Annotated in this window: 172 protein-coding genes and 2 pseudogenes; 68 read left to right on the top strand and 106 right to left on the bottom strand. The window is 73.0% G+C overall.

Features of this window, described 5'->3' with window-relative positions:
• Positions 1-150 precede the first annotated feature (150 nt).
• Positions 151-924, bottom strand: a complete 774-nt coding sequence (locus ACZ7LY_RS18735) for an RNA polymerase sigma factor (protein WP_471625717.1) — start codon at positions 922-924, stop codon at positions 151-153.
• Positions 925-947: 23 nt separating this feature from the next.
• Complete coding sequence (locus tag ACZ7LY_RS18730; RefSeq protein WP_471625716.1) at positions 948-1,379, bottom strand: LAETG motif-containing sortase-dependent surface protein; 432 nt, start codon at positions 1,377-1,379, stop codon at positions 948-950.
• Between the two features lie 123 nt (positions 1,380-1,502).
• Here ACZ7LY_RS18730 and ACZ7LY_RS18725 point away from each other — a divergent pair, with 123 nt between their 5' ends.
• Both ACZ7LY_RS18725 and ACZ7LY_RS18720 read left to right on the top strand, forming a co-directional pair.
• Complete coding sequence (locus ACZ7LY_RS18725) at positions 1,503-2,126, top strand: DUF7691 family protein (RefSeq protein WP_471625715.1); 624 nt, start codon at positions 1,503-1,505, stop codon at positions 2,124-2,126.
• A 309-nt stretch (positions 2,127-2,435) separates the two neighbouring features.
• Entirely contained in the window at positions 2,436-2,852 is a 417-nt protein-coding gene (locus ACZ7LY_RS18720; protein ID WP_471625714.1) for a hypothetical protein, read from the top strand.
• On the opposite strand, the gene ACZ7LY_RS18715 is transcribed toward ACZ7LY_RS18720, so the two are convergent.
• Both ACZ7LY_RS18715 and ACZ7LY_RS18710 read right to left on the bottom strand, forming a co-directional pair.
• Positions 2,849-4,444, bottom strand: a complete 1,596-nt coding sequence (locus ACZ7LY_RS18715; RefSeq protein WP_471625713.1) for an MFS transporter — start codon at positions 4,442-4,444, stop codon at positions 2,849-2,851. The two genes, ACZ7LY_RS18720 and ACZ7LY_RS18715, sit on opposite strands and share 4 nt — an antisense overlap.
• A 172-nt stretch (positions 4,445-4,616) precedes the next feature.
• Positions 4,617-5,093 carry a MarR family winged helix-turn-helix transcriptional regulator gene (locus ACZ7LY_RS18710; protein WP_471625712.1) on the bottom strand — a complete coding sequence of 159 codons (477 nt, stop codon included), beginning with the start codon at positions 5,091-5,093 and terminating at the stop codon, positions 4,617-4,619.
• 235 nt (positions 5,094-5,328) lie between these two features.
• Between ACZ7LY_RS18710 and ACZ7LY_RS18705 the strand changes: the two genes are divergently transcribed.
• Positions 5,329-6,330 (top strand): LysR family transcriptional regulator, encoded by a 1,002-nt coding sequence (locus ACZ7LY_RS18705; protein WP_471625711.1) that lies wholly within the window; start codon positions 5,329-5,331, stop codon positions 6,328-6,330.
• 32 nt (positions 6,331-6,362) lie between these two features.
• Here ACZ7LY_RS18705 and ACZ7LY_RS18700 read toward each other — a convergent pair whose 3' ends face one another.
• Positions 6,363-6,959, bottom strand: a complete 597-nt coding sequence (locus ACZ7LY_RS18700) for a TetR/AcrR family transcriptional regulator (RefSeq protein ID WP_471625710.1) — start codon at positions 6,957-6,959, stop codon at positions 6,363-6,365.
• A 45-nt stretch (positions 6,960-7,004) separates the two neighbouring features.
• Between ACZ7LY_RS18700 and ACZ7LY_RS18695 the strand changes: the two genes are divergently transcribed.
• On the top strand, positions 7,005-8,273 hold the full coding sequence (locus ACZ7LY_RS18695) for an oxygenase MpaB family protein (protein ID WP_471625709.1): 1,269 nt from the start codon (positions 7,005-7,007) through the stop codon (positions 8,271-8,273).
• Positions 8,274-8,541: 268 nt separating this feature from the next.
• On the opposite strand, the gene ACZ7LY_RS18690 is transcribed toward ACZ7LY_RS18695, so the two are convergent.
• The 3 genes from ACZ7LY_RS18690 to ACZ7LY_RS18680 all read right to left on the bottom strand — a co-directional run bounded on the left by ACZ7LY_RS18690 (position 8,542) and on the right by ACZ7LY_RS18680 (position 10,992).
• Positions 8,542-8,805 (bottom strand): GlsB/YeaQ/YmgE family stress response membrane protein, encoded by a 264-nt coding sequence (locus ACZ7LY_RS18690; protein ID WP_471625708.1) that lies wholly within the window; start codon positions 8,803-8,805, stop codon positions 8,542-8,544.
• Between the two features lie 49 nt (positions 8,806-8,854).
• A complete protein-coding gene (locus tag ACZ7LY_RS18685) occupies positions 8,855-9,814 on the bottom strand; it encodes an ion transporter (RefSeq protein ID WP_471625707.1) in 960 nt (319 codons plus the stop codon).
• Between the two features lie 68 nt (positions 9,815-9,882).
• Entirely contained in the window at positions 9,883-10,992 is a 1,110-nt protein-coding gene (locus ACZ7LY_RS18680; protein WP_471625706.1) for an ABC transporter substrate-binding protein, read from the bottom strand.
• Positions 10,993-11,113: 121 nt separating this feature from the next.
• On the opposite strand from ACZ7LY_RS18680, the gene ACZ7LY_RS18675 reads away from it, so the two are divergent.
• Complete coding sequence (locus ACZ7LY_RS18675; RefSeq protein WP_471625705.1) at positions 11,114-12,310, top strand: LmeA family phospholipid-binding protein; 1,197 nt, start codon at positions 11,114-11,116, stop codon at positions 12,308-12,310.
• 118 nt (positions 12,311-12,428) lie between these two features.
• On the opposite strand, the gene ACZ7LY_RS18670 is transcribed toward ACZ7LY_RS18675, so the two are convergent.
• A complete protein-coding gene (locus ACZ7LY_RS18670) occupies positions 12,429-13,934 on the bottom strand; it encodes an MFS transporter (protein WP_471625704.1) in 1,506 nt (501 codons plus the stop codon).
• 218 nt (positions 13,935-14,152) lie between these two features.
• Between ACZ7LY_RS18670 and ACZ7LY_RS18665 the strand changes: the two genes are divergently transcribed.
• Positions 14,153-14,521 carry a hypothetical protein gene (locus ACZ7LY_RS18665; RefSeq protein WP_471625703.1) on the top strand — a complete coding sequence of 123 codons (369 nt, stop codon included), beginning with the start codon at positions 14,153-14,155 and terminating at the stop codon, positions 14,519-14,521.
• A 54-nt stretch (positions 14,522-14,575) separates the two neighbouring features.
• The gene (locus tag ACZ7LY_RS18660) at positions 14,576-14,782 is read left to right on the top strand and encodes a hypothetical protein (protein ID WP_471625702.1); all 207 of its coding nucleotides are present in this window, start codon (positions 14,576-14,578) and stop codon (positions 14,780-14,782) included.
• Between the two features lie 98 nt (positions 14,783-14,880).
• Here ACZ7LY_RS18660 and ACZ7LY_RS18655 read toward each other — a convergent pair whose 3' ends face one another.
• Positions 14,881-15,744, bottom strand: a complete 864-nt coding sequence (locus ACZ7LY_RS18655) for a ketose-bisphosphate aldolase (protein WP_471625701.1) — start codon at positions 15,742-15,744, stop codon at positions 14,881-14,883.
• Positions 15,745-16,024: 280 nt separating this feature from the next.
• Between ACZ7LY_RS18655 and ACZ7LY_RS18650 the strand changes: the two genes are divergently transcribed.
• Positions 16,025-16,879: a DeoR/GlpR family DNA-binding transcription regulator gene (locus tag ACZ7LY_RS18650; protein ID WP_471625700.1), complete on the top strand. Its 855-nt coding sequence runs from the start codon at positions 16,025-16,027 to the stop codon at positions 16,877-16,879.
• Between the two features lie 24 nt (positions 16,880-16,903).
• On the opposite strand, the gene ACZ7LY_RS18645 is transcribed toward ACZ7LY_RS18650, so the two are convergent.
• The 6 genes from ACZ7LY_RS18645 to ACZ7LY_RS18620 form a co-directional block, all read right to left on the bottom strand.
• A complete protein-coding gene (locus ACZ7LY_RS18645; RefSeq protein WP_471625699.1) occupies positions 16,904-18,070 on the bottom strand; it encodes a PTS fructose transporter subunit IIC in 1,167 nt (388 codons plus the stop codon).
• Positions 18,071-18,073: 3 nt separating this feature from the next.
• Positions 18,074-18,385 (bottom strand): PTS fructose transporter subunit IIB, encoded by a 312-nt coding sequence (locus tag ACZ7LY_RS18640; RefSeq protein ID WP_471625698.1) that lies wholly within the window; start codon positions 18,383-18,385, stop codon positions 18,074-18,076.
• A gap of 104 nt (positions 18,386-18,489) precedes the next feature.
• The gene (locus ACZ7LY_RS18635; RefSeq protein ID WP_471625697.1) at positions 18,490-19,008 is read right to left on the bottom strand and encodes a PTS sugar transporter subunit IIA; all 519 of its coding nucleotides are present in this window, start codon (positions 19,006-19,008) and stop codon (positions 18,490-18,492) included.
• A 474-nt stretch (positions 19,009-19,482) separates the two neighbouring features.
• Complete coding sequence (locus ACZ7LY_RS18630; RefSeq protein WP_471625696.1) at positions 19,483-20,319, bottom strand: PRD domain-containing protein; 837 nt, start codon at positions 20,317-20,319, stop codon at positions 19,483-19,485.
• A gap of 73 nt (positions 20,320-20,392) precedes the next feature.
• Positions 20,393-21,847, bottom strand: coding sequence for a glycoside hydrolase family 1 protein (locus tag ACZ7LY_RS18625; protein WP_471625695.1), 1,455 nt, complete (start codon positions 21,845-21,847; stop codon positions 20,393-20,395).
• Positions 21,834-23,843 carry a beta-glucoside-specific PTS transporter subunit IIABC gene (locus ACZ7LY_RS18620; protein ID WP_471625694.1) on the bottom strand — a complete coding sequence of 670 codons (2,010 nt, stop codon included), beginning with the start codon at positions 23,841-23,843 and terminating at the stop codon, positions 21,834-21,836. The genes ACZ7LY_RS18625 and ACZ7LY_RS18620 overlap by 14 nt, the downstream gene beginning before the upstream one ends.
• Before the next feature lie 418 nt (positions 23,844-24,261).
• Here ACZ7LY_RS18620 and ACZ7LY_RS18615 point away from each other — a divergent pair, with 418 nt between their 5' ends.
• The 3 genes from ACZ7LY_RS18615 to ACZ7LY_RS18605 all read left to right on the top strand — a co-directional run bounded on the left by ACZ7LY_RS18615 (position 24,262) and on the right by ACZ7LY_RS18605 (position 27,900).
• The gene (locus ACZ7LY_RS18615; protein ID WP_471625693.1) at positions 24,262-26,229 is read left to right on the top strand and encodes an ATP-binding protein; all 1,968 of its coding nucleotides are present in this window, start codon (positions 24,262-24,264) and stop codon (positions 26,227-26,229) included.
• A 112-nt stretch (positions 26,230-26,341) separates the two neighbouring features.
• On the top strand, positions 26,342-26,935 hold the full coding sequence (locus ACZ7LY_RS18610; protein ID WP_471625692.1) for a TetR/AcrR family transcriptional regulator: 594 nt from the start codon (positions 26,342-26,344) through the stop codon (positions 26,933-26,935).
• A complete protein-coding gene (locus ACZ7LY_RS18605; RefSeq protein ID WP_471625691.1) occupies positions 26,932-27,900 on the top strand; it encodes a DMT family transporter in 969 nt (322 codons plus the stop codon). The genes ACZ7LY_RS18610 and ACZ7LY_RS18605 overlap by 4 nt, the downstream gene beginning before the upstream one ends.
• A 23-nt stretch (positions 27,901-27,923) precedes the next feature.
• On the opposite strand, the gene ACZ7LY_RS18600 is transcribed toward ACZ7LY_RS18605, so the two are convergent.
• Positions 27,924-29,366, bottom strand: coding sequence for a threonine/serine exporter family protein (locus ACZ7LY_RS18600; RefSeq protein ID WP_471625690.1), 1,443 nt, complete (start codon positions 29,364-29,366; stop codon positions 27,924-27,926).
• A 330-nt stretch (positions 29,367-29,696) separates the two neighbouring features.
• On the opposite strand from ACZ7LY_RS18600, the gene ACZ7LY_RS18595 reads away from it, so the two are divergent.
• Entirely contained in the window at positions 29,697-31,328 is a 1,632-nt protein-coding gene (locus ACZ7LY_RS18595) for a triphosphoribosyl-dephospho-CoA synthase (RefSeq protein WP_471625689.1), read from the top strand.
• Between the two features lie 467 nt (positions 31,329-31,795).
• On the opposite strand, the gene ACZ7LY_RS18590 is transcribed toward ACZ7LY_RS18595, so the two are convergent.
• Positions 31,796-32,482 carry a TetR/AcrR family transcriptional regulator gene (locus ACZ7LY_RS18590; protein WP_471625746.1) on the bottom strand — a complete coding sequence of 229 codons (687 nt, stop codon included), beginning with the start codon at positions 32,480-32,482 and terminating at the stop codon, positions 31,796-31,798.
• A gap of 124 nt (positions 32,483-32,606) precedes the next feature.
• Between ACZ7LY_RS18590 and ACZ7LY_RS18585 the strand changes: the two genes are divergently transcribed.
• Entirely contained in the window at positions 32,607-33,167 is a 561-nt protein-coding gene (locus ACZ7LY_RS18585) for an NAD(P)H-dependent oxidoreductase (protein ID WP_471625688.1), read from the top strand.
• A 125-nt stretch (positions 33,168-33,292) separates the two neighbouring features.
• Here ACZ7LY_RS18585 and ACZ7LY_RS18580 read toward each other — a convergent pair whose 3' ends face one another.
• Positions 33,293-34,858: an LCP family protein gene (locus ACZ7LY_RS18580; RefSeq protein WP_471625687.1), complete on the bottom strand. Its 1,566-nt coding sequence runs from the start codon at positions 34,856-34,858 to the stop codon at positions 33,293-33,295.
• A 116-nt stretch (positions 34,859-34,974) separates the two neighbouring features.
• Here ACZ7LY_RS18580 and tatA point away from each other — a divergent pair.
• Both tatA and ACZ7LY_RS18570 read left to right on the top strand, forming a co-directional pair.
• Positions 34,975-35,127 (top strand): annotated as a pseudogene (gene tatA / locus ACZ7LY_RS18575) (Sec-independent protein translocase subunit TatA); the annotation flags it as partial.
• 70 nt (positions 35,128-35,197) lie between these two features.
• Positions 35,198-35,773: a TerD family protein gene (locus tag ACZ7LY_RS18570; RefSeq protein ID WP_471625686.1), complete on the top strand. Its 576-nt coding sequence runs from the start codon at positions 35,198-35,200 to the stop codon at positions 35,771-35,773.
• Between the two features lie 34 nt (positions 35,774-35,807).
• Here ACZ7LY_RS18570 and ACZ7LY_RS18565 read toward each other — a convergent pair whose 3' ends face one another.
• The 4 genes from ACZ7LY_RS18565 to ACZ7LY_RS18550 form a co-directional block, all read right to left on the bottom strand.
• Positions 35,808-36,092 (bottom strand): hypothetical protein, encoded by a 285-nt coding sequence (locus ACZ7LY_RS18565; protein WP_471625685.1) that lies wholly within the window; start codon positions 36,090-36,092, stop codon positions 35,808-35,810.
• The gene (locus tag ACZ7LY_RS18560; protein ID WP_471625684.1) at positions 36,089-36,817 is read right to left on the bottom strand and encodes a GmrSD restriction endonuclease domain-containing protein; all 729 of its coding nucleotides are present in this window, start codon (positions 36,815-36,817) and stop codon (positions 36,089-36,091) included. Before ACZ7LY_RS18560 ends, ACZ7LY_RS18565 begins: the two co-directional genes overlap by 4 nt.
• 154 nt (positions 36,818-36,971) lie before the next feature.
• Positions 36,972-39,539: a magnesium-translocating P-type ATPase gene (mgtA, locus tag ACZ7LY_RS18555; protein WP_471625683.1), complete on the bottom strand. Its 2,568-nt coding sequence runs from the start codon at positions 39,537-39,539 to the stop codon at positions 36,972-36,974.
• A gap of 8 nt (positions 39,540-39,547) precedes the next feature.
• A complete protein-coding gene (locus ACZ7LY_RS18550; protein ID WP_471625682.1) occupies positions 39,548-39,922 on the bottom strand; it encodes an ArsR/SmtB family transcription factor in 375 nt (124 codons plus the stop codon).
• Between the two features lie 174 nt (positions 39,923-40,096).
• Here ACZ7LY_RS18550 and ACZ7LY_RS18545 point away from each other — a divergent pair, with 174 nt between their 5' ends.
• Positions 40,097-40,981, top strand: a complete 885-nt coding sequence (locus tag ACZ7LY_RS18545; protein WP_471625681.1) for an alpha/beta fold hydrolase — start codon at positions 40,097-40,099, stop codon at positions 40,979-40,981.
• Here ACZ7LY_RS18545 and ACZ7LY_RS18540 read toward each other — a convergent pair.
• On the bottom strand, positions 40,918-41,370 hold the full coding sequence (locus ACZ7LY_RS18540) for a hypothetical protein (RefSeq protein ID WP_471625680.1): 453 nt from the start codon (positions 41,368-41,370) through the stop codon (positions 40,918-40,920). The two genes, ACZ7LY_RS18545 and ACZ7LY_RS18540, sit on opposite strands and share 64 nt — an antisense overlap.
• Before the next feature lie 1,143 nt (positions 41,371-42,513).
• Here ACZ7LY_RS18540 and secD point away from each other — a divergent pair.
• A complete protein-coding gene (secD, locus tag ACZ7LY_RS18535) occupies positions 42,514-44,865 on the top strand; it encodes a protein translocase subunit SecD (RefSeq protein ID WP_471625679.1) in 2,352 nt (783 codons plus the stop codon).
• Between the two features lie 146 nt (positions 44,866-45,011).
• Here the strand turns inward: secD and ACZ7LY_RS18530 are convergent, their stop codons facing one another.
• From ACZ7LY_RS18530 to ACZ7LY_RS18515, 4 genes are all read right to left on the bottom strand, one after another.
• Entirely contained in the window at positions 45,012-45,365 is a 354-nt protein-coding gene (locus ACZ7LY_RS18530) for a hypothetical protein (protein ID WP_471625678.1), read from the bottom strand.
• A 471-nt stretch (positions 45,366-45,836) separates the two neighbouring features.
• On the bottom strand, positions 45,837-46,184 hold the full coding sequence (locus ACZ7LY_RS18525; RefSeq protein WP_471625677.1) for an ANTAR domain-containing protein: 348 nt from the start codon (positions 46,182-46,184) through the stop codon (positions 45,837-45,839).
• Between the two features lie 180 nt (positions 46,185-46,364).
• Positions 46,365-46,775 (bottom strand): hypothetical protein, encoded by a 411-nt coding sequence (locus ACZ7LY_RS18520; RefSeq protein WP_471625676.1) that lies wholly within the window; start codon positions 46,773-46,775, stop codon positions 46,365-46,367.
• Positions 46,776-47,347: 572 nt separating this feature from the next.
• Positions 47,348-48,274, bottom strand: a complete 927-nt coding sequence (locus ACZ7LY_RS18515; protein ID WP_471625675.1) for a LysR substrate-binding domain-containing protein — start codon at positions 48,272-48,274, stop codon at positions 47,348-47,350.
• Between the two features lie 236 nt (positions 48,275-48,510).
• Here ACZ7LY_RS18515 and kynU point away from each other — a divergent pair, with 236 nt between their 5' ends.
• From kynU to ACZ7LY_RS18495, 4 genes are all read left to right on the top strand, one after another.
• On the top strand, positions 48,511-49,746 hold the full coding sequence (gene kynU, locus ACZ7LY_RS18510; protein WP_471625674.1) for a kynureninase: 1,236 nt from the start codon (positions 48,511-48,513) through the stop codon (positions 49,744-49,746).
• A gap of 97 nt (positions 49,747-49,843) precedes the next feature.
• On the top strand, positions 49,844-51,604 hold the full coding sequence (locus tag ACZ7LY_RS18505) for an LVIVD repeat-containing protein (RefSeq protein WP_471625673.1): 1,761 nt from the start codon (positions 49,844-49,846) through the stop codon (positions 51,602-51,604).
• 55 nt (positions 51,605-51,659) lie between these two features.
• Entirely contained in the window at positions 51,660-53,114 is a 1,455-nt protein-coding gene (locus ACZ7LY_RS18500; protein WP_471625672.1) for an amino acid permease, read from the top strand.
• A 79-nt stretch (positions 53,115-53,193) separates the two neighbouring features.
• A complete protein-coding gene (locus ACZ7LY_RS18495) occupies positions 53,194-54,078 on the top strand; it encodes an alpha/beta fold hydrolase (protein ID WP_471625671.1) in 885 nt (294 codons plus the stop codon).
• 252 nt (positions 54,079-54,330) lie between these two features.
• On the opposite strand, the gene ACZ7LY_RS18490 is transcribed toward ACZ7LY_RS18495, so the two are convergent.
• Positions 54,331-54,783, bottom strand: a complete 453-nt coding sequence (locus ACZ7LY_RS18490; protein WP_471625670.1) for a DUF2690 domain-containing protein — start codon at positions 54,781-54,783, stop codon at positions 54,331-54,333.
• 68 nt (positions 54,784-54,851) lie between these two features.
• A complete protein-coding gene (locus tag ACZ7LY_RS18485; RefSeq protein ID WP_471625669.1) occupies positions 54,852-55,244 on the bottom strand; it encodes a peptidoglycan-binding domain-containing protein in 393 nt (130 codons plus the stop codon).
• A gap of 259 nt (positions 55,245-55,503) precedes the next feature.
• Between ACZ7LY_RS18485 and ACZ7LY_RS18480 the strand changes: the two genes are divergently transcribed.
• Together ACZ7LY_RS18480 and ACZ7LY_RS18475 are read left to right on the top strand one after the other, a co-directional pair.
• Complete coding sequence (locus ACZ7LY_RS18480) at positions 55,504-56,373, top strand: helix-turn-helix domain-containing protein (protein WP_471625668.1); 870 nt, start codon at positions 55,504-55,506, stop codon at positions 56,371-56,373.
• 494 nt (positions 56,374-56,867) lie between these two features.
• Complete coding sequence (locus ACZ7LY_RS18475) at positions 56,868-58,031, top strand: alpha-hydroxy-acid oxidizing protein (RefSeq protein ID WP_471625667.1); 1,164 nt, start codon at positions 56,868-56,870, stop codon at positions 58,029-58,031.
• Here the strand turns inward: ACZ7LY_RS18475 and ACZ7LY_RS18470 are convergent.
• Genes ACZ7LY_RS18470 through ACZ7LY_RS18460 form a run of 3 tightly spaced genes read right to left on the bottom strand, consistent with a single transcriptional unit; the run spans position 58,012 to position 60,048 of the window.
• The gene (locus ACZ7LY_RS18470) at positions 58,012-58,524 is read right to left on the bottom strand and encodes a flavoprotein (protein WP_471625666.1); all 513 of its coding nucleotides are present in this window, start codon (positions 58,522-58,524) and stop codon (positions 58,012-58,014) included. The genes ACZ7LY_RS18475 and ACZ7LY_RS18470 overlap by 20 nt on opposite strands.
• Complete coding sequence (locus tag ACZ7LY_RS18465) at positions 58,517-59,350, bottom strand: N-formylglutamate amidohydrolase (protein WP_471625665.1); 834 nt, start codon at positions 59,348-59,350, stop codon at positions 58,517-58,519. The genes ACZ7LY_RS18470 and ACZ7LY_RS18465 overlap by 8 nt, the downstream gene beginning before the upstream one ends.
• Entirely contained in the window at positions 59,347-60,048 is a 702-nt protein-coding gene (locus ACZ7LY_RS18460; protein WP_471625664.1) for an alpha/beta hydrolase, read from the bottom strand. The genes ACZ7LY_RS18465 and ACZ7LY_RS18460 overlap by 4 nt, the downstream gene beginning before the upstream one ends.
• Positions 60,049-60,258: 210 nt before the next feature.
• On the opposite strand from ACZ7LY_RS18460, the gene ACZ7LY_RS18455 reads away from it, so the two are divergent.
• From ACZ7LY_RS18455 to ACZ7LY_RS18435, 5 genes are all read left to right on the top strand, one after another.
• Complete coding sequence (locus tag ACZ7LY_RS18455; RefSeq protein ID WP_471625745.1) at positions 60,259-60,549, top strand: tetratricopeptide repeat protein; 291 nt, start codon at positions 60,259-60,261, stop codon at positions 60,547-60,549.
• 195 nt (positions 60,550-60,744) lie between these two features.
• The gene (locus ACZ7LY_RS18450; RefSeq protein WP_471625744.1) at positions 60,745-61,959 is read left to right on the top strand and encodes a methyltransferase; all 1,215 of its coding nucleotides are present in this window, start codon (positions 60,745-60,747) and stop codon (positions 61,957-61,959) included.
• A gap of 25 nt (positions 61,960-61,984) precedes the next feature.
• Positions 61,985-62,416: a helix-turn-helix transcriptional regulator gene (locus ACZ7LY_RS18445; protein ID WP_471625663.1), complete on the top strand. Its 432-nt coding sequence runs from the start codon at positions 61,985-61,987 to the stop codon at positions 62,414-62,416.
• A gap of 10 nt (positions 62,417-62,426) precedes the next feature.
• Complete coding sequence (locus ACZ7LY_RS18440) at positions 62,427-62,843, top strand: VOC family protein (protein WP_471625662.1); 417 nt, start codon at positions 62,427-62,429, stop codon at positions 62,841-62,843.
• A gap of 76 nt (positions 62,844-62,919) precedes the next feature.
• Positions 62,920-63,597, top strand: coding sequence for an AIM24 family protein (locus ACZ7LY_RS18435; protein WP_471625661.1), 678 nt, complete (start codon positions 62,920-62,922; stop codon positions 63,595-63,597).
• Positions 63,598-63,608: 11 nt separating this feature from the next.
• On the opposite strand, the gene ACZ7LY_RS18430 is transcribed toward ACZ7LY_RS18435, so the two are convergent.
• The 4 genes from ACZ7LY_RS18430 to ACZ7LY_RS18415 all read right to left on the bottom strand — a co-directional run bounded on the left by ACZ7LY_RS18430 (position 63,609) and on the right by ACZ7LY_RS18415 (position 68,710).
• Positions 63,609-64,094 (bottom strand): SRPBCC family protein, encoded by a 486-nt coding sequence (locus ACZ7LY_RS18430; protein WP_471625660.1) that lies wholly within the window; start codon positions 64,092-64,094, stop codon positions 63,609-63,611.
• A gap of 29 nt (positions 64,095-64,123) precedes the next feature.
• Positions 64,124-65,620: an APC family permease gene (locus tag ACZ7LY_RS18425; protein ID WP_471625659.1), complete on the bottom strand. Its 1,497-nt coding sequence runs from the start codon at positions 65,618-65,620 to the stop codon at positions 64,124-64,126.
• Between the two features lie 133 nt (positions 65,621-65,753).
• Positions 65,754-67,109, bottom strand: coding sequence for an aminotransferase family protein (locus ACZ7LY_RS18420; RefSeq protein ID WP_471625658.1), 1,356 nt, complete (start codon positions 67,107-67,109; stop codon positions 65,754-65,756).
• A gap of 128 nt (positions 67,110-67,237) precedes the next feature.
• On the bottom strand, positions 67,238-68,710 hold the full coding sequence (locus tag ACZ7LY_RS18415) for an aldehyde dehydrogenase (RefSeq protein ID WP_471625657.1): 1,473 nt from the start codon (positions 68,708-68,710) through the stop codon (positions 67,238-67,240).
• 239 nt (positions 68,711-68,949) lie between these two features.
• On the opposite strand from ACZ7LY_RS18415, the gene ACZ7LY_RS18410 reads away from it, so the two are divergent.
• The gene (locus tag ACZ7LY_RS18410; protein ID WP_471625656.1) at positions 68,950-69,567 is read left to right on the top strand and encodes a TetR/AcrR family transcriptional regulator; all 618 of its coding nucleotides are present in this window, start codon (positions 68,950-68,952) and stop codon (positions 69,565-69,567) included.
• A gap of 38 nt (positions 69,568-69,605) precedes the next feature.
• On the opposite strand, the gene ACZ7LY_RS18405 is transcribed toward ACZ7LY_RS18410, so the two are convergent.
• From ACZ7LY_RS18405 to ACZ7LY_RS18375, 7 genes are all read right to left on the bottom strand, one after another.
• The gene (locus tag ACZ7LY_RS18405; protein WP_471625655.1) at positions 69,606-70,529 is read right to left on the bottom strand and encodes a LysR family transcriptional regulator; all 924 of its coding nucleotides are present in this window, start codon (positions 70,527-70,529) and stop codon (positions 69,606-69,608) included.
• Positions 70,530-70,651: 122 nt separating this feature from the next.
• On the bottom strand, positions 70,652-72,040 hold the full coding sequence (locus ACZ7LY_RS18400) for an MFS transporter (RefSeq protein ID WP_471625654.1): 1,389 nt from the start codon (positions 72,038-72,040) through the stop codon (positions 70,652-70,654).
• Between the two features lie 67 nt (positions 72,041-72,107).
• On the bottom strand, positions 72,108-73,253 hold the full coding sequence (locus ACZ7LY_RS18395) for a M20 family metallopeptidase (RefSeq protein ID WP_471625653.1): 1,146 nt from the start codon (positions 73,251-73,253) through the stop codon (positions 72,108-72,110).
• Positions 73,250-73,927: a DUF1028 domain-containing protein gene (locus ACZ7LY_RS18390; protein WP_471625652.1), complete on the bottom strand. Its 678-nt coding sequence runs from the start codon at positions 73,925-73,927 to the stop codon at positions 73,250-73,252. The genes ACZ7LY_RS18395 and ACZ7LY_RS18390 overlap by 4 nt, the downstream gene beginning before the upstream one ends.
• Complete coding sequence (locus ACZ7LY_RS18385) at positions 73,924-74,376, bottom strand: RidA family protein (protein WP_471625651.1); 453 nt, start codon at positions 74,374-74,376, stop codon at positions 73,924-73,926. Before ACZ7LY_RS18385 ends, ACZ7LY_RS18390 begins: the two co-directional genes overlap by 4 nt.
• Positions 74,373-75,845: a flavin-containing monooxygenase gene (locus ACZ7LY_RS18380; protein WP_471625650.1), complete on the bottom strand. Its 1,473-nt coding sequence runs from the start codon at positions 75,843-75,845 to the stop codon at positions 74,373-74,375. The genes ACZ7LY_RS18385 and ACZ7LY_RS18380 overlap by 4 nt, the downstream gene beginning before the upstream one ends.
• Positions 75,846-76,294: 449 nt before the next feature.
• A complete protein-coding gene (locus ACZ7LY_RS18375; protein WP_471625649.1) occupies positions 76,295-77,719 on the bottom strand; it encodes a dihydrolipoyl dehydrogenase family protein in 1,425 nt (474 codons plus the stop codon).
• A gap of 150 nt (positions 77,720-77,869) precedes the next feature.
• On the opposite strand from ACZ7LY_RS18375, the gene trxA reads away from it, so the two are divergent.
• Positions 77,870-78,277 carry a thioredoxin gene (gene trxA, locus ACZ7LY_RS18370; RefSeq protein WP_471625648.1) on the top strand — a complete coding sequence of 136 codons (408 nt, stop codon included), beginning with the start codon at positions 77,870-77,872 and terminating at the stop codon, positions 78,275-78,277.
• A 227-nt stretch (positions 78,278-78,504) separates the two neighbouring features.
• On the opposite strand, the gene ACZ7LY_RS18365 is transcribed toward trxA, so the two are convergent.
• Positions 78,505-79,551 (bottom strand): LacI family DNA-binding transcriptional regulator, encoded by a 1,047-nt coding sequence (locus ACZ7LY_RS18365; protein WP_471625647.1) that lies wholly within the window; start codon positions 79,549-79,551, stop codon positions 78,505-78,507.
• 105 nt (positions 79,552-79,656) lie between these two features.
• Between ACZ7LY_RS18365 and ACZ7LY_RS18360 the strand changes: the two genes are divergently transcribed.
• Positions 79,657-81,063: an amidase gene (locus tag ACZ7LY_RS18360; RefSeq protein ID WP_471625646.1), complete on the top strand. Its 1,407-nt coding sequence runs from the start codon at positions 79,657-79,659 to the stop codon at positions 81,061-81,063.
• Between the two features lie 368 nt (positions 81,064-81,431).
• On the opposite strand, the gene ACZ7LY_RS18355 is transcribed toward ACZ7LY_RS18360, so the two are convergent.
• A complete protein-coding gene (locus ACZ7LY_RS18355; RefSeq protein WP_471625645.1) occupies positions 81,432-82,484 on the bottom strand; it encodes a glycosyl hydrolase family 18 protein in 1,053 nt (350 codons plus the stop codon).
• Positions 82,485-82,582: 98 nt separating this feature from the next.
• Between ACZ7LY_RS18355 and ACZ7LY_RS18350 the strand changes: the two genes are divergently transcribed.
• The gene (locus ACZ7LY_RS18350; protein ID WP_471625644.1) at positions 82,583-83,038 is read left to right on the top strand and encodes a type II toxin-antitoxin system PemK/MazF family toxin; all 456 of its coding nucleotides are present in this window, start codon (positions 82,583-82,585) and stop codon (positions 83,036-83,038) included.
• Between the two features lie 206 nt (positions 83,039-83,244).
• Here ACZ7LY_RS18350 and ACZ7LY_RS18345 read toward each other — a convergent pair whose 3' ends face one another.
• Positions 83,245-84,081 carry a TIGR02452 family protein gene (locus ACZ7LY_RS18345; RefSeq protein WP_471625643.1) on the bottom strand — a complete coding sequence of 279 codons (837 nt, stop codon included), beginning with the start codon at positions 84,079-84,081 and terminating at the stop codon, positions 83,245-83,247.
• Positions 84,082-84,296: 215 nt separating this feature from the next.
• On the opposite strand from ACZ7LY_RS18345, the gene egtA reads away from it, so the two are divergent.
• From egtA to egtD, 4 genes are read left to right on the top strand one after another with little or no spacing between them, the layout of a single operon-like run.
• Positions 84,297-85,601, top strand: a complete 1,305-nt coding sequence (gene egtA, locus ACZ7LY_RS18340; RefSeq protein ID WP_471625642.1) for an ergothioneine biosynthesis glutamate--cysteine ligase EgtA — start codon at positions 84,297-84,299, stop codon at positions 85,599-85,601.
• Positions 85,598-86,947, top strand: a complete 1,350-nt coding sequence (gene egtB / locus ACZ7LY_RS18335; protein ID WP_471625641.1) for an ergothioneine biosynthesis protein EgtB — start codon at positions 85,598-85,600, stop codon at positions 86,945-86,947. Before egtA ends, egtB begins: the two co-directional genes overlap by 4 nt.
• Positions 86,947-87,702 (top strand): ergothioneine biosynthesis protein EgtC, encoded by a 756-nt coding sequence (gene egtC / locus ACZ7LY_RS18330; RefSeq protein WP_471625640.1) that lies wholly within the window; start codon positions 86,947-86,949, stop codon positions 87,700-87,702. Before egtB ends, egtC begins: the two co-directional genes overlap by 1 nt.
• 5 nt (positions 87,703-87,707) lie before the next feature.
• The gene (egtD, locus tag ACZ7LY_RS18325; RefSeq protein ID WP_471625743.1) at positions 87,708-88,676 is read left to right on the top strand and encodes an L-histidine N(alpha)-methyltransferase; all 969 of its coding nucleotides are present in this window, start codon (positions 87,708-87,710) and stop codon (positions 88,674-88,676) included.
• A 17-nt stretch (positions 88,677-88,693) separates the two neighbouring features.
• Here the strand turns inward: egtD and ACZ7LY_RS18320 are convergent, their stop codons facing one another.
• On the bottom strand, positions 88,694-89,977 hold the full coding sequence (locus ACZ7LY_RS18320) for an extracellular solute-binding protein (protein WP_471625639.1): 1,284 nt from the start codon (positions 89,975-89,977) through the stop codon (positions 88,694-88,696).
• A gap of 200 nt (positions 89,978-90,177) precedes the next feature.
• Here ACZ7LY_RS18320 and ACZ7LY_RS18315 point away from each other — a divergent pair, with 200 nt between their 5' ends.
• Positions 90,178-90,399 carry a dodecin gene (locus ACZ7LY_RS18315; RefSeq protein ID WP_471625638.1) on the top strand — a complete coding sequence of 74 codons (222 nt, stop codon included), beginning with the start codon at positions 90,178-90,180 and terminating at the stop codon, positions 90,397-90,399.
• Positions 90,400-90,457: 58 nt separating this feature from the next.
• Here ACZ7LY_RS18315 and ACZ7LY_RS18310 read toward each other — a convergent pair whose 3' ends face one another.
• On the bottom strand, positions 90,458-90,946 hold the full coding sequence (locus ACZ7LY_RS18310; protein ID WP_471625637.1) for a phosphatase domain-containing protein: 489 nt from the start codon (positions 90,944-90,946) through the stop codon (positions 90,458-90,460).
• Between the two features lie 71 nt (positions 90,947-91,017).
• Here ACZ7LY_RS18310 and ACZ7LY_RS18305 point away from each other — a divergent pair, with 71 nt between their 5' ends.
• Complete coding sequence (locus ACZ7LY_RS18305) at positions 91,018-92,025, top strand: LLM class flavin-dependent oxidoreductase (RefSeq protein WP_471625636.1); 1,008 nt, start codon at positions 91,018-91,020, stop codon at positions 92,023-92,025.
• 105 nt (positions 92,026-92,130) lie between these two features.
• Positions 92,131-94,521, top strand: a complete 2,391-nt coding sequence (locus tag ACZ7LY_RS18300) for an ATP-binding cassette domain-containing protein (RefSeq protein ID WP_471625635.1) — start codon at positions 92,131-92,133, stop codon at positions 94,519-94,521.
• 26 nt (positions 94,522-94,547) lie between these two features.
• Here the strand turns inward: ACZ7LY_RS18300 and ACZ7LY_RS18295 are convergent, their stop codons facing one another.
• From ACZ7LY_RS18295 to ACZ7LY_RS18280, 4 genes are all read right to left on the bottom strand, one after another.
• Complete coding sequence (locus tag ACZ7LY_RS18295; RefSeq protein WP_471625634.1) at positions 94,548-96,080, bottom strand: acyl-CoA synthetase; 1,533 nt, start codon at positions 96,078-96,080, stop codon at positions 94,548-94,550.
• A 189-nt stretch (positions 96,081-96,269) separates the two neighbouring features.
• Positions 96,270-97,016: a succinate dehydrogenase/fumarate reductase iron-sulfur subunit gene (locus tag ACZ7LY_RS18290; protein ID WP_471625633.1), complete on the bottom strand. Its 747-nt coding sequence runs from the start codon at positions 97,014-97,016 to the stop codon at positions 96,270-96,272.
• Complete coding sequence (locus ACZ7LY_RS18285) at positions 97,013-98,962, bottom strand: fumarate reductase/succinate dehydrogenase flavoprotein subunit (RefSeq protein ID WP_471625632.1); 1,950 nt, start codon at positions 98,960-98,962, stop codon at positions 97,013-97,015. The genes ACZ7LY_RS18290 and ACZ7LY_RS18285 overlap by 4 nt, the downstream gene beginning before the upstream one ends.
• Positions 98,963-98,967: 5 nt before the next feature.
• The gene (locus ACZ7LY_RS18280; protein ID WP_471625631.1) at positions 98,968-99,675 is read right to left on the bottom strand and encodes a succinate dehydrogenase; all 708 of its coding nucleotides are present in this window, start codon (positions 99,673-99,675) and stop codon (positions 98,968-98,970) included.
• A gap of 97 nt (positions 99,676-99,772) precedes the next feature.
• Between ACZ7LY_RS18280 and ACZ7LY_RS18275 the strand changes: the two genes are divergently transcribed.
• Complete coding sequence (locus tag ACZ7LY_RS18275; RefSeq protein WP_471625630.1) at positions 99,773-100,663, top strand: LysR family transcriptional regulator; 891 nt, start codon at positions 99,773-99,775, stop codon at positions 100,661-100,663.
• A gap of 253 nt (positions 100,664-100,916) precedes the next feature.
• On the opposite strand, the gene ACZ7LY_RS18270 is transcribed toward ACZ7LY_RS18275, so the two are convergent.
• The 3 genes from ACZ7LY_RS18270 to ACZ7LY_RS18260 all read right to left on the bottom strand — a co-directional run bounded on the left by ACZ7LY_RS18270 (position 100,917) and on the right by ACZ7LY_RS18260 (position 105,189).
• Positions 100,917-103,064, bottom strand: a complete 2,148-nt coding sequence (locus ACZ7LY_RS18270) for a putative bifunctional diguanylate cyclase/phosphodiesterase (protein ID WP_471625629.1) — start codon at positions 103,062-103,064, stop codon at positions 100,917-100,919.
• Complete coding sequence (locus ACZ7LY_RS18265; RefSeq protein ID WP_471625628.1) at positions 103,061-103,876, bottom strand: SAM-dependent methyltransferase; 816 nt, start codon at positions 103,874-103,876, stop codon at positions 103,061-103,063. The genes ACZ7LY_RS18270 and ACZ7LY_RS18265 overlap by 4 nt, the downstream gene beginning before the upstream one ends.
• Before the next feature lie 293 nt (positions 103,877-104,169).
• On the bottom strand, positions 104,170-105,189 hold the full coding sequence (locus ACZ7LY_RS18260) for an SCO0930 family lipoprotein (protein ID WP_471625627.1): 1,020 nt from the start codon (positions 105,187-105,189) through the stop codon (positions 104,170-104,172).
• 225 nt (positions 105,190-105,414) lie between these two features.
• Between ACZ7LY_RS18260 and ACZ7LY_RS18255 the strand changes: the two genes are divergently transcribed.
• From ACZ7LY_RS18255 to ACZ7LY_RS18245, 3 genes are all read left to right on the top strand, one after another.
• Complete coding sequence (locus ACZ7LY_RS18255) at positions 105,415-105,984, top strand: hypothetical protein (RefSeq protein ID WP_471625626.1); 570 nt, start codon at positions 105,415-105,417, stop codon at positions 105,982-105,984.
• 18 nt (positions 105,985-106,002) lie between these two features.
• Positions 106,003-106,764, top strand: a complete 762-nt coding sequence (locus ACZ7LY_RS18250) for a bestrophin-like domain (protein ID WP_471625625.1) — start codon at positions 106,003-106,005, stop codon at positions 106,762-106,764.
• Between the two features lie 195 nt (positions 106,765-106,959).
• Positions 106,960-107,469, top strand: a complete 510-nt coding sequence (locus tag ACZ7LY_RS18245; protein ID WP_471625624.1) for a hypothetical protein — start codon at positions 106,960-106,962, stop codon at positions 107,467-107,469.
• Between the two features lie 127 nt (positions 107,470-107,596).
• On the opposite strand, the gene ACZ7LY_RS18240 is transcribed toward ACZ7LY_RS18245, so the two are convergent.
• Positions 107,597-108,115 (bottom strand): hypothetical protein, encoded by a 519-nt coding sequence (locus ACZ7LY_RS18240; protein WP_471625623.1) that lies wholly within the window; start codon positions 108,113-108,115, stop codon positions 107,597-107,599.
• A gap of 501 nt (positions 108,116-108,616) precedes the next feature.
• On the opposite strand from ACZ7LY_RS18240, the gene ACZ7LY_RS18235 reads away from it, so the two are divergent.
• The 5 genes from ACZ7LY_RS18235 to ACZ7LY_RS18215 all read left to right on the top strand — a co-directional run bounded on the left by ACZ7LY_RS18235 (position 108,617) and on the right by ACZ7LY_RS18215 (position 112,707).
• Complete coding sequence (locus ACZ7LY_RS18235) at positions 108,617-109,276, top strand: class F sortase (protein WP_471625622.1); 660 nt, start codon at positions 108,617-108,619, stop codon at positions 109,274-109,276.
• 114 nt (positions 109,277-109,390) lie between these two features.
• Positions 109,391-109,852 carry a universal stress protein gene (locus ACZ7LY_RS18230; RefSeq protein WP_471625621.1) on the top strand — a complete coding sequence of 154 codons (462 nt, stop codon included), beginning with the start codon at positions 109,391-109,393 and terminating at the stop codon, positions 109,850-109,852.
• 109 nt (positions 109,853-109,961) lie between these two features.
• A complete protein-coding gene (locus ACZ7LY_RS18225) occupies positions 109,962-111,404 on the top strand; it encodes an amino acid permease (protein ID WP_471625620.1) in 1,443 nt (480 codons plus the stop codon).
• A gap of 110 nt (positions 111,405-111,514) precedes the next feature.
• Positions 111,515-112,051 carry a sigma-70 family RNA polymerase sigma factor gene (locus ACZ7LY_RS18220; RefSeq protein ID WP_471625619.1) on the top strand — a complete coding sequence of 179 codons (537 nt, stop codon included), beginning with the start codon at positions 111,515-111,517 and terminating at the stop codon, positions 112,049-112,051.
• 146 nt (positions 112,052-112,197) lie between these two features.
• Positions 112,198-112,707: a hypothetical protein gene (locus tag ACZ7LY_RS18215; RefSeq protein WP_471625618.1), complete on the top strand. Its 510-nt coding sequence runs from the start codon at positions 112,198-112,200 to the stop codon at positions 112,705-112,707.
• A 24-nt stretch (positions 112,708-112,731) separates the two neighbouring features.
• Here ACZ7LY_RS18215 and ACZ7LY_RS18210 read toward each other — a convergent pair whose 3' ends face one another.
• The 6 genes from ACZ7LY_RS18210 to ACZ7LY_RS18185 form a co-directional block, all read right to left on the bottom strand.
• The gene (locus tag ACZ7LY_RS18210) at positions 112,732-113,886 is read right to left on the bottom strand and encodes a sensor histidine kinase (protein ID WP_471625742.1); all 1,155 of its coding nucleotides are present in this window, start codon (positions 113,884-113,886) and stop codon (positions 112,732-112,734) included.
• Between the two features lie 38 nt (positions 113,887-113,924).
• Complete coding sequence (locus tag ACZ7LY_RS18205) at positions 113,925-115,463, bottom strand: sodium/solute symporter (protein ID WP_471625617.1); 1,539 nt, start codon at positions 115,461-115,463, stop codon at positions 113,925-113,927.
• Entirely contained in the window at positions 115,460-115,813 is a 354-nt protein-coding gene (locus tag ACZ7LY_RS18200) for a hypothetical protein (RefSeq protein WP_471625741.1), read from the bottom strand. The genes ACZ7LY_RS18205 and ACZ7LY_RS18200 overlap by 4 nt, the downstream gene beginning before the upstream one ends.
• 68 nt (positions 115,814-115,881) lie before the next feature.
• On the bottom strand, positions 115,882-116,628 hold the full coding sequence (locus ACZ7LY_RS18195) for a LytR/AlgR family response regulator transcription factor (protein ID WP_471625616.1): 747 nt from the start codon (positions 116,626-116,628) through the stop codon (positions 115,882-115,884).
• 31 nt (positions 116,629-116,659) lie between these two features.
• Positions 116,660-117,520, bottom strand: coding sequence for an Fpg/Nei family DNA glycosylase (locus ACZ7LY_RS18190; protein WP_471625615.1), 861 nt, complete (start codon positions 117,518-117,520; stop codon positions 116,660-116,662).
• A 66-nt stretch (positions 117,521-117,586) separates the two neighbouring features.
• Positions 117,587-119,689: a SpoIIE family protein phosphatase gene (locus ACZ7LY_RS18185; RefSeq protein ID WP_471625614.1), complete on the bottom strand. Its 2,103-nt coding sequence runs from the start codon at positions 119,687-119,689 to the stop codon at positions 117,587-117,589.
• 180 nt (positions 119,690-119,869) lie between these two features.
• On the opposite strand from ACZ7LY_RS18185, the gene ACZ7LY_RS18180 reads away from it, so the two are divergent.
• A complete protein-coding gene (locus ACZ7LY_RS18180; protein WP_471625613.1) occupies positions 119,870-121,279 on the top strand; it encodes a lipase maturation factor family protein in 1,410 nt (469 codons plus the stop codon).
• On the opposite strand, the gene ACZ7LY_RS18175 is transcribed toward ACZ7LY_RS18180, so the two are convergent.
• Genes ACZ7LY_RS18175 through ACZ7LY_RS18140 form a run of 8 tightly spaced genes read right to left on the bottom strand, consistent with a single transcriptional unit; the run spans position 121,240 to position 129,384 of the window.
• Positions 121,240-122,109 (bottom strand): amidohydrolase family protein, encoded by an 870-nt coding sequence (locus ACZ7LY_RS18175; protein ID WP_471625612.1) that lies wholly within the window; start codon positions 122,107-122,109, stop codon positions 121,240-121,242. The two genes, ACZ7LY_RS18180 and ACZ7LY_RS18175, sit on opposite strands and share 40 nt — an antisense overlap.
• Entirely contained in the window at positions 122,106-122,420 is a 315-nt protein-coding gene (locus ACZ7LY_RS18170; protein WP_471625611.1) for an L-rhamnose mutarotase, read from the bottom strand. The genes ACZ7LY_RS18175 and ACZ7LY_RS18170 overlap by 4 nt, the downstream gene beginning before the upstream one ends.
• Positions 122,417-123,535 carry an aldo/keto reductase gene (locus ACZ7LY_RS18165; protein WP_471625610.1) on the bottom strand — a complete coding sequence of 373 codons (1,119 nt, stop codon included), beginning with the start codon at positions 123,533-123,535 and terminating at the stop codon, positions 122,417-122,419. The genes ACZ7LY_RS18170 and ACZ7LY_RS18165 overlap by 4 nt, the downstream gene beginning before the upstream one ends.
• Before the next feature lie 5 nt (positions 123,536-123,540).
• Entirely contained in the window at positions 123,541-124,311 is a 771-nt protein-coding gene (locus ACZ7LY_RS18160) for an SDR family NAD(P)-dependent oxidoreductase (RefSeq protein WP_471625609.1), read from the bottom strand.
• On the bottom strand, positions 124,308-125,663 hold the full coding sequence (locus ACZ7LY_RS18155) for an L-fuconate dehydratase (protein ID WP_471625608.1): 1,356 nt from the start codon (positions 125,661-125,663) through the stop codon (positions 124,308-124,310). Before ACZ7LY_RS18155 ends, ACZ7LY_RS18160 begins: the two co-directional genes overlap by 4 nt.
• 28 nt (positions 125,664-125,691) lie before the next feature.
• On the bottom strand, positions 125,692-126,726 hold the full coding sequence (locus ACZ7LY_RS18150) for an ABC transporter permease (RefSeq protein WP_471625607.1): 1,035 nt from the start codon (positions 126,724-126,726) through the stop codon (positions 125,692-125,694).
• Positions 126,719-128,287, bottom strand: a complete 1,569-nt coding sequence (locus ACZ7LY_RS18145; protein WP_471625606.1) for a sugar ABC transporter ATP-binding protein — start codon at positions 128,285-128,287, stop codon at positions 126,719-126,721. Before ACZ7LY_RS18145 ends, ACZ7LY_RS18150 begins: the two co-directional genes overlap by 8 nt.
• Positions 128,284-129,384 (bottom strand): sugar ABC transporter substrate-binding protein, encoded by a 1,101-nt coding sequence (locus ACZ7LY_RS18140; protein ID WP_471625605.1) that lies wholly within the window; start codon positions 129,382-129,384, stop codon positions 128,284-128,286. The genes ACZ7LY_RS18145 and ACZ7LY_RS18140 overlap by 4 nt, the downstream gene beginning before the upstream one ends.
• A 238-nt stretch (positions 129,385-129,622) precedes the next feature.
• On the opposite strand from ACZ7LY_RS18140, the gene ACZ7LY_RS18135 reads away from it, so the two are divergent.
• Entirely contained in the window at positions 129,623-130,342 is a 720-nt protein-coding gene (locus ACZ7LY_RS18135) for a FadR/GntR family transcriptional regulator (protein ID WP_471625604.1), read from the top strand.
• A gap of 433 nt (positions 130,343-130,775) precedes the next feature.
• On the opposite strand, the gene ACZ7LY_RS18130 is transcribed toward ACZ7LY_RS18135, so the two are convergent.
• Positions 130,776-131,510, bottom strand: a complete 735-nt coding sequence (locus tag ACZ7LY_RS18130) for a TetR/AcrR family transcriptional regulator (RefSeq protein WP_471625603.1) — start codon at positions 131,508-131,510, stop codon at positions 130,776-130,778.
• Positions 131,511-131,670: 160 nt separating this feature from the next.
• On the opposite strand from ACZ7LY_RS18130, the gene ACZ7LY_RS18125 reads away from it, so the two are divergent.
• Positions 131,671-133,152: an APC family permease gene (locus ACZ7LY_RS18125; RefSeq protein ID WP_471625602.1), complete on the top strand. Its 1,482-nt coding sequence runs from the start codon at positions 131,671-131,673 to the stop codon at positions 133,150-133,152.
• Positions 133,153-133,206: 54 nt separating this feature from the next.
• Positions 133,207-134,859 carry an amidohydrolase gene (locus ACZ7LY_RS18120; RefSeq protein WP_471625601.1) on the top strand — a complete coding sequence of 551 codons (1,653 nt, stop codon included), beginning with the start codon at positions 133,207-133,209 and terminating at the stop codon, positions 134,857-134,859.
• 23 nt (positions 134,860-134,882) lie between these two features.
• Here ACZ7LY_RS18120 and ACZ7LY_RS18115 read toward each other — a convergent pair whose 3' ends face one another.
• The 6 genes from ACZ7LY_RS18115 to ACZ7LY_RS18090 form a co-directional block, all read right to left on the bottom strand.
• Positions 134,883-136,484 (bottom strand): alpha-L-fucosidase, encoded by a 1,602-nt coding sequence (locus ACZ7LY_RS18115; RefSeq protein WP_471625600.1) that lies wholly within the window; start codon positions 136,482-136,484, stop codon positions 134,883-134,885.
• A 318-nt stretch (positions 136,485-136,802) separates the two neighbouring features.
• Complete coding sequence (locus ACZ7LY_RS18110) at positions 136,803-136,976, bottom strand: hypothetical protein (RefSeq protein ID WP_471625599.1); 174 nt, start codon at positions 136,974-136,976, stop codon at positions 136,803-136,805.
• Between the two features lie 411 nt (positions 136,977-137,387).
• Entirely contained in the window at positions 137,388-138,167 is a 780-nt protein-coding gene (locus ACZ7LY_RS18105; protein ID WP_471625598.1) for a DUF4142 domain-containing protein, read from the bottom strand.
• A gap of 88 nt (positions 138,168-138,255) precedes the next feature.
• Complete coding sequence (locus tag ACZ7LY_RS18100) at positions 138,256-139,155, bottom strand: cytochrome c biogenesis CcdA family protein (RefSeq protein ID WP_471625597.1); 900 nt, start codon at positions 139,153-139,155, stop codon at positions 138,256-138,258.
• Positions 139,152-139,901 carry a DsbA family protein gene (locus ACZ7LY_RS18095; protein WP_471625596.1) on the bottom strand — a complete coding sequence of 250 codons (750 nt, stop codon included), beginning with the start codon at positions 139,899-139,901 and terminating at the stop codon, positions 139,152-139,154. The genes ACZ7LY_RS18100 and ACZ7LY_RS18095 overlap by 4 nt, the downstream gene beginning before the upstream one ends.
• A gap of 78 nt (positions 139,902-139,979) precedes the next feature.
• A complete protein-coding gene (locus ACZ7LY_RS18090; RefSeq protein WP_471625595.1) occupies positions 139,980-140,345 on the bottom strand; it encodes a hypothetical protein in 366 nt (121 codons plus the stop codon).
• A gap of 115 nt (positions 140,346-140,460) precedes the next feature.
• On the opposite strand from ACZ7LY_RS18090, the gene ACZ7LY_RS18085 reads away from it, so the two are divergent.
• Complete coding sequence (locus tag ACZ7LY_RS18085; protein ID WP_471625594.1) at positions 140,461-141,024, top strand: HD domain-containing protein; 564 nt, start codon at positions 140,461-140,463, stop codon at positions 141,022-141,024.
• A gap of 74 nt (positions 141,025-141,098) precedes the next feature.
• On the opposite strand, the gene ACZ7LY_RS18080 is transcribed toward ACZ7LY_RS18085, so the two are convergent.
• The 3 genes from ACZ7LY_RS18080 to glgA form a co-directional block, all read right to left on the bottom strand.
• Positions 141,099-142,679 (bottom strand): SDR family NAD(P)-dependent oxidoreductase, encoded by a 1,581-nt coding sequence (locus tag ACZ7LY_RS18080; RefSeq protein WP_471625593.1) that lies wholly within the window; start codon positions 142,677-142,679, stop codon positions 141,099-141,101.
• A gap of 642 nt (positions 142,680-143,321) precedes the next feature.
• A complete protein-coding gene (glgC, locus tag ACZ7LY_RS18075; protein WP_471625592.1) occupies positions 143,322-144,539 on the bottom strand; it encodes a glucose-1-phosphate adenylyltransferase in 1,218 nt (405 codons plus the stop codon).
• Between the two features lie 26 nt (positions 144,540-144,565).
• Complete coding sequence (gene glgA, locus ACZ7LY_RS18070; RefSeq protein ID WP_471625591.1) at positions 144,566-145,729, bottom strand: glycogen synthase; 1,164 nt, start codon at positions 145,727-145,729, stop codon at positions 144,566-144,568.
• Positions 145,730-146,012: 283 nt separating this feature from the next.
• Here glgA and ACZ7LY_RS18065 point away from each other — a divergent pair, with 283 nt between their 5' ends.
• Positions 146,013-147,014 (top strand): DMT family transporter, encoded by a 1,002-nt coding sequence (locus tag ACZ7LY_RS18065; protein WP_471625590.1) that lies wholly within the window; start codon positions 146,013-146,015, stop codon positions 147,012-147,014.
• A gap of 37 nt (positions 147,015-147,051) precedes the next feature.
• Here ACZ7LY_RS18065 and ACZ7LY_RS18060 read toward each other — a convergent pair whose 3' ends face one another.
• Positions 147,052-148,311 carry a transglycosylase family protein gene (locus tag ACZ7LY_RS18060; protein ID WP_471625589.1) on the bottom strand — a complete coding sequence of 420 codons (1,260 nt, stop codon included), beginning with the start codon at positions 148,309-148,311 and terminating at the stop codon, positions 147,052-147,054.
• A gap of 87 nt (positions 148,312-148,398) precedes the next feature.
• Positions 148,399-149,370: an acetylxylan esterase gene (locus ACZ7LY_RS18055; RefSeq protein WP_471625588.1), complete on the bottom strand. Its 972-nt coding sequence runs from the start codon at positions 149,368-149,370 to the stop codon at positions 148,399-148,401.
• 122 nt (positions 149,371-149,492) lie between these two features.
• On the opposite strand from ACZ7LY_RS18055, the gene gndA reads away from it, so the two are divergent.
• A complete protein-coding gene (gene gndA, locus ACZ7LY_RS18050; protein ID WP_471625587.1) occupies positions 149,493-150,977 on the top strand; it encodes an NADP-dependent phosphogluconate dehydrogenase in 1,485 nt (494 codons plus the stop codon).
• Between the two features lie 439 nt (positions 150,978-151,416).
• On the opposite strand, the gene ACZ7LY_RS18045 is transcribed toward gndA, so the two are convergent.
• The 4 genes from ACZ7LY_RS18045 to panD form a co-directional block, all read right to left on the bottom strand.
• A complete protein-coding gene (locus tag ACZ7LY_RS18045; RefSeq protein ID WP_471625586.1) occupies positions 151,417-151,854 on the bottom strand; it encodes a nitroreductase family deazaflavin-dependent oxidoreductase in 438 nt (145 codons plus the stop codon).
• A 79-nt stretch (positions 151,855-151,933) separates the two neighbouring features.
• Complete coding sequence (locus ACZ7LY_RS18040; RefSeq protein ID WP_471625585.1) at positions 151,934-152,587, bottom strand: aspartate/glutamate racemase family protein; 654 nt, start codon at positions 152,585-152,587, stop codon at positions 151,934-151,936.
• A gap of 39 nt (positions 152,588-152,626) precedes the next feature.
• A complete protein-coding gene (locus ACZ7LY_RS18035; RefSeq protein WP_471625584.1) occupies positions 152,627-153,001 on the bottom strand; it encodes a GNAT family N-acetyltransferase in 375 nt (124 codons plus the stop codon).
• Between the two features lie 30 nt (positions 153,002-153,031).
• Positions 153,032-153,454, bottom strand: a complete 423-nt coding sequence (gene panD, locus ACZ7LY_RS18030; RefSeq protein ID WP_471625583.1) for an aspartate 1-decarboxylase — start codon at positions 153,452-153,454, stop codon at positions 153,032-153,034.
• A gap of 659 nt (positions 153,455-154,113) precedes the next feature.
• Between panD and ACZ7LY_RS18025 the strand changes: the two genes are divergently transcribed.
• Positions 154,114-155,247 carry an SAVED domain-containing protein gene (locus tag ACZ7LY_RS18025; protein WP_471625582.1) on the top strand — a complete coding sequence of 378 codons (1,134 nt, stop codon included), beginning with the start codon at positions 154,114-154,116 and terminating at the stop codon, positions 155,245-155,247.
• Positions 155,248-155,445: 198 nt separating this feature from the next.
• On the opposite strand, the gene ACZ7LY_RS18020 is transcribed toward ACZ7LY_RS18025, so the two are convergent.
• The 5 genes from ACZ7LY_RS18020 to ACZ7LY_RS18000 form a co-directional block, all read right to left on the bottom strand.
• The gene (locus ACZ7LY_RS18020; RefSeq protein WP_471625581.1) at positions 155,446-156,660 is read right to left on the bottom strand and encodes a ThiF family adenylyltransferase; all 1,215 of its coding nucleotides are present in this window, start codon (positions 156,658-156,660) and stop codon (positions 155,446-155,448) included.
• The gene (locus tag ACZ7LY_RS18015; protein WP_471625580.1) at positions 156,618-157,130 is read right to left on the bottom strand and encodes a hypothetical protein; all 513 of its coding nucleotides are present in this window, start codon (positions 157,128-157,130) and stop codon (positions 156,618-156,620) included. Before ACZ7LY_RS18015 ends, ACZ7LY_RS18020 begins: the two co-directional genes overlap by 43 nt.
• Positions 157,131-157,180: 50 nt before the next feature.
• On the bottom strand, positions 157,181-158,185 hold the full coding sequence (locus ACZ7LY_RS18010; RefSeq protein WP_471625579.1) for an SMODS domain-containing nucleotidyltransferase: 1,005 nt from the start codon (positions 158,183-158,185) through the stop codon (positions 157,181-157,183).
• 646 nt (positions 158,186-158,831) lie between these two features.
• Positions 158,832-159,350 carry an ImmA/IrrE family metallo-endopeptidase gene (locus tag ACZ7LY_RS18005; protein ID WP_471625578.1) on the bottom strand — a complete coding sequence of 173 codons (519 nt, stop codon included), beginning with the start codon at positions 159,348-159,350 and terminating at the stop codon, positions 158,832-158,834.
• Entirely contained in the window at positions 159,337-159,654 is a 318-nt protein-coding gene (locus ACZ7LY_RS18000) for a helix-turn-helix domain-containing protein (protein WP_471625577.1), read from the bottom strand. Before ACZ7LY_RS18000 ends, ACZ7LY_RS18005 begins: the two co-directional genes overlap by 14 nt.
• A 558-nt stretch (positions 159,655-160,212) precedes the next feature.
• On the opposite strand from ACZ7LY_RS18000, the gene ACZ7LY_RS17995 reads away from it, so the two are divergent.
• Positions 160,213-160,974, top strand: coding sequence for a hypothetical protein (locus tag ACZ7LY_RS17995; protein WP_471625576.1), 762 nt, complete (start codon positions 160,213-160,215; stop codon positions 160,972-160,974).
• Complete coding sequence (locus tag ACZ7LY_RS17990; protein WP_471625575.1) at positions 160,914-161,621, top strand: hypothetical protein; 708 nt, start codon at positions 160,914-160,916, stop codon at positions 161,619-161,621. The genes ACZ7LY_RS17995 and ACZ7LY_RS17990 overlap by 61 nt, the downstream gene beginning before the upstream one ends.
• 431 nt (positions 161,622-162,052) lie before the next feature.
• Here ACZ7LY_RS17990 and ACZ7LY_RS17985 read toward each other — a convergent pair whose 3' ends face one another.
• Positions 162,053-162,712 (bottom strand): nucleotidyl transferase AbiEii/AbiGii toxin family protein, encoded by a 660-nt coding sequence (locus ACZ7LY_RS17985; protein ID WP_471625574.1) that lies wholly within the window; start codon positions 162,710-162,712, stop codon positions 162,053-162,055.
• Positions 162,709-163,071, bottom strand: a complete 363-nt coding sequence (locus tag ACZ7LY_RS17980; protein ID WP_471625573.1) for a hypothetical protein — start codon at positions 163,069-163,071, stop codon at positions 162,709-162,711. The genes ACZ7LY_RS17985 and ACZ7LY_RS17980 overlap by 4 nt, the downstream gene beginning before the upstream one ends.
• A 385-nt stretch (positions 163,072-163,456) precedes the next feature.
• Here ACZ7LY_RS17980 and ACZ7LY_RS17975 point away from each other — a divergent pair, with 385 nt between their 5' ends.
• The gene (locus tag ACZ7LY_RS17975; RefSeq protein ID WP_471625572.1) at positions 163,457-164,362 is read left to right on the top strand and encodes a hypothetical protein; all 906 of its coding nucleotides are present in this window, start codon (positions 163,457-163,459) and stop codon (positions 164,360-164,362) included.
• Positions 164,363-164,448: 86 nt separating this feature from the next.
• Here the strand turns inward: ACZ7LY_RS17975 and ACZ7LY_RS17970 are convergent, their stop codons facing one another.
• Both ACZ7LY_RS17970 and ACZ7LY_RS17965 read right to left on the bottom strand, forming a co-directional pair.
• Positions 164,449-166,050: an amidohydrolase gene (locus ACZ7LY_RS17970; protein WP_471625571.1), complete on the bottom strand. Its 1,602-nt coding sequence runs from the start codon at positions 166,048-166,050 to the stop codon at positions 164,449-164,451.
• Between the two features lie 21 nt (positions 166,051-166,071).
• Positions 166,072-167,523: an MFS transporter gene (locus ACZ7LY_RS17965; protein WP_471625570.1), complete on the bottom strand. Its 1,452-nt coding sequence runs from the start codon at positions 167,521-167,523 to the stop codon at positions 166,072-166,074.
• Between the two features lie 472 nt (positions 167,524-167,995).
• Between ACZ7LY_RS17965 and ACZ7LY_RS17960 the strand changes: the two genes are divergently transcribed.
• The gene (locus ACZ7LY_RS17960; RefSeq protein ID WP_471625569.1) at positions 167,996-169,477 is read left to right on the top strand and encodes a helix-turn-helix domain-containing protein; all 1,482 of its coding nucleotides are present in this window, start codon (positions 167,996-167,998) and stop codon (positions 169,475-169,477) included.
• Positions 169,478-169,504: 27 nt separating this feature from the next.
• Here the strand turns inward: ACZ7LY_RS17960 and ACZ7LY_RS17955 are convergent, their stop codons facing one another.
• Together ACZ7LY_RS17955 and ACZ7LY_RS17950 are read right to left on the bottom strand one after the other, a co-directional pair.
• Positions 169,505-171,055, bottom strand: a complete 1,551-nt coding sequence (locus ACZ7LY_RS17955; protein WP_471625568.1) for an aspartate:alanine exchanger family transporter — start codon at positions 171,053-171,055, stop codon at positions 169,505-169,507.
• A gap of 136 nt (positions 171,056-171,191) precedes the next feature.
• Positions 171,192-172,211, bottom strand: a complete 1,020-nt coding sequence (locus tag ACZ7LY_RS17950; protein ID WP_471625567.1) for an aldo/keto reductase — start codon at positions 172,209-172,211, stop codon at positions 171,192-171,194.
• 340 nt (positions 172,212-172,551) lie between these two features.
• Here ACZ7LY_RS17950 and ACZ7LY_RS17945 point away from each other — a divergent pair, with 340 nt between their 5' ends.
• On the top strand, positions 172,552-173,067 hold the full coding sequence (locus ACZ7LY_RS17945) for a TetR/AcrR family transcriptional regulator (RefSeq protein WP_471625740.1): 516 nt from the start codon (positions 172,552-172,554) through the stop codon (positions 173,065-173,067).
• A gap of 56 nt (positions 173,068-173,123) precedes the next feature.
• Here the strand turns inward: ACZ7LY_RS17945 and ACZ7LY_RS17940 are convergent, their stop codons facing one another.
• The 3 genes and pseudogenes from ACZ7LY_RS17940 to cynR form a co-directional block, all read right to left on the bottom strand.
• On the bottom strand, positions 173,124-173,852 hold the full coding sequence (locus ACZ7LY_RS17940; protein ID WP_471625566.1) for a peptidylprolyl isomerase: 729 nt from the start codon (positions 173,850-173,852) through the stop codon (positions 173,124-173,126).
• A gap of 216 nt (positions 173,853-174,068) precedes the next feature.
• Positions 174,069-174,479, bottom strand: coding sequence for a hypothetical protein (locus tag ACZ7LY_RS17935; RefSeq protein ID WP_471625565.1), 411 nt, complete (start codon positions 174,477-174,479; stop codon positions 174,069-174,071).
• A gap of 148 nt (positions 174,480-174,627) precedes the next feature.
• A pseudogene (cynR, locus tag ACZ7LY_RS17930) lies at positions 174,628-175,530 on the bottom strand (transcriptional regulator CynR).
• 122 nt (positions 175,531-175,652) lie between these two features.
• Here cynR and ACZ7LY_RS17925 point away from each other — a divergent pair.
• The 3 genes from ACZ7LY_RS17925 (at position 175,653) to ACZ7LY_RS17915 (ending at position 177,457) form a co-directional block, all read left to right on the top strand.
• The gene (locus ACZ7LY_RS17925; protein WP_471625564.1) at positions 175,653-176,321 is read left to right on the top strand and encodes a carbonic anhydrase; all 669 of its coding nucleotides are present in this window, start codon (positions 175,653-175,655) and stop codon (positions 176,319-176,321) included.
• A gap of 122 nt (positions 176,322-176,443) precedes the next feature.
• Entirely contained in the window at positions 176,444-176,914 is a 471-nt protein-coding gene (gene cynS, locus ACZ7LY_RS17920) for a cyanase (protein WP_471625563.1), read from the top strand.
• Positions 176,915-176,959: 45 nt separating this feature from the next.
• Complete coding sequence (locus ACZ7LY_RS17915; protein ID WP_471625562.1) at positions 176,960-177,457, top strand: nucleoside deaminase; 498 nt, start codon at positions 176,960-176,962, stop codon at positions 177,455-177,457.
• A 111-nt stretch (positions 177,458-177,568) separates the two neighbouring features.
• On the opposite strand, the gene ACZ7LY_RS17910 is transcribed toward ACZ7LY_RS17915, so the two are convergent.
• On the bottom strand, positions 177,569-177,880 hold the full coding sequence (locus ACZ7LY_RS17910) for a hypothetical protein (protein WP_471625561.1): 312 nt from the start codon (positions 177,878-177,880) through the stop codon (positions 177,569-177,571).
• A gap of 290 nt (positions 177,881-178,170) precedes the next feature.
• Here ACZ7LY_RS17910 and ACZ7LY_RS17905 point away from each other — a divergent pair, with 290 nt between their 5' ends.
• Complete coding sequence (locus tag ACZ7LY_RS17905) at positions 178,171-178,737, top strand: dihydrofolate reductase family protein (RefSeq protein ID WP_471625560.1); 567 nt, start codon at positions 178,171-178,173, stop codon at positions 178,735-178,737.
• On the opposite strand, the gene ACZ7LY_RS17900 is transcribed toward ACZ7LY_RS17905, so the two are convergent.
• A complete protein-coding gene (locus tag ACZ7LY_RS17900) occupies positions 178,719-178,946 on the bottom strand; it encodes a VanZ family protein (protein WP_471625739.1) in 228 nt (75 codons plus the stop codon). The genes ACZ7LY_RS17905 and ACZ7LY_RS17900 overlap by 19 nt on opposite strands.
• 640 nt (positions 178,947-179,586) lie before the next feature.
• On the opposite strand from ACZ7LY_RS17900, the gene ACZ7LY_RS17895 reads away from it, so the two are divergent.
• Entirely contained in the window at positions 179,587-181,110 is a 1,524-nt protein-coding gene (locus ACZ7LY_RS17895) for a glycosyl hydrolase family 18 protein (RefSeq protein WP_471625559.1), read from the top strand.
• 62 nt (positions 181,111-181,172) lie between these two features.
• Here ACZ7LY_RS17895 and ACZ7LY_RS17890 read toward each other — a convergent pair whose 3' ends face one another.
• Together ACZ7LY_RS17890 and ACZ7LY_RS17885 are read right to left on the bottom strand one after the other, a co-directional pair.
• The gene (locus ACZ7LY_RS17890; RefSeq protein WP_471625558.1) at positions 181,173-181,598 is read right to left on the bottom strand and encodes a pyridoxamine 5'-phosphate oxidase family protein; all 426 of its coding nucleotides are present in this window, start codon (positions 181,596-181,598) and stop codon (positions 181,173-181,175) included.
• Between the two features lie 239 nt (positions 181,599-181,837).
• A complete protein-coding gene (locus ACZ7LY_RS17885; protein WP_471625557.1) occupies positions 181,838-183,232 on the bottom strand; it encodes an alkaline phosphatase in 1,395 nt (464 codons plus the stop codon).
• 322 nt (positions 183,233-183,554) lie between these two features.
• Between ACZ7LY_RS17885 and ACZ7LY_RS17880 the strand changes: the two genes are divergently transcribed.
• Positions 183,555-183,752 carry an antitoxin gene (locus tag ACZ7LY_RS17880; protein WP_471625556.1) on the top strand — a complete coding sequence of 66 codons (198 nt, stop codon included), beginning with the start codon at positions 183,555-183,557 and terminating at the stop codon, positions 183,750-183,752.
• Positions 183,753-183,842: 90 nt separating this feature from the next.
• Here ACZ7LY_RS17880 and ACZ7LY_RS17875 read toward each other — a convergent pair whose 3' ends face one another.
• Positions 183,843-184,493, bottom strand: coding sequence for a TetR/AcrR family transcriptional regulator (locus ACZ7LY_RS17875; protein ID WP_471625555.1), 651 nt, complete (start codon positions 184,491-184,493; stop codon positions 183,843-183,845).
• Between the two features lie 182 nt (positions 184,494-184,675).
• On the opposite strand from ACZ7LY_RS17875, the gene ACZ7LY_RS17870 reads away from it, so the two are divergent.
• Positions 184,676-186,142 carry an MFS transporter gene (locus ACZ7LY_RS17870; RefSeq protein ID WP_471625554.1) on the top strand — a complete coding sequence of 489 codons (1,467 nt, stop codon included), beginning with the start codon at positions 184,676-184,678 and terminating at the stop codon, positions 186,140-186,142.
• Positions 186,143-186,332 lie beyond the last annotated feature (190 nt).

Here is a 186,332-nt window from a genome sequence, read left to right as displayed (position 1 = left end):
CGTACGAGCCGTACGAGCCGTACGAGCCGTACGAGCCGTACGAGCCGTACGAGCCGTACGAGCCGTACGAGCCGTACGAGCCGTACGAGCCGTACGAGCCGTACGGGCCGTACGAGCCGTCGTCGTGCGGGGTCCGGGGCGGTACGGCGGTCATATCCGGCCCTCCAGGTTCTTCTCCAGGGCGTCGAGGGCGCGGCTGGCGTTCGACTTCACGGCGCCTTTGCTGATGCCGAGGGTGGCGGCTATCTCGGCCTCGCTGAGTTCGGCCCAGTAGCGCAGGACGAGGACCTGGCGGCGGCGCGGGGTGAGGCGGGCGAGCGCGGCGAGGACCTCGCGATGCGCCTCGTCGAGCACGACGCTGTCCTCGGCGGAGGGCGCCTCGCCGGGCGGGGGCGGGGTCCACGCGCGGGCGGTGCGGCGTCGGCGGAGCACGGAACGTGCGGTGTTGACGACAGAGGTCCGCAGATAGCCGAGCGCGTTGTCGACCTCGGTGATGTGCTCGCCGTGGCGGCGGTACAGCGCCGTGAACGCGTCCTGCACGACGTCCTCCGCGGTCGCCAAATCGTCCACGAGCAGCACCGCGAGCCGGACCATGCGCAGGCGGTGCGCGTCATACAGCTCGGTGACGGTCGGCGGCCGGTCACCGGACACGCCGCCGTGCCCGTACGTGCCGTCCTGGCGGTACGTCCCGCCCTGGCCGTACGCGGGGGGCGTGCCGTACGGGGATGCCGTGCCGTACGCGGAGGCGGTGCCCGGCGCGGAGCGGCCCGCCCTGTCGGCGCCCGGGGCGGACGCGTCGAGGGTGGACCGGTACCCGCGCAGCAGCCCGCGCAGCCGGTCCCGCCACCGCGCGCGAGGGCGGCGGGACGGGAAGGTGAACGGCAGTGCCGGTGAGGCGAGTTCGGTGACTGCGGGGCTGTGCACGAGGTTCCTCGGGTCGGGCGGCGTCAGCGGTGCGAGCGGCGGCGTACGGCGATCAGGGCCGCTGCTCCACCGGCGATGAGGACGACGGCTCCGGCGCCCGCGACGGCGGTGGTGGTGTCGGAGGCCCCAGTATGGGCGAGCTTGTCCTTGCTGTTCCCGGCGGGTGCGGCGGCGGGCGAGGTGGGCGTGGCCTTCGGCGGGGCGCTGGGGGTGGCGGTGCCGCCGGCGCCCGGGGCGGTCGGCGCGGCGGACGGTGTGGCCTTCGGCGGCAGCGTCGGCGAGGCGTGCGGGGCGCGGCTGACCGACGCGGAGGGCGCGGGGCTCGGGGTCGCGGTGGCGGGCGCGGGGGCGGCGGTCGGCGCGGTGGAGTCGGCGTGCGCTGCGGGGGCGGCGGCCAGGGCGGCGAGGAGTCCGGCGGCGACGAGGGCGCCGCGGGCGGGGACGAGCTTGTTCACGGTGGTACTCCAGGGTCGGACGAAGGCGCCGGTCGGCACCCTTCACCCCCACACGACGCGCGTCCCCGCCAGAGGTTGCCGCGGCGGGCGAGGTAATTTCCGAGCCGCTTAGGGTGGTGCGCCATGAGTTCTTCCCTTCATGTCTATCTGCTCGACGAAACCGCCACCCGCGCCCTGGTGGGGTGCCGCAGCGAGGAGAACCTGGAGTTCTTCCGCACGCACTACGCGGACCGTCTGGAGGAGCAGGACGACGATTTCCGCGGCGAGATCGCGGCGGGCGCGCCCACGGCGTACGAGGCGGTCCGCGCGGTGATCGACGGCGGCCCGTTCGACGCGCCCGGGCAGTACGCCTTCCGGTACGGCTACGCGTACGAGTGGCTGTGCTCGCTGACGGGGTCGTTCCTGCCCAACGACCGTTTCACTCCGCACCGGGGCGCCTGGCTGCCGGCCGTCGACGAGGGGCTGCGGGCGATGGGGGTGACGGCGGTGAGCGTGAGCGACTTCGGGGCGCCGGGACTGCCGGAGCCGCTGCCGCGTACGGAGTTGCCGGGGTGCGGGGTGTGGACTCCGGAGCAGATCAGGCGGGCGCTGGAGCAGTTCAACGTGACCATGCGGGCCGCCGAGGCGGGTGAACGGCCGTTCCCCGAACTGGAGAAGGAGATCGTGGACGCCGTCTTCCAGGCCCTCGGGTGGGCGCAGGCGGCCGCGGACCGGGAGGGGCTGAGCGTGGTGGGGTTCCGCTTCTGAGGAGCGGCCGGCATCTGTGCGGCGGGGCGGGGGCGCGCGGAGAGGGCGGGGACCGGGGTCGGGGCCGGGGCGCTGCCGGGGCCGGGCCGGAGCCGGGGCATTCACCGCGTGGATCTTGAGTATCAGGATTTGTGATGGCTGAGGGGATTCCGTGAAGGTCCTGGCTCATCGCACAGTTGCGCGTAGTCGTCTGCCGGTGCGTGCACGGTGGTGCGGGGCCGTGTCCGCCCGGGATTCGGCCTGTCCGTACGCCCTCGCGCGCCGCTGACGGCGGATCACCACGTCAGCTTCGCCGAGAGGACGCACCCCATGCCCGGTACCCCGTCGGACAGACCGAGAGGCGCTTCCGGCGCCGCCCCGGCCGCCCCCGCCGCAGGCACCCCCGCCGACCGCCCCGCCCAACGGCAGCCCGTGCTGCGGGTGTCGGCGGTCAGTGGCCTGATCGGCGGGGTGATCGGCGCCGTGATGAGCGCCCTCGTCAACTATCTGGCGGTCGGGATGCCCGCGAGCGAGGGCGCGAACGCCGCCAACCACGCCGTCTCCGGCCTGATCAGCGGCTTCCTCGCGGGTTTCATCGGCCTGCTCGTGCACCAGCGCAAGCAGGCGGCGTCCCAGACCGCGACCCCGGCGACGGCTCCTGCGCCTGCTCCGGCATCGGCATCGGCATCGACACCGGCACCGGCACCGGCACCGGCACCGGCTCCGGAGCCCGCCGACACGCCTTAGTGCTCGGCCGCCCGGGGCGCGCGGCGCACCCCCGCCACAGCGAGGACCGCGCCGAGGACGCACAGCACCGCGGAGACCAGCGCGGCGGTGTGGACGCCGTTCATGAAGGCCGCGTGGCTGCCTTCGGTGACGGCGGTGCGCAGGGCGGCGGGCATCGCGGGGTCGGCCGGCGCGACGCCCATCGCCACGGCGTCCCGCGCCCCGGTGAGCGCGTGCGCGGGGCCGGACGGGACGCCGGCGGCGGTCAGTTCGCCGCCGAGGGTGGCGCCGACGCGGCTGCTGATGAGGGAGACGAGGACGGAGGTGCCGAGCGCGCCGCCGACCTGGAGCGCCGTCGCCTGGAGGCCACCCGCGACGCCGCCGTCCTGCACGGGCGCGTTGCCGACGACGGCCTCGGACGAGGACGCCATCACCATGCCGACGCCGAGCCCGAGCGCGACGAACGGCGGCCACATCGCGGTGTACGAGGAGTGCGCGTCCCAGCCGAGCATGGCGAAGGCGGCACCGGCCTGGAGCAGCATGCCGAGCGGCATCGTCAGGCGCGGCCCGTACCGCTCGGTGAGGGCGGCGCCGAGCGGGGACGCGACGACGGAGGCGAGGCTCAGCGGCAGGGTCCGTACGCCCGCTTCGACCGGGGTGAAGCCGCGCACGTTCTGGAGGTAGAGCATCACGAAGAAGATGCAGCCGAGCAGGACGAAGAAGTTCAGGGCGGTGATGACCGTGCCGATGCTGAGCGCCGGGTTGCGGAACAGGCGCATCGGCAGCAGCGGGTGCCGTACGCGCGTCTCGTACCAGGCGAACAGGGCGAGTACGACGATGCCCGCGCCGAGCGTGCCGAGGGTGGCCGCCGAACTCCAGCCCCACGCCTCGCCCTTGACGACGCCGAACACGACGGCGAGCAGACCGAGGGCGAGCAGCAGCACGCCAGGCACGTCGAACTTGGCGCCTGCGGCAGCGCTGTTGCGGCTCTGCGGCAGGACGGCGGCGGCGAAGGCGAGGGCGAGGACGCCGATGGGGGCGTTGATGTAGAAGACGGACTCCCAGGAGACGTGCTCGACGAGGAGGCCGCCGACGATGGGCCCGAGCGCGGTAGATACGGAGGAGACCATCGCCCAGATGCCCACGGCCATACCGAACTTGCGGGGCGGGAAGACGGCTCGCAGCAGTCCGAGCGTGTTCGGCATGAGGAGCGCGCCGAAGAAGCCCTGGAGCGCGCGGAACGCGATGACGCCCCCGATCGACCCGGACAGGCCGATGGCGACGGACGCGAGCGTGAACCCGGCGACGCCGACGAGGTAGAAGGTGCGCCGCCCGAACCGGTCGCCGAGCTTGCCGCCGAGGATGAGGGCGGCGGCGAGGGCGAGCAGATAGGCGTTGGTGACCCACTGGAGGTCGGCGGTCGTGGCGCCGAGGGAGCGGCCGATCTCGGGGTTGGCGATGGAGACGACGGACCCGTCGAGGCCGACCATGAAGAGGCCGAACGCGACGGCGACGAGCGTCAGCCACGGGTTGGCCCGCCGGCCTTGCGGCGCCGCCGAGGTGGGCGGGCTCGCCTGTACGGGGGTGGAGTCGAGGGTGCCTGAGGGCGACATGCGGAGGTGAATCCTTGCGGGAGGAGGGGAACGTGGCAGGGGGCGCGTGGCAGGGGTGCGCGCGGGCCGTGACCGCGACCGCACGCACGGCCCGCCCTCCCCGCGCACGGGCGGGCCACCGCCGAAAGGGGCGGGGGCCGGGGCGCGCGGGAAGGGCGTGAGACGCGGAGGGTCAGGCGCGGGCGGGCTGGAGAAGCCCGGCGTGCAGTGCCTGGAGGGCGCCGAGGGCGGAGCCGAGCGCGTCGAGTTCGCCGTCGGTGAGGGCGCGCAGGGCGTCCGCGATCCGGCCGCTCATCAACTCCTGCACGGCGTCGATCCGCTGACGTGCGGTCGCCGTGAGGTGCAGATGCGCGACGCGCTTGTCGGCGGGGTCCTGGCGGCGCTCGACGAGGCCCTGCTCGGTGAGCTGGGTGACGAGGGCGCTGACGTTGTTCGACTTCATGAGCAGCGCGTCGGCGGCGCGGCGGACGGTGACCCCGTCGTGGGCGCCGATGTGGCGCAGCAGGGCGAGCTGCGCCTCGGGCGGCTTGGGGTGCGGGAAGTCCGTGTCGATCTGCCGCTCCATCGCCCGGGCCAGCGCGGGCAGGCACGCCACGAGCCCGTGGGCTACGTGGTCGGGGTCCTGGCGGGACGCGCGGGGGGCGGGCATGCCCCGTACTATAGGTACGAGCAGATACCTATGTCAACATACCTAAACCTTCGCCTGCCGCTCCTGGGCCCCGGGCCGAGTGCCCGCCGCCTCTCGTCCTTCAACGATGTCGACCCCGGCTGCTCCGTCGCCCCGCCCGTGCGACCCGCCCCGCGCCGCCCGGGGGCAAGAGATCCTCCCGCTGGGTTGCGTCTACTCTGAACCCGTCCGGAGGATCATGGGAATCATCTTTTGAATGGACGCCATCCATGACATGGATGCTCTCGCGCAGCGGCGGCATGCGGTGAGCCCGTCCCGTCTCGACCTCAACCTGGTCGTGTCCTTGCGGGCGTTGCTGGAGGAGCGGAACGTGACGCGGGCGGGGGCGCGGATCGGTCTGAGTCAGCCGGCGATGAGTTCCGCGCTGGCCCGGCTGCGCCGTCACTTCGACGACGAGCTGCTCGCGCGCACGGGCGGCACCTACGAACTGACGCCGCTGGGCGCCGCGTTGCTCGATCGCAGCGCGACCGCCTGCGATCTGCTGGAGCGACTGTTCTCCAGCCAGGCCGAGTTCGACCCGGCGACCGAGACCCGCGAGTTCACGCTGCTCGCCTCCGACTACGCGACGGCCGTGTTCGGCGCGCGGCTGGCGCGGGTGCTGCACGCGCGGGCGCCCGGGGTGCGGCTCACGTTCCGGCACACCTTCCCGTCGCTGGTGGAGCACCCGGGGACGGCGCTGAGCACGGTGGACGGGCTACTCATGCCGCACGGCATCATCGACGGCTACCCGACGGTCGAGCTGTACACCGACCGCTGGGTGTGCGTCGTCGCCGACGACCATCCGGACATCGGGGACGCCCTGACGCTGAAGCATCTGGCGGAGCTGCCGTGGGCCGTGTACCAGCGGCCCTATGACGCCCCGGCGGCACGGCAGTTGAGCATGCTGGGCATCACGCCGCGTGTCGAGGTGTCGGTGCAGACCTTCCAGCTCCTGCCGTACGTGGTGGAGGGCACCCGCCGGATCGCCATGGTGCAGGAGCGGCTCGCGCGCCGGGTACTGCGGTCGGCGGCCGTCCGCGTCCTTCCGTGCCCCTTCGACGCGGTGCCCGTACGGGAGGTCATGTGGTGGCATCCGGTGCACACGCAGGACGCCGGGCACATCTGGCTGCGGAGGACGGCGGCGGAGGTGGGGGCGGAGGTCGACGCGACACCGGTCGACGTGTCACCGGTCGTCGCCACGCCGGTCGATGCGAAGTGACGTACCCATGAGGGTCGGTGACGGACCGTCACTCACAGGGTACGGGTCCCGGTCATGTAGTGGGTGACGAGGGCGGTGAGTTCGGCGACGAGTTCGTCGCGCGGGATCGGAGGCCGTTCCAGGATCCAGCGGACGGTGAGCGCCTCCATGGCGGCGACGACGATCCAGGCGCGGACGGCGGCGCCGCGCTCGCCGGGGGCGCGTCCGGCGAGGTAGGCGGAGCCGAGGTCCTGGACGCGGCGGCGCAGCGCGTGGAGGTGGTCCTCGCTGTAGCGCGGGGGCACTTCCTCGGTGACAACGCGAAGGAGTCGCGAGTCGTGCTCCATCGCGGACAGCAGCGCCTCGACGGCGTCGGGGATGAGGCGGTGCGGGGGCTGCCCGAGGCGGTCCGCGAGTGCGGCGGTGACGCGGTCGCCGGTCTCGGCCCAGAAGCGGGTCATGAGGACGGTGAGCAGTTCGTCCTTGTCGCGGAAGTACTGGTAGAGGGAGCCCGGGCTGATGCCGGCCTCGTCGGCGACGCGCGTGGTGGCGAACCGGGCGTAGCCGTCGCGGGTGAGGACCGTGCGCGCGGCGGTGACGATCCGCTCGACCATCCGGCGGGACCGGTCCTGTCGCGGCTCTTTCCGCATGAACGCGAATTGTATGCGAATAAATGTTCGCGTTACAACGGTTTCATGACACAGATCCCCGAGGTCCGTGGCACCACCCCGTCCCCCGGCCGGCTGCCGATCGCCGTCCCGAGCCGGTTCCGTGAGGCCGAGGCGCGCGGGCGCCGGATCGCCCGCCCGCTCCTGCTGCTGACAGGCGTCGATCCGTCCGTGGACGAGTCCCTGATGGACCGTCTGGGCGCGGCGCTGCTGGAGCGCGACGAGGCGGGCGCGGCGCTCGCGCGGGCCATGGCGCTGCCGCCCGGCGACCCGGGGCGCGTCACGCGGACCGCGTTCGCGGACGCGCTCGCCGCCGCGCCCGAACCGCCGCCGCCGGACGCGCCGCCCGCGCTGCGCGCTTTCGTCGGCGAGGCGCTGCGGGTGCCCGAGTGGCTGGACCGGGAGCGCGTCGAGCGCGGCGCGGCGGCCTACCGCTTCCTCGGGCGCAACGCCGGTGACGTCCTCACGCTCCTCTCCCTCATCGGCGGCTACCGGTTCGGCGGCCCGGCCGACCTCCTCGTCCGCACCGGCGCGCTGACCGGTGACACGACGCTGCGCAGGCTCGGGGAGACGACGACGTGGGCGAACGCCGTCACCCGTCCCGGCGGCCTGCTCCCGGGCGCGCGGGGCTGGCGCCTGACGCTGCATGTGCGGGCCCTGCACGCCCTCGTGAACGCCCGCTTCACCGACCGCTGGGTCACGGCCCGTTGGGGCCTTCCGGTCAACCAGGCGGACCAGGCGGCGACGCTCGGCCTGTTCGACGCGACGGTGATCCTGGGGTGCCGGGCGCTCGGTGTGCGGCTGACGCGGGACGAGCGCGACGACCTGATGCATCTGTGGCGCTACGTCGGCCTATTGATGGGCGTCGACGCGCAGTGGCTGACGGACGACGAGCGGGTACGGCACCGCTGGAACCATCACATCCTGCTGGCCGCCGCCGGACAGACCCCGGCCGGGCAGGAGTTGGCGCGCAGGACGCTGGACGCGCAGGCCGAGCGCTCCTTCGGGCACCGTGACGCGCGCGTCGAGCGGCTGCACCGGCGGTACGAAAGGGCGCGCCAGGCAAGCCTGTTGACGGTGTTCATGGGACGGGAGGGGATGCGCGATCTGGGGCTGCCGTGCGGTGTCCCGTGGGCGCTGCCGCTCGCGCTCGCCCGCAACACCGGCCGCTACCGCGTCCTCGGCGTACTGCCGGGCGGGCGGGGGCGGTTGACGCGGCGCGGGGCACGGGAGCAGGACCGGCTGCTGGCGTCGATGTTCCCCGGCGAACAGGCGTCGGTGGCGCGTCTGCCGTAGCGCCCAGGGCGCGCGGTCCGGTCCTGGGGGCGGGGGTCCGGGCCGACCGGGAATCCGGCCTCCGGCCCTGGGAGTTGGCCTCAGCCTCAAATTCCCAGCCCCTCCGGCGATTGAGGAGCGGGGCCTGGGGCAGCGCCCCAGAGTGCCGGGTGCGTCGTGGCTGAGCGCGCAGTTCCCCGCGCCCCCTCGCGGCGAGCTAGTAGCCGCGGGACGCGGGGCCGGTGAAGCCCCGCGCCCGACCCGTGCCGGTCATCGGGCGCCGTCGGCGTCAGCGGCGGCCCTTGAGCCGCTCGATGGCCACGACGCCGACCGCGGCGAGGGCGATCTGGATGAGCAGTTCGATCCAGTCGATGCCCTTGGTGTCGGCGACACCGACGGCACCGGCGATGACCGTGCCGACGAGGGCCGCCACCACGCCGACCAGGATCGTCCACAGGATGCCGATGCGCTGGCGGCCCGGGATGACCAGACGGCCCAGGACACCGATCACGATGCCGATGACGATCGCGGTGAAGATGCCGGAGATCTCCATGCCTGTCTGCCTCTCCTTGGTCCTGCGTGCATTCGACACGCGTGTCGAATCACGTGTTCCCTGGCAAGGCAGACGCACTCTCCTGGCGGCTGGTTGAGTGCCCGGAGCCACCAACAGGCCGCTCCCCTATGGCCGTTGAGAGGCTGTGCTCCAGTTCGTCGAGGGCGCGGCGGGCGGCGGCGATCCGGGCCCGTACGTCGGCGTCCGGCGTCTCGCCCGCCGCACCCACCGCGTCCGGGCCGCCGCGGTCCGCGCGTTCGGCCTGCTCCTCCATCGCGCGCGCCTCCTCGAGCGAGGTGATGACGACCCCGATCAACACGTTGACCAGGACGAACGAGGCGATGAGCACATACGACGCGTAGTAGACGATGCTCCAGCGGGAGATCTCCAGTCCGGCGCGGACCGCGTCACCGAGACCGTCGAGCGTCATCAGCAGGAAGAGGGTGAGCACCGCCCGGCCGATGGAGCCGAAGTGCTCGGGGTCGGCGGCGCCGAAGAAGACCCAGCCGACCATCGCGTACACGTACAGCAGCAGCCCGCCGACGAGCAGGAAGCTGACCGTGCCGGGCAGGCTGCGGCCCACCGCGACGAGCACGATGCGCAGTTGGGGCAGGAAGCGGGCCGCGCGCAGCACGCGGGCGAGGCGCAGCAGCCGCAGGACAGTGGCGTTCTCCCGGAAGAACGGCAGGAACGCGCAGACGACGACGGCGAGATCGAAGAGGTTCCACGGGTCACGGAACCACGCGCGGGGCCGGTCGGCGTGCGCCGCGATCCGCAGGGCCGTCTCGGCGGTGAACACGGCGAGGAAGCCGTGTTCGAGCGCCTTCAGCTCGCCGTCCCAGCGGTCGGTGACCCCGCTGTACGTCTCGACGCCGAGCACGGCCGCGTTGGCGAGGATCAGGCCGAAGACGGCGACGGCGAACCAGCGCGTTTCGACGACGGCACGGCAGCGCGCCGCGAGGACCGCCCGGCGGCTGTGTGCGGGTAACGGAATCGTGTTGCTGCTCACGGGAATCGGATCTTACGGGCTCCGCCGCGCGGGCCCGCCGCCGAGCCCCCGGCGCCGCCGGAAGCGCGTCAGCCCTGGTGACGGACGCGGAAGGCGCCGGGGTCCGCCGGATCGCGGTCCACGACCTGGACCGGGGGCCACGCCCACTGCCGTACGCCGATGCCGGGGACGCGGTCGAAGCGGATCGCACCCCGGCTGCCTTCGACGGCGACCTCGGACCAGGCCCCCGCGATCGCCTCCCGGTCGGGGCCGTGGGTGCGGAGGATCTCGGTGAGGACGACAGCGGTGTCGTATCCCTCGAAGGCGACGAACGACGGTGGCTCGCCGAGACGTTCGGCCAGCGCCACGGCCACGCGCTCACCCTGCGGCGGCAGTTGGGCGGGCAGATAGCGCAGGAAGGGTACGTCGGTGCCGAGCGGGCCCAACCGGGCGTGCCACTGCGGGAGTTCGGGCTGCCCGGCGGGCGCGCCGAGCTGGACGCCGGTCAGGCGCGGGTCGCGGCGGACGGCTTCGACGAGGGACGCGGCCGGTTCGGGCAGTCCGGCCAGGAGCAGCAGGGCGGTCGCGCCGTGCGCGGCGACGAAATCGCAGACGCCCTCGGGCCGCTGGTGCGCCGCGAGGTCGAGGGCGACGAGCTTCGCGCCGCGCACGGTGAGGTGGTCGCGCAGGATGGCGGTGCCGGCCTCCCAGTAGAGGCTGGGCTGCGCGGCGACGGCGATCGTGCGGTGCCCGGCGGCGAGGAGGAAGTCGGCGTAGACGCGCCAACTGTGCGACTGCGCGGGCGCGATGCGGGCGACGTGGTCGCTGGGCGCGTCGGTGAGCGCGTCGAGGACGGCGGAGGAGCACAGGAACGGCACCCCGAGCGCGTCGGCGCGGCCGGCCGCCTCGCGGGCGACGACGCTGTGGAACTCCCCCGCGAGCGCGGCCACGCCGAGCCCGGCGAGTTCGTCGACGGCGGCGACCGCGCGGGCCGGGTCGGCGGCGGTGTCCCGTACGACGAGTTCCAGGGGCCGCCCGCCGACGCCGCCCGCCGCGTTGGCCTGGTCGGCGCCGAGGGTGAGCCCGGCGAGGAGGTGCCGTCCGGCGTCGACCCAGCCGGGCGGGGTCAGCGGGGCGAGGGCCCCGAGCGTGATCGGGCTGTTCGCGGGCGTGCCGGACGCGCGGCGGGGCGTACTCATGTGCGGGTGTCTCCCCCTGTGACGGTGGCCCCGATTGTAGGGCGGGCGGGAGTTCACGGTTCCTCCCCGTGTGTCCGGGCCGAGTTGGACCCGGTGAGCGGTCGCGTGTTCGCATGGGCCGGTGAACGCGCAAGGAACCCCCTCCCACGACACGGCCGTACCCCCGGAAGCGACGAAGGCGCGGGAAACGGCGACGCGGCAGCCGGAAGAGGCCCCCACTGGACCGGACGCGGCCCCGCCCACCCGGCCGGACGACGCGACAGCGGTACCCGGCGGGCCCGAGGACGAGCACGAGCGCGAGGACGCAGGCGTAGGCGTAGGCGTAGGCGCGCACGAGGAGGCCGGCGCCGCCGTCGACGCGGGCGACCGTACGGAGGTGTCCGGGCGCGGGGTCGCCCGCCGCCGTCACCCCGTGCGGACCGGGCTCAAGGTCGTCGGCGCGCTGGTCGTCGTCGCCGCCTTCCTCGGGATGGGTGACCGGCTGGCCGTGGCGTACGCCCAGGACTTCGCCGCGGAGCAGGTGCGCGAGCAGCTCGGGCTGCGGGCCGCGCCGGAGGTGCGGATCGACGGGTTCCCGTTCCTGACGCAGGTGGCGACCGGCGGCCTGGACCGCGTCGAGGTGAACGTGCCGGACCTGTCCGCGGGGCCCGTGTCCATCGCGCAGGTGAAGGCGACAGTGGACGACATCCAGGCCGTGGGCAGCCTGCCTACTTCCGTGCGGGGCGCCGACCTCGGCCGGGTGCGCGGCGAGGTCTTCCTCGACTTCGACGACCTGACGCGGGAGATCGGCGCCTCGCAGGTGCGGCTGACGCCCGGCAAGGACAACACCGTGCGCGCGAAGGGCGAGATCCCTGTCGCGGGCCGGACGGTCGACGTGCGGTCGCGGGCGCAGGTGCGGCGCGTCGGACGGCAGGGCGTCGCGCTCACCGTGTCGGACACGCGGCTGGTCGTCCCCGGCATGCTGACGTACACGCCCGGCAAGGGCGGCGGCCTGCGACTGGCGCGCCCGGCGACCGAGCGGATGGACGGCGACGCGTTCGAGCGGACGACGGGCCGGCCGTTGCGCGCCGGGAACCTGTTGCGGGGCGGGGCGCTCGACGCGCTCGCCGACCACCCGGGGCTGCTGAAGCCGGCCGGTATCGACCCGGCGCTGGTCAAGGGCCTCCGTGCGACCGGGAAGCCGAAGGTGGCGCAGGCGATGGAGTTCTCCGCGCGGCTCCCCTCGGGCATGCCCGGCGATCTCGGGCTGAGCCGGATCACGGTGACGCAGGACGGCATCCGCGCGGAACTGACGGGCAAGGACGTCCCCATCAGGTAGATCAGGCATCAGCTATATCAGGCACCGGGCAAAGCAAGCACCCGGCAGATCAAGCGGGTCGTACGCGGCGGCACCGCCCAGGGTCCGGCCATCCGGACGCGCCCCGGGCGGAACGCGGTCAGTCGGCCGTGCCCCGGTCCCGCCCGGCCCTGCGTCCCTCCCCCGGCTCCAGGGCGGGCGCGGTGACCCCGAGGTGGGAGCGGCACTGGGGGCGCGGCGCGGACTCCAGGCGGGGGCGTACCGCGCGCGGCCGGACAAAGACGGCGGCCAGCACGGCGGCCAGCACGAACAGCGCGGCGCAGCCGAACGCCGCCCGGTGGAAGGCGGAGTCGACCGCGCCGGGCCGCGTGTACGCCTCGCCGGACAGGCCCACGGCGAGCGGCAGCGCGGCGACGACGAGGAGTTGGGCGACGCGCGCGGCGGTGTTGTTGACGCCGCTGGCGAGCCCCGCGCGTTCGGGCGCGACGGACGCGAGGACCGTCGCCGTGAGCGGGGCGACGAAGCCGGCCATGCCGAGCCCCAGCACGGCGACAGCGGGCAGCACCTCACCCGCGTACGACGCTCCGGGCGTGATGCGCAGCATCAGCAGGACTCCGGCGGCGGCGACGAGCGGCCCGGCGATCAGCGGCGGGGTGGGGCCGACGCGGCGGGCGAGGTCGCCGGAGCGCGCCGACAGCAGCAGCATGAGCCCGGTGATCGGCAGGGTGGCGACGCCCGCCTGGAGGGCGTCGTAGCCGAGCGCGATCTGGAGCTGCACCGGCAGCAGGAAGAGGATGCCGCCGATGCCCGCGTACAGGCACAGGGTCATGCCGTTGGTGGCGCTGAACAGCCCGGAGCGGAACAGTGACGGCGGCAGCATGGGCGCCGGCTTTCGCCGCTCGACGGCGAGGAACGCGGCACCGGCCGCGACCCCGGCGAGCGCGGCGAGCGCCGTCCCGGCGGCGGGCACCCCACCGGACGCGCCGATCAGGGCGTAGCTGATGCCGGCGAGGCAGAGCGCGGCGAGCACGGCGCCGAGCTTGTCGAAGGGGGCGTCGGCCGCGGTCTCGTCGCGGCTCTCGGGGACGTGCCGCAGCGCGACGGCGAGGACGAACGCGGCGAGCGGCACGTTGATGAGGAAGATCCAGCGCCAGCCGGGCCCGTCGATGAGCCAGCCGCCGAGGAACGGGCCGAGCGCCCCGGCGACACCGGTCAGGCCCGACCAGGCGCCGACCGCGCGCGCCTGGTCGTCGGGGTGGTACACGGACCGTACGAGCGCGAGCGAGCCCGGCGTGAGCAGCGCGCCGCCGATGCCCTGGAGGGCGCGGGCCGCGATGAGGGTGCCCTCGTCGGGGGCGAGCCCGCACAGCGCGGAGGCCAGCGCGAACCAGGCGACGCCGATCACGAGCGCCCGCCGCCGCCCGATCCGGTCGCCCATCGCGCCGCCCCACAGCAGCAGCGCGGACAGGGTCAGCATGTACGCGTTGACGACCCACTGGAGCGCGGAGAGCGGGGCGCCGAGGTCGCGGCCCATGGTGGGCAGCGCGACGTTGACGACGGTCCCGTCGAGCATGGCCATGCCGGAGGCGAGGACGACGCACACGAGGATCCAGCGCCCGCGCGCGGAGGACAGCCTGACACCCATGCGCGCCATGGTGCGCCGCGCGCGCCCCGCCCGCCGTACGACGGCGCCCCCGCTCCCCCGCTTTCGCGCCGCCCCGCCATGTCCGGAGCGGTTCACGCATTTCCGTACGTGACCGAATGCGGCCCGATATGAACCGCGTCGGGGGGCGGGTGTAACGCGGGGGCGAGTCGGCGGCGCTGAGCCAAGAGAAAAGCGTTCTGTCTCCGAAGGGATTTCCCGTGAACGGCACCGATCCGTCTCCCGCACCCGAATACCGCCCTTATGGCGCGCCGCCCCCGCCGCCGTTCCAGGAACGCCCGCCGCGTGACGGGCGGGCCGGGCGCAAAGCCGCGATCGCGCTCTGCACGGTCGCCGATGTCGCCGCCGGGCTGCTCGGCCTGTGGATCGTGTTGTTCCTGCTGGACGCCAACTCGGGCAACCCGTTCGTCGGGTTCGTGCACGGCGCCGCCGACTGGCTCTCCGGATGGGCACAGGACATTTTCACCATGGACACAGAATTCCTTCGGGTGATTCTCAATTATGGTCTTCCGGCCCTGATCTATCTGGCGATCGGTCATGGGATCGCCGCACGCCTCGACCGTGCCTGACGGTTCGGGCATCGGGGTGAATCGGACCGGTTCTGCTGCGGAAGGAGCAATGCGGTGAGTACCGCTGTCGGCTACGGAAAAGATCTCGCACCCATTTATGAAGAACTCGTGCGGGAGCGAGGGGATGTCGTGGCCGAGGCGCAGCGGGCCGCGGCACACATCCGCCACCAGGCGGCAGCCCTCCTGCCCGCAGCACCGCCCGCCCCGTACCCGACGGCCGGGCAGGCCCCGCACACCGCGGCGCCTCAGCGGGCGCTGTAGTAGACGCACCCGGCCGACGACCCGGCCCCCGGGTCCGGGGCCGGGGCCCGGCTTCGGGCCCCGGCCCGGTGGCCGGCTCGTTCCGAGCCGGGCGCCGGTCAGTACAGGTCCGCCCTGCCGTCCGCCCGGAAGAGGCGGATCTTGTCCGCGGCGACCTTCTTCATCGTGGGCGTACTGAGCGGCTGGATCAGGTTGGGCTCACGCAGCGAGGGGTCGGCCACGAGGGCCTCGCGCATGGCCTGGTGGTAGGCGACCTTGATGTCGCTGGAAATATTGATCTTGTTGATGCCGCGTGCGACGGCGCCCGCTATCTCCTTGTCGGGGTTGCCCGAGCCCCCGTGCAGGACGAGGGGGATGCCCACGGCTTCCTTGATCCGGTCGAGCAGGTCGAGGCGCAGTTCGGGGGTCATCGTGGCCGGATACAGGCCGTGGCTGGTGCCGATGGCGACGGCGAGCGAGTCGACGTCCGTCTCGGCGACGAAGCGGCGGGCATCCTCCGGGTCGGTGTAGATGATCTCGGAGGCGCCTTCCTCGGCCTGCTCGTCGAGCTTGCCGATGGTGCCGAGTTCCCCCTCCACGGAGACGCCGACCGCGTGGGCGACGCGGGTGACTTCCTTGGTGAGCGCGATGTTCTCCTCGAACGGGAGCAGTGAGCCGTCGATCATGACGGAGGTGAAGCCGGCCTGGATGGCGGTGAGCACCTGGTCGAGGGAGGCGCCGTGGTCGAGGTGGATGGTGACGGGGATCGACACCCGGTGCGCCCAGGAGAGGACCGAGGGCACGAACTCGACTCCCACGTGCGCCAGTTCGTCCGGGTGGATGGCCACGATCAGGGGCGAGCGAAGCTCATCGCAGACCTCGATCAGCCCCTTGAGCATCGCGTAGTCGCTGACGTTGAAGGCAGGGACCGAGAAGGCGTGCTGGTGGGCGGGGCCGAGGATGGCGTGTCCGCTGAGCAACATGTCCGACAACTCCTTGAGCACAGTGAAAGGAACAGAGGGGGAGGGCGGGGTCGCCCCCTGCGCGGGGGCCCGGCACCGCCATGGCGCCCGGAGGGGCGACGCACCCGGGAGAGAAGAGAAGATGCGGCTTCTTGCCGCTTCGCTGCCGCGTTCCTGCGTTTTTCTGCGGCTGTCTGCGAGACTAGGGGCACTGAATGCGTGGAATAAGGGCCTAAAGTACCTTTCTGCTTGTTTGATCTCGCGGTGGGCCTTTCCGGGCCTCGTAGGCATGGAGGATGGGATGACCGCACGGAAGACGGCCCGTAAGGGGGCGGGGAGCAGTCGGCTGCCCGCCGGCCGGAAGGCCGACCTGACCGCGTACGTGAACGCGCATGATCAGGTGTCGGTGGCGGAGCTGGCCGAACGTTTCGGGGTCTCCGCCGACACGGTCCGCCGCGATCTCGACGAACTCGACGCCCAGGGCGCCCTGATCCGGACCCACGGCGGCGCCGTCAGCACCTCCCTGGTGCCCGACCCGGAGACGGGCACCGAGGTACGGGCCAGGCTGCACGCGGCCGACAAGCAGGCGATCGCCGAGGCCGCGGCGGCGTGCATCCGCGACGGCGCCTCACTGTTCGTCAACGGCGGGACGACGACGCTCGCGGTCATGCGCCGGCTTCACCAGCGCAAGGGGCTGCGGATCGTCACCAACAACCTGCTGCTCCCGGAGACCGTGGCGGGCGGGGGCGTGGACGAGCTGTTCATGGTGGGCGGCCCGATCCGGCCCAGCTTCATGACCACGATGGGCCCGATCTCCTCCGCTTTCGGCGTGGACAGCGCGCAGGCGGACGACATCGCCTTCCGCTGCGACATCGCGCTGATCGGGGTCGGCGCGGTGGACGCCGACGGCTTCTCGACCAGCTATCTGCCCGAGGCGCTGCTGATGAGTTCCATGGCCAAGAACGCCACGACCGTGATCGTGGTCGCCGACTCCTCGAAGTTCGACAGGACCTTGTTCGCCCGGATCGGCGGCCTTGGCATGGCGGACATCCTGATCACCGACACGGCCCCCTCCCCCGCGCTGGCCGAGGCTCTGGCGGCGGAGGGGGTCACGGTGAGCGTGGCCGACGCCCCGGCGGACGGCGCACGCGCCTGAGCCGGGGCGTCGGCGCGGGAGCCGTCAGACGAAGGTGATGTCGGCGGGGTCGATGTCCTTCTCCTCCACCTTCTTCCGGGGGCCGCCGTCCCCGTCCGCGCCGGCGGGACCGCCCGCGCCCGCCCCGCTCGCCGTGTCCGCCCCGGAGCCCCCCGCGCCCTGGCGCACCCGCGGCTTCCAGCAGAAGAGGATCAGCGCGGTCACCACGGACCCGATCGCCAGCGCCGCGAGGAAGAGGAGCGGGTGGGTCATGGCGGGCACGATGAACAGACCGCCGGACGGGACCGGGCTGCCGACGTTCCACAGCATCGAGAAGCCGCCGCCGATCGCGCTGCCCACCGTGCACGCCACCACGGTCCGCAGCAGGTCCACGGCGGCCACCGGGATCACGCCCTCGGTGATCATGCAGGCGCCCATGGGGAGGGCGACCTTGATGTTGTCCTTCTCCTGCTTGCTGTAGATCGGCCGCCGGAAGGCCGCGCCGAGCGCCCACGACAGGCCGATGCCGAAGGGCGGGACCATCGCGGCCAGCACCTTGACCGCCTCCGGCTCGAAAATGCCCTCCAGGAGGAGGCCGTCCGCGAACAGGCAGGCCGTCTTGTTGATCGGGCCGCCGAAGTCGAAGCCGACCATGCCGCCGATGACGGCGCCGAACACGAACCGCATCGAGCCCTGCATCGAGGTCAGGAACTCCGTCAGACGCTCGGTGGCCCAGACGATGGGGACACCGATGACGAAGAACATCAGCAGACCGACCACCAGGCTGGACAGCAGCGGCAGGATCATCATCGGCATGAGCCCCTCGGCCCAGCTCGGCACCCTGAGCACCTTGCGCAGCCACACCAGGAACCAGCCGACGCAGAAGCCGCCCAGCATGCCCCCGAGGAACCCGGCGCCGATCGCGCCGGCGACGGCGCCCATGAGCAGCCCGGGGGCGATGCCGGGGCGGTCCGCGATCGAGTAGGCGATGGCGGCGGCGATCACCGGGGGCAGCAGGGCCATGCCCATGGTGCCGAGCGACACCAGCGCGGACTGCCAGCCGTACGGTTCGGAGTAATCGGTGACGGCCTTGCCGCCGGCGAGGCTGCCGATGGCGATCAGCAGACCGGACGCCACCACGAGGGGGATCAGATACGAGATCGCGGTCAGGGCGTGTTTCTTCAACTGGAGTTTGGGCCCGGGGAACGACATCGTTCACGCTCCGAGCTTGCGCTCGATGGCCTGGAGCAGCTTGGTGGGCGAGTGGATCACCGTACTGGTGCCGACCTCCACGACCGGCTTGCCCTCGAACCGCTCCCGGCCGCTGACCTTGATGTCGACGGCGAGCACGACGAAGTCCGCGCTCTCGATGTCGGCGGCACTCAGCTTGTCCTCCGTGCCGATGGTGCCCTGGGTCTCGACGTGGGCCTCCCAGCCCAGGGAGGAAGCGGCGGACAGCAGCTTCTCCTTGGCGATGTAGGTGTGGGCGATCCCGGAGGTGCACGCGGCCACCGCGACGAACTTCATTGTCCTGTCTCCTTGTCGTACCTGCTGTGCGTCGCACTCGACGCCGTTGTCGCACCCGCCGCTCCCGCCGCGGGCGCCGGTGTTCCCCCGTGCCGCCGCCCAGGTCATGTCCGGGGCCGGCCGGCGAACAGCTCGACCACCTCGTCGGGCGTGCGCGCCCGCCCCAGGCTCACGAGGAACTCCTCGGAGGCCAGCAGCCTCGCCACCCTCTGGAGCATCCGGAGGTGGGTGGTGCCCGCGTCGTCCTCGCGGACGGCGAACAGGACGATCACCCGGACGTCCTCGCCGTCCAGGGAGGGCCAGGGCAGCGGGGTCCGGCAGCGGCCGACAGCGAGGGACGTGGTGACGACGGCACGGGACTTGCCGTGCGGGATCGCCACGCCCTGCCCCAGGCCCGTGGGCCCCTGCGCCTCGCGGGCCTGGACGTCGGCCATGAAGAGGGCGGGGTCGCCGACCCGTCCGTCCGCGACGAGGAGGTCGGTCAGTTCCCCGATGGCCTCGAACCGGGTGGTGGCCGACAGATCCAGGTGGACCGTCCGCGCCCCGAGGACCTCCGCGAGGTCGAATTCCCCGGCGCCTTCCGTGTCCGGCTCCGCCCGCCGGTAGCCCATAGTCTCGCTCACTTCGGCCACTCCCTGTCACTGGATGCGAGAACCTGCGTTTTTACGCGAGTTCCTTCCGTCTTTATGCGCAATTCTGCGAATTTGCTCGGCGTCAGGTGAAGGGCCGAAAGAACCGACTGACGGTCCCGACCTGAGGGGCCCTTCGTCACCGCACGCCCGGGGCCGAAGACCTGCCGGGGCCGAAGACCTGCGGGGCGAAGACGTGCCGGGGGCGATGGCGTGCCGGGGCGCGGCAGGGCGCCGGAGCACACGAGGACATGCCGGGGCCTCATGGCAGGACCGAGGGCAGCGGCAGCAGAGGGGCAGGCAGACGGCAGGCTCGGCGCCGGGCGCCATAGGGGCCTCGCGCCGAGGGGACGCCTGAGTGGGAGGGATCGTCCGGGCGGGGGGCGCCTGGGCTGGAGGGGGCGCGGGGCGCCTGGGCGGGAGAGGTAGCCCTGGGTCGCCCCGGGTGTCAGTGGCGTGGGCGCGCGGTCACTCGGGGGCCGAGCGGGCCACGTGCAGAGCGAGGTAGGCGATCTCCTCCTTGGGGAGGGTCTGCCCGTACTCCTGCTGGATGTAGGCGCCGACGCGCTCGGCGGCGGCCATCGCGCGCGGGTAGCGCTCGCCGAGCCGGTCGTGGAGGAAGTCGTCGTCGCTGGTGAGCAGATGCCCGGTGAAGAAACGCTCGGCGAAGTACTGGAGGTGGCTGATGAAGCGCGAGCGGTGCAGTCCGTCGTCGTCGAACCGGGCGGCCGTGGTGTACGTGACGATCTGCGTGATGGCGTTGATCAGCCCGACCACCTTGAGCGGGTCGACGGCCGCCGGTCCGGCCTCGGCGTTGACGAGGTGGAAGACGATGTTGGCGGCCTCGTCGTCGGGCAGTTCCACGCCGGTGCGTTCGCGCAGCAGGGCGACGGTGTGCACACCGACCGCCCAGTGCCGGGGGTAGAGCGCGCGCATCTCCCAGGCGAAGCGGTTGGCGACGCGCAGCCCTTGGCGGGCGCGGGCGGCGGCGAAGTGGAGGTGGTCGGTGAGGGCGAGGTAGATGTGCGGATCGAGGGTGATGCCCTGCTCGGCGGCGTGCCGGACGGCCTCGCGGGTCACTTCCAGGTAGCCCGGCGGAATGGCGCTGAGCAGGTCGACGAGGGTCTGGTGGTCGGCGTCGGCGAGGGCGATGAAGACGCGGTCGGGCGCGTCGGCGGGCACGCGCTCGCCGGGCTTGCGGCCGTAGCCGATGCCCTTGCCCAGAAGGACGCGTTCGACGCCACGCTCGTCCTCGACGAGCACCACGCTGGAGTTGAGCACCTTCTTGATGGTCAGAGCCGTCACTTCGTCACCCTCGTCCTGCCGGCGCGATCCGGCCACCGTGGCCCCGCGGACCGCGGGGCCACGGCATGGCCCGTCATGTCAGGTCGGCGCCGTTCGACGCGATGACCTTCTTGTACCAGGCGAAGGAGTCCTTTCGGACGCGCCGCAGCGTGCCGCGGCCCATGTCGTCCTGATCGACATGGATGAAGCCGTACCGCTTGGACATCTGCGAGGTGGAGGCGCTGATCAGGTCGATGGGCGCCCAGCTCACGTACCCCATGAGGTCCACGCCCTCGTCCACGGCCTGGATCATCTGCGTGAAGTGGGCGCGGAAGTAGTCGACGCGGTACGAGTCGTGGACATGGCCGTCGGCGGTGACCTCGTCGCGCATGCCGAGACCGTTCTCCACGATGAACAGCGGCTTGCCGTAGCGGTCGTACAAGGAGATGAGGGAGATGCGCAGGCCGACGGGGTCGATCTGCCAGCCCCACTCGCTCGACGGCAGGTACGGGTTCTTCACCCCGAGGACGGTGTTGCCCGGAGTGCGTTCGGCGTCCGGGCTGACGGACTCCGTCATCGACATGTAGTAACTGAAGGTGATGAAGTCGGCGGTGTGCGCGGCCAGCAGCTCGCGGTCGCCGTCCTCGAAGGGGATGGTGACACCGCGCCGCTCCAGGGCGCGCAGCGCGAGCTGCGGGTAGGCGCCCGCCGCCTGGACGTCCGTGCACAGGTACAGCATGCGCTCTTTGAGCTGCGTGGCGGCCACATCGTCCGGGTGGCAGGTGCGCGGGTAGGTCGTCAGCATCGTCAGCATGCAGCCCATGCGGGCGTCGGGGACCATCTCGCGCAGCATCCTGGTGACGGACGCGCCGGCCACGAACTGGTGGTGCAGCGCGGTGTAGCAGGCCTGTTCCAGTTCGTCCTCGGGGAGGGTGTCCGGGATGATCGCGCCCGAGGTGAAGGGGTGGCGCAGGATGCCGTCGATCTCGTTGAAGGTGATCCACGACTTCACGTACGCCCCGAACCGCTCGAAGCAGACCGCGGCGAACCTCTCGAACAGTTCGATCGTGCGGCGCTCCAGCCAGCCGTTGTGAGCGAGGGCGAGGGCCAGCGGCGGGTCGTAGTGGGACAGGGTGACGAGCGGCTCGATGCCGAGCCTGCGCATCTCCTTGAACATCGCCACGTAGTGGGCGACGCCCTCCTCGTTCGGCTCCTTCTCCTCGCCGGTGGGGAAGAGGCGGGTCCACGAGATCGACACGCGCAGGGTGGTGAAGCCCATCTCCGCGAAGAGCGCGAGGTCCTCGGGGTAGCGGTGGTAGAAGTCGATGCCCCGGCGCTTCGGGTAGTACGTGTCGTCGGGGTCTGCGATGGCGCGCTCGACGCCCGCCTTGGTGACGACGTGATGGGCCGCGTACTCGGTGGGGTCGGCGTCGGGCTTGTACGTCGCCACGTCGGACACGGCGGGGCCGCGTCCGCCTTCGCGCCAGGCGCCTTCGACCTGGTTGGCGGCGAGCGCGCCGCCCCAGCGGAATCCGTCAGGCAGTGCCATGGGTCAGCTCCTTGCTGTCGGCCGAGCCGGTCGTGTCGGCCGTGTCGGCGTCGGGGTGGGTGTCGGGGTGGGTTCCGGGAGCGGTCGGCTCCTCGGTGTCCTTCTGTCGCACGGTGGCGAGGGGGGCGCCCGTCTCCACCGGGCCTCGGGCCAGGTCCCCCACGGTGAAGCGGGCGGCGTTGACGACGACGACCGGTGTCGTGACGTCGTACCCGGCGGCGCGTACGGCGTCGAGGTCCACGTCGAGGACGTGCCGGCCGGCCGCGACGCGGTCGCCCTGGGCGATGTGCGCCGTGAAGTGCTCCCCGGCGAGTCGTACGGTGTCGACCCCGATGTGTACGAGGACTTCGGCGCCGGTGTCCGTGGTGATGCCGATGGCGTGCAGCGAAGGTGCCAGCGAGGTCACCGTCCCGCCGACGGGGGCGTACACGGCGCCCGAGGCCGGCACGACGGCGACGCCCTCGCCGAGCGTCCCGCTGCTGAACACGGGGTCGCCGACCTCCGCCAGCGGGATCGCGGTGCCGCTCATGGGGGCGGCGAGGAGGTCGCCCGCGGGGGCGGCCTGGCTGTCCGCCCGGCTCGCGGTGTCCGCGCCGGCCTGTGCCGTACCCGTGTCCTTCCAGGTCAGCAGGGAGACCAGGAAGGAGACCGCGAAGGCTACGACGAAGCCGATGCACGCGTGCATGAGGTTGGCCGGGGCGTTGTCGTCCGCGAACATCGACATGCTGGCGAGCCCGGGTCCCACGACGGCGTGCGCGGAGACGTGGGTGAGGCCGACGTAGGCGCCGCCGCTGAGGGAGCCGACGACGACGGCGAGCATGGTGCGCCGGTTCTGGAGAGTGACGCCGTAGAGAGCCGGCTCGGTGATGCCGAAGAGGGCGGAGACGCTGGCCGAGACCGACGTGGCGCGCAGCCCGGCCCGCTTGGTGCGCAGGGCGACACCGAGGGTGGCCCCGCACTCGCTGAGGTTGTGGGCGAGCGACGCGGGCAGGTACAGCGACTCCGCGCCAGTGGCGCCGACCTGGTGAAGGGTCGGCGGCAGGAACGCCTTGTGCATGCCGACCGAGATCACGAAGGGCAGCAGGGCCGCGAGCAGGGCGACGGCGACCCAGCCGAGTGTGCCGTGCAGCCAGAGCATGGCGGCGGTGAGCAGGGTGCCGAGGCCGTAGCCGAGCGGGCCGAGGGCCAGCATGGTCACGGGCACGACGATGAGGAAGCACATCATCGGCACGAAGAACACGCGGACCGGGCCGGGTGTGATGCGGTTGAACAGACGCTCGATGCCCCACAGGAACAGCACGCTGAGGATGGCGGGGAAGACCTGCGCGTTGTAGCTGATGTCGGTGACGGGCAGGCCGAACAGGGACGCGCCGCCCTCCCGCGCGATCAGCTCGGTGAAGCCGGGGAACATCAGGACGGCCACGGCACCGATGGCGACCGGCCGGTTGACGTCGAGCTTCTTGGCCGTGGTGTAGGCGACCAGCAGGGGCAGGAACGCGAAGACCGCGTCGGGGATCGCGGTGAGCAGCAGATAGTTCTGCCCCTCCTTGTCCATCCAGCCGAGCACACCGCACAGCACGAGCAGCGACTTCAGCACGCCCGCTCCGGCGATGGCGGGCACCACCGGGGTGAAGACGCTGACGACGAAGTCCATGACGGTGTTGCCGACGCGTTTCCAGCTCCAGGGCTCGCGCGCAGCGGGCCCCGCGCCGCCGCCGGCCGCCCCGGCCGGACCGTCGTGGCCGTCGTGTCCGGCTCCGGTCAGCTTCGTGAGCGCCGCGTGGACCTCGATCACCTTGCTGCCGATGATGATCTGGGTCTGCGGGCCGGTGACGACGCCCAGCACTCCCGGCACCGCGCGCAGCCGGTCGATGTCGGCCCTCGCCGGGTCGGCGAGGCTGAAGCGCAGCCGGGTCGAACAGTGCTGCAGAGCTGTGACGTTCGCGGCACCGCCGACCGCTTCGAGGATCGCCTTCGCGCTCCCGTTCACGTCCATGTGTTCTCCTCCCAGATCGGGGAGCACGCGACCGGACGCCCAGCGGGCGACGAGCCCTGTAGGCAACAAAAAAGGACCCGTCGCTGAAAAACGATCAGCGGCGGATCCTGCCTGCACTACCAGTCACATGTCCTGAAACGCACCTTGCCAGACATCATCAAAAATGGTCAAGTTCGGGCAATGTGACGGGCCCGGCCCCGCTGCCCCCGGGGTGGCACCGCGGCAGGTTCCGGGCCGGAGGACGGCGCGGCGGAGGGCGTCTCCGTATGGCCCTCCGTATGACCACAGATGTTCGTACGCGTACGCGCTGCGCATGAAGGACTCGCCCCGCACGGCACTCCCCGCCGTCCGGTCCGTTGAGCGAAGCGGATCGATCGACGCGACTCGCGCGCGACGCCGGACGGATCGGAAGGTTGCCATGCCACACCGCATGGGCGGATACGGGGCCCCGGTGCGCTCGGGGCCCGTCACGGGCACGGGGGACGGGCTCGTCGGACGGCACGAGGAGGCCGCGGCCCTGCACACCCTGCTGGCCCGGCACCGGCTGGTGACGGTGACCGGGCCCGCGGGCGTCGGCAAGAGCGCGCTCGCGGAGCAGGTACTCGGCCGGCGGGAGCCGAACGCGTGCGTACGGGTGCGCGTGCCGCACGCGGGCAGTGGGGCGCACGCCGGTCCCGTCGCCTCGGCGCTCGCCCGTGCCCTCACCGCGGGCCGCCCCGAACAGGCCGTGGCCGCCGCCTCCCTGATCGACGGCATCGCGGGCACCGACAGCAGCCCCGGCCCGGACGCCGGTCGCCCCGCGCCCCCGGTGCTGCTGTTCCTGGACGACGTGGACGCGTACCGCGAGTCGTGCCTGCGCGCGGTCTCCCGTCTCGTACGCCACTTCCCGTCCCTGCGCCTGCTGGTGACGGCGCGTCAGCCGCTCGGGGCGGGCGACGAGCACGTACTGCGGCTGCGGCCGCTGGCGACGCGCGGGACGGCGGGGCTCACGACGCCGCCCGCCCCGGCGGTGCGGCTGTTCCTGCGGCACGCGCGCGCGGTGCGGCCCGGCCTGGTGGTGGACGAGACGGCGCTGCACACGGTGACGGCCCTGTGCGAGGTGCTGGGCGGGCTGCCGCTGGCCATCGAACAGGCGGCGCACCAGATGGCGACGCTCGACCTGGACGAGCTGCACGCGCGCGTGCGGCGCGGCCAGTGCTGGCTGACGCACCCGCACACGCCCCTCGCCCGCCACCGCTCGCTGCGGCACACGCTCGACACGGTGTACACGCAGGTCACCCCGGACGAGCGGCGGGTGTGGGCGCGGGCGAGCGTGTTCGCGGGGAGTTTCACCGCGTCGGCGGCGGTGTTCCTGTGCTCGGACCGGCAGGTGCCGGCGGAGGCGGTGCCGAGCTGTCTGACGCGGCTGACGGCGGCGGGCGTCCTCGAACCCGTCGGGGAGCCGGACGAGCCCGTGCCGAACCGTTACTTCATGACGCGGGCGGCCCGCGACTTCGGGCGCGAGCGGCTGGAGCGCGCCGGGGAGTCGGAGGTCGCGGCGGAACGATTCCTCATCCATGTCCGGCACGTGGCGACCGTCGCGGAGCAGTTGTGGAGCGCGGGCTGCTGCGAGGCCGCGCTCGACCTCGCCGGGCACGAACTGGACAACGTGACGGCCCTGCTGGAGCGCACCCCGAGCGGCCATCCGCACGCGGACGCGGTCGGCTCGATCGTGGCGCGCCTGTGGTTCTGGTGGGTCGCGCACGACACGGCAGGCGCCGGAAGCCGCCACCATCTGCTGCGCCTGCTGTGCCCGCCCGCCGCGCCGGGCGCGTGGCAGGCGCCGTGGCTCGCGGGCTGGCTGACGGCGCGCCAGTCGCCCCGGATGGCGTCGCGGATGCTGGCGCAGACATGGGGGCAGGCGCTGCTCAGCGGGGACATCGCGGCAGCGGGCCGGATCGCGGCCGTGCAGGGCCTGATCGCGTGGCGCGGCGGTGACCTCGACGCGGCGGACCGGCTGCTGCGGGACGCGGCGCGCACGATCCCCTCGTACGCCGATCAGGGCCCGACGCCCGCCCAGTGCCTCGCGCTGCTGGCCCTGGCCCGCGCGGACACGGCCCCCACCGCCGCGCGGGCCGCCGCGCGCCGGGCGCTGGCCCAGCCCGGCATCCTCAGCGACGTCCGCGCCGGGGTCCACGCGCGGCTGGCGCTGACCCTCGCGGACCATCGGTCGGGGCGCGCCGCCCGCGCCTGGAACCGGGCCCGCCGCCTCCACCGCGATCTGCCCGCCCATCTCGCGGGCTCCGCGACGGCGGCGCTCCTGGAAGCCCTGCTGGCGGCCCTGTCCACGGGAACACCGCTCACGCCGGGCCCGCTGACGGGATCGCTGGCGCTCCGGGGGTACTGACGCCGGGCCGCCCGCGCCATACCGGGCCCCGCTCTGCGCCCGCCCGCACGCCGCTCCCCTGCTGCGTCACTAGGTAGACTGACCTACCTAGTGACGCAGGTGGAGGGTGATCATGGCGGACGCCAGGAAGACCGGCCGGGGCGGTGCGCGGCAGCGGTTGCTCGAGGCGGCCGCGCGGCGCTTCTACGCGGACGGGGTCACCGCGACCGGCATCGACACGATCACCGCCGAGGCGGGCGTCGCCAAGATGAGCCTCTACAACAACTTCGCCTCCAAGGCCGACCTCGTACGCGCCTATCTGGAGGCCCGCCACGAGGAGTGGCTGGCGTTGTACCGGGCGCGGCTAGCCGGTGCGGGGGACGCGCGCGGGCGCGTGCTCGCGGTGTTCGACGCGTACGCGGACCACGCAGGCGCCGCCTACGAGCGGGGCTTCCGGGGCTGCGGACTGCTGAACGCCGCCGCCGAGCTGCCGGCCGGGCACGAGGGCCGCGCTGTCGTGCGCCGCCACAAGGAGCACGTCGAGGCGCTGCTCGCCGCCCACGTCCGGGAGGCGCTGCCGGCGGAGCGGGCGGACGAGGCGGGGCCGCTCGCGGAGCATCTGGCGTTCCTGCTGGAGGGCGCCATGGTCCGGGCCGGTCTGGAGGGCGCGGGCACGCGGCTCGCGCACGCGCGGACGCTGGCGGCCGGCCTGCTGGACCGGCCGTGACGCGGTCCGCCGCCCCGGGCACGGGCACGGGCGCCGCGTGCGTACTGCTGGCGTCGGTGCTGTGGGGCACGACGGGGACGGCGGCGACGTTCGCGCCCGGCGTGGGGCCGCTCGCGGTCGGCGCGGTCGCCATGGGCCTGGGCGGGCTGCTCCAGGCGCTGGTCGCATCGCGCCCGATCGTGCGGCAGCGCCGGGCGTTGGCGGCGCGGTGGCGGGTGATGGTGCCGGGGGCAGTGTCGGTGGCCGCGTACCCGCTCGCGTTCTACAGCTCGATGCGGCTGGCCGGGGTGGCCGCGGGGACGGTGGTGTCGATCGGGTCGGCGCCGCTCGTGTCCGCGCTGATCGAACGGGCCGTGGACGGGCGCCGCCTGACCCGGCGCTGGATGTGCGGCGCGGCGCTCGGGCTGACCGGGACGGCGCTGCTGTGTCTGGCCGAGGCGACGCGCGCGGGGCCCGGCGCGCGGGACGCGGGCACGACGGTGCTGGGGATCGGGCTCGGGCTGATCGCCGGGGGCACGTACGCGCTGTACTCATGGGCGGCGCACCGGCTGATCGGCGGCGGGGTCCGGGCGGGCGCGGCGATGGGCGCCGTGTTCGGACTCGGCGCCCTGCTGCTGATGCCGGTGCTGGCGGTGACGGGCGCTCCCCTGCTCGCGTCCTGGTCGAACGCGGCGGTCGGCGCGTACATGGCGCTCGTGCCGATGTTCGCCGGGTACGTGCTGTTCGGCTGGGGCCTCGCGCGCGTCCCGGCGAGCACGGCGACGACCCTCTCGCTCCTGGAGCCGGCCGTCGCCGCCGTCCTCGCGGTACTGGTCGTCGGGGAGCGGCTGCCGGACGCGGGCTGGGCGGGGATCGCCCTGGTGGTGGCCTGTCTGGCGGTGCTCACCGCGCCCGTACGGGGACGCGCGCGCCGCCCGCCGGACACGGCGCCGGCAGTGGCGCATGCGGCGTCGGCCCGGCGCTGATCAGGAGGCGGGCGCGGCGCTGATCAGGAGGCGGGCCCGCGCTCCGTGGCCGATTCGGGCGGGGGCTGGGGGGCGCGCGGGCGGTGCAGCATGCTCGCCCCGATCATGACGCCGAAGCCGACGGCGACGACGGTCAGCAGGGCGTTGACCGTGGTGACGAGGCCGCCGGAGTCGTGGTCGGCGATGAGTTCGCCGACGCCGGTCAGGCTGAGCGAACCGGGCACCAGCATCCAGAACGCGGGCAGGAACGTGACCTGCGCGGGCGGCCCCGCCCGCCACTGCTCGACGACCCGGCTGACCAGCGGCACGGCGATCCCGCCGACGAACGCGCCGACCAGCGCGCCCGAGACGGACCGGCCCGCCTGCTGGACGCCTTCCACGCACAGCAGGACCAGCAGCAGCCACGGCACGCTGCGGGGCGCGGCCGAGGAGTTGAGGGCGAAGCCCACGCCGAGGAGCAGGGCGCCCGCCCAGGGCGCCCAGGTACCGAACGCGGCCAGGTGCGTGCCGTGGCCCACCGGGTGCTCGGCGGTCAGGGTCGAGCCGATGGTGATGCCGAAGGCGAGCAGCACGAGGACGTGGAGCCCGTAGACGACTCTGCTGGCGCCGGAGACGACGGAACCGGTGGCGAGTTCCATCGTGCCGAGCGTCAGGGACGCGCCCGGCAGGAACGCCAGCAACGGCGGGATGATCAGCTTCGCCGGGTCCTCGCCGAGCAGCGGGCCGCTGAACCGGTAGGCGAGGACGGTCACGAGGATCGCGGCGGCGACCGGCAGCGCCACGGAGAACAGGCGCAGCGGCCCCGCGACCAATTCGCGCAGCGCACCGACGGCGACGCCGAGGGCCGCGTACCCGATGAGCGCGGACTCGGTGGGGTGGGTGAGCAGGCCGAGCCCGAGGGTGAGGAGCGCGTAGCCGAGGACACGCGGGACGAGCGAGAAGCGGGGCGGCCTGGCCTCGATCCGCGCGAGACGGCGCATGCCCTCGTCGGGCGGGACCAGGCGCTCGTGCAGGAGTTCCTGGAGGAAGCCGTAGAGTTCGCCGACCTGGTCGAGCCGCAGGTCGTCGGCGGTGATCGGCGTGAAGTCCATGATGGCGTCGGGGCCGTCGCCGATGCGCACGAAGACGCCGGTGGGCAGGACGAAGGCGTGGACGCGGGGCATGCCGTAGCGGACGCCGAGCTTGACGATCACGGCCTCGACGCGTTCGGTGGTCTCCCCCGCCCGGCACAGCACGGCACCGCAGTCGCGCAGGAACCGGCCGACCTCCTGCGCGTTCGGCGCGTCCTCGGGGGCGCGTACGGCGGGGTCGTGCAGGAAGCCGTCGAACCAGGCGAGCGAGGACCCGAGGCGTGACGCGGCCCAGCGCAGCGGCGCGGGGGCCGCTTTACGGGCGGTGTGCCGGCCTCCGGGCGCGGCGCGCCGCAGCCGCGCCAGGCGCCGCGCGCCTCTGGGCTCTGCCGCCACCGCGTCCCGCCTCCCGTCCCCACCTGCCGCCGCGCCCGTACGGGGGTTCTCGTACGGGCGTTCCTGTACGGGAGTTCTCGCGCGGCGGTGCTTGTACGTTGCCTCGACCCTGCGGGGTTACGGGGGCCCGCACCACGTGCGGGGGCCGGACGGGTGACGGCGGCGGCAGGGACTTCCGTACCGCGAATCGGGACCTAGGACCCGCGTCCGGCGGGCCCCGGAGGGGGATCTCGTTGGTGTCCGACTCCCCGGGCCGGCAGGCCCGGGGCGAACGTCCCTCCTGAGGTCCCGGACTCGCGCGCCGGGACGTGTCCCCACCTGGAGAACACCATGACCCACGCCATCGCCCCTGTCGGGTCCGCCCCTGACGTCCCGGACTCCTCTCCCCTGTCCGCCTCGCTCCGCCGGGGCGAGGACCCGTCCGACACCGGGCGCACGGTCGATGTGCTGGACCGGCCGCTGCCCCCGCTGCCCGCCGACGCCGACACGATGGCGCGGGCGCTGGCCGACCGCGCGGTCGCGGCCGTCGCCGCGCTCGTGCTGCTGACGCCGAAGCCGGGGCTCGCCGACTGCCGGGACGCGGCGGGGCGGCGGGGTCCGGAGAGCCGCGGCCCGTTCGCGGCGCTCGCGGACTCCACCGAACTGCTGCACGAGGCGTTCACGCGGGCCGCGCTCGCCGGGCGGGACGGCGCGCCCGACCCGCCCGAGGTGGCGCCGCGCGCGCTGGCACCGGCCCGAGAATCCCCACTCGGCCTCGCGGCCGCCCTGCGGGCGCTGGTGCCGCTGGTCGCGGCCCGCGCGGGCGGCGCCGACACCGTACGGCTGGTGTGCGCGGCGGCGCTCGCGGCGACGCGCGGGCAGGCGGGCGCGCCGAAGCTGCGGCTCGTCACGGACTTCGCGCTGCCGGCGTTGCGCGAGGCGCGCGAGCGCGGGCTCGACGAGGGGACGGCGCGGCTGGAGGCGCTGCTGGCGATCATGGCGCGGCTCGACGACACGGAGGTCGCCGCGCGGCGCGGTCCGCTGGCGGCGCGGATGGTGCGGCGGGACGCGGCGGCGGTCCTGGAGGCCGGGGCGCGGGCGAGCGAGGAGGGGCGGCGCCGGTTCGACGAACTGGAGGAGACGCTGGCCCGGTACGAGATCGCGCCGGTAGGCAGCGCGGGGCTGCTGGCGGCGACGCTGTTCCTGGACGCGCTGGCGCAGGACGCGGTGCCGCGCGCGGCGGCGTTGACGGGGGTGCCGCGGCCCGCGCGGGACCCGGAGCGGGGGCGGGACCCTGAGCGGGGGCGGGACCCGGAGTGGGGGCGGGACCAGGAGACCTGGACGCCGCGCACCGACCTGGGCCGGCGCATCGCCGTGCACCGGGAGCGGCTCGGGCTCAGCAGCGCCGAACTGGCCCGCCGCATCGGGGCGTCCCCGGCGTACATGACGTACGTGGAGCAGCATCAGGCCGTGCCGACGCGGGCGTTCCTGAACCGGCTCGCGGGGGCGCTCGGGGTGACGCCGGACGAGTTGGCGGGGTCGCTCGCGGATGTTCCGCCGGGGCGGGCGCGGGCGGCTCGGGCGCCGCGGCTCGTGCCGCTGACCGAGGCGGAGGCGCGGGCGCGGCTCTCCTCGCACGGCGTGGGGCGGATCGGGCTGCGGGCGCCGGGCGGGCCGGTGGTGGTGCCGGTCAACTACACGGTGACGCCTGAGGGTTCGATGGCGTTCCGGACGCGGAGCGGGTCGGTACTGACGGCCGCCGTCGGGCAGGAGATCGCGGTGGAGGTCGATCGGATCGACGACGCGACCAGCACGGGGTGGAGTGTGCTCGTGGTGGGCGTGGCGCGGGTGGTCTCCGACCCGGAGAGTGTGGCGGAGTTGAACTCCCTGGCGGACACGGTGCCGTGGGCCGGGGCGGACCGGGACCGCTGGCTGATCGTCACCCCGCACCGGGTGACGGGCCGCCGCATAGACCTGCCGTGAGGGGCGGGCGGCTCTACCACCCCGGGCGCCCCTGTCCCCGCGCCCCTGGGTGACAGCCCCTCCAGGCGGGTCTTTCGCCTCCGACTCGCGTCGTGGCTGGGCGCGCAGTTCCCCGCGCCCCTGAGTGACAGCCCCTTCCGGCGGGTCCCTCGTCCTCGACTCGCGTCGTGGCTGAGCGCGCAGTTCCCCGCGCCCCTGGAGGGGCGACTTCGTCGCCGCCCCCGCCGGGGAGCTGGGGCGAAGCCCCGCTTCCCAAAGGGGAAGCTGCACGAAGTGCATGCTTCAGGGGCGCGGGGAACTGCGCGAGAAGCCCCACCCACCCGCAGACAACCGACAACCCAGGGGCGCGGGGAACTGCGCGACCAACCCCCACCGGCCCGCAGGTGACGACGCGCGCGTAGTGCCCCGACAGGGGCGCGGGGAACTGCGCGATCAGCCCCCACCGGCCCGCAGGTGAACTACGAGCCCTAGGGAGTTGGGGGCGCCCCCGCTGTCAGGCGGTTCACCAAGTCCGTCCACTGCGCCTCGAGGCGCCCGAGCGGGACCCCCCGCTGCCGCGTCAGATGATGGATCAACGCCGGATCGAGCGCCCCCATCAGAACCTCCGCGAGCACCTCGCAGTCCGCCTCGGGCACGATCTGCCGCAAGAGATACGTGACATGCGTGACGTGCACCCGATGCGCGGGATGCGCGAGACGCCGGTCGGGCGCCGGCTGCGCCGCGAGCTGAAGGTCGAGGTGCCCGTCGAACCGCCGCAGCACCTCGATCCCGAACGCGTGCAGCCGCTCGACCGCCGGCGCCCCCGGCCCCAGCGGCGGCGGCCCACTGAGGAAGTCCGCCTGGAGCCGCGTCGCGGAGTGGTCGAGGAGGGCCATGAGCAGCCCGGTCCGGTCCCCGAAGCGCCGGAAGACCGTCCCCTTGCCGACGTTCGCCGCGGCGGCCACCGCCTCCATGGTGACGCAGGCCGCCCCGTGCTCGGCGACGAGCCGGGCGGCGGCCTCCAGCAACCTGGCCCGGTTGCGGGCGGCGTCGGCGCGCAGCCCGGCCTCTTCCTCACAGGCGGCGCCCGCGTCGGTCAACTGCCCCATGTCGAGGGGCTGTTGAGGCTCCGGGAGCGGCGGCAGGCGGCGGGACATGAACACAGCGTAAAGCATCACCGGCAAAACTGGACCGCGGTCCGCTTCTGGTGGTACAAACTTAAACGGACCCCGGTCCGGATCGCCGATCCGGTCGCCGAAGGCCCTCGCAGTGTTCTGGTCCCACCACTCTGGAGCCCCCATGTCTGTTCGTGTCCTCGCGCTCGTCGGCAGCCTCCGCGCCGGTTCGCACAACCGTCAGCTCGCCGAGGCCGCCGCCAAGCTCGCCCCCGAGGGCGTCGAGGTCTCCCTCTACGACGGGCTCGCCGACGTCCCCTTCTACAACGAGGACATCGACGTGGAGGGCAGCGTCCCCGCCGCCGCCACCAAGCTGCGCGAGGCCGCCCAGGCCGCCGACGCCTTCCTCTTCTTCTCGCCCGAGTACAACGGCACGATCCCGGCCGTCCTGAAGAACGCCATCGACTGGCTGTCCCGCCCGTTCGGCGCCGGCGCCTTCGCGGGCAAGCCGGCCGCCGTCGTCGGCACCGCGTTCGGCCAGTACGGCGGCGTGTGGGCGCAGGACGACACCCGCAAGGCCGTGGGCATCGCCGGCGGCAAGGTGGTCGAGGACATCAAGCTCTCGATCCCCGGCTCGATGACCCGTTTCGCCGAGACGCACCCGGCCGACGACAGCGAGGTCGCCGCGCAGCTCACCGAGGTCGTCGCGCGCCTGCACGAGACGGTCGGCTCCGTCGCCGCCTGATCTTCCCCGCACCGCCGCGAGCGGCCCGGATCCCACTGGGGTCCGGGCCGCTCCCGTATGCCCACGCCCCCCGCTCCGGAATACGTACGTACGTCGGCACCCGGCGCGTCACCCGTAGGGCGACGTCACCCGTAGGACAGGTTGGAGCAGATGTCCTCGTCGGCGGAGCGCGCGTCGTCGGCGACGCGGGAGGGGAGCGCGCTCGGCGTGGCGGACGGGCTCGGGGACGCCTCGGCGGCGGCCGGGTCGTAGTCGCTGCCGAGGACGACGGTGACGCCCGCCGTGCCGCTGGCCTCCAGCCGCGCCCCCGGGAACAGCCGGGCCACGTCCTTGGCGTCCGGCGCGCGGCCGGGCCCGTACAGGATCGTGGTGGTGGTGTGGTCCTGGGTGGTGGCGTTGCCGGTGGCGGTGACGGTGAAGCCGTGGTCGGTGAGGGCGCCGGAGGCGGTGGAGGCGAGGCCGCCGATGGTCGTGCCGTTGCGGACGGCGACGAAGATGCCGTCGCCGGAGACCTCGGGGCTCGTCGGGGTGGCGGTCGGGGACGCGCTCGGCGCCTTCTTGCCGCCGGCCTTCTTCCCGCCGGCGTTCTTGCCGTCGAGCGTGCGGTCCTCCTTGAGCGCGGCCCACAGCGCGTCGGCGTCCGGCTGGACGATGGCGACGCGGCTGCCCTCGTAACGCCAGGGCACGGTGACGAACTTGGTGTTGTGCAGGTCGACGTCCTTGAGCGACATGGCGAAGTTCAGCAGTTTGTCGGCGGAGCCGAGGCCGGGGTCGACGGTGAGCGACTTGGTCGCCGCGTTCGCCAGCGGCAGCAGCCGCGTCGGCGTGAACCCGTCGTCCTTGATCTTCTTGACGAGGCTGGAGACGAACGCCTGCTGGCGCTTGATCCGCCCGATGTCGGAGCCGTCGCCGATGCCGTGCCGGATGCGGACGTAGTCGAGCGCCTTCTGCCCGGAGACCGTCTGCGGGCCCTTCTTGAACAGCAGGGAGCCCCGGTCGGCGCGGTTGGGGTTGAGGTCCTTCTGGTAGATGTCGCCGGGCAGACACACCTTGACCCCGCCGACGACCTCGGTCAGCGCCGAGAAGCCCTTGAAGTCGACGACGACGGTGTGGTCGACGCGCAGGCCGGTCAGCTGCTCCACGGTGTTCTGCGTGCACGCCGGGTTGCCCCCGGCGGTCTCCCCCGTCGAATAGGCCGCGTTGAACATCACATTGCGGCGCGTCCGGGTCCACGACCCGTCGGGCAGTTTGCAGGGCGGGATCGTGACCAGTGTGTCGCGCGGTATGGACACGCCGACGGCGTGCTCGTGATCGGCGTAGACATGCAGCAGGAAGGCGGTGTCGGAGCGGCCGATGTCGCTCTTGTCGCCGCCGCCGAGCGCCGCGTTGCCGCCGGTACGGGCGTCGGTGCCGATGACGAGGACGTTCTCGCCCTTGGAGGCGGCGGCGTCGGGGCGGTTCGTGGCGATGCCGTCGGCGGAGAACGTGTCGATGTTCCCGGTGAGCTTCAGATAGAGCCAGCCGACGCCCGCCGTGACGAGGACGAGGAAGGCGAGCCCTGACGCGAGCAGCAGGCGCGTCCGGCCGCGCCTTCGGCGCCGCTCGCGAGCCCGGCGCCGCTGGGGCCCGCCGGGCGGGGCCCCGCCCCCGCGTCGGCCGCGCCGGGGTGGAGCCTCGGGAGTCTGCGTCATCGACGTGCCCTCATCCTGTGCGTCACCAAGGTTGTACGGTTGCGCAATGTAGCAAGTACTGCGGACTTCGCGGTACGCACATCGCGCTCCCGGCGCCCCACCCGAGGAGGACCCCCATGCTCCGCAACGCGCTCCAGCCCTGGCACCTGCTGGTCCTGGGACTGGTGATCATCCTGGTGTTCGGCTCCAAGAAACTGCCCGAGGCCGCCCGCTCCCTCGGCCAGTCGCTGCGCATCCTGAAGTCCGAGACGAAGGCGTTGAAGGAAGACGACTGACGCCCTGCCGTTATTTTACGACTTGCGCAATCCTGAGAACCCGACGATCACGGAGGTAGCAACAGTGGGAGTTTCCCTGGCCAAAGGTGGCAACGTCTCGCTCAGCAAGGAGGCGCCCGGCCTGACGGCCGTCCTGGTGGGCCTCGGGTGGGACGTACGGACGACGACCGGCGCGGACTACGACCTCGACGCCTCTGCGCTGCTGTGCGACGCGAGCGGCAAGGTCCTGTCCGACCGGCACTTCGTCTTCTACAACAACCTGACCAGCCCGGACGGCTCGGTCGAGCACACCGGCGACAACCTCACCGGTGAGGGCGAGGGCGACGACGAGAGCGTGAAGGTGAACCTCTCGGCCGTCCCCGCCGAGGTCGACAAGATCGTCTTCCCGGTCTCCATCCACGACGCGGAGGCGCGCGGCCAGAGCTTCGGCCAGGTGCGCAACGCCTTCATCCGCGTCGTGAACCAGACGGGCGGCTCGGAGATCGCCCGTTACGACCTGTCCGAGGACGCCTCCACCGAGACGGCGATGGTCTTCGGCGAGCTGTACCGGCACGGCGCCGAGTGGAAGTTCCGCGCGGTCGGCCAGGGCTACGCCTCGGGCCTGCGCGGCATCGCGCAGGACTTCGGCGTCAACGTCTGACCGCGCCGGACCCGCGCGGGGGCGGCGGAGCCTGTCAGTACGAGGCTCCGCCGCCCTTGCGTACGCGCTCCAGGGCGTCGGCGTGCAGCTCCGCGAGCCCGCCGGAGGGCACCGCGACGGGCGATCCGGTGAGCGTGTACCACTCGTCGGCGTCCGTGTACTGGACCGCGACGCGGGCCCGCCCGTCGGGCAGCGGTGTCGTGGCCACGGTCAGATCGCCGGTGACCACGCCGACCTCGTCGGTCATCGCGCCGCCGGGGCCCGCCTGCACGGAGTCCTGGAGAGTGGCGGCGCGCTGTTCGTCGTCATGTTCCGTCATGAGGAACAGGTTCCCAGCATCTGGCCGAGCTTGCCTTTCTCGGCGCCGGTGACGGTGAGCCCGTACACGGACTTCACAGCGACCCAGGACCGGGCGTAGGCGCACCAGTACGTCCGGGCGGGCGGCTGCCACTCGTCGGGGCCCTGGTCACCCTTGGAGCGGTTGCTGGCGGCGGAGACGGACAGCAGTTGCGGGTGCGTCAGGTCGTTGGCGAACGCCTTGCGCCGCTCCTGCGTCCAGGAACGGGCCCCGGAACGCCAGGCGTTGGCCAGCGGCACGGTGTGGTCGATGTCGAGTCCGCCGGGCACGCGGTACGTCTTCCCGTCGTAGGCGCTGACCCACCTGCCGGAGACGGCCCGGCACTCGGAGTCCGTACGCACGCCCTTGCCGTCACGCTTGAGGACCAGCTCACGAGTGTTGCAGGAGTCCCCCTGCTCCGCCCAGTGCGGGAAGCGGTCGCGGCTGTAGCCGGCCATCGAACCGTGCGGGGCGACCTTCAGGCCCGCCAGCTCCTGGCGCGCCTTGGCCGCGGTCGGCATGCCGGGCAGCGGCCCGCTGTCGGCCGGGCCGCCCGCGGCCCCGCGCGAGGGCGCGCCCGCGGACGCCGACGGGCGCGAGCCGGGCGCCCCGTCGCCTCCCAGGTCACCGGCGGCCGAGCAGCCGGCCGCCGCGAGCACGACGGCGGCGCTCACGCACCGCCCCCACAGCCGTAGTTGACGCCCCATGAGCGGATACTCCCTCTGTCCTCGACGCTGATACCCCGCGAGCCTAAGCACTGGGAAGCGTCTACCCACGCAGCTCGATTGCCTGCGGGCGGGCGGACTTTGGGACGTATGTGCGAAACAGGGACGCGCCGGGCGCCGGGTACCGGAGTGCCGGTCACAGCCCCTTGTGGCGGGCGCGCAGCAGCGCCAGGGCCCCCGCGTACAGCGCGAGGACGGCGGCGAGGAGCGGGTAGTACAGCGCCGGCAGGGCGGTCATGCCGAGCAGCGCGCCGAGCGGGGTCAGCGGCAGCACGACGCCGACCAGGGCGAGCGCGGCGGCGGCCCAGCGGATCGGGCCTGGGGTGCGGCCCTCGGCGGTACGGCGGGCCGTGCGCAGCAGCAACATGACGAGCGCCTGTGTGAGCAGGTTCTCGGTGAACCATCCCGCGTGGAAGCCGGTCTCGTCGCCCGCGTCGAGCGCGCCCGGCAGGCAGAAGGCGAGGACGGCGAAGGTGGCGAGGTCGGCGAGCGCGCCGAGGACACCGAAGCCGGTGATGAAGCGCAGGAAGGCGCGCGGGCGCAGCACGGTGGGCGCGCGCACGGCGGCCGGGTCGGGCCGGTCGTGGGCGAGGGCGAGCTGCGCCGCGTCGAAGCAGAGGTTCTGGACGAGGACCTGCGCGGGGAGCATCGGCAGGAACGGCAGCAGCAGCCCGGCCGAGAGCATGGCGATGACGTTGCCGAGGTTGGAGGAGAGCGTGATGCGCAGGTAGGAGGCGATGTTGACGCTGGAGCGGCGGCCCGCGAGGACGGCGTGGCCGATGGCGGTGAGGTCCTTGTCGGCGAGGACGACGTCGGCGCCCTCGCGGGCCACGGTGACCCCGACGCGCGGGCAGATGCCGACGTCGGCGGCGCGCAGCGCGGGCAGGTCGTTGACGCCGTCACCGAGGTAGCCGGTGGTGTGGCCGTGGGCGCGCAGGGCGGTGACGACGCGGGCCTTGTGCTCGGGAGTGCAGCGGGCGAAGACGGTCGTACGGGCGGCGAGCGGCCCGAGTTCGGTGTCGGCGAGGGCGTCGAGGCGGTCGCCGGTGACCACGTCGCCGGGGTCGATGCCGAGGTCGCGGCAGGCGCGGGCGGCGGTCGCGGGGTGGTCGCCGGTGAGGACCTTGACGGCGACGCCCTGTGCGTCGAGGGCGCGCAGTGCGCCCGGCGCGGAGTCGGCGAGGGCGTCGCGCAGGGCGACGAACCCGGCGAAGGTGAGGCCGCGCTCGTCAGCGGGCGTGTAGCCGCGGGTGCGGGCGGGGTGGCGGCCGGTGGCGACGGCAAGCAGGCGCACCCCGTCGGCGGCGAGCGCGGCGGCCCGCTGCTCCAGTGCCGCACGCTCGGCGGGGTCGAGGGCGCAGCGCTCCAGCACGTCGGGGGCGGCGCCCTTGACGGCGAGGGTGTGGGTGCCGAGGGCGCCGGGTGCGCGCAGGACGGCGGTGGCGAGGCGGCGTACGGGGTCGAAGGGCAGGGCGTCGACCCCGTCGTAGGCGTCCCAGTCGTCCGGGCCCGTGGCGTCCAGGAGGGCCTCGTCGAGCGGGTCGAGGTCGCCGGGCTCGCCGGTCTGCAACGTCCACCAGGCGCAGACCCCGGCCCAGTGCAGCGCCTCGGGGTCGGTGCGGTCCGGGTCGACGACGGGCCGGTCCTGGGTGAGCGTGCCGGTCTTGTCGACGCACAGCACGTCCACCGCGCCGAGGTCGTGCAGGGCCGGGAGCCGGCGCACGATCACGCCGTGGGTACGGGCGAGCAGCGACGCGCCCCGCGACAGGCAGGTCGTGACGATGACGGGCAGCATCTCGGGGGTGAGCCCGACGGCGACCGCGACGGCGAACGGCAGCGTCTCCAGGCCGCGCCCGTGAAGCGCCGCGTCGGCCATGAGGACGAGCGGCGGAGTGAGCAGCATGAAGCGGATGAGCACCCAGGAGATGCCGTGCACCGAGCGGTCGAAGGCGCTGGTGGGCGGCCGGGCGGCGCCGGCGCGGACGGCGGCGAACCGGGTGTCGGCGCCGGTGGCGAGGACGACTCCGGTGCCGCCGCCGGAGGCGACGCCGCTGCCCTGGAAGACGAGGTGGGCCTCGCCGTCCGCGTCGCCGGGCCGGTCGACGGGGTGCTTGGGCACCGGCGCGGACTCCCCGGTCAGGGCCGCCTGGTGCACGGTCAGGCCGCGGGCGCGCAGCAGCCGCAGATCGGCGGGGACGAGGTCGCCGGGGGCGAGGCGTACGACGTCGCCCGGCACGAGTTCGTCGAGGGGGATCTCGCGGGTGCGGGGCGGCGCGTCGGCGGTGGGGCGGCGCCGCACGGTGGCGGTGCCCGCGACGAGCCCGCGCAGGGAGTCCATGGCGCGGTCGGCGCGGTGCTCGCCCTGGGCGCGCAGGACGCAGCTCACGGCGACGAGGACGAGGATCACGCAGGCGGTGCCCCAGGCGGCGACGGCGGCGGAGACCAGCCCCAGGCAGAACAGCACGGCGGTGAACGGATCGCGCAGGCTCTGCCCCAGCCGGCGCGGCCAGGACGGGGCCCGGCGGGCGGGCGGCGTGTGGGGGCCGCAGCGGGCGAGACGTTCGCCGGCGTCGGCTTCGGTCAGGCCGCGCGGGGAGCCGTCGAGGGCGCGCAGCACCTGCAGGGCGGTGCGGTCGCCGGGGGCCGGGCCGACCGGGGGTGCGGCGGCCGGGCTCGGGGGCGGGGCCGGGTCGTGGACGCTCACGGCGCCGCTCAGGCGCCGCCGCGCAGCCGCCGCACCGGGGTCGCGTCCTGCCGGGCGCGCTCGGTGAGCTGCCCGACCATGAGCCGGACCACGGTGACGACGTCCGGGTCGTCGACGTAGTAGACCTGCCGGCGGCCCTCGCGGCGGGAGCGGACGAGACCGGCGAGCTTGAGCTTGGACAGGTGCTGGCTGACGGCGGGCAGCGCGCCGCCGACCCGCTCGGCGAGGCCGCTGACGTCGCACTCGCCCTCGGCGAGCGCCCACATCATGTGCAGCCGCGTCGGCGCGGCGAGCAGGCCGAACGCCTCGGCCGCCTGCTGGAGCACATCGGCGGAGGGGTCGCCGGAACGCGCCGGGGCCGGACCTCGCGCACCTGCCACCACGTCGTCCCCGTACCCTTCCGCGCTCGTGCCTCGTGACCGTCGTGTCTCTTGAGCGTCGTGCCTCTTGACCGTCTTCGGCCGCCCAGTCTAGCGGCGACACTCGGGGCGGCCGGGCGGGAGGCGGTTCTTCGGCGGCGGCCGATGAGTTCCGCGCGCCGCGCCGGTCCTCCCTGCATGGACACCACGCGCACGCACACGTTCCGGCTCCCCACGCAGGGCGCCGACCTCGCCTACGACGTACGGGGACCGCTGCCGGCCGCCGACGGCAGGCCGCCGCTGATGATGGTCGGGCAGCCCATGGACGCCTCCGGGTTCGCGGCGCTCGCCGCGCTGTTCGCCGAGCGCACGGTCGTCACGTACGACCCGCGCGGCATCGGCCGCAGCGTCCGCGACGACGGGCGCGAGGACCACGACCCGCGCGTGCAGGCGCGGGACGTGCACGCCGTGATCGAGGCGCTCGGCGCGGGGCCCGTGGACATGTTCGCCAGCAGCGGCGGCGCGGTGACGGCGCTGGCGCTGGTCGAGGAGTTCCCCGGGGACGTGGCGACGCTGGTCGCGCACGAGCCGCCGCTGCTGTCGGTGCTGCCGGACGCGGCGGCCGCCGAGCGGGCGAGCGACCGGGTGCAGAAGCGGTACGCCGAGGCCGGCTGGGGCGCCGGGATGGCGGCGTTCGTGCAGTACACGTCGTGGCAGGGGCCGTTCACCGACGCGTTCTTCGCGGCGCCGGCGCCGGAACCGGCCGCGTTCGGGTTCCCCGACGGGGACGACGGCTCGCGCGACGACCCGCTGCTGTCGGGCCGCTCCGCCGCCGTCACCTCCCTGCGGCCGGACGCGGCGGCGCTGGCCGCCGCGCCGACCCGCGTGGTCATCGGCGTCGGCGAGGAGTCCCGCGAGGTCCTGACCGGGCGCACCGCAGAGGCGACGGCGGCGCTGCTCGGCCAGGAGGCGGTCGTCTTCCCGAGCCACCACGGCGGTTTCGTCGGCGGCGACTCGCCTTACGCGGGTAAGCCGGAGGAGTTCGCCGTGCGGCTGCGTGAGGTGCTTGACGGGGGGCGGTGAGCGCGGGGGCGGCTCTCTATGGTCAGTGCCTGTACGAAGGCTGCCTCCGTCTCGGCGCTGAAGAAACCGGAGATGCCGCGCAGCAGTTGCAGGGCGGTGCGTACGCCCGGGGGCAGCGGGCGCGGCATGCCGGCGGGCAGCGTGTAGCGGTCGGGGGCGGTGCGGGCCGCCTCCACGTGCGCCTGGGCGCGGCCCGCGTCTCCGCTGTACGCGAGGGCTGCCGCGCGGGTCACGTCGTGGGCGGCGCTGCGGGAGAGGTCGAGCAGGGTCTGGATGCCGGGGGCCGGGGGGCCGTCGAGGGTGGCGGCGCTCAAGTGGCCGCCGGCCCGGTCGAGGATCTTTGCGATGGCGGACAGCCGTCCTGCTTCGAGGTGTGCCTGAGGAGCCATGCCGAGTCCTTCCTCACCGCGTGTGGGTTCCCCCGTGGCATCAGTGTTGTCACCTTCCGGGGAGTGGCGCGAACCCTTGTGCGGGGGCGCACTGGTGGCGCGTGAGGTCGCCGGTGGGGTGCGGGGGCGCGGGTTGAGGCACGCCCCGGCGCGCGGTGGCCTCCGGCGGGGCGGGCATCTGATCCCGGGGTTCCCCGAGTCCCGGCGCGTTTTTTGCGGGCTGTCAGCGCCGGGTGGGTGATCGTTGTGCGCCGGGTGCAGACCCGCGGGACTTCTCGCGCAGTTCCCCGCGCCCCTGGCGGGGTTGCCATCCCCGGCACTTCTTCGGCGCCCGTCGCCTTGGGCAGTCTGCCTCCCCCAGACTTCGTCCGGGGGGACCCCCAGGGCGGCACGGGTGGGCAAGGCGGCACCCCAGCGCCGGGTGCGTAAAGGTCGAGCGTCCAGTTCAGCCCGGCGGGGCTTCTCGCGCAGTTCCCCGCGCCCCTTGCGGGGCTGGCATGAGCGCCAACTCCCAGCCCCTCCGGCGCTTGAGGAGCGGGGGCTGGGGCAGCGCCCCAGAGTGCCGGGTGCGCTGTGGCTGAGCGCGCAGTTCCCCGCGCCCCTTACGGGGCTTACCTCAGCGCCGGTCGATTCCCGCCCCTCAAACGGCTTAGCCTTGGGGGTTCGTGGGGTTACCGGCAGGGGGCGGGCATGTACCGGCGTTGTAGCGCGATCGCCGCGTCGATGCTGCTGGCCCTGTGCGCCCTGCTCCTCCCCTCCGCGGCGACCGCCACTCCCCTCACCCCGGCCGCGCCGATCCCCCGTACCACCTCAGTGCCGCAGGAACAGGCACACGTACAGGCGCAGAAACAGTCGGACACCGCCCTCACCGCCCACCCCTCCCGCGCCCCCCACACGCACCCCCTGCCCCACCCCCCAGGCCCCGCAGGCCCCACCTCCGCAGCGCCCCCACCCCGCCCCCGGGCGTTCGCGGCAACCGCCGCCCCCGGCAGGCCCCCCGCGTACGCGGCACGCCGCACCGGCCCCGCCGCACCCCGCGCACCGCCCGTCTCTCCACGCACCGGCAACCCCGTCATCGGCGCCTGACCACGTCCACGTGAGGACGCGGGGCGCCGCCCTTCGTCCTGCCCGTGGAGCCGACACATGTCCCGCAAGAAGTCCCGTACGCCCCTGTGGCGTGCGCTCATCGCCCTCGCGGTGATGGCCGCCTCGATGGCCGTCGCCCTCACCCAGTCCCCGCGCCTCGGACTCGATCTGCGCGGCGGCACCCAGATCGTCCTGGAGACCCGCGACTCGCCCGACACAGGCGTCAAGGCCGACGCCGAAGGCACCGACCGCGCCCTTGAGGTGCTGCGCCAGCGCGTAGACGCCCTCGGTGTGTCCGAACCGAGCATCGCCCGCTCCGGCGAACGCCGCATCGTCGTCGAACTGCCCGGCGTGCAGGACCCGCGCGAGGCCGCCGAGGTCATCGGCCGCACCGCACAGCTCACCATCCGTCCCGTCACCGGCGTCACCGACAAGAAGACCGACAAGAAGGAGGGCGCGGCGGGCCGCGGCGAACGCGTGCTCGCCGACCCGGACCGCACCGGCGGCTATCTGCGGCTCGGCCCCACGGCCCTGTCCGGCGACGGCGTGCGCGACGCCGAGGCCGCGCTCGACCAGCAGGGCATGGCCGGCTGGACGGTCAATCTGAACTTCCGCAAGGACGCGTCGGCCGCCTGGGCGAAGCTCACCGGCGCCGCCGCCTGCGCCCCCGAGGGAGCGCCCGAGCGGCGCGTCGCCATCGTCCTGGACGACAAGGTCATCTCGGCGCCGGGCATGAACCCGGGCGTGCCGTGCCGTACCGGCATCACGGGCGGCGACACGCAGATCACCGGCGGCTTCACGCAGGAGGAGGCCCGGGACCTCGCCGCGCTGGTCAAGGGCGGCGCGCTGCCGCTGCCCGTGGACGTCGTGGAGCAGCGTACGGTCGGCCCGACGCTCGGCGCCGACGCCATCGAGGCGTCCACCCGGGCCGCGCTCATCGGGCTCGCGCTGACGGCCCTGTTCATCGTGGTCGTCTACCGCCTCCTCGGCGCGCTCGCCACGATCGCCCTCGCCCTGTACGGGCTGCTGTCCTACGCCGCTCTCGTCGCGCTCGGCGCCACGCTCACCCTGCCGGGGCTCGCGGGCTTCGTCCTCGCCATCGGCATGGCCGTCGACGCGAACGTGCTGGTGTTCGAGCGGGCCCGCGAGGAGTACCTCGGGGCGCGCACCAAGTCGCTGGACAAGCCGCTCACGCGCGGTTTCGGGCAGGCGTTCAGCGCGGTCGTCGACTCGAACGTGACGACGCTGCTCGCGGCCGGGCTCCTTTTCGTGTTCGCCACGGGCCCGGTGAAGGGGTTCGGGGTCACGCTGTCGATCGGCGTGCTCGCCTCGATGGTGTCGGCGCTGGTCATCACGCGGGTCCTCGCCGACTTCGCGGTCCGGCGCCGCTGCGTGCGGGCCCGCCCGAAGATCACGGGTATCGCCTCGACCGGCCGGCTGCGCGCGTGGCTGGCCCGGCGCGATCCGAGGATCGTGCGCCACCGCAGGCGCTGGCTGGGCGCGAGCGCGCTGGTGGTGCTGGTGGCGGTCGCGGGGATCGTGGTGCGTGGCCTGGACTTCGGCGTGGAGTTCACCGGCGGCCGGCTCGTGGAGTACAGCACCTCGCGCGCCGTCGACGTGGACACGGCCCGGCAGGCGGTCGCGGACGCCGGGTTCCCGCGCGCGGTCGTCCAGGAGGCGGGCGACGGCGACATCTCCGTACGTACGGAGAAGCTGAGCGACGACGAACAGCAGGCGGTCAAGGAGTCGTTGGCGCGGCACGGCGGCGAAGTCACGGTCGAGCGGGACGAGTTGGTCGGCCCGAGTCTCGGCTCGGAGCTGCGGACGAAGGCGCTGATCGCGCTGGGCGTGGCGGTGCTCGCCCAACTGGCCTATCTGAGCGTCCGGTTCCGCTGGACGTTCGCGGCGGCGGCCGTCTCCGCGATGGCGCACGACGTGCTGATCGTGGTCGGACTGTTCGCGTGGCTCGGCAAGCCTGTCGACAGCGTGTTCCTGGCGGCGCTGCTCACGGTGATCGGCTACTCGGTCAACGACACGGTCGTCGTCTTCGACCGGGTGCGTGAGGCGCGGCGGCGCGATCCCCGGATCGACCTGGAGCGCGCGGCCGACCGCGCGGTGGTGCAGACGCTGCCGCGCACGGTCAACACCGGCATGGGCGCCCTGTTCGTCCTCGCGGCGCTGGCCGTGCTCGGCGGTGACTCGCTCGCGGACTTCTCGCTGGCGCTGATCACGGGCGTGGTCGTCGGCATGGCGTCGACGGTGGTGACGGCGGTGCCGCTCGCGGTCACGCTGGAACACCGCTCCCCCACCGCGCCGGTCCGCCGCCCCGGCGGCCGGGGCGGTTCCGGGCGCGGGACGCCGCTGGAGGAGCGCCGGGCCCGCCGCGCGGACACGGGGGCCGTGGTGTGACGCGGTGACGCGGTGACACGCGGGTGGGCCGGGACCCGTCACCCGGACCCCGGCCCACCTGCTGTCGAAGGCCCCCCGCCCCGAAGCCCGCCGCTGCCATCGAAGCTCACGCGCCACCGAAGGGCGGCCCGCCGTCGAAGGCCAGGTCAGCCCTGGGGCGGCAGCGGCGGGGGCGGCGGCGCCCAGGCCGGGGGAGGCGCGGCGGGCGGCGCCGGCGGGGGCGCGGTGTCGTAGACGACGCGGGCGACGCGGAACTCGTACTGGAACGTCTGGGTCATGCCCTCGGCGAGTACGAGGTAGCCCTCGCCGTCCTCGTAGACGGTGACCCGGCGCGGGTTCGTCGGGCGGCGCGGCTCGAACGCGGTCACGTACCGGCGCAGGGCCTCGCGCGCCTCGTCGCGGGTGCCGCGCACATGGTCGACGGGCCTGGTCTGCTTGCGCAGGCCGCCCGTCCCGCCGCCGTGCAGGCAGGTCATCATCAGGCCCCAAGTGGCCCTCACGCCGTCGTACGTCACCGCTCCCCCGTGGCCGGTCCGACGCTCGCCGTCCGCCGGGCGTCGGGGGCACTCTGCCACACCGGTCAGGGGCGCGAACGGCGCGGGTCAGCAGCGGCGCAGGACGCGGGCCGCCGACCCGAGACCGGGAAACCCGGTAAAGATTCGATGGATCTTGTGTTTGGCTCCGCGCCTACGTGTTACCCCGAGAACATGGATGACCGACGCTGAGACCGACGGGTTCGGCAGTGAGCCCGTCCCCCCGTTCCTCGGTCGGCCCGGGGAACGGGGCCCCTTCCGTTCCGCTCCGTCCCGAAGCCCTCATGACGTACGGAAAAGCCGTGCGCGCCCTACGACACAGGACCCGGCGCCGCGGTGCCGCGGGCGGGGGCCGGGTCGTACAGGTGCACGTGCGGGCCGGGGCGCGGGGGCGCCTTGCGGGCGGGGCCTAAAGGTCGGGCGCCGGGGCCGAAAGGGTCAGGCGAAGGTGTCGGTGCCGCTGCGGATGTGCGATTCGGCGGTGCGCAGCACGAACTGTCGGTCCAGCTCGCGCCGGATCACGTCGTCGAGGCGGCCGCTGCCGGCCCAGTCGATGAGCTGCTGGGCGACGGATCGCAGCTTGATGTTCGTCCGCATGGACACCTCGCGCAGCACGTCCCACGACTCCGCCGGGGGGATGCGGCCCACGGCCGACACGACGCCGATGGCCTGGTCCACGTCGGCGTGGGCGTGCACGGCCTGTTTGAGCTGCGCCACTTCCGTCTCCAGCTCGGCGATGCGCGCCGCCGGGTCGACGGGCGCCACCGGCTGGGGGCGGGAAGTCACGGGTGTCACTGTCCACCTCCACACAGGGGAAAAGTCTGCCTCTCTCAGCGTCCCTGCCCCGAGAGCCCGGCGCAACACGCCCCGAGTCAAGATCCGTCCGGAATCAGTGCCCGCGGGGCGCGGAGACGGGGCGCATCCCCGTGACGTCTCCCATGGCGCCCCCCGCACGTAACCCTTCGTTCACACTCGGCGCACGACGACGAGGATGACCAGCAGAACCGTCACCGCGGCGCTCATACCGTGGGCGACGACCGCCGTGAGCGGGAAGTGGCGCTCGGCCGTGCCGGACTGCTGGGAGTGCCGGCCGGAGCTGGGCAGCCAGCGCAGCAGCATCGTGAAACCGAGCGCGGCGACGACGAGCACGACGGCGCACGCCGCCCAGCCGGAGCTGCGGGCGTCGCCCAGCAGGAACACCGACCAGGCGGCGAGGCCCGCGACGGCCAGCACGACGTGGCCGAGGACGAGCCACAGCGGCAGTCGGGTCACGCCCGGCGTGCGCTGGCGCAGTCCGCCGTTGCGTATCCATACCGTGGCGAGGTAGCTGCCCAGCGCGGCCGTCACCAGCCACGCGCACAGCACGAAGATCCGCATCCGCTCCCCCTGTCCCGTCGCGCCCCCAGCGGGGGGTTCCGTCCCCAGGACACCGCACGACGCTCCGCTACGGGTGGACATCCATTCAGTAATTCACTCGTTGGCGTGAACGATGGCCTTAAGGTCAATCAGGCCTAGGGCGATGGCATAGCGCCCCTCGCGCAATTCCCAGCGCCCCTTCCAGGGCTGACCTCAACGCCAACTCCCAGCCTCCGGCCTCGGCGGCCCCGCCAGGGGGCTGGCCTCAGCGCCAACATCCAGCCCCTCCGGCGATTGAGGAGCGGGGCCTGGGGCAGCGCCCCAGAGTGCCGGGTTCGTCGTGGCCGCTCGCGCAGTTCCCCGCGCCCCTGACGGGGCTGCCAACCCCGGCACTTCTTCGGCGCCCCCCGCCTTGGGCAATCTGCCGCCTGGGGCGGCACGGGTGGGCAAGGCGGCACCCAGCGCCGGGTGCGTGATCGTTGTGCCTCGGGTGCAGCCCCGGTGGGGCTTCTCGCGCAGTTCCCCGCGCCCCTTACGGGGCTTGTCTGAGCGCCGGCTTCCAGCCTCTCCGGCGATTGAGGGGCGGAGTTGGCTCAGGGGGCGGATTTTAGGGTGGCCGCCTCTGATTGGAGGTGGGAGAGGAGGGCTCGTACCGCGGGTGACCGTGTGCGGTGGAGCGCCTCCGTCGTTCCTACCGTCCGCCCCACCGACGCCAGCTCGACAGGAAGCGCCGCAAGCCGGTCGTCCTCCCGCAGCACAAGCTCCGGCAACAACGCCACCATGTCCGTCTGCAACAGCAGCGCCCGCATCGTGAGAATGGACGTGCACTCGACCCGGTCGACGGGCTGTGCGAGCCCCCGCTCGACGAACAGCGCCCCCAACTCCTGCCGCAGCGCGGTCTGTTCGACGGGCAGGATCCACGGATGCGCCAGCGTGTCCGGCAGCGTCAGACCGGACACGTCGAGCAGCGGATGCCCCGCCCGCACCGCCAGCATGATCCGCTCGCGGTACAGCATCCGCTGCCGCAACCGCTCCCCGTCCCTCGGCACGGGCCCGACCCGCCCCACGATGACATCCAGCTCCCCGCCCAGCAGCGCCGGATGGAGCACGTCGAGGGTGCCTTCGCGGACGACGACCGTCAGCCGGGGCCGCTCCCGCTTGAGCCGGGCGACGGCACGCGGCAGCAGCACGTTCGCCCCGGCGAGGAGCGTGCCGACGGTGACGGTGCCCTCATGGCCCCGGCGCAGCCCGTCGAGGTGCTCCCCGGCCCGCCGGACCTCGGTGATCACGGCGCGGGCGTGGGCGGCGAGGGCTTCCCCGTACAGGGTGGGCCGCATGCCGCGCGGTTCCCGTACGAACAGGGGGAGGTCGGCGATGGACTCCAGTTCGCGCAGGGAGCGGGTCGCCGCCGGCTGGGTCAGATGGAGGGCTTCGGCGGCGCGGGCCACCGAGCCGTGCTGGACGACGGCGACGAGCAGGGTCAGATGCCGGAACTTGAGCCGGCCGTGCAGGAGATCCATCGCGCTCCCTCGCGGGGAAGCCGCCTCCCCCGCCACCGTGCGGACATGACGCTGCCTGTGCGCGGCCCGCGTTCGGCCACGCCACGACCCTGCCATACCCGAACCGGCAAGGGAACGGCCCTGATTGGCATTGGTTCGGCATACCCCGGCGGGCGCATGATTCCCCCACGCCCCGGCCGTCACGGTCCGGCGGCGTCCAGGCCCCGCTCCCCCACCCGGAACGAGGATGTCCCGTCATGCTGAACCAGCGCGCCCGCGCCCTCGACGACGCCGATCCCCTGGCGCACGTCCGTGACCGTTTCGCCCTGCCGAAGGGGGTGACGTACCTCGACGGGAACTCGCTCGGCGCCCTCCCGACGGCCGTGCCCGCCGCCCTGGAGGACGCCGTCCACCGCCAGTGGGGCACCGAGCTGATCCGTTCGTGGAACGCGGCCGGCTGGTGGGAGGCGCCGGTCCGCACCGGCGACGCGATCGGCCGGCTCCTCGGCGCGGCCCCCGGGCAGGTGGTCGCGGGCGACTCCACGAGCGTGCAGTTGTTCAACACGCTCCTCGCGGCGGTCCGGCTGCGCCCCGGCCGGGACGTCCTGCTCACCGATCCGGACCACTTCCCCACCGACCAGTACATCGCGGACTCGGTGGGCCGGCTGCTCGGGATCGAGGTGCGCCGGGTGCCCGCGCGGGACGCGCCCGCGTTCCTCGCGGCGGAGGGCGCGCGGGTCGCGGTCGCCGCGTACGCGCCGGTCGACTACCGCACGGGCGAGCTGTACGACATGGCGGAACTGACCACCGCCGCGCACGAGGCGGGCGCCCTCGCGCACTGGGACCTGTGCCACGCGGCGGGCGCGCTGCCCGTCGAACTCGACGCGACCGGCGCGGACTTCGCGGTCGGCTGCGGCTACAAGTACCTGTCGGGCGGCCCCGGCGCGCCCGCCTTCGCGTACGTCGCGCACCGGCACCAGGACGGCTTCGATCACCCGGTCACGGGCTGGCACGGGCACGCGGAGCCGTTCGCCATGTCCGGTACCTACACCCCGGCGCCGGGCATCACGCGGGCCCGCGTCGGCACGCCGCCGCTGCTGTCGCTGGTGGCGCTGGAGGCGGCGCTCACCGCGTTCGACGGCGTGGCGATGGCCGACGTACGGGCCAAGAGCCTGTCGCTGACGGGGTTCTTCCTGGAGTGCGCGGACGCGCTGCTCGACGGGCTCGGGTTCACGCCGGTCACGCCGCGCGAGCCGGCCCGGCGCGGCAGCCAGGTCGCGCTGCGGCACGCGGAGGCGTATCCGCTGGTCGCGGCGCTCACGGCGCGGGGTGTCATCGGCGACATGCGCGCCCCCGACCTGCTGCGTTTCGGCTTCAACGCGCTGTATCTGAGCCACGCGGACGTGCTGCACGCAGTGACCGTGCTGCGGGACGTCGCGGCGAGCGGCGCGCACCGGGCCGCCGAGTTCCAGCGGCGGCCCACGGTCACCTGAGCTGTCGCCCGTACGAGCGTCAGCACGCGTCGCCCGCCGTCCCGGGCGCTGTTTCGCACGTCCCCTTCCTCTCCCCGCCGAGACCTCAAGGACACCCATGCGATCCCTGCGTACGAAGGCGGTGCTGGCCACGGCCGTGGTCACCGCGACCGCCGCCGCCCTGCTCCTCCCCGGCTCATCCGGCGCGACCGCCGCCGCCCACGACCCGAACGTCCGCGAGGTGTGCGAGGACCGCCGCCCCGAGCCCGCCGATCCGGGCGCGTACGGGATGCAGCTCGACGGCACCTTCCGCCATCCGGCGCTGACGCCCGTCGACGAGGAGCACGAGCACGGCTTCCCGGGCCGGAACAAGGAGTACGACACGAAGTCGTACATCAAGAACATGAAGGTCGAAGCGGCCTACGAGGGCGCCGACTTCACGCCCGACTACTTCCACACCTGGCAGAACGTCGTGGACTTCGGCGGCCGCCGGTACATGTTCCAGTACGACCGTTCCGAGGGCCGCGTCTACGACATCACCGACGTGAAGAAGGTGCGGGTCGTCGAGAAGATGACCCGCGACGACGTGGACGGCGACGAGACCCGCGGCAACGCCTCGTGGGCGCCGGGCGACTACTGGGGCGCGTCCACGGTCCAGTGGAGCAGGAAGCTCGGCGCGTACGTCATGGTGATGAGCTTCGAGGACAAACGGCAGATCTCCGAACTGACCGACGACCCCGCGCACGACAAGTACAACAACCCTGAGGGCGTACGGAAGTTGCGCGCGAAGCCCGGCCTGAAGGGCTTCAAGGCGTTCCGCCTCGACGGGCCGCGCAAGAAGGACTGGAAGCTGCTGGCTACCGTGTCGACGGACGCCACGCAGAAGGACCCGCTGCGCTCGGACACCTCGAAGCCGCAACAGGGTTCGGGGTCGCTGGACGTGCCGTACTGGACGGGCGATAAGTACATGTTCCTCGCCACGGCACCCGACGACACCTACGCCGGCACCGAGTACCCGACGAACCTGCACTCGGCCGGCTACCAGTCCTGGGACATGTCCGACCCGGCGCGGCCCCGGCTGCTCGACACCTGGCACCTGCCGGGGCAGCGCACCGGCGAGGACGCCGCGTACCGGAAGAACCCGCGCTGCGGGAACCGGACGAGCTGGATGGGCGCGCGGATGCCGCTGTTCATCCCCAAACCCGTGGAGAAGGGCGGGCGTTACGGGTTCGCCGCGATGGGCGGTTACGGACTGACCGTCCTCGACATCTCCGACCCGTCGCGGATGCGGGCCGTGGGCCATCTGGATCTGCCGCCGTCGGTGTCGGGCACGGAGGGCGACAACATCGACGTGTCGCAGTACGAGCGGACCGGGCTGATCTACTACTCCGGCTATCCGCTGACCGAGGACTGCTACGAGCCGTACAAGGACGTCTACCAGATCGACGCGAAGGACCCGGCGCGTCCGCGGGTCGTGGGGGTGCTGCCGCGGCCGAAGCCGCCCGCGTCGGCCGGGTTCGCGGACTTCTGCCAGCGCCGGGGCAGCTTCGGCCCCAAGCGCACCGGCTACTACACCAACCCGGGCAAGCACGACGCGGGCGTCCTCGGCTACGGCTTCTACAACGCGGGCGTGCAGTTCTTCGACGTATCGCGTCCGGCGCGGCCCCGCGTCGAGGCGTACTTCGTGCCGAAGGCGTACGGGCCGCGGACGCCCGACTACGCGTACGGCAACCAGACGCACGGCGTGTACGTGGAGTGGGACCGCAACATCGCGTGGGCGCTCACCAACCACGGCATCTACGCCCTGTCGGCCCGCAAGGTGCTTGGGCCCCCGCACCTCGGACGCCCCGAAAAGCCGTTCCGCACCAGCGAGTTCTAGCCCCTGCCTCCCCCCCTTCTCCCGCGCGATATCCGTACGGAAGGACGTCCTCGCCATGACCGCTCCGCACAGACCCGCCCCCGCCGCCGAGGCGGCGCCCGACGGGACCGGCCCGACGCCGGGCCCCGGACTGCTCCGCTCTCTGACTCACCGTCAAACCACCATGATCGGGCTCGGTTCGGCGCTCGGTACCGGCCTCTTCCTCGGCTCGGGCTCCGCGATATCGGTCGCGGGCCCCGCCGTGATCGTCTCGTACGCGGTCGGCGCGGTGCTCGTCGCCGTGATCGCCGTACTGCTCGGCGAGATGTCGGCGGCGCATCCCGTGCAGGGCTCGTTCGGCGCGGTCGCGCACCGGTACCTCGGTGCGTGGGCAGGGTTCTTGACGCGGTGGACGTATTGGTTCAGCGCGGTCGTCGTCATCGGCACGGAGGTCGTCGCCTCCGCCCTCTACCTGCGCTGGTGGTGGCCGGGGGTGCCGATGGGCGCGGCGATCCTCGCGGTGGCGGCGGTGGTCCTCGCGGTGAACGTCATCAACGTGAAGTCGTTCGGCACCACCGAGTTCTGGCTGTCGACGGTCAAGGTGACGGCCCTGTGCGCGTTCATCCTGTGCGCCGCGTTCCTCGTCTGCTTCGGGCTGCCCGACACGCAGGCGACCGGGCTCGCGCATCTGACGGACGGCGGCGGGTTCATGCCGCACGGGCTCAAGTCCGTGTGGATCGCCATGTCCGTCGTGATGTTCGCGTACGCGGGCTTCGAGGTCGTCGCCATCGCATCGGCTGAGGCCGCCGACCCGCAGCGCTCGATCCGTACGGCGATGCGTCAACTGGCGTGGCGGCTCAGCGTGTTCTACGTCCTGTCCATCACGCTCGTCGTCGCGCTCATCCCGTGGAAGCGGCTCGCCGCCGGGGACGGGAGCGTCGAGGCGAGCCCGTTCGTGCGGGTCTTCTCCTCCATCGGGGTACCGGCCGCCGCGACCCTCACCAACGTCGTGGTGCTGATCGCGGCCGTGTCCGCCGCCAACGCCCATCTGTACGGGGCGTCCCGGCTGCTGCACTCGCTGGCCGCCGACGGCCTCGCGCCCGCGCCGCTCGGCCGGCTCAGCGGGCGGGGCGTCCCGGCCGCCGCCCTCGCCGCGTCCACGCTCGGCATCGCGGCGGCGGCCCTGCTCGCCTTCTACGACGTCGGCGGCATCTTCAGCATCCTGATGTCGATCGCCCTGTTCGCGGTGCTGCTGGTGTGGCTGCTGATCCTCGCCACGTACCTGGCCTTCCGCCGGCACCGCGAGGCGCACCCCGGCGACTTCACCGGGTTCAGTGTGCGGGGCGGGCCGCGGCTCGCGCTCGTCGCCGGGACCGGGGTGCTGGCGGTCGCGGCGACGGCGGTGGAGGTGCCGGACATGCGGCAGGCGGCGGGGGTCGGGCTCGCGTTCACGGCGGTGCTGCTCGCCGGGTACGGACTGCTGGCGTGGCGGCGCGGGCGCGCGGCGGAGAGTGTCCCGCCGGGCGCGTGAGGTGCGCAGAGGTGCGCTGACGTGGGGTGACGGGGGTCCGCGCGGGGCCGCGCGGGGGCGTCGTGGCAGGCTGGGGGGCATGCCGATCATCGATGTGCCGTCCGGAGTCAGTCTCGCGTACGAGACCTTCGGCGACCCCGCCGACCCGCCCGTCCTGCTCGTGATGGGGTTCGGGGCGCAACTGCTGGCCTGGGACGAGGAGTTCTGCCGGCAGCTGGCCGCGCGCGGGCGGTTCGTGATCCGTTACGACAACCGTGACTGCGGTCTGTCCACGGGGTTCGACGAGCATCCGGTGGACGTCGGCGAGCTGATGGCGGCCCTCACCGCCGGGGATGTCGCCCGGGCCGCCGCGATGGTCCCCTACCGGCTGTCCGACATGGCCGACGACGGGCTCGGCCTGCTGACCGCGCTCGGCATCGAGCGGGCGCACGTCGTCGGCGCGTCCATGGGCGGCATGATCGCGCAGACGATGGCGCTTGAGCATCCCGAACGGGTGCTGAGCCTGACGTCCATGATGTCGTCGACGGGCGAACCGGAGTACGGGCGGGCCACGCCCGAGGCGCAGGCCGCGATGGCGGCGCCCCGGCCCGCCGACCGCGAGGGGTACGTCGAGACCGCCGACCGGGGGCTGGTGTGGGCGTCGCGGCGGTACGGGGATGCGGGGGAGCTGCGGGCTCTGGCGGCGGCGAGTTACGACCGGGCGTTTCGGCCTTCCGGGCTCGGGCGGCAGCTCGGGGCGATGGTCCTCAGCGGGGCGCGGGCCGAGGGGTTGCGGGGGTTGCGGGTGCGGACGCTCGTGGTGCACGGGTTGGACGACACGCTCATCGATGTCAGCGGGGGGCGGCGGACGGCGGAGCTTGTTCCCGGGGCGGAACTGCTCCTAGTCCCGGACATGGGGCATGACCGGCCCCGGCCGCTTTGGCCGACGCTGCTCGACGCACTGACGTCCCACACGGCCCCCTGAGGTGAGGGGGCGGCCCCGGCCGGTGGGCTTCCTCGACTCTCGTCGTGGCTGATCGCGCAGTTCCCCGCGCCCCTGAGGGAGCGGGGCTTCGCCCCAGCTCCCCCAGGGGAGGAGGTGGCGACGCAGTCGCCCCTCCTAGGGGCGCGGGGAACTGCGCGAGAAGCCCCACGGGGCGAAAGGTGAAGAACCACGTGCAGGCCCACCCACCCACCCGGCGCTGGGGACTATGGCATGTTGATAGGGCGGGAGCCCCTAGTAGCGGCCCGTTTCGTACTCGTCGGAGCGATACCCGTTCCCCGCGGAAGCGGTCCCGTGCGCGTACGACTGCACATTCGTGTCATTCAGCATCCGCGTATAGCACGTGTACTCCCCCAGCGACGAGCTGTAGGACAGGTTGTCGCAGTGGTCCCACGAATAGTCCGACGTACGGGCCACGGTCGCGTCCCCGTACGGCCCCGTGGAACGGATCCGCCCCCACACCGTGCGGCACCCCGTGCTGTACCGCAGCTCGATCGTGCCGACGCGCGTGCTGCCGACGTAGATCGCCGTGGACTTCGCGGTGATCGCGGTCGCCGCGCACCCGCTCGCCGTCGGGTCCTGGAAGTCGTACGTGGCGGCCTCGGCGCTGCCCGTCAGGCCGATGACTAGCGCGGCGGAGGCCGCTCCGATGGCGAGGGTCTTCGCGGCGGTGGCGGAGATTCTCATGGGGAAAGGTCACCTGTTCTGTGAGTACGTACAAGGAAGTGGGAGGTGGAGCGGGGCGTCGGGCGCGGTCAGTCCGTCGTGCGGGAGACCAGGGACTCCCAGGTGCGCGCGCCGACGACCCCGTCGACGTCGAGCCGGGACTGGCTCTGGAAGCGGCGCACGTACTTCTCGGTCGTCGGACCCCACTGCCCGTCGACGAAGTTGCCGTTGTTCCAGTCGGCCTCGTCGATGCCGATGGTGGAGGCGATGTCGGACTGGATCTCCCGCACGCACACGCCCGAGGAGCCGTACGCGTAGTTGCGGGCGGGGATGACCCAGCCGTTGGGCGAGTAGCGGGAGCCGACCGCGTTGATGCAGGAGCCGAGGTAGTCGCCGGCCTGGGCGGGCGTGGCGGTCAGCAGGGCGCCCGCGGCGGCGAGCGCGAGGGCGACGGCGCTGAGGCCCTTGGCGGAACGGGTCATGGGGTTCCTTTTCGTGAAGGAGGGAGCCGGGAATCGGCGCCCATCGTGGCCCGCGCGGCGGCGTCCCGGGGCGGATGGGGCGTCCCGAGGTGGGAGCGGGAAGTCCCTGGGACGTCCCACGGGCCCGGCGAGGCGGCCGGGAGCCCGCGCGGGACACGCCAAGAAAACGGCTCCGAGGCCGAGTTCGGGCTCGCTTAGGATGCTCGACGGCGACGAGGAGAGCGCGTCGCAAGGGGAGATCTGGGGGGATCGTCACGTGGTGGAGCCTGCGCGTTTCCAGGATCAGGGGACGGCCGCGCGGGAGCGGCTGAGCGAGGAGTTGCGGCGCCTGAAGGCGGTGTCGCGGCTGAGTTTCGAGCGGCTGGCGGACCGTACGCATTACAGCCGTTCGTCGTGGGAGCGGTTCTTGAACGGCAAGCAGTTGCCGACCCGGGCGGCGGTCGAGCAACTGGCCGCCGTGGCGGGCGAGGACCCGGCGCCGTTGCTGGCCCTGCTGGACACGGCCGGTACGGCGGCCTCCGTACGGGAGGCCGAAGGGGGTGGCGGGGAGCGGGTTCCGGTGCGGGCGGCGCGTTCGCTGCGGCGGCATCTCGTCGTGCTCGGGTATGTGGCGTCGGGGGCGCTGCTCGGTTCGGTGGCGACGGGGCTGCTGCTGTCGCCGGCCGCGCCGGGAGCCGGCCGGTCGCCCGTGGCCGCGGCGAGCGCGGGGGCGAGCGCCGGGGAGAGTGCGGTCGCGCAGAGCGGTACGACACGGCTTGCGGCCCGCGCCGGGGAGCCGGGGTGCCGGACCGACACGTGCATCGGGCGTGATCCGCAGGCGATGGACTGCCAGTGGGACGCGGTCACCGCGCGGCAGAGCTGGCTGCGGGGCATGCACATCGAGCTGCGGTACAGCGCGGCGTGCCAGGCGGTGTGGGGGCGGATCGAGAACGGGGCGGTCGGTGACACCGTCACCATCAAGGACTCGACGGGGCTCGAGCAGGAGGCGCGGATCCGGATCGACCGGGATACGTACACGAAGATGCTGGCCGTTTCCACGGGCATGCCGGTGGAGTCCGTGACGTTGTGCGGGGCGATTCCCAGTCAGCGTCAGCGAGAGTGCTCACCGGAGTCCTCCGTCCAGCCGTGAGTAGGGGGCGGTCTTCATCTGCGGGTGGGTGGGGCTTCTCGCGCAGTTCCCCGCGCCCCTGAAGGCGGGGCTTCGCCCCAGCCTTCCCCGATAGAGGTAGCGCACGCAGTGCGCACCGAAGGGGCGCGGGGAACTGCGCGACCGGCCACAGCGCACCCGGCACTCTGGGGCTCCGCCCCAGCCCCCGCTCCTCAATCGCCGGAGGGGCTGGGAGTTGCGGCTGAGGCCAGCCCCCAGGGCCCCAGGGCCGGAGGCTGAGAGCGGGCGCTCAGGCAAGCCCCGTAAGGGGCGCGGGGAACTGCGCGACCAGCCACCCACCCGGCGAAAGGTGAACGACAACCTCAGGGGCAGCCCCCGTGAGGGGCGCGGGGAACTGCGCGATCGGCACCCACCACCCCGCGCAATACCGACCGCGGCCCGCGACCTTCTCTTCGCCCCGGCGACCTGGCACATTGGCGGACGCTCGTGATCAGGCCCGCTCAGGAGGAGACCCGATGAACCCCGCGTTCGGCGACTACCAGTTCGAGATCTACCTGGACGGCCTGCGCGGCGTCACCCCGTCGCACCCGATGGAGTTCAAGGAACTGGAGTCGCGGGCGCGAGCCGCACTGCCCGCATCGGTGTGGTCGTACGTGGCGGGCGGCGCCGGCGACGAACACACCCAGCGCGCCAATATCCGGGCGTTCGAGCGGTACGGCCTGATGCCCCGCATGATGGTCGGCGCGGCCCGCCGCGACCTCTCGGTGGAGCTGTTCGGGACGCGGCTCCCGTCCCCCCTGTTCATGGCCCCGGTCGGCGTCATCGGCCTCTGCGCGCAGGACGGCCACGGTGACCTGGCGACGGCGCGGGCGGCGGCCCGTACCGGCGTGCCGATGGTGGCGTCCACGCTGTCGGTGGACCCGATGGAGGCCGTGGCCGCGGAGTTCGGGACGACGCCGGGGTTCTTCCAGCTCTACACGCCGACGGACCGGGCGCTCGCGGAGAGCCTGGTCCACCGCGCGGAGGCGGCCGGCTTCCAGGGCATCGTCGTCACCCTGGACACCTGGGTGACCGGCTGGCGCCCGCGCGACCTCGCCACCGCCAACTTCCCGCAGCTGCGGGGCCACTGCCTGGCCAACTACACCTCGGACCCGCGCTTCGCGGAGCTGGTCCCGGGCGGCACGCCCGACGACGTGGTGCGGACTTGGGCCGGCGTCTTCGGCAACCCGCTGACCTGGGACGACCTGCCGTGGCTGCGGTCGCTGACGGATCTGCCGCTGATCCTCAAGGGACTGTGCCACCCGGAGGACGTGCGGCGCGCCCGCGACGGCGGCGTGGACGGCGTGTACTGCTCCAACCACGGCGGCCGCCAGGCCAACGGCGGCCTCGCCGCGCTGGACGCCCTGCCCGGTGTCGTCGAGGCGGCGGACGGGCTACCGGTGCTGTTCGACTCGGGGGTGCGCTCGGGCGCCGACGTGGTGAAGGCGCTCGCGCTGGGCGCCACGGCGGTGGGCGTCGGGCGGCCGTACGCGTACGGGCTCGCGGTCGGCGGCGAGGACGGGCTCGTGCACATGCTGCGGTCGCTGCTCGCCGAGGCCGACCTGATCATGGCGGTGGACGGCTATCCGACGCTCGCGGACCTCACGCCCGACGCGCTCGTCACGGCTCCGCGCGTCTGACGGGGGTCAGGAGTTCGGTCGCGGCCGCCCAGCGGAAGTCGCCCTCGGCGAAGCGGACGCCCATCGCGCGCAGCCGCCGCAGGCTGTCCTCGTAGGCGGGGTGGCGGGCGAGGTCGTCGCTGACGCGGGGCACGGCGACGACGGGGACTCCCGCGCCGTACGCCTCGCACAGTGTGGCCACGGCGAGGGTGTCGGCGATGCCCGCGGCCCATTTGTTGAGCGTGTTGAACGTGGCGGGGGCGACGACGATCGCGTCCGGCGGCGGGAACGGGCGCGGGTCGGCGGGCGTGCGCCACGCGGAGCGGACCACGCGTCCGGTGCGGGCCTCCACGTCGGCCACGTCGAAGAAGCCGCCGAGCGCGGTGGGCGTGGCGATGACGCCGACCTCCCAGCCCTGCTCCCGGGCGGCGTCGATGAGCGTGCCGACACCGTCGGCGACCCCGGCCGCGCAGACGATCACGTACAGGAAGGGCTGGTCGGGGCGGTCAGGCACGGGGGGCCTCCTCGATCAGGCGGGCGAGCGCGGTGGCGACGGCCTCGGCGCCGTCGTGCGGGGTGACGGGTTCGTCGAGGTAGAGGTCGCGGCGGATCTCGATCATCAGGGCGTGGACGCGGTCGTCGGTGCCGTAGTGCCGCAGCGGTACGTAGGTGCCGGCGAACGGGGTGTCGAGGGCGGTTCCGCCGAGCAGAGCGAACGCGTCGCGGGCCGCGTCCAGCAGGGCCTTCGGGGTGTGGAAGGGGTCGGTGCCGAGGCAGACGGGCGGGCGCGGGTCGTCGCCGTGCAGCTCGTAGGGCAGGGCGCGGCTGGGATAGGAGTGGACGTCGAGGACGAGGGCGCGCCCGGTGGCGGCGAGCCGATCCTCGACGGCGCGGGTCATGGCGTCGGCGTACGGATGGAAGTACGCGGCGAGCAACTCGGCCTCGTCCGACGGCGGTTCGGTCCGGAGCGGGGCGCGCTGCGTGGTGCGGGTGTAGACGGCGCCCATGCCGACGGCCCGCATCTCCTCGCGCTCGTCGGGGAAGCGCTCGGGGTCGACGACGAGGCGGGAGCGTTCATTGACGAACAACCAGGGGGCGTTGGGCGTGAGTTGAGCGGCGCGGGTGGCGAGCTGTGCCGTACCCGTGTCGGTGATGAGGTCCAACTCCCGCTCCAGTGCGGCCTCTTCGAGCAGGAGGCCCGCGCGCACCCGGTCGGGGATCGTGCGGGAGCCGTGGGGCACGTGCAGGAGCACCGGGGAGGCGGGGTCGCCGGGCAGCAGGCGGTGGGCGGGGCCGTGTCCGTCGTCCGGGGCGGGGGCACCCGCGCGAGGGGCGGTCACGGGGCGTCCGGCGTGGCGAGGCCGACCAGGAGGCGGGCGGTGCCCTCGGGGTCGACGGTCTGGTGCAGATGGGCGCCGGGCAGTTCGGCGACCCGCCAGCCCCGGGCACGGGCGTCGTCGGCGGCCTCTTCGTACGGGGGCCCGAACAGCAGGTAGGAACAGGGGTGGTCGTCCCAGCCGGCGGGGACGGGGACGCGCTGTTCGTAGTACGCGAGCGGCAGCCTCGGCTGGTCCTCCACGAGCACGGCGCGCAGGGCGGGGTCGGGGAACATGGGGGCGATGTCCTCCTCGTCCCACCAGTCGGTCCAGCGGGGCAGCCTGCCGTCGACGGCCTTCGGGCGCAGGAAGTCCAGCAGCTCGGGCGGGGCGACGGGGGTGGCGCCGGCGGGGGCGGGCAGGGGCGCGTCCACGAGGACCGTCGCGGTGACGGGCTGGTCGAGGCCGGCCCGGATCAGCGGGGCGAACAGTCCGGCGTTGCTGTGGGCGACGAGGACGACGGGCTGGTCCGCGGGGAGTTCCGCGAGGCCGTCGCGGACGGCGCCGACGACGGCGGGCCCGTACGGGGCGGGGGCGTCGGCGACACGGGTGAGCGAGGGCACCCGCACGCGGTGGCCGCCGGCGGTGAGGGCGGCGGCGACGGCGCTCCAGGTCGAGGGGCCCACGGAGGGGCTGTGCACGAGGACGAAGACCGGCTGCATGTCTTGATCATGGCGTCCCCGGGGCGGTCGGGGCCAGGGACTCGGCCCACAGCAGAACGCGGGCGGCCGCCCCGGGCGCGGGGGTACGCGCCGTGCGGGGCCGGTGGAATATGCCGGGGGCGTACGGGGTTGAGGGCAGCGAAGGAGGCCACAGTGGAGCAGATCTACTACACGCACGGGACGGCCGCGGAGCGCTGGGAGCGGGCGCGGATGTTCTTCGACGCCAAGGAGTACACGACCGCCGCGCGGATCCTCGTCGACCTTGTCGAGGAGGTCCCGGAGCAGGTCGGTCCGCGGCTGCTGCTGGCCCGTTCCTACTACCACTCGGCGCAACTGCGGCGCGCGGAAGCGGAGTTGCGCACGATCGTGGAGAAGGACCCGGTCGAGCACTACGCGCGCCTGATGCTGGGCCGCACCCTGGAGCGGCAGGGCCGTGACGACGAGGCGACCCCGCATCTGCGGCTCGCGGCGGCGTTCACGGGCGACTTCCCCGAGTCCTGACCCCGCCACCCGGCCAAGGGCCGAGCCGTCGAGACGGCTCGGCCCTTCCTCTTCCCCTCCCCTTCTCCCCTCCCCCGGCCACCCCCCTCACCTGCGTCTCCCCTCCGTTAGCCTGGGGGCACGATGACGCGTACCGAGCAGCCGAGCACCGCCCCCGACCCCGTACCGGACCCCGCCGGCCCCGCCGTGCCCACCCTGGACAGCCCCTGGGGGGCGATCGGGCTGACGCGGTTCCCCGTGGACGCCCGCGATCCGCTGCGGGCCTGGGACGCGGCGGACGACTATCTGCTCCAGCACCTGGCAGGAGCCGACGACGGCGCGGGCGGCGACGCCGAGGCCGTCGACCTGTCCGGCGCGGTCGTGGTCGTCGGCGACCGGTGGGGCGCCCTGGCGACCGCGCTGTCCCGCGCCGGCGGCTGCGTACCGACGGTGATCTCGGACTCGTACCTGGGCCTGAGCGCCGCCCGCCTCAACCTGGAGCGCGCGCACGAGGGCGCAGGACCCGGCCCGCACGCGCTGCCGCGCACGACGCGGGACGCGCCGCCCGAGCGCGTGGACGTGCTGCTGGTGCGGGTGCCGAAGAGTCTCGCGCTGCTGGAGGACCAGTTGCTGCGGCTGCGCCCGGCACTGCACGCGGGCACGGTCGTCGTCGGCACCGGCATGGTCAAGGAGATCCACACCTCGACGCTGAAGCTGTTCGAGCGGATCGTCGGCCCGACCCGCACCTCCCTCGCGCGGCGCAAGGCGCGGCTGATCTTCAGCACGCCCGATCCGTCCCTGACGCCCGGCCCGAACCCGTGGCCGCTGCGGCACCGGCTGCCCGAGAGCGTGGGCCCGCTGTCCGGCGGCATGACCGTGAACCACGCCGGGGTGTTCTGCGCGGACCGCCTCGACATCGGCACCCGGTTCCTGCTCCAGCACCTGCCCTACGGCACGGACGCGCGCACCGTCGCCGACCTGGGCTGCGGCAACGGCATCGTGGGCACGAGCATGGCGCTGGCCGCACCGGGCGCGGAGATCGTGTTCACCGACGAGTCGTACCAGGCGGTGGCGTCGGCCGAGGAGACGTACGCGCTGAACGCGGCGGAGCGGCCCGGCGCGGCCCGCTTCCTGGTCGGGGACGGCCTGGAGGGCATCGCGCCGGGCAGCCTGGACCTCGTACTGAACAATCCGCCGTTCCACAGCCATCAGGCGACGACGGACGCGACGGCGTGGCGGATGTTCGCGCAGGCCGAGCGGGCGCTGCGGCCGGGCGGGGAACTGTGGGTGGTCGGCAACCGTCATCTCGGCTACCACGTCAAGCTGCGCCGCCTCTTCGGCAACAGCGAACTCGTCGCGGGCGACCGCAAGTTCGTCGTCCTGAAGGCCGTCAAGCGCGAGGGCGCCGGGCGGCGCGGGCCGCGCGCCTGAGCGGACGCTGTGGCAAGCTGCCCCCATGAGCGGCAGTCCCGGCATCGACGATCTGGTGCGGCTGCGGCGGGCCCGCGACCGCATGGACCGCGAGTACGCCGAGCCGCTGGACGTGCCCGCGCTCGCGGCGGGGGCGCTGATGTCGCCGGGGCATTTCTCGCGCAGCTTCCGCGCCGCGTTCGGGGAGACCCCGTACAGCTATCTGATGACGCGGCGGATCGAGCGGGCGAAGGCGCTGCTGCGGCGCGGTGACCTCAGCGTCACCGAGGTCTGCTTCGCGGTGGGGTGCACCTCGCTCGGGTCGTTCAGCTCACGGTTCACGGAGCTGGTGGGCGAGTCGCCGAGCGCGTACCGGGCCCGCGACCACGGTGACGGCGCGGCGGTCCCGGCGTGCATCGCCAAGCTGTATCTGCGACCGGTCAGGAACAAAGAAGCGGGCGGAGACGCGCGCGACTAGCGTGAACGGCATGGACATCAAGCTCTCGCAGTGCTTCATCGCCGTCGACGACCACGACAAGGCGCTCGCCTTCTACCGGGACGTGCTCGGTCTTGAAGTGCGCAACGACGTCGGGTTCGAGGACATGCGCTGGGTGACGGTCGGCTCGCCCTCGCAGCCGGACGTGAACATCGTGCTGGAACCGCCGCTCGCCGACCCCAATGCCTCCCCCGCCGACCGCAAGGCCATGGCGGAGCTGCTGGCCAAGGGCCTGCTGCGGGCGGTGATCTTCACGACGGACGACTGCGACGCGACGTTCGAGCGGATCGCGGGCGCCGGCGCCGAGGTCCTCCAGGAGCCGACGGACCAGCCCTACGGCGTACGGGACTGCGCGTTCCGCGACCCGGCGGGCAACATGCTGCGCTTCAACCAGCCGCTGCGAAGCTGACCCCGCCCGGCTCCCTGGCAGAACAGGACCGGCCGACTCCTTGGCGGAACGAATCCCTCCGGGACAGGATGCCCGGATGAAGGGTGATCTTTTCGCAAGCGAGCACATGGTGCAGGGCGCGGTGGCGCCGGGGATGAGCGTGCAGAACGCCAAGTCGATCCGGTACGTGATCGACGGGGAGATGCTGGCACGCCAGGGGGCGATGATCGCCTATCGGGGGAATCTGCAATTCGAGCGGAAGGGGCAGGGGGTCGGCGGCATGCTCAAGCGTGCCGTCACCGGCGAGGGCCTGCCGCTGATGAAGGTGCGCGGGCAGGGCGAGGCCTGGTTCGCGCAGGAGGCGCAGAACGTGTTCGTCGTGGACCTGGAGCCCGGCGACATGTTCACGGTCAACGGGCGCAACGTCCTGTGCTTCGACCCGACGCTGTCCTACGAGATCAAGACGGTCAAGGGCGCCGGGATCACCGGCGGCGGCCTGTTCAACAGCGTGTTCACCGGGCACGGCCGGCTGGGGCTCGTGTGCGAGGGGCATCCGCTGGTGCTGCCGGTGTCACCGCGGCAGCCGGTGTTCGTGGACACGGACGCCATCGTCGGCTGGACGGCGAACCTGCACACGTCGCTGCACCGGTCGCAGTCCATCGGTTCGATGCTCCGGGGCGGCTCCGGGGAGGCCGTGCAGCTCAAGCTGGAGGGCGAGGGGGTCGTCGTGGTGCGGCCGAGCGAGGCCACCCCGCACGCGCCGCAGCAGCACTGACCGGGTGAGGCTCAGGCCGGGCCCCGGCGCGCGCCCGCGGGGCGTGCGGTGCGGGGCGCGGCCGGGCCCTCGGCGACGGCGATCCTGGCGAGTTTCGTCAGCATCATGCCGTTGCGGATGCGGACGAGGTAGTCGACGGGCAGCCCGTGCATCCGGGTGCCGGGGCCGCGCAGCGGATGCCAGTCGAGGGTGAACAGGGTGTGCTCGCCCCACGGCAGCAGTTCCATGGCGACGCGGGCCGCGCCGAACGGGCCCGCCTTCGCCTCCAGTTCCAGCCGCCGCAGCGGTTCGCAGATCCGTACGGTGCTGGTGTCGTCGGTGGTCAGCGGGCCGAGGCCGACACGGAAGCGGAGCGCGGTGCCGACGGCCGGCCAGTCGGGGTCCACGGCGAGCACCTGCTGGTTGGCGGTGACCCACTCGTCGTACCGGTAGCCGTCGCTGAGCAGCCGCCACACCTCGGCGGGCGGGCTCAGGATCAGTCGGCGGTTACGGGCCACGGCGCTCACGCTCCTTCCGTCCCCAGCGTTCAGCCTCCGGGCGTGGGCGGCAACCGCAGCCGGTCCCCGCGGGCGACGGCGAGGCCCGCGCCGCCCACGCAGAGCAGCAGCGCGACGGTGCCGAGGGTGAACGCCTCAAAGGCGGCCCGCGAGACGCCCCACACGGCGTGGAAGTCGTACCCGAGCCCGAACAGGTGCTCAAGGACGCCGGGGAACAGCGCCGCCCAGGAGCCGACGAGGATCCACGCGTACACGAGTGACGCGCAGACGAGGAAGCCGCGCGTGCCGAACGGCACCCGGTAGGGGCGCGGCACCTCGGGCCTGCGCAGCCGCAGCAGCACGAGCGAGGGCACGACGACGAGGTAGGACAGCAGCAGCGTGGTCACGGCGACGGTGAGCACGACGGCGAAGACGGCGGCGGCGTCCCCGTCGGCGAGGCGCATCGCGGCGAGCATGAAGACGGTGGCGACGGCCCCGGACAGCAGGTTGGTCCGTACGGGGGTGCCGAGGCGGGGGTGGAACGCGCCGAGGGCCCGGCTGAAGAACGCGCCGTCGGCGGCGGCCATGGCCTGCATGCGGTCGCTGACGATCATCCACGCGCTGCCCTGGGTGAGCAGTGCGAAGACGAACATGACGGCGGTGCCCGTCAGCACCGCGCCGGCCGCGCCCCCGTAGACGCCGAAGACGAGCCGGGCGCCCTCCATGAAGCCGCCGATGCCGGTGACCTTGTGCGCGGGCACGACGGTGAGCAGGGCGAGGACGGGCAGCAGGTAGCAGCAGGCGGCGACGGTCGCGGAGCGGCCGAGGGCGGCGGGCACGTCGCGCTGCGGGTCGTGCATCTCCTCGCCGGCCGCGTTCGGCGCCTCGAAGCCGACGTACGCGAACAGCAGCACGGGTACGAGCCCGAGGAACCCGGCGGTCGTCGGGGTGAAGCGGGCGTCGGTCAGGCCCTGGAAGCCGTGTTCGATGCCGTAGAGCAGGGCGGTGAGGGTGAACAGGGCGAGGCAGGCGACCTTGACGAGCGCGCCGGCCGTGGTGATCCACTTGCCGCGCCGCAGGGAGACGACGGCGGTGAGGATGGCCGCCCAGACGAACAGCAGCTTGAAGGCGTAGTCGGCGAAGGTGCCCGAGCCGAGGTGGAAGACGAAGCCGTCCCAGGTCTGCGCGGCGAGGAAGACGAGGGAGCCGCCGAGCCAGATCGGGTTGGTGACCCAGTAGAAGAGGGTGGTGAGGGCGGCGGCGGGCCGGCCGAGGGCGAGCTTGACCCAGACGTAGGGGCCGCCCTCCTGCGGGAACGCGGCGCCGGTCTCGGCGAACAGCAGGGCGTAGGGGACGAGGAAGAAGAGCGCGATGGCGGCCGTCCAGGTGGCGGCCTCACCGCCGCCGGTGGCGATCTGTCCGACGGTGTCGAAGGAGATGACCGCGGCGATGGCCATGGCGGTGATGTCGAAGCGCTTGAGGCTGCGTTGCAGCACGTCGGGCGTGTCCGACGTACGGGGGGCGCGGGAGGTCGTGTTGGAGGACACGGGCAGTTCCTAGGACGGGGAAGGGGGACTGCGGGGCGGCGCCGTGCGGCGCGGGACGGTGTGGGGGTCCGTGTCGGGTGGTGCGGTGCGGGCGGGGCCCGGGGGTGCCGGGCCCCGGTGCCTGAGGGGGCGGTCAGGCGGGGCGGATCTCGCCGGTGGGCTCAGTGCGTTCGAGGACGGAGCGCAGGGCGCCGGCGACTTCCTTGGCCTCGGCTTCGGTCATGATCAGCGGCGGCGACAGGACGAGGCTGTGCGCGGAGTCGCGGACGATGACCCCGCTCTCGCGCCGGATGACGTCGTGCGGCATCCGCTCGGGGTGCAGCGGCAGTGGCGTACGGGTTTCGCGGTCGGCGACGAGTTCGACGGCGAGCATCATGCCGACCGAGCGGATCTCGCCGACGATCGGCAACTCGCCGAGCTGCTGCTGGAGTTCGGCGTGCAGGGCGGCGCCGAGGGTGGTGGCGCGGGCGAGCAGGCCCTCGTTCTCGATGATGTCGAGGTTGGCGAGAGCGACGGCGGTGGCGACGGGGTGCCCGTTGTAGGTGTACCCCATGGGGAAGCCGTGCTCGCGCAGCAGGACCTCGGCGACGTGGTCGCCGACGAGCAGCGCGCCGAGCGGTACGTAGCCCGAGGTGATGCCCTTGGCAGTGACGATGATGTCGGGGGTGACGCCGAAGTGCTGGGCGGCGAACCACTGGCCGACGCGGCCGTACGCGGTGACGACCTCGTCGAAGATGAGCAGGATGCCGTGCCGGTCCAGGACCTCGCGCACGCGCGGCCAGTAGTCGGCGGGCGGGACGAGCATGCCGCCGACGCCCATGATGGGCTCGCCGATCATCGCGGCGATGTTCTCCGGGCCGATCTCCGCGATCCGCTCCTCCAGCTCGCGGATGAGGAAGTCGGTGGGGTCGTCGCCGTCGTACAGCTCGGTGCGGTAGGGCCACGGCGGGGTGAGGTGGGAGACATGCGGCATCATCGGCGCGAAGCCCTCGTGGTACAGCGGGAAGCCGGTGGCGGAGCCGCCGCCGTAGCCGATGCCGTGGTACGCCTTGCTGCGGGCGAGGATCCAGGTGCGGCTGCCCTCGCCGCGCCGGTGGTGGTAGTAGCGGGCCATCTTGATGGCGGCCTCGTTCCCCTCGGAGCCGCCGGACGTGAAGTAGACGTGGCCCAGCGGGTCGGGGGCGAGGTCGGCGAGGCGGGCGGCGAGGGCGATGGCGCGGTCGTTGGAGAACTCCCAGAAGCTCGTGAAGTACTCCAGCTTCTTCATCTGCGCGTGGGCGACGTCCGCGAGGTCAGCGCGGCCGTGGCCGACCTGGGCGAGCCAGAGGCCGCCGGTGGCGTCGAGGTAGTCGCGGCCCTCGGAGTCGGTGAGGCGGCAGCCGGCGCCCTCGGTCATGACGACGCGCTCGGTGGCGCTGCCCGGCAGATAGGGGTGGATGATGTGCGCCCGGTCGAGGGCGGTGAGCTGCGCGGTGTCGTGGCTGGTCATCAGGGCGAGTCCTTTGATCGTGGTACGCGCGGGGGCGGTGCCGGTACGAAAAAGCGGTGCCCGTACGAGGAAGCGGTGCCCGTACGGGACGGGGGTGCGGGCCGCCGGGTGGGCGGGGGCCCACGGGGTCAGCCGTAGGAGATCCAGGTGGTCTTCAGGCCGGTGTACTTGTCGAAGGAGTGCAGGGAGAGGTCGCGGCCGTGCCCGGACTGCTTGAAGCCGCCGAAGGGCGTGTACGGGCTGAGCGCGTCGACCGTGTTGACGGAGACGGTTCCGGCGCGCAGGGCGTCGGCGACGCGGTGGGCGCGGCCGAGGTCGCGGGTCCACACGGAGGCGGCGAGGCCGTAGGCGCTGTCGTTGGCGAGGCGGACCGCTTCGGCCTCGTCGTGGAAGGGCAGCACGGTCAGGACGGGCCCGAACAGCTCCTCGCGCACGAGCGGGGCGTCGGGGGTCAGGCCCGTGACGACGGTCGGGTCGACGTAGGCGCCGTCGCGGGCGGGGCGGGTGCCGCCGCACACGAGGGTGCCGCCGCAGCCGCGTACGGCGTCCAGGACGCGTGCGGCCTGCGCCTCGTCGACGAGCGGCCCGAGCCGGGTCGCGGGGTCGAGGGGGTCGCCGGGGGTCCAGGCGCGGGCGTGGGCGGCGACGCGTGCGGTGAACTCCTCGGCGACGGACGCCTCGACGAGCAGGCGGGTGTTGGCGGAGCAGACCTGGCCGGCGTTGTAGGCGAAGCCCCAGGCGGCGCGTTCGGCGGCGGCCTCCAGGTCGGCGTCGGCGAAGACGACGTTGGGGCTCTTGCCGCCCGCCTCGGGCCAGACCTGCTTCATGTTGGAGGCGGCGGCGTAGCCGAGGAACGCGCGGGCGACGGCGGTGGACCCGGTGAACGCGAGCGTGTCGACGTCCCCGTGCAGGCCGAGGGCGCGCCCGGTGACCTGGCCCGGGCCGGGGACGACGTTGAGGACGCCGTCGGGCAGCCCGGCGCGGGAGGCGAGTTCGGCGAGCAGCAGCGCGGACAGGGGTGACTGCTCGGCGGGCTTGAGGACGACGCTGTTGCCGGCGGCGAGGGCGGGCGCGAGCTTCCAACTGGCGATGTCGAGCGGGAAGTTCCAGGGGACGACCGCGCCGACGACGCCGAGCGGGGCGCGGCGCACGAGGGCGAGTTCGCCGGGCGGGGCGGGGGCGACCTCGTCGTAGAGCTTGTCGAGGGCCTCGGCGTACCAGGCGAAGCAGCCGGCGGCGCCGGGTACGTCGGTGCCGTGCGACTCGGTGATGGGCTTGCCCATGTCGAGCGTGTCGCACAGGGCGAGTTCCTCGCTGTGCTCCTCGATGAGCCGGGCGAGGTCGAGCAGGACGCGCTTGCGGGTGGCGGGAGCGGTACGCGACCAGCGGCCGTCCTCGAAGGAGGTGCGGGCGGCGCGTACGGCGTCGTCGATGTCGGCGGCGGAGCCGGAGGCGACCTCGGCGACGGTCTTGCCGGTGGCGGGGTCGACGGTGGCGAAGGTGCGGCCGTCCTGGGCGTCGCGCCAGGTGCCGTCGGTGAACAGGCGGGTGCGGGGCCGGAGTTCGGCGGCGCGCAGACGCCAGTGCGAGTACGTCGTCATGCGGTGGGCCTCGGATGCGTAGGGGGCCGGTCGGACGATCCGTCGCCCGGCCGGATCGCGGCGGGCCGGGGTCGGAGGAGGAGTGCCGCCCGTGCGCGGGGCGGGGCGGTGTCGGCGGCCTCGGTACGGGCCCGTCGACTTCTTTGAGCCGAGATTCAAACAATAGGCGGGCCCGCCGTCAATGCTCTGGGCTAGAACTCCTTGCAGAATCTGCGGCGCGTGGCAGAGAATCGGCGACCATGGGCAAAGTCGGCAGACCACGCAACCAGACGGCACGCAGGCAGGCCCTGGTGACCGCCGCCGGGGAGGCCATCGCCCTGCGCGGCCTCGAAGGGCTCCGCATCAAGGACATCGCGGACGCGGCGGGCGTCTCCCAGGGCTCGGTGCTGTACTACTACCCGGAGCTGGACGACCTCGTCCTGGAGGTCCACCGGGGCGCGGTCGAGAGCTTCCTGACGTCGCGTCAGCACGCGTACGACGAGGCGGGCGCGGGCGATCCCGTGGCGCGGCTGCGGGCGCTGATCGGCAGCGGCCTGCCGGACACGACGCGGGATCCGGTGCACGGACTGCTGTACGAGCTGCACCGGCGCGCGGGACGCAGCCCCGGGCACGCCGAGCTGATGACGTCGCTGTTCGCCCGCGAGGTGGCGCTGTACACGACGGCACTCGAAGTCGGCGCCGCCACGGGCGTGTTCACGCTGGCCGCGGCCGCGCAGGATCTGGCGCACGGCCTGGTCGCCATGGAGGACGGCTACGGCCTGCACATCGTCAGCCGCAACACGTCCCTCACCGGCGACCGGGCCCGCGCCCTGCTCCTGGCCCACGCGCGGGCGGTCACGGGGTGCGGGGAGCTGTAGCGGGCGGGCGACTCATGCGGGGCCCGGGGCTGGGGCCGCTAGACGGCGGGGGCCGGGGCGATGTCGCGGAGGATGTCCATCACGGCCAGGGCGCGGGCCGTCTGCGTCATGTCGCCCCGGGACGCGATCTTGACCTCCAGCGGCGGACCGCCGTCCCGCAGCCGCAGCTCCGCGACCTCGCCGCCGCCGTACGTCTGGCTGGTCGCCGGCCGCTGGTTGAGCACCGAGTAGCCGAGGCCGCGGGCCACCAGCGAGCGGACGGTCTCATAGCTCTGGGTGCGGTAGCGCACGTCGGGGGCCGTTCCGGTGGTGGCGACGAGGGAGTGGAAGTAGTCGCGGCTGTGCGGCAGGTCGAGCAGGACGAGGGGTTCCGCGGACAGCTCGGCCAGCTCCACGCTGTCCCGCCCCGCGAGCGGGTGACCGGCGGCGACGATGACGTACGCGGGCGCCAGCGCGATCGTCTCGGTGCGCAGGTCGGGCTCGGAACTCAGGCCGAGGCCGTAGGTGACGGCGAAGTCGATACGGCCGGCGGCGAGCGCGTCGACGAGCCCGTCGGCCTCCGCCTCCAGGACGTCGATCTCGATGCCGGGATGCCGTGTGGTGCACGCGCTGAACAGCGGCGGCAGATAGTAGGGCGCCAGGGTCACGAAGCACCCGACGGCGACGGGCCCGGTCAGTTCCTCGCCGCCGCCCCTGGCCTCCCGTTCGACCTCGCGGGCCCGCGCGAGGAGGTCCCGCGCCTGCTGCCGCAGCCGCTCCCCCGCGGGCGTCAGTGTCAGGCCCCGGCCGCGCCGCCGGATGAAAAGCTGCACGCGCAGCTCCCGCTCCAGGTTGTAGACGGCGGCGGACACGGCGGACTGCGCGATGTGCAACTGCGCGGACGCCTCCGTCATCGACCCGTGCTCGGCCGCGACGAGGAAGTAGCGGAGCTGTACGAGGGTGAACCCCAGCGGTGACATCATGCGAGACCCTTGCGCGTACGGGACCACGTCCCCGGCGAACCCTTCCGCCCCGACCTTATGCGCCGGTACGCCGCGGACGCCGCCGGGGCCCGCCCGGCGCGGCCCCCGGCGGCTCCGGCTCATCAGACCGCCGCCTCCCGCGCCACCGGCCGCCCGTCCTCCGCAGCGCCGGCCGGCTCCGCGACGTCCTCCGGGCGCAGCAGTGACGTACCGGCCGTCTCCTTGAGGGTGAGCGCGGCGATCAGGCCGGCCAGGGCGGCGGCCATGAGGTACGGGCCGGGGACGAGCGTGCTGCCGGTCGCGTCGATGAGCACCGTCATCAGATACGGCACCGTCCCGGCGAACAGCGCCGCCGTGATGTTGTACGCGACCGACAGTCCGCTCTGCCGGGTCCGCGTCGGGAAGACCTCCGCCGACCAGACCGCGTACGTGCCGAGGATGGCGGCGAGCACCGCGCCGAGCAGCAGCCCGGCGATCCAGGTGCCGACGAGGCCCGTGCGCATCAGCAGGAACGCGGGGGTCGCGCCGGCGAACAGGGCGAGCGTCGCGCCGACGAAGACGGGCTTGCGGCCGACGCGGTCCGAGAGCGCGCCGAACAGTGGCACGAGGGCGAGACCGAGCAGGGAGATCGCGGTGGACAGCAGGGCGGCGCTGTCGGCGGAGTGACCGAGGTGGTCGGTCTCGTAGGTGACGAGGTAGGTGAGGACCGCGTAGAACGGGACGTGCATCGCGGTCATCAGGCCCGCCGCTTGCAGGAGTTGGCGCTTGTGCGAGCGCAGCAGTTCGCGGGCGGGGCTGGCAGGGACGGTGCCGCCGGCCTCCAGCGCGCGGTACTCGGGGGTGTCCTCGATCTTGCCGCGGATGACGAAGCCGACGACGCCGAGCGGGGCGGCGACGAGGAACGGCACGCGCCAGCCCCACGCGGTGAGCTGGGCGTCGTCGAGGCCCGTGGACAGCAGCAGGAAGACGAACGACCCGGCGAGGAAGCCGAGGAGCGAGCCGACCTCCAGCCAGCTCACCCCGAACCCCCGGCGGCGGCGCGGCGCGCTCTCCGCGAGGAAGCTGGCCGCGCTGCCGAACTCGCCGCCCGCCGCGAACCCCTGCACGAGCCGCAGCACCACGAGCAGGACGGGCGCGGCGACGCCGATGGAGTCGTAGCCGGGCAGCAGGCCGATGGTGAGGGTCGCGCCCGACATCAGGAAGATGACGAGGGACAGGGTCCGCTTGCGGCCGATGCGGTCGCCGAGCGGCCCGAGGACGAGCGCGCCGACGGGACGGATGCCGAAGGAGACGGCGAACACGCCGAACACGGCGAGCAGTCCGGTGGTGCGGTCGCCCTCCGGAAAGAAGACGGTGGCGACGGTCCCGGCGAGATAGGCGTAGGCCGCCCAGTCGAACCAGTGGACGAACACGCCGACGGCCCCGGCCGCGACGCTCCTGCGCAGCGCGGCCGGATCGGGGGCCGGGACGGTCGCGGCGGGTGGCGTGGCGCTGCTCGGTGAGGTGGGCATACGCGCCTCCTAGGAGGTGGGTTCAGGGGCTCGGGGGGGTGTGCGGTACCGGGCGGGGCGGAGCGGGTCAGCGCGGTTGCGGGGCGCCCTCGGCGGCGCGGTCGACGCCGGTCCAGGCGAGGGCGGTGGCGCTGTCGAGCAGGGCGCGTTCGGCGGTGCCGCCGACGCAGTACGCGGCGAACTCGTGCTGGTGGTTGGTGGCGGGCAGCGAGCCGATGCCGACGTAGGGGTGGATGGCGGGCACGACCTGGGAGACGTTGCCCATGTCGGTGGAGGCACGGTTCATGCGGGCGGCCTGCCCGGGCGGCGCGAACTCCCGCCCGAGAGCGAGGGCGTTGGCGCGATAGTGCGCGAGGGACCGCTCGTCGGTGCGGAACTCGGCGTACGGCTTGCTCTCGGGCTTGATCACCAGCTCGCACCCGGTGGCGAGCGCGCCCGCCTCGAAGGCCCGCATGACGCGCGGCTCCAACTCGGCCAGCTCCGCGAGGGTTTCGGCCCGTACGTACCAGCGTCCCGAGGTGCGTTCGGGTACGGCGTTCGGCGCGTCGCCGGCGTGGGTGACGACGCCGTGGACGCGGGCGGAGGCGGGCAGGTGCTGGCGCAGCAGGCCGATGGCGACCTGGGCGACGGTGAACGCGTCGGCGGCGTTGACCCCGGCCTCGGGGTAGGCGGCGGCGTGCGCGGAGCGGCCGGTGTAGGAGACGCGGGAGTGGCTGACGGCGAAGGGGCGGGCCTCGGCGACGTCGACGGGCGCGGGGTGCGCCATCATGGCGAGGTCGGCGCCGGTGAACGCGCCGCGCTCCAGCATCTCGATCTTGCCGCCGCCGCCCTCCTCGGCGGGCGTCCCGTACACGTCCACGGTGAGCCCGGCGTCGTCGGCGACGGCCGCGAGACCGAGGGCGGCGCCGACGGAACTCGCGGCGATGAGGTTGTGCCCGCAGGCGTGTCCGAGGCCGGGCAGGGCGTCGTACTCGGCGCACACCGCGATCCGCACCGGCCCGCTGCCGAAGCGGGCGTGGAAGGCGGTGTCGAGGCCCACGTAGGCGGCGGTGACGTCGAATCCGGCGCGGTCGAGCAGTTCGGGGACGGCGGCGGCGGCCCGGTGCTCCTCCCACGCGGTCTCCGGGTCGGCGTGCAACTGCTCGGAGAGGGCGACGAGTTGGTCCGCGTGCCGGTCGACGGCCTTCTTCGCCGCGTCCTTCAGCGCGCTCACCGGTCGTCCCCGGGCACGCCGTACGACGGGGAGGACGCGGGGTCCAGGCCACGCTGCACATAGGCGTCCCGCTGCGGGAGCCAGACGTCCACCAGCTCCCCGAGCCGGTCCACGGGGTCGTCGGCCCAGTCGACGCGCAGGTCGGTGACGCGCCAGCCGACGTCCGCGACGACGGCGAGCCCCGCCGAACGCACGGGCCCTTCCTCGCCGCCCGCGTCGACGGCGGCCCGCAGCGCGGCGAGCAGCCTCTCCTCCACCTCGCCCTCGGCGGCGGCGTACGCGTCGAGCAGGACGCGCGGGATGTGGGTGCCGCTGAGCATGTTCCCGGCGGCGACCGCGCCCTCGGCGGTCTCGGAGGCGTACGTGCCGAGGGTGTGCGGGCCGCTGAAGGCGACGCCGGGACCGGTGCGCCCGAGGACGGTCAACTGGCGGTAGGCGATGGTCTTCTCGGTGTCGGCGGCGCCGGTCACCTCCGCGAGGGCGCGGCGGGCGTCCCCGTACGCGCTCAGTCCGTCGAGGAGGCGGGTGCCGAGGACGGGGTCGGTGATGTTCTGCGAGGTCGCCGCGCCGACACCGGGGCGCAGATGGGTGACGCGGGCGGCGACGGCGGGGCTGGAGGAGCTGGTGGCGACGGCGAACCGGTCGCCGTCGCGGACCACGAGCGAGAACGTCATGCGCGGTCCTCCTCCGGGATGACGGCGACGGCGTCGATCTCGCACAGCCACTCCGGGCGGGCGAGCGCGGAGACGACGAGGCCGGTGGAGATGGGGTGGACGCCCTTGGTCCAGCGGCCGACCGTGCGGTAGACGGCCTCGCGGTAGCGCGGGTCGACGAGGTAGATCGTCAGCTTGACCAGGTGTTCCATGCGGCTGCCCGACTCTTCGAGCAGCATCTTGATGTTGGCCATGGCGCGTTCGGCCTGCGCCTCGGCGTCACCGATGCCGACGGACTCGCTGGTGTCGAGGTCCTGGCCGATCTGTCCGCGTACGTACACGGTGTCGCCGGCGACGACGGCCTGGCACAGATCGTTGTCGAGGTTCTGCTCGGGGTAGGTGTCGCGGGTGTTGAAGGGGCGCACGCGGGTGTGGCCGCCGGCGACGATCGGGGGCTTGGGGCTGGTCATCGGGCGGCTCCTGCGGGCTGGGCGGCGAACGGGCGGGCGCCGGGGGCGGCGGCCTGGCGGTCTGCGCCGGTATCGCTTCCGGCGACGGTGTCGGCGGCGGTGTCGACGGCGGTGTCGGTGTCGTGGGCGAGGTAGCGGCGCCGGGTGGCGATGTGGTCGGCGACGTAGCGGGCGTCGTGCCAGACGCCCCAGATGAAGCTGGAGCCGCGCCGCGACAGCCAGGGCAGGCCGAGGAAGTAGACGCCCGGCTCGCGCGAGACACCGCGGCTGTGGGCGGGGCGGCCGGCGTCGTCGAAGGCGTCGACGTCCAGCCAGCCGTAGTCGGCGGCGTAACCGGTCGCCCAGACGATCGAGGTGACGCCCTCGGCGGCGAGGTCGAGGGTCAGGCGGGGCTCGCGCACGCAGTCCGGGTCGGGCCCGATGCGGTGGGCGTCGGGCTCCTCGGGCAGGTCGAGGCCGTTGCGGGTGACGTAGGCGTCGGCGGCGCGCAGCAGGCCGAGGTACTTCTCGTCGCCCTGGGCGATGTTGGCGCCGAGGTCGGGGGCGAAGCGCAGGACTCCGTCCTCGTACGCGGCGGTCATGCCGACGAGTTCGACGCCGGTGGCGGCGAGGGCGCGGAAGTCGACGGTGTGGCCGCCCCGGGCGCCGCTGACGGCGATGGTGACGTGCTCGGCGCCCTGCGGCGGCGTGGTGGCGTCCCACAGTCCGAGCACGCCGAGCCACCAGCAGAAGTCGCGGCCTCGGTACTGCCGCGGCGGCCGGTCGTGCGGGCCGACGGAGAGGAACACGCGGCGTCCGGAGCGCCGCAGTTCGTCGGCGATCTGCACACCGGACGATCCCGCGCCGACGACGAGGACGGCGCCGTCCGGCAGTTGCGCGGGGTTGCGGTAGCCGCTGGAGTGCAGTTGTACGGGGACCGCGCCCTCGGGCACGACCGGCGGGATCACCGGGCGCTGGAAGGGGCCGGTGGCGGCGACGACGAAACGGGCGTCGAGCGGGCCCGCGGAGGTCTCCACGCGAAAGCCCGGCCGCCCTTCTTTGCGGCGCACGGAGGTGACCTCGACGCCGCAGCGCACGGGGGCGCCGATCTTCTCCGCGTAGGCGGTGAAGTACGCGGCGACCTGCTCCTTGGAGGCGAAGGCGCCGGGGGCGAGACCGGGGAACTCCATCCCGGGGAACCGGTCGTGCCAGGCGGGCCCGTTGGCGACCAGCGAGTCCCAGCGCTCGGAGCGCCAGCGCTCCGCGATGCGGCTGCGTTCCAGGACGACGTGGGCGATGCCCTGGGCGCCGAGGTGCTCGCTCATGGCGATCCCGGCCTGCCCGGCTCCGACCACGACGACGTCGGTCCGCTCGACGGCCCGACCGCCGGCCGGCTCGCCGGACAGGGCGCTGGGCAGGTCGCCGGCCAGATCGCGCGGCACATCGTTCGGCACATCGTTCGGCGCGTCGTTCGGCATGTCGTTCGGCATGTGTGACTCCCCTCGGGCGGCAGGCCGTCCCGGTGTCGCGTCGACCGGGCTGCCGCTGCACGTCATCCTGAGGGCGCCCCAAGATCCTGTCGAACAGATGTTTCCGCTGAGAGCCATCGGATTTCCCGATGCAGACGGCATGCCCGCACCGGCGCGACGGCGCGAACTCCCGCTCCCCTCAGGGACGTTGCCCGGCCCCTCAAGGGCGTTGCCCGGTCGCCACGGGGCACAGGACCGGTACCTCACCGCCCCCGAACCGTGGAGGAGCCCCCATGGACCCTGTCGTCGAGGCCCGAGGCGCCCTGCTCCGCGGACTGCCCTGGTGGGCGGTCCTCCTGCTCGCGCTCGCGCTGATCACGGCAGCGCTCGCCCGGCACCGCCGACGCACATAGGCCCGCCGGACGGCAGAACCGCCCGGCGGGCCTGTATGTGGGGGGGCGTGGCGCGCGTCAGCCCCGGTACGTCTCCAGGAGGCGGAGCCACAGTTCGCTGATCGTGGGGTAGGCCGGGACCGCGTGCCAGAGGCGTTCGACGGGGACCTCGCCCGCGATGGCGATGGTCGCGGCGTGGATGAGTTCGCCGACGCCGGGGCCGACGAACGTGGCGCCGAGGAGCACCTCGCGGTCCAGGTCGACGATCATGCGGGCCCGGCCGGTGTAGCCGTCGGCGTACAGGCTGGCGCCGGCCACGTTCGCCAGGTCGTAGTCGACGGCGCGGACCCGGTGGCCCGCCCGCTCGGCCTCGGCGAGGGTCAGCCCTGCGCTCGCCGCCTCCGGGTCGGTGAAGACGACCTGCGGCACGGCGGCGTGGTCGGCGGTGGCCGCGTGGGCGCCCCAGCGGTCCGTCTCCAGGAGCGGCACCCCGGCCGCGCGCGCGGTGATGGCGGCGCCCGCGATGCGGGCCTGGTACTTGCCCTGGTGGGTGAGGAGCGCGCGGTGGTTGGCGTCGCCGACCGCGTACAGCCAGTCGCTGCCTTCGACGCGCAGCGAGTCGTCGACGTCGAGCCAGGAGCCGGGGCGCAGGCCCACCGTCTCCAGGCCGATGTCGTCGGTGCGCGGGGCGCGGCCGGTGGCGAAGAGGATCTCGTCGGCTTCCAGCGTGGACCCGTCGCCGAGCGTCGCGGTGACCGTGGCGCCCTCGCGCCGGACGGCGGTGACGGAGACGCCCGTACGGATGTCGGCGCCCGCCTCCCGCAGCGCGTCCGCGACCAGCTCACCGGCGAACGGCTCCATGCGCTCCAGGAGGCCGCCGCCCCGGACGAGGACGGTGACCTGGGAGCCGAGGGCCTGCCAGGCGGTCGCCATCTCGGTGGCGACGACTCCGCCGCCGACCACGATCAGCCGGCCGGGTACTTCCTGGGCGCTGGTCGCCTCGCGGCTGGTCCAGGGGCGGGCGTCGGCGAGGCCCGGCAGGTCGGGCAGGGCGGCGCGGGTGCCGGTGCACACGGCGACGGCGTGCCGCGCGGTCAGCGTCGTGACCGTGCCGTCATCGGCGGTGACGGTGACCGTGCGGGGCCCGGCGAGCCGCCCGTGTCCCCGGTACAGGTCCACTCCGATGGAGTCCAGCCAGCCGACCTGGCCGTCGTCCTTCCAGTGCGAGGTGAAGTCGTCACGGTGGGCGAGCACGGCCGGGGCGTCGAGCGGGCCCGCCACGGCCTGGCGCAGTCCGGGCACGCGCCGGGCGTCGGCGCGGGCGATGACCGGCCGCAGGAGCGCCTTGCTGGGCATGCACGCCCAGTAGGAGCACTCGCCGCCGACCAGTTCGCTCTCCACGACCGCCGCGCTCAGACCGCCGGCGCGGGCCCGGTCGGCGACGTTCTCGCCGACCGGGCCCGCGCCGATGACCACTACGTCGTAGGTGTTGGGTTCCGTCATGCGCTCAGTCTTCCAGCGTGTTGGCATGTGTGCGTGCCGAGCGGTTGGGTACGTGCGCGGAATACGTCCGCCATGCGGACGGTTGTGCACAGCGGCATTGCCCCCGACGGCTTCGCCCCACACCCCGGAAGCAGGAAGAGGGAAACAACCATGAGCAGCACCACCGTGGAGCTGACCAAGGAGAACTTCGATCAGACGGTCACGGACAACGACTTCGTGCTGATCGACTTCTGGGCGTCCTGGTGCGGGCCGTGCAAGCAGTTCGCCCCGGTCTACGAGAAGGCGGCCGAGGCCAACCCCGACCTGGTCTTCGGCAAGGTCGACACGGAGGCGCAGCCCGAGCTGGCCGCCGCCTTCGGTATCCAGTCGATCCCGACGCTGATGATCGTGCGTGAGCAGGTCGCCGTCTTCGCGCAGCCCGGCGCGCTCCCCCAGGAGGCGCTGGACGACGTGATCGGCCAGGCCCGCAAGCTCGACATGGACGAGGTCCGCAAGTCGGTCGCCGAGCAGCAGGCCGCCCAGCAGGCCCAGCAGGCCCAGCAGCCGAACGAGGGCTGAGCCCCGCTCACCCCGCCCGCCCGCGCGGCGGGCCCCCGCCCGAGGCGGCCGTCCCTGGACGGCCGCCTCGCCGCGTTCCCGGCCCCGCGCCGGGCAGCTTCCGTACGCCACGGCCGCGCACGCCCGCCGGCCCCGGAAACCGCACCCACCACAGCCGCCCACCCGCCCCGGGGCCGGACCCGCCGTTTCGAGGGGGTGTGCGCCGTGTGCCGCGGCCGGGCCGGGGATCAGGTGGAGTCGCGGGCGACGACGCGCGCGGTCAGCACGTCGCGCCGCACCCGCTCGGTGGTGGCGGGGTCGCGGACCAGGCCGTCGACGAGGTCCGCCAGCTCGTGGCCCGAGGGCAGGCCGATGTGGACCGTGGTGAGGCGGGGCCGCAGCAGCCGCCCGAGCGTCAGGTCGTCGGCGCCGACGACGGCGACGTCACCGGGGACGTCGAGCCCGGCGTCCTGGAGGGCCCGCATCAGCAGCATGGCGTACTCGTCGTTGTACGCGAACACCGCTGACAGCCCCTGCGCGCGGATCCGCCGCACGGCGTCGGCGGCGCCGGTCTCCTCGTAGGAGACGTCGAGCCGGACGGTCTCGGCGCCGGAGGCGGTGACGCCGCGCAGCCGGGGCACGGCGAACACGTCGAGGCCGCGTTCGCGGGGCATGACGACGCCGATCCGGTGGTGGCCCCGGGCGCGCAGGTGGCCGGCGGCGGCCCCGCCGACCTTCGCGTGGTCCATGAGCAGGGTGTGCGCACCGGCCACGGGCTCGGGGCCGAGGGTGAGGACGGCCCGCGCCCCGGACCGCTCCAGGACGGCGACGGCCTCGGGGCCGATGCCACAGGGCGCGAGGACGGCGACGGGCCGCAGCTCGGCCCAGGCACGGGCCGCGTCGGCGCCGCCGGGGCCTGCACCGCCGTACTGCACGACGGTGTAGTCGAGGCGGCTGAGCGCCCCCTGGAGTTCGTTCAGGAACGCGCTGTACAGGGGCCCGGCCGGCGCCTCGGGCGTGGGCAGGAGCACGATCCGGGTGTGGCCGGCGCGCAGGCTGCGGGCGGCGGCGTGCGGCACGTACCCGAGCGCGCGGGCCGCCTCGCGGACACGGCGGCGGGTGGGCTCGCTGATGCGGACGGCACGGGTGTCGTTCAGGACGTAACTGACGGTGGCCCGGGAGACGCCGGCGAGGCGGGCCACGTCCGCGCTGGTGGGCACGGCACCCGGGGCGGGCCGGGCGCCTTCGGTGGCCTCGGGCGGCACGGGCGGTCGCTGCTTCGGTATCTGCGCCATGACTCCCGGCATCTTTCCAGACCGCCCGCGCGGGCCCCACCCCGGGCACCGACGCGGCGCGCGCGGGCGCTAACGTGCGTTCACCGCAAGGGAATTGGAGACCTCATGGCCACCACCGGCACGGCACCCGGACTCGGCGCCGCCGCGCGCGCCCTCGCCGACGGGTCGGTGTCCTCCCGCACCCTCGTCGAGGAGACACTCGCCCGCATCGAGCGCGCCCAGCCCGTACTGAACGCGTTCCGCGTGGTGCGCGGCGAGGCGGCGCTCGCGGAGGCCGACGCGGCGGACCGCAGGCTGGCGGCCGGGGAGCGGCTGCCGCTGCTCGGGGTGCCGGTCGCGGTCAAGGACGACATGGACGTGGCCGGGGAGCCGACGGCGTTCGGCTGCGCGGGCGACTTCCCCGTCAGCGGGGAGGACGCGGAGGCGGTGCGGCGGCTGCGGGCGGCGGGCGCGGTCGTCGTCGGCAAGACGAACACCTGCGAGCTGGGCCAGTGGCCGTTCACCGAGGGGCCCGCGTTCGGCGAGACGCGGAATCCGTGGGCGCCCGCGCACACGCCGGGCGGATCGTCGGGCGGCTCGGCGGCGGCCGTCGCGGCGGGCCTGGTGCCGGCGGCGCTCGGCTCGGACGGCGCGGGCAGCGTGCGCATCCCGGCGGCGTGGACGCATCTGGTCGGCATCAAGCCGCAGCGGGGGCGGATCTCCACGTGGCCGTGGCCGGAGGCGTTCCACGGGATCACCGTCAACGGTCCGCTGGCCCGCACCGTGGCGGACGCGGCGCTGCTGCTCGACGCGGCGAGCGGCCCGCACCCCGGCGATCTGCACCGGCCGGGCGCGATCCGGGCCGCCGACGCGGCGCGGCGCGAGCCGGGGCGGCTGCGGGTCGCGGTGTCGCTGCGGATGCCGTTCACGGCGACGCCGAAGCGGCTCGATCCGCGGATACGGACGCGGGTGCTGGCGCTCGCGGAGCGGGTCGCGGCGCTCGGCCACGACGTGGAGGAGGCCGATCCGCGGTACGGGCCCATCGGCCTGACCTTCGTGCCCCGCGCCACGGCGGGCGTCGCGGACTGGGCGGCGCGGGTGCCCGATCCGGCGCTGCTCGATCCGCGTACCCGGCAGTCCGCGCGGGTCGGCCGGCTGCTCGGCGGGGCGCCGCTGCGGGTGTCCCGGCGGGCCGAGGTGCTGCTGCGGCGGCGGGTGGGTGCCCTCTTCGACCGGTACGACGTGCTGATCACGCCGACGACGGCGACTCCCGCTCCGCGGATCGGGGAGTTGGCGGGGCTGGACGGGTGGCGTACGGATCGGGCGATGATCGCCGCGTGTCCTTACGCGTGGACGTGGAACGTGCTCGGGTGGCCCGGGGTCAACGTCCCCGCCGGTTTCGTGGGTGACGGGCTTCCCGTGGGCGCGCAACTCCTCGGTCCCGCGCACAGCGACCCCCGCCTCATCTCCCTGGCCGCCCACCTGGAATCAACCACCCCTTGGTCAAACTCCCGCCCCCCGACAACCCCATAACCACCTCCTCCCCAACCGCCGGAAAGGGTGGGAGCATGCGCTCAGGCCAGCCCCATAGGGGCGCGGGGAACTGCGCGAGAAGCCCCACCGGGGCTGAACTGGACGTACAACATCAACGCACCCGGCGCTGGGTGCCGCCTTGCCCACCCTGCCGCCCCAGGCGGCAGACTGCCCAAGGCGGCGCGGGGCGCCTGAGAAGTGCCGGGATTGACAGCCCCGTCAGGGGCGCGGGGAACTGCGCGAGCGGCCACGACGAACCCGGCACTCTGGGGCGCTGCCCCAGCCCCCGCTCCTCAAGCGCCGGAGGGCTGGGAGTTGGCGCTCAGGCCAACTCCCTGAGGGCCACGACGAACCCGCAGACGAAGAAATCAGCGCAACACCCGCCACAACCCCGCCTGTTCGAACCCGAGCGCCCACACCGCCACCCCCACAACCCCGTACCGCCGCAACACCGGCACACACGCCGCAACCCCACCCGCATCCTGGTACCAGACAGAATGCCGCTTCCCCCGAGCCACATAAGTGAAGTGCGGGGTGCGAGAATCAGGGTCCAGCCGGTAAGGCCGCCGCACCTTCCGCCGCAGAGCCTCCGCCTCGACGGACGTCACATGCGCGGCCCGCGCACGGCTCCCGACGACCCAGTCCCACCCGTACGCGGGAATCCCCATCACGATCTTCCGCCGGGGAACGAGCGCCGTGGCCCGCTCTAGAATCTCCGCGTACCAGGCCGGCGAGGCCAACGGCCCGGGCGGCCCCTCGGCATGGTGCAGGTTGTACCCCATGATCCGCACCTGATCGGCCGCGGCACCGATCCGCGCGTAGTCCCAGACCCGCCCGGTCGTGGCGGTCTGCGGAGTGACGGTGGCGATACACCGCTTGCGCAGGGCGTGCAGCCGCCCGCACAGCTCCGTGATGAAGTCGGCGTAGGCGGCGCGGACAGCGCGATAGCGGCCGGCCGGGGTCGGCGCGATGGTCTCGTAGTCGATGTCGAGCCCGTCGTACGCGCGGTGCCGTACGAGCGCGACGAGCGCGCGGACGTGCCGGGCGCGCTGGTCACGGCTGGTCAGGATGCGATCCAGTGCCCCCGGCTTGAGCTGTTCCATCACCGTGGGGACGACCTGGACGCCGCGCGCGTGCAGCCCGTCCACGACCCGCCGCTCCCCCGCCCCGGGGAAGCCGGTGACGCGGTCGGCGCCGCGAGTCTGATACCAGAAGGGGCTGACGGTGTGCAGCCGGGCGGAGTGCGCGAGCGCGTGGCGCAGGGCGGCCTCCTGGTTCCAGTAGGGCAGCCAGGCGGAGACCGTGCGACCGGGCCGGGGGCCCGGCGGGGCCTGCGCGGCGTGCGCCGGCGGGTTCGCGGCGAGCGGCGTGACGAGGGCGGCGAGGGCGAGCGCGCAGGAGGCTATGTGTCGGCGTGTCATGTCCCGAGCCTGCGGTCGGCGGCCCGGGCGCGCCGCGCGGGCTGGGCCGTCCAGGTCCCCCTGTGCCCCGTACGAGCGCCTTGGCTAACGTGACCCCCGTGACTGCCTTCACTGACGAACCGACACACGAGCACCCCGGCCGCGACGGCGCCACCGCCACCGTGGAGGCCGACCCGGACCGGGTCGGACCGGTGCGCACGGAGTACGCGCCGGAGCACGACGGCGCCCCTGACCCGGGCGAGATCGTGTGGACCTTCGTGCCGTACGAGGAGAACGACGGGCGCGGCAAGGACCGGCCGGTGCTGGTCGTGGCCCGGGAGCGCGCCGGGACGCTGCTCGCCGTGCAACTGTCCAGCAAGCGGCACGACGACGACCGCGAGTGGGTGGCGCTCGGCTCGGGCCCCTGGGACCGCGAGGGCCGCGAGTCGTGGGTGAACCTCGACCGGGTGCTGCGGGTGCACGAGGCCGGGATGCGGCGGGAGGCGTGCGCGCTGGACAGGGGCCGGTTCACGACGGTCGTGAACCGCCTCCGCGACCGCTACGCCTGGACCTGACCACCGGGGCTGAACTGGCCGCACAACGCACCCGGCACTCCGGGGCTCCGCCCCAGCCCCCGCTCCTCAATCGCCGGAGGGGCTGGGAGTTGACGCGGAGGCCAGCCCCGTAAGGGGCGCGGGGAACTGCGCGACCGGCCACGACGAAAGCCGAGGCCCCCCACCGGCCGGAGCCGACCTCCCCGGGGTCACAGGAAACCGCGCGCTCAGCGAGACGCACCGGCCCCGAGCTGACTCAACTCCCGCTCGAACGCGGCCAGCGTCACCCCCCGCCGGTCGAGAACCGCGAAGACGACCTCGTCGAAGCACCCCCGGAAGCGCCCGCCCAGCAGGGCACGAAAGGCGCCGGCGACCTGCGCGGGGTCGTTGCGGAAGACACCGCACCCCCAGGCGCCGAGGACGAGCCGCCCGTACCCTTCGGCGACCGCGACCTCCAGAACGCGGGCCGCGCGGGAGGCGAGGGCGGGTCCGATCTCGGCCACGCGCTCGGGCGAACGGGCCGCGATCACCCCGGCGTTCGGCGCGGGCGAGGTCAGGAAGCCCACGGTGAACGGCTCGTCGAGCAGCCGCCCCGCGTCGTCGCGGAAGACGGGGACGCCGGGCGCGTGGATGACGCGGTCGGTGTAGAAGGCGTCCCGGTGGGCGCGGTGGTGGGCGTAGTACTCCGGGGCGCGCAGCAGGCACGTGTACAGCGCGGAGGAGCGGCAGAGGGCCTCTTCCTGGGCCTGCGCCCCGTTGAGGAAGCCACCGCCGGCGTTGCGGGCCGAGGCGAAGTTCAGTACGGCCACGGGCTCCGGCGCCGCGTCCGTCATGCGGCGGGCCGCTTCGAGGCTGCTCTCGCCGGTGACCTGGACGGCTGTCGGCGCGGGCCGCGCGGGGGCGGCGGGCACCGGTACCGGCTCCGGGCCGTACAGCCGCGTACCCTCCCGGGCGCGCTCGACGGCGTCACGGAGCGTGACCGTAAGGCCGTCGTCGAGGCGGTACTCCCCCGCGTCGACGATCTCCCGCGTCTCGCGCGCGATGGCGCGCAGCCGGCTGCTCATCGGTGTGCCTCCGGCCTGTTCCCCGTCTTGTCCATGAACCCATCGTGTGTGGACGGTGACAAGCGGGGCAACGGAATTTCGCGCTCTTGTGCGCACGCGCGGGACGGTCTTGGCTGGGACGGGCGCCGCTCGCGGGCGGCGCCCGGACCGGTCGAATCGACGGCATGGTCCTCTTTGGGGACCATGGGAGGCATGAGAACCAGGAGGTTCTTGGCATGAGCGAGGCAGACTGTTCGCCCCTCGGTGAGCTGGTCACCGAGGCCGAGGTGGAGGCCCTGGTCCAGGGCATCTGCTTCAAGACCGGGCCGCCGCGCACGGTCGGCGTGGAACTGGAGTGGATCGTTCACGAGCCGCGCAGGCCGCGCCTGACGCTGCCCCCGGAACGGCTGGACGCCGCCTATGTGGCGCTGCGCGCGCTGCCGCTGCGGTCGGCGCTGACCGTGGAGCCGGGCGGCCAGTTGGAACTGAGTTCCGCGCCGGCCGCCTCACTGGCGGCGTGTGTCGCGGACATGCGGGCCGACCTCGCCGCCGTACGGGCGTCGCTTCTCGGCCACGGGCTCGTCCTGTCCGGCCTGGGCACCGATCCGTGGCGGCCGCCGCGCCGGGTGCTGCGCCAGCCCCGGTACGACGCGATGGAGGCCGCGCTGGACCGCGCGGGACCGGCCGGGCGGGGCATGATGTGCTCGTCGGCGTCCGTGCAGGTGTGCCTGGACGCGGGGCACGAGGAGCCTGGCCCGCGCGGGCACCGCAGACGCTGGGTGCTCTCCCATCTCCTGGGCGCGGTGCTGGTCGCCGCGTTCGCCAACTCCCCGATGCTGACGGGCCGTTCGACAGGATGGCGGTCCACGCGGCAGATGCTGTGGGACCGCATCGAGGGCAGCCGCTCGGACGCACCCCGGATCACGGACGAGCCCCGTTCGGCGTGGGCGCGGCACGTCCTGGACGCGGGCGTGATGTGTGTGCGCGAGGACGGCGAGGGGCCGTGGCAGGTGCCGGACGGGCTCACGTTCCGGCAGTGGGTACGCGGCCGGGTTCCGCGCCCGCCGACCCGCGCGGACCTCGACTACCACCTGACCACGCTGTTCCCGCCGGTGCGGCCGCGCGGCCATCTGGAGCTGCGCATGATCGACGCGCAGCCCGGTGACGACGGCTGGCTGGTGCCGCTGGCGGTGACGACGGCCCTGTTCGACGACGCGCAGGCCGCCGAGACCGCCTACCGCGCGGTGAAGCCGCTCGCCGAGCGGGCCGGTGCCGCGCCCGCGCCGCACAACCCGCTGTGGCGGGACGCGGCCCGTCTCGCGCTGACCGACCCGGAGCTGCGGGAGGCGGCGACGGCCTGCTTCGCGGCGGCGCTCGAAGCGCTGCCGCGGCTCGGCGCGGGCCCGGACGTGTGCCGTGCCGTCGCGGAGTACACGCACCGCTATGTCCTGCGGGGCCGCTGCCCCGCCGACGACGTACTGGACCGGCTGCCCGGCTCCGCGCAGGGCGGCCCCGCATCGGGGAGGACCGTGCGCTCATGACCGTCGAGGAGAACGTGACCTGGGACCCGTCGGCGCTGCGGGAGCGCGCGGCGCTGGCGCTCGATGCGGCGCGGCGGCGGACGACCCTGCTGACGAGCTGCGTCGAGGTGCCTGAACTGACCGCGCAGCACTCGCCGTTGATGTCACCGCTGGTGTGGGACCTCGCGCACATCGGCAACCAGGAGGAGCAGTGGCTGCTGCGGGCGGTCGCGGGCCGGGAGGCGATGCGGCCCGAGATCGACCCGCTGTACGACGCGTTCGAGCATCCGCGTTCCGAGCGGCCGAGCCTGCCGCTGCTCGCGCCGGACGAGGCGCGCGGGTACGCGGCGCAGGTGCGGGGGCGGGCGCTCGACGTGCTGGAGCGGGCGTCGTTCGACGCGGAGGGCCCGGACCGGCTGACCCGCTCCGGGTTCGCGTTCGGGATGATCGCCCAGCATGAACAGCAGCACGACGAGACGATGCTGATCACCCATCAGCTCCGCAAGGGTCCGGCGGCGCTCACCGCCCCGGACCCGGCCCCGCCGTCCGGCCCGTACGAGGGTCCGGCCGAAGTGCTCGTGCCCGGAGGCCCGTTCACCATGGGCACGAGCGCCGAGCCGTGGGCGCTGGACAACGAACGGCCCGCCCACACCCGGCTCGTCCCGGCGTTCCACATCGACGCGACCCCGGTGACGAACGCCGCGTACGAGGAGTTCATCGCGGACGGCGGCTACCGCCAGGAGCGCTGGTGGGCACCGGCGGGGTGGGCGATGGTCCGCGAACACGACCTGGAGGCACCGCTGTTCTGGCGCCGGGAGGGCGGCCGGTGGGTGCGCCGCAGGTTCGGGGTGACGGAGGCGGTGCCGCCCGACGAGCCGGTCCTGCACGTGAGCTGGTACGAGGCCGACGCGTACGCCCGCTGGGCGGGGCGGCGGCTGCCGACGGAGGAGGAGTGGGAGAAGGCGGCCCGCTTCGACCCGGCGACGGGCCGCTCCCGCCGCTACCCGTGGGGCGACGCCGACCCGACGCCCGACCACGCGAACCTTGGCCAGCGCCATCTGCGTCCGGCACCCGCCGGGAGCTATCCGCTCGGCGCGTCGCCGCTCGGCGTACGGCAGTTGATCGGTGACGTGTGGGAGTGGACGGCGAGCGACTTCCTGCCGTACCCGGGGTTCGTGGCCTACCCGTACCGGGAGTACTCGGAGGTGTTCTTCGGGCCGGACCACAAGGTGCTGCGGGGCGGTTCGTTCGCCGTGGACCCGATCGCCTGCCGGGGCACGTTCCGCAACTGGGACTATCCGGTCCGGCGGCAGATCTTCGCCGGGTTCCGCACCGCGCGCGACGCCCACCCGCAGGAGGCGCCCTGATGTGCCGTCACCTCGCTTATCTGGGCCCGCCCGTTCCGCTCGGCGAGATCGTCGACGGGCCCGCGCACAGTCTGCTGCGCCAGTCCTGGGAGCCGCGCAGGCAGCGCCACGGCACCGTCAACGCCGACGGCTTCGGTGTCGGCTGGTACGCCGAGGGCGATCCGGTGCCCGCCCGCTACCGGCGGGCCGTGCCGATCTGGGGCGACGAGACATACCCGGACCTGGCCCGCGTGGTGCGCTCGGGCGCGGTGCTCGCCGCCGTCCGGGACGCCACGCTGGCGGGCGCCGACGGGCAGGCGGCGGCAGCGCCGTACGCGAGCGGCCCCTGGCTGTTCAGCCACAACGGCGCGGTCCCCGGCTGGCCGCGCTCGCTGGCGCCGCTCACCACGACGCTGCCGGCGACCGAGCTGCTGTCCCTGGAGGCGCGGTGCGACGCCGCGTTCCTGTGGGCGCTGGTGCTGTACCGGCTGCGCGCGGGCGACGAGCCGCCGCAGGCCCTCGCCGACACCGTCCGCGAGGTCGCCGAGGCGGCGCCCCGCGCGCGGCTCAACTTCCTTGTCACCGACGGCGCGACGATCGCCGCGACCGCTTGGGGAGACACCCTGTGGTATCTCACCGGGCCCGGCGACCGCACGGTCGTCGCCTCCGAACCGTACGACGACGATCCGCGCTGGATCGAGGTCCCGGACCGCACCCTGCTCGCCGCGACCCGCACCGACGTCCTGCTGACCCCGCTCAAGGAGCCGTCTGCGTGAGCCAGTTGCCCCCTTTCGACGTGACCCGCACCCTGCCCGAGGACGCGACGGGCGCCGCGCTGCGCGCCGACGTCCTGCACGGCCTGACCCGTAGCCCCAAGTCGCTGCCGCCCAAGTGGTTCTACGACGCGCGCGGCAGCGAACTGTTCGACGAGATCACCCGCCTCCCCGAGTACTACCCGACGCGGGCCGAGCGCGAGATCCTCATCGCGCGCGCCTCGGAGATCGCCGAGGCGACCGGCGCCGCGACCCTGGTCGAGCTGGGGTCCGGCTCGTCCGACAAGACCCGGCACCTGCTCGACGCCCTGCCCTGGCTGCGGGCGTACGTGCCCGTGGACGTGAGCGAGTCCGCGCTGCGCGGCGCCGCCCGCACGCTGCTCGACGAGGGGCGCTCGCTCGCCATCCACGCCCTGGTCGCCGACTTCACCCGGGCGGTCGAGCTGCCGCCGACGCCGGGGCCGCGCCTGGTGGCGTTCCTCGGCGGCACCATCGGCAACCTGCTGCCCGCCGAACGGGCCGCGTTCCTCACCTCCGTACGCGGACTGCTGCGGCCCGGCGACTTCTTCCTGCTGGGCACGGACCTCGTGAAGAGCGAGGAGGTGCTGGTCGCCGCGTACGACGACGCGGCGGGGGTGACGGCCGCGTTCGACAAGAACGTCTTGGCTGTCGTCAACCGCGAGCTGGGCGCCGACTTCGACGTCGACGCGTTCGAGCACGTGGCGCTCTGGGACGCGGAGCGGGAGTGGATCGAGATGCGGCTGCGATCCACGGCCGCGCAGACCGTGAAGATCCCGGCGCTCGGCCTCGCCGTGGAGTTCGCGGCGGGCGAGGAACTGCGCACGGAGGTGTCGGCGAAGTTCCGCAGGGAGCGCGTCGCCGCCGAACTGCTCGCGGCCGGGCTTGAGTTGGCCGAGTGGTGGACGGACGGCGAGGAGCGGTTCGCCCTGTCACTGAGCCGGGTCGCCGCCGACTGACCGGGCGGCCGTGCGGGTCACTCGCCGCTCTCGTCGAGGCGGCGGGTGATCTCGCGGGACGCCTTCTTCGCCTCGGTCGCGGCGTCCGCGCCGTTCAGCACCCGGGACATGTACGCCTTGATGGGGTTGTCGGCGGACTCGACGGACGCCCACAGCGGGGACGCGGGCGTGGCCTTGCCGTGGGCGGCGCCGACGGCCATCGCGGCGACCCCGGGCTCCCCGGCGACCGCGCCCGCGAGGGTCGTCTTGTTGGGGACGTAGTTCATGGTGCGGGCCAGTTCGGTGTTCCAGCGGCGCCCCGCCAGGGCCTTGACGACGGCGACGGCGCCCGCGCGGTCGGCGGTGTTGGCGGGGACGACGAGGTCGGAGCCGCCGGTGAAGACCGCCCCGGCTCGGCCCGCGCGCTTGCCGGGGATGGGGAAGTACCCGAGCTTGCCCTTGAGTCCGGGGTTCTTCTCCAGGATGCGCTGGGCGGCGCCCGGCACGGAGATGATCTGCGCGATGTCACCGCCCGCGAACTGCTCGGTCTGCGGCGGGTGTTCCTCGTCGGCGTTCTTCGGCCCGTCGCCGAGCGCCTGGAGGCGGGCGTAGAACTCCATGCCGCGCAGGGCGGCGGGCGTGTCGAGGGCGCCGGTCCACACGCCGGTCGCCTCGCGGGCGAGCTCGCCGCCCTCGTCCCAGACGAACCCGGACAGCGTGTACCAGTCCTGGCCGGCGAGGTAGATGCCCTGCGTGGAGCCGGTGTTGAGGCGGCGCGTCAGCTCCAGCCAGTCGTCGCGGGTGGCGGGCGGCTTGCGGACGCCGGCACGCCGGAAGAGGTACTTGTTGTAGATGACGACGCGGTTGGCGGCGTACCAGGGGATGCCGTACTGGCGGGACTTGGCGACGCCGGGCTCGGCGAGACCGGGCAGCCAGTCGTCCATGCCGAGGTCGCGGGCGGACTCCAGGGACAGATCGAGCAGCCCGCCGCCGTCGATGTACTGCGGTACCTGCGTGTTGCCGACCTCGATGACGTCCGGGGTACCGGCCTTGGCCCGCTTGAGGGCGAGCGCCTTGGTGACCTTCTCGCCGATGCCGGTCCACTCCTGGATACGGATGTCGAGCGTGAGGCCGCTGTTGTCCGCCTCGAAGCGCTCGGTGAACCTCTTCAGGAACGCGTCGGACGCGCTGCCCCGCATCAGCCACACGGTGACGGTCCGCGTCCGGGGCGCGTCACCGCCCGGGAGCAGCCCGCACGCGGTGAGCGGAGCGCCCGCGACGAGGAGGGAACCGAGGGCCAGCACGGATCGACGGGTTCTCACGGGGGTCACTTTCTGCCTGCGGACAGGGAGGGTCGGCCCGACGTGGGGGAAGCGCACGGCGCGTACGGGTGTGCTCGGATTTTGGTATGTACCAATACCCCGGTCAAGGGTTACCGGAAGTTCACCTCCCCGCGAACACCGGCACACTCCCCTCTCGCGCAACGGTGGCGCCGCCCGGCGGCCTGGGGCACGGTGGAGGCATGTCGAATCACACGTACCGCGTCACGGAGATCGTGGGCACGTCCCACGAGGGTGTCGACCAGGCGATCCGCAACGGCGTCAAGCGCGCCTCGCAGACCCTGCGCAACCTCGACTGGTTCGAGGTCACGCAGGTCAGGGGCCAGATCGTGGACGGCGAAGTCGAGCACTACCAGGTCGGCCTGAAGGTCGGCTTCCGCCTGGACGACGACACCGCGTCCTGACGGCGACACCCCGTCCTGACGGCGCTCACCGTCCCCCGATCGCGCCGGGCCGGGCCGCTCAGGTCCGGCCCTCTCGTTCCTGCGCGTCTCTGAGCGGCGCGGACTGCGGCGCCCACGTCGCCCGTACGACCGGGTAGCCGGCGCTCTCCGCGTCCTCGCAGACCAGGGGGTCGTCGTCCACGAAGAGGCGCAGGTCGCGGCCGCGGGTGAGGCGGCGCAGCAGGTCCAGTTTCGTGCGGCGGGCGGGCCTGCGGTCGTGGTCGCGGCGCATGTGCAGCTCGCCCGGCGGCAGTCCGTGCGCGGCGAGCCAGGTCTCGGTGTCGGCGCGGCAGCGCTCGGGGCGGCCCGTCAGATACACGATCTCGCACTCCTCGGCGCTGCGTCGGGCGAGCGTGACGCCCTCGTCGAGCGGCGGGTCGTGCGGGGCGGCGGCGAAGAACGCGTCCCAGTCGCGTGGCCTGCGCTCGAGAAAGCGCCGGCGGTGGCCGGTGTCGGCGAGCGTGCCGTCGAGGTCGAAGACGGCCAGCGGGCGTGCGTCGGGGGGCATGGGCGCCAGCCTAAGGTCGTACGGGGGCGCCCGCGCGGGAATCCTGACGCGCCCAGGGCGTTGGAACGGACGTGAGCACCGTGATCGAGTCGACCCGTTTCTCCGTCCTGGACCGCTCCCGCACCCGCGAGGGGCATTCCGCCGCCGACGCGCTGCGCGACACGGTCGCGCTCGCCCAGGACCTGGAGCGGCTGGGGTACGCGCGGGTGTGGGTCTCCGAGCACCATGGCGTGCCAGGCGTCGCCGGTTCCGCGCCGACCGTCCTCGCGGCCGCCGTCGCCGCCGCGACCCGCCGCATCCGGGTGGGCACGGGCGGGGTGATGCTGCCCAACCACCAGCCGCTGGTGGTGGCCGAGCAGTTCGGGGTGCTCGAAGCGCTGTTCCCGGGCAGGATCGACATGGGTCTCGGGCGTTCGGTGGGGTTCACGGACGGGGTGCGCAGGGCGCTGGGCCGGGGCAAGGACGACGCCGACGACTTCGCGGGGCAGGTCGCCGAACTCCTCGCGTTCTTCGTCGGCACGTCCGCGACCCGTGTCCACGCGCGCCCGTCGGAGGGGCTGCGCGTGCCGCCGTTCGTGCTGGCGATGGGCGAGGGCGCCACGATCGCCGCCGAGGCGGGCCTGCCCCTGGTGATCGGCGACTTCCGCTCCCGGGAGCGGATGCTGCGCGGCATCGAGCGTTACCGCGAACTGTTCCGCCCCTCGGCGTGGGCGCCGGAGCCGTACGTGGTGATCTCCGGGACCGTCGCGGTGGCCGGCAGCGAGCCGGAGGCCCGCCGGCTGCTCGTGCCCGAGGCGTGGTCGGGGGCGTACAGCCGCACCCACGGGACGTTCCCGCCGCTGCCGCCCGCCGAGCGCGTGGCGGCGCTGGAGATGACCGCGAAGGAGCGCGAGCTGTACGAGTCCGGGCTGCGCGGGCACGTCGTGGGCACCGAGGAGCAGGTCGCGGGCGGGCTGGAGACGCTCATCAAGGAGAGCGGCGCCCAGGAGGTGCTGGTCACGACCAGTACGTACGACCGTGAGGGCCTGCTGGAGTCCTACCGCAGACTGGCCCGGCTCGCGCGCCTGACCCCAGCCTAGGATGGTGGGGTTTGGTCGCTTTTCCTCACCCGAGAGGGAGCGTCGTCCGGTCGTGACCGCGCGGCGCGCGACCGTCCCGTACGCCGTCGATCTGGAGCGTCACCGATGTCCGAGCCGTCCTCGCCTGGCCCCCACGCCCCGCTGCCGCCCGCGCACGACGGGTTCGTGCGGGTGCGCGGCGCCCGTGAGCACAATCTGCGCGGGGTCGACGTGGACATCCCGCGCGATGTGCTCGCCGTGTTCACGGGCGTGTCCGGCTCGGGCAAGTCGTCGCTGGCGTTCGGCACGATCTACGCGGAGGCGCAGCGCCGGTACTTCGAGTCGGTCGCCCCGTACGCGCGGCGGCTGATCCATCAGGTGGGGGCGCCGGAGGTCGGAGAGATCAGCGGGCTGCCGCCGGCGGTGTCGCTCCAGCAGAGCCGGTCGGCGCCGACGTCCCGGTCGTCGGTGGGCACGGTGACGACGCTGTCGAACTCGCTGCGGATGCTGTTCTCGCGGGCGGGCGACTACCCGGAGGGCGCCGAGCGGCTGGACTCCGACGCGTTCTCGCCGAACACGGCGGCCGGGGCGTGCCCGCACTGCCAAGGACTCGGGCAGGTGCACCGCACGACGGAGGAGCTGCTGGTCCCCGACCCGTCGCTGTCGATCCGCGACGGCGCCATCGCGGCGTGGCCCGGCGCGTGGCAGGGCAAGAACCTGCGGGACGTCCTCGACACGCTCGGCTACGACGTGGACCGGCCCTGGCGGGAGCTGGCGCGGGCGGACCGGGAGTGGATCCTGTTCACCGACGAGCAGCCGGTCGTCACCGTGCATCCGGTGCGGGAGGCGGGCCGTATCCAACGCCCGTACCAGGGCACGTACATGAGCGCGAACCGGTATGTGCTGAAGACGTTCGCGGACTCCAAGAGCCAGACGCTGCGGGCGAAGGCGGAGCGGTTCCTGCGCAGCGAGCCGTGCCCGGTGTGCGGCGGGGCGCGGCTGCGGGCGGAGTCGCTGGCCGTCACGTTCGCGGGCCGCACCATCGCGGAGCTGGCCCGGCTGCCGCTCGCGGAGCTGGACGCGCTGCTCGACGCACCGGACCAGAGCGCGACGGCGCGGGCGCTGACCGACGACCTGCGGGCGCGGATCGGCACGGTCGCCGAACTCGGGCTCAGCTATCTGAGCCTGGACCGCGCGACCCCGACACTGTCGGCCGGTGAGCTGCAACGCCTGCGCCTGGCCACGCAGTTGCGCTCCGGCCTGTTCGGCGTGGTGTACGTGCTGGACGAGCCGTCGGCGGGGCTGCATCCGGCGGACACGGAGTCGCTGCTGACGGTGCTTGAGCGGCTGAAGGCGGCGGGGAACTCGGTGTTCGTGGTCGAGCACCATCTCGACGTGGTGCGGCGCGCGGACTGGCTCGTGGACGTCGGCCCGCTGGCCGGTGAGCACGGCGGGCGGGTGCTGCACAGCGGGCCGGTGGACGGGCTGCGGGGCGTCCCGGAGTCGGCGACGGGCCGGTTCCTGTTCGCCGACGGTCCGATGACGCAGCGTCAGGCGCGGGAGCCGCGGGGCTGGTTGAAGGTGGGGCCGGTGACGCGGCACAACCTGCGCGGGGTGAGCGCCGAGGTGCCGCTCGGCGCGTTCACCGCCGTCACGGGTGTCTCCGGGTCCGGCAAGTCGACCCTCATCGGGGAGATCACCGAGGACCTTGAGGGCGTGGGGCGCCTCGTGGTCGTCGACCAGAAGCCCATCGGCCGCACCCCGCGCTCCAACCTCGCCACGTACACCGGCCTGTTCGACGTCGTGCGCAAGCTGTACGCGGGCACCGACGCGGCGAAGGAGCGCGGGTACGGGGTCGGGCGGTTCTCGTTCAACGTGGCGGGCGGGCGCTGCGAGACCTGCCAGGGCGAGGGCTTCGTCAGCGTCGAACTCCTCTTCCTGCCCTCCACGTACGCGCCCTGCCCGGACTGCGGCGGCGCCCGCTACAACCCGGCGACGCTCGAAGTGACGTACCACGGGCGCAGCATCGCGCAGGTCCTCGATCTGACGGTGGAGGCGGCGGCGGAGTTCTTCGCTGCGTCCGGCGACGACGCGGCGCGCCCGGTGCTGCGCAGCCTGCGCACGCTGCTCGACGTGGGGCTCGGCTATCTGCGGCTCGGCCAGCCGGCGACCGAGCTGTCCGGCGGCGAGGCCCAACGCATCAAGCTGGCCAGCGAGTTGCAGCGGGTGCGGCGCGGAGACACCCTGTACCTCCTCGACGAGCCGACGACCGGGCTGCACCCCGCCGACGTGGAGGTGCTGCTGCGCCAACTGCACGGCCTGGTCGACGCGGGCCAGTCCGTGGTCGTCGTCGAGCACGACATGACGGTGGTCGCGGGCGCCGACTGGGTGATCGACATGGGGCCCGGCGGCGGTGACGAGGGCGGCCGGGTCGTCGCGGCGGGCCCGCCCGAGGCGGTGGCCGCCGACCCGGCCAGCCGGACGGCGCCCTATCTGCGACGCGTCATGACCGGCTGACGGGCGTCATGGCCGGCTGAACGCTGTCACGACTGACTGACCGGCGCGGTGTCCTGGCCCGTCGCGCGCAGCCGGCCCTTGGCGAGCTTGCCGGTCGGGGTGCGGGGCAGCGCGTCCACGAACACGACCTCCCGGGGCACCTTGTACCCGGCGATGCGTTCGCGTACGTGGGCGAGGAGGCGGGCGGCGAGTCCGGGGCCGGGCGTCGCGTGCTCGGCTGCCTGGACGACGGCCCGTACCCGCTCCCCCATCTCCTCGTCGGGCACACCGACGACCGCGACGTCGGTGACGTCCGGGTGGAGGACGAGGCAGTCCTCGATCTCCTGCGGGTAGATGTTCACGCCGCCGGAGATCACGGTGAAGGCGAGCCGGTCGGTGAGGTACAGATAGCCGTCCGCGTCGAGGTGCCCGATGTCGCCGGTCGTCGTCCAGTGCGGGTGCACGGGGTGCTGGGCCTCGCGGGTGCGGCCGTCGTCGCGGTGGTAGCGGAAGGGGAGTTCGTCGCGCTCGAAGTAGACGACGCCGGTCTCCCCCGGGCCGAGCACCTTGCCCGCGTCGTCACAGATCCGCACCTCGCCGAGCAGACCGCCACGCCCGACGCTGCCGGGCTTCGCCAGCCACTCCTCGGGGCCGATGAACGTGATGCCGTTGGCCTCCGTCGACGCGTAGTACTCGTACAGGACGGGCCCCCACCACTCCATCATCCGCCGCTTGACCTCGATCGGGCAGGGCGCGGCGGCGTGGATGGCGACCTTCAGGGACGACACGTCGTAGGCGGCGCGCTCCCGCTCGGGCAGCTTCAGCATCCGTACGAACATGGTCGGCACCCATTGGCTGTGCGTCACGCGATGGCGTTCGATCGCGGCGAGCGCGCCGCGCGCGTCGAAGGCGTCCATGAGGACGACGCGCCCGCCGCACGCGAGGACCGTCCCGCAGAACCGCAGCGGCGCCGCATGGTAGAGCGGCGCGGGGCTGAGATACACGGTGTCCTCGTCGAAGCCGTACATGGGCTGGAACAGGAGCTGGTACGTGGACGGGTCCGTGCGGATGTCGCCCTCGGGCAGCGTCGGCTCGATGCCCTTGGGCCGGCCCGTGGTCCCCGACGAGTACAGCATGTCGGCGCCGCGCGGCTGCACGTCGGGCGGTACGGGACTGGCGGCGGCCAGCGCATCGGCGTAACCGCCGTCGTCGAACCGCAGCACATGCCCCACCTCCGGCACCGCCCGCGCCACTTGTTCCCCGAGCCCGCCGAGCGCCCCCGACACGATGAGCGCGCGGGCCCCGCAGTCCCGCACGATGTACGCGGCCTCGTCGGCGGTCAGATGATGGTTGACGGCGGTGAGATACAGCCCCGAGCGCAGCGCCGCCCAGTACACCTCGAACACGCGCGGGTCGTTGTCGGCGAGCAGCGCCAGATGATCCCCTCTGCGCAGCCCCACGCCCCGCAGATGAGCGGCGAGCCGCACGGAGTTCTCCTCCAGCGCGCCATACGTGAGTCGGGTGGAGCCGTCAGCGCTGACGACGGCCGTCCTGACGGGGTCGTACGCTCCCGGATACATGCGGGGACGGTACTGCGCACCCCCCGCGCCGCGTCAGGGGGCGTCACAGAAGTTCTGGAACGGGCGGCGCTCATGCCTGGATGCGATGACGGGACCGGGGGTTTGAGCACCACTCCCGGTCCCGCCCACCCCGCGCTGTTCGCGGGACGTCTCTTGGTGAGGGGCCCTCAACGAGCCCTCAGCGCGCCCTCAGCGGGCGACCTTGCGGTTGGCGCGGAGCCACTCCTTGTTCATGCTGGTGATGGAGAACAGGGGGATGCCCTTGGGGCAGGCGGTGGCGCATTCGCCGGCGAGGGTGCAGCCGCCGAAGCCCTCCTCGTCCATCTGCGCGACCATGTCGAGGACGCGGGTCTCGCGCTCGGGGGCGCCCTGCGGCAGCACGTTGAGGTGGTTGACCTTCGCGGACGTGAACAGCATGGCCGCGCCGTTGGGGCAGGCGGCGACGCACGCGCCGCAGCCGATGCACTCGGCGTGCTCGAACGCGAAGTCGGCGTCGGCCTTCGGCACCGGCGCGGCGTGCGCCTCCGGGGCCGCGCCGGTGGGGGCGGTGACGTAGCCGCCCGCCTGGATGATGCGGTCGAAGGCGGAGCGGTCGACGACGAGGTCCTTCACGACCGGGAACGCGGCGGCGCGCCACGGCTCGATGTCGATCGTGTCGCCGTCCTGGAAGGACCGCATGTGGAGCTGGCAGGTCGTGGTGCGTTCGGGGCCGTGCGCGTCGCCGTTGATGACGAGCGAGCAGGCACCGCAGATGCCCTCGCGGCAGTCGTGGTCGAAGGCGACGGGGTCCTCGCCCTTGAGGATGAGTTCCTCGTTGAGGGTGTCGAGCATCTCCAGGAACGACATGTCCTTCGAGATGCCGTCCACCTCGTACGTGGACATGGCGCCGTCGGCGTCGGCGTTCTTCTGGCGCCAGACGCGCAGGGTGAGCTTCATGCGTAGCTCCGCTGGGTGGGGTGGACGTACTCGAAGACGAGGTCTTCCTTGTGCAGGGCGGGCGCGGTGCCGGTGCCGGTGAACTCCCAGGCGGCGGCGTAGGAGAACTCCTCGTCGCGGCGCGCGGCCTCGCCGTCGGGGGTCTGCGACTCCTCGCGGAAGTGACCGCCGCAGGACTCGGCGCGGTGCAGCGCGTCGAGGCACATCAGCTCGGCCAGCTCCAGGTAGTCGACGATCCGGTTGGCCTTCTCCAGCGACTGGTTGAACTCCTCGCCGGTGCCGGGGACCTTGATGCGCCGCCAGAACTCCTCGCGGATCCGCGGGATGCGCTCCAGGGCGGTGCGCAGACCCTCGTCGCTGCGGGCCATGCCGCAGAACTCCCACATGAGTTCGCCGAGTTCACGGTGGAAGGAGTCGGGGGTGCGGTCGCCGTCGACGGCGAGCAGCAGGTTGAGCCGGTCCTCGGTCTCCGCGAGGACCTCCTGCACGACGGGGTGGCCGTCGTCGACCGGCTCCTCGTGGGGGTTGCGGGCGAGGTAGTCGTTGATGGTGGCGGGCAGCACGAAGTAGCCGTCGGCGAGGCCCTGCATGAGCGCGGAGGCGCCGAGCCGGTTCGCGCCGTGGTCGGAGAAGTTGGCCTCGCCGACGGCGAACAGGCCGGGGATCGTGGTCTGGAGGTCGTAGTCGACCCACAGGCCGCCCATCGTGTAGTGCACGGCGGGGTAGATCCGCATGGGGACCTCGTAGGGGTCCTCGTCGGTGATCCGCTGGTACATGTCGAAGAGGTTGCCGTACTTGGCTTCGACGGCCTTCCTGCCCATGCGGGCGATGGCGTCGGCGAAGTCCAGGTAGACGCCCTGTCCGCCGGGGCCCACTCCCCTGCCCTCGTCGCAGACGTTCTTCGCGGCGCGGGAGGCGATGTCGCGCGGTACGAGGTTGCCGAAGGAGGGGTAGATGCGCTCCAGGTAGTAGTCGCGCTCGTCCTCGGGGATGCGGTTCGGGGGCCGGTCGTCGCCCTTGGCCTTCGGCACCCAGATCCGTCCGTCGTTGCGCAGCGACTCGCTCATCAGCGTCAGCTTGGACTGGTGGTCGCCGGTGCGCGGGATGCAGGTGGGGTGGATCTGCGTGAAGCAGGGGTTGGCGAAGTAGGCGCCGCGCCTGTGGGCCCGCCAGATCGCGGTCGCGTTGGAGTTCATCGCGTTGGTCGACAGGTAGAAGACGTTGCCGTAGCCGCCGGAGGCGAGGACGACGGCGTCCGCGAAGTACGTGTCGATCTTCCCGGTGATGAGGTCGCGGGCGACGATCCCGCGCGCCTTGCCGTCCACGACGACGAGGTCGAGCATCTCGGTACGGGGGTGCAGTTCGACGTTCCCGGCCGCGATCTGCCGGCTGAGTGCCTGGTAGGCGCCGAGCAGGAGTTGCTGTCCCGTCTGGCCGCGCGCGTAGAACGTACGGGAGACCTGCACGCCGCCGAACGAGCGGGTGTCGAGCAGGCCGCCGTACTCGCGGGCGAACGGCACGCCCTGCGCGACGCACTGGTCGATGATCTCGACGGAGATCTGCGCGAGCCGGTGCACGTTGGACTCGCGGGCGCGGAAGTCGCCGCCCTTGACGGTGTCGTAGAACAGGCGGTGCACGGAGTCGCCGTCGTTGCGGTAGTTCTTCGCCGCGTTGATGCCGCCCTGCGCGGCGATCGAGTGGGCGCGGCGCGGCGAGTCCTGGTAGCAGAACTGCACGACGTGGTAGCCCTGTTCGGCGAGGGTGGCTCCGGCGCTGCCGCCGGCGAGGCCCGTGCCGACGACGATGACGGTGTGCTTGCGCCGGTTCGCGGGGTTGACGAGCTTCGCCTCGAAGCGGCGGGTGTCCCAGCGCTCGGCGACCGGCCCCTGGGGCGCCTTGGTGTCCTTCACGGGAGCACCAGTGGTGTAGTCCACGTAACGGGTCATGTGCTTCAGCTCACCAATCCGGTCATGACGCCCACGGGCACGGCGACGAAGCCGAGCGTGAGAGCGACGGCGAGGACGTTTCCCGCGGTCTTCAGGGCGCGGTCCCGCGTGCGGCTGCCGGCGCCGAGGGTCTGCGCGGCGCTCCAGAACCCGTGCTGCACGTGGAAGCCGAGGGCGACCATGGCGACGATGTAGATGACGTTGCCGTACCACGTGGAGAACGTGTCGATGATGTTCTGGTACGGGTGCAGGTGCTCGTAGCCGCCCGGGTGCACGGTGCCGGTCGTCAGGTCGAGGATGTGCCAGACGATGAACAGGCCGAGGATGATCCCGCCCCAGCGCATGGTGCGGGTGGCGTAGCTCGCGCGCGGCTTCTTGTGCACGTAGGCGCTGGGGCGCGCCTTGATGTCGCGGCGGCTGAGCTGGTACGCGGAGACGGCGTGCGCGACGACGGCGGCGACGAGGATGATCCGGACGATCCACAGGCCCCACTCGTGGTGCAGGACCGGGCTGCCCATGGTGCGCAGCCAGCGCGCGTAGTGGTTGATCTCCTCGGGGCCGAAGAAGATCTTGAGGTTCCCGATCATGTGGGCGACCAGGTAGAGCAGCATCACGAGGCCGCTGACCGCCATGACGGTCTTCTTGCCGAGCGTGCTGTCCCAGATCGTGCGCGTCATGGACGGGCGTCGGCCCGTCCGCGTTGCCAGAGCCATGTCACAAGACGCTAGGGCCATTGGACCCGATCGGTCCAAGACATGGTGTGGCTCATTTCCATAGGCGTTCCCTATCGACGGAACTATCCTGGCCGGCATGCAGTTCCAGCAGCTCCAGTACTTCGTCGCGGTCGCCGAGACCCGGCACTTCACGCGCGCCGCCGAGCTGGTCCACGTGGCACAGCCGTCCCTGTCGCAGCAGATCCGCGCGCTGGAGCGGGAGCTGGGGGTGGACCTCTTCCAGCGGGCCCGGGGCAACATCACGCTCACCGACGCGGGCGAGACGCTGCTGCCGCTGGCCCGGCGCATCCTCGCGGACGCGGAGACGGCGCGGCACGAGGTGCAGGAACTGGCGCAGCTCCGGCGCGGGCGGGTGCGGCTCGGGGCGACGCCGTCGCTCTGCACGGGCCTGCTGCCGGACGTGCTGCGCGCCTTCCACGACCGCTATCCCGGCATCCAGCTGCTCATCCAGGAGAGCGGCTCCCACGACCTCGTACGGGAACTAGCGCGCGGGGCGCTCGACCTCGCCCTGATCGTGCTACCGCTGCCGGCGCCGGCGCCCGCGCTGACGACCGTGGAACTGCTGCGGGAGGACCTGGTGGTCGTCTCCTCGCCGGGCGCGGGGCGGCCCGGGGGCGGGCGGGCGGCGGTGCGGGTGGCGGATCTCCAGGGCGAGCGGCTCGTCATGTTCCGGCACGGGTACGACCTGCGGGAGCTGACGGTCGCCGCGTGCCGGGCGGAGGGGTTCGAGCCGGACTTCGCGGTGGAGGGCGGGGAGATGGACGCGGTGCTCGGGTTCGTGCGGGCCGGTCTGGGGGTGGCCGTCGTTCCGGCCATGGTCGCGGCGCGGGCCGGGGCGGATCTCCGGGTGACGCCCTTGGAGCGGCCCGGGTTGCACCGGACCATCGCGCTGGCGCACCGGTCCGATGTGGCGCCGCCGCGGGCCGCGCGGGAGCTTCAGCGCCTACTTTTTGCGCGGGACACGTGACAGCTCGGGGCGCCTGGTCTCGTCAGCGGCCGCGGCCCGGTGGGGGCTGATCGCGCAGTTCCCCGCGCCCCTGAAATGCATGGCGCTTCGCGCCGCATTTCCCCGATCAAGGCGCGGGGAGCCTGTCATCCGGGGAAGGCGCGGCGAAGCCGCATGCCTTCAGGGGCGCGGGGCCGCGTCGATGTGCGGCTTCGCCGCGGGGCGCGACCAGCCCCCACCGGAGCGGCAGCCGGAATCCGGTGAACCGACGGAGTCAGCCCGTCGCGTCCGCCAGCGCCAGCTCGTGCAGCCGGTCCGGCGGCCCGGGCCGCGCGTAGTACCAGCCCTGCGCCGTGTCACAGCCCAGCTCCCGCAACTGCTCGGCCTGCGCCCCCGTCTCGACGCCCTCCACGGTCACCGCGAGGTCCAGACTGTGGGCGAGGGAGACGATCCCCTCCACGATCTTCAGGTCCACCGGGTCCGCCGGGAACTGCTGCATGCCCTGCGTGAAGGACCGGTCGAGCTTCAGCACGTTCACCGGGAGCCGCCGCAGGTTCGCCAGGTTCGAGTAACCCGTGCCGAAGTCGTCCAGCGCTATGTCCACGCCCATCTCGGAGAGCCTGCGCAACGGTTTCAGCAGATCGTCGTCCGCCCCGATCAGCGCCGACTCCGTCACCTCCAGGCACAGGGCGCCCGGCGCGAGCCCGGACCGCTCCAGGATGTCGACGGTGTCGGAGACGAGCCCGGGGTGCGTGAGCTGCATCGGCGAGAGGTTGACGTTGATCCGCAGGGGTCCGCCGTCGGCGTGGAGTTCCTGCCAGACGCGGGCCTGGCGCACGGACTCCTCCAGGACCCAGCGCCCGAGCGGCACGATGAGCCCGGTGTGCTCGGCGAGCGGGATGAACCGGTCGGGCCCGAGCACGCCGTGCTGCGGGTGCAGCCACCGTACGAGGGCCTCGGCGCCGTGCACGCTGCCGTCGTCGAGGTGGACGAGCGGCTGGTACTCGATGAAGAACTCGCCCCGGTCCAGCGCGGCGGGCAGCGCCGTGGTGAGCCCGTGCCGGGTGATGGCGCGCGCGTCGGCCTCGGGGTCGGCCAGCTCGTAGCGGTTGCCGCCCGCGGACTTCGCCCGGTACATGGTGATGTCGGCGCTGCGCAGCACCTCCGCCGGGCTGCGCTCGCCCGCGGGACCCTCGACGACGCCGATGGACCCGCGCACGGTCAGTTCGCGGCCGTCGATGCGGATGGGGGTGGCGAGGGCGTGCATGATGCGCCCGGCCAGCTCGTCCACCTCGGCCTCGGTGTCCTGGCCGGTGGTCAGGGCGACGAACTCGTCGCCGCCGAGCCGCGCGACCATCTCGCCGGGCGCGGTGGCGCACGCCTGGAGCCGGTCGGCGACCTCGACGAGGAGCCGGTCGCCGACCGCGTGGCCGAGGCTGTCGTTGATGGTCTTGAAGCCGTCGAGGTCGAGGTAGCACAGGCCGAAGCGGGTGCCGCCGCCCGCGCCGAGGACTTTTTCGAGGCGTTCGAAGAACAGGGTGCGGTTGGGCAGCCCGGTCAGCGCGTCGTGCGTGGCCTCGTAGCGCAGCCGCAGATTGAGGAGCCGGCGCTCGGTGGTGTCCTCCATGAGCGCCAGTTGGTACTGCGGCACGCCGTCCTTGTCGCGCAGCAGGGACACCGTGAGGTTGGTCCACAGGGCGGTGCCGTCGGGGCGGTGGAACGCCTTCTCGACGCGGTAGTGCTCGCGGTCGCCGCGCACCAGCTCGTGGTAGAGGTGCCAGACGTGCGGGGCGTCGTCGGGGTGGGTCCACTCGGCGACGTTGTGCCCGCGCAGCAGTCCCTCGCTGCCGCCGAACATCCGTACGGCCGCGTCGTTGACCTCCAGGATCGTGCCGTCGAGGTCGGCGATGCTGATGCCGATGGCGGCGCCGTGGAAGACGGCGCGGAAGCGGGCCTCGCTGGCGTGCAGGGCCTCGGCGACGGCGCTGCGGGCGTTGAGCGCGGCCCGGGAGATGGCCTCCTGCTCGACGAGGGTGCGCTCGCGCAGGGCGGCGGCGAAGCCGGCGGCGACGGCGTGCTGGATGCGCGAGCTGCGGGCCCGCAGGTCCTCCTCGCGCCCGGCGGTGTCGATGTCCTCGCCGCAGTACAGGACGAGGTAGGCGTCGATCACGTCGAGGGTGCGGCTGAGCGCGTCGGGGTCGGTGCAGTGCGCGCCGATCAGGGCGGCGCCGACCGCCCGGCCGGCCGCCGCGTCGTGGGCCCGCGCGGCGAGCCCGTCCCTCAACCGCCGTGCGAGCGGCAGGAGTTCGCCCTCGAACTCGGGCCGTGTCGCGGAGGTCGCCGTCACCGGGTAGATGGCCCGGCTCCATATCGTGGCGAACCTGCGCAGTCTGTCCTCCGGTCCGCCCGGCTCTCGGTTCACGGCTTGCGCCCCACTCCCACATAGCCCGCGAAGGTGTACGGGTCCTCGTCCTCGGGCGCGGTCTGCGGCCGCCAGACGGGCATCGGCACGATGCCCGGCTCGACCACCTCGTACCCCTCGAAGAACCGCTCGATCTCGGCGCGGCCGCGCGCGATGAGCGGGTTGCGGACGTCCTTGCGGTAGACGTCCGCCGCGCCGTCGGTCCGGTCGGCGGCGACGGGCATGTGCTCGTAGGAGGCGTGCGTCAGGATGAGCATGCTGCCGGGGGCGAGCGCCCGGGTGAGCGCGGCGACGGCGCCGCGCGGGTCGTCGGCATCCTCGATGAAGTGCAGGACGGCGACCAGGAGCAGGGCCACCGGGCGGTCCAGGTCGAGGAGTTCGCCGACCTCGGGGCTGTCGAGGATCTCCTGCGGCTTGCGCAGATCGGCGGCGACCACGGCGGTGTCCGTATTGCCTTCGAGTACGGCCCGGCTGTGCGCGACGGCGACCGGGTCGTGATCGACGTAGACCACGCGGGCGCCGGGGCTCGCCTGCTGGGCGACCTCGTGGACGTTGCCGAAGGTCGGGATGCCGGAGCCTATGTCGAGGAACTGGGTGATGCCCTCGCCGGCGGCGAAGCGCACGGCGCGTCGCATGAAGGCACGGTTCGCCTGCATGATCTTGGGCAGGCCCGGCAGGAACTCCATGGCCTTGCGGGCGGCTTCCCGGTCGACCTCGAAGTTGTGCGAACCGCCCAGGTAGTAGTCGTAGATCCGGGACACACTGGGCACCGTGATGTCGATGCCCGAAGGGGCCCAGGCGGGACGCTCCATCACTCTCTCCAAGGCGTAGGCGAGCCGGTGTTCGAGCAGAGGCTACTGATCAGCCGCCAAAGGAGCGAGTCAAAACGGAAATTGACCGTCCGTTCTCGGTCACTGCCTCCGGCACGTGCCAATTCACCGCGGCCCGAAACCACCCCGAAACCATCTCTTTCCCCACCGAAAAGAACCGGCCCGTTCCCGCACGTGACCGAGAGACGGACAGACGGGAACAGACCGGCGATCGCCAAATCCTTGAAGACTCTACTGGGGCCGCCCGGCGCGGCGCACCGGGCCCCGGCGGGCGGCTATCGCGCCGCCCTGACCGGCTTTCCGTCAGGAGTGGTCACGAACCATGTTCCGCCCACTCCCTGACCGTTCACGTCACCCGGCTTCTTGTCACCGTTAAAGGTATAGACCGGCCAGCAGTTCAGGGTCTGTTGTCGCGTTCCGTCGGGGCGCGTGAACGCCATGAATCCCTTCAGCGGAATGCCCTTCGTGTCGTTCTTGGCGACCGGGGCGAGAGCGGGCCACTTCGCCGCGCAGGCGCCTTCGCACCGCGACCTGATGGGCCAGGCCGAGTCCTTCACAAAGCGGTAGACGGTCCTTCCGCGCCGGTCGACGACGATCTCGCCGAACCGCGGGTCCTTCCGCGTCGACAGGCCCTTGAGCACGGCGGCTCCCTCGGCGGGCGCGGCGCCGGTCGCCTCCGGGGACACCGTCGGAGAGGACTTCGGGGACGCCTTCGCCCCGTCGGGGGCCGCCGCGTACCAGGTGCCGCCCGCGCCCTGGCCCTTGGCGTCGCCGGGCGCGGTGTCCTCGGCGTAGCGGTAGACGGGCCAGCCGCCGAGCGTCAACTGGCGGGTCCCGTCGGCCGCGGTGACCGAGCCGAGCCGCGCCGCGCTGATACCCGGGGCGGTTTTCGCGCCGCTCGCGGGGACGGCGGGCCACGCCTTGAGGCAGGCGGTGTCGCAGCGGGAGGCGGGGGGCCGGGCGCTGTCCTTGTCGAAGCGGTAGAGCGTGAACCCGGCGCTGTCCGTGACGACATCGCCGAGCTTCTTGCTGTGCCACACGGCGAGTTGACCGGCCTTCGCGGCACCGGCGGCGGCCTTGCCCGGTGACGCGCCCGCGCCGGCGGTCCCGTAACCGCCGGAGCCGTATCCGTCGCCGCCGCCTCCGGAGCCGTATCCGCCTTGTGCCGCGGCCGCGTTGCCCACGTTCCGGCTGTTCGCCGCGCCGTTCGCGCCGCCGTCGCCGCATGCCGTCGTCAACGCCAGTACGGCCGCGGCCACCACCGCGAGCGAGGCGCTCCGCCACGAGGTCTTCATCGTCAACTCCCGCTGATCCCTTGTGTGTTGCCCGGGCCGGGACCGGTCCGCGCATGGCCAGGGGTACGGGCGCGGACGCCTCGCGCGTTCAACACGGCGCCGCTTTTCTTACCCGGACGGGCGACAGCGGGCCCCGCAAACCTGCCAGGGGCCCACTCCGCTCGTTCGGAGTAACCGCCGCGCAGCATCGCCCGCGGCGTGCCACGTGCGCCCATGATCTCCGTCGTGCAGCGAACCAAGCACGCCAGGTCCGTCCTGGTCACCCGGGTCCTCGCGGTCGTGGTCACCGCCTGGCTGTGCGGCGCCCCGGCCGCCGCGGCGAGCGTCCTCGCGCCGCTCGACGCCTGCGCGTACGCCTCGGTCGACGGGGGTGCCGGCGGGGGCGCGGTGGCGATCGCCGGTGACGGCGAGTGCAGCGCGGGGCCGACCACTCCCCCGCCCAAGAAGCCGACGCCGAAGCCGCCCCCGCCCACACCGGCACCGCCGCCTCCCCCGCCACCGCCTCCGCCGCCGCCGTCCGCGCCGAAGCCCGCTCCGCCGGCCCCCAAGCCCGTACCGAAGCCGACGCCGACGCCCAAGCCGACGCCTCCGCCGAAACCGGCGCCCGCACCGAAGCCGACCCCGAAGCCGAGCATGCGGCCCACTCCGCCGCCGAAGCCGAAGCCCGTGCACTACCCCGCCTACCGGCCGGCCCGGCACTCCGCGCCCCCGCGCGGCGGCCCCTCCCTGGTCACGCTCACCCTGCTCATCACCGCACCCGCGGTGCTCGCGGTCGCCGCTCTGCGCCCCCGCTGAACCCCTGTGGAGTTACCGATGTCGGAATGGCTTGTTCTCGCCCTGGCGATGGTGCTCGTCTGCGCCGTCGTGCTCATCGTGCTGGTGCTCCAGCAGCGCAGGATCCGCGAGGACGACGACCCGAGCGAGACCCCCGACGTCATCGAGTACATGACGATGATGATCGGCGTGGTCTACGCGATCGTCCTGGGTCTGGCGATCGCCGGTGTGTGGGAGGCCCGCAGCGCCGCCCAGGACCATGTGCGCGACGAGGCCCAGGCGCTGCACGAGATCCACGAACGCGTCCGCGTCTACCCGGCGCCCGTACGGGACCGCATCCGCGCGGATGTCGACACCTATGTCAGCCATGTGGTGACCACCGAGTGGCACGCGATGAAGACGAAGGGCGAGCTGACGAAGAAGGGCACGGACCTCTTCGACAAGGTGCGGCACGACGTGACGGACTACGTGCCGAAGGACGACTTCGAGGCGCAGGCGTACCAGCCGCTGCTCGACCAGGTGACGGCGGCCGACGACGCGCGCAACGCGCGCGCCGACTCCACGGGGGCCACCATGCCGGGGGTCGTCTGGTTCGGGCTGATCGTCGGCGCGCTCGTCACCATCGGCATGATCTTCGCGCTCCAGATCCGCCGTACCGCCCGGGAACTGGTCCTCGCCGGACTCTTCTCGTCCCTGATCGCGTTCCTGCTGTTCCTGATCTGGGACTTCGACGCGCCCTACAGCCGGGGGGTCGCGGCGACCGCCGAACCGTTCCTCATGCTGTTCCCGCACGCCCACTGACAGCGCTCCGCACACCGGCGCCGGGCGGCCCCGGCGCGCCGGGTGGTCGCCTGACCGGCCCAAGGAAGTGCCCCGTTCGTACGACCCCGATAGCGGGCGAACGGGGGCACTCCTTAGCGTTTCGGGCATCGAGGTGCCTGTCCCCAGCGTGCGGAACCGGTCCGCCGCCGCCCCTCGTGGACCCGGAGGAATCACATGCACGCGATACGCGTCGCCTCGGCCGCCGCGCTCACCGCCGCCGCCCTCACCCTGGCCGCCCCGCCCGCGCTCGCCGACGACTCGGACTCGGACGGCTTCCAGGTCAGCGTCACGCCGACCACGATCGCCGCGGGCGGGCAGGTCGTGCTCTACGCGAGCGGCTGCTCCGGGCAGACGTCCGTGTCCTCCGGGGTCTTCGACACGGTCCACATCAAGCCCAACCGGGGGTCGGCCACGGCGGGCGTCGACTGGGACGCCAAGCCGGGCGCGGTGTACTCGGTGCGCTTCACCTGCAACAACGCGACGCGCGATGTGCAGCTCACCATCGCGGGCGGCCGACCCGAGAACACGGCCCCGCCGGTCCACCACGGCGTGCGGGCCGGGGTCGGCGGCTCGATCGGCGGCTTCGACGGCCGCGAGATCGGCGTCGGCGCGGCGCTGATCGCGGGTGCGCTCGGTACCGCGTACGTCCTGATGCGGCGGCGTACGGGCGACGGCGGCGCCTGACCCCTCGCACCGCAGGCGCGCCGGTGCCCGAGGACCCCCGGGGTTCTCGGGCACCGGCGCGTCCGCGTGCGCGCGTGCTGCGCGGGCCCCGGGAAGGGGGCCGGCGGCCTGCGGGTCGCCGGGGCGGTCAGTCCCTGCCCTCGACACGGCGGCGCAGCCAGACGAGGCCGCCGCCGATGACGGCGGAGCCGACGAGCGCGCCACCGATGGCCATGTCGGCGCGGGTGGCGCCGGTGTGGGTGCTGCCGCCGAGGCCCGCGCGGACGGGGCCGGCGAGTACGGTGACCGCGGCCGGGGTGGTCGTCGCCGATCCCTGGCAGATCACGGTGAGGTCGTGGGCGCCGGGCCGGGCGTCGGCGCGGACGGTGGCGGTGGCGCTCGCGGATCTGCCGTCGGCGGCGGCGCCGAGCGCGACCGAGCCGAAGGCGTCCGAGCGTGCCGTGCCCCCGTCCTGGCAGCGCGTCTCGTCCACGGTGAGGGTGAGCTGTCCGCCACGCGGCACGGCACCGGACCCGACCGGGGCGACCGGAGCAGCCGGGACGGCCGGAACGGCCGGGGGCGCGGCGGCGGACGCGGCTGCGGGCGCGGCGAGGCCGAGGGCAGCGGCCAGGGCGGCGGACGCCGCCAGGGCACGGGTGGTACGCATGGAAATCCTCCGCGGAAGGCGCTCCCGGGGAAGGGACCCCGGGAAAGTCGGCGGGCACGCCTCCCCGACGAAGCGTCAGACGCCGTGCGCGCGCCCGCACTTCGGGGCTCGGCCGTACGGTCGAGCGGACCCGCCGGGCCTCCGCGCGCGGGGCGTCATAGCCGCAGGTCACGGCCCGTCAGAAACGTTGTGCGCGCCACGACTCATATGGCGCACCGGCCGACTCGTGCCGGGCCCGCGTCCCCGCACCGGTCCGCCCGTGCGGAGCCCGCGTCCCCGCGACCGGTCCGCCCGTGCGGAGCGCGCCTCCCCGCGCCGGTCCGCCCGTGCGAGGCGCGCGTCCTCGCACCGGCCGACTCGTGCTGGGCGCGCGTCCCCGAGCCGGTCGGCCGTCCGCGGGCGCGTGCCACCCGTTCGCCCTTGTCCCGTCGCCGCGTGGGCCCGCCCGCTTTAGCGTTCTCGTACGCGCGCCGGCGGCGCCTTTTTCGAAGGGGATGAGGAATGTCCGACGCGAGGTTCGCGGGTGCTGAGCGGTCGGGGAAGCGGGCGCCGTGGGGCGTGATCGCGCTCGTGCTGCTGACGGGTCTCGCGCTGATCCGGAACGGGTCGGGAGAGTTCGACTCCGGTCCCCCGCAGCCCGCGTCGGCCGCCGCGGCGGACAGCTCCGGACGTGCGCCGGCGCCGTCCAAGGCGGGGGCTTCGCTGGGCTTCTCGCAGGTGGAGCGGGTGCGTATCCCGGCGATCCGGGTGGACGCGCCGGTCGCCGAGGTCGGTCTCGACGCGCAGGGCTGGGTGCAGGCGCCGCCGCCCGAGGACCCGAATCTGGCGGGCTGGTTCACGGGCGCGGTCTCCCCGGGCGAGCGCGGCACGGCGGTGATCGTCGGCCATGTCGACAACATGCTCGGGCCCGCCGTGTTCTACGGGCTCGGTTCGCTGAAGAAGGGCAATCACATCGAGGTGCTGCGCCGGGACGGGAAGACGGCCGTGTTCGAGATCTACGGCATCCAGGTCTTCGAGAAGGCGCGCTTCCCGGGCAAGCGGGTCTACGGGGCCACGGGCGCGCCGGAGTTGCGGGTCATCACGTGTGGCGGCGGCTTCTCCAAGCGCGGCGGGTACGACGGGAACGTGGTGGTCTTCGCCCGGCTGACCTCGACGCGCTGAGCGCCGGGCGGCCGGGCGCGGGGGCGGGGGCGGAGGCAAGGAGAGCAGGCGGCGCGGAGGGTACGGGCGGACCGCGCCGAGGGGCCGCCGGAGCCGTCCGTTAACCTCGGCGGCGTGACGCATCACCCTCCCCACCAGTTCGAACGCGGCACCGACGGGCCCAAGGTGATCCTGGCGGGGGTCGACGGCTCGGAGTCCTCGTTCCGCGCCGCGGCCTACGCCGCCGGTCTCGCCCGCCGCCAGCGCGCCCTCCTCGCCGTCGTGTACGTGCAGCCCGTCCTCGCGGGCGGCGCGGCGCTCGGCGTACCGGTCGCGGAGACCACCGAAGAGATCGCTTCGGGGCTCATCGCCGAGATCCGCGAGTCGGCGGAGCGGGTGAAGGACATATACGACGTGCGCTGGGAGTTCCACACCTTCCGCGGCGATCCGTACAGCGGCCTGGTCACGGCCGCCGACGAACTGAAGGCGGACGCGGTGGTGGTGGGCGCGTCCGAGCAGGCCGGGCACCGCATCGTCGGCTCGGTCGCGGTCCGGCTCGTGAAGGCGGGCCGCTGGCCCGTCACGGTGGTGCCGTAGCGGCCGTCGCGTCCCCGCGCGATCCCCTCAGGCGTGCCTTCTTCCGTCGCCGCCGTCGCGGGTGCATCATGATCGGCCGTCAGCCGTCGCGTCTGCGAAGAGGTGTGTCATGGCCGTTCCCCCCAAACTGCGGATGGGCGAGGGCGTTCTGCGCCGCAAGCCCATCGAACAGATCGAGGACACCGAGAGCGGGGCGGGCGGCGGATCGCAGCTCACCCGCTCGCTCGGCCTGTGGCAGCTCACCGCCATCGGTGTCGGCGGCATCATCGGCGCGGGCATCTTCACGCTCGCGGGCACGGTCGCCAACGGCACGGCCGGGCCCGCCGTCCTCATCTCGTTCCTCATCGCGGGCGTGGCGAGCGCGGCGGCGGCCCTGTCGTACGCGGAGTTCGCGGGGCTCATCCCGAAGGCGGGGTCGGCCTACACGTACGGCTACGCGGTCCTCGGGGAGCTGGCCGGCTGGTTCATCGGGTGGGACCTGCTCCTGGAGTACACGGCGATCGTCGCGGTCGTCGCCATCGGGATCTCCGGCTACTTCAGCTTCCTGCTCGGCGAGATGGGCCTCGACCTGCCGAAGTGGATGCTGGGGGCGCCGGGCACGGGCTCCGGGCACAAGGTGGACCTGTTCGCGGCGGCGCTGTGTCTGCTGATCGCGTACCTGCTCAACCAGGGCATCAAGAACGCGGCGCGGTTCGAGACGGTCGTCGTGGTGCTGAAGGTCGTCGTGGTGCTGATCGTCATCGCGGTCGGCTTCTTCCACATCAAGACGGGCAACTACCACCCGTTCTTCCCGTTCGGGGTGAGTGGCGCGTTCACGGGCGCGGCGACCGTGTTCTTCGCGGTCTTCGGCTACGACGCGATGTCGACCGCCGCCGAGGAGTCCAAGGACGCGCAGCGGCACATGCCGAAGGCGATCCTGTACTCGCTGGCGATCTCGATGGTGCTGTACGTGCTGGCGTGCCTGGTGCTGACGGGGATGCAGAACTACAAGGACATCGACCCGGAGAGCGGGTTCTCGACGGCGTTCAAGTCGGTGGGGCTGAGCGGACTCGCGGACGTGATCGCGGTCGGCGCGATCATCGGCATCCTGACCGTCATGTTCACGTTCATGCTGGGGGTGACCCGGGTGTGGTTCAGCATGTCGCGTGACGGGCTGCTGCCGAAGTGGTTCGCCAAGACGCACCCGACGCGGCACGTGCCGACGCGCGTGACGTGGATCGTCGGCGCCTGCTCGGCCGTCATCGCCGGGTTCCTGCCGATCGGCGAGGCCGCCGAACTGACCAACATCGGCATCCTGTTGGCGTTCGTCGTGGTGTGCGTCGCGGTGATCGTGCTGCGCTACCGCCAGCCGGACCTGCCCCGCACGTTCCGCACGCCGGGCATGCCGGTGGTGCCCGCGCTCGGCGTCGTGTTCTCGCTGTGGCTGATCACGTTCCTCCAGTGGCAGACGTGGGTGCGCTTCGCCGTGTGGTTCGTGATCGGCCTCGGCATCTACTTCGGCTACTCCTACAAGCGTTCGGAGCTGGCGAAGACCCCGCCCGCCGGCTCCTGAGGCCGGACGCCCGCCGTTCGGCGCACCGTTCACCGAGGGCATCGGCCCGCCTGCCGCACGGGCGCGTGTCTCCCCTGGGCGGGCGCGGCGGGCTGCGCTGCCATACCGGCATGACGACGCCGCTCACGACACGCACGACACCGGAGGAGGACCTCGCGCAGGTCCAGCGGGAGCACGGCGGGCCGCTGTTCTCGTTCCTGCTGCGCCTGTGCGACGGCGACCGGCAGCGCGCGGAGGATCTCGTACAGGAGACGTACGTACGGGCCTGGCAGCATCCGGAGGCTCTCGACGCGGCGTACGACTCCGTGCGGCCCTGGCTGTTCACCGTCGGGCGGCGGCTCGCCATCGACGCCCGGCGGGCCCGGCTCGCGCGCCCCGCCGAGGTGGGCGACGCGCTGCTGGAGCACGCGCCGCTCTGCGCGGACCACGCGGAGCGCTCCGCCGCCGTGCTCGACGTGCGCGAGGCGGTCGCCGGCCTGAGCCCCGAACACCGCCAGGTGCTCCTGGAGGTGTACTTCAAGGGGGCGAGTGTGGCGGAAGCCGCACACGCGCTCGGCATCCCCCCGGGTACGGTGAAGTCCCGCGCGTACTATGCGTTGCGCGCGCTGCGCAGAGTCCTTCCGGGGTACGCCCGCGACCTGCGGTGAAACCGGGAGCCGGGTCAAGTGTCGGCAAAGCGCCTTGCCCGGTGCGCCGTTTCCTCGGTTGAGTGATCCGCTGTCCTCCCCGCCGAGCGGCACAGGCGGGTACCGGGGGCCGGCGCAGCGCACGGACCGGAGGAAGGCAGGAAGGCATGATGTACGGGAGCCAGGGCGGCGTGTCCGGATCGGGTGCCGACGGCGGTGAACTCGTCGTCCCCATGGCGTGGTTGTACGCGGAGTACATCGCGGACGAACTGCTGCGCACCGGCGATCTGATGCCGCCGACGTCCTTCGAGTTCCGGGCCGGGCGTGACGCGCTGGCCCTGACGGTCTTCCTGTCCGACTCGGGCGACGAACTGTCCGGCATCCGCGTGGTGTCGCAGTTGGAGACGTGGCTGTCGCTGACGGCGTACGACCAGCCGTGGCAGTCGTGGGTGCGGGAGCGGCTCGCGGAGCGCCGGACGCGGGCGCGCCGGGGCGGGGCACGGCCGGTGGATCTGGAGCTGGCGGAGGCGGCCTGGAGATGGCTGGAGGAGACCGAACTGCTCGCCCCCGACCTCGACGCCGTGCCGGTGCCGGACGAGGAGGACGGGCCGCAGGTGTGGACGCCCGCCTGGCAACTCGGGCTGCCGCTCGGCCACTTGGCGATCTCCCTGTTCTGACGTCCCGTACGGGCAAGGGCTTCGTCAGGACGCGTGGACGCCGGGCCGGTACTTCGGGATGCGCACGGTGATCTTCATGCCCGCCCCCTCCCCCGTCTCGATCACCAGGCCGTAGGCGTCGCCGAAGACCTGCCGCAGCCGTTCGTCGACGTTCGACAGGCCGATGCCGTGGCCGGTGCCGCCCTCGCCGCGCAGCACCGCGCGCAGTTCGCCGGGGTCCATGCCGACGCCGTCGTCCTCGATGACGACCTCCGCCTCGGCGCCCGCGTCCGACGCCCCGATGCGGATGTGGCTGCGGGTGGCGGCGCCCTCCAGGCCGTGCTTGACGGCGTTCTCGACGAGAGGTTGCAGGCACAGGAACGGCAGCGTCACCGGCAGCACCTCCGGCGCGATCCGCAGCGTCACCCGCAGCCGGTCACCGAAGCGGGCGCGGACGAGCGCCAAGTACTGGTCGATGGAGTGCAGTTCGTCGGCGAGCGTGGTGAAGTCGCCGTGCCTGCGGAAGGAGTAGCGGGTGAAGTCGGCGAACTCCAGGAGCAGTTCGCGGGCGCGCTCGGGGTCGGTGCGCACGAAGGAGGCGATGGCCGCGAGCGAGTTGAAGATGAAGTGCGGCGATATCTGGGCCCGCAGCGCCTTGATCTCGGCCTCGATGACCCGGGTGCGGGAGCGGTCGAGTTCGGCCAGTTCGAGCTGGACGGAGACCCAGCGGGCGACCTCGTCGGTGGCGCGGGCGAGGACGGCCGACTCGCGGGGCGCGTAGGCGACGACGGCGCCGAGCACCTGCCCGTCGGCGACCACGGGCGCGGCGACGGCCCAGCGCAGCGGGCAGTCGTCGCGGGCGCAGCCGCAGGCGAAGGCGACGCTGCGGCCGCCGCCGGTCAGCGCGGGCGCGAGCCGGCCGAGGACGTGTGGGGCGTGCGCGTGTTCGCCGGTGCCGTCCCAGGCGAGCACGGCCGCGCGGTCGGTGAGCGCGAGGGCGTCCGTGCCGAGGAGCGTGCGCAGGCTGCGGGCGCTCTTGCGGGCGGTGTCCTCGGTCAGCCCCGCGCGCAGGGCGGGGGCGGCGAGGGACGCGGTGTGCAGGGTGGCGAACGTGGCGCGCTCGACGGGGGTGCCGAGGTCGCTGCGGCCCAGGGGGTGGGCGGTGCGCCGGCCGAGCCAGAATCCGGCGGCGAGCAGCATCGGGCACAGGGCGATCAGGGTCGCGGTGACGGCGCCGCTCACCCGGGTGTCCCCTCGCGGTCGGCCCGCGCGGCGCGGCCCATCGCCTCCGGCAGATGCAGCCGCGTCAGGGTGGCGGCGGTGTGCGGCGGGACGGCGTGCGGGGTGGCGAGCGACACGAGGATCATGGCGAGGAACCCGACGGGCACGGACCACACCGCGGGCCACGCGAGCAGGGTGTGCAGCCAGCCGTACGGGGCGGCGCCGAGGACGGTGGACGTCACCGCGATCAGCGCCGAGCCGCCGCCGAGGAAGAGGCCCGCGAGGGCGCCGGGCGGGGTCAGGCGCCGCCACCAGATGCCGAGCAGCAGCAGCGGGCAGAACGAGGACGCGGAGACGGCGAACGCCATCCCGACCGCGTCGGCGACCGGTACGCCGTCGTCGAGGAGGGCGCCGCCGAGCGGGACGGCGACCGCGAGCAGCACGCCGAGCCGGAAGTGCCGTACGCCGCGCCGGGGCAGGGCGTCCTGGCTGATGACGCCGGCCACCGCCATCGTCAGACCGGACGCCGTGGACAGGAACGCGGCGAAGGCGCCGCCCGCGACGAGTGCCCCGAGCAGGTCACCGCCGACCCCGCCGATGACCCGCCCGGGCAGCAGCAGGACGGTGGCGTCGGCGTCCTGGGCGGCGACGAGTTCGGGCGCGTACAGCCTGCCGAGCCAGCCGTACAGCGGGGGCAGCAGGTAGAACGTGCCGATGAGGGCGAGGACGACGACCGTGGTGCGGCGGGCGGCACGGCCGTTGGGGCTGGTGTAGAAGCGGACGACGACGTGCGGCAGGCCCATCGTGCCGAGGAACGTGGCGAGGATCAGCCCGTACGTGGCGTACAGGGGGTGGTCGGCGCGGCTGGTGGCCAGCGGCGAGCCCGAGCCCACGCCGGCGGGCGGCAGTCCGGCGGCGGGCGGGCCCGCGGGGGCGCCGCCGCTCGCGCCGCGCCAGGCGAGGAGCAGGAAGAACGCGGGCACGAGCAGCGCCGTCAGCTTCAGCCAGTACTGGAACGCCTGCACGAAGGTGATGGAGCGCATGCCGCCCGCGGCGACGGCGAGCACGACGACGGCGGCGACGAGCGCCCCGCCGAACCAGCGCGGCGCCCCCGTCAGCACGTGCAACGTCAGCCCCGCGCCCTGGAGTTGGGGCACGAGGTAGAGCCAGCCCGCGCCCACGACGAAGAGGCTGACGACGCGCCGCACCCGCGCCGACTCCAGCCGCCCCTCGGCGAAGTCGGGCAGCGTGTAGGCGCCCGAGCGGCGCAGCGGGGCGGCGACGAAGACGAGCAGGACGAGGTAGCCGGCGGTGTAGCCGACCGGGTACCAGAGCATGTCGGGGCCGTGCACGAGGACGAGCCCGGCGACGCCGAGGAAGGACGCGGCGGACAGGTACTCGCCGCTGATGGCCGCCGCGTTCAGGCGCGGTCCGACGGTGCGCGAGGCGACGTAGAAGTCGGAGGTGGTGCGGGAGATGCGCAGGCCGAAGCCGCCGATGAGGACGGTGGCGAGGACGACGACGGCGACGGCCGGTATCGCGTACGCCTCGTTCACGGCGTCCCGGGCGGCGGGGCGGCCCGCCCGCGCACGAGTTCGGCGAAGTCCCGCTCGCCCCGCTCGGCCCGGCGCACGTACCACCAGCCGACGACGACGAACACCGGGTAGCAGCAGACGCCGAGGACGAGCCACTGGACGGCCGGGCTGCGCAGCGCGCCGAAGAACAGCGGCAGGACGGCGACGGGCACGGCGACGACGGCGAACGCGGCGAGTCCGGTGCGCAGTTGGCCGCGCATGAGGGAGCGGACATAGGCGGCGCCGAGCGTGGTCTGCTCGTCGATCTCACCCTGGGCGCGCAGGCCGGGCGGCCCGGCGATGCCATGCGCGCGGCGCGGCTCCCCGGTCACCACCTGACGTCGTGGTTCGGACACGGGGGGAGTCTAGAGGGTGCGGTGGCGGTGTACGGGAGGGCCGGTCAATTGCCTCGGCGGAGCAGGAGTTCGCGGATGCGGCCCGCGTGGCGGCGGCTGACCGCTATCTCGTCGGAGCCGACGACGACGCTCATCGAGCCGCCGTCGAGGCGGAGTTCGCCGATGCGGTGCAGGGCGACGAGGTGGCTGCGGTGCACGCGCACGAAGCCGAGCGGCTGCCAGCGCTCCTCCAGTGTGGTGAGCGGGATGCGCACGAGGTGGCTGGTGCCGTCGGCGGTGTGCAGGCGCGCGTAGTCGCCCTGGGCCTCGGCGTACGTGATGTCGGCGACGGCGACGAGGCGGGTGACGCCGCCGAGTTCGACGGGGATGCGGTCGGAGACGGTCGCGGGCGGCGGGGCGCTCGCCGCCCGTTCGGCGACGCGGCCGACGGCTTCGGCGAGGCGTTCGCGGCGGACGGGTTTGAGCAGGTAGTCGACGGCCTTGAGGTCGAACGCCTGGACGGCGAAGTCCTCGTGGGCGGTGACGAAGACGACGAGCGGCGGCCGGGCGAACCCGGCGAGGAGGCGGGCCACGTCGAGCCCGGTCAGGCCCGGCATCCGGATGTCGAGGAAGAGGGCGTCGACGGCGCCCTCGCCGCCGGGGCCCTCCTCCAGGGCGCGGGCGATGCGGCGCAGTGCCTCGTTGGCGTCGGTGGCGCCCTCGGCGCTCCGTACGCGCGGGTCGGCGCGCAGGAGGTACAGGAGTTCGGCGAGGGCCGGTTCCTCGTCGTCGACGGCCAGTACGCGCAGCATGCGGCGGAGTGTAACCGGGCGCCCGGGGCCGCTACTTGAGCAGGCGGGACATGCGCCGGTCGGCGAGCGGCTTGCCGCCGGTCTGGCAGGTGGGGCAGTACTGGAGCGAGCTGTCGCTGAAGCTGACCTCGCGGATGGTGTCGCCGCACACCGGGCAGGGCTCGCCGGTGCGGCCGTGGACGCGCAGCCCGGACTTCTTCTCCGCCTTGAGCCGGCCGGCGGCGAGCCCGCGCGAGCGCTCGACGGCGCCGGTCAGGGTGTCGCGCGTCGCGGTGTACAGGGTGTGCAGGTCCTCCGGGGTCAGGGTCGCGGCCAGTCTGAAGGGGGACATGCGGGCCGCGTGCAGGATCTCGTCGCTGTAGGCGTTGCCGATGCCGGCGATGAGGGACTGGTCGCGCAGGGCGCCCTTGATCTGCCGCCGCTCCCCCGCGAGCAGCCGGGTGAACGCGGCCTCGTCGAAGTCGTCGGCGAGCGGGTCGGGGCCGAGGCGGGCGACGCCGGGCACCTCGGCGGGGTCGCGGACCACGTACACGGCGAGCTTCTTGGTGGTGCCGGCCTCGGTCAGGTCGAAGCCCTCGCCGGTCTCCAGGGCGACGCGCAGCGCGAGCGGACCCTTGCCGGGCTTGGGCGGGCCGTCCGGCAGCCGGTCCTTCCAGTGCAGCCAGCCCGCGCGGGCCAGATGGGTGACGAGGTGCAGTCCGTCCGCGTCCACGTCGAGGAACTTGCCGTGCCGCGTGACCCCGGTGACCCGGCGGCCCTCCAGCGCGGCGGGCTGCGGGTCGTACGTCTTCAGGACGCTGATCGCCACGGGCATGACGCGCACGATCTCGTGGCCGACGAGGTGGTCGGTGAGGAAGTCCTTGAGCGCTTCGACCTCGGGCAGTTCCGGCATACGTCCAGGGTGCCACCACCGGGGCGCCGGGGCCGCCGGAGAGCGCGGGGACGTACGTCGGTCGCGTCAGCGCCGGGGCGGGACCGCGAACTCGCACCAGACGCACTTGCCGCCGCCCCGCGCCTCCACGCCCCACGCGTCCGCGAGCCGCTCGACGAGGAGCAGACCGCGCCCGGAGACCCCGGCGGGGCCCGCGTCGCGGCGGCGCGGCAGGGCGCTGGAGCCGTCCTCGACGTCGACGCGGAGCCGGCGCCCGGGGCCGGTGAGGGCGCGCAGCGTCACGATGGCGGGCCCGTCGGTGTGCATGAGGGCGTTGGTGACGAGTTCGTCGGCGACGAGTTCGATCTCGTCGGCGCGGTCGCGGGCGCCCCAGGCCCGTACGGCGGTGCGGATCATGTGGCGGGCGGCGGCGAGGGCGTCGGGGTCGCCGGGCGGGACGTGCTCGGTGAGCCGGCCGCCGGAGCGCGGGCCGCCCGCGTCGTGCCGGCGCAGCAGCAGGAGCGCCACGTCGTCGTCGCCGCCACGCACGTCGACGCTGGCGCAGAGCCGGTCGGCGAGTTCGTCGATGTCGTCGGGGCCCTGCTCGATCAGCTCCGTGAGGGCCTGGAGGCCGTCGTCGAGGTCGGCACCGGGCTGTTCGACGAGGCCGTCGGTGCACAGGACGAGGGTCTGTCCTGGGTCCAGCTCGACGGTCGTGACGGGGTAGTCGAGCCGCCCGAACTCGGCGGACAGGCCAAGGGGCAGGCCGCCGCCCGCGGGCAGCCTGCGGCACGTGCCGTCGGTGCGGCGCAGCAGCGGGTCGAGGTGTCCGGCGCGCACGAGCTGGACGACGCCGGTGGTCAGGTCGGCCTCGGCGTACAGGCAGGTGGCGAAGCGGTCGGTGTCGAGTTCGTGCAGGAAGACGGAGGCGCGGGCCATGACGGTCGCGGGGGTGTGGCCCTCGGCGGCGTAGGCGCGCAGCACGATGCGGAGCTGGCCCATGACGGCGGCGGCGTGCGTGTCGTGGCCCTGGACGTCGCCGATGACGGCGCCGACGCGGCCGCCGGGCAGCGGGATCACGTCGTACCAGTCGCCGCCGATGTCGCGGCCGAGGGCGGCGGAGCGGTAGCGCACGGCGATGTCGGCGCCGGGCACGCCGGGGATGGTGCGCGGCAGCATGGCCTGCTGGAGACCTTCGGCGAGGTCCTTCTCCTGCTCGTAGAACATGGCGCGTTGCAGGCTCTGCGCGATGCTGCTGCCGAGGGCGAGCAGGACGTTGCGTTCGGAGTCGGTGAAGCCCTTGCGGTCGTGGTAGAGCAGTCCGACGGCGCCGATGGGGCGGGCCTGCGCGATGAGCGGCAGGTACGCGGCGGAGCGGATGCCGAGCTGGGTGAGGTGCGGCCACAGCACGGGGTAGGACTCGGCGAAGTCGCGGGGCGACTCGATGAAGCGCGGCTGCATGGTCCGTACGACCTCGCCCATCGGGTACGGGTCCTCGACGCGGGTGACCTGGGTGCCGGGCACGAAGCTGCCGCTTGGGCCCTCGGCGACGAGATGGATGCGGCCGGCGCGGACGAGTCCCATGACGAAGCTGGTCGCGCCGAGCCGCTCCACGCCGCGTGTCTCGCGCAGCACGTCGATGACGTCCTCGACGGTACGGGCGTGCGCGAGGGCGGCGGTGGTGTTCTGCACGACGCTGGTCTCGCGGCGGCGCAGGTCCTCGCGGGTGGCGCGTTCGTGGTCGACGGCGGCGTCGTTGAGTTCGTCGGTGGCGTCGCGGACGATGCCGACGATGCGGCGGGGGCGGCCGTCGGGCCCGCGCCGGATGTAGGCGCGGGTGTGGGTCCAGCGGGTGGCGCCGTCGCGGGTGCGGATGCGGAAGTAGGCGCCGTAGCCCTCCTCGCCGCTCTTGAGGGCCTGGGAGACGACGGCGTCGAGCCGGCCGGCGTCGGGGGCGGGGACGCGGCTCGCCAGGGACTCGGGCCGGCCGTCGTACTCGCCGGGGACGAGGTCGAAGACGTCGTGGGCGTGGCTGTCCATGTGCATGAGGCCGCTTTCCAGGTCCCACTCGAAGCTGCCCATGCGCAGGCCGCGCCCGTACACCTCGAGGAAGCCGCGCGCGGTCTCCTCCGGGCGCTCCTCGGTGAAGGGGGCGTCCGGCTCGCCGCCCCGCCCGCTGCCCGCGTCCATAGGGCCACGCTAGGCGGGGTGCGCGGGGCCCGCACGCGAGCGGGGCCGGTCGTGGAGGCGCGGGGCGGGCACGTGAGCGGGGCCGGCCGGGGGCGCGCGGGGCCCCACGTGAGCGGGGACGCGCCGGGCGACGGCCGTGCCGCGCGGGCCGCAGGGCGGGGCGGGGGTGACACTGGGGGCGTGGACTGGTTCGCCGCCCCCGACCACTGGCTGAGCCGCCTGGTGTTCCAGCGCGGCCTGGCCGCCGTGTACGTGGTGGCGTTCGTGGGGGCCGCGCTGCAGTTCCGGGCGCTGATCGGGGAGCGCGGGATGCTGCCGGTGCCACGGTTCGTGGCGGGGGTGCCGTGGCGGCGGGCGCCGAGCCTGTTCCGGCTGCACTACTCGGACCGCTTCTTCGCGGGGTGCGCGTGGACGGGCGCGGCGGTCTCGGCGGGGCTGGTGGCGGGCGTGGACGGCCTGGTGCCGCTGTGGGCCGCGATGCTGCTGTGGCTGGTGCCGTGGGCGCTGTATCTGTCGATCGTGAACGTCGGGCAGACGTGGTACGGGTTCGGCTGGGAGTCGCTGCTCCTGGAGGCGGGCTTCCTCGCGGTGTTCCTCGGCAACGACGCGGTGGCGCCGCCGGCCGTCGTGCTGTTCCTGCTGCGCTGGCTGCTGTTCCGCGTCGAGTTCGGCGCGGGACTGATCAAGCTGCGCGGCGACGCGTGCTGGCGCGATCTGACGTGCCTGTACTTCCATCACGAGACGCAGCCGATGCCGGGCCCGCTGAGCTGGTTCTTCCACCACCTGCCGCGTCCGCTGCACCGGGTGGAGGCGGCGGCGAACCATGTGACACAGCTCGTCGTGCCCTTCGGCCTGTTCGCGCCGCAGCCGGTGGCGTCGGTCGCGGCGGGCCTGATGGTCCTCACCCAGCTCTGGCTGATCCTGTCCGGGAACTTCGCGTGGCTGAACTGGCTGACGGTGCTGCTCGCCCTGTCCGTCCTCGACACCGGCGCGCTCGCCCGCCCGGCCGCGCCACCGCCGTCCGCGCCGCTCTGGTACGCGGCCTCGGTCCTCGCCCTCGCCGCGCTGGTCGCGGCCCTCAGCTACCGCCCGGCCCGCAACCTGCTCTCCCGCCGCCAGGCCATGAACCGCTCCTACGACCCGCTGCACCTCGTCAACGCGTACGGGGCGTTCGGCTCGGTGGGGCGGGTGCGCCGGGAGATCGTCATCGAGGGCACGGCCGACCCGCACCCGCGCCCCGACTCGCGCTGGCTGGCGTACGAGTTCAAGGGCAAGCCCGGCGATCCCCGGCGGCTGCCCCGCCCGTACGCCCCCTACCATCTGCGGCTCGACTGGATGATGTGGTTCGCGGCCCTCTCCCCCGCGTACGCGCGCGGCTGGTTCGACGGCCTCGTCGAGCGGCTGCTCGAAGGCGACCGGGACACGCTGCGCCTGCTGCGGCACTGCCCGTTCCCGGACGCGCCGCCCGCGTACGTACGGGCCCACGTGTACCGCTACCGGTACACGACCTGGCGCGAGCTGCGGGCGAGCGGCGCGTGGTGGGAGCGGACCTATGTACGGGAACTGCTGCCGCCGACGCGGCTGAGGTAGACGCGGCGGGCGGTACCGGCGAAGACGTCCGGGTCCGGGCCGCCGACGAGCGCCCGGGCGGCGTCGAGGACCTGCCCGTAGGTCGCGGCGAGGGTGCACACGGGCCAGTCGGAGCCGAACATCACGCGGTCCGTGCCGAAGGCGTCGAGGACGGTGTCGGCGTACGGGCGCAGGTCATCGGCGCTCCAGCGCGCCGGGTCGGCCTCGGTCACCAGGCCGGAGAGCTTGCAGACGGTGTTGGGCAGCGCGGCGAGCTGCCGCAGCCGGGTGCGCCAGGGCTCCAGGGCGCCGGAGGCGACGGGCGGCTTGCCCGCGTGGTCGAGCACGAAGAGGAGGTCGGGGTGGGCGCGGGCCGCTTCGACGCAGGCGGGCAGGTGGTGGGGCAGGACGACGAGGTCGTGGACGAGCCCGGCGGCGGCGAGGGCGTCCATGCCGCGTCCCACGTCGGGGCGCAGCAGCCAGCGCGGGTCGGGTTCGCTCTGGACCTGGTGACGGATGCCGGCGAGGCGGTCGCCACCGGGCAGGGCGCGCAATCGGGCGAGCGCGTCGGGCACGTCGGGGCGGGTCAGGTCGGTCCAGCCGACGACGGCGGCGACGAGGTTGTCGCGGCGGGCGAGGTCGAGGAGTTCGGGGGCCTCATCGGCGACGGTGACGGTCTGGACGACGACGGTGGCGGTGACGCCGTGCGCGCGGGCCTCGGGGGTGAGGTCGTCGAGGGTGAAGTCGCGTCGCAGGGGCGCGAGTTCGGGCCCGGTGATCCAGTCCTGGTCGCGGTGGGCGAGGTCCCAGACGTGGTGGTGGGCGTCGACGAGGGCGGGCGCGGCGGTCACGGCAGCTCCCAGACGACGGGCAGGCCGGCGTCCGCGCCCTCGGCGGAGTAGTCGTGGGCGACGTCGAGGAGTTCGGCCATCCGGGCCTGCCAGGTGATGTTGACGGGGAGGCGGTCGAGCCGTGCGAGGAGGCGGGCGTAGTCCTCGCACTCCAGGACGTGGAAGAGGTCGGTGCCGCTGCGCCAGATCGTCCAGTGCGTGGCGCCTGCGGCGCGGATGGCGGCGACGAGCTCGGCGGGGACCTCGCGGTGGGCTGCCTCGTACGCCTCGACGCGGTCGGCGCGGACCTTGGTGTGCAGGGCGACTCTCACGCGGGACTCTCCTGGTCGGGGGCGGGGGCGTCGGGGGCGGTGTCTTCAAGCGCGCCCGCTTCGGGGGCGGGGTTCTCGCGGTGACCGCTGTCCGGCGCCGGGGCCTGGGGCGCGGTCGGGGTCGGGGCCTGGGCCGGGGTCGGCACGTCGGGGTGGAGCAGGCCGCGCGCGCGGGCCTCCTCCCACAGCTCCCCGGGCACGGCGGACGTGAACTGCCTTGCCGTGTCCCGGACTTCGGCGGCGCTGCGGTTGCCGACGAGGATCCCGGCGACGGCGGGGTGGCCGAAGGGGAAGGCGAGGGCGGCGGCCCGCAGCGTCGTGCCGTAGCGCTCGGCGAGGGTCTGCCAGCGCAGGGCCCGGGCGACGAGGTCGGGCGGGGCGGCGGCGTAGTCGAAGGTGGCGCCGGGGCGGGGGTCGGCGAGCAGCCCGGAGTTGAGGACGCCGCCGAGGATCACGGCGACGCCCCGCTCGGCCGCCGCGGGCAGCAGGTCGGTCAGGGCGCTCTGGTCGAGCAGGGTGTAGCGCCCGGCGCACAGCACCACGTCGACGTCGGTCTCCCGGACGAACCGGGTGAGCGGCGCCGAGCGGTTCATGCCCGCGCCGATCGCGCCGACGAGCCCTTCGGCGCGCAGCCGCTCCAGAGCGGGACAGCCCTCGGTGAGGGCCTGTTCGGCGTGGTCGTCGGGGTCGTGCAGATAGGCGATGTCGACGCGGTCGAGACCCAGGCGGCCGAGGCTCGCGTGCAGGGAGCGGCGGACGCCGTCGGCGCTGAAGTCCCAGACGCGGCGGTGGGTGGCGGGCACCGCGAAGCCTTCGGCGAGGTCGTCTCCGCCGCCGTGGTGGGGTACGAGGAGGCGCCCGGCCTTCGTGGACAGGGTGTACTGCTCGCGGGGGCGCAGCCGCAGATGGGCGCCGACCCGGCGTTCGGACAGGCCGAGGCCGTAGTGGGGCGCGGTGTCGAAGTAGCGGGTGCCCGCGTCCCAGGCGGCTTCCAGGGCCGCGTCGGCGTCCTGGTCGGTGACGGGCGTGTAGAGGTTGCCGAGGGCGGCGGCGCCGAAGCCGAGGGGGGTGACGGGCACTCCGGAGCGGCCCAGGGTGCGGGCGGGGGCGGGCATCGGCGTCACTGCCCGGCGGGCCGCGGGCGCAGGCCCTGCATGCCTCCGTCGACGGCGAGGGAGGTGCCGGTGGTGGCGCCGGAGTGCGGGCTCGCCAGGTGGACGATGGCGGCGGCGACCTCCTCGGCCCGGACGAGGCGGCCGGTGGGCTGGCGGGCTTCGAGGGCGGCGCGTTCGGCGGCGGGATCGTCGGCGCGCTCCAGGAGGCGGCCGATCCAGGGGGTGTCGGCGGTGCCGGGGTTGACGCAGTTGACGCGGATGCCCTCGCGCAGGTGGTCGGCGGCCATGGCGAGCGTCAGGGAGTACACGGCGCCCTTGGAGGCCGCGTACAGGGCGCGCTGCGGCAGGCCCGCGGTGGCGGCGATCGAGCAGGTGTTGACGACGGCGGCGCGGCCCGAGGCGCGCAGCGCGGGCAGTGCGGCGCGGGTGACGCGGACCATGCCGACGACGTTGACGTCGAGGACGCGGTGCCATTCGGCGTCGTCGTTGTCGGCCACGGTGCCCTGGGCGCCGATGCCCGCGTTGTTGACGAGGATGTCGAGGCCGCCGAGGCCGGTGACGGCGGCCCCCACGGCGGCCCGTACGGCCATGTCGTCGGTGACGTCGGCGGCGTAGGCGCGCAGCGGCTTGTCGACGGCGGTGATGTCGCGGTCGAGGACGGCGACGGCGGCGCCGCGCGCGGTGAGCAGGTCGGCGGTGGCGCGGCCGATGCCGGAGGCGCCGCCGGTGACGAGGGCCGTGAGGCCGGCGAGGTCGTGAGCGGTCGCGCTCGTCATGCTGCGGCTCCGTTCGTGCGGTCGGGGCGGTGCGCGGCGCGGTCCTCGGCCCAGAACGGGCCGTCCGGGTAGGTGTAGCGGGCGAGGGACGCGGGGCGCATGGTGGCGGAGAAGCCAGGGGCGGCGGGCGCGGTGTAGTGGCCGTCGCGCAGGCGGACGGGGTCGGTGAAGTGCTCGTGGAGGTGGTCGACGTACTCGATGACGCGGTCCTCGGTGGTGCCGGAGACGGCGACGTAGTCGAACATCGACAGGTGCTGGACGAGTTCGCACAGGCCGACGCCGCCGGCGTGCGGGCACACGGGCACGCCGAACTCGGCGGCGAGGAGCAGGATGGCGAGGTTCTCGTTGACGCCGCCGACGCGGGCCGCGTCGATCTGGAGGACGTCGATGGCGCCGGCCTGGAGGAGCTGCTTGAACACGATGCGGTTCTGTACGTGTTCGCCGGTGGCGACCTTGACGGGGGCGACGGCGCGGCGGATCGCGGCGTGTCCGAGGACGTCGTCGGGGCTGGTGGGTTCCTCCACCCAGTACGGGTCGAACGCGGCGAGGGCGCGGGTCCAGCGGATCGCCTCGTCGACGTTCCAGCGCTGGTTGGCGTCGATGGCGAGGCGGATGCCGGGGCCGACGGCCTCGCGGGCGGCGCGGCAGCGGCGGATGTCGTCGTCGAGGTCGGCGCCGACCTTCAGCTTGATCTGGGTGAAGCCGTCGGCGACGGCCTGCCGGGCGAGGCGGGTCAGTTTCTCGTCGGAGTAGCCGAGCCAGCCGGGCGAGGTGGTGTAGCCGGGGTAGCCGCGCTCCAGGAGGCGGGCGGTGCGCTCGGCGGCGCCCGCGCGGCCCCGGGTGAGCAGGTGCAGGGCGCGGTCGGGGCTGAGGACGTCGGCGATGTAGCGGAAGTCGATCTGGGAGACGAGCCAGGCCGGGTCGGCGTCGGCGAGCAGGCGCCACAGGGGTTTGGCGGCGCGCTTGGCGGCGAGGTCCCACACGGCGTTGACGACGGCGCCGATCGCCATGTGCATCACGCCCTTCTCGGGCCCGAGCCAGCGCAGTTGGCTGTCGCCGACGAGGTCGCGGCCGAGGCTCGCGGGGTCGGCGCACAGCGCGTCGAGCGGCCGTCCGACGACGTGGTGGGCGAGGGCGCGGACGGCGGCGACCTGTACGTCGTTGCCGCGCCCGATGGTGAACGTGAAGCCGTGTCCCTCGTGTCCGTCGCCCGCGTCGGTGCGCAGCACGACGTAGGCGGCGGAGTAGTCGGGGTCGGGGTTCATGGCGTCGGAGCCGTCCAGCTCCCGGGAGGTGGGGAAGCGGACGTCGTAGGTGTCGACCGCGGTGACGCGGGGGGTGGTCGGGGGCACGGGTCGCCTTTCGGGCAGGGGGCGGGGGTCAGTCCTGGGCGCGGCCGGTGGTGACCCGGGCGATCATGAGGGCGACGAGGATGATCCCGCCGTAGATGGCGTCGATCCAGAAGGACGGCACCTGGGCCATGGTGAGCATCGTCTTGACGACGCCGAGCAGGAGTACGCCGGTGAGGGCGCCGAACATGGTGCCCTGGCCGCCGTCGAGGCTGATGCCGCCGATGACGGCGGCGGCGAACACCGTGAAGATCATGTTCTGGCCCTGGTTGGCGCCGATCGCGCCGACGTAACCGGTGTACATGAGGCCGCCGACCGAGGCGAGGATCCCGGCGACGACGTAGACGCCGAGGCGGACGCGGTCGACGCGGATGCCGGCGGCGCGGGCCGCTTCGAGGTTGCCGCCGATGGCGTACAGGGAGCGTCCCACCCGGTGGTACTTGAGGACGAGGCCGACGACGGCGAAGGCGAGGGCGGCGACCCACGCCGACATGGGGATGTGCAGGAAGGTGGTGGTGGCGAGGGTGAAGAACGCGTCGGGCATGCCGAAGAGGGTCTTGCCCTGGGTGGCGCCGACGAGCAGGCCGCGCAGGATGATCAGCATGGCGAGCGTGACGATGAAGGCGTTGAGCTTGACCTTGACGACGAGGACGCCGTTGAACGCGCCGATGACCGCGCCGACCACCGGGACCGCCAACAGGGCAAGTGCGGCGGGCAGTTCGGTGCCCCAGCCGGCTCGGGCGGCGGGCAGGACGAGGAGCGCGGCGACGGCCGGGGCGATACCGACGACGGATTCGAGGGAGAGGTCGAACTTGCCGGTGATGAGGACCAGCGACTCGGCCAGCACGACCATGGCGAGGGCCGCGGACGAGGCGAGGATGGAGATGAGGGTGGACTCGGTGAAGAAGGAGCCGTTGAGCAGTCCGCCGAGCAGCACGAGGAGCAACAGGGCGGGGACGAGGGCGAGTTCGCGGGCGCGGCGCACGAGGACGCTCCGCGCCTGAGCGCCGGACGCGGTGGCGGGGGGCGTGGGTGTCGCGGCCGAGGGGGCCTTGATGTCAGCCATGGCGGGCTGCTCCTTCACTGTCACTGTCGTGGGCGACCTCTTCGCTGTCGTGGGCGACCCCTTCGATGGAGGCGATGAGGTCGTGGTCCGACCAGCCCGCCGGGTGCTGCGCGACGACGCGGCCGTGGAAGAGGACGAGGACCCGGTCGCAGCGGCGCAGGTCGTCGAGTTCGTCGGAGACGACGAGGACGGCGGTGCCGTCCTCGCGCGCGCTGTCGACGCGCCGCAGCAGCGACTCCTTGGACTTCACGTCGACGCCGGCGGTGGGGTTGATGAGGACGAGGACGCGGGGTTCGCCGGCGAGGGCCCGGGCCATGACGACCTTCTGCGCGTTGCCGCCGGACAGATCGCTGACCGGCTGGTCGGGGCCTTCGGCGTGGATGTCGAGCCGGTCGATGAGGTCACGGGCGAAGGCCCTGCGGCGCGCGGTGGAGACGAACCCGTACCGGCCGAGGCGTCCGAGGACGCTCATGGTGGCGTTGTCGCCGATGGACATGCCGGTGACCAGGCCCTGGTCGTGCCGGTCGCGCGGTACGCAGCCGACGCCCGCGGCGAGGGCGGCGGGCACGTCTCCGAAGCGCAGCGGGCGGCCCTCGACGTGCGCGGTGCCGGAGGCGGGGGTGTGCAGTCCGGCGAGGGACTCGGCGAGCGCGATCTTGCCGCTGCCGCTGGACCCGGCGAGCCCGACGACCTCGCCGCGGCGCAGGCTCAGGTCGATGTCGTGGTACGTGTCCGAGGTCAGCGCCCGTACGTCGAGGACGACCGGGGCGTCCACCGCGCCTTGGGCGGCGACGGCCTCGGCGGCGGCCGCCGCCTGTTCGGCGACGGCCTCGCCCGCCATGGCCTCCACCAGTGCGGGGCGCGGGAGTTCGGCGACGGGGGCGGTGGTGATCCAGCGGGCGTCGCGCAGGACGGTGACGGTCTGGCAGACCTCGTAGACCTCTTGGAGGTGGTGGGAGATGAACAGGAAGGTGACGCCCGCGTCCTGGAGGGAGCGCATGCGGGTGAACAGGCGCTCGATCTCCTTGTTGTCGAGTTGCGCGGTCGGTTCGTCGAGGACGATGAAGCGGGCGCCCTGGCTGAGGGCGCGGGCGATCTCGACCATCTGCCGGTCCTCGACCTTGAGGTCGGCGGTGCGGGCGCCGGGGTCGACGCGCACGTCCCAGGTGTCGAGCAGCGCGCTCGCCTCGGCGTGCAGCGTCTTCCAGCGGAAGAAGCCGCGGCGGGCGTGGGGCGGCCGGCCGAGGAAGAGGTTCTCGGCGACGGTCAACTCGGGGACGACGGTGGGCTTCTGGTAGACGCAGGCGACCTTGGAGCGCCAGGCGTCGCGGTCGGTGAGGGGCGGCGCGGGCTCGCCGTCGAAGCGGAGCGTGCCCGCGTCCGGTGCCTGAAGGCCCGTCAGGACGGTGACGAGGGTGGACTTTCCGGCGCCGTTGCGGCCGACGAGGGCGTGCGAGTCGCCGGCGTGGACGGTGAGGCGGCCGTCTGCGAGGGCGACGGTGGGCCCGTACCGTTTGGCGATGCCCGTTGCTTCCACCAACGGGGCTGCGGTGGCGGTCATTTGACGGTGTTTCCCCACAGCTTGGGGTCGTCGACGTTGTCCTTGGTGACCAGCGGCGCGGGCAGTTGGTCCTCCAGCGTGCCGTCGGGCAGTCGGACGATCTCGGAGCCGTGGTCGGTCTTGCCGGGCTTGAATGTCTTCCCCCGCATCGCGGCCTTGATGTAGTACATGCCGTACTTGGCGTAGGCGTCGGCGGGCTGGGAGACGGTGGCGTCGATCTGGCCCTTGCGGATGGCGTCGAACTCCTGCGGGATGCCGTCGTTGGACACGATGGTGATGTGTCCGGCGCTGCCGGCCTTCTTCAGCAGGCCCTTGGACTTGAGGGTCTGGAGCGTCGGCGCGAGATAGACGCCGCCGGCCTGCATATAGATGCCCTTGAGGTCGCGGTCGGAGTTGAGCAGGGTGTCGAGCTTGGCGGCGGCGGTGTCCGACTCCCACTTCGCGGGGATCTCCAGGACCTTCAGCGCGGGGTACTTCTTCTTCACGCAGGCCCTGAACGCCTTGGAGCGCTCACGGCCGTTGACGGAGGCGAGGTCGCCCATGATCTGCACGACCTTGCCGGACTTGACCTGCCCGCCGAGGTAGTCGCACGCCTTCTCCCCGTACGCGACGTTGTTCGCCCGTACGACCATGGCGACCTTGCCCTTCTCGGGGGCGACGTCGACGGCGACGACGGGGACGCCCTTGCGTTCGGCCTGGTCGAGTCCGGCGGCGATGGCGGCGCTGTCGAGCGGGGCGACGACGAGGCCCTTGACGCCCTGGTTGAGCTGGTTGTTGATGTCGGTGATCTGCTGCGAGGGGTCGCTGTTGGAGTTGACGGTCTTGAGCGCGTCCACGCCCTCGGACTTCGCCATCTTCGGCACGTAGTCGTTGTACGACTGCCAGAACGGCGAGGTCAGCAGGGGCAGGATCACGCCGACCTTGCCGCCGCCTGCGCCGCCCGCGCCGCCGGATCCGCCGCCCGCCGCGTCCTTCGTGCTGCCGCAGGCGCTCAGGGCGAGGGCGGCGCACACCGGCAGGGCCGCCGCGCGCAGGGTGCGCCCTCGCCACGTCCGTCCGGCCTTCGCCCTCGTCGTGCCTTTCGTGGTGCCAGTCATCGGACCGCTCCTCGGCTTTCGGAGATCAGGGGGCGCGGCCGGGTTCCGCGCGTCCCGGCACCGGCCGCGCCGAGATATTTATCAGACCACTTTGCTCGGTCAACACCCCTCGTTCTCAAGTTTCTTCGGGTTTTACGGGTCTGAGACCTCGGAATGGTCCGACCTCTGCGCTAGTGGTCGGACCACTGGGCTGGTTAGACTGCGGCGCATCCAGCGGCCCCGTCGGGAGGACGTCAACGTGGAGCGGACCGCCTCGCAGCAGGGCACGGCCCCGCGGAAGGGCACGACCGTCACGGCGCGCGCCATCGAGCAGGTGAAGGCGATGATCGGCAGCGGCAGCCTGGAACCGGGCCAGCGGCTGCCCACCGAGCGGGATCTCGCCGCGCAGCTCGGCATCTCGCGGTCCTCCATGCGGGAGGCGATCCGGGCGCTGACCGTGCTCGGGGTGCTGGAAGCGCGGCACGGATCGGGCATCTACGTCACGCAGTTGGAGGCCGGCGACCTGCTGGAGACGTTCGGGGTGGTCGCGGACCTCTCGCGCGGGGAGCGGCTGGTCGAACTCCTCGAAGTGCGGCGCGTACTGGAGTCCACGGCGACGGCGCTGGCCGCCGCGCGGATCACGAAGCCGCAACTCGCGGAGGTCGCCGCGCACTTGGCGGCGATGGAGGCGACCGACGACCCCGAGGAGATCCTCTCCCACGATCTGGCGTTCCACCGGGTGATCGTGGGCGCGGCCGGGAACGGGACGATGGCGGCGATCCTGGAGGGGCTGTCCTCGCGGACGTTCCGGGCGCGGGTGTGGCGGGGGTATCAGGAGGAGGGGGCGTTCGAGCGGACGCGGCGGGAGCATGCGCGGATCCTGCGGGCGCTGAGGGCTCGGGATCCGGAGGCGGCGCGGGGGGCGGCGGCGGCGCACGTCGGCGAGGTAGAACACTGGATCACCTCCCAGTCCCCCTGAGCCTCGCCTCCGCGCCCCTAAGCAGAATTTCGCCTGCGGGTGGGTGGGGGCCGGCCGCACCGTTCCCCGCGCCCCTGGGCAGCACCTCACCTGCGGCCCGGTGGGGGCTGATCGCGCAGTTCCCCGCGCCCCTGGGCAGCATTTCGCCTGCGGCCCGGTGGGGGCTGATCGCGCAGTTCCCCGCGCCCCTTCGGTGCGCACTTCGTGCGCTACCTCCAGGACGGAAGGCGAAGCCTTCCGAAGACGGGGGAACAGGGGCGAAGCCCCGTTCCCCAGGGGCGCGGGGAACGGCGCGCTCAGCCCACCACCGGCCGGTGGACAACCACGCACAGGTGCGCCCCGTCAGGGGCGCGGGGAACTGCGCGAGAAGCCCCACCGGCCCGCAGACAACCACACACGCTCGTGCCCCGATAGGGGCGCGGGGAACTGCGCATCACGTCAAACCCCCCGCACCCCCCAAAAAGACCTCACCGTCACTTCCCGCCCGCCCCCGAAGCGCCCCCACCAGAAGATCCAGCGCCGCCTCGAACGAACTCCCCGCCATCAACCCCAGATAGGGCCGAACCGCGGCGACATGAGGATGCCCCTCCTCGGAGAGCCCCGCGTACACCGCCCCCCACGCAAGATCATCCGCCGCCCGCTTCCCGTCCGGCAGAGCCACATACGCCGCGTCCAACGCCGCATGCCCCAACACGGTGTCCACGAAGACCCCGTACCACCGCACCGCGTCCGCCGGCGCGAACCCACCCCGCAACAGCAGCCCGATCCCCGTGTCGACGGCCCGGAACTCATGCGCCCGCCGCGTCACACGGAACGCCGCCAGCGCCGCCACCCGCGGATGCGCCCGGTACCCGCGATGGATCCGCAGCCCCATCTCCCGCAGCCCCTCGTGCCACACGAACCCGTCCGGCTCGAACCCCGCCATCGCGTCCCCGATGATCCGGTCGGCGACGGCGAGCAGCAGATCGTCCGTGTTGTGGAAGTACCGGTACAGCGCGCTCGGATCGCATCCGAGGGCCGCCCCCAGCCTGCGCACGCTGAGCGCGTCCGGCCCGTGCTGCCCGACGAGCCGCAGCGCGCACTCCACGATGACGTCCTCGGACAGCAGCACCCCCGACCGCGTCGGCCGCCGCCGCCTCCGTTCCGCCGGCACCCGTGACTCACTCATCGCCACCGCCTCCCTCCCTGCCGCGTCCGGCACGGACCCCCGCCGCGCCCGCCTTATGTCAACACCATTGACGCACCGCTGACAAGGCCGGTTTGATCGCAGCCTCTTCCCGCACCGCCCCTTCCCGCCCCTCCCCTTCTCCGGTCCCAGGAGCCTGCCCATGAGAAGTGAATCCCCAGGTCTGCGCCGTTCCCTCGGTGTCGTGGACGGCGTCGCGGTCGCCGCCTCCAGCACCGCCGCGACCACCAGCATCGGCATCGGGATGGGCTCACTGGCGGCGACGGTGGGCCTCCAGGCACCGGCGATCCTGCTCGTGGCGTTCGTCCCGATCCTCGGCATCGCCACCGCGTACGCCCGTCTGAACCGCGACGAGCAGAACATGGGCAGCGGCTACGTCTGGGTGGGCCGTTCGCTCGGCCCGTGGCTGGGCTTCCTGACGGGCTGGGTCACGCTCGTCGGCACCCTGGTCTTCATGGCGTACACGACGGCCGTGACGGGTTCGGTCTTCCTCCAGTTCGCCGTGAAGGCCCATCTCACCTCCCTGGCAGGGCTCCGCCTGGACCCGAACTCGACGGCGCTCTCCACGGTCGTGGGCCTGATCGTGCTCGCGGCCGTGACGGTCACGGCGGTCACCGGCATCCGCAAGGCGACGCGCCTGCAGACCTGGCTGCTGGTCTTCGAGTACGTGGTGCTGCTCGGGTTCTGCGGCTGGGCGCTGGTGACGGGCGCGCACGCGTTCTCGTGGGCGTGGCTGAACCCGTTCGCCGTGCACGACGGCACCGGCTTCGCGCAGGGCCTCGTCCTCGCGGTGTTCTTCTTCTGGGGCTGGGACGCCGCGTTCAGCGTCACCGAGGAGACCGAGGACGTACGGGACGCGGGGCGCGGCGGGTTCATCGCCCTGTTCACGATGCTGGCGCTGTTCCTGTACGGGTCGGTGGCGTTCCAGCGGGAGATGTCGCTGCCCGAGCTGGTCGAGCAGGGTCCGCAGGCGCTCACGTATCTCGGCGCGAAGCTCGCGGACGAGCCGTGGGCGAGCCTGCCGCTGCTGGCGCTGCTGTTCTCGGCGGTGGCCTCGCTCCAGTCCAGCGTCATCCCGACGGCGCGGGGCCTGCTGGCGATGGGCCGGGACCGCACGATGGGCGGGGTGTGGACGCGGATCAGCCCCCGTTACGGTTCGCCCGCGCTCGGCACGGTCCTCGTCACGTCGATCTCGGCCGCGCTCGCGCTGCTGGCGCTCGCCATCCCGAAGCTGAACGAGATGATCCTCGCGGCCGTGAACTCCATCGGTCTGGTCGTCGCCCTCTACTACGGACTTACGGCACTGGCGTGCGCGGTCCGCTTCCGCGCGCTGCTGCGTACGGCACCGCGCGAGGCGCTGCGCGCGGTCGTCGCGCCGGGGGTGAGCGGCCTGGCGCTGCTCGGCATCGGCGTCTACCTCGGGCGGGACTACGCGACGATGAGCGACCGGTTCGAACTGAGCCCGGACAACGGCTGGTTCATGCTGGCGGTGCCGCTCACGATCATCGTCTCCGGGCTCGGCATGGCCGCGTACGCCAAGTACCGGCGCCGCTCTCCCTACTTCACGACCGGGCGCGGCACGGACGCCGACGCCCTCGTCCTCGCCGCCCCCGACAAGATCTGACCGCCTCTCCTGCTGTGCCCGTAACCGCTGTACCCGTACGAGGAGTTGTTCCGCATGACCGACACCGCAGCCGCCGATCTCGTCTTCACCGGCGGTCCGGTCCACACCGGCTCGCCCGCCCGTTCCCGCGCCACGTCGGTGGCGGTGCGCGGGGAGCACATCGTCGCCGTGGGCCACGACGAGGTACGGGAGTTGATCGGTCCGCGTACCGAAGTCGTGGACCTGGCGGGCAAGTTGCTCGTCCCCGGGTTCCAGGACGCGCACGCCCATCCGGTGGGCGGCGGGATGGAACTGGGCCAGTGCGACCTGAGCGGGCACACCACGCTCGCCGCGTACCGGGAGCGGATCGCCGCGTACGCCAGGGAGCACGCCGGCGCCGAGTGGATCACCGGGGGCGGCTGGGCGATGGAGGCGTTCCCCGGCGGGCTGCCCACGGCCGCCGAGCTGGACGCGCTGGTGCCGGACCGGCCGGTGTACCTGGTGAACCGGGACCACCACGGCGCCTGGGTGAACTCGGTGGCCCTGGAGCGCGCCGGCATCGACGCCCGTACGCCCGATCCGGCCGACGGACGCATCGAACGCGACGCCGACGGACAGCCCACCGGCATGCTCCAGGAGGGCGCGGCGAACCTCGTCGGCCGCCTGCTGCCGCCGGTGACCCGCGCCGAGCTGATCGAGGGCCTGCTGCGCGCGCAGGAGCTGCTGCACTCGCTCGGCATCACCGCGTGGCAGGACGCGCTGCTCGGCGAGCACGCCAACCTCACCGACCCGACCGCCGCCTATCTGGCCTGCGCGGACGACGGGCGGCTGACGGCGCGGGTGGTGGGCGCGCTGTGGTGGGACCGGGCGCGCGGCACCGAGCAGATCGAGGAACTGCTCGCCCGGCGCGCGTCCGGCACCCGGGGGCGGCTGCGCTGCACGAGCGTGAAAATCATGCAGGACGGAGTCGCGGAGAACGGCACGGCGGCCCTCCTCGGCCCCTACCTCGACGGCTGCGGCTGCGCCTCCGACAACAGCGGCATCAGTTTCGTACCGCCCGAGGAGCTGAAGACGTACGTGACCGCGCTCGACGCGCACGGCTTCCAGGTGCACTTCCACGCGCTCGGCGACCGGGCCGTGCGGGAGGCGCTGGACGCGGTGGAGGCGGCGCGCGCGGCGAACGGGCGCAGCGACACCCGCCCGCACCTCGCGCACCTCCAGGTCGTGCACCCCGACGACATCGGCCGGTTCAGGGAGCTGGGGGCGAGCGCGAACATGCAGCCGTTGTGGGCGGCGCACGAGCCGCAGATGGACGAGCTGACGATCCCGTTCCTCGGCGCGGAACGGGCCGGGTGGCAGTACCCGTTCGGGGCGCTGCTGCGGTCGGGGGCGACGCTGGCCGCGGGCAGCGACTGGCCGGTGAGCAGCCCGGACCCGATCGAGGGCATCCATGTGGCGGTCAACCGGGTGCTGCCGGACGCCCCGGCGGGGACGCCGGTGTTCCTGCCGGAGCAGCGGATCGGGCTCGGGGACGCGCTGGCCGCGTACACGGCGGGCAGCGCGTACGTGAACGGCCTCGACGACCGCACCGGCACGGTCACGGCCGGGCACCTGGCGGACCTGGTGGTGCTCGACCGCGACCCGTTCGCGGGGCCGGAGCGGGAGATCGGGGCGACGCGGGTGGAGCAGACGTTCGTGGGCGGGCGGCGGGTGTACGCCAGGGCGTGAGCGGTCCGCGCCCGCCCCTGCGCTCACACCCGGGACTTGTACAGGCCGAACTCCTTGAGGTGGACACTCGCGCGGGCCTGCGTGACGCGCACCCGCCAGCGACGGGCGGTGACCGGGACGGGCAGCGGCAGGACGCGGGCGGCGCCGATGGTGCCGAGCGAGGCGACAGCGGTCCAGGCGCCGTCGACCTCGGCCTCGACGGTGAACGCCTCGACCTGCTGCCCGTGCCGGATGTCCTCGGCGAGCCGGACGCGGTCCACGGCGAGCGGCCTGCCGAGGTCGAGGGTGCGGACCCGGTCGCCGTCGTCGCGGACGCGGGCGCCGCGCGCGAGGTCCTCGGGCAGTTCGGCGCGGACGCGGTCGCGGAACTCCTTGAGCCGGGCGACGTCGGCGGCGGGCAGCAGGCCCTTGGTGTCCGGCGGGACGTTGAGCAGGAGGACGGCTCCGCGGCCCACCGAGCGGAACCAGATGTCGGTCAGTTGCGCGACCGACTTGGGCTGCTGGTCGGCGTGGTAGAACCAGCCGGTCCTGATCGACACGTCGCACTCCGCCGGCCACCACTGGAGGTACGCGGCCTTGGTGCGGGCCTCGGCGAGCGCGTCGCGGCTGCCGTTGTCGGGGGCGTCGTAGGCGAGCGCGTAGTCGTACTTGCCGTTGCCGGTGTCCTTGACGGGGATGACGCTCCACTCGTTCTCGCGGGCCATGCCGCCCTCGTTGCCGACCCAGCGGACATCGGGCCCGGACACGGCGACCGACGCGTTCGGCGCGAGGGCCCTGATCAGCGCGTACCAGCTATCCCAGTCGTACGCCTCGACCTTGTCGGAGGGGATGCGGCCCTGCGCGCCGTCGAACCACACCTCGTCCACGGGCCCGTACTCGGTCAGCACCTCGTAGAGCTGGTTGAGCATGTGCGCGCCGTAGTCGGTGGCGGCGAGCCGGAAGGTGGGCAGGCGCCGCCCGGCCCGGTCGTCGCCGTCGACGAGCGCGGGCACGGTACGGGTGGTGCGGGCGCTGCCGTTGGCGTAGACGCCGTCGAGGTACTGGTTCTCGTCGGCGGGCGAGATGTAGACGCCGACCTTCAGCCCGTACTTGCGCATGGAGTCGGCGAAGGCGCGCAGCACGTCGCCCTTGCCGCCGCGCCAGCTGCTGGAGCGGACGCTGTGCGCGGTGTAGCGGGAGGGGTAGAGCACGAAGCCGTCGTGGTGCTTGACGGTGAGGATCGCCAGCCTGAAGCCGCCGTCGCGCAGGGCCCGGGCCCACTGGTCGGTGTCGAGCCCGCTCGGCTGGAAGACGTCGGGGTCCTCGTCGCCGGTCCCCCATTCGAGCCCGGTGAAGGTGTTGACGCCGAAGTGCAGGAACGCGGTCTGCTCCAGCGCCTGCCAGGCGAGCTGCCGGGGCGTGGGCCGCACCCGCGCGGCCTTGGCGACGAGCTGTTCGGGGGTGTCGTCGGGTGAGACGGGGATACGGAAATGCGGTTCGCCGCCGGTCGTGGGGGCGGGCGGCGCGCCGGGAGCCGTGGCGGGCGGCGCGGCGGCGGCCGGGGCGGTGAGCGCGGGCAGGGCGGTCGCGGTGAGCGCGGCGGTGGCGGTGGCGGCGCCGAGGAGCTGACGTCGATTCAGGGGCATCGGACAGTGATCCCTTCGAGTCGGTCGCGGGGCGCTTCCTCCCGGGGGCGCTCCGGTCATGACATCGGATGGTTCAACGGGATCAGGGAGAGGTCAATAGGTCTTTCGCGCGGTCCACTTGGACATTTGCGCGGGGCGCGGGGGCTTGCCACCCGGAAGCCTCCGATGTATCAGAGGCCGGGGCGGCTCCGGGACGCGGATCACGAGCGGGCCGAACACGCGAGCGGACCGGACACACGAGCGGGCCGGACACACGTGCGCCCGCGCCCCTCGCTGTGAGGGACGCGGGCGTGCGCTTCGGCGCCGGGGGCGCCGGGCTCAGTCGACGCTGGGCAGGATGTGGGGCTCGGCGAGGTCGTCCTCGTACCCGGCGAGCCGGATCGGGGCCGACCGGGCCCACACATCCAGGCTGCCGAGCTTCTCGGGTCGTCGCACGATCCGCTCCGCACGTTCCTTGGGACGCTGTTCACGTTCGGTGGTCTCTGGTGTCACCGCGCACTCCTTGTGTGTCGGGTAACCCGCTCGGCAGGACCGGCCCAGCATCGCGCGGGGCTCCGGTACGCCCGATCGGGCTTGAGTGGAAGGCCAGTTCGGGCGCGGTGGCGCCGGTTGTCGCTGGTGGGATCGGCCGTGGTGACCGGCCTCTCCCCGGACGGAACCATGGGTACGGGTGGGACCCACGTGCGGTAACCGTCCGGCTACAGAGTAACCAAATGAGCGCGGGTCCGCTCGATGGGGTGGAAACCCGCTCGCCCACTGGAGGTCGACAGGTGTTCATTCAGCCACGCGGCCCCCTTGCCGCGCGACTGCTTTTCGCTCCGTGAGACGGCCCGCGCGGCCCGGTCGTCCCCGCCGCCGGGGCGCGTGGGGCGCGGCGGGCCGGAGGGGCGGGCGGGGCGCGGTTCAGGGCGTCGGCGCAGGCCGGGCCGTGTCGATCGCCGGGTCGGGATCGTCGGGCGGGGCCGGGGACGGGCGGGACGTGGTGGCGATCGTGCCGCTCGGGAGAGCCGGGGCGGGCGCCCGCGTCAGCGGTCCCCCGGGCGGCGGCGGGCCCGTCGGGGAGGGCGTCGTGGTCCCGGCCGCCTCCCGGGCGAGGGCGTCGAAGTCCACGTCACCGGTGTGTTCGAGCATCGTGATGTGGTCGAGGACGGTCTGATTGGCGTCGGTGGCCAGTTCTCGTACCAGGGCGTTGCGCGTGGTGTGACGCACCTGTGCGATGGCCGCGAACACTTTCCCGTGCGAGTCACGCAGCAGATTGGCGAACTTCCGCTCGTAGTCCGCGCCGCGCGCCGCCGTCAGCTCGCGCAGCCAGCCCTGCTGCTGGGGGTTCGGCTGGTTCGGGAGTTCCAGGCCGAGCCGGGCGGCGACGAGGCGTACGCGCTGGTCGAGGTCGGTGTGGCCGACGACGAGATGGTCGCCGGCGTCCCGGATCGCCCGCGTCGGCGCCCGCTCCATGGCCTGCTGGCCCGCCGGGATCTCCCACAGCCCGGCGAGCCGCACCTTGACGATCAGATCCCGGTCCGCCGCCGACAGCGGGCCCCAGGGCGTGGCGACGGTCCCGGCGTCGAGGTTCGCCTGCCCGGTGCCCGACCGGTCGGCGTACGACCAGATGGGGAACGCGAGCGCGCCGAGCGTGGCGAGCAGGGCGGCGAGGATGAGGGCGGTGCCGTTGACGCGGCGCAAGCGGGCCTCCCGGAGACCGGCGCGGGGCTCGCCGGGCGGGCGAGCGGTGCAGGGACACCGGGAGGTACGCGTGGGACGGCCGCCGTGTTCAGCGGGCGGCCGGTTTCTCCGCGGCCTCCCCCGCATCGCTCTCGTCGGTGTCGTCGTCCCGGCGCGCGTCGCGGCCGCGGCCGCCCCAGGCGCGGACGACGAGGACCGCGCCGACGACGCCGACGAGGGCGACGAGGGCGACGAGCAGCGCCGCGTCAGGTACTTGATCCCCGACGCCCCGCGCCCACTGCTCGGCGGCGAACGAGTCGTCCACGTCGAGCAGCCCGGGCAGCGCCGTCGTCCCGTCGAACACCAGGAACAGCGTGCCGAGCGCGAGGAAGAACAGACCCGAGGCCAGGGACGTCGAGTGCGCCTCGAACCGCCCGATCCGCACCGGGCGCCCGCGCAGCCAGCGCCGCCGCCCGAGGTCGAACCGGTCCCACAGCAGCGCGAGCAGGAACAGCGGCACCGCCATGCCGAGCGCGTACACGGCCAGCAGGGCACCCCCGTACACCGGATGACCGCCGAGGGCCGCGACCGTGAGGACGCTGCCGAGGATCGGCCCGGCGCAGAACCCGGCGAGGCCGTAGACAGCGCCGAGCGCGTACACGGACAGGGCGCTGGTGGGGCGGATGCGGCCGGACAGTTCGGTCATACGCCGGGAGGCGAAGCCGCGGCCCGCGATCTGGAGGACGCCGAGCGCGATGATCAGCCAGCCGCCGACGGTGACGAGGAGGTCGCGGTTGCCGTAGAAGAAGCGGCCCGCGTAGGAGCCGGCGGCGCCGAGCGGGACGAGGGTCGTGGCGAGCCCGAGGTAGAAGACGCCGGTACGGGCCACCAGCCTCGTCGGGGTGTCGATGGAGTAGGCGAAGAACGCGGGCAGCAGCAGCGCGCTGCACGGGCTGAGCAGCGCGAGCAGCCCGCCGAGGAACGCCGCGAAGTAGCCGATGTCGCTCATCGGCCGCCCTTCGCGTCGGAGGCGGCGCCCGCCTTCGCGTCCGCGATGGCCTGCTCGAAGACCTCGGCGGGCTGGGCGCCCGCGAGGGGCTGCCCGTTCACGAGGAACGAGGGCGTGGAGGTCGCGCCCAGCCCGTACGCCTCCTCCTGGTCCTTGCGGACGGCGGCCCGCGCCTTGTCGCTGTCGCGGTCGCGGCGGAACCGGTCGAGGTCGTCGACGCCCGCCTGCCGCGCGAGGGCGTCGAGGCGGTCCGCGCCGAACCCCTTCTCCTTCGCGCCGTCCGCGTACGCGGCCCGGTGGAACTGCCAGAACCGGCCCTGCTGCCCCGCGGCCCAGCTCGCGCGGGCGGCGGCCTCGGACTCGGCGCCGAAGATCGGGAAGTTGCGCCACTCGATGCGCAGGGTGCCGTCCTCGACGTACTTCTTCACGAGGCCGGGTTCGGTGTCGCGGGCGAACTTGCCGCAGTAGCCGCACTTGAAGTCGGCGTACTCGATGAGCACGACGGGCGCGTCGGCGCGGCCCTGCGCGAGCGGGTCGCCCTTGTCGCGGCGGGCGAGCGCGCTGAGCGCCTTGCTCGCCTCGTCGCCGCCGCGCCCGCCGGCCTCCTGCCCGGACGACGCGGGGCGGGAGTCGGGGCGGGTCGCGGTGTAGGAGACGGTGCCGAGCAGGGCGGCGGCCACGACGACGCCGGCGATCCCGAGGACGAGGGGGCGGCGCTTGGCGGTGGCGGAGGTGTTCTTGGGCATGACGAAGTCGTCCTTGCGTACGGGGAAGCGGTCGGGCGATGACGCGGGTGCGGGCAGGAGAGGGCCCGGGAGCGTCGGCTACACGCGCAGGACGGACAGTTCGACGGGGGTGGGTGGGTCGTGCGGGGGCGGGGCGCGCCCGGCCGGGACCCGCGGCACGAGCGGGTCGAGGACGGCGCAGCCGCCGGCGGCGTGCTCGTGGACGAGGGGCGCGAGCAGTTCGTGCGCGGATCCGGTGCGCGCGGGCACGCCCTGACGGCTGTCGGGTGCGTGCCGGTCCTGCGGGTCGCAACCGGGGGCGACGGGGGCGGTCTTGACCGCGGGGGCGGCCTCGGCGACCGTGGCGGCGTGCGCGGTCCGCGCGTCCGCCGCGCCCTGGCACACGCCGCCCAGCACGGCGACGAGCAGCGTCACCAGCAGGGCGTGGACGGCGGTACGGGACATGCGGGCCATTGTGCCGCACCGGGCGGACGGACCGTTAACGTCCCGTTGACCGGTGCGTCAGGTCCCCATGGTGGGCTGGCGCACGGCAGCACAGGAGCGTCGGGAGGAGCCGTCCATGGAACGCGTCGGGCCGCGCGATGTCGGGGAGTTGATGGCCGTGCTGCGGGCGTGCCGGGGCGCCTGGGACACCCCGGACCGCTCCGGCGACCCGGTCGATCTGCACGACCACGCGCTGCAGACGGCCGCGCTGCTGCGCCGGTCGCGGCCCAGCGACAAGGAGTTGCAGGTCGCCGGTCTCGTGCATGACATCGGGCATCTGCTGTGCCCGGGCGACGACGCGGGTCACGCGCGTCGGGCGGCGGACGCGGTGCGCGGGCTGCTCGGCGAGCGGGTGGCGCGGCTCGTGGAGCTGCACGTCCCGGCGAAGCGGTATCTGGCGGCGGTCGAGCCGGGCCGTGGTCTGTCGGCGCAGAGCGCGCTGACGTTGGACGCGCAGGGCGGGCCGATGACGCCGGAGGAGGTCGCGGAGTTCGCGGCGGACCCGCTGGCCGAGGCGGCCGTCGAGCTGCGACAGGCGGACGACGCGGGCAAGGTCGTCGGCCTGGACGCGGGCGTCCTCGACGACTGGCTTCCGGTGCTTGAACGGGTGGCGGGCATGGCGGGCGCGTACACGCACTGACGGGCGCGTACGCGAGCGGGCGGCGGCACGCGGGTGCGGGCCGCCGCCCCTTCACGCGAGGCGCGGGCGCCGGGTCACCACTTGCCGGGCTCGTAGTCCTTCAGGAAGACGCCGTACACGTCGTCGCCGTGCTCGCCGCGCACGATCGGGTCGTAGACGCGGGCGGCGCCGTCGACCAGGTCGAGCGGGGCGTGGAAGCCCTCCTCGGCGAGCCGCAGCTTGTCGTAGTGCGGGCGCTCGTCGGTGATCCAGCCGGTGTCGACGGACGTCATGAGGATGCCGTCGCTCTGGAACATCTCCTGGGCGCTGGTACGCGTCACCATGTTCATCGCGGCCTTGGCGGCGTTGGTGTTGGGGTGGCCCGCGCCCTTGTAGCCGCGGCCGAAGACGCCCTCCATCGCGGAGACGTTGACGACGTACGCGCGACCGCTCGCCGCCTTCTTCGCGGCGTCCGCCATCGCCGGGCGCAACGCGCTGATCAGGATGAACGGCGCGGTGTAGTTGCAGAGCTGGGTCTCAAGCAGCTCCACCGGGGAGATCTGCTCGATGGTCTGGACCCAGGTGTTGGAGTCGACGACGTCCGGGACGAGGCCGCCCGCGTCGATCGCGGTGCCGTCGAGGTGCCGCTCGACGCTGGCGTTGCCGGCGACGAGGGCGAGGTCGGCGACCTTCTGCGCGTCGAGACCGCTGGTGCCGAGCGGCAGCGCGGCGATGCCGTCGACGGCGCCCGAGTTGAACGCGCCGATGACCGTGTGCGGAGGCAGTTCGCCCGCGGGCAGCGGCGCGCTCTCGCCCTCGACGAGGGCCGCGTAGGCGGAGGGCAGGCGGCGCACGGTCTGCGTGGCGTTGTTGACGAGGATGTCGAGGGGACCTGCCGCGCTGACCTGCTCGGCGAGGGCGACGGCCTGGCCCGGGTCGCGCAGGTCGATGCCGACGACCTCCAGGCGGTGCAGCCACTGCGCGGAGTCCTCCATCGCCTTGAAGCGGCGGATGGCGTCCTTCGGGAAGCGCGTCGTGATGGTCGTGTGGGCGCCGTCCCGCAGCAGCCGCAGCGCGATGTACATGCCGATCTTGGCGCGTCCGCCGGTCAGCAGGGCGCGCTTGCCGGTGAGGTCGGCGCGGGCGTCGCGCTTGGAGCGGTTGACGCGGGCGCAGTCGGGACAGAGCTGGTGGTAGAAGTAGTCGACCTCTACGTAACGGCCCTTGCAGGTGTAGCAGGAGCGCGGGCGCTGGAGTATCCCGGCGATCCGGCCCTCCTCGACCTGCGACGACGGCAGCAGGCCCTCGGTCTCGTCGTCGATGCGCTGGGCCGAGCCGGTCGCGGTGGCCTCGGTGACGGCGCGATCGTGAGCCGTCTTCGCCGCGCGGCGTTCCTGGCGGCGGCGCTGCTTGACCGTGCGGTAGATGCCGGCGGTGGCGCGGCGGACGGTGATCGCGTCCGGGTGGTCGACCTCCAGCTTGTCCAGTTCCTCCAGGACGCTCAGGCAGACGGCGAGGCGGTCGGGGTCGATGCCGGGCCCGTAGACGCCGTCGTCCGGGGTGTCCCGGGACTCGGGGGTCTCCTGCCTCTGCCGGGTCTCCTGGGCGTCCTGGGTGTCCTCGGTGTCCGTGGCCTCGGCGGCCGTGGGGGCCTGATTGTCCTCTGTCACGGTCATCGCCGCTGCTGTTCCTCGTGTCGCTCGTGCCGGGTGCCCTCTGGGGCGTGCGGCTGCCAAAAGGCGGCACCTTACAGGTCTCGGAGCGGTTCCCGCCAGCTCCGGAGGATACGTGGGCGCTGCGCCCCCCACCAAATGGCCTCCGGCCCGGCCCCGGGTCTTTGAGCGGGTGGGGGCTCCACTCGGTGGGAACCCACGACTCTCGCCGTGGCCGATCGCGCGGTTCCCCGCGCCCCTGGGGTGAGTGGGTGGCTCCGGCCGGTGGGTTTCCTCGACTCTCGTCGTGGCTGATCGCGCAGTTCCCCGCGCCCCTAGGTGAGTGGGTGGCTGCGGCCGGTGGGTTTACCTCGACTTTCGTCGTGGCTGGTCGCGCAGTTCCCCGCGCCCCTGGAGGGGCGACTGCGTCGCCACCTCCTCCCCTGGGGAGCTGGGGCGAAGCCCCGCTCCCTCAGGGGCGCGGGGAACTGCGCAACCTCAGCTGCAAGCAGCCTCCGCTGGATGACTCCCTAAGGGGCGCGGGGAACTGCGCAACGTTCAGGTCAGCAGGGGCTCACCCGGAGAACTCCTCAGGGGCGCGGGGAACTGCGCGACCAGCCCCCACCGGCCCGCAGGTGACCACGCACAGGTGTGCCCCCACTGAGGTCAGTGAACGGGCTGGTTCTTGCCGAGGGCGATCACACCGGACCCCGAGACGGTGTACAGCTCCGCGTCACGCACGGGATTGACCCCGATCGTCGCCCCGGCCGGCACCTCCACGTTCTTGTCCAGCACAGCGCCCCGCACGACCGCCCCCCGCCCCACCCGCACATTGTCATGCAGCACGGACCCCTGCACGACAGCGCCGTCATCGACATGCACCCCGGGCGAGAGCACCGACCGCGTCACCTGCCCCCGGATCACACACCCGGGGCTGACGATGGAGTCGGAGGCGATGCCGCCCGCGCAGAACCGGGCCGGCGGCAGTTGTCCCGGATGCGTGTAGATGGGCCAGCGCCGGTTGTCGAGGTTGAACACGGGCGCGTCCGAGATGAGGTCCATATGGGCCTCGTAGTACGCGTCGAGGGTGCCGACGTCCCGCCAGTACCCATGATCCCGCTCCGTCTCGCCGGGCACCCGGTTGCCGTCGAAGTCGTAGAGCTGCGCGACACCGCGCTCGGTGAGCATGGGCAGGATCGAGCCGCCCATGTCGTGCGCGGAGGAGTCGTCCTCGGCGTCCTGGCGCAGCGCGTCGATGAGCGTCTTCGTCGTGAAGACGTAATTGCCCATCGAGGCGAACACCTCGCCGGGGCTCCCCGGCAGCCCCGGCGGATCGGACGGCTTCTCCAGGAACGCGTCGACGCGCGTGCCGTCGCGGGCCGGCGTGATGATGCCGAACGCCGACGCCTGCGCGCGCGGCACCCGGATGCCGGCGACGGTGACGCCCGCGCCGGACTCGATGTGCTGCGCGAGCATCTGGCGCGGGTCCATGCGGTAGACGTGGTCGGCACCGAACACCGCGATGTAGTCGGGCTGTTCGTCGTGGACGAGGTTCAGGGACTGGAGGATCGCGTCGGCGCTGCCGAGGTACCAGCGCGGACCGAGCCGCTGCTGCGCGGGGACGGGTGTGACGTAGTTGCCGAGCAGACTCGACATCCGCCACGTCGTGGTCACATGCCGGTCGAGGGAGTGCGACTTGTACTGCGTGAGCACGCAGATCCGCAGCACGTCCCCGTTGACCAGGTTGGAAAGGACGAAGTCGACCAGGCGGTACGTGCCGCCGAAGGTCACCGCGGGTTTCGCCCGGTCCGCGGTGAGCGGCATCAGCCGCTTGCCCTCCCCTCCCGCCAGTACGATCCCGAGCACCGAAGGCCCACCGCGCATCGCAACCCCCTGTGGTGTGGGCGCACTCAGGCGCCGTCGAGGATCTCCTCGTACACATCGACCGTGCGCCGGGCGACCGCGTCCCAGCCGAACTCCGCGCTCGCCCGCTGTCTGCCCGCCTCGCCCATGCGGCGGGCGGTGGCCGGGTCGCCGACCACCTCGTTCAGCGAGGCGGCGAGCCCCGCCTCGAAGGCGTCCGGGTCGGCCTGCGCGTACGGCACGAGCAGGCCGCTCTCGCCGTGCGCGACGACTTCGGGGATGCCGCCGACCCGGGAGGCGACGACGGCCGTGCCGCAGGCCATCGCCTCCAGATTGACGATGCCCAGCGGCTCGTACACCGAGGGGCACACGAACACCGTGGCGTGCGTGAGGAGTTGGACGACCTCGCCGCGCGGCAGCATCGTCGGGATCCAGTGCACGCCTTCGCGGTGCTGCTTCAACTCGGTGACCAGCTCCCGGAATTCGCGCCCGATCTCCGGGGTGTCCGGCGCCCCCGCGCAGAGCACGAGCTGCACGCCCGGGGCGAGTTCGCGCGCCGCGCGCAGCAGGTGCGGCACGCCCTTCTGGCGGGTGATGCGGCCGACGAACAGGGCGTAGGGGCGCTCCGGGTCGACGCCGAAGCGGCGCAGTACGTCGGTGGCGGGGTCGGCGCGGTACAGGGAGACGTCGATGCCGTTGTGGACGACGCGGACCTTCTTCGGCTCCAGCGCCGGGTAGCAGGCGAGGATGTCGTCGCGCATGGCGCGGGAGACCGCGATGACGCCGTCGGCGGCCTCGATCGCGGTGCGTTCGGCCCAGGCCGACAGCGCGTAACCGCCGCCGAGCTGTTCGGCCTTCCAGGGGCGCAGCGGCTCCAGGGAGTGGGCGGTCATCACGTGCGGGATGCCGAGGTGGAGCGCGCCGAGATGGCCGGCGAGGCTCGTGTACCAGGTGTGGGAGTGCACCAGTTCGCGGCCGGAGAGGGCCGCCGCCATGGACAGGTCGACGGAGAGGGTGCGCAGCGCGTCGTTGGCGCCGTCGAGCGCGGGCCAGGCGCGATGGCGGCGCACGCCGTCGCCCGAACCCTCGCCCCAGGTGTGCACCGTGAGGTCGACGAGGGGGCGCAACTCCCTTGCCAGGAACTCGACATGGACTCCGGCGCCGCCGTAGACGTCCGGCGGATACTCCCTGGTCAGCAGTCCCACTCGCACGCGCGGCCCCCGTCGTCGCTCGCCACCACCGACCCAGGCGTTTCTGTCCTCGTGTCGCCCTTGCATGGTCACCCATGAAGGGCCCGCGCGAAAGAGTGCGTACGGCACGAGGCGTGGGATCCGCCCCTGAGGTACCCGTCCACGGGATGACACCGGCCGGGGCGTACTCCATACGGAGTACGGCGCGATGCCTGCTCAGGTCGGACGACAAGACCGCGCCGGCGAGAGATCGTGGAGGTATGGAACCCGTGAGCGCTGCGCGCCGCACCCGGAGGGCCGCCGGATGAGTGCCCTGGCACTGGCGGTGCTGCTCTCCCTCGTCTCCGCGGTCGCGTACGCGGGCGGCGCCATCGTGCAGGAGCGCGTGGCGCAGACCTCGCCCGCCACGGCGTACGCGCCGCTGCGCAGGCCCGCCTGGTGGGGCGCGGGTGGCCTGAACGGGCTGGGCGCGCTGCTGCACGTCGTGGCCCTCGCGTTCGGCCCGCTGAGCCTCGTGCAGCCGCTCGGGGCGCTGACGATCGTGCTGGCGCTACCGATGGCGGCGCTGTTGGTGGGGCGCAGGGCGGGGGCGACGGCCTGGCGCGGGGCGATCATGGCGGCGGTCGGGCTCGCGGGTCTGCTGGCGCTGACCAGGCAGGCGGCGGAGACCGCGCTCGACGGGCCGGAGCGGCTGGTGGTCGGCCTGGTCACGGCCGGCGGGGTGCTGCTGCTGATGACGTCGGCGCGGGCCGCGCACCGGCATCCGGCGGTGCGGGCGGTGCTGCTCGCCACGGCGTCGGGCGGCGCGTTCGGCATGGCGTCGGTGTTCACGAAGTCCGTGACCGTGGACTGGGCGGGCAGTCCCTTCGAGCAGATCGGCAGCCTGCTGGCCATCGCGGGCCTCGCGGCGACCGGCGTGCTGCTGTCGCAGGCGTCCTACCGGGGTGCGGGTCTCGCGGCGCCGCTGGCGACGGCGACCGTGGTGAACCCGCTGGTGGCGGCGGCCGTGGGCCTGACGCTGTTCGGGGAGACGTTCCGGCACGGCACGATCGGCACGGTCCTCGCGCTGGGCTGCGGGGTCGTGGCGGCGGGCGGCCTGATCCTGCTGACGACGGAGCGGCTCGCGTCCGGCGCGATGACCGGCCCGGACGCCGGGCGGACCGCGGGCGCCCCGTCCGTCGTCGCCCAGGGCGGCGCCCCGGCGCCCCGCGTGCCGGACAGCCCGGCGGCCCTGGACGGTGTGCGCGCGTGCCCCGGGCCGCCTCCGCCGCACGACGGGCGCCCGGTCGGCCCCCGTCGTTGCTGAGCGACCGGCGCGGGGCACCTGCCTCGCTCCGGGTACGTCAGACGCGTACGCCGTGCGCCCGCAGATACGCCAGCGGGTCCACGTCGCTGCCGAACCCGGGGCCCGTACGGATCTCGAAGTGCAGGTGCGGGCCCGTGCTGTTGCCGGTGGAGCCGGAGCGGGCGATGCGCTGGCCGGGCACGACGCGCTGGCCGGCCCGTACGGAGAGCGCGGAGAGGTGCCCGTACTGGCTGTAGCGGCCGTCGCCGTGCTTGATGACGATCTCGTAGCCGTACGAGCCGCCCCAGCCCGCCGAGACGACCTGGCCCGCGGCGACGGCCTTGACGGAGGTGCCGGTGGGGACCGCGAAGTCGACGCCGGTGTGGTAGCCCTTCGACCAGAGCGCGCCGGCCGCGTGGTACGGGGTGCCGAGCGGCGCCGTGACGGGCGCGACGACTCCGTGGGCGCTCGGCGCGGACGCCGGTTTCGGCGAGGCCTTGTGCGGGGCCTGGTGGTGCGGTGCGGGCTTGGGGGCCGCCTTGTGCGGGGCCTGCTTGTGCGGGGCGGGCGCGGTTCTCTTGGGCGCAGGCTTCGCCGCCCGCTCGCGCCGCGGGGTCCGCTCGGTGACGCGGGTCTCGGGCACGCTGAGCCGCTGACCGGGGACGATGAGGTCGGGGTCGGCGCCGACGGTGGCGCGGTTGGCGGCGTACAGGTTCTGCCAGCCGCCGGGCACCTCGCGGGTCTCGGCGATGCCGGAGAGGGTGTCGCCGCGGATCACGGTGTACATCTCGCCCCGGCCGGCCGCGGACTGCGGGATGACTTCGGGCTTGACGCTGCGGGGCGTGGCGCGGGGCGCCGGCTTCTTCGCGGTGGCCGCGCGCTCGGCCGTCCGGTGCTCGGACCCGCCGGAGCGCGGCCGTACGTCGTTGCCGGCGCCGCCCGTCTTGGTGAGTCCCGCGCGCTGGGAGCAGACCGGCCAGGCGCCGGGGCCCTGGCCCGCGAGGACCTTCTCGGCGACGGCGATCTGTTCGGCGCGGGTGGCGAGGTCGGCGCGCGGCGCGTACGCGGTGCCGCCGTACGCGGCCCAGGTCGAGCGGGTGAACTGGAGGCCGCCGAAGAAGCCGTTGCCGCTGTTGACGCTCCAGTTGCCGGTGGACTCGCACGCGGCGACCTTGTTCCAGGTGGCCTGGTCGGCGGCGTGCGCCGGGCTCGCCCCGATGAGCGGGATGGCCATGCCGGCGCCGCCGATGGTGACGGTGAGCGAGGCACGGTTGACCCGGCTGGGCTGATACCGGCGATGCCGGCCGCGTAACGCCATGAAAGCCCCCTCAGGCTCCGTAGGAGCGGCAAAGTAGCGGCTCCTACGGAGTCATGACAAGAGTGGCTTCGGCCACCGTGGCGGGTTTCAGCCCTTGAGGTGGGCGGGGAGCCAGCGCAGTTGCACGGCCCGCTGGAAGGGCCCGCCGCCCTCGTGGTCGTTGAACGCGTACACCTCCATGGACCGCTCCGGACCAGCCCAGTGGTTGTACGCGGCGAACACCGTGGAGGGCGGGCAGGTGAGGTCTTCGAGGGCCACGGAGAACAAGGCGGGGGCGGTGGCGCGGGCCGCGAAATTCATGCCGTCGAAGTACGACAGTGTCCGGAAGACGCGCTCGTCCTCGCCGATGTGGGCCTGGAGGTAGAGGCCGATCTCGCGGTACGGGAGGCGGTCGGTGAGGGTGGCGGCGCGCTCGAAGTGGCACAGGAACGGCACGTCGGCCGCGACCGCGGCGAGGTCGGGGACGAGCCCGGCGACGGCAAGGCTGATGCCGCCGCCCTGGCTGCCGCCGGTCACGGCCACCCGGGAGGCGTCCACGAGCGGGTGCGTACGGGCGGCGGCGACGGCGCGCACCCCGTCGGTGTAGACGCGGCGGTAGTAGTGGTCGTGCGGGTCGCGGATGCCTCGGGTCAGGAACCCGGGGACGGCGGGGCCGCTGCCCACGGGGTCGGGGGTGTCGCCGACCGTGCCGCCGCTGCCCTGGCCCCTGGTGTCCATCACGAAGTGCGCGTATCCGGCCGCGGCCCAGGTCAGATGGGTGTGGGGCAGGCCGCGTCCGCCGCCGTAACCGATGTACTCGACGACCGCGGGCAGCGGCTCGGTGGCGCCGGCGGGCAGGACCAGCCAGCCCTTCACGGGATGCCCGCCGAAGCCCGCGTACGTAACGTCGAAGACGTCCACCGCGGTGAGCGGGACGTCGACCGGCTCGAAACGCGCGTCGAGGTCGTGCCGCCCGGCCTCGGCGAGGGTCTTCTCCCAGAAGGAGTCGAAGTCGTCGGGGGCCGTCGACGAGGGCGTGTAGCGGCGCAGTTCGTCGAGCGGCAGATCGAAGTGAGGCATGCGCGGCTCCGGATACGTAGAGAGGTCACGGCAGGCCGCCCCGGGCGGGGCGACCTTCACGCTACGCCCCGCCGCGTCAGAACTGAACAAGATCGTTCATTCCCAGAGCAGGAGCGACAGGTATGACCACATCAGCGCAGACCGGAGCGGCCGGCGACGGCCCCCGCGGCTCCGCCCAGATCGGTGTCACGGGGCTGGCCGTCATGGGCCGCAACCTCGCCCGCAACTTCGCGCGCAACGGCTACACGGTCGCCCTCCACAACCGCACCGCCGCGCGCACCCGCGCCCTCGTCTCGGACTTCGGCCACGAGGGCAGCTTCGTACCGGCCGAGACCGCCGAGGAGTTCGTCGCCGCGCTGGAGCGTCCGCGCCGGGTCGTCGTCATGGTGAAGGCGGGCGAGCCGACGGACGCGGTGATCCGCGAGTTCGCGCCGCTCCTCGAGCCCGGCGACATGATCGTCGACGGCGGCAACGCGCACTTCGCGGACACCCGGCGCCGCGAGCGCGACCTGCGGGAGCTGGGCATCCACTTCGTCGGCACCGGCGTCTCCGGCGGCGAGGAGGGCGCGCTGAACGGGCCGAGCATCATGCCCGGCGGCAGCGTCGAGTCGTACGCGGCGCTCGGGCCGATGCTGGAGCGGATCGCCGCGAAGGCCAAGGACGGCGCCCCGTGCGTCACGCACGTCGGCCCGGACGGCGCGGGGCACTTCGTGAAGATGGTCCACAACGGCATCGAGTACGCCGACATGCAACTCATCGGCGAGGCCTACCAGTTGCTGCGCGATGTCGCCGGGTACTCCCCCGACCGGATCGCGGACGTCTTCCGCGTCTGGAACGAGGGGCGGCTCGACTCCTACCTCATCGAGATCACCGCCGAGGTGCTGTCCCACGTGGACGCGGCCACCGGCAAGCCGTTCGTGGACGTGGTCCAGGACCGCGCCGAGCAGAAGGGCACCGGCCGCTGGACCGTGCAGATCGCCCTCGACCTCGGCGTGCCGGTGTCGGGGATCGCGGAGGCGGTGTTCGCGCGGTCGCTGTCCGGGCACGCCGATCTGCGCGAGGCGGCGGCCGGGCTGACCGGGCCCCGGCCGCGTACGCACAAGATGGACGAGGGGCAGGCCGCCGCGTTCGCGGGCCGCGTCGAACAGGCCCTGTACGCCTCGAAGATCGTGTCGTACACGCAGGGCTTCCACGAGATCGCCGCGGGCAGCGCCGCGTACGACTGGGACATCGACGCGGGCGCGGTCGCCCGGATCTGGCGCGGCGGCTGCATCATCAGGGCCGCGTTCCTCGACCGGATCACCGCCGCCTACGAGCACGACCCGCACCTGGTCTCGCTCCTGTCCGACAAGGGCTTCGCCGCGGAGATCGGCGCGGCGCAGGACGACTGGCGGGACGTCCTGGTGGCGGCGACCACGGCGGGCGTGCCCACGCCCGGCTTCGCGGCGGCACTCGCGTACTACGACGCGCTGCGCGCGAAGCGGCTCCCGGCCGCGCTGACGCAGGGCCAGCGGGACTACTTCGGCGCGCACACCTACCGGCGCGTCGACCGGGAGGGGACGTTCCACACGCTGTGGGGCGGCGACCGCACCGAGGTCGAGGCGTAACCACCCCGACGCGCGCCGGGCCCGTACCGCCGAAGGAGTGGCGGTACGGGCCCGGACGTGTGCGCCTGCGCGCTACGCGGGGGACGGCTCGGGTTCCGGCGCCGGGGGTTCCGGCTCCGGCTGGGGCGCCGGCGGCACCGGGGACGGCTGCGGCCCCGGCGGGACCGGAGACGGCTCGGGGCCCGGCGGGACCGGAGACGGCGAGGGCTCCGGCACGGGCCGGGGCACCGGCGTCGGATAGGGGTCCGGCAGCGGGCCCGGATCGGGCCGGTCGGGGCCCGGCCCCGGGCCCGGGGTCGGGCTCGGCGGGACGGGGTCGGGGAACGGTTGGGTCATGGTGGTTCCTCCAGCGGTTCGGAGGGGAGCCTTCCCACTCTCTCCCCGCTCGCGTGCCCACGCCCGCCGAGTCCACGCCCCCGTCCCCCGCGCGGCGGTCCGGTCAGTCGTCCGTACGGGTGAGACGGACGACGGGGATGTCCCGGCTGGTCTTCTCCTGGTACTCCGCGTACGGCGGGAAGATCTCGACCAGCGAGTCCCAGACCCGGGCCTTCTCCTCGGAGGAGAGGGTCTCGGCGCGGGCCGCGAACCGCTCGGTGCCCACACGCAGCCGCACATCGGGCTCGTCACGCAGGTTCACGTACCACTGCGGGTGCTTCTCGGCGCCGCCGTACGAGGCGACGATCAGGTAGTCGTCGCCGTCCCGCCCGTAGATGAGCACGGTGCGCCGCCACTGGCCGCTCTTGCGGCCCTTGTAGTCGAGCAGCAGGCAGGGCGCGCCCTGGATCGTGGTGCCTCGGGTGCCGCCGGACTCCTCGTACGCGCGGGCCTGTTCGGCGACCCATCCGGTGGGGCTGATGACGACATCGCTGTCGGTCACGGGGTTCCTCCCGGTCGAAGGTGCGCTGCGGGCGCGCGGCGTCGGACCGCGGCCCTGTGCTTGCGTCCACCCAACCATCTCAGGCGCCCGCGCATGCCCGTGCCGCCGCGGCGAGGCCGGATCGGGGGCTTGCGAGGACGGGCAGCCGGGTGCGGGAACGGGCGGCGGCGCCGTCCAGGGACGCCTGGGCGAGAACGACGACGTCGGTGCCGCCGGTGTCGTCCCCGAGCGCGTCGATCGCGGCGGCGGCCCGTTCGAGGTAGCCGGCGCGGTCCCCGGCGAGGAACCGTTCCCAGGCGCCCTCCACGACGACGGCCCGTACCTCTACGGGTTTGTCGGCGCGGGCGGCTTCCTCGTCGAGGAGGCGCAGGGTCGGGCCGAGGGTGCCGGCGACGGTGGCGACGACCGCGATCCGGGTGCCCTCGGCGACCGCGCGGGCGGCCATCGGGCGGTCCACGCGCAGCACGGGCACACCGAGCGGCCCGGCCAGCGCCTCGGCGACGGCGCCCAGTGTCGAGCAGGTGCACAGCACGGCGCCCGCCCCGTCCTCGACGGCCCGCGCGAGCAGGTCCCGTACCCGCCCGGCGACGGTTTCCGGCCCGTGCGCGAGGGCCTGCTCCAGCAGGTCCTCGCGTACGAGGTGACGCAGCGCGCGCCCGGGGTGGTGGCGGTCGCGCAGGCCGTCGAAGACGGGCACGTGGGCGGGCGAGGTGTGCAGCAGGGCCAGATGCATGGCCGCACCCTAGGCGGTTCCCCCCTGTTCAGGCGGCGCTCACCAGGTGCTGGGATCGGAGGCGAGGGCCTTGCCGGCCGCGTCGAGGAGTTCCGGGGACGCGGCGGGCGCCTCGCCGGGGTGCCGCTCGGCCCAGCGCACGACGAACGGGCACAGCGGCGCCACCGCGACGCTCTCCCGCGCGGCCAGCGCGTACAGCTCACGGGCGAGCTGCCCGGCGATGCCCTTGCCCTCGTGCGCGGGCTCCACGATGGTGTGCACGGGCACGAGGGCGCGCTCGGGGCTCTCGAGCACGAAGTACTGGATGTAGCCGACGATCTCGCCGCCGGCGCCGCCCTCGCCCCCTGTGCCGCGTTCGCGGGCCAGCAGCAGCCCCTGATCGCGGTCGTCCCGGATCTCGATGTCGCTGCTCACAAGGGCTCCTGCCGGTCGGGCGGGCCGGGATCAGCCCGCGGGTACCGCCTGGGGGCTGCGCGTCGCGTCCCCGCCGGGCACGGGCTCGGACGGGTCGGCGCCGAGCGCCACGATCCTGTTGTCCCGGTCCACGTGCACGACGCGGGGGCGCAGGGCGCGGGCCTCGGCGTCATCGACCTGCGCATAACTGATGATGATGACCAGATCGCCGGGGTGCACGAGATGCGCGGCCGCGCCGTTGACCCCGATGACCCCGGACCCCCGCTCCCCCTCGATGACGTACGTCTCCAGCCGGGCGCCGTTGTCGATGTCGACGATGTGCACGAGCTCGCCGGGCAGCAGATCGGCGGCGTCGAGCAGATCGGCATCGATGGTGACGGACCCGACGTAGTGCAGGTCGGCCTGGGTGACGGTGGCGCGATGGATCTTGGACTTGAACATGGTGCGCAGCACTTTGGACTCCTGAAAGACGGCTCCCTGCCTACTTTCTGCAGGTCAAGGGCGGTATCACCCTACAACTGACACGCGCCTGAGTCGAAGATAGTGAGGAACCTCGCTTCACTTTCGGTGAGCCGGCCCTCTGCCTGGACTCCCGTACGAACCAGGCTGTCTTGTGGCTCGTCGAACATGCCCCTACCTGAACACTCTTCGCGGAACGTGCCAGGACCGATGCTGACGCAACACTGATTTGGCTGACGGCGTATCAGGACGTGAGGGCATGGCCACGAGGTGGCCGGTGTCAGTGAGTGCCGCCGACGCCATGAGGGCCGGCACTCCGGGCCTGGGTGAAGTCGAGGCGCAGCTGGCGTCCGACCGCCCGCATGACTCGTAGGTGCAGCGGGGCTGGATATGCCGGCAGCTCTGCTGAGGCTTTCGACAACGCCCACTACGAGCGCGTATCGGTTCGCCACGGACACGCCCTCGTGCGGACCTGCATTCCCATGATGCGCCGCGCTTTGTCAAATCCCCCTGGTGTCAGGGGAAGTGTCGTCTAGCGTCTGGTCTGTCGCGAGGGGATGGAGGCAGTGCTGATGAGCGGGGGCGACGGGAAACGAAGCCGCCTTTCATCCAAGGCGGTTCTCGCCGTGTGGGTGCGCAGTGGAGGCAGGTGCATGTTGTGCAACGCGTACCTGCTGGAGGGGACGATGTCGGGACGGACGCTCCCATTGGGGGAGGTCGCGCACATCGTTGGGCAGAGTACTGACCCGCGCTCGCCGCGCGGCGGGGATCTGTTGGAGAAGGCGTTGCGGGACGAGGCGGACAATCTGATGCTGCTGTGTGCCCAGCAACACATGGAGATCGATACGAAGGCCGCGCTGGACGTCTTCACCGTCGAGTGGCTGCGCCGTGTGAAGCAGGAGCATGAGGACCGTGTCAGGCACCTGACCGCGTTGGGACCGGAGAGGGCCACCACGGTGGTGCGGATGGTGGGGTCGGTGCACGGAAATGCCGTCGAGCTGTCGCGGGAAACCGCTGCGGACGCTGTGACAGCAGGCCGCCGGTTCCCCTTGTATCTGGAGTCCTACTCCCGGCACGGTGTGGAGATAGATCTGCGGCACATTCCCGGCGAGCAGGCAGCCGCTGCCTGGAACACGGAATCTGCCGCCGAGGCCAGCCGTCACTACTATCGGCAGGCGACCAAGGTCATCGATGACGTGGCCCGAAACCGGCTGCGACCAGGGATAGAGCGGGAATCCGTTCAGCACCTGAGCGTGTTCGGATTCGCGCGTCTGCCATTACTGGTCTACCTCGGGTCGCTCTTGGACGACACCGTGCCGACGCACATCTACCAACGCCACCGACACGACCAGTCCTGGGTGTGGTCTGCCGAGACCGGCCCGGTGACCAAGTTCGCCGCGTATCCGGTTCAGGCCGGGCAAGACCGGGACGAGGCTGTCGTCGTGATGAACATCTCCGGGATCATCGCGCCTTCGGAGATTCCACGGGACCTCTCGGCGTTGCGCCGCTACGAGGTCAGCCCGGTGGGCACGCAGGCCGGTCCGGACATACTGCGGTGCCGGGCGTCACTGCAACAGATGGAGGAAACGCTACGAACGCTTCTCGCGCGGCTGGAAAGGGAAGCAAAGTCGCTGCGCCGTCTGCATGTCCTGCCTGCCGTGCCCGTCTCCGTGGCAATCGCCCTGGGCCGTGCTCACCATCCGCAGGTGCACCCGCAGCTTGTGATCTACGAGCGCTTGGCGGGCCGCTACATGCCCACCTTGGAGGTGGGGCAGGTTCCCGGCTGACCTGCACACGACGGCCCGGCGGACGGCGCCGTGGAGCGCCTTCTCATCAGGGCTTGGAGTGTGGCTGCGGCGAGATATGCCGAGTTCGGCCGGAGCGGAACTGGGGATGCAGGTCTTACCGACGCCCGGCAGCCTCAAGAGACTGACGCCCCTGCCGGGGATACAGGGCCACAGGTTCCGAGACGCGGGCAGTGCTCCCTACTCCCTGTACGGAATGAAGCGGTGTGCCGGCGCTGTCCCGGTGTGGGGCTGGGCGCACAGGTGGGTCCCGGAGACGGGGTGGGGCATCTGGATACCCAGAAGGGTGATCAGGGTGGCGGTGGTTGCCATCAAGTCGGCGGTGGAGCCGTGGAATGTGGGAGTGGAGCAGCCTCTTGTGGGGCGCAGTTCGTCGTCCGGGGCGGGTTCGGCCCACAGTGCGTGGTACGCCTCGAGGTTGGGGGCGCTAAGGACGTGGCCGCCAGCGGTGTGGTCGATGGTGGACAGGGGGGTGTGGGTGCCGGGGGCTGCGATGGTGAGGATTCCCAGGCTGGCGGTGAGGCTGTCCGTGGCGAGCTGGGCCAGGACGGCTTTGCGGTGGGGCTGTTGAGCGAGGAGGTCGAGGAAGCGTCCGGCGGTGATGCTGACGGTGGCGTCGATGATGAGATCCGCTTGGTCCGCGGCGGTCAGGAGGGCGACGGCGGGGGGCGGGGTCGCGATGTCGATGCGGATGTCGTCACGGATGGTCCGCAGGTGGGAGGCCAGCGCTGTCGCCTTGGTCATGCCGATGTGGTGTTCGGTGTAGTTCTGCCGCACCAGCAAGCCGCCGGTGACACGGCCGGGGTCGCAGAGGGTGAGATGTGAGGCGCCGGCCCGGGCCACCATCTCGGCTGCCCAGGAGCCGATGCCGCCACAGCCCCAGATGTGGATGTGACAGTCCTGGAACGCGCGGACGGGGCGGAGGGTGTCACGGCGGGTGGTGACTTCAGCGCGTTCGTCGGACAGGTAGCACCATGCGATGGAGGCGTGAGCCAGGTCCTCGGGCAGACTGCCCAGGCGGCTGGGGGTCGCGCGGCGTGCCAGGCGGCGCAGCGTGTCGCTGGCCTGGGGCGGCAGGCAGCCAGCGAGGAGGAAGGGAGACGCTGCGGGTGTGGCGGGGTGTCGGACGGCGAGGACGAAGTACTGGGCGGCGCCTTCGGGGTTACGCAGGGCGCTGGCGGCGAGTGCGGTCAGCAGCGCTTGGGGTGGGGCGTCGGCCGGTTGCGGGGCGTGGGCAGTGGCGGGATGGGTGAGGGTGAGGAGTTCGGCCAGAGTGCTGCCCGCGCCCAGGGGCAGCGCGTCCACTGACAGGATCGGGGTGCGGTGGCTGTTCGAGTCTGCGGGGGCGCTGGTCAGGTCGAGCCGGTCGGTGGTGCGCTGGGTGAGCCATGCCATGGCCGACCGGTGGGAGACGGGTTCTCGTACGACGACGGTGGGAGTGCCCGGGTGTAGTGCAGGACACCGCCGACGGGGTGGTATAGCGCGGTGGCGGGATCGAACCTGCCCGCTGCGGCGTCGCTGAGCCACTGCCACAGGCGGTTGATCACGGGTGTGATGCCGGCAGCGGGGTCCCATTCGCGGGCCGGATCGAGGTAGAGGCACAGTCGATCCCCCTGCAGGATATGCGGGGTGCCGGCGAACCGAGTGTGGAGGGTGCGCACCTGCGGCGGCATCATCGGGGTGGCGGGCAGAGTGAGGAGGAAGTCCTCACTCTCCTTGAGCTGCAGTCCTCCTGGAGCACGTAGCGTGCCGCCGATGCAGACGCTGATAGGGATGGTGACCAGGCCGTCAGTGTCTGTGCGGGGGCGGCCGGTGATGCGCAGGTCCGGCTCGTGCGCGGCTGCCAGCGCGGTGAGCTCCTCCAAGAGGCGACGCTGAGAGGGGCTGGGGCGGGCTGCGGGCGACTTGCGCTTGGTCATCCGGCACGTCCGGTGCGGGAGGTCGTGGTGATGAGCAGCGGGGTGGCGAACTTGGCCGCCGTGGGTGTAAAGGAGGCGGCGGCACGCGGCTGGCCAGGGAAGGCGTCGCCGAACAGTTGGCGCCACAGCAGCACGCTGCGGTCGTAGTCCGGCTCGTCGTATGCTTCGCGGATCTCGCGGGCATGGGCGTGGATGCGGGCCCGGAAGTAGCTGTAGGTCGTCTGGTCCCAGCGGTGGTCGAAGGTGACGCCCGATCCGGAAGGGTCGGCGATGGATGGCTTGTAGGGGCGCTCCTGCAGCCATCGGTCGAGGTCCTCGACGATGGTGAGCAAGGTGGTGGGCACGCCGCTGTAACAGCCAGGATCCATGAGTTTCTTGATCTCCTCGACGCGTTCGCCGAGCAGGGTGGTAAGGATGATGGAGCGGGTGCCGGTGAAGGAGCCGCGGTGGTTGCGCAGGTACTTCATCAGGCGGATGACCTTGCGCAAATTGTTGTTGGCGATGCCGTCCTTCTTCTGCATCCAGGCGGTAAATCCGGCCGGGTTGGTCTGCTCCCAGGTGTTGGCGTCGCGGTTGACGATGACCTCACGGCCATCGGCCAGCTGAAGGTAGGGGACGATGTCGACGTGCATAGAGTTGGCGTAGCTGAGCTGCACGCAGCGGCACTTGCGGGTGTGAGGCATGGCGCCGTAGGTGCTGTGACGGTGGAGCGCGGCGTAGACCTTGTCGATGTAGATCTTGGGGCCGTCTGTCCACTCGGTGTTCTCGGTGAGGTGGAGCATGAAATCGGCGTCGAACTCGCTGTCGCCGACGGGGTTGATGATGGTGCGCTGCGCCCAGGAGCCCTGAGGCTTCTTGCCGCGGATGAGCGAGCCGAGTTCGGAGTCGGCCTTAAGGGCCTTGTAGATGGCCTCGACGCGTGCGTCGAGGAGGTTGAGCTTGGCCTGGCTGAGGTTCACGGTGTTCTTGAGGAACATGTCGAAGTTCTTGCAGCACTGCATGGCGTAGTTTCCTTTCTGCGGCGAGCCGGCTGAGGGCTCAGGGTGACGAAATGGGTGTGGGGGCACGCCGACGGGAGACGTGACGGAATAGGGCATGAAGGACTACGAGGGCATGTGGGCTTGCCCGCGATGGGGCGCGGGGGTGCGCACATGGGTGTGCTTGCGCGAGAGGTCTGGTGAGTTCGCGGAGGAGGCCGGCCATGGCACTGGGCAGAGGGTCGGCCGATGCACAGCATCAGCGGATGGCCCTGGGTGACGGCTGGCCATCGAGGGGAGCCGGTGCGGTCCGGTCGACGAGGCCAGCCATCGTGGCCAGGCACACGTACGCGGTACCGCCCGGGGGTGGATTGCCCGTCAGCCTCACGCCGAGCAGGGGCCACCCGTTATGCACAGAGACCGGTCACTCTCTGCGGTAACAAGTGCACCACACACAGCGACACTCACGCAAGACACTTTTTGAAGGTCAGTCTGGCTGACAGCTTCTCAGTGCGGGCAGAGTTGCAGGTTCGGCTCCCCCTCAGCTTTTGGCAAACTGGGGGCGGGAGAGGCGAGAGGGGCACGACTGCCAGGCGGGTGGGTCAGGTCGGCGCCAGGAACGCGCAACGCGCGGGCTAAGAGTCGAGGCGGCGGTCGGCTCCAGGTGGTGTCAGTGAGCAGGGCCGGAGACAATACCGAGGTTCATCAGACGGTAAGTCATGGCCACCTCACTCAACTGGAAACGCTTGGCCAGGACTCGCACGAGGTCGTCCGTCGTGCGGAAGCTAATGTCCTGTGCCGCCCGGCGGACCATCTCCTCCGGGGCCAGCAGCGCCGCGGCGAATCGGTTGGCGTCGACCTCCTCTCGGTCCGTGGCCATGCTCGAGACCGAGTTGCGGTAGTTCACGCGCGCGTCGGTGTCCAGAATGAGCGGGCGTCCTTCGTGCAGGCGCAAGTGCCCCAGTTCGTGCGCCGCCGTGAAGCGCCGCCGTTCGAACGAGTGCGCCTGGTTGACGCCGATGACGCAGGCTCCGTCCTTGCGCAGGAGCATGCCAGAGACGTCGTCGTCCATGCGCTGCGGGACGACCAGGACGCCGAGGTCCTTGGCCAGGGCGAAGGGATCGACCGGCGGGGCGTCGATCCGGAATTCCCGCAGCAGCCCTCGGGCCGCCAGGTCAGCCTTCGCCACAGTCGCCCCTAATCTTCGAGGCCTGCGCCCACACCGCGGCAACGTCGGCGGTATGCCGCGCGGCAAGTCCGGACACCTCGTCCAAGCGGAGCAGGGGAAGCAGGTCCGCAGGGTCCGCGTTGACCGCTGCGGCAATCAAGGCAAGCCGGTACAGAGGCGGGGACTGGGTTCCGGACTCGATGTTCGTGATCGAACCGCGCGTCAGCCCCGCCCGACGCCCTACGTACTCCTGCGTCACCCCGGCACGCATCCGCGCCTCACGGATCAGCCGGGCAACGGTCTCGTTGAACTCCCGCTCGTCCACATATCCCCCAAGCGCTGCCAGTCTCACTGACAACCTAGTTCCCTGCCCCGCACCCGACCAGCCCTGGACGGTGACACGCTGACCGGACCGGCCCGCTTCACCTGGCTGCCGGACGGCAAGATCTCGCCTTGGCATTCGCGACGCGTCGGTGCCTCTCCGGGACAATTGTCCCGGAGAGCCCAGCGACTCATGCTGGCGGGTGCTGACATGTCTGATGAACCATCAAAGGTGCGGAAGACCACTCTGCGCACGCAGGACGTGTGTCCACGCACCGATCTGTCGGGCACGGACACCGCTCCAGTTGGTGGGAACAGATCCTGCTGGTGATCGCCCGGTCAGCGCTCAACCGCCCCGGAAGCCGGCTCGCTGCCTGCCGCCTGCCGGAGGCCCCTCGACAGCGCGGGACTCGCGAGCGAGCGAGGCGGAGCCGAGGCGCCCAGTTCAGCCCGCCCAAGCCAACCCAAGTCACGCGCCCCTGCGCACTTGCGTGCGCCGCTCGTCCCTTCCGTACGGTCCAGTCGATGGCGCCCCGCCCACGCACACCGTGAAGGAGAGCTGTTGAAGCCGACCGAGGAAGTGCTCCAGGACCTGGTCCTGCCCTCGAGCGTCTCCGTCCACTCCGACGACGCGCTCGTCGGGAAGGTGAAGGCCGCTATCTCGGCGGACGACAAGAAGCGGAGGGAGAACGAGGACGAGCCGCTCCGCCGGAAGCCCACCCTCGTCCCGATCCTGCCGACAGAGCTGCCCCGGCAGTTCGAAGTGACCCTCTGGGACGTGCTCCACACCCTCGCCCGGGCCACTGCCCTGTCGTGGCGCGGTGCGGGCCGGGGGCTGGCGGAGCACTGGGGCGCACTCAAGTACACCCAGGCCCTGGCCGGCGGTCGTGACTCCTTCCTCGGCCTCACCGACGAAGGCCACCGCATCGCGGACCACTACAAGTCGCTGCAATCCGGCGAGCTCGGCATCGGCTTCGCGCTCACGCTCACGGAGCACATGCTGCGCAGCCGTTTTCCCGACCATTCAGTGACGATCGTCCCCGCCGACACGGCGTTACGCGCGGGCTGGGCCCTCACCAGCAGGGACAAGGGCGAGAAGGTGAAGTACCGCTATCGTCCGCAGTACTTCGCCGAGGTCTGGCGGCCAGGCGAGCCGTCCCTCGCCATCCCCCTCGCTTGCAAGGGCAACCACGGCGACACTGCCGCCTCCGCCGAGCAACTGGCCTCTGCCTCGGCCCACGCCGAAGCGGTCCACATCGGCGCGTGGAACGAGACCCCCGCCTGCTGTTCAGCACACAACTCCCGACGGACGGCGGCACGATGACCGTCCACGCCCTCCAGGCGCCGGGCAGTGGCGGTCGGCTGTCCCCGGCAGAGAGCCGGGAAGCGAACCTGAACGCCCCGCCGTTCCAGGCGAACGCGATGCCGGGCATCCACCCGCCGGCCGACGGCCTGGTGGCACCGGAGCCCGTACGGGGTTGCCACGTGCAGCCGAAGGACTACGCCTGGTTCCAGGAGGCCCTGGCCCACACCACGGCAGCGGGCCTCATGACGTTCACCGGCTCAGGCCACGCAGCCGCCCGCCACCTGACCGACCGGCAGGGCCGCAAGCGCTTCACCGGTCTCGAACACGCGGCCAGCATGAGCATCCAGGACGCCGCCCACACCCTCTTCGGCAACGAATACGTCGGCACCGACCACGTCTTCCGCCTCAACGGCCCCCGCGTCGAGGCATTCTCCGGCGTGGACAAGGAGGTCTTCCGACTCCTCGCCAGGGGCGACGTCGAGGAATACCGCGCTCTCGTCCACGCGAGCCGCCACGTCCGTCCCCGCCTCACCTTCGACAGGGACTGGGGCGGTCCGGTCTCTGTCCACGCCGACGGCTCCGTCTTCGCCCTGCGACTGCTACCAGGGCAGAACGGGGAACCCCCTGCGCGTGCTCGTCTCGCTGACGCACCGTCGAGACCATAGGTCCATCCGGACGGCCTCTGAGGGGACGACCAAACCGCATACGGCCAGGAGCGTGGGCCTCGACTCGCGCTGACGGTGTAGACGCGGGTGATGCAGAGCATGGCCGTACTCACCCGCCCCGAAGGCCGGCAGCGTCACCCACGGCAGCGCCCGAGCGGCCGGCGTACGGGCGGGCAATGGACAGCGAGTCCACGTTGTACACCGTATCGCTCGGGAAATGGTGCAGCCGCTTCGCGTGATCGACGATCTGACGAATACGCCGAGGCTCACGGCATCAAGCAAGATGGCCACTGTCGGGTATCGCTCGGCTACCCTGCGCGTCCGCCGTGCAGGCAGTCACCACCGTGGACGGCTCCGGGCTGGGACCTGCAGGCTACACCGCATTCTGTCGTGGCAACGGCGCTAGAGAGGATGGACGCCATGACCGTCTCTCAGGCGTTTTCGTCATGGATCCGCGTACCCAGATCGTCCGCCCACTCCAGCGCCCACGCCTTGAGTTCTTCGATCTGCCGGGTGGTGAGCCCGTACGCGGTGTAGTCCTCATCCTCGTACCAGTCCGCGCCGATAAGCCGGTCCCGGAGGTCTTCGAGGCTGAACTCGTCGTGGGCGCGACGGCGGCCCAGGGATTCGAGGTCGGCGGTGGAGCGGTGGCGGGAGGCAGCCTGTACGTCGATGAGGTCGCGGGCGGTGCCGCGGTCGGCGAGGGCTCGGACCTTTGTGCCGATCACGTCGTCGAGGGAAAGAACGGGGCCGTAGGGGGTCTGTGCGGGCGGGGCCCAGAACGCCTCCTTGAGGACGTCGACCTCGCACTCCTCGCCGGTGTCCGGATCGGTGACGAGGAACCGGCCGCTGAGCGGATCGGTCTGGATGTGCGTGGTCGGCCAACCGCGCGCGCTGAGCCCTGCTGTGAGTGAGGCGACGATCTCCTGCATCGGTGCGGGGTTCTCGGTGGCGACGTCGAGGTCACGGCTGAAGCGTTCGATCAGGCCGTGGGCCTGCACGGCGTATCCGCCGGTGAGGACCAGAGGGTAGGGGGAGCCTAGGTCGAGGATGTCGGCGAGGAGACGCTCGTGGAGCGGAGTGAGTTTCACGCGGCGGTCGTGTCGGCCGGAGCGGTGCGGAGCAACTCAGGGAAGGCGTCCTCCCAGACCTCGCGGATGTAGGGACTGATCAAGCGTCGCAGCACGGGCCATTGGTCGGCGAGCAGCCGGTGGTGCAGGAGGGTCACCAGGTCCTCGCGCAGTCCTTCGGCGAGGACGGTCCGGTAGAGCGTCATGCGGGACTTCGGACGGTCCAGGCTGTAGCTCGTCCGCCCGGACCAGGCGATGTGGAGCGGCAGGTCCACGTCGCCCTCCATGGGGCCGGTCAGCTCCTGCAAGCGCACGGGCACCCGACTGCGGTAGCGGTCCCGCAGCACCTCGGCGCGGGCGGCGGTGATCGTCGTGTCCATCCATCCAGTATCGCTGCTGGGGGGGCGGCGGCATGGCGGATTCGGGGTCCCCACCTGGGGCCTACACGGGTAGCGATGTGAGCTAAGAGCCCACCGGGTGAGATGTCCGAGGGAAGAGCGGGCGCCCGCCCGACGTACGTCCGTCGGGTCGCAGCAGCCTATAACGCGTCGCGCCCGGCCTTCCAGGGGATCGTCATCCCTATTCATAAGTCAGAGCTGAAACTCTCTTAAGGGTTTATTAATTCAGTCGCGGCAGCGCCCTGTCGATGTAGGGGTTTCTCGCCGGTTGAGGACCAACTTCCCTTTTCGCTGGGACTAATGGCGACCGCCTTGCGGCACGGCTTATGTGAGGCTGATTCCGGATCATCTACGGATAAGGACCTTCATGCGCTTCAATCGTCCAACCTCAGCAGTATTGACCGCAGCGGCCGCACTGGCATTGGGGGTGGCCCCCACGGCGGCAGCCGCCCCGGACAAGGCCGATGCCTCGGCGGTGAGCAACATCAGCCCCTTGGCGAAGAAGGAAAGGGGGAAGGTTGCTCCCGGCCAGGTCCTGACCATCAGCCAGCGCGTCGGGATTGCCGGGGCCAGTCATTTCGAAAAGGCTTCGGGCGAGATCAAGCTGAGCGGGAGCGCGGCGACTTTCGGTAAGGTCGAATTCACGTCGGACGCGCCTGGCAAGGCCCAGAGCGAATACTCCGACGGAAACAAGAAGCTGACCTGGAACTGGACCAGGACCAGTCGGCAGTTCGGTGAAGTGACCGTCAAGTTCCAGGTCAAGGTATCCGAAGACGCGAACTCTTCCGACAGTTTCTCCCTGAGCTCCAAGGCGAATCGCTACACCCTCAAGAAGGACGGCGGTTTCAACAAGGACGCCGGGTTCGACGGCGGCCCCACCCTCGGGCACTGCGTGCCGGAGATCGGTCCGTTCACCTTCACGGTGGCCGGCGCGAAGAAGACGGAGAAGACCGAGCCCACACCTTCCGCCCCCGCTGTCCCCGACAAGCCCAAGACCCCCGAGAAGCCCGAGAACCCCGAGCCGAAGGCGCCGGAGACTCCCCAGGAGCCCCGCGACGAGTCCTCCCCGGCCCCGGATGACTCGACTGCGCCCAGCGCGGCGCCGTCGGTGAAGGAGTCCGAGTCCGTCGAGGCCGCGCCCCCCACCGACAAGGTCGACGGCGATCTGGCCAAGACCGGCGCTTCCGTCGGCCCGAAGATCGGCATCGGAGCCGCGATCCTCGTCGCTGCCGGCGGCGTGATCCTCTTCTCGGTCAAGCGCCGTTCCAGCTGAACCCCTGGTCAGGCAGGAGAAAGTGGATGCCCGGGCGGGGACTCGCCCGGGCATCCACTTTGTACGCCCCCTGGCAGGCGGGGCGGTCAGTTGCCGGCGAGGTAGGTGCGGGTCACCTTGATGTCGCCGATGCGGTGCGGGTCCACCATGTACGGGTCTTCCTCCAGGACGACCATGTCCGCGAACTTGCCGGGCTCCAGCGAGCCGACCTCGTGGTCGCTCATGAGCTGCCAGGCGGCCCAGATGGTCTGCGCCTTGATCGCCTCCTCCACGGTGACCTTGAACTCCTCACCGAGGACGGCGCCTTGGCGGGTGGTGCGGGTGACGGCGCACTGGATGTTGCGCAGGGGCTCGGTGCGGGTGATCGGGCAGTCGTTGTGCAACGAGATCTTGTGTCCCGCGTCGATGGCTACGCGGCCGTTGGCCCAGCTCTCCGCGACCTCGCGGGGGAAGAGGCCCATCAGTTTCTCCCCCCAGTAGTAGACGTGCGCCATGAAGAGGGAGACGGTGACGCCGAGGCCGGCGGCCCGCTCGTACTGGTCCTTGCGGACCGTGCCGCAGTGTTCGAGGCGCAGCCGGTGGTCGGCCTTCGGGGAGTTCTTCTGCAAACCCTCGACGATGTCCAGGATCACGTCGCACTCGGCGTCGCCGTGGACGTGGCACGACAACTGCCAGCCCTTGTCCCAGTACAGGGTGATCAGGCGCTTCAGCTCCTCGGGGGCGAAGTTGCCGTGGTCACAGGTGTGGCCGCCACCGAGGCCGATGGAGCGGGAGATCACCGTGTCCGCGTAGGGGAAGGTGGTGTGGATGTTGCCGACCCAGGGCGAGCCGTCCGTGACGAGCTTGACGCCGACCTGGCGGAAGAGGCCGTCGCCGTTGTCGCGGTCCACGGTCGTCGAGCCGTCCTCGTGGAAGAGTTCGTACATCCGCATGCGGACCGTGGCGTCGCCGGCCTTGCGCAGCTCGTCCAGTTCGTAGCGGTCGGCGTCGTGGAAGGCGTGGTCGCTGATGGTGGTGACGCCCGCTTCGTTGAGGATGCGCATCTCGCCGCGCAGCAGGTCGGGCCGCTGTTCGCGGGTGACGCCGAACGCCGGGCCCATCAGGGCGAGGCTGCCCAACTCCAGTGCCTTGCCGGTGGGTTCGCCGTCCGCGTCGCGCTCGAAGCTGCCGCCCGCCGGGTCCGGGGTGTCCCTGGTGACGCCGGCCGCCTTCAGGGCGAGGGTGTTGCCGAAGGCCGAGTGGGCGGAGAAGTGCATGACGCTCAGCGGGTTGGCGGGGGCCAGTTCGTCGAGGAACTCCTTGGTGGGTTCGCCGAGCCCCTCCTGGATGAGCCCGTCCCAGCCGTGGAAGTACAGGGGCTCGCCCGGTTCGGCGTCGGCGACCTGCTGCCGGATGGTGGCGAGGACCTCCTCGGCGGTGCCCAGGCGGCAGGGGCGGATGTCGGTGATGACGGGGCTGTCGGAGACCATGGCCATCGTCGGGTGGCCGTGCGCCTCGATGAAGCCGGGGAGTACGGTCCGGCCGCCCAGGTCGACCGTCTCGGTGTCGGGGCCGTCGAACCCGGCCACGTCGTGGCGGTCTCCGACGGCGACGATCCGGCCGTCCTTGACGGCGAGCGAAGTGGCGTACGGCTTGGTGTCGTCAAGGGTGCGGATGCGGGCGTGGGTGAAGATCTTGTCTGCGAACACGGTGTCTGCGCTTCTTTCCGCTTACTTGTTCTTCTTCATGACGGCGGCGATGGCCACCGCGAACAGGACGAGGACGCCGGCGGTGATGAACATGCCGCCGTGGAACCCGGCGAGGGCGGCCTGGTCATCGGCGCCGTGGGTGAGGGAGGCGATGACGGGGACGAGGGCGCCGAGGCCGAGCCCCATGCCCATCTGCCCGACCGCGGGCTTGACGGCGCCCACGGAGCCGATCTTGTCGGCGGGAGCCGAGTTCATGATCACGGCGGACTGCATGGTCTGCGCCCAGATCAGGCCCCAGCCGATGAGGAAGTTGCCCAGGCCGAACATCAGCAGCGGGCTGTTCAGGCCGAGGAAGCCGAACAGGACGTAGCCGACGGCCATGATGCCGAGGCCGGAGACGAACATCGCGGTGGCGCCGATGCCCTTCTTCGCGGCCCAGGCCGTACCGAACGCGGAGGCGAGCGCGCCGAGCCCGAACACCGCCATGACGAGCCCGGAGACCATGGGTGTGACGTGCAGGTGGTGCTGGAGCAGCGTCGGGATCTGCTGGCTCATGACGGCGTTGCCGAAGTTGAAGGCGATGCCGACGAGGACGGCGGCGAGGAAGCCGCGCGACTTGAGCAGTTCGATGGGGAATCCCGCGTGCGGGCACCTCGCCTCGTACCGGGCGAACGCGGTCAGCAGCACGATCCCGACGGCCATGCCGCCCAGGACGATCGGGGACGTCCAGCCGTAGGTGCCGGCCTGGCCGAAACCTCCCATGAAGGTGAGCAGGCCGAGGGCGCCGAGGACGACGCCGACGGTGTCGAAGCGGCGGGTCGAGTCGGCCCGGTTCTCCGGCACCATCCGCATCGACAGCGGCAGGATGATCAGTCCGAGGACCGGCACCAGCAGGTACGAGATGCGCCAGCCGAGCGCCGACACCAGCATCCCGGCGCCGGGCAGCCCGAGCATGATCATCACGCACTGGATGCCGAGCCAGACGGAGAACGCCTTGGCGAGGTCCTTCTTGTGCCACAGGGCGGGGATCATCGCCAGGGACATGCTGAAACTGGTGGCGGTGGCCACGCCCATCAGGGCGCGGGCGACCAGGAAGACGGGGGTGCTGGGGGCGATCGCCGTGAGGACGCCGGCCACGATCATGCCCATCGTCCCGTACTGCATGACCTTCTTGCGGCCCCTGAGGTCGCCGATGATGCCGACGCCGAGCATGGAGGCGGCCAGGATCAGGGTGCAGATGCTCGCGGCGAGCGACACCATCCCCGAGGACATGCTGAGCGCCGGGCCGGCCTTGGCCAGCGAGCTGCTGTTGACCATCGGGTCGATCATCTGCAGCGACGACAGGAAGCCGACGAGGCAGGTCGCGTGCCAGACACGGTTGCGCCGGCCTGCGGCGGCGCGGGGCCACTGCTGGGGCATGGGTGTGTCGCGTTCTCCGGCCCCCTCCGCCGGAGCGGAATCGATGACGGCCATGTTTCCTCCGCTGAAAAGAAGCGGCCCGGCTGGGTGGGCGGGCCGCGTGGCCTACAGCCTGCGAGCCGTAGGGAGTTGGCGGGGCGGCGGAGTCCGCCGCCCTGTCGTGACGGTCGGGAACGGGCGGTCACCCGGGGTCCGTGAACCTCCGGTGGCCTCGTTCCGCGACCCACTCTCCCCTCGCCTCGCGCCCCTTTTCCGGGCCCTTGGGCCGCCCCGGACGGCTGCACCGAAGTGGCTGGAAAGCGCCCCTGCGGCGTGCGAGCCGCCGGTTGTACGTCAGGTCCAGCCCGCCGTACGTGAATGACGCCGAGCATGTCCGAAATGCGCGCCGCCCCTGGTGTGAAGGGGTGGACGTCAGGTCCATGGACGTACGTACTGGCCCGTCCGGGACGTAGGACCCGGACAGAACGGGACCTTCGGCGTCGTGGCGTGCGTCACCGCGCCGCCGTACGTGCTGTGGACTGGTGCCATGACGGATCCGCACCCCGCAGCACCCCCGCACGTCCTCCGGTTCGCCCAGGGCCTCGGCCTGCGTCTGCTCGTCGGTCTCGAAGGGGTACGCCGTGAGGTGCGCCGGGTGGTGGACCTGCGGGCCCCCGGAGCGAAAGCGGCGGTGCGGTCCGGCGACATCGCCCTCCTCGATGCGGCGCACCTGCCTGACGGCGCCACCCGGCTGCGGGAGTTCCCTTCCGCGCTCACCGGGGCCGCGCTGATCGTCGTGGAGACGGCGGACCCGCGCGTCCCGGTGCCGCTGCCGCTGCTGGCCGGTGCGGAGCGGCAGGAGATCCCGGTGGCGCGGTGGACGCGCTCGCCCGGCGGCAGGGACAGCGCGGTCGTGCTGCGGGCGGCGCTCGGTCGGCGCGAGGACCGGACGGCACCGCTGCGCACGGTCCTGGAGGAACTGGCGGAGCGGCTGGACGCCGAGACGCATCTGGTGTTCCCGGAGCCGGGGCGGGCGCCGCTGAGCGCCGGGTGCGAGGGTCGCGGGCAGCTCGACCGGGTGCTGCCGCTCGTACCGGCCGCCGCTCTCGCCGACCCCCTGTTCACGGCGTCGTTCGTGGCGGCGGGGCTGCGGGTGCGGGTGCGGCCGGTGCACGACGGGGGCAGGGGCGTCGGGCTGCTCGTCGTGCTCTCGCGCGCCGAACCGACCGTCGCCGGGCTCGCCGCGCTGGGCCGGGCCGTCGCCCGCCTCGCCGATCTGGGCGGCGTACGCCTGCCGTTCACGCATGAGCTGCGGCTGCTGCGCGCGGCGATCGAGATGCTGTTCACCGGCGAGATGACCACGGAGTGCTGGAGCGCGCTGGTCGGGCGGCTGCACGTGCCGGAGGCGGGCCCGTACGGTCTGCTCCATCTGACGGGCGCCCCGGTCGAACTGCTGCTCGCCGCCGTCGAGGACACCTGGGGTACCGGCCGCTGGCTGCTGCCCGCCCGCACGCCCGAGGGCCTCGCGCTGATCGCCCGGCACGAAGTGCTGCTCGACGCCCGCCGCCTGGTGGACGCGGTCGCCGCGCAACTGGGGCGTCCGGTGCACGCGGGGCTCGCCGGATGCGACCGGCGCGAGGAGTTCGGCTCGTGTTACCGGCGGGCGCTCGGGGCGGCCCGGCGGGCGGCGGCCCAGGGCGTCCCGCTGGTGTCGCAGGACACGCTGCGCCTCGGTGACATGTGGTCCGCGCTGGTCGACCCGGCGGCGGTGCAGGAGCTGCGGGCGCAGGTCACCGAGGTGTTCGCGGGCACGCGCGACGGCGACACGCTGCTGGCGACGCTGCGGGTGTGGGCCGAGGAGGGCGAGCGGGCGGATCTGGCGGCCGAGCGGCTCGGCGTCCACCGGCACACCATGCAGAACCGGCTGCGCCGCTGCGAGAACCTCCTCGGCGGGCGCCTCTCCTCCCCCGAACTCCGCTTCGCTCTCTGGCTCCTGTACCGGGCGCCGGGAGGGCAGGAGTCGTCGTGAGAGGCGGTCTCGTACCGCGCGAGCCGGTCAGAGGCCGACGATGAGCTGGATGCAGACGATCTTCACGAGGATGGCCAGGGCGAACAGGGTGGAGTAGCCGGCGTTGATACGGCTGTCGGTGGCCCGGCCGTTGGCGTAGGCGAGGATCGCGGGGTTGCCGACATAGCCGGCGAGCAGGCCCATGGTCCGTTCGCGGCTCTGGCCGAGGACGCGGGCGACCAGGACCATCAGGGCGTAGCTGATGACCGCGCCGATGGCGAGCACGGCGAGGAGTTTGAGGCCGAAGACGGAGAAGGCGTTCTGCCGGAAGGAGTAGCCGGAGGTCAGGCCGACGACCGCGAGGAACAGCAGCAGGCCGATCTGGCGGAGGGTGAGGTTGGCGCGGGTGGGGAGCGTCCAGACGAGGGGGCCGGTGCGGCGCCGCCAGCCGAGGATCATGCCCATCACGAGCGGCCCGGCGCCGGTGCCGAGGGCCAGGGTCGTGCTGCCGAGGGTCAGCGAGGGGATGCCGATGAGGAACCCGAGGGCGAGTCCCAGACCGAGGCTGACGGCGCTGACCTCGCTGACCTTGGTCTCGGTGTCGCCGAGATAGGTGCTGACGGCGGTGGACCGCTCGCGGGGCATGACGACCCTGAGCCGGTCGTCGAGCTGGAGTACGAGGTCGTCGTGGGCCAGCATGTCGAAGTCGCCGCGCCTGACCCGGCTGACGAGGGCGCCGAAGCGTTCGTTCAGGCCCAGTTCGGCGACGGTACGGCCGGCGAGGGCGGGGTCCGTGAGGAGGATGCGGCGGTAGTCGACGGTGTGCCGGTCCTCCAGGAGGTCATGGGCGGCGGGTTCGCCGAGGTGGTCGGCGGCGGCCTGGAGGTCCTGCTCGCCGCCGACCAGGACGACCTGGTCGCCCGGCGCCAGACGGTCGAGGGCGTGGGCGACGACGGTCTCGCCGCCTTCGGGGCGCAGTTCGGTGGCGAGGACGCGATGGCCGGCCACCCCCGGGACCTCGGCCCAGCGGGCGGGGCGGGTCACCCGTACGGTGCGGGTGACCAGTTTCGAGGGCAGGCCGGAGTCGGGGTCGCGGCGCGCCTTCCACGTACGGCGGGCGGCGATGACCGCGACGAAGACGATGGTGATGACCACGGCGAGGGGGTAGCCGATGGCGTAGCCGACCGCCGGCTGGGCGGGGTCGTCGGACGCGGCCTGGGCGGCGGCGAGACCGGGCGTCGTGGTGCCGATGCCCGCGTAACCGCCGGCGAGGAAGGGGCCGCTGATCCCGAAGCCCCGGTGGCCGATTACGCCGACGACGACCGCGGTGAGGGCGAGGGCGACGATCGCGCCGCCCATCACGGCGAGCTGGCTGCGCAGGTCACGGAAGAACGCCGGGCCCGACTCCAGGCCGACGGTGTACACGTACAGCGCGAGGCCGAGCGCGGAGATGCCCGCGGGGACGGCGGGCCCGATGTCGGGGTCGAGCGCTCCGACGAACAGGCCGACGAACAGCACACCGGCCGCGCCCAGTTTCACCGGCCCGAACCGGACCATCCCGAGCAGCGCGCCCGCGGTGATCACGGCGAAGACCGTCACCCACGGTTGGTCCGCGAAGAACTGCCACACAGCCGGACCCTTCCCCTCCTGGAAGCACAAGTGCCTGACCGCTCCATGATCGTCCAGCCCGGCGGGGCCCGCCATTCGGGAGACGGCGGGCGGCCGTCCGGTGCCGTCAGCGGCGGCGGAGGGCCTTGTGGAGGAGGGACGGGGGCGTGTCGTGCTTCTCCTCGGGCGCGAGGTCCGTGCCGGGGGCGACGATCTCGTCGATCGCGTCCAGGACGTCGGCGGGCAGCACGGTGTCCGCGGCGGCGAGCTGGGAGCGCAGGTGGTCCGGGGTGCGGGGGCCGATGAGGGCGCTCGTCACGCCGGGGTGGGCGGTGACGAAGCCCAGCGCGAGCTGGATCAGGGTGAGGCCGGCGTCGTCGGCGACGCGGGTGAGACGTTCGACGGCGTCGAGGCGGGCCCGGTTGGCGGGGCGCGTCATGTCGAAGCGGTCCGGCATGAACGCCGAGCGGTGGGTGGTGACCTCCCGGCCCGCGCGGACCGCGCCCGACAGCCAGCCCGACGCCAGCGGGCTCCAGGCGAGGACGCCCATGCCGTACTGCTCGGTGACGGGCAGCACGTGCGCCTCGATGCCGCGCTGGAGGATCGAGTAGCTGGGCTGTTCGGTGACGTAGCGGCCCAAGTGACGCTCGGCGGCTGCCCATTGGGCCTGCACGATGCGGTGGGCGGGGAACGTGGAGGAGCCGAAGCAGCGGATCTTCCCCGCGCTCCGCAGGTCGGTCAGCGCCGACAGGGTCTCCTCGTCGCTGGTGCTCGGGTCCCAGCGGTGGATCTGGTAGAGATCGACGTGGTCGACGCCGAGCCGCCGCAGGCTGTTCTCCAGCGCGGTGACGAGCCAGCGGCGCGAGCCGCCCCGGTGGTTGCGCTCCTCGCCCATCGGCATGCCCGCCTTCGTGGCGAGGACGAGGTCGTCGCGGCGCCCGGCGATGGCCTTGCCGACCATCTCCTCCGATTCGCCGTCGCCGTACATGTCCGCGGTGTCGATGAGGTTGATCCCCGCGTCGAGCGCGGCGTCGACGAGGGCGGTGGCCTCGTCCTGCCCGGTGCGGCCGATCCGGCCGAAGTTCATCGCGCCGAGCGCGAGGGTGCTGACCTGCACGCCGGTGCGGCCCAAAGTGCGGTACTGCATGACTGTGTCTCCTCGGGGAGGGCGGGGCGTCGCATGACTTGGTGACCGGTGCCTGCTCTGCCATCATGAGCAAAACGGAACCGTGTTCCGTGAACGATAACGATACGGAACATGGTTCCGTTTCTGCAAGGGGTGGCGGCGCCATGCGTCACGCGAGTGGGAGGAACGTGCCGTGAACGACAACGGCGAAGGGGCGGCCCGAGAGGAAAGGGCGGCCGGAGGCGGCGGGGTGGCCGGAGACGGAAAGGCGGCCGGAGGCGAGGGCACGGCCCCGGGCGGAAGGGCGGCCCGCAAGCCGGCCCCGTCCGGGCGGAAGGACGCCCGGCGCAACAAGGAGGCCCTGCTCGACGCCGCCGCCGCGGTCTTCGTCACGACGGGCGTGGACGCGCCGGTACGGGACATCGCGGCGGAGGCGGGCGTCGGCGTGGGCACGATCTACCGCCACTTCCCCACGCGGGCGGACCTGATCATCGCCGTGTACCGGCATCAGGTCGAGGCGTGCGCCGAGGCGGGCCCCGCACTGCTCGCTGCGAACCCCCCGCACGAGGCGCTGACACGGTGGATCGACCTCTTCGTCGACTTCCTCGTGACCAAGCACGGACTGGCCTCCGTGCTGCAAGCCGACAACGCCGGGTTCGAGACGCTGCACGCGTACTTCCTGGACCGCCTGCTGCCGGTCTGCGCCGACCTGCTGGACGCGGCCGCGGCCGGGGGTGAGATCCGCGCCGGCCTCGACGCGTACCAGCTCATGCGCGGCGTCGGGAACCTCTGTATCGGCGCCGACAGCGATCCCCGCTACGACGCCCGGCGCATGGCCGCGCTCCTCGTCGCGGGGCTGCGCGAGCCGCGCGAGTGACCCCGGCAGGACCGCTCGACCGGCCGGGGTGACCGCGCGTCAGAGGTGACGGCCCGTCAGGGACGGCCGTGCGGGCGGACGGTGAGGAGTTCGGTACGCAGGGCGGGGGTGCCGTCGACCGGTGCCGGGTCCTCGGGCGTCGGCGCGATGCCGCCGGCGGCGATCTTGTCGAGGGTCTTGAGGCCGACCGCGCCGACCGTGCCGAACACGGTGTAGTTCGGGCGCAGCACGGAGTTCCCGTAGACGACGAAGAACTGCGAACCGTTCGTGTCCGGGCCCGCGTTGGCCATGGCGAGGAGGCCGCGCCCATAGACGCGGCGGGCGCCGGTCGGGTCGTTCGCGGCGGGCGGCAGGTCCACCGGCAGCTCGTCCTTGTACGCGTACCCGGGGCCGCCCTCGCCGGTGCCGGTCGGGTCGCCGCACTGGAGGACCTTGAGCGTGGGGTACGCCGTCAGGCGGTGGCACACGGTGTGGTCGTAGAACCGGTGGCGCGCGAGGTGGACGAAGCTCTGGACCGTGCACGGCGCCTTCGCCCGGTCCAGGCGCAGCGGCAGCGGGCCCCGGCTCGTGGGGACGGCCGTGTCGACCGTGCCGCGGTCGGGCGTGCGGCGCGGGTCGGGCGGCAGGGAGACCGGGCGGGCGGCGGGGTCGTCCGGCGTCTCGGTGTACCCGCAGGGGCCGTGCGTGGTGCGCGGCGGGGCGTCGGCGGAGGCGGTGGAGGCGGTTCCGGCCCCGGACACGATCAACGCCGCTGCCGCCCACGCGGTCACGAGAACTCGCTTCATGCCGTACGCCCTCCAGAAGATCGCCGGATGTCGGAGCGGTCGCAGTCTAGGGCGGCCCCGCGCGGGCGCCTACCCGCCCGCAAGCCACAACCGGCCACCGGACTTCGGCCGCCGGGCGAGCTGGTCGGCGCGCCGCGAGCCGGGCGGGGCGGCACTCCTGGCGGGACGGCACTCCTGGCGGGACGGCACTCCTGGCGGGTCGGGACGGCCGGCGGGTCAGGACGGTGGCGTGGCCGTGCAGACGGCCGGGCGGCCCGGGGCGGGCGACTTGCCCGCCGACAGGGTCTTCTCCTCGTCGAGCAGGATGCGGCAGGTCGCGGTGCCGCCACGCGCCGGCACGACGGTCACCTTGGCCTCCTTGTCCTCCAGGACGAGAACGTCCTTCGTCCAGCCCGCGCGCGGCGACTCGACGGATCTCTCCCGCACCGAGCGGTCCTGCCACGGGTAGCGGCCCTTCGTCTCCTGGTACGTGACGGAGACCGGACGGCCGCCGGTGGAGTCGACCTCGTACCTGATGGCGTAGACGGTTCCCGTCAGGTTGACCTTGTTGCTGAAGACGACGGCCACGGCGCCGACGATCACCAGGAGCCCGAGCCCCACGCCGATCGTCCTGGCGAACGCGCTCACACAACCACCTCTGTTGCTCATGCCCTCCAGCCCATCACGGCCATATGGGCGGAAATGTCACCCTTGGGTACCGGCCGCGCGTACCTCTCAGGTCGTACGTAGGCACGTACGTGGTCCCGTACGCGGTCCGGGTCGTCGCTGCGGCGGGTCAAGCCGGGCTGTAGGCGCGGCCGGTGACGTGGTCGTGGAGGAGGCGGGTGAAGGCGCGGGCGGCGGCGGACTCGTAGGCGCCCTCGCGGGTCAGGAGCGTGACGGTGCGTGTCGGCAGGGGCGGGTCGAGGGGGACGAGGGCGAGGTGGGGGTGGTCGTGGGTGAGGGCGTCGGGCAGGACGGTGGCCAGCGGGGTGCGCCGCACGATCTCGGTGAGGGCCTGGATGGAGTTGGCCTCGACGGTGATGCGGGGCTGGACCCCGTGCCGGGCGAAGTAGGCGTCGATGTGCCCCCGGGTGGCGAAGTCGCCGCTGAGCAGAGCCAGTTGGCGGTCGTCGAGGTGGCGTACGGGGAGGGTCCGGGGGGCGTCGGCGGGGTGGGCGGCGGTGACCAGGCTGAGGGTCTCGGTGAACAGCGGGGTGGCGGTGATGCCGGGCAGATGGGCGCCGGCGAAGGCGATGCCGAGGTCGAGTCCGTCGGCGGCCAGGTCCGCTTCGATACGGTCCTAGGTCGTCTCGGTGAGGGTGAGCGTGATGCCGGGGTGGCGGGCGTGGAACGCGGCGACGACCGGCCCGACGAGATACGCGGTGAACGTCGGCGTGACGGCGAGCCGCAGATGCCCGCGCGAGAGGTCCCGTACGTCGTGGACGGCGCGCTCGGCGGCGGCGAGGTCGCGCAGCGCGCGGCGGGCGTGTTCGACGTAGACGGCGCCCGCGTCGGTGGGCCGGACCGAGCGGCCGGTGCGGTCGAGGAGCTGCACGCCCACGGTGCGTTCGAGCTGCTTGATCTGCTGGGAGAGCGTCGGCTGGGAGATGTGCAGTTCCTCGGCGGCGCGGGTGAAGTTCCCCTGTTCGGCGACGGCGAGCAGATAGCGCAGGTGACGCAGTTCCAAGGTGGCCATACCCAGACTATAGATGCGATCTATAGGAGAGATGGGCAGCAACTCTTGGACACTATAGGTGCAGGTCGTGCACGGTTGTCCTTGTCGGCCTCCGGGGCTGACAGCCACCGAAGGGAGCGACCATGCAGGACCTCACCGAGGGCGTCGCGCGGTTCCAGCGCGAGGTCTTCCCGGCGAAGGCGGACCTCTTCACGCGACTGGCGACGCATCACCAGCCGCACACCCTGTTCATCGGCTGCTCGGACGCGCGGGTCGTGCCGGAGCTGATCACCCAGGGCGAGCCGGGCGAACTGTTCGTCATCCGCACGGCCGGGAACCTCGTCCCCGCCTACTCCCCCCACGCGGGCGGCGTGGCGGCCAGCATCGAGTACGCGGTGAGCGTGCTCGGCGTCAGCGAGATCGTGATCTGCGGGCACTCCGCCTGCGGGGCGATGACCGCGCTGGCCGAGGGCCATGACCTGTCCGGGGCGCCGACGGTCGCGCAGTGGCTGCGGCACGCCGACGCCGCCGTGGCCCGCACCGCGGGCATGGCGGCGGGCCCCGAGAAGGTCGGCGCGCTTGTCCGGCAGAACGTCCGGGCTCAGCTCACGAACCTGACCACCCACCCCTGCGTCGCCCGGGCGCTCGCGGAGAACCGGGTGACGCTGCGCGGCTGGGTCTTCGACATCGGCTCCGGCCAGGTCGAGGCCCTCTCCCCCGCCGGGAACGCCGGAGCCGGCGGAGCCGCCGAGAACACCGGCGCCGCCGGGTACGCCGACGCCCCCGCGCGGGACGCCGCCCTCGTCGCCTGACGGCCGCCCGGCCCTGTCCCTCGCGCCCCGGCACGGCACGCCGCGGGCCGCCCCCACCCCAGAATCCGCCGGCCTCACCCCTACCGTTCGGGACCGGCATCACCGTAGAAGGAGTACCTGTCATGGTGCACGCCCAGTTCGACCCCACCGCCCGCGAGGCGCTGGCCGCCACCGCCGTCGAGGCGAAGATCCGCAAGGACCTCACCTGGGAGCGGATCGCCGAGGCGTCCGGCCTGTCGGTCGCCTACACCACCGCCGCGCTGCTCGGCCAGCACCCGCTGCCGGAGGCGTCCGCCAAGGCCGTCGCCGAGCTGCTCGGCCTGGACGACGACGCGGCCCTGCTGCTCCAGACCGTCCCGACCCGGGGTTCGATCCCCGGCGGCGTCCCGACCGACCCGACCATCTACCGCTTCTACGAGATGCTCCAGGTGTACGGCACCACGCTGAAGGCGCTGGTCCACGAGCAGTTCGGCGACGGCATCATCTCCGCGATCAACTTCAAGCTGGACGTGAAGAAGGTCGCCGACCCCGAGGGCGGCGAGCGCGCCGTGATCACGCTCGACGGCAAGTACCTGCCCCTCAAGCCCTTCTGATCCGGGCCCCTCACCGCCGCACCCGCTTCCCCCAAGGAGGAATCCATGGACTTCGCGCAGCGCACCATCGACATCGCCCGGCAGAACGTCGCCGAGGGCGGCCGCCCGTTCGCCACGGTGATCGTCAAGGACGGCGAGATCATCGCCGAGTCCCCCAACAAGGTCGCCCAGACCAACGATCCGACGGCACACGCCGAGATCCTCGCCATCCGCGAGGCGTGCGTGAAGCTCGGCACCGAGCACCTGACCGGCACCACGATCTATGTGCTGGCCCACCCGTGCCCGATGTGCCTGGGCTCGCTGTACTACTGCTCGCCCGACGAGGTCGTCTTCCTCACCACCCGTGAGGCGTACGAGCCGCACTACGTCGACGACCGCAAGTACTTCGAACTCGCCACCTTCTACGACGAGTTCTCGAAGAACTGGGACGAGCGGCGACTGCCGATGCGCTACGACGAGCGGGACGCCGCCGTAGACGTCTACCGACTGTGGCAGGACCGCAACGGCGGCGACCGCCACGTCCCCGGCACCCCGACCGCCTGACCCGTTGATCCTGACGTACTGATCCGTAGGCGCTGTCCCGGACACAACGCGTCGCGCCCACCGCACACTCCCCCGTGCGGTGGGCGCGACGCGTGTGTGCGCGGGGGGCGACTACCAGGCCCAGGTGTCGGGCGCGGTCTTGGTGGGCAGGACGCCGATGCCGTAGTCGCTGATGGTGACGACCACGTAGCGGTCCCCGTCGAAGCAGTTCAACTGGTACCGCCTGCCGCGCTCGCTCCAGCTCCACATGTCGTCGCGGCCGCGCTCGGGCGAGAAGCCCGCGCGCCGCGACACCGCGCAGGGCGCCAGGCCGCTGACGTCGATGTCCACGCTGCGGCCGGCTCCGTGCCAGGAGACCGTGCCCGTCAGGGGTTGGTTGGTCAGGTTCAGCACGAAGAACTCGAAGGTTCCGGTGTCACTCATTGCGCCTCCTGTGGGGGAAGGTAAATGCCGAGCGGGTACCCGGAGTTGATCCTTCCGGGATCGGCGGAGGCCGCCCATCCCCCACAGGTGGACGGGCGGGGGCGTGCGGAGGCGTCACGGGCGCGATCGGCCGTACGGCCCGGGCCGCGAAGCCGCCCCCACCCCAGATGCGCCCCGGCGGCGCGGTGGAGTGCGGCGTACGGGAGCGAGGGCGCCCGCGCGGCGCGTGCCGATGAGTTCTGCGGGGTGGGGCGGTCCATACTTCGGGTTCCAGCGAAGGAAGGCCGGCCATGCGGAAACTGATCTACGGCATGAATCTGTCCCTGGACGGCTATATCGCCGCGCCCGGCGACGACATCGGGTGGAGCGGGCCGCCCGGCGAGGAGTTGTTCGCGTGGTGGCTGGAGAGGGAGCAGGCCAGTGAGCTGACGCTGTACGGGCGCAAGGTGTGGGAGACGATGAGTTCCTTCTGGCCGACCGGTGATCAGCGGCCGGAGGCGACGCCCGCGGAGATCGCGTTCGCGCGGACCTGGCGGGACACGCCGAAGGTGGTGTTCTCCTCGACGCTCGACAAGGTCGAAGGCAACGCCCGCCTGTTCACGGGCGACGCCGTCCCCGAGATCGCCCGCCTGCGGGACGGGGACGGGGGCCCGATGACCATCAGCGGCGCGACACTCGCCGGGGCCGCCATGCGCGCCGGGCTGATCGACGAGTACGCGGTCGTCACGCACCCGGTGCTTGTGGGCGGCGGTACGCCCTTCTTCGCGGCGCTGGAGAGCTGGGTGCGGCTGCGGCTGACGCGGACGCGGACGTTCCCCGGCGGGGTGGTCCTGAGCTGCTACGAGACCGTGCGCTGAGTACCGCCTGATCCGCCGGCGGGGGGCCGTCCCGCGCGCCGCCGGGCGTGCCGGGGCCGGCCGGCGCGGCACAGCAGGCGGTGCGGGAGGTGCCCGAGCAGGCCCCCGGTCGCGGCGCCGAGGGTGTTGAAGAGGACGTCGTCGGCGTCGACCGTACGGCCCGCGTCCATGACGTACTGGGCCGCCTCGATGAACAGGCTCAGCGCCAGCCCGGCCGCGCGCCGCCCGGCCCGGGTGCGGGCGGCGCGCGGCGAAGACGTACAGGAGGCCGAGGGGGACCAGCATCAGGGCGTTGGCCGTCTGGAGCCGCAGGATCATGCCGCGTTCCATGTCGCCGATGCCGAGCGTGCTCATCTCGCTCCCCCAAAGTCCTTCGCCCGGGACCCGGTTGACGTAGCGGGAGCCTCCGCTGCCCAGCGGCTGGTCGGGCAGGAGTGTCGCGACGCACACGAGCAGGAGGCAGCAGACCAGCAGCGCCCGGGCGGTGACAGCGGGGACGTCCGTGCGCGCCTCAGCCCGCCAGAGCGCGCCCGCCGAGGCCATGGCGAGGCACACCAGCAGGAACCCGGCGACGGTCGCGGGGCTGAGATACAGGACGACTTCCGGGCGCGTGGTTCGAACGTCCCGTTCCGCCGGGGCCGGGCGGGGGCGCGCCGGGGCGCCGGGCCTGACCAGCGAGGGCGCCGCCCAGACGCCGGAGGCTCGTGTTCCGTTCCGCCGGACGCCCGCAAATTGGTCTAGTCCTGACTTGGTACAGACCATTGACATGCTCCTGCGGACAGGGCTATTCCGTAAGACATCTCCCGTGCGTCACAGCTGAGTTGACGCCGCCTCACCTCTTGGATGGCCATGAGACGTATGCGCTCCCTCCGTGCCGCCGTCACCGCCGCAGCGACCGCGGTGGCCGCCCTGGGCCTCACCGCCGTCGCGGGCGCCCCCGCCCAGGCCGCGACCCCGCTGCCCGCCCATGTCTTCGCGCCCTACTTCGAGTCCTGGACCGGCGAGAGCCCCGCCGCGCTCAGCGCGCAGTCCGGCGCCAAGCACCTGACCATGGCGTTCCTCCAGACCGCCACCAAGGGCTCCTGCACCGCCTACTGGAACGGCGACACCACGCTGCCTGTCGCGGCCTCGTCCTTCGGCGCCGACATCAAGACGATCCAGGGGCGCGGCGGCGACGTCATCCCCTCGTTCGGCGGCTACACCGCGGACACCACGGGCACCGAGATCGCCGACAGCTGTACGGACGTCGACCAGATCGCCGCCGTGTACGAGAAGGTCGTGACGACCTACGACATCCCGCGCCTCGACATGGACATCGAGGTCGACTCGCTCGACAACACCGCCGGGATCGACCGCCGCAACAAGGCGATCAAGAAGGTCCAGGACTGGGCCGCCGCCAGCGGCCGGAAGCTGGAGATCTCCTACACCCTGCCGACGACAGCCACGGGCCCGGCGGCCAGCGGGCTCGCCGTGCTGAAGAACGCCGTCGCCAACGGCGCGCGCGTGGACGTCGTCAACCTCATGACGTTCGACTACTACGACAACGCCACCCACAACATGGCGGCCGACACCAAGACCGCCGCCCAGGGCCTGTACAACCAGCTCGCCAAGCTCTATCCGGCCAAGAGCGCCGCCGAGCTGTGGGGCATGATCGGCATCACCGAGATGCCCGGCGTCGACGACTTCGGCCCCGCCGAGACGTTCACCCTGGCCGACGCCAAGGACGTCTACACCTGGGCGACGGGCAAGGGCATCAACCTGATCTCCTTCTGGGCGCTCCAGCGGGACAACGGCAGTTGCCCCGGCGGCGCGGCGAGCGACACCTGCTCGGGCATCGCGCAGAACACCTGGGACTTCTCGCACATCTTCGCGCCGTTCACGAGCGGTTCGACCGCGCCGAGCAACGACTTCTCGCTCTCGGCCTCGCCCGCCTCCGGTTCGGTCAAGGCCGGCGCGTCCACGACCGCCACGGTGAAGACCGCCGTCACCTCCGGCAGCGCGCAGAGCGTGAACCTGACGGTCAGCGGCGCCCCGGCGGGCGTCACCGCCACCCTCAGCCCCGCCTCGGTCACCGCCGGCGGCTCCTCGACGCTGACCGTCGCCACGACCTCGGCGGCGGCGGACGGCACCTACCAGCTCGTCGTCAGCGGAGCCAGCCCGTCCGCTGCGCACTCGGCGACGTACACGCTGACCGTGACCGGCGGCAGCGGCAGCCAGTGCACGGCGGCGCCCTGGTCGTCGGGCGCGGTCTACACGGGCGGCCAGCAGGTCTCGTACAAGGGCCACACGTGGAAGGCGAAGTGGTGGACGACGGGCGAGGAGCCCGGGACCACCGGCGAGTGGGGCGTCTGGCAGGACCTCGGCGCCTGCTGATCCCCCGCCCCGCGCGGCCTGCCGGACCGATCACGGTCCGGCAGGCCGTTCCTGTCGGTGCGTCAGACGTTGCCGAGGTCGGCGGAGAGCCAGTGCTCGGGGCGGACCGTGATGATGACGCCCTCGCCGTGGTTGGCCTCGGCGAACTCGACGTATCCGGCGACCTTGTCGGCCGGCAGATACCGCGAGGCCATCTCGGTCAGATGCGCGCGCCCCGCCGGGACCGTGGAGACGACGGACCCCTCGACCGACACATAGCGCACGGTCGGCTCCAGGCGGTCCACCATGAGCGTCAACCGGCCCGCCTTCTCGATGAGTTCGTGCTTACGGGAGTTCTTGCCGGTGTGGATCCACACATCGCCGCCGGGCGTGTACTGGTACCAGATGGGCACGGTCAGCGGGGCCCGGCCCTCGCCCCCGTCGACGGAGAGGGCCGCGATGTGCGGCTCGGCGAGAAACTGCTCACGCTCTTCACGGCTGAGGGCCACGGAACTGCTCCTTCACGATGCTGCGGGCATGTCTGCGGGCGGTTCGGTCCAGCATCGTGGACAAGGCCGCCGGCGCCCGTACTATTCCGCCCCCGGTGGGCGCGTCGGCCGGGCCCCGGAGACGCGAGTGCCGCCCGCACCGGGTCTCCCGGCACGGGCGGCGTTCTTCAGCGCGCCTCACACGCATGCCTCGTACCTCCGGGTGACTGGCCGTCAACTCCGGGGCGGCAGCCGTGCGTTCAGTGGACGCCGAGGGCCGTGCGCAGGGTCGTGAACAGGTCGGTCTGGTTCGTCACGCCGAGCACGCGGTACGCCTGCGGGCCCTGGGCCGCGATACGGACCTGGGTGCCGGTGTGCTCCTGCGACTGGCCGGGCGTGTTGGTCGAGTAGTTGACCTTGAGCTGCTGGCCCTCGTCGGTGACGAGCGTCGAGGACAGGCCGGGCGGGTTGGCCTCCAGCGGGACGATCTGGCTGGAGTGGCCGTGGTCGGCGGTGGTGACGACCAGCGTGTCCGGGTGCTTGGCCGCGTACGCGCGGGCGACCGCGACGGCACGGTCGAACGCGGCGGTCTCACCGATCTGGCCGCACGGGTCGGCCGCGTGGTCCTGCTTGTCGATGGAGGCGCCCTCGACCTGGAGGAAGAAGCCCTTCTTGGAGTGCTTCGACCTCTGCCCGGCCTTCTGTCCGGCCTTCTGCTTGGCCCCCAGGAGCTGGATCGCCTTCGTCGTCTGGTCGGCGAGGTTCGGCGTGCCGGCCGGGCGGTTGGGGTTGGCGGTGACGCAGCGCTGCGGGGCGGTGCCGCCGAGGGCCGCGCCCTTGCCGGTCCACTCGGTGGGCACGTTGCCGGGGGCGAACAGGCCGAGCAGCGGCTTGCCACCCTTGGCCGCCTTCAGAGACGCGTCGTCGGTGACGACGTCGTACCCGAGCTTGCGGGCCTGCTCGGTGACCGTCAGGCCCTTGTACTCGCCGTCGGTGACCTTCTGGTCGAAGCGCTGCTTGCCGCCGCCGAGGAGCACGTCGACCTTGTGGTTGACGCTCTGCTCGGCGATGGAGCCGGGGCCGCCCTTGGCGAGGGTGTCGGTGGGGCACTTCGCCATGTCGGCGGGGCCCTGGCAGGAGCGGTCCGTGGCGTGCGAGGCGAGCACGGCGGGCGTGGCGTCGGTCAGCTCGGCGGTGGTGACGCTGCCGGTGGCGAAGCCGCCCTTCTGGGCGAGTTCGAGGATCGTCGGTACGGCCTTGTCGGTGCCCGGCGTCTTCGAGATGCGGCCGTTGACCGTCTTGACGCCGGTCGCCCAACCGCTGCCGCTGGCCGCGGAGTCGGTGACGTAGTCCGGGGTGCCGTCGGCGTGCACGGCGTACGTCGTGTAGGCGCCCGTCAGCGGGAACTTGTCCATGTTCAGCCGGCCTGCCGCGCCGACCGTGTAGTCACGGGCGAGGGTGATCTCCGAGTCGCCCATGCCGTCGCCGATGAGCAGGATGACGTTCTTCGCCTTGCCGCCCTGCACGGCGTGCCGGGCCTGGTCCTGCGAGTCGAACGCGCCCGCGGACGCGGACAGCGCCACGACGGCCGCGCCGGCCGTGGCGGCGGACGCCGCGGCGACGAGGGTGCGGCGGGACAGGCGTGGTCTGGGCATGGCAACTCCTTGACTGCTTCTTGAACGTGCGCCTCACCTCACCAGCCGAAGGTGAACCGCGGTGAACGTCCGGATGCCGCGTACGCGACGCGCGGGCGGCTCGAACATGGGCACGCGACGCCCGGGCGGCTCGAACGTACGTCCCGTGCCGCCGCCCGGCGGGGGTGCCGCGCCGCCGAATCCCCCTGGTGCGGGGCCCTGTTGGCCGCCGTACGGGCGCCTCGCGGCCGCCTTCGCGACGTTCCGCGCAAAAGGGCCGCGTGAGATCATGGGGCCGATCCCGCCAGGGATGTCACGTACACGAAGGAGACCCGACAGCACCATGTTCGACGCGCTGAAGAACCTCAAGGACAAGGCAGAAGACCTCGCCGAGGAGCACGGCGACGCGATCTCCTCCGGTCTGGAGAAGGTCGGGGACTTCATCGACGACAAGACCGACGGCAAGCACAGCGACAAGATCGACACGGCCGTCGACAAGGCGCAGGAGTACGTGGAGAAGCTGGGCGAGAAGAAGGACTGACCGCCCCGCTCCACCGAGGGGCCGGCCCTGCTTCGGCGGGGGCCGGCCCCTCCGTCGTCCGCCGACGTGTCCAGCGGCGGCCCCGGCTGTCTACTGCCCCTCCGCCTGGAGGCGCAGGCCCGCCAGGGTCAGGTCGAGGGCGGCGAGGAACTGGTCGCGGTCGTCATGCGCCGCGAACTCGTCCGCGATCTGGCGGACATAGGGGAACTCGTCCGCGTCGAGCGAGCGCCAGGTCTGCGCGAAGCGCTCCAGGAACTCCTCCCGGTCGACATCACCGTCCGCGAGTTCCTCCGGCAGCTCCGCCCCCAGGTCGGCCGCCGAGCCGACGACCACGCCCGTGATCGCCGAGACCGCGTGGAAGCGCTGGCGCGGGGTGAGGTCGAGGCGCAGGGTCTGGCGGCCCAGCCGCTCGTACAGGCGCAGGGAGTTGCCCTGCACGTCCGTGTTGCGCATGAAGTAGGCCGACAGCCAGGGCCGGTCGGCGATGGCGTCGAAGAGGATGACGGCCATGGCGCGCAGGTCCGCGAGGGGGTCCTCGCTCGGCGGATGCGCGTCGACGGCGGCCAGGACCCCGCCGATGGCGTGGTCGGTGGCGCGGTCGAGCAGTTCGTCCTTGTTGGAGACGTACCAGTAGATCGTGCCGACGCCCGTGCCGAGCCGCGCGGCGAGGGCGCGGAAGGTCAGCGCGGACCCGCCGGCCTCGTCCAGCAGGGCCACGGCCGCGTCGAGCACGGCCTCCATGGAATGCGAAGCACGTTTGCGCCCTCGGGTGGGGGCTTCGGCGGAACGCGTGCGCGGGGGCGTCATGGGATCCATCCAATCATGGGGTTGCCTCTTCATCGAACGACGTTCTACTATCGAACTCTGTTCCAGTAACGAACGTCGTTCCATAGCAGGCGGCGGCGTTCGAGAGGAGGTCTCCCATGAGCGTCGTCACCGATCCCCCCACACGTACCGCCGGCGGCCGTACGTATCCGTCCCTGCGCGCGGCCTGGATGCCGCTGGCCGCGCTGTGTCTCGCGTTCTTCGTCGAGATGGTCGACAACACGCTGCTGTCGATCGCCCTGCCCACCATCGGCCGTGACCTCGGCGGCAGCACGACCGCGCTCCAGTGGGTCACCGGCGCGTACTCGCTGACGTTCGGCGGTCTCCTGCTCACCGCCGGATCGCTCGCGGACCGGCTGGGGCGGCGCCGCGTGCTGCTGGTCGGCCTTGCCGCGTTCGGCCTGCTCAGCCTGGGTGCGGTGGCCGTGCACTCGACCGGCGAGCTGATCGCCCTGCGGGCCGGTCTCGGTGTCGCGGCGGCGGCGATGGCGCCCATCACCAACTCGCTCGTCTTCCGTCTCTTCGACGACCAGGCCCTGCGCATGCGGGCGATGACCCTGATGATCGTCGTCGGCATGTCCGGCTTCGTCCTCGGCCCGCTGCTCGGCGGCACCGCACTCGCCCACGTCGGCTGGGAGTGGCTGCTGGTCGTCAACGCGCCGATCGCGCTGATCGCCGCCATCGGCGTCCGGCTCGGCGTCGCGGCCGACCGCCGCGAGGACCTGACCAGCGACCGGCTCGACCTGCCGGGCGCGGCCCTCAGCGTCCTCACCATCGGCCTGGCCTGCTACGCCCTGACCAGCGGCGTCGAGCACGGCTGGCGCTCGGCGGCCACGCTCGCCTCCGTCGCGGGCGCCCTCGCCTCGGGCATCGGCTTCGTATGGCACGAGCGGCGCAGCCCCGCGCCCATGCTGGACCTGCGGCTCTTCTCGCGCGGCACGGTCAGGGGCGCCGCGCTCGCCCAGATCGGCACGTCCGTGGCCATGGCCGGCGTGATGTTCGGGCTGATCCTCCACTTCCAGTACGCCTACGGGTGGAGCCCCGTGCGGGCCGGCCTCGCCAACCTGCCGATCATCGTCACCATGATCCTCGCCACGCCCCTGTCGGAGTGGCTGGCGAAGCGGTTCGGGCACCGGGTCGCGTGCCTGGTGGGCGCCGCGTGTCTCGCCGTCGCGCTGGGCGGGCTCGCGTGGGGCGTGGCGCACGGGTACGCGGTGATCGCCGCCTGCATGGTCGTGATGACGGTCGGGCTGCGCACCGTCATGACGATCTGCGCCATCGCGCTGGTCGAGGCGATGCCCGCCAACCGCACCTCCATCGGCACCGCGCTCAACGACACCGCGCAGGAGGTCGGCACCAGCGTCGGCACCGCCGTCATCGGCACGATGATCGCCGCGCTGGTCACGACGCGTCTGCCGGCGGGGGCCTGGAGCTCTGACCTCGTACGGTCCTTCTTTCACGGCGAGCGGATCAGTTACGCGCTGCTCGCGGTTCTCGTCGGCCTGATCGCGGCGGGCGGCGCGCTCACCCTCACCGATTCGCACGCGGTGGAGGAACACGGCTGAGCCGGCCCTGCCGGATGCGGGGGCCGTCAGGTGCCTCGCGCAGTTCCCCGCGCCCCTGAGCGTGGTTGTCCACCTTTCGGCCGGTGGCAGGCTGGTCGCGCAGTTCCCCGCGCCCCTTCGGTGCGCACTTCGTGCGCTACCTCTATCTGGGGAGGCAGGGGCGAAGCCCCGCCTCCAGGGGCGCGGGGAA

It is taken from the genome of Streptomyces sp. NPDC107550, from assembly GCF_055639095.1.
Note: the sequence above shows the minus strand (reverse complement) of the source record. Positions and strands in the feature narration are given on the sequence as shown.

Bases quoted from the DNA above. Each gene is read 5' to 3' on its own strand.
- ACZ7LY_RS18355 (WP_471625645.1), bottom strand. From the start codon at position 82,484: ATGACACGCCGACACATAGCCTCCTGCGCGCTCGCCCTCGCCGCCCTC.
- ACZ7LY_RS18655 (WP_471625701.1), bottom strand. From the start codon at position 15,744: ATGTTGCTCAGCGGACACGCCATCCTCGGCCCCGCCCACCAGCACGCC.
- ACZ7LY_RS18515 (WP_471625675.1), bottom strand. From the start codon at position 48,274: ATGGATCTCCTGCACGGCCGGCTCAAGTTCCGGCATCTGACCCTGCTC.
- ACZ7LY_RS18410 (WP_471625656.1), top strand. From the start codon at position 68,950: ATGGGCAAAGTCGGCAGACCACGCAACCAGACGGCACGCAGGCAGGCC.
- ACZ7LY_RS18130 (WP_471625603.1), bottom strand. From the start codon at position 131,510: ATGAGTGAGTCACGGGTGCCGGCGGAACGGAGGCGGCGGCGGCCGACG.
- ACZ7LY_RS18215 (WP_471625618.1), top strand. From the start codon at position 112,198: ATGATGTACGGGAGCCAGGGCGGCGTGTCCGGATCGGGTGCCGACGGC.
- ACZ7LY_RS18710 (WP_471625712.1), bottom strand. From the start codon at position 5,093: ATGCCCGCCCCCCGCGCGTCCCGCCAGGACCCCGACCACGTAGCCCAC.
- ACZ7LY_RS18195 (WP_471625616.1), bottom strand. From the start codon at position 116,628: ATGCTGCGCGTACTGGCCGTCGACGACGAGGAACCGGCCCTCGCCGAA.
- ACZ7LY_RS18420 (WP_471625658.1), bottom strand. From the start codon at position 67,109: ATGACCAGCCACGACACCGCGCAGCTCACCGCCCTCGACCGGGCGCAC.
- ACZ7LY_RS18020 (WP_471625581.1), bottom strand. From the start codon at position 156,660: ATGGCATGGCTCACCCAGCGCACCACCGACCGGCTCGACCTGACCAGC.
- ACZ7LY_RS17870 (WP_471625554.1), top strand. From the start codon at position 184,676: ATGAGCGTCGTCACCGATCCCCCCACACGTACCGCCGGCGGCCGTACG.
- ACZ7LY_RS17965 (WP_471625570.1), bottom strand. From the start codon at position 167,523: ATGGCCGTCATCGATTCCGCTCCGGCGGAGGGGGCCGGAGAACGCGAC.
- ACZ7LY_RS18250 (WP_471625625.1), top strand. From the start codon at position 106,003: ATGTCGGAATGGCTTGTTCTCGCCCTGGCGATGGTGCTCGTCTGCGCC.
- ACZ7LY_RS18455 (WP_471625745.1), top strand. From the start codon at position 60,259: ATGTTCTTCGACGCCAAGGAGTACACGACCGCCGCGCGGATCCTCGTC.
- ACZ7LY_RS18010 (WP_471625579.1), bottom strand. From the start codon at position 158,185: ATGCAGTGCTGCAAGAACTTCGACATGTTCCTCAAGAACACCGTGAAC.
- ACZ7LY_RS17905 (WP_471625560.1), top strand. From the start codon at position 178,171: ATGCGGAAACTGATCTACGGCATGAATCTGTCCCTGGACGGCTATATC.
- ACZ7LY_RS18505 (WP_471625673.1), top strand. From the start codon at position 49,844: ATGCGATCCCTGCGTACGAAGGCGGTGCTGGCCACGGCCGTGGTCACC.
- ACZ7LY_RS18680 (WP_471625706.1), bottom strand. From the start codon at position 10,992: ATGAGTACGCCCCGCCGCGCGTCCGGCACGCCCGCGAACAGCCCGATC.
- ACZ7LY_RS18590 (WP_471625746.1), bottom strand. From the start codon at position 32,482: ATGCTTTACGCTGTGTTCATGTCCCGCCGCCTGCCGCCGCTCCCGGAG.
- ACZ7LY_RS18485 (WP_471625669.1), bottom strand. From the start codon at position 55,244: ATGACCCGTTCCGCCAAGGGCCTCAGCGCCGTCGCCCTCGCGCTCGCC.
- ACZ7LY_RS18245 (WP_471625624.1), top strand. From the start codon at position 106,960: ATGCACGCGATACGCGTCGCCTCGGCCGCCGCGCTCACCGCCGCCGCC.
- ACZ7LY_RS18385 (WP_471625651.1), bottom strand. From the start codon at position 74,376: ATGACCAGCCCCAAGCCCCCGATCGTCGCCGGCGGCCACACCCGCGTG.
- ACZ7LY_RS18390 (WP_471625652.1), bottom strand. From the start codon at position 73,927: ATGACGTTCTCGCTCGTGGTCCGCGACGGCGACCGGTTCGCCGTCGCC.
- ACZ7LY_RS18345 (WP_471625643.1), bottom strand. From the start codon at position 84,081: ATGAGCAGCCGGCTGCGCGCCATCGCGCGCGAGACGCGGGAGATCGTC.
- ACZ7LY_RS18435 (WP_471625661.1), top strand. From the start codon at position 62,920: ATGAAGGGTGATCTTTTCGCAAGCGAGCACATGGTGCAGGGCGCGGTG.
- ACZ7LY_RS18115 (WP_471625600.1), bottom strand. From the start codon at position 136,484: ATGCCCCTGAATCGACGTCAGCTCCTCGGCGCCGCCACCGCCACCGCC.
- secD (WP_471625679.1), top strand. From the start codon at position 42,514: ATGTCCCGCAAGAAGTCCCGTACGCCCCTGTGGCGTGCGCTCATCGCC.
- ACZ7LY_RS17940 (WP_471625566.1), bottom strand. From the start codon at position 173,852: ATGAAGCGAGTTCTCGTGACCGCGTGGGCGGCAGCGGCGTTGATCGTG.
- ACZ7LY_RS18185 (WP_471625614.1), bottom strand. From the start codon at position 119,689: ATGGACGCGGGCAGCGGGCGGGGCGGCGAGCCGGACGCCCCCTTCACC.
- ACZ7LY_RS18595 (WP_471625689.1), top strand. From the start codon at position 29,697: ATGACCCACGCCATCGCCCCTGTCGGGTCCGCCCCTGACGTCCCGGAC.
- ACZ7LY_RS18310 (WP_471625637.1), bottom strand. From the start codon at position 90,946: ATGCCCCCCGACGCACGCCCGCTGGCCGTCTTCGACCTCGACGGCACG.
- ACZ7LY_RS18545 (WP_471625681.1), top strand. From the start codon at position 40,097: ATGGACACCACGCGCACGCACACGTTCCGGCTCCCCACGCAGGGCGCC.
- ACZ7LY_RS18580 (WP_471625687.1), bottom strand. From the start codon at position 34,858: ATGACGCAGACTCCCGAGGCTCCACCCCGGCGCGGCCGACGCGGGGGC.
- ACZ7LY_RS17885 (WP_471625557.1), bottom strand. From the start codon at position 183,232: ATGCCCAGACCACGCCTGTCCCGCCGCACCCTCGTCGCCGCGGCGTCC.
- ACZ7LY_RS17875 (WP_471625555.1), bottom strand. From the start codon at position 184,493: ATGGAGGCCGTGCTCGACGCGGCCGTGGCCCTGCTGGACGAGGCCGGC.
- ACZ7LY_RS17950 (WP_471625567.1), bottom strand. From the start codon at position 172,211: ATGCAGTACCGCACTTTGGGCCGCACCGGCGTGCAGGTCAGCACCCTC.
- ACZ7LY_RS18585 (WP_471625688.1), top strand. From the start codon at position 32,607: ATGTCTGTTCGTGTCCTCGCGCTCGTCGGCAGCCTCCGCGCCGGTTCG.
- ACZ7LY_RS18060 (WP_471625589.1), bottom strand. From the start codon at position 148,311: ATGGCGTTACGCGGCCGGCATCGCCGGTATCAGCCCAGCCGGGTCAAC.
- ACZ7LY_RS17925 (WP_471625564.1), top strand. From the start codon at position 175,653: ATGCAGGACCTCACCGAGGGCGTCGCGCGGTTCCAGCGCGAGGTCTTC.
- kynU (WP_471625674.1), top strand. From the start codon at position 48,511: ATGCTGAACCAGCGCGCCCGCGCCCTCGACGACGCCGATCCCCTGGCG.
- ACZ7LY_RS18080 (WP_471625593.1), bottom strand. From the start codon at position 142,679: ATGACCGTGACAGAGGACAATCAGGCCCCCACGGCCGCCGAGGCCACG.
- ACZ7LY_RS18125 (WP_471625602.1), top strand. From the start codon at position 131,671: ATGAGAAGTGAATCCCCAGGTCTGCGCCGTTCCCTCGGTGTCGTGGAC.
- ACZ7LY_RS18720 (WP_471625714.1), top strand. From the start codon at position 2,436: ATGCCCGGTACCCCGTCGGACAGACCGAGAGGCGCTTCCGGCGCCGCC.
- ACZ7LY_RS17980 (WP_471625573.1), bottom strand. From the start codon at position 163,071: ATGGACACGACGATCACCGCCGCCCGCGCCGAGGTGCTGCGGGACCGC.
- ACZ7LY_RS18500 (WP_471625672.1), top strand. From the start codon at position 51,660: ATGACCGCTCCGCACAGACCCGCCCCCGCCGCCGAGGCGGCGCCCGAC.
- ACZ7LY_RS18150 (WP_471625607.1), bottom strand. From the start codon at position 126,726: ATGGCTGACATCAAGGCCCCCTCGGCCGCGACACCCACGCCCCCCGCC.
- ACZ7LY_RS18240 (WP_471625623.1), bottom strand. From the start codon at position 108,115: ATGCGTACCACCCGTGCCCTGGCGGCGTCCGCCGCCCTGGCCGCTGCC.
- ACZ7LY_RS17895 (WP_471625559.1), top strand. From the start codon at position 179,587: ATGAGACGTATGCGCTCCCTCCGTGCCGCCGTCACCGCCGCAGCGACC.
- ACZ7LY_RS18415 (WP_471625657.1), bottom strand. From the start codon at position 68,710: ATGACGACGTACTCGCACTGGCGTCTGCGCGCCGCCGAACTCCGGCCC.
- ACZ7LY_RS18120 (WP_471625601.1), top strand. From the start codon at position 133,207: ATGACCGACACCGCAGCCGCCGATCTCGTCTTCACCGGCGGTCCGGTC.
- ACZ7LY_RS18365 (WP_471625647.1), bottom strand. From the start codon at position 79,551: ATGGCGCAGATACCGAAGCAGCGACCGCCCGTGCCGCCCGAGGCCACC.
- ACZ7LY_RS18100 (WP_471625597.1), bottom strand. From the start codon at position 139,155: ATGAGCGACATCGGCTACTTCGCGGCGTTCCTCGGCGGGCTGCTCGCG.
- ACZ7LY_RS18400 (WP_471625654.1), bottom strand. From the start codon at position 72,040: ATGCCCACCTCACCGAGCAGCGCCACGCCACCCGCCGCGACCGTCCCG.
- ACZ7LY_RS18715 (WP_471625713.1), bottom strand. From the start codon at position 4,444: ATGTCGCCCTCAGGCACCCTCGACTCCACCCCCGTACAGGCGAGCCCG.
- ACZ7LY_RS18190 (WP_471625615.1), bottom strand. From the start codon at position 117,520: ATGCCGGAACTGCCCGAGGTCGAAGCGCTCAAGGACTTCCTCACCGAC.
- ACZ7LY_RS18380 (WP_471625650.1), bottom strand. From the start codon at position 75,845: ATGCCGAACGACATGCCGAACGACGCGCCGAACGATGTGCCGAACGAT.
- ACZ7LY_RS18225 (WP_471625620.1), top strand. From the start codon at position 109,962: ATGGCCGTTCCCCCCAAACTGCGGATGGGCGAGGGCGTTCTGCGCCGC.
- egtB (WP_471625641.1), top strand. From the start codon at position 85,598: ATGACCGTCGAGGAGAACGTGACCTGGGACCCGTCGGCGCTGCGGGAG.
- gndA (WP_471625587.1), top strand. From the start codon at position 149,493: ATGACCACATCAGCGCAGACCGGAGCGGCCGGCGACGGCCCCCGCGGC.
- ACZ7LY_RS18220 (WP_471625619.1), top strand. From the start codon at position 111,515: ATGACGACGCCGCTCACGACACGCACGACACCGGAGGAGGACCTCGCG.
- ACZ7LY_RS18375 (WP_471625649.1), bottom strand. From the start codon at position 77,719: ATGACGGAACCCAACACCTACGACGTAGTGGTCATCGGCGCGGGCCCG.
- ACZ7LY_RS18165 (WP_471625610.1), bottom strand. From the start codon at position 123,535: ATGCCCGCCCCCGCCCGCACCCTGGGCCGCTCCGGAGTGCCCGTCACC.
- ACZ7LY_RS18055 (WP_471625588.1), bottom strand. From the start codon at position 149,370: ATGCCTCACTTCGATCTGCCGCTCGACGAACTGCGCCGCTACACGCCC.
- ACZ7LY_RS18645 (WP_471625699.1), bottom strand. From the start codon at position 18,070: ATGTCGTTCCCCGGGCCCAAACTCCAGTTGAAGAAACACGCCCTGACC.
- ACZ7LY_RS18065 (WP_471625590.1), top strand. From the start codon at position 146,013: ATGAGTGCCCTGGCACTGGCGGTGCTGCTCTCCCTCGTCTCCGCGGTC.
- ACZ7LY_RS18615 (WP_471625693.1), top strand. From the start codon at position 24,262: ATGCCACACCGCATGGGCGGATACGGGGCCCCGGTGCGCTCGGGGCCC.
- ACZ7LY_RS18235 (WP_471625622.1), top strand. From the start codon at position 108,617: ATGTCCGACGCGAGGTTCGCGGGTGCTGAGCGGTCGGGGAAGCGGGCG.
- ACZ7LY_RS17975 (WP_471625572.1), top strand. From the start codon at position 163,457: ATGCGCTTCAATCGTCCAACCTCAGCAGTATTGACCGCAGCGGCCGCA.
- ACZ7LY_RS18260 (WP_471625627.1), bottom strand. From the start codon at position 105,189: ATGAAGACCTCGTGGCGGAGCGCCTCGCTCGCGGTGGTGGCCGCGGCC.
- ACZ7LY_RS18290 (WP_471625633.1), bottom strand. From the start codon at position 97,016: ATGAAGCTCACCCTGCGCGTCTGGCGCCAGAAGAACGCCGACGCCGAC.
- ACZ7LY_RS18560 (WP_471625684.1), bottom strand. From the start codon at position 36,817: ATGGGGCGTCAACTACGGCTGTGGGGGCGGTGCGTGAGCGCCGCCGTC.
- ACZ7LY_RS18490 (WP_471625670.1), bottom strand. From the start codon at position 54,783: ATGAGAATCTCCGCCACCGCCGCGAAGACCCTCGCCATCGGAGCGGCC.
- ACZ7LY_RS18140 (WP_471625605.1), bottom strand. From the start codon at position 129,384: ATGACTGGCACCACGAAAGGCACGACGAGGGCGAAGGCCGGACGGACG.
- ACZ7LY_RS18160 (WP_471625609.1), bottom strand. From the start codon at position 124,311: ATGACGAGCGCGACCGCTCACGACCTCGCCGGCCTCACGGCCCTCGTC.
- ACZ7LY_RS18650 (WP_471625700.1), top strand. From the start codon at position 16,025: ATGACCGCACGGAAGACGGCCCGTAAGGGGGCGGGGAGCAGTCGGCTG.
- ACZ7LY_RS18625 (WP_471625695.1), bottom strand. From the start codon at position 21,847: ATGGCACTGCCTGACGGATTCCGCTGGGGCGGCGCGCTCGCCGCCAAC.
- ACZ7LY_RS18405 (WP_471625655.1), bottom strand. From the start codon at position 70,529: ATGATGTCACCGCTGGGGTTCACCCTCGTACAGCTCCGCTACTTCCTC.
- ACZ7LY_RS18285 (WP_471625632.1), bottom strand. From the start codon at position 98,962: ATGACCCGTTACGTGGACTACACCACTGGTGCTCCCGTGAAGGACACC.
- ACZ7LY_RS18640 (WP_471625698.1), bottom strand. From the start codon at position 18,385: ATGAAGTTCGTCGCGGTGGCCGCGTGCACCTCCGGGATCGCCCACACC.
- ACZ7LY_RS18695 (WP_471625709.1), top strand. From the start codon at position 7,005: ATGACACAGATCCCCGAGGTCCGTGGCACCACCCCGTCCCCCGGCCGG.
- ACZ7LY_RS18210 (WP_471625742.1), bottom strand. From the start codon at position 113,886: ATGCTGCTCGCCGCCGGATTCTGGCTCGGCCGGCGCACCGCCCACCCC.
- ACZ7LY_RS18475 (WP_471625667.1), top strand. From the start codon at position 56,868: ATGAACCCCGCGTTCGGCGACTACCAGTTCGAGATCTACCTGGACGGC.
- ACZ7LY_RS18725 (WP_471625715.1), top strand. From the start codon at position 1,503: ATGAGTTCTTCCCTTCATGTCTATCTGCTCGACGAAACCGCCACCCGC.
- ACZ7LY_RS18275 (WP_471625630.1), top strand. From the start codon at position 99,773: ATGCAGTTCCAGCAGCTCCAGTACTTCGTCGCGGTCGCCGAGACCCGG.
- ACZ7LY_RS18540 (WP_471625680.1), bottom strand. From the start codon at position 41,370: ATGGCTCCTCAGGCACACCTCGAAGCAGGACGGCTGTCCGCCATCGCA.
- ACZ7LY_RS18445 (WP_471625663.1), top strand. From the start codon at position 61,985: ATGAGCGGCAGTCCCGGCATCGACGATCTGGTGCGGCTGCGGCGGGCC.
- ACZ7LY_RS18360 (WP_471625646.1), top strand. From the start codon at position 79,657: ATGGCCACCACCGGCACGGCACCCGGACTCGGCGCCGCCGCGCGCGCC.
- ACZ7LY_RS17880 (WP_471625556.1), top strand. From the start codon at position 183,555: ATGTTCGACGCGCTGAAGAACCTCAAGGACAAGGCAGAAGACCTCGCC.
- ACZ7LY_RS18095 (WP_471625596.1), bottom strand. From the start codon at position 139,901: ATGCCCAAGAACACCTCCGCCACCGCCAAGCGCCGCCCCCTCGTCCTC.
- ACZ7LY_RS17960 (WP_471625569.1), top strand. From the start codon at position 167,996: ATGACGGATCCGCACCCCGCAGCACCCCCGCACGTCCTCCGGTTCGCC.
- ACZ7LY_RS18690 (WP_471625708.1), bottom strand. From the start codon at position 8,805: ATGGAGATCTCCGGCATCTTCACCGCGATCGTCATCGGCATCGTGATC.
- egtA (WP_471625642.1), top strand. From the start codon at position 84,297: ATGAGCGAGGCAGACTGTTCGCCCCTCGGTGAGCTGGTCACCGAGGCC.
- ACZ7LY_RS18280 (WP_471625631.1), bottom strand. From the start codon at position 99,675: ATGGCTCTGGCAACGCGGACGGGCCGACGCCCGTCCATGACGCGCACG.
- ACZ7LY_RS18565 (WP_471625685.1), bottom strand. From the start codon at position 36,092: ATGACGGAACATGACGACGAACAGCGCGCCGCCACTCTCCAGGACTCC.
- ACZ7LY_RS18085 (WP_471625594.1), top strand. From the start codon at position 140,461: ATGGAACGCGTCGGGCCGCGCGATGTCGGGGAGTTGATGGCCGTGCTG.
- ACZ7LY_RS18295 (WP_471625634.1), bottom strand. From the start codon at position 96,080: ATGTATCCGGGAGCGTACGACCCCGTCAGGACGGCCGTCGTCAGCGCT.
- trxA (WP_471625648.1), top strand. From the start codon at position 77,870: ATGAGCAGCACCACCGTGGAGCTGACCAAGGAGAACTTCGATCAGACG.
- ACZ7LY_RS17910 (WP_471625561.1), bottom strand. From the start codon at position 177,880: ATGAGTGACACCGGAACCTTCGAGTTCTTCGTGCTGAACCTGACCAAC.
- ACZ7LY_RS18495 (WP_471625671.1), top strand. From the start codon at position 53,194: ATGCCGATCATCGATGTGCCGTCCGGAGTCAGTCTCGCGTACGAGACC.
- ACZ7LY_RS18620 (WP_471625694.1), bottom strand. From the start codon at position 23,843: ATGGACGTGAACGGGAGCGCGAAGGCGATCCTCGAAGCGGTCGGCGGT.
- egtC (WP_471625640.1), top strand. From the start codon at position 86,947: ATGTGCCGTCACCTCGCTTATCTGGGCCCGCCCGTTCCGCTCGGCGAG.
- glgC (WP_471625592.1), bottom strand. From the start codon at position 144,539: ATGCGCGGTGGGCCTTCGGTGCTCGGGATCGTACTGGCGGGAGGGGAG.
- ACZ7LY_RS18440 (WP_471625662.1), top strand. From the start codon at position 62,427: ATGGACATCAAGCTCTCGCAGTGCTTCATCGCCGTCGACGACCACGAC.
- ACZ7LY_RS17915 (WP_471625562.1), top strand. From the start codon at position 176,960: ATGGACTTCGCGCAGCGCACCATCGACATCGCCCGGCAGAACGTCGCC.
- ACZ7LY_RS18145 (WP_471625606.1), bottom strand. From the start codon at position 128,287: ATGACCGCCACCGCAGCCCCGTTGGTGGAAGCAACGGGCATCGCCAAA.
- ACZ7LY_RS18700 (WP_471625710.1), bottom strand. From the start codon at position 6,959: ATGCGGAAAGAGCCGCGACAGGACCGGTCCCGCCGGATGGTCGAGCGG.
- ACZ7LY_RS18090 (WP_471625595.1), bottom strand. From the start codon at position 140,345: ATGTCCCGTACCGCCGTCCACGCCCTGCTGGTGACGCTGCTCGTCGCC.
- ACZ7LY_RS18040 (WP_471625585.1), bottom strand. From the start codon at position 152,587: ATGCATCTGGCCCTGCTGCACACCTCGCCCGCCCACGTGCCCGTCTTC.
- ACZ7LY_RS18610 (WP_471625692.1), top strand. From the start codon at position 26,342: ATGGCGGACGCCAGGAAGACCGGCCGGGGCGGTGCGCGGCAGCGGTTG.
- ACZ7LY_RS18265 (WP_471625628.1), bottom strand. From the start codon at position 103,876: ATGGAGCGTCCCGCCTGGGCCCCTTCGGGCATCGACATCACGGTGCCC.
- ACZ7LY_RS18670 (WP_471625704.1), bottom strand. From the start codon at position 13,934: ATGGGTGTCAGGCTGTCCTCCGCGCGCGGGCGCTGGATCCTCGTGTGC.
- ACZ7LY_RS18300 (WP_471625635.1), top strand. From the start codon at position 92,131: ATGTCCGAGCCGTCCTCGCCTGGCCCCCACGCCCCGCTGCCGCCCGCG.
- ACZ7LY_RS18315 (WP_471625638.1), top strand. From the start codon at position 90,178: ATGTCGAATCACACGTACCGCGTCACGGAGATCGTGGGCACGTCCCAC.
- ACZ7LY_RS18705 (WP_471625711.1), top strand. From the start codon at position 5,329: ATGGACGCCATCCATGACATGGATGCTCTCGCGCAGCGGCGGCATGCG.
- cynS (WP_471625563.1), top strand. From the start codon at position 176,444: ATGGTGCACGCCCAGTTCGACCCCACCGCCCGCGAGGCGCTGGCCGCC.
- ACZ7LY_RS18460 (WP_471625664.1), bottom strand. From the start codon at position 60,048: ATGCAGCCGGTCTTCGTCCTCGTGCACAGCCCCTCCGTGGGCCCCTCG.
- ACZ7LY_RS18520 (WP_471625676.1), bottom strand. From the start codon at position 46,775: ATGCGGATCTTCGTGCTGTGCGCGTGGCTGGTGACGGCCGCGCTGGGC.
- ACZ7LY_RS18025 (WP_471625582.1), top strand. From the start codon at position 154,114: ATGTTGTGCAACGCGTACCTGCTGGAGGGGACGATGTCGGGACGGACG.